The organism is Flavobacterium psychrotrophum (assembly GCF_003403075.1).
GTDB lineage: Bacteria > Bacteroidota > Bacteroidia > Flavobacteriales > Flavobacteriaceae > Flavobacterium > Flavobacterium psychrotrophum.
On the sequence record NZ_CP031557.1, the window covers coordinates 2,940,314 to 3,170,999 of the forward strand.

The following is a 230,686-nucleotide window of genomic DNA, read 5'->3' on the forward strand; positions in this document are numbered from 1 at the left end:
AAGGTCTGATACTGGTGAAGCACTACTAAAAGATGGTGATGTACTTACATCTAGCCTGTAGCCACTTGCACCTGTTACAGGCTGCCAGTTAGCTTCAAAGCTATTTGCAGTAACAGCTGAAGCAGCAGTAGCTACCGGAGCCGCCAGTACCGGAGCCGAGCTCCATGAAAGCACTACATTATCAAGCGCAATACCGTCTCTGCTGCCAGAACCACTAACTTCAGCATAACTCCAACGGATCCAGATGTTACCTGAGGTATTGTCAAGAGCAGAAAGACTTACATTTGTATAAGGAGTTACAGTACCCTCTGCAATAGTTCCTGAAGCATAAGCACCACCGGTTACTGCTGTAAATCCTGTTGTGGCAGATGTAGTACTAATTTCAAGGTTAAAAGAGTTGCTGCGCGCCTGTTCTCTTATTTTAATTACATCATAAGAAATTACCAGGTTTGTTTTTCCTGTGGTGCCTGCAATGTTAAGCACTACTGATGATGGTGAAAAAGCACTTCCTGATCCCAGGATACCTATCCTTGAACCATAATTGTAATTAGCTCCTGACGTAGATGCAGCAGTACCCACTACCATAGCATTATCTGCTGTAGTGCCGTTGTAAGATGTCCAGCCCGATGGATAGGCCGTACCAGCCGCTCCCGGCGTGGTATTAAAATTTTCTGAATAAGGAGAACTTGCAGGTAAGGTAACCTGTCCCCATGTTGCTGCCGCTGCCATTAGCGCCGACATTGAAAAGACATTGCGTAATGTCTTGCGTAAGATTGTTTTCATAAGGTAATAATTTGATTGGAAACTATTGTTTATCAATAGTATATCAAATTTAGAAAATGAAAACACCCGAGGGTAATTCTTAAGGTTGTGTTACCGTAAGAGGATTATTATTGTTTCTTAACCAGAAGGTTAGGATTATAAAATTTTCGTTAAAACAATAGTATATTGCTGTAAATTAACCATATAGTAATTTTTTTTATTCATTTTTTACAGATTTTATACTTTTTTGAAAGCACATAAAAATGAAGCCCCCGCTGCGATACGGAGGCTTAAAAATCAGAAAACAGAACTATATAAAATTGTGGATGCTAGCGTAATAAAGAGAAATGTGCCTTAAACTCTTTTCTGGTACCGGTAGATGAATCATACAGTACACTAAACCAGTAATCTGTAGCCGGTAGCGGGTAGCCGTTTAATGTGCCATCCCACCCCTGTCCGGCAGGTCTTATAGATGTAATTAATTTACCATACCTGTCATATATAAATATCAGGGCGTTGTACTGACTTTCAAGTCCTTTAATGTTCCAGGTATCGCGGTGTCCATCGCTATTGGCACTAAAAAAACGCGGATAGTTAAGTGCAAAAACAGTAAGCTCTATATAGCCACAGCCGTTTACATCATTTACCCTTATAGTATGCTCACCATCATAAATACCTGTAAAGTAAGCATCATCCTGATATGCTCCGCCGTCCAGGCTATATTCATAGCTTCCTGAACCTCCGGTTACATTTATTTTTATAACCTGGTTGCGGCTAAAGTCGACTCCTACCTCGGCAGTTGCCAGAGCTATTGAAGACAGTCCTACACGCCCGGTAGCCGTTGTTTCACAACCTGATATTTTGTGTGTTGCCGTAACCAAGTATTCCCCCTCTTCCATAACCAGTATTGAAGCCGTGGTGTGAGGCAGTGCATTACCATCTTTCTCCCATACAAAAGTATAGTCAGTATTATTAAGGTTGCTTTGTAAAACTTTAGGGATTGGCACTCCGGTTACATTATCAACACATAAATATATATCTTTTATTACCGGCCTTGGCAGCGCATAAATGGTTATTGTTGTACGCACATCGGCAGTACAAACCGTACCTACAGTATAAACCACTGTTACAGTTCCGGCACGTTTTGGTGTAAGAAGCCCGTTTGCGTCAATGGTTGCATTTGCGGTACTTACAACCGACCAAACCCCTCCTGCAACCGAAGGTGTAAGCTGTAGTGTATCGTCAATACATACGGTAGTATTTCCGGTAATTGTACCCGGGGACGGTGCCGGAGCTGGTGCCGGGTCAATAACCACAGGTCCTGCAGATGCTTTACAGCCCGCAGCATTTTTAACGTATACAGTATAAGTACCTGCTCCAAGCCCTGTAAATGTGATACCTGTCTGGTAAGTAATATCGTCAAGGCTATAGGTATAACCCGCCCCATATGGACTCGTAATTGTTATTTTACCCACAGGGTCTGCACACGTAGGTTGTGTAACCGTATAACGTGGTGCAACAGGCGTAGCCGGCTGCGCGTTTATGCGTTGGGTAATTGAAGATATACATCCTCCCGCATTTTTTATCCTTATGGTATAATTGCCCGGTGGCAGGTTACTATATGTTGTTGTAGCATCATAGATGATGCCGTCAATGCTATACGTTATGCCAGCCCCCACAGGAGCTGTAATTACTATTGTACCAAGCGTGGTACAATCTGGCTGTGTAGTTACTATCGAAGGAGTAGCCGGAGCCGTTGGCGCAGCATCAATTATCTGGACAGTAACAGGAGAAATACATCCACCGGCCGATTTAGCTGTTATATTATAAGTACCCGGTACAACATTAAAAGTTGTAGTGCTAAGATAATTTGTACCGTCTATACTATATGTGTAGCCTGCACCTAACGGAGCTGTAATTACTATTTTTCCGGTTGCTTCTCCACATGCAGGGTTTGTAGGCATTACTGTAGGTGCAACGGGTGTTACAGGCTGCGCATTAATTACCTCAACCTTTACAGGAGAGATACAGCCCGCAGCATTTTTAACCGTAATAGTATAGCGCCCGGCACTAAGTGGCCCGTATGACATAGCAGAACTGTAGTTGATACCGTCAATGCTGTAAGTAAAACCGGTTCCTGAAGGTCCTGTAATTACTAAACTTCCGGTTGCAACCACACACGTAGGCTGTGTAACGGTTACTAACGGCGCGGCAGGTCCTGCCGGTGCAGTGTTTATTACCTGAACTGTAGCCGGAGATATACAACCTGCGGCGTTTTTAACGGTTACATTATACGTGCCAGAACCTACATTAAAGGTTGTGGCAGTAACATAATTAATACCATCTATACTATAAGTTAAGCCTGTACCTGTCGGGGCTGTAATCACAATGGTGCCCTGAGTTGTACAGGTAGGATCTGTAGGTATAAGTGTAGGTGCAACGGGAGCTGTTGGTGCGGCATTTATAACCTGAATTGTAGCAGCAGATATACAACCCGCTGCGTTTTTAACGGTTACATTATAACTTCCCGTCCCTACGCTAAACGTAGTAGTAGCTACATAGTTAGTACCGTCTATACTATAGGTTAAGCCCGCCCCTGTTGGAGCTGTAATTACGATACTGCCTTGCGTATTAGTACACGTTGGCTGTGTTGGGGTTACTGTTGGCGCGGCAGGTGCAGATGGTACTGCATTTATTACCTGAACCGTAGCAGCAGAAATACAACCCGCTGCATTTTTAACCGTCACACTATAACTTCCCGGCCCTACGCTAAACGTAGTGGTGGCTACATAGTTAGTACCGTCTAGACTATAGGTTAAGCCCGCCCCTGTTGGGGCGGTTATTACAATACTGCCCTGTGCGTTTGTACACGTAGGCTGTGTTGGGGTTACTGTTGGCGCAACAGGCCCTGGCGGTGCTGCATTTATAACCTGAACCGTAGCAGGAGAAATACAACCCGCTGCATTTTTTACCGTTACGTTATAGCTTCCCGGTATCCCTACGTTGAACGTAGTAGTTGCAACATAGTTAGTCCCATCTATACTATAGGTTAAACCCGTGCCTGTTGGAGCGGTTATCACGATGCTGCCCTGTGCGTTTGTACACGTAGGCTGTGTTGGGGTTACTGTTGGCGCAGCAGGTGCAGATGGTACTGCATTTATTACCTGAACCGTTGCCGGAGATATACAACCTGCGGTATTTTTTACCGTTACGTTATAGCTTCCCGGTATCCCTACGTTGAACGTAGTAGTTGCAACATAGTTAGTCCCGTCTATACTATAGGTTAAACCCGTGCCTGTTGGTGCGGTTATCACGATGCTGCCTTGTGCGTTTGTACAGGTAGGCTGTGTTGGAGTTACTGTTGGCGCAACAGGTGCAGATGGCGCTGCATTTATTACCTGAACCGTTGCCGGGGAAATACAACCCGAAGCATTTTTTACCGTTACATTGTAACTACCAGGCCCTACGCTGAACGTAGTGGTTGCAACATAGTTTGTACCGTCTATACTATAGGTTAGACCTGTGCCTGTTGGTGCGGTAATTACAATGCTGCCCTGTGCATTTGTACAGGTAGGCTGTGTAGGGGTTACTGTTGGAGCGACAGGTGCAGCTGCGGCTGGATTTATTAATTGTGTAGTAACCGGAGAAATACAACCCGCGGCATTTTTTGCTGTTATACTATATGTACCTGCCCCTACTGTAAATGTAGTTGTAGAAACATAATTAGTACCATCTATACTATAGGTTAAGCCTGCGCCTGTTGGAGCAGTAATTACAATACTACCCAGTGTTGTACAGGTAGGATCTGTAGGGGTTACTACGGGAGCGGTTAAAGTTGCACCTGTTGTAAGCAATGCAGCATCAGAATACAAAGTACAGGTTGTTGACGTAATTTCGCAATAATACTGGTTCTGGTCAAATGATGCCGGTATATTACTAACCGTAAATGTTGCTGTTGTAGCACCTGCATAATTAGTACCATTTGTAACATTTACCCAGTTACCACTACTATTTAATACTTTCCATTGATAGGTATATCCAGTACCTGTAGCTACCGATGTACTAAAGGTTGCTGTACCGCCCTGGCAAACCGACTGGTTAGAGGGTGACGTAATTGCAGGTACATTACCCGGAGTAGGATTTGCAGTATGCATACCAAGGTTTGAACAATATTCGGTAGGACTTGAAATCCAGTCACTCGCAGAAAAGTTTATATTAGGTGCAACTGCATTTGGCCTTCGAATCATTGTATACCCTCTGTCTGCTTCAGAATTACCTATTGGTGCTGTAGTCACATGGTCTATTAGCACACCATTTTTTCTAAGCCTGAAAGCATCTTTACCATTAAAACCACCCATGTAAGTATCATAAGTAAGTGTTCTGGCATAAAGACAATCAAAAGCATCACCCCCTGCCCTCACCAAATGGGTTTGGCCAGGACCAACAGAGCCTAAAAGTGTAATATTATATCCCGGAGTGGAAAGATTATCAAAATCGCCAAAGCGCTCTAATGTATATTCACCATTAAATGTAACTGTATTGGCTCCCGGGTTGTATATTTCTACAACTCCCGGATCGCCAGCATATTCATCATACAGTTCTGAAATATAAATTTCTGCGCTGGCACATTGGGGTGTTAATACTGTAAAAGTTGCAGGAGACTCACTTAAACAACCATCTGAAGCCCTTACAGATATCGGTCCTGTTGCAGCACCCTGAGGCACAACAGCCCTTATTTGTGTATTTGAGATTACCGTATATGTTGCTGCCGTAGTTCCAAACAGTACCGCCTGTGCACCGGTAAAACCATTTCCGGTTATGATAACAACAGTATTATCCGGCCCCGTTGCAGGTGTAAACGATGTTACGGTAGCAGTATTACAATTAGAATAAACCCTGCCATTCAGGGTAAAATCGTCAAGGCGTATATTACCGCCTGTGCCGCCGGTTAAGGTTAGCACTACTGATACTGTACCCGTTAGACCCGTTACTGGGTTACTTACCGGTAGCGATGTAGCTCCTGCATTAGCGCCTGATCCTGAAGTTAGTCCACTACCTACGGTAATGCTATTTATAGCCATCGACCAGTTTGCTGGCCCTGAGTTGCTTTTTCTTGTCCAGAAATTAAAAGATGTAACATCCACAGCAAAACCAGGAGCAACATTAAAAGTTAGCGTAATAGTAACTGCTCCTGTTGGCGTAACAGCCTGTATGGCCGATGCTGTGCCGCCACTACCATTACCGCTGGACCAGGAACCAGGAACAAGATTATTTGTCCATGTAGATCCTGACAAATGTGATTCTATAGTTACAGGTGCTACCCTATACGGATACGTATTTATGGTAGTCGTACCAAATTCATGTCTATAAATTTGTGCCTTTAAATTACTTACAGTAAAAACAAGGCACACTACTGCCAGCAGAAATTTCGAGTAAAAATACTTCGGGTATTTTTGGGTCATCAGTTATAAATGTAACAGGTTTAACAAGGCAAAGTTATAATCTTATACAATTTAACCTAATTTTAAGAAGTTAAATTATAATCTTTTGTATGTAAAATAATTGTAAAGTGCTATAAAACAGAAAATGGCTACAATTTGCAGCCATTTTCCTTATCATTTCTTTCTTAATTACTTCTGTTTACATAAACCCATCCGGTTTTCGTTTCATTGTCCATGTTTATTACATAATAATAAGTACCTGTTGGCAATTCATCTCCCCCGTTAGTTTGTCCAAACCATTCATTAGAGTAGTCTGATCTTTTATAAACTTCAAGTCCGTAACGGTTAAATATCTCAATCTTTCTAACGTTAAGTCCTGTAAGATCAAAACGGTCGTTCATATTATCATTATTTGGCGAAATACCTCTCGGAATATCACAGAAAACACCATCTACAGTAAAGCGATACGCATCAGTACATCCGCCTGAAGTACTTACTGTAAGTTCAAACACTAACGGATAATCTTCAGTCCTTATGTTATTACTCACACCATATTCTGTTACATTAAAAGTAGTATCACTTCCTAAAACGGTAGCCTGACCGGCAATTCTCCACTCAAATTGCACATTTGCCACATCAAAGCTATTATTTAAAGACATTCCTTCTAAAATATAGTTATTACCATTAATTGTTGGCCTGCAACCCTGTGCACCTGTTAGCTGTGGCGCACCTGCTTGCGAGGTATTAATAATAACCGGTGGGCTTACTGATGTACAACCCTGAGTATTTTGTACTGTAATGGTGTAGCTACCTGCCGGAAGTGTAAAACTGGTTCCTGCCTGGAATGCACCTCCGTTTACACTATACTGGTATTCTGATCCTAACGGAGCAGTAATGGTTAGTAATCCTGACAAAGAAGCACATGTAGCGTCAATAGTTGTTGCTGTTGCCGCTACTGGCGCTGGCACAGCCGGATTAACTACATAAGGTAAACTTACAGAAGTACAGCCTTGGGCATTCTGTACCGTAACAATATGAGTTCCCGGATTAACAGAAAATATTGTACCCGACTGGAAGGCTCCACCGTCTACACTATATTGATATTCTGCCCCTAATGGTGCCGTGATTATTAATGTACCAGATGTAGTGCCACATACAGGATCTACAGGGGTTGCAGTTGGAGATAACGGTCCGGCCGGAGCAGGATTAATCACGTAAACAGGGCTAACCGAAGTACATCCCTGAGTATTCCTTACCGTAACAGTATAACTTCCCGAAGGAAGTGTAAATAATGTGCCTGACTGGAATGTAACGCCATCTACACTATACTCATATTGGGCACCCAGCGGGGCAGTTACTGTAAGTGTTCCCGTTGTTGACGCACAGGTTAGAGGATTGGCAGGTACTGCCGTTGCAGCTATTGGCGCGGCCGGAGCAGGATTAATAACATATGGTGCACTAACTGATATACAGCCCTGTGTATTCCTTACCGTAATAGTATAACTTCCTGATGGCAGTGTAAACAATGTACCCGATTGGAATGCAACACCATCTATACTATATTCATATTGGGCACCCAGCGGGGCGGTTACCGTAAGTGTTCCCGTTGTTGATGCACAGGTTAGAGGGTCGGCAGGTACTGCTGTCGCAGCTATTGGCGCCGCCGGAGCAGGATTAATAACATATGGTGCACTAACTGATATACAGCCCTGAGTATTTCTTACCGTAACGGTATAACTTCCTGAAGGGAGTGTAAACAATGTACCCGATTGGAATGTAACGCCATCTACACTATATTCATATTGGGCACCCAGCGGGGCGGTTACTGTAAGCGTTCCCGTTGTTGATGCACAGGTTAGAGGATCGGCAGGTACTGCTGTCGCAGCTATTGGCGCCGCCGGAGCATTGCCAATTGTATAAACCGGACTAACCGAAGTACAGCCCTGGGTATTCCTCACCGTAATGGTATAACTTCCTGATGGCAGTGTAAATAATATTCCTGGTTGGAATGTAACACCATCTATACTATATTCATATTGTGTACCAAGCGGGGCAGTTACTGTAAGTGTTCCCGTTGTTGATGCACAGGTTAGAGGATCTGTAGGTAAAGCCGTTGCAGCTATTGGCGCAGCAGGAGCATTGCCAATTGTATAAACTTGGCTAACCGAAGTACAGCCCTGTGTATTCCTTACCGTAATGGTATAACTTCCTGATGGCAGTGTAAACAATATTCCTGGTTGGAATGCAACGCCATCTACACTATATTCATATTGGGCACCCAGCGGGGCGGTTACTGTAAGTGTTCCTGTTGTTGACGCACAGGTTAGAGGATCTGTAGGTAAAGCCGTTGCAGCTATTGGCGTGGCCGGAGCAGGATTAATAACATATGGCGCACTAACTGATGTACAGCCCTGGGTATTCCTTACCGTAACGGTATAACTTCCTGATGGCAGTGTAAACAATGTACCCGATTGGAATGTAACACCATCTATACTATATTCATATTGGGCACCCAGCGGGGCGGTTACTGTAAGTGTTCCCGTTGTTGATGCACAGGCTAGAGGATCTGTAGGCAAAGCCGTTGCAGCTACTGGCGCGGCTGGGGCATTGCCAATTGTATAAACCGGGCTAATCGAAGTACAGCCCTGTGTATTCCTTACCGTAACGGTATAACTTCCTGATGGCAGTGTAAACAATATTCCTGGTTGGAATGTAACACCATCTATACTATATTCATATTGGGCACCCAGCGGGGCAGTTACTGTAAGTGTTCCCGTTGTTGACGTACAGGTTAGAGGATTTGCAGGTAGAGCTGTAACATTTACAGCCGGAGTCACCTCAAGCTGAGCAGCATTAGTAATTAAAGTACAACCGGGAGTGGTTATAACACAATAGTATTGAGTGTCATCAAGATTAGACGTTACACTATTTACAGTAAGTATAGCAGTAGTAGCCCCGGAAAAATTGGCTCCTGTTACATTTACCCACGCTCCGGAAACAAGCATTTTCCACTGATATGTAGCACCCTGAGCCGGTGCCACAACTGTAGAAAATGTAGCCTGCCCTCCGGCACATACTATATAATCCTGAGGCTGTGTTATTACATCTACCACAGGACCTCCCGTAGCAGGTGGGCCGTTGGGCTCACCAAGGTCACTACAATTCATCCCAACAATATCCCAGTCAGCAGCCCTATAAGCTGTTGTAGGCGCCACAATACCTGTATTAGACTTACGCTTTACAGTATAACCTGCATTACTGGGTGCTTTAGAAATATCTATAACCACACCATTCTTTTTTAGCCTGAATACATCATTACCATTTATACCAGACCCCATTGTTGCGTCGACACGTGCAGTACAACCCGGGTCGCCGCCATTATTACGTGAAACTACATTATAAGTAGACTCTGGATCTATAGATCCCTGTAAAATAAGAGTATAATCCGGCACTAAAGCAGGATTAGTAAGATCTGTAAAATTATCTCCAAAACGCTCTAGAACATACTCTCCATTGAAATCTATTGTAGTTGTAGAGGATGGATTAGTAAGCTCTATCATTCCATAACTTAGTGGTACATGGTCATATAACTCTGATATATAAATCTCAGGGGTTATACAGGCAGAAGTCAGTACTGTAAATACACCTCCTGTTGCCACGCACCCATTTGTGGTAACCCTTATTGTACCGGTTGAAGCCCCGGCAGGAACCGCTGCCAAAATCTCTGAATCGGATACTACTGTATATCCGGGTGATTGTATTCCGTTAAAACGCACAGACGATGTGCCTATACCAAGATTGAAGCCTGAACCATTTATTGAAATGATTGTACCTACCGGTCCGCTAGAGGGAGTATAGGTGTTTACAAAAGTATTTGTACAGGGTTGTTGGGCTGTTGCAGTAATTGCAAAAAGCAAAAAAAAGACACACCACAGCTTTGAGAACGGCTGAAATAGTTTTTTACTTGTCATAATGTCATATTGGTTTACGCACGTAAAATGCCACGCAATATATCATACAATAAATGAAAAAGAGTTAATGTTACTTTACCAAATAGTTAGTTGATTGCTCATAACTAAAACACAAATATTTAAAAAACAGGCATTTAACTCACAAAAAACTCATGGAGGTGATACTCTTGCTTTTTAAGCCAACTAATTGCATGCTTAAAGTATAAATCCTGTAAATTTTTGTAGTGATTCGCTATCCCTTTGGAGATTATAAGGTGGAATAAATAGAAAACCCCTTAAATCATACGATTTAAGGGGTTTTTAGTCGGGGTGGCAGGACGATGCCTACTCTCCGCAAATATCTTTATATCAATCCCTTGATAATCCCTTTTGCAATCCGCTCACCGTTTTGCTCACATTTAAGCTATTCGGTAACGGGTGCAAATATAGGCTTTTTTACAATAAAATAAAGTATTGTATGGAAATTTTGCCTTGATTCGTGATAGTCCTTAATTTTGATTTTTTTTCTATTTCTTTATACTCATAGAGCAATCACCTTACCGTCCTCATATTCTGCTACCATAACGCCAGCCTTGCTGTAAACTAATGGTTGCCCTTTCGCAAACAAGATTCGCCTTGTGTTTTCGCTAATATCCTGTCGCCAAACTTCCTTTTCTTCGTCAGTCATATCGAAGAAATTCTTTTTCATTCTACCTTTCCCTATAAAATCTTCTTCTTTGATTATTAATTCCATAAAAGTTTTAATGGTAATTAACTAATTGTCCTAAAAATAATGATTTTTTAGGATTAAATACTGCATACTTATTCTTCTTGTTTGAGTTTCTGATGCAGCGCATAACACTCGTCCAGAATGATTGACTCCTCCATTGGGATTAGTTGATACGCGAGTCCTAGCACGCATGAGATATTAGTATGCGATACCGACATTGATGAGGGCAAAATATCCTCTTCGGCTTCAAGGGCTGCCATACAGACCTTCATGATATCCATAATAGTCAAGATTAGGTCATTGTATCCTGAGAAACTCAATTCCACACCAAAACCTTCCCTGCGGAAGCGTTCATTACAAACATTGAATTGGCTGGCATTTTTAATTCTTTCTGCGAAGTCTAATGCTTCTTTGATTTTATCATTTTCCATAGCTTATAAAATTAGATGTGATTTATAGAGTGCATCGAGTTTGGCAAAAGCCAGTTGTTTTATTTCCCAAAAACAATCCGTGCAGCGCAATTCCAGTTCGTTGCTGTCTTCAATAGCGTATTGGTTTACTACTTTATAGCGTATCATATCAGGATTAGCCGATAGCAACAGGTACATTGAGTTATCATCTTCCCGACGGAAATACAATGAGAAATCTTTATCGGTAATAAATTGCAGCAGCGCAAACAGATGCCCAATATTTACGCGGTTTGGCCTGTAGCCAAGAAATAGTTCTATGAAACCAAGGCAACTGTTTACGATAGCCTGGTGCAGCATTGTGTTTTTCAATAGTGCGTCATCGGGATTGGTAAGTGACTTAGCCGTATTAAAATGGCTTTCTGCCAACAGCGCACGGTTGCGCCAGTAGTTTACCGAATACTCTAAATCCTTTTCAAACGGTTGGTCGGTAATATTTAAATCACTGCCCACTTGAAAACCATTAGCCGTAAGTTTGTTGAAAAACCATCGGTCGTTATCACGCTTTTTAGGCATTGACTGTTTACGGTGTAGCAGCACTGTAACCTTGTGCTTTTTACCAAAAGCATCCCTTACCTTGGCTTCAATCATAGCAGCGGGGTTGTCTTTCGGTTCGAGAGTATAAACTAACAGGTAAAAGTGATAACCGGGGTTGAAGTAATTAGACTTCGTTTTTTTAATTTCAGTATTAAATAGTTTGTAGCCAAAGCAGAAGACCGCCCTTGTCTTGATATAATCTTTGATAATGCCGTTTATCTGTTGCAGTACCTGACTCGCAAAATAATCTTCAGGCAACTTCTGTTCGAGGATGCCAAGTCCAACCGTTGCAGGTTGGTGTAAGGTTTTGAGTTTTGCCTTGTAATCCACATACAGTTTGTTGTACAGGCTCCGCGCTTCTCCATAAAACTGACGCACCTTTTTGTTCGCTTCTTTAAGCGTATCAATATCTACTTCAAATTCTGTTTTGTACATGATAGCGTTTCGTGAGGCATTTAGGAACTCAAATAAACTTTTTTCCTCATCGGCATTTGGATTGATAATATCATCAAGGGACGGCGCAAAATCTGCAACCCATCTGTACTGACCAAATAAGTCCTGCCCGCCTTTTAGCCCTTCCCCATGTAATTCAGAGATCATCATGTATATAAAGCGCAAGCCCTGATGCAGCGCATAGACGGCTTCAAGGTAGCTTTCGTTTTGCATATAATCGCTGTACAAACGCAGGTACGCATCAATGGCGTAAATCATTTCGCCCGTGCGTTTTCGGAGGCGGTATGTGTGATACTTGGTTTTAAGTTTCACAGGGTAAAAAACCTTTGCTTCAGGCAGGCAGTACACAAGGTTCTCTGCATTGCAATGCATTATAAAATAAGGGAATCCTTTTTTATAAGCATGTTCTACCCAATGACCGCTAAAATACTTAAACACGATATCAGGGTGGTCATCCGCCAGTTTACTATCATGCAGCGCATCGTCGTCCTGGGCATTATTATCGCTCATGATAACTGACACCAGCGTTTTGTGTTCCAAGGGTGAAACATACACTGCATCGATGTGCAGAAAACTGACCAAATGATTAACGGCCTCTGTCAGTTCTTCGTGATTGGGAAAGGCCTTCGGGATTTTAATTTCATACTTCATAAACTCCATTTTTGCTGTGTAACATCAGTGAAAAAGCTTATTTTTGCTTATACACAGCAAGTAACAACCTCATAGTAGCGTACCGAACCACAGCGGGTTGTATGTTACCAGTTACAGTTAGTGTTTTACCAACTAAATATTTCTTACAGAATTTTGAATACCTTTGAGTTATGAGCACAGCAACTAAAAATCACATAGGAAGAAAGATTAGCCGCATACGTGAACTGCGTGGCATGAAGCAAGAAGCACTAGCCCAAGCTTTGGGAATAAGCCAGCAGGCGGTTTCTAATATAGAGAATAGCGATACTATTGAGGAAGCAAAATTGCAAGACGTAGCGAAAGCACTTGGTGTCACCGCTGAGGCAATAAAGAACTTTTCTGAAGAGGCTGCAATAAACTATTTTAATAATTTCAACGATAGTAGCGAAGGAACCTTTAATAATCACTGTACCTTTAATCCAATAGATAAAGTTGTTGAGTTATATGAAAGATTAGTTCAGGCTGAAAAAGATAAAGTAGCTTACTTGGAAAAATTGTTGAATAAATAATAAATGTTATTAAAATAGAAAGGCTGCCCTCGGCAGCCTTTCTATTTTGATTTTAAGCAAAACATTTGTTCGTCATATTCGTAATTAACTATATCACCAGATAAAATAAGTTGGATTACCTTCTCTATTATTTCAATAGGAGCCACAAACCATTCCCTTGGTGTATATCTTTTACCTTTGTCATCAAATAAATCCACGCTTAAACATACCTTACCAAAAAAGCGGTGTAATAGATTTTCAAATTTCTGAGGATTAAGATTATAACACTTGAAGGAACTTACCAAAACAACATCAGCCATTAAATAAGTCGGTTCTTTTGCCGCGTTCTTAATTCTTTCCTTTACATCAATAGTTGAATAACCTATTTTATATAAATCTTGTAAAGGTGCAATTTGTGAATGGGTAGATTTTGATTTTAATATGTATATCCAGCCTGTTTGTAAATCTTCTTCATTTACCATATTGGCATTATTAAATAATGCATTTTCATCAGTATCACTGCTATGTGTCACTACTTTGCCATTATTATAAAGTTGCTTAGCTAAAGACCTGTAAAGCATATTGCTTTCTGTGCCATTCTCAAATACACATCTGGTTCTTCCATCTTTTCTGATACGCTTACCTGTAGGCAACGTTTTATCTTCAGTTTCAATATCTACTTTTTCAAGTAAAAGCATTATCCCATCCATTACGTAAAAAGCTCCTTCTTGTAGATTATCTTCTTTAAATGCAACCAATTTTCGCTTACCTTCTCTAAGGTCTTTATGTATGAGCTTGAACATCGGTTCATAAGGTTCAAATTCTTTCAAAGGTTTTCTGCGGGCCACATAGTCTGGGTCTTCTCTGTCTCTTAAGGTAACATTCGTGAGCTTAAAAATAGATAATGTTTCATCTGTATCTAAAATACCCAAATCATCATCCTGTAAAATATCTTCCACTGATTTAATCTCTTCTTTTACTATACCCAGCAAATTAAATTTATCATAAGGCTTTAAGAGACCCTTCTTTTTTTCATCATTTCTAAATGTTTTTAATCTTGAAAGAAGCTTAAATTCAGTGACATTTGTTGCCTGAGGTTCACGTCTGTTCTTATCGAAAAATGTATTAATTTCCTCAAAAGACTCTATTAGTCTTTCATCTTCAGTTTTCACATTAGATTGCTTAGGGGTACTATTTAATATCCCTAATTCATCATCGTCAAATATATCCTGTAATGTCTTTTTCTTATTATCCATTTGCCATAGCTTTACGCTTCTGCTCTTTTAAGAATATTATTGCTTCAGCTAATCTCCGTTCTTGAGGGTCAAAAGCCTGTATACTTGGCTGCTCACCTGTGCGTGAAATCCAGTTTTTTATTTTAGGCCACAAAATTATAGCTTCTTCTTCTGTCATTTGTATTCGCGTGGCATCTATTGTTTCTTGAATAGCCTTAAATATAGATGCTGTAACAGATTTAGAAAGTATCTCAAATGCTTTTTGGAAAGGATTTATTTTATCTATGAGGTCAATATGTATATCATCAATATTTACAAAACTATCTGCCATCCTAATAAACCTCTTGTCTCCCTGCATTTCAATATGCCCATTTTTTATTACAGAGTCAATTACTACATGCTGACGTACTTCTTCAATTTCTTCATCAGTTAAGTCGGGATACGTCTCCTTTATTATTTTAGGTATAAGAACTTTATTTATCACTTCCGGATCGACATTCCCAGGCATAGCTTTAAGCATAGTGTCATCCTGCAATATGGTAGCTTTTAAATCATTTATATCAGATTCAATAATTTCTTTAACCCTTGTTGAAGAAGGTTGTTTAAAACCATTTATCCTGATAGTATTTTCATCATCTTCAGAAGTATCTTCTTCTTCATCAGGATATTTAGGTTTGAATTTAAAATTAGGGGCTAATACTTGTTCCATTAAAAGGGAAGCTGTAATGGCCTTCAGCATATTATTTACAGACAGTTTCACTTCGTCATTTTCAGCATCAGGCTGTGCAATGAGGTTAGTAAATTGAGCGTGGGACTTATTACTGCTGTCCCTCGTAGCCCTGCCAATAATCTGGATAATTTCAGTCAGTGATCCCCTATAACCTATAGTTAAAGCATGTTCGCAGAAAGGCCAGTCAAAGCCTTCTTTTGCCATTCCTAAGGCAATTATGATATCAATGTCTTCGGGGCTATTTACATTTCTTAGATAAGCTTGAATTTTATCCCTTTCTTTTTGATTGTCGTTTACTAAATCAGCAACTTTTAATATTTTTCCTGTTGTTTTGCTTATAACGTGCATAACTCCAGTTTCAGGGTCTTGATAATCTAATTCCCCTAAACTGTCAATAATTCGGTTAACCTCTTCATATTTGTCCTTAGTAGATTCTCCCGCGTTTACATTAGGAATGTGAATAATAGTTTTCTTATTTTCATCCAAAATTTCATCAATGGCGGAAGTATATCTGCCTTGATAAAAGTGGTAGCCTATACCTAAAGATTTAAGATATTCGTAGCCATTAAGCTGCTCATAGTAGTTATAAGTAACTTTAGTAAATTTTGCTTCATCTTCAGGTAGCAATACTGGTACACTATCACCCCTGAAGTACGAACCTGTCATAGCCACTACGTGGGCTGTAGAGTTTGACATTACTGACCTTAAAACTTCACCTAACCTGTTATCGCCATCTGCGGATATATGGTGAAACTCATCTATTGCCAGTACTACCTCATTAAAGGCTTTTTCGTCAACTGCCTCAAAGGCAAACCTTAATGTGGCGTGAGTGCAAATAAGTATTTGTTCATCACTATTCAAAAAGTTCAAAAAAGAAGTAACCTTACTTTTATCGCCTCCGGGGTGCAAAGATTATATTTTGGATTAGGATTCCAGTTTGCAAAGAATCCATATTTAGATAATTCGGTTTTGCCAAAAGAAGCACCTATAGACCTTTCAGGTACAGCAACAATGACTTTTTTAAGCCCTTGATGTACCAATTTATCTAAACCAATGAACATCAATGCTCTCGATTTACCTGAGGCTGGTGGAGCTTTAATTAGCAGATATTGAGCGGTACGGGCTTCGAATGCACGAGCCTGCATCTCTCTCATTCCAAATTCATTTGTGCTTTTACTTTTACCTGTTTGGTTATATTGAACATGAACTATATTTGGCATCGTATTTTATTTTTTAGTCTTTTTTTTCTTTGTAGAAACAACATTTTCATTTGTCATTTCCTCATACAATTTAAACAAATATTCTAAACGTTCATTATCACTTACAAAAGGCTTTAACCTATAACATCTTTCTATAGCAAGATCCATCTCATGATGTGCGTCCTTTAATGATTTAGGCATTTTAATAGGGTCATACAATTGAGATAAATTCTTTTCAGGATATTTTTCTCTTTCTTCTAGTACACTAAATAAATGTAAATTGATGTTTTCAATCTCCTTTGCGGAAATTTTTGGTAACGGAAATGTATTGTAACAAATGGAAGAAGAATATCTTATGTCTTCTCTTAATCTTCCGGCTACTGCCTTTACCCACGCCATATGCATTCTTGACGTAATTACACCAAAAACCCAAGTTTCGCAATCATAAATTATTTGAGCAGAATTTGGAACAATCTCATGAGGATTTATAAAACCACATGGAATATATTTCCTCCGTTGAGAAGAAACTACTGGCACAATAACTGATTGATTGGATGTCTCATAAAACTCTCTGAATTGATGAGATTTATTTGCAATTTTATTTTGTCCAGCATCGGTACTTTTTAAACGCTCTTCTCTTACCTGTGCAACTCTATCTTCTATAACTTTATATTGCTTCGCTTCATACAATTCGCTATCAGTTATCCAAAAACAATACCTTTTTTCATTCTTAATAAATTCGGAAGAGCCAATCAAAGGTCTAATAAATTTTTCTATGCCTGTATTTTCTGAAACTATTTTATCTTTTTCAATGGAGTTAAGAATTAATGCAGAGCAGCAGCCTGTATAATTTCCTCTCATCATTTCAGGTAATCCACTAATTGATGAACTTAAACCATTTATGTATATAGTTTTTGCAGGAGCTAAATATGGATTAATTTCTTTTACTTCAGATACTATATTTGATTCGGAAAAAAGAAGTTTTCCCGAGTTTGACTTATTTGCTACTCCTATTATTACACAAGTTACACCCGCGCTGCCTTTAGCATTATTTCCCCATTTGAATGATTCATAAGCAAAATTAATTTCTAATTTATCATTTAGAACTAAAGGCCACAAAATTGGAACCTGTTCTCCTTGACAGATAGAATTAGTTGTAACGAAAGCATATTTCGATTTTGTTTCTATTATATACTGTGAGGCGAGCAAAAACCAACACGAAATATAATCTAATTTTCCATATTTTCGAATCATTGAAAACACCGCTTTCATCTCCTTTTTCTGCTGGGCATCTTGGTTGCGAGTTCCTAAATAGGGTGGATTACCTAAAATATATACTTCATCATTATCATTTTTGGGACATATAGTTTGCCAGTCAATTCTTGTAGCATTCCCGCACGTAATATGTCCCGCTTCTTTAAGAGGTAAAATAGGTTTAGCTCTACCGTAATCAAATAATTCATTTATGAAAACTTTGTTCATTTGGTGTTCAGCGAGCCATAATGATAGTAATGCCATTTCATGGGCAAAGTCATCTAATTCAATCCCATAAAACTGGGATAGTTTAATATCAGTATATACAGTTTCCGTTTGATAAGATTTACCTTGTTTTTTTAGAAAGTCAATCTGTTTCCAAATTTCGATTTCTAAGTTCCGTAGTTCTTTGTATGCTATAATTAAGAAATTTCCACTACCACAAGCTGGGTCAAATATTTTTACCTTTCCTATCCTGTTTATAAGCCTTCTTAAAGCCCTTTCATTATCTCTGTTTTTTTCCAGTTCCTCTTTTAAGTCATTTAAAAACAATGGCTCAATTACTTTCATTATATTAGGAACAGAAGTATAGTGCATACCTAAACCACTACGATACTCAGGATTAACTACTGCCTGTATCATTGAGCCAAAAATGTCAGGATTAATTTCACTCCAATTAAGTTCCCCACACTCAATAATAATTTTTCGGGCTTTCTTAGAAAACTTCGGTGCGTAAATGGTATCACGAAATAACCCTCCATTCACATAAGGGAATTTTTGAAGGTAAGCTGCTTCTTTACTATTGTCTTCAGTATTTAAAACATGAAAGAGTTTGTTTAAAAACTCATGTACATCACTTCCATCATCTTTGGTGTGCTGTACGAGTGTAGATGTAAATATGCCCTCCTCAGGGAATATATCTGTATCTTCAGCAAAAAAACAGAATAACAGTCTCGAAAGGAAAATATTTAAATTATGGCCTCCATCGTCATAAATACCTGAGTTTTCATGCACGAGAATATCGTATAGTTTAGCCATCTCATAGGAGGCTTTTCTGTCAGCGTAATTTTCATTCGTATGCTGATATTTTTCCTGTCCTGCCCAAGGTAAGAAGAAATCGAAATGCCTTGATACCTCTAAGATAGGAGTATCTAAGGTAAGCCCTTTTCTAGTATCTTTAGCTAATAAAGTCTTGTAATCGGTTACAATTACAAATCTCGGGTTATGCTTTAATGCACCTTCATCTTTAGTAATCTCGTCAATAGTTATTAACAACTTGTCCGAATCAACCTCTTTAAATAGTACTTTCTTTTTATATAAAACCTCGCCCGGAATTTTAGACATATTAAAATCACCAGTACGTAATCTGGTTATCGATGTCTTAGAAATACCATAGGCCAATAATAAATCGTATATGAAATTATCCTTGTTAAAATTCGTAACAAGTGATTTTACATTTTTTTCAATTTGGGTTGAGTTCATGTGTAAGAGAAAATATTTATAAAGTGCTTAAGACCAGATTTAATTAGCTGTTTAAATATTCTTCTAAAGTTGGTATTAAATAACTTTTATCAATGTTGTCAAAACTCCATTTTCGCATAGCAAAATTAGATAAATGTTTGTGTCGCTTTTCAATTGATGTTATTTTCCAAGTATAATTAACTTCGGTTGATTCCGCAAATTCTCTTATTTCAGCTTGTTGATTCAATAATGGGTTTGAATTATATGATGCAATCTTTTCACTAAAAGGCCTATTACCAATAGATGAATTATGTGAACCCGAGATTAACATTAGATTCCCTAAAGAATTTAAATGTAGATTGACGAATTCTTCAGAATATGAAGAGTTTTCATCTACCTCATATCCGCTCTTTATATGGTCTCCATTAGTAGGGGTTTGTGGGGAAATATGCTCTATTTGCTCATTTTCTAATGAAAACTTTCTGATATTATAACCTTTATTTTGAATTGAAGATTCGTATTCCCATAATAAGTAATGCAATATGCTATTTCCATAAATAGCTCCATTTAAATAATGTTTTGTTTGTATATCTCCCCAATACCAAGATTCATTCAATTTATTCTTGATATCGTTTATTAAATCTAATAGGTTACCATCAAATTTAAGCAATATACTATTTAACCTTTCTTGAATATTCGCTCGACTGTTAATTAATTTCGTTCTAAAGGTTACTATTTCAAGGACGTTAAATAAAGTATTCATTCTTCTATCATCTGAGCCAAAAGATTTGTATCCTTTAATGATAAATGGATATATAAATGCTGGAATTTTTAAGGACTTAAGTTTCTCAGCATATAATATTTGGGTTCTTTCAAACTTTTTAAGATTAGAAAAGGTTGTATGAAGTTCGTTAATGTAAGTTTTAATCCACTCAACCTTATTATTAGATTGCTTGAACAAATGCTTTACATCATTTAAACTTCTATAATTGTAACCATTCACATAGGCGTTATTGTGATAAAGCAATACGCTGTCTTCATTTAATTTAAGGTCATTTATTAAAAGATATATTGACTTGAAAATATTAGAAATATTTTCAATATTAGATTCAATTTCCTCTGGCTCACTGTAAACATACATTTGATACATAAAATAAGATTTTATCTTTTCCATGTTTGTCAAATCTTTGCCTCTATTATTTTCCAATTCAAACATTAATGCTGAATCCTTCTTGCCATCAAGTTCAATAACTGTTAATTCAGTCCCCTGTATTTTCTCAAGGATTTTTAAAATTATATCTGTAGATAATTTGTCAAGTTCTTCACTAAAGAAATCTTTAGCAGATTTAATTCTTATTTGTGATTGTGAATGCATTTCAAAATTATCATTGTTATCTATAATGATTGCATCATAACAAGCTCTGTCATATTCAACTGGGCGTAATTTTATATTGCCTTCATTTTTCAAATAAATATGCTTTAATAAGACTGGGTCAAATTCTTGAATTAAGTCCACACTACGCTTTCCAAGTACATTTATAATTGAACGTATAAATATTGTAAGAGTAGTGATTCTCTGTTGTCCATCTATTATTTCGTATTTTACATCCTTTTTTATGGTTTCTAAGAGGATATTACCATAGAAATAATTGTTTTGTCCTTCAATTTGTTCTAAAAGGTCATTCAAAAAAGTTCTCCATTCAGATTTATCCCAAGAGTATGCCCTTTGATAAACAGGTATTACAAAATGCTTTTGAGAACTGTCAAATAGGCCTAATGTTGTTTTATTGTAAAAATGCATTTAGTGATTGATTTGTAAGGTTATTGAGGAAGGAAATTAAGAAAAAACAATTCACTTATGTGATTTTTTTAGCCTCTTTTTTCTATTTCTTTTTTAAGTTCCTCAATTAGTTGTTGTTCAGTTGGTAGGTAAAGTTTATACTCGCTTGCAATGATGGTTTTATTATCTTCCGGTAAAGAAATTTTTACTACTGCATTGTTTTTTTCGGCACACAGTAGAATCCCTATTGTAGATTTCTCAAAATCCTGTTTTTCATATCGGTCATAGTAATTGACATACATTTGTAATTGCCCGACATCTTGGTGGGTAAGCTTGTGTGTTTTTATCTCGATGATTACAAAACATTGCAATAGGCGGTTATAGAAAACAAGGTCTATGAAAAACTCATCTCCTTCGATGTGAAGCCTCTTCTGCCGAGCAACAAATGCAAAGCCATTTCCAAGTTCAAGTAGAAAATCGTGTAGATGAGTTATAATAGCCTGCTCTAAATCTTTCTCGTAATACGATGCTTCCCTGTGCAATCCTAAAAATTCAAGATACATTGGGTCTTTTATTATTTCCTTCGCATCTGAAGGATGTTTTTCGTTACGCGCTACTGCTAATACACTTTCCTTATCGTTGCTTAAAAGTAAACGCTCCCAAAGACTGCTATGTATCTGCCTTTCTAACTGGCGTGTGGTCCAATTGTTTTTAATTGCTTCTGCTATATAAAATTCTCTTTTATCTTCGTTATCAAGACGTAAAAGCATTTTATAATGTGTCCAGCCCAATTGCGAACGCACTGCGTTCGCAATTGGAAAAGTTCTGTAAAATTGTCGAAAGAGTTCTATCTGCCTTTTAGAAAAACCACTCCCAAATTCCGGTTCTAATTCCTCTGATATTAATTTCGTGAGATAATTACCATAATCTGCACGGTCTTTTCCCTGTTGTTCTTCTTCAAAAATACGTCTGCCAATCTGCCAATACATTAGTGTGCGCTCGTGGTCTACCGCACGTATGGCCTTTTCCTTAGAGGAAACGATGATAGCTTTAATATCTTGTATTAAGGATTGGTCTAAAATCATGTGATAATTATAAGAGTGTAAATTTACAAAAGTATTAGATGATGATTGCTGACAAGGGTTAAAAGCTCTATTCAATTCTTATTTATCTTTTTCTGAATCTGAAAAATTATAGGCTTTGTCCATCATAGTCTTTGTGGCTTTTCCATTATGTTTATACATGTAGCTCCAGGCTTGCTTGATTTTCTCATTCTCCAAGTGCTGTTTTTGAACTTCTTTCATACTTTGTGTGTAATCTAATCCCCAACTGTATGCAAATTTTAAAGCAAATAGCGCTACTGCCAATAAAAACCAACGTCCAAAAACTATTTTATAGAAAAGCTTAGCATCCTGTTCCGGGAAAAGCAATATCTGAAGTTTCCTGGTAACGCTCTTAGGCTCCCTGCCAATCATGTATTTAATATCCAAAAATCCTTTTTCCAATGCACTTTTTACTGGGGCGGTATCTATACTTATTGGAACATCACTTTTAGCTAATTGCTGCTCATTAAATACATCAAGTTTTTTTCCAAGATTATCTATAGCGATAATCAGTTCGCCGATATTTTGATTCGTCGTTTTTTGTTCAACCGTAAATTCTTCAAGTACTAATTGTAGTGTATCTTTATCAAGTCTATTTTTTCCATTCGTTTCCATAGTCATTCATCATTTGTTAGTGTCTCATACCTGGCTTCCTTTTCTTTTTAGGTTGTCGGATTAGTTCAGGATCTCTATAATCTGAAGTATATTCAGGAGTCAATAGTTGCCCTAAAAGCCCTGTGATTTGTTTTTCAACCGATTCAAAAGAAGTTTCGTGGTTAAACTGCTGACTTTTCGCTGATTTAAAGTTATTGGTACGGGTGGCGCTATCATCTAAACGTTCATTCTTTTGGCTCGCCCGTTTCGCGTCAAGCTGCTGCTGTAAGCTTAATATCCTTTCAATCTTGGTCAGAGAAAAACCAACCTCACTACCTTTAAACTTTACTTTTTTATCATCCACAAAGGATATACCTCTTCCTTTTAAAATTTTATATCCTAAACCTTTCATCTGCTTTTCAAAGGCCGGGTAGCTACTGGTTTGTTTTAAAGTTTGCTGTATATCCGCTTTCAGTTTTTCTTTCCGGCTGTCGTGTCTGGGCAGTTGCCTGTCCGTTGCTGATAGGAATTTCCTAGGGCTTAATACTTGCTGCAAGCCGCATTGCTTTTCAAGCTTCCGGCAGAGTTCTGCCATCCGCTTATAACTGTTGCTGTCTGTAGCTACCTTTCCATCAAAGCCTACCCGGTTGGCAGCAACATGGATATGCTGCTCTTTGGTATCCTTGTGTAGTACGCAGATGTATTGATGGTCGGCTACGCCAAACGCTTTAGCACAAGCCCTGCCCATGTCGGTTAGTTGCGCCTTGGTCAATTGTTCTCCCGGTGCCAACCGTAAAGACAAATGCAGCATTGTTTTTTCAATACGGCTACTTAGCTTGCTTACATCTTTGAACTGCTCGGTGAGTTCATATTTGTTGCCAAAGCATTTGTTGTATTCCAGTACCTCCGCACGCTCGCTGTGCTGCAAATGGTCGCTTGCAGCAAGCGCTAATTTCTTTTCTTCAGATAGTTCTTTTTTATCTTCCAGTACATAACTGAGCAGGTGATAAATTGAAGCCCCTATGGACACATGCCCAATCATAAGAGGTAGTTTTTTATTTGCTGGGCAAGCTCTTTCACTTGGCCGGACTGTACTTTGAGTTCTGCCCGTTCCAACGGGTTAAGCTCGTCATTGCTGTTGCGTTTTTTTGCAATCTGGTTCAGGTTTGCAGCCATGTGGTTTAGCGTTGCGGTAAAGCTTAAAACTTCTTTTGGCAAGGCTTTATTCCTGAAATTAATTTTTGAAGTCAGCCCAAGTTCACGCAGGTATTCTGATATGGTAAGTTTTGCTTTTCTTGCTTTGGCTTCAATAGCCTTACGCTCAAAGAGTGTACACTTGATTGCCATTACCTGGTTCCTTTTAATCTCTTTGGGAGGCCTGCCGCCTTTATTCTTATTGTTGTCATTCACTCCTTCCATCATCTTTAACCATTACAATTTTTTGAATGCGGTAGCATGAAAAAAATCCCTCAACGAATGCGATAGCATGAGTTGAGCCAGCGTTTTGGTTTTACCAAAACATAGCTGGCTACCACTCAGACGTCATATAGACCTTCCATGCTTTTTAACTGGTTTAATTGTTTCAGGCTGCTTTAGCCAGTCGTTCAAATCCTTATGATTTTTGTATAGTATACTTTGGTCTGTAAACTTTTCAGGGTTCCTTTCCAAAGCTTCTTTAGTGAGTTTCATACCTGCCTCATCCCTGTCAAGGTAGAGGTTAACACGTTCATGCTTCTCCATAAGCTCCCAGGACTTTTGAAAAAAGGCAAGGGAGTTTAATACTATAAAATTTGGTGGCGGTTCAGCTGCTTTTTGGGTTATCGCTTTATATGACAGAAAGTCGAAAAAGCCTTCAAAGACATTTAGGGATTTTGACCCGACATCTATGAAGCTTACGGCCTTTGGCGAACTGCTACCTTTAAAATATTCGCTCCTTAGTTCATACCCTCCTGTATCATTTTTAAATCCGATAGCAGTCTGCTTTTTACCGTACAACGTAAAGTCAACTTCATGGCAATATTGCCTGGCAACCTCCAATGGGATATTCCGTTTTTCCAAATAGTTCATCAAGCGACTATCCGAAATAACCCTGCTATCTGTAACCAATATTTTGGCCTCACTATCCTTCTTTTTTTCACCGGCAGAAATGCTATTGGAACTATTCGATAGCTTCGGTTTCTCCTGCTGTTGAAAAAGAAAGGTTTCGGCATTACCAGTCGATAACTTTTGCAGTAGTTCACTTGTGGTACAACGGAAGTATTCCTTTCCAAAATCGATCAGGTCACCGCCCTTGCCCATCCCGTGGTCGTACCAAACATTTAGCTTCCGGTTGACTTTAAAAGAAGCGGTCTGTTCGTTTCGTAAAGGGGATTGATACCAATAATCTGCGTTTCTGATTTTTGACGGTTCATATCCGAGCGAAGCGAGGAAATCCACAAGGTCAATCTGTTTTGCTGTGGCACAGGTTAGCTTATCCATAGCTTATAAGATTAACTTTAACTTATTCGCCAGTGCCGTCCATTAGCTTCAGTATATCCTCATAACGGTAGTACAGTAAGCCACCAATTTTGCTAAACGGCAATGTGCCATTGATACGTAAATTTTGCAATGTACCTGCTGAGATGCCTAACAGCTTTCGTACTTCAAAGCTTTTAAGCCAGTTGCGTTGTTCTTCGCCACGCTTGCGTGGGAATGCCTGAAATTTGCGGATTTCTTCCAATAAATCTTTTTTGAATCGTTCAAGGTCGTCCCTTGTAATTAGCTCTACATTCATCTTCCTTCATTTTTACATTAAACAAAACCTTTTGCAGGCCGTAAAACAAATGATAAGTTTACAGCCGTTTTGATTACAAAGTAAAGGAGGGAACACTATAAAAAGATGACCATTGTGAGAGTTTGGTCAGGTTTCAATTGGTTTTGGAGCGATTTGAAGTCTTGCCTTTTTTCCGGCCGTACCAAGATTTGCTATAAAATAGTTTAGCAAAATGATATTTGATAACTAAATTGTGCTCATTCTTGATCTTATCTATAATCAAGGAAACCACTAATTTGTAACAGAAGTTGAAAAGAAGAGGGGACAGAGGAATCGAATGTCTTCCTTAAAGGGCGTAAGTTGAAAGTCCTGTAACTAAAAAAATATTGATTATATGGATTCTCCGACCACTCCCCACAAGAAGTATCAACATCAACTATTTTTGAAAAGTAAAATCAAAAAGCATATGGTGTATTTTAAATTCTGTGCTTAGACGTAAGTGTAGGCTGTCAAAAGTAAATGGATTTTCTTCTATTGAATTATCCTTCGTACTAATTAAATCGCCCTCGGGAGAAATCAAAAATTTATCACTTAACTTTTTCAGAATTGCAGTTTTTATGTTATAGCCGTCGCCATCTATAATAAAGCCAATCATTCCGCCAAAGGTTAGATTTTGAGCATACTTCCCATTGAAATAGCGTAAAACTCCACCATCAAAGATATTTTCATCATTAGCGTCTTTCTTATAGGTATTGTAATAAACATACTTATCTACCAAATCTTTACTACCATCTAAATTTTTGCATTCAAAATAGAAATCTTGATTTTTCCAATATGTATTATGAATGGTAATATCATAATTACCTTCTACATCCTCATCATTTGTTTCTTCTCCCTTTACAGAAAAATTAAAACCAAACTCTCTGTTTGCTTTCAATTTCAGGCGTACAAATTTTGCTATTTCCCTTTCAGTTCTTGGATATTGCTTTTTCTTTTCTTCTTCTATTTTAGACTTTAATTCAACACTATCATAGTTGTTATAGAAATCAAGCAAATAATAAAACACCCATTTTTTCCAAAACTCATCATCTAAGGTCTTTAGTTGGCGAGTATCGAATGGTAATGGTGCTGGCTTCTTAATCCTAATGTATTCCCTCTCCATTCACATTAGGTATTAATCGTTTTAAAATATCCTGCCCATCTTCAAAGGCTTTCGTTTCTGTCCAGTTTTTGTTTATATCTTCTTTAATAATGAAGACACAATCTTTCCCGAAAATCTTTTCCTGACTTGCTAAAAAGTTTGCATTTGGGTTTTCCTCAAAAATTTCATTAAGCAAATATTTCTTTGCTTTAGTAGCAATAGGACTGTTGGGGTTATTATTAAAGGATATTTTTACAACTATTAAATTGAAATCTGTAGTGGTTTCTTCGATGGTTATTAAACTTTCAAAATAAAATCCTACTAATTCTTTTAAAGTATTCTTATATCCATCTAAAGCATTTCTCTTTCTTCCAATTCTTGATTTTGGAAGAAAATAATCGTTAACTCTCTGCTTGTCCCAATAAGATAATTCATACAAACCGTATATCAGCTCATTTAATTCTTGTTCTTTTTCAGCATAATGATAAGTGCCATTTAACAACTCTTGACTTATAGCTGATATTCGAGAAACTTTTTCTTCGTTTAATAACCTTGGAATAGGTATGTTACAAAAATCAGATTTATCAATTTTTGAATGAAAGTCAAATATCCTCTTTCTTAGAACAAGATTTATATAATAGTTTACAACTCGTGAGTTTAATATTGCCGTAAATAAATAATAAAGGTCTGGGTTAGTTAACTTAATAACGTGAACATCAAAGTTGAAATATATTTTTTCATTTGTATATACTGCCTTCAAATTCTGACCAATTCTGCCCCATAAAATTCGGTCTCCCTGATAAATATCTTCGTTATATCCTTTACGTCTAAAATTTGAAATATCATTAGCGTAAGAATTAATCCCTTCTATAACAAAATTATCAATATTTTTTGAAGTTATGAGGGGTGTCGGAAAATCTTCGCTTTTTAAAGGTTGACTATACTTGTTACAATAATTTTCAAGATATTGCTTTTTATTAGAATTGTAAGTTTCTCTTGTTATCCCAAATTCTTTAATAATTACATCTACACCAGCTAACTGCAAACCAGTATGAATGAATAGTGTATTGTTTTCACGCTTTTTTATGAAATTAACAATAGCGGTACTGCTTTCATCGACTGAGTTTATTAGTTCCAAATCAAATTGATTTCCCACTAAGTAATCTCTTAATCGAACTTTATTGTCAACTAATTCTTTTTGGTTTATTTCAATTATTTTATCCTCTTGGATTATTAGTAATTCAAAAGGTTTTTCAGAGAACAGACCTAAATCTACAGGATGGTAATCGATGTTTTCATCTTGATTACTATTTGTAAAAATCACTGCTATGACGCTTTCTTTTGCTTTTTCAAATAAAATCTTTTTAACTCTTGAGAGTTCATAAACTTTTTCAATCCCGTAATTAGCATAAAAATAATTTTGGAAAGGTTCAGAATAATAAAAATTAGAACTGTTTGAAACAAAACCAAACCTAGTATTTTGATTGCTCCAGTCTTTAATTTTTAAAAAGAAACATTGTGAAATTTGTGCATCACTTACAATATTCTTCGCAAGAGTTTTGTTGCCATCTGACAATGAAACTTGGTAAGAATTTAAAAATGATATTTCATTTTTAAACTCAGAAGTATTCGGGATTTCAAAGAATGGCGGATTTCCGACTATGTACGAGAATACCTTTTCTTCAAAAGGTATTTCTGAAGAATTAAGGGTGTTAGCGTGTTTAATATTCTGAAAAAAGGAATACTCTGAAAATAGGTTAATCTTCTTATTGTCCTTTAATTCTTTAGCAATAAACTCTTTTATTTCTTCCGGATTAATCCCAATAAAAATCTGTAAGGAAAGAGAAAATAACGTAAATCGTTGTGCCGTTAATTCTTTTTCTATTCCAAATATATTTTCAGACAAAAGCTGTGTCCGGTATTTTATCTTTTCAATACTGTCTTGTGGTTCTAATTTTAGCTTTTGTGCAATTTCTAAAAGTCTTTGATACCCTGTAATCAAAAACATTCCTGACCCACTTGAAGGGTCTAAAATTGAACCTATTTTATCATCGTTTATTACATCATCTACAATTAGCTGAGCTAGTTTTTTTGGAGTATAATAAATGCCATTTTCTTTCTGCTTTTCAGACAAAAAGACCTCATAGATATAACTTATAAATTCAACCGGTAAAACGTCAAATCTGAAATCAAATAGTCTTAACTGCCCCGTGCTTACATTGTGGTTAAAAGACTTGGCGATAATGTTACAGACTTCACTTGTTAGATACTTTTCGTCAATTTTTGGAGTATCAAAAAGTGAATTGTTGAATATTTCGTGTATAATACTATACAAATCATTGATGTCTTTTTTAGCGTTATTTTCTAATAATTTCTCATAGTTAAGAGTAGTATCATTAAAATAGTGACTAAAAAAATATGAGTTGATAATATGGTTATCCTCTAAATACTTTATATATAACGTTCTGTCAATCAGAGCTTGAACTACTTCATTCCTAATATTTTCATCAGATATGGATTGTAATAATAACTGATTTAATTGCTCCTTTAAAGCTTTTAATGTAGAAACTAATTCTTTATCAATTCCTTTATATTTCGCCTTATTGATAAAAGAACGATAATTTAACCAAAACACTCCGCTATCAAACTGCCAGTGTTTTATTTTATCTATGGTGTCTAAATCCTTTTTTGTAGTTGAAAAAACCTCTAAAACACTTTCTTTATTTGAAAATTTAGGCGAGTATTTTGCGTAGAACATTACTACCTCCGCAGCTTCATTAGGAAAATAGAAAATTATATCTGCATCGTTCTTATTCCAAACATATTTTCTAAACTGTTCAAGTTCTGTTGTTTCTAACCAAGAAGTAACAATATAAAAAGAGGTATTGGTATTATTCGGACTTTTATAAAAAAAAACCGAATTTTCAAGTTTTTGAGATAAAGTAGCTTCTTTCTCAATATCAATAGATTTTGGCTTCAAATCAACGTTGAAGTCAAAACCTAAATTAGAAAAAAACTCTACATAAGTCATTGATTATATTATTGTTAGGCTTTTTATTAAAAGCAAATACACCGAGGGTAAAGTTAGAGAAAACTTTTCAAAAAGTTGTTATGCAATAAGGTTTAAATGGTGTTTAAATACTATTTAAAAATATAATAAAGTAAACTATGAGAAACCTAACCTGCGCTGGAGATATCAGCAAAATAACTGAGGTGTCCGATAATTCCTAAGACTATTGTTTGGCAACAATGTGGTAAATTTTATGCTTGTCCTGAACCGGACGGTACTTTGTCCCCGGATTTTTCTTATCTGCCGGAAAGTAGCTTCGCAGGGTTTGCTGGCTGATGTCCTCGTCCCCGTGCTGGAAATAACGGCTTATCATCTTCACCCATACCATTTCATTGGACGAGCGCACTAGGCGCATATCCTTTCCATCCGGGATACGCAGGTCGGGCAACTGCTGAATGAGGTCTACAACGGTATAGAGGTAGCCTTTTGTAATACGGATTTTTTGGTCAGTCTCAAAGGCCTTCATTTCTTTCAGAAGCTGCTCCTTTTGAGCAACCTGCTTTTTAAGTTCATTAATTTCGGAATTGTATCGGGTAATGGTAATGTCTATCGGGTCAAGGTATCTATAGGTATTTATGGATATAAGATAATCCCGGAATATACGCAGCATTTTGAGGTTAGCCCGGTTCCGTCCATGATTCTTTGAAAACGGGGATTCTTTTCTGAGGGCTTCAATATGGTCAGCAACAATTTCACGTACATGGGCGTAAAATTCTGATTCGGTGCATTTACCGTTGCCTGTAGCATATTGTAGATGGTATTCATAAAACGCTTCCTGTTCATCATTGCCTATCTGATACAACCTTGCTAAAAAATGGTTGTCATCATATAAATTCCAAAAGCCTACGGGGCTGCCAATATCGTATCGGTGTTGTCTTCTTGTAAATGGACGGCGTATTTTAAAATAGGTATCTTTCATAGCAGTATTTTTTACAAATTACACTAATGCAAAGAGGCAGCCATAAAAGACTGCCTCTAACAAAGATACGAAATTATTTTCCTATGAATTGGGCAGACGGTGTCTGACCTTTTGAAAAGCGCAGACAGTGTCTGCGCTTTTCAATTATGTGGTTTCCTATCCTAAAGCGACGTTCAGCCGTTCCTGTAGCCTTCCCATATCTTCACTCAATTTACTTTCAACAACCTTGGCATAAATCTGGGTAGTTCGGATACTGGTATGGCCAAGCATCTTGGAAACACTTTCAATCGGAACACCATTACTCAGGGTAACGGTTGTTGCAAATGTATGGCGGGCGATATGGAACGTTAGCGTTTTAGTTATACCACATACATCTGCAATCTCTTTTAGGTAACCATTCATACGCTGGTTAGAAATAACAGGGAATACAGTACTGCTGTATTGTGCCCGTGGGTCATCTTTGTATTTGTCGACTAATACTTTTGCCTGTGGTAACAGCGGTACACGGACACTTGTGTCTGTTTTAACCCTGCTGGTTGACAACCAAAGCCCGCCATCAATGCCTTTGATGATATTTTCTTTGGTGAGTTGTGTCATGTCGATGTACGCAAGTCCGGTATAGCAACTAAACAGAAACATATCACGAACGTGCTCCAAACGGTCAATTTTAAATTCCTTGTTCGCAAGGCTTGCGAGTTCTTCCGTATTCAGGCACTGGCGTTCCACTTTATCAAAGTGCTTTTTAAAACTGGCAAAAGGGTCTTTAGGAAGCCAGTCTAAAGTGATGGCAAGGTTTACCATTTTGCGCAGCCTTTCAATATGCTTCATAATACCATTGTTGTTAAGGGGCTTTTGGTGGTCTTGGGGTACATAGTTAGCAAGATAGCTCTCAAAGTCCATTACAAAGCGGTAATTGAGTTCTGCAAGGGCAATATCATTCCTCTTGTACTTATCCTTCAGGAACTTTTCAATATACCTTTGGGTAGTAATATAATTCTTCATCGTGCCGGACGCAAGTTTATGGGCTGCCTCCTGATTGTGGTAGGCTATGAGTTTACCAAGTGTCATGGCTTCTTCATCACCACCGACAAACAAAGATTTTACTGCATCTACAGTTACAGTTTTGCGTTGTTGTACCAAATCGTTATAGCCATCGGCTATTATGGTGCGCACGCGCTCAATATGGCTATTAAGTTTTACAATTTCCTCACGCTTGCCCTTTGCACGCCCCTTTACATCATCCCAGTCTTTAGGCTGAATCTTTTGTTTAAGGGAGATTTCAGACCTTCTTCCATTTACCGTTATGCGGGCATACACGGTCGCTTTTTCATTCTTTTGCTGCTTGGGCATCCTGATAACAAACTGGATACCAAATGTGTTTTTGCTTTTCATACCAAATACATTTTGGGTTAAACTGATACATTTTGCCCGAACCTGCTCAAAAGTGCTCACAGAAAGCGGATAAAAAAGGTATCAAACCGTAACAAAAAGCATTAAAATGACTGGTACAATCAATTGTATTACACTTATTTGCCTGCTATTAGGTGAGTAAATTTATAACTTCAAATTCGCTCACGCAATTGCTCACATTCAGATTGATATTCTTTGGTATTTACTGGTATGAAATAAAAACGAAAAACCCGCAAATACTGATAATTTGCGGGTTTTTGACTGCCATTGAAGGCTTTTCAGTCGGGGTGGCAGGATTCGAACCTGCGACCTCCTCGTCCCAAACGAGGCGCGATGACCGGGCTACGCTACACCCCGAAAATAAGCGGAGAGACAGGGATTCGAACCCTGGCATCGATTACTCGATGACAGATTAGCAATCTGCTCCGTTACCACTCCGGCACCTCTCCTGCTTTTGCAAAAGCGGATAGTTATATCCTCATTGCGGTTGCAAATGTAGCGTATTTATTCACTTATTTGCAAGTATTTTTAAAGGTTTTTTTACTTTTTTTTTACTTAAATCGCAAAACCTTTCACTATCAGGCTGCTGCATTTACAAGCACTCTATTATTTTACACATTTTAAATAGTTAATGAAATAATTTTCCGGGTTATATGGCTTCCCCATCGTTTCACTCTTTAGTAATCTACCTACAGGATAATCTACCGTTTCGGTAGCATACTTTACCCTAATAAAACTTATCGGCGATTTTTCAAGCTCCTCAAATGAACCTTTTGTAAATAAAAACGTACCGGTAAGTACACTTATATTGGTCTTTTGGTTATCATCATACAACAGGTTGCTACATTGGTCTTCTGAAGCACTAAGTAGGGTAATGATTTTTCCATTTATAAGCTGAATGTAAATCTTAGAGGCCTTTTCAAAACATGAGACTTTTAAAAAATCATTACCCTTACCCAGTAACTGAAAATTTAACACAGGTAAACCCTGACTATTAGATAATGAAAAGAATAAAAACTGAGAGTTACCACCAAACACCTTTTCATACATAAGGTAATCATTAGTGGTGCTTAACTCCTGCCCTGCTGTGGTATCCTCAATTACATAGGTACAATCTGTTTGCGCCAGACTGACAGCAGGCACCGCAAACGTAGCGGCAAATAATAGTTTAATAAAAAATTTCTTCAAGGTATATGGTTATTAGTGCGCCAAATATAACTAAAAATACATGGTAATCGTATGGTAAAATAAATCGTTATCGCTTTGCAATTGGTTAAATTTTAATAGCTTTGGTCACACACCAAAAACATTACGACACACAACCATGAAAAAACTTTTCTTACTACCTCTGTTTGCATCGGTAGCTATTGCTATAAGTTACGGATTTAAACCCTCTCCCATTTACACCGTCTCAACTCCATTAGTACTGCACACCATTGCCGGCCCGGCCGAAAACTATGCCAAATACTGTTCTGGCTGCCATGGCGAAAAAATGGACGCTTTTACAGACAGGGACTGGAAACACGGCAACAACTTAAACGACCTTATGGTAAGTATCAAAAAGGGCTGGGCAGATGAAGGCATGCCTGCTTTTGAAAAAACATTTAAAGACGACGAGATAAAAGACCTGGCGCAATATATACTTACGGGTATTAAAAAAACGCAAGCCTATAACTTTGACAGCGAACCGGTAAGCAGCACGTTTACAAGTGAGAAACTTACTGTAAAACTCGACACTATTGCCACAGGTTTTGACATTGTATGGGGTATGGGATTTTTACCGGAGGGCGACCTGCTTGCAACCGAACGCGGAGGAAAACTATATCGCATAAAAAATAAAAAGAAACAGGAAATAACCGGAGTTCCTGAGGTACTGGCCGAAGGACAGGGTGGCCTGCTTGATGTTGCGATAAGCCCGAGTTTTAAGACCAATAAACTGGTTTATTTCTCTTACTCAAAACCTAAAAAAGAGGGCAGCAAAACACTGGCTACCACAGCCGTTATGTGCGCCACACTTGAAGGCAATGCACTTAAGAACCAAAAGATTATTTTTGAAGCCCTGCCCTACGCCCCTACCCGCCACCATTATGGCAGCAGGTTAGTTTTTGATGGCAAAGGGCATTTGTACATTTCTGTAGGAGAGCGCGGTAACGAAAATCAAAATCCCCAAACTATAGAAAATAACCAGCTTGGCAAAATACACCGTATAAATGAGGATGGCTCTATACCTGTAGATAACCCGTTTAAGGACAAAGCGGGAAAACCAACGACACTGTACTGCTATGGTAACCGTAATCCGCAAAGCCTTGCATTTAACCCCTGGACGAATGAGCTGTGGGAAACCGAACACGGGCCACGAGGTGGCGATGAGATAAATATCATAAAACCGGCTAACAATTATGGCTGGCCACTTACCTCTTACGGTATTAACTATAACGGAGAAACCATTACAGATAAGACACAGGCTCCGGGCATTACAGATCCGTTATTGTACTGGATACCGTCTATAGCCCCATCGGGTATGGCATTTGTAACCAGCGATATTTATAAACCGTGGAAAGGCGCACTCCTGGTAGGCTCGCTACGTTTTAAGTATCTAAACCTGTGCTACCTTGACGGTAATAAAGTGGTTAAAGAAGAAAAACTGCTTAAAAACATAGGCCGTGTGCGCGATGTGCGCCAAGGGCCGGACGGTTATATTTATGTATCTGTAGAAAAACCTGCGGGTGCTATTTACAGGCTACTTCCAATATAGCAATGGTTTAATTAACAATGAGTCAATGTAACAATTGATTAATTTTTTAGCGTACCAACTTAATTGATACATTAAATAAATTAATCAATTGTTACATTTTTTATTTTCAATAAAAAATTCCTCACCTCGCATTGTCATTTGAAAAATATTATTTTACTTTGCAATTCAAAGTACTTTAAATATGGAAAATTACTTAAAGGATATCCAGGACATAAAAAAAATGATGGACCGCTCATCGCAGTTTATTTCGCTTAGCGGGCTGTCGGGTATTTTGGCAGGCATCTATGCCCTTGCGGGAGCTTTTGTCATGAAAATGATAACCCGCGAAAATTACAGGAGCGTAACACTGGAAAGCAGGGAATTTAAATTAAGCTTTGTTATCCTGCTATCTGTATTGCTACTTTCGGTAGGTACTGCCTTCATCATGTCGGCAACCAAAGCAAAAAAATATGGCGAATCACTATGGAACAGTACCAGCCGCAGACTTGCTGCAAATTTCCTCATACCCTTAGTAACCGGCGGTATTTTTGCCTTACTTTTGATACAGGCACACCACTACGGGCTTATAGCCCCCGTAACCCTGATATTCTATGGCTTAGCCTGTGTTAACGCCAGTAAGTACACACTACGCGATGTGCGCTACCTTGGCATCACGGTAATAATAATAGGCCTTATAGCAACGGCAGCCATGGGCTACGGACTGGAGTTCTGGGCACTGGGCTTTGGCGTATGCCACATTTTATACGGAACCATAATGTATTTTAAGTACGACCGTAAGCAATAGTTTTGAAAAACATATTACAGCATATAAATAAAGCGTTTGACCATCGCATACGGTTAGGTATAATGAGTATCCTGATGGTTAATGAGTATGCCGATTTTACAACCCTTAAAGAGTTGCTTGGCGTAACAGATGGTAACCTGGCCAGCCATGCAAAGGCCCTTGAAGCAGAGCAATATATAATGGTAGAGAAACAATTTATAGGTAAAAAACCAAATACGCGCTATATGGCAACTAAAGAAGGCCGCAAGGCGTTTAAAGACCATATTGATGCCCTTGAAAAATTGATCTCTAAAAGTTAGGACTATTTTTTTACACTTACACTTTGAAATTCAAAGTACTTTAAAAACATAATTTCATGAACACTATTTTAAAAACCAACCTGTCCCGCGAAATAAGGCAGCACTTTCAGTTGTTTGCCCTAGCTGCCTTTAGCGTGGGATTGTTACTGATACGTGCAAAAATGACCCAGAGCATCTACTTCTTTTTCCTGATCTGGAATTTGTTTCTTGCTTATACGCCATTGGCGGTAAGTTCAGTAATTATCAGGTACAAAATACTTCGCTATAACTGGTATTACTCCTACCCTATCCTGTTTTGCTGGCTGTTGTTACTGCCCAACGCTCCCTACCTGATTACAGATTTTATACATCTTAGAGCCGCCACACCTGTACCCGTATGGTTTGATGTATTAATACTTGCATCGTTTACACTAACAGGGTTGCTCTTTGGGCTGGCTTCTATGCAAAATATCTACCGGTTATTGGCTATAAAATTCGGGAGTGGGTATGCAAACCTCACACTGCTTATAGTCAGCATTCTCAGTGCTTTTGGTATCTATTTAGGTAGGTTTATGCGCTACAACAGTTGGGATATACTCCATAAGCCAATATCCCTCATTACTGATATTATACAGAGCCTATTTAGTGAAGATACCTGGAAACCGGCATGGGGCATAACCATAGGATTTGGTTTATTACAGTACCTGCTATTTGATTTATATAGTTCGATGAAAAGATGATCTTGAATTTCTTACGCAAAGTTTCGCAGAGAAGACACCAAGGAACACAAAGCTTAAAATACTATCGCACACTAAAAAATTTCGCGAAACCTTGTGCCTTCTTTGTATGTCTTTGTGTGTCTTTGTGACAGTCACTCAATAAAAAAATTTACCAATCTACTTTGAAATTCAAAGTGAAATACACACAACTGTTATGAGCACCATGAAAGAAAAAATTGAGGCCGTGCGCCGCGAATTCGACAAAAAAACACAACAGCTTACAGCCCTTCAGCTTATAAAATATCCCGAAGGATCATTAGGGCAGCAACTGGGCAGGTTCCTGCTAAAAAATAATTATGGTCAAAATGTATATGCCAGCCATGATGATGTACTGCAACTGCTTATATCCGGCAGTAACACCTTTACCGATGATATCGCCGTACAGTTCTATCTTTTAGGCAACGGCAGCTTTGGTTTACGCAGGCTAAGCGCCATGGCTGCTGGGCTGGTACTGTTTCCGCACAAGGCATCACATTTTTATGACATGTACAAAAAAGGGAAAGCTGCCCTGCGCTTTTATGATATAGACCACATGGGGCTGCTACACCTTCCTGTGACACGCGTTAAAGAGACTTTTTTAATACGCTAAAATGAAAACACTTAAAACTGATTACTAATAATAAACATGAAAGATTTATTCTCCCTAAAACCCGGCAGCCGCCGGCATCCTGACAATTACCCTGACAGTATAAAACAACACGTGCTTTGGCCTGTAAAACTTTTCCTCATTTCATTTATCAGTGGCTCTGCAATTTTGCTGCTCTACCTCCTAACAAACAGCGACTTTTTGGTAATCGCCGGTATATGGTATGTTATAGCAGCGGTTACGGTAAATGCTTTAGCATTTTTGATACTTATGATAATGGCAGCGGTAAACTACCCGCAGGCAGGAGCTCTTTTGGGCAGAGCCTTACTCTTAACAATCAACATCCCCATAGCTTTTCTATACTTCAATATAGTAGTCCATTAATTTTCATAACAAAAAACAATTATATCATGGAAACATTTAATAAACAACCGCAGCCAGCACATTATCCCGAGCATCAAAACAACAATAGTTTTATGCAAAGTACCACCGTTCGGGTTATTATGGTGGGGGTGCTAACGCTTGTGCTGCTGCTCCCTTTACAATATGTAAAAAGCCTGATTTGGGAACGACAGGAATTACAACAAAACGTATCTGCCGAGATAGCTGGCCAATGGGGTGGTAATGTATTTGTGTATGGGCCAATACTAAAAGTTCCTTATCAAATAATTACCGAAACGGAAACTATTGACAAGGCTACTAAAGTAGTAACCATAAGCAAACAAGCGAGCATAACCTATGCCTACTTTTTTCCGGATGCGCTAAATGTAGATGCTAATGTGACTACTGAAACTAAAAAGCGTAATAATTATGAAACTACGGTTTTTAGCAGTAAGATGAAACTATCTGGTAATTATCCTACTCCTGATTTCAGCAAGGCAAAAATCCCGACTGAAAACATACTTTGGGATGAAGCACGAATAATTATGAACGCCGGTAGCCTAAAAAGTATAAAAGGTGCAGTAAACATTACATTTAACGGAAAGACATACGATTTTGAACCTGTTATTAAAGAATCTAACCAAAATGGTAATTCAACATCATGGTTGGAAACAAGCCCTGTAAATCTGGCCGGGCTAACAGGCAAGCCAACTTCTTACAAAATGGATATAAATTATGATGGCTCAGAAAAGATTAGCATTGTGCCAATTGGTAAAATTACAGAAGCAACAATAAAGTCTAACTGGGCTGACCCAAAATTTGATGGTAATTTTTTACCATATACCAAAACGATAACTGACGATAGCTTTGCTGCATCTTGGAAGGTATCGCACCTTAACCGTGCCTTTGTACAGCAGTATTTTGGTAGCTTGCCAGATTTGGGCCAATTTACATTTGATACAAATTTTATAATTTTAAACGATGAATATCAACAAAATGAACGTGCAGCAAAATATGGCTTCCTGGTTATAGGATTAACCTTCCTGGTTTTCTTCCTGATACAAATGATGAGCAAAATAAGCATACATATTTTTCAATACGGTATGGTAGGACTTGCTCTGATAATGTTTTACACGCTGCTTATTGCCATTACAGAGCACAGCAGCTTTACTCTTGCTTACCTGCTCTCAGGTTCAGCAGTTATAATAATGATAGGGCTATATTCTGTTTCCATCTTAAGAAATAAAAAGTTCCCCATCTTTATTACAACAGCATTAACCGCCTTGTATACTTTTATTTATGTAATTATTCAGCTCGAAGATTACGCTTTACTGGCAGGCAGCCTTGGCCTTTTTGCCATACTGGGTGCCGTGATGTATTTTTCACGTAAGATAGACTGGGAGAACACTGCATCAGCTAATCAATAATAACCGGGTGTAAAAAAAGCCACGAGTTGCACAAATTTTGCAAAATAATATTTGTACAGCTAGTATAACTCGTGGCTCATTTTTTAATAAACAATAATAAAATCCATGTTCATATCATTATTCTTTATACTCTTTGTAATCACACTTATAGTTGTGATATTCCTGATCCGAAAAAGATATGGCTTATTGTTTTTCTTATTCTTTTTATCCCCCACAATATTAGTCACAAATAGTTTTTGTTCAGACAGATCAACATATTCAACACAAAAAGTGGCAGTAGCAAATTTGATGATATCATGTATCGACGTTATCGCAGAGTTAACCGGTCATCATCATGGTATGGGTTTTAGCGATATCAATGGTTGGTATTTTGACACTCTTTTTCTAATCGAAATCTACTCGCTCTTTTTTATATTCTTTATGTATTATTTTTTACGAAAATACGCATGGAAGTCTGTTATGGCTAACTTCAAATATTATTTTGAAGCATTTTACAGTAAAATATATGCGTTGGGTCCATTAGTGGGAATTTCAATAATCACTATACTTTTTTTAAACACAGAAAACCATATCAGCCAATGGGCATTTAGTGACACACATTTTATCAACCTGTTGACCTACCTCTCAATATACTTTACCCTCCTCACTTTTCTAATACCTAAGTTCTTCTATCTCCGTAAAGAAGAAAAATTCCTTGTATTGTTTTTAGTTTTGTTCTTCCCTGTAATAAGCATTTCAGGCGAGTATAAATCTGTACCAATCTGTTATGCCGAAGTATCAAACTATGAAAACCACCTTAGTATCTACCCGCTTATTTATGCCATCCCTAAAACTATCTTAAGCTTTTCACAGAATTTTGACAGCCAAAAATACTCCCCATCCATTGTACCAAAACTTTACAGTATTATGCACATAGCTTTTGTAATCATCCTGTTTCCAAGCTTGCTAAACATCAATAATGAAACTAAAAAACAACTTTAGAAATTAACTTCAGGTATTGTAATAATTATATATTCATTAAAAATCCCGTGAGGTTTTCCTTTCTCGGCAGGTCGAGTTTTTTACGCAGCCTGTATCGTGCAAGCTCTACCCCACCGTCGCTAATATTCATAATGTCTGCAATTTCTTTAGTACTCATATTCATAAGCAGGTAAGTTGCAAGATCCATTTCTCGTGGTGTAATTGCCGGATACTTTTCTTTAAGACGCTTAAGGAAATCAAAATGCACATTGCGTATATGTTTTTCCAGGTTGTTCCAGCTCTTATCGGTATTAAGCTCTTTATTTATAGTTTTGTTGAGCTTGCTAAACTGCTGTCGGGTAGTATCATCCATAGCCTCCGGGTCAATATCCTTAAGCTTATTTATAATACCATTAAGCATCTTGTTTTTCTTTACTACCTGTAGTGAGTTATTAACCAACTCTTTATCTTTAGTAAGTATTTTCACCTTAAGCTGTTCGCTCTTTAAACGTTCAATCTCTTTCTCCAGTTCATACTGCTCCTGCTTTATTTTTGTTTCACGTTCCAGGTACAGCCTGCGCTGCTCCAGGGTTTCATAATAACGGTTTTGGCGAATTTTAGAACGTAGGCGCCTGCGCACCAGATAAATTCCAAGCCCTATAATAACAACATATAATAAGTAGGCAAACCAGTGCCTGTAAAATGGTGGATTTATAATGAATGATACAGAGGCATTTTCACTTTCTACCCCACTGCTGTTTATTACCTTAACCTTCATACGGTAGCTCCCCTCATGCAGGTTTGTATATTCTTTAACGGGCACGGTGGTCCAGTTGCTCCAGGTATCATCAAAACCGTCAAGCTTATAGCTAAACCTTAAATTCTCTGGGCTATCATATGTAGGCGATGAGAAATTAAACTTTACACTATTATCTTTAAACGGAATGGCTATATCTTTAATAGTATTATGGTTACCGGTATATAAGGTATCTTGTGCAAAAGAAAAGCTTTTTATGTAGGCCTTGGGCTTTAAAGACTCTCCAAATTGTAGCTTAGCATCGTAGTGTGCAAGCCCCTCAGTAAGGCCTATAAATATATTGCGGTCATCTACTGTATTAACCGACTCAAAGAAATAAACTAAATTACCCGTAACCGACGAAAAAGGCGATTGTACATTTTTATAGGTCCCGTCGGTTTCCTTCATCAGCATCCCCATAGCCGACTCTCCATAGAAGTAACAAATGTTACCTTTATTATCTTCAAAACAATACCGTATTTGTGGTAAAGACTTAAATACAGCACTCATGACTTTATCCTCTATAAACCTGTCATTAGCCTGATTATAGGTAAAAAAACGGTTTTGTCCCTGCAAGTAGATCTTGCCATTAATTTCCTGTACACTTGTTATACTGCGCACACTTTTACTCAGCGCCTCATAAGTAGCAGTTACTGTAAAACGTGTAAGATCATTACTCAGCTTTAGTTTATAAAGTATTTTATTTTTTCTGAGCCACACGTTTCTGCCATCTGTTACAAACTTGCTGTCGCTCACATCAAAGCCCTGCACCTGATTTTTAAACTGCCATCCTGCTGCGGTTTTCTGGATAATTGCAAAACCATGATAGTTACTGGCTATAAGGCAATCTGGCCGGCCAGGTAACCTTTTAAGCCCTAAATAACCTTTTTTATCATCAAGCCATCGTGTGGCCTTGCCTCCATTGATCGTAAAAAGCCCACGGTTGTGAAGGCAAAACATTTCGCCATCAAAAACCTCAAGCCCCCAACCCTGGCCTGTAGTACCTTCTATAAACTTAAAAGTACTTTCTTTAAAGGGCTGCTGCCAGGCATGATTAAATACTCCCTGATTTGTGGCTACATATAAACTTCCCTGAAATATGGCAGATGAATATACAGAACTAAGATCAAAACTTGTAGATAAATATGTAAAAGGCGAATTGATGTTTACAAAAGAAATACCATTATCTAAGCCGAGCCATAAATTGCCCATTACATCTATATAAGAAGTAAGAGATGTGTTATTAAGCAGGCCTTTATCATCGTTAATGTGCTGCACAATCCTGCCGGAAATGTCGCAAATGATGACTCCATCTAAAACCGAATTTAATACAATGTATCTTCCATTTAAGATACGACCGCCCAAAGCATTATTTTTTTGTATAAAATTGTTTGCCTCGCATTCCCATGGTACCACTTTATTATAATCATACACAAATAGCCCTTTGTCCATAGTTACAACAAGCATCCTGTTGTTGCCAAAAGGCAAAAGTCCCCATATCTCAGTATTATTAAACACTTCTGTACCCGGCAAAGACACCAGTATGCCATTCCTGTACTCAAGTATACCACCCGTAATATCCTGAAAATAAAGTTTACCATCAGAAAGGAATGAAAACTGAAAGCGGTTAGGTGGCTCTAGTATCGTTAGCTTTCCTTTTTTATATACATAGGTTCTAAAAAAAGTCTGAAAAAAAACTTCATCATTAACGATATGCACCTTCCATACAAAATCTATTATTTTTTTTGAATTTGGCGTCGCCATCTTAGAGATAGAGTGATACACCAACTTTCCTTTAGAGTTTGCTTCAAAAAAACCAAACTCATCATACCCCCCTACATATATACGGTCATTCTTATCAATTTTAAGAGAACGTACAGTACCGTTAGGAATGTTATAGCGATTCCATGATGTACCATTAAACTGTAAAAGCCCTGCTGTGTTCGCAAAAAACAGGTTACCGTTTTTATCCTGGGCAATATCCCAGTTTTGAGACCCTCCATTATAATCAGATTTTTTATAATTAATAATTTTTGGCAATCCAATGCTTTTAACCTGGGCAAAACCAGGAACAAAACAACAGGTAACAACTATTAAAAAAGCGAGTATGGTTTTACACCTCATATGAGCAAATATTAAAAAAATACTACACAAAAGTAGTCAATAAGAATAATCAAGGTATAACGTTGTAGTAACAGAGCCAAAAAACGTTAAAAACACAGCGAAAAACAGTAAAAAATATGTCAAAAAACAACGCAAAAAAACTAATTAAAACCCTTAAAAAACACAATAAACGCAATCTTAACACATTGAAAGCTAATTAGCTACAACGTTATATTTAAAAACAAGCCATTTGTAAGGGTATTTCATTTTTCGTTAACAAATTAACAACATAATTTTATACAATCAAAATATTGATAAACAATTAATTAAAAATTATTTGATGTGTTTTTATATAGCTTTAAAAATCGAATTGATGTGTTTTTGTAAAGGTTTTGAAGTAATAAAAATGAAAAAAATTATGTACTATTGCTTATTATTAATAAATAATCAACCCAAATTTTAACGAGTATGAAATTAGTAAAATTACGATTTTTTCATGTAATTTGTCTGCTCTGTGCGCTTAACATGTGGGCGCAGGATTCTGTCATAAAAGGACAGATAACAGATGAGACCGGATTGCCGGTTCCGGGGGCCTCTATCTTTGTAAAAGGTACCCAAAATGGCACGTCGTCTGACATCGACGGTAACTACCAAATTTCGGCAGGCCCAAATGCCACTTTGGTAATAAGTTTTGTGGGATACGCATCTCAGGAAGCTATTGTTGGCGGCCGTACATCAATCAATGTACAGCTTGCCCCTTCTTCTGAAGTACTGGAAGAAGTTGTTGTTGTAGGTTACGGTACACAAAAGAAAAGTGTTGTTACCGGTGCCATTTCAAGTGTTAAAGCCAAAGACCTTGAAAACATGCCGCTTACAACTGTAGGCCAATCTTTACAAGGCCGCACATCTGGTGTGTATGTAGCTCAAAATGCCGGACAGCCGGGATCAGGTGCTACAATACGTGTTAGGGGTGTAACGTCTTTTAATAACAATGATCCACTTTGGGTTGTTGATGGTGTAATTGTAGACAATGGTGGTATTAATTTCCTGAATCAATCAGACATTGAGTCGATGGAAGTATTAAAAGACGCTGCTTCTCAGGCCATTTATGGTGCCAGGGCTGCGGCTGGTGTAATTTTGATTACTACTAAAAAAGGAAAGTCAGGAAAACTTAGCGTTAATTATAATGGCTTTACAGGTATTTCTGGTCCTGCAAGAAAAATTGACCTTTTAAATGCAACACAGTATGCCACATTGCGTAATGAAGCTTATGCTAATGGTTACAACGCTCAGTTGCCTTTCCAGCTACCTTATCCAAATGCTGCTACTTTAGGAAAAGGTACTGATTGGCAAGATGTAATTTTTAATGATGGCGCAAAAAGAACGCAGCACGAACTAAGTATAAGTGGTGGTAATGATAAATCTACATTTTATCTTTCTGCAGGTATTACAGACCAGGAGGGTATAGTAATGCCTTCTATTTCAAATTACACCCGTAAAAACTTACGCCTTAATTCAACCCACAAATTGAGCAAATACATTACTGTTGGCCAAAACCTGGGTTACTCTCACGAAAAAACTATAGGAATAGGTAATACAAACAATGAGTTTGGTGGGCCGCTTGCGTCTGCAATCAACCTTGACCCTATTACGCCTGCAACCCTTACTCCAGAGCAGGCTCTATTAGCACCTAATAAAAACGAATATGCTCAGCAGTATGCTGTAAGAGATGGCAAAGGTAATTATTATGGAATTTCTCCTACAGTTGCTAACGAAATGTCTAACCCTTTAGCTTATGCTAAGGTGCGCGAAGGCAATCATGGCTGGGCAGATAACTTTGTAGGAAATGCTTATGTAGAAGTAGCACCTATTGAAGGTCTTAAATTTAGGAGTACATTAGGGGCAAAACTTTCTTATTGGGGAAGCAGAAGTTTTTCACCTTACAGCTATTTAAACACAAATCAGGATAACCAAAAGCAAAACTCTTTATACCGAGAAATGCAAAAAGGATTTGGATGGAATATAGAAAACACTGTATCTTACACAAAAAACATTGACGGTCATAACTTTACAGTACTTGGTGGCCAGGCTGCTTATGTTGATAATGATTCTTACGGTCAGGGTTTAACACATTATAATCTTCCTGTAAACAATTATAACGATGCCTCATTTAACTTTAGCATTCCTGCGAGTGATAAAGTATCTTGGGCCAGCGATGGTATTAAACACGTTGTAACCTCTTTGTTTGCAAGGGTAAATTACGATTACAAAGAAAGATATCTATTTACAGGTGTTATACGTCGAGACGGTTCATCACGTTTTGGTTCTAACAACAAATACGGTACTTTCCCTTCATTCTCTCTTGGATGGGCATTAAATAAAGAAGAGTTTTGGAAAGAGAATAACACTGTAAGCAATCTTAAAATACGAGGTGGTTATGGCGTTGTAGGTAGTGATAGTTTTGGAGATTTTAAATATCTTGCACTTGTAGCCTCTGGTCGTAATTATACCATAGGTCAGGGAGATTACAATGTAACCGTGGGTTACAGCCCGGATGCACCAAGTAACCCAGATCTTAAATGGGAAGAAACTACACAGGCAAACATAGGTTTTGAAGCTAGTATCTTTAATGATTTCTCACTTGAATTTGACTATTATAAAAAGAAAACTACAGATATCCTACAATGGGTACAACTTCCTGGATATGTTGGTGCAAACGGAACTCCATTTGGTAACGTTGCCGATATGCAAAACACAGGTATAGACGTTTCTCTTACTTACAAAAAACAACTTGGTGATTTTAACCTTTCTGTAAATGGTAACATTTCTACACTAAAAAACAAAGTTACAAGTGTAGGTGAAGACAGGAAATTTAATAGTGGAGAAGGCTTCCAGTCTCTTGGCTCAATCACAAGGTATGAAGTTGGATCTTCGTGGAATGAATTTTATGGATACCAGACTAATGGTATTTTCCAAAACCAGGCTGATATAGATAATTACAAAAGTGCTGATGGTACAGTAATACAACCGGGGGCACAACCAGGTGATTTTAGATGGACAGACCTAAATGGTGATGGTAAAATTACAGATGAAGACAGAAAATATTTGGGCAGCCCGCTACCAAAATATACCTATGGCCTTACTGTAAATTTAGCTTACAAGAATTTTGACCTTACATTATTTGGTCAGGGTGCAGGAGGCAACAAAATATTCCAGGGTCTTCGCAGGCTTGACCTGGGTACTGCAAACTGGCAAACCGCAGCACTTAATCGTTGGACAGGAGAAGGAACATCTAACTCATATCCAAGGATTTCCACCAGTGACAACAACAAAAACTTCACAAATATGTCTAATTTCTATCTTCAGAAAGGCGACTATTTCAGGATAAAAATTGTTCAGTTAGGTTACTCTTTACCTTCAGATCTTATAGGCAAAGCAGGTATAGCAAAAACCAGAGTATACGTTACAGGCGAAAACCTATTCACCTTTACAAAATATACAGGTTTTGATCCTGAAATAGGTGGTAATGTATCTGGTATTGACCGCGGATACTATCCACAGGCAAGATCTTTTATGTTGGGTGTTAATTTAGCGTTTTAATAAAAAGAATTGAAAAATGAAAAATAGAATCATTAAAAACGGACTTGCAATGCTTGCCCTGGCTCTTACATTAGGAGCATGCAGCGATGATTTTCTTGAGGTTGACCCTAAGGGTACCTTTCTTGAGGACAATTACTATAAAAATGAGCAACAGGCTTATACTGGCCTTGTGGCTACATATGATGTTTTAAGAAAACAATCTGGCGGATTTGAAAACATGATGGCTATGCTAAATGCAGGGTCTGATGATTTTTATGCAGGAGGCGGTAGCTCAACTGATGGTGCCGGTATACAATCTTTCTCAAACTTTACAATTACCCCTAATTTTATGCCGGGTAGTTTTTGGAGTGATTACTACAAAGGAGTGTTCAGGGCAAATGTACTTTTGCAGAAACTTCCAAATGTACCAATGCCAGAAGATAAAAAGGTTCGCTTTGCTGCTGAAGCAAAAGCATTACGAGCTTATTACTATTTTCAGTTAGTAACAATGTTTGGCGAAATACCTTTTTATACAACAAATCTTAGTACAGAACAGTTTTATACGATCGAAAAATCAGCGCCTTCAGTTGTGTATGAGCAAATCGAAAAAGATTTATTGGAAGCTATTGAAATACTGCCAGTAACACTTGATGCTGCAACAGAGTCTGCACGTTTTACTAAAGGAGCTGCAAAAGCAATTTTAGGCAAAGTATACTTATTTGAAGGTAAAAATGCCGAAGCAGCTGCGCAGTTTGCAGAGGTTAATGGTACACCGGGCGAAACAAGTGCCTATGGTTATCGTCTGCTTCCAAGCTTTAATGACCTTTGGGTTGTAGATAATAAGTTTCATTCTGAATCTATATTTGTTTGTGCACATTCAAAAATGGGTAACTCTACATGGGATAACTATGCGAGCGACTCAGATGAAGGTAATACCTTTAATCTAATGATAGGGCCAAGGGGTTATGCTCCGGGTCCAAATGCTCCTCAATACAAAACAGGATGGAGTTTTAATACTGTAACACCCGATCTTTATGCTGCAATGCTTAATGACCCAAGGAGAGATGCAACAATTGCAAACATTGGGGCTTTGAAAGAACAAGGGCTTGCAAACTACACACCTGCAAACATGGATACAGGTCTTTTCCTTAAAAAATTCATGCCAACAGCTGATGACGTTACAGATGGTGGTGGTGTGGCCGATCTTAACTACAGGCAAAACACATACATAGTACGTCTTGCAGATACTTATCTTATGGAAGCAGAAGCTCTAAACTTTACAGGTGCAAGGGCTCAGGCATTGCTTGATGCTGTAAGGAGGCGCGTTGGGCTACCATCAGTACCCGTTTCTAAAGAAAGTGTTATGAATGAGCGAAGAATGGAACTTGCCGGTGAAGGACATCGCTTTTGGGATCTTGTGCGTAATGACATGGCTGCAGCGAAGCTTGGATCACGCGGCTTTATTAAAGGTAAACATGAACATTTCCCTGTACCTTTAAAGGAAACTGAGAACACTATGATTAAACAAAATCCTGCTTACAATTAATTATTAAAGTATGAAATTAAATTTTAACTATAAAAAAAGCCTATTAGGTATAGCGGTTGCCACACTGGTTCTTATTGCGGGCTGTACGCCGGATGAGGTAACTGGCGGTAATCCATTAACAGAAGCCGATATTGATGCAGGATATAGTACAGTAACTACTAAAGATACTGTTATTAACTTTAAGAATGCACAAAACTTTGTGTTTAAAGCTGCATCTGACGATTCAAGGATTCAGTACCATTTATGGAGAGCATCTGACAAAACAGGCACCTATTTAGGACAATCATCCACAGTTAAAGGAGGTATTACACAAAAATTTACTTTTACAGAGTCTGGTACTTATAAAATAGAGCACCGTGTGGTGGGCCGCGTAGGCGGCACTAATTTTATATCAGAGCAAACTTTTAATGTGGTTATTCCGCCAACTGCTGTTGTAGATGGCCCTAACCTTATTAAGAGCCCTAACTTTGAAACCCCTTCAGACTGGACTGTGCTGCACATTAACTCTAGTGGTGCATCATGGGCTTTTTCTAACGGTGCCGCAACTATATCCGGTACAAGCGGGCATCAGGCAATTTACCAGGCAGTAACTGTAGAAGCCGGCAGACAGTATGAATTCGACATGAATGTATCAGGTCCAGGATCTACAAATACATGGTTTGAAGTTTATGTGTCGCGTACTGCTCCTACTGAAGGTTCAGATTATAATGCCGATGGTAAAAGGATGCAGCTAAACACATGGGCAGGCTGTGCAACATCTGCCTTTGACGGACTGCTTTCTGATGAACAGTGCGGCGAAGCCGATGTATCTGGTAACATAGTAACTTTTGCACAAAGCGGTACTGTATATTTTCTTATTAAATGTGGTAGCGGCGATGGAAACATCAACTCTATTGCTGTTAAGAATGTTACATTCCACACTATAGATTAATAATATTTGGGTTAGTTTTTTAAATAGCCTGTAGTCATTTTTTGAGTACAGGCTATTTTTTTAAAATTTAAACAGGTACGCCCGTACCTAAAAATTCTACTATGAGAAAGAATACAATAATGGCCTTCTTTATGCTGCTTTCCGGCACTACGTTTGCCCAACAGGCCAAAATCTCAGAAAAGCATTACAATGCCAAAGGAAAAAACGTTACTGTTTACACCACGGCAGAAAATACAAATTTAAAGCTGTCAAAAACAGCCGACGCAACATTTGCACCGGCAAAACAGCCGCTTGAAACAGAAATTTCTGTTTTTGTGCAGCCCGATGTTACCTTTCAGGATATTATGGGTATAGGCGGTGCCATTACTGATGCAAGCGCAGAAGTATATGCTAAGCTATCTCCTGCTAAGCAAAAAGAATTTCTTGATGCCTATTATAGCACAGACAAAGGCATAGGCTATTCTATAATACGTACCAACATACACAGCTGCGATTTTAGCAGCGGTAGTTATACATACATAAAAGAGGGTGATAAAAGCCTTAAATCGTTTAGCATAGACCACGATAGGAAGTATAGGCTTCCGCTTATTAAACAAGCGCTTAAAGCTGCTTCAAATAGCGTTACAGTATATGCAAGCCCGTGGAGCCCTCCGGCTTTTATGAAAGACACTAAAAATATGCTTAAAGGTGGTAAGTTACTACCTGAATATTACCAGACCTGGGCAGACTATTACGTTAAGTTTATAAATGCTTACGAAAAAGAGGGCATCAAAATATGGGGTATTACAGTACAGAATGAGCCTATGGCTACACAAACGTGGGAGTCTTGCCTTTATACCGCCGAAGAGGAACGCGATTTCTTAAAAAACTTTCTTGGACCAACAATTACCAAAAACTTTAAAGACAAAAAGATTGTAGTTTGGGATCATAACCGAGACCTGATGAATCAAAGGGCTGATGTGATATTCTCTGACCCGGAAGCTTCTAAATATGCCTGGGGAATGGGCATTCACTGGTATGAGACATGGACGGGATTTGCTCCAATGTTTCAGAATACGCAAAAAGTACATGATGCTTACCCGGATAAACACCTGTTATTTACAGAAGGCTGTGTAGAAAAATTTGACGCTGCTAAATATCAGTTTTGGGCAAACGGAGAGCGCTATGGCGAGCAAATGATAAATGACTTTAACAGTGGCCTTACAGGATTTACAGACTGGAACATTTTACTGGATGAAAAAGGTGGCCCTAACCACGTAGGTAACTTTTGTTTTGCCCCGGTACATGCAGATACTAAAACAGGCGAACTTATATATACACCTTCATACTACTACATAGGCCATTTTTCAAAATTTGTACAGCCTGAAGCAAAACGCATAAGCTCTGCCGTAAGCCGTAGTATGCTGCAAAGCGCCTCTTTTATAAATAAAGATGGTAAGATTGCTACTGTTGTTATGAACAACAGCGATAAAGAGGTTGCTTATGGCCTGTTTATAGGTACAGATAAAGTTAGCCTTACTATACCTGCACACGGCATACAAACCATGGTATATTAATTTAACCAACAAAACACAATTATGAAAAAAATAATCTGTTCGTTACTACTCATGCTTTCAATTCCGGCTTTTAGCCAGGGATTTTTGCATCAGCAGGGACAAAATATCGTAGACGGAAACGGCAATAATGTATTGCTGCGTGGCATGGGCCTTGGTGGCTGGATGATACAGGAAGGCTATATGATGCAAACATCAGAATTTGCAGGCACACAGCGCGAAATAAGGGCTAAGATACAAGGAATAATTGGCGAAACTGAAACTGAGGCGTTTTATCAAAGATACCGCGACAATGGTGTTACAAAACGTGATATTGACTCGCTTAAAGCATGGGGTTTTAACTCAGTACGCCTTCCTATGCACTACAATTTGTACACACTTCCTATAGAACAGGAAGCAACACCAGGACAGCAAACATGGCTTACTGAAGGTTTTGACAGGACAGATAAACTGCTGCAATGGTGTGCAGCAAACCAAATGTACCTGATACTTGATATGCACGCAGCTCCGGGCGGCCAGGGTAAAGATGCTAATATTTCTGACTATGACCCTTCTAAACCATCGCTATGGGAAAGTGAAGCTAACAAAACCAAAATGATCGCACTTTGGCGTAAACTGGCAGAAAGGTATAAAGACAGCCAATGGATTGGTGCTTATGACCTTATCAATGAGCCTAACTGGGCCTTTACCGGAACCAACAAGAATGGTTGCGACGAACAAAATAATGCTCCACTGCGCAGCCTGATGGTTGCCATTACCCAGGCAATACGTGAGGTAGATACAAACCACATGATTATTATTGAGGGTAACTGCTGGGGTAATAATTATAATGGCATATTTCCGCTTTGGGATAATAACATGACATTGAGTTTTCATAAATACTGGAACAATAATGAACAGGGATCTATACAAGGGCTTTTAAACCTTCGCACACAATATAACGTTCCGTTATGGCTGGGCGAGACCGGCGAGAACAGTAATGTATGGTTTCGCGACGCTATTAAACTTGTAGAGGGCCTTAACATTGGCTGGTCATGGTGGCCTCTTAAAAAGATAGAAAGTATTGCAGGTCCGTGTAATGTAACTATGCCGGCCGGCTATCAGCAGTTACTTGATTATTGGAAAGGTACAGGAACCGCACCTTCGCAAAGCGCAGCTATAGCTACATTAAACCAGCTTACTGAAAATTACAAGATGGAAAATGTAACGGTTAAGCCAGATGTTATTGATGCTATGTTCCGCCAGGTACAAACAGATGAGACAAAAAAATACAAAAACCATCCCCTACCCGGAAAAGTTTTTGCTTCTGAATACGATTTGGGGCGTCTTGGATTTGCTTATAACGATACTGATTATGCGACTTACCACAGCGACGGCGGAAGCTACACTGCCTGGAATAAGGGCTGGGCAATGCGAAATGATGGTGTAGATATTGAAGTTTGTAATGATGCTGTTACAAATGGCTTTGATGTAAACTTTACAGCAACCGGAGAATGGCTCCTATACACCCTTAACACTACTGCAGCTAAAGGCTACACTGTAGATGTTCGCTATGCAGGAACCGGAGGCAAAATTCACCTAGAAGATGCTACCGGAAGAATATCTGAAACCGTTACACTACCTGCTACAGGGGGCTATACAACCTGGTCTACCTTTAGCCTTGGCACGGTATTACTAAAGCAGGGCGAGAATAAAGTAAAACTGTACATTGATGCCGGTGGTTCTAACCTTAATTACTTAGAGTTTAAAAATGCAGTACCGGCAGCGCAGGTAGCTTTAAATGCTATTGATGCAGGTACTAATGTGCTGGGCGATAAAGTAACCGTTACTTTTAATAAAGACCTTACAGCAGGTATTAACTTTGCTGAAAGCAGCCTTACGCTTAAAGTAAACGGAACTACAGCTGCCATATCTGGTTTTGAAGCTACGTCTGCCAGCTCTTTTACATTTAACACCGCTACTGCAATAAGCACAGGAGACGTAGTTACCCTGACTTATGCAGGAACTAACCTGATAGCTACAGATGCCACCACACAGGCAGTATTTACAGATAAGCCTGTAGCTAATCGTGTGGGCAACATACAGCAGGTTCCCGGCACCATACAGGCAGAAAGCTTTTATGTAAACAATGGCCTGTCTCTTGAAACCACTACTGATACCGGTGGAGGTCAAAACATTGGCTATACTAATACAGGCGACTATCTTGATTATTTAGTGAATATATCGCAGACTACAAATTATAAGATCGAGTACCGTTACGCAGGTAGCAGCACTACAGGACAATTATCTTTACAGCTTATAAATGCTGATACACAAACTATAGAAACCGTTTCGCTACCTTCTACAGGCGGCTGGCAAACATGGCAAACCAAGCAAACAAATGCTACCCTGCCTGCGGGAAGGTATTACCTGCGCCTGTATGTAGCCGCACCGGAGTTTAACCTTAACTGGGTACGCTTTACAGCAGTTGAAGTTGACGATGATAATGATGGCATTCCTAACAGTGCAGACCTTTGCCCTAATACTCCGGCAGGCACTGTTGTAGATTTTACCGGGTGCCCATTATTTTCACTACCGCAAAATAACTTTGCAGTAACGATAACCGGCGAAAGCTGCCGTACCTCTAATAACGGAAGCATAAGTATTACTGCAACTGCAAACCATAATTATGTAGCTACACTTACAGGAAGCGCATCGGCTCAGACCAAAAACTTTACAACCTCAGCATCTTTTGAGGGTCTTGAGAGTGGTAATTACCAAGTTTGTATTACCCTGCCGGAAGCACCGTCTTATAAAGTATGCTATGACGTAGAGATAACACAACCGGTAGATCTTGCAGTACTATCGCGCGTAAGCGCACCGCAACGTACTGTTGAAGTGAGCCTTTATGGTGGCGAACAGTACATTGTTAACCTTAATGGACAAAGCTTTACTACGACACAAAGTACACTTAACTTGTCGCTTAAACCCGGAGAAAATAATCTGGAAATAAAAGCAGACAAAGAATGCCAGGGAGTGTACCGCGAGAAAATACTACTTGATGCCACGGCTGTTATTTACCCTAACCCGGTAAATGGCAATACAATATTTGTAGCTGCCCCTTATGATGCTGAAAGCAATGTTTCTATAGAGATATTTAACCTTATAGGAAACAGAGTGTATAATGCTGTTCATAAACCGCAGACTGAAGATATTGCAGCAGATGTATCAGGCCTTCAGGCTGGTGTATATATGATAAAAGTAGTATCTGGTAAAAACACCACTAACTCAAAAATTGTAAAACAATGAAAAAGCTAATTCTTGCAATAACAATCTCAGCGATGGCATTTGGCTGTAGTAAAAGTGATGGCGATGGCGATGGTAACGGCGGTGGCGATCAGGATGCGGCTGTACTTGCATCTCCTGCTAATAACACAGAATGTATTACCGGTACAAGCATATCAAATACTGAGAGTAAAGTAACACTTACATGGTCTGCCGCTAATGGCGCGCAAAGCTATTTTGTGTACCTAAAAAATCTTTCTACACAGGCAACACTTCAGTTTAGCGCGGGTACGGCAACGTCTTATGAAGCTACATTGGCCAAGGGTACACCTTACTCCTGGTATGTAAGTGCTAATAAAGCAAACAGTACCGTAAAAAGCGAAACATTCAAGTTTTATAACGCGGGTACAGGTACTACAAGCCATGCACCATTTCCTGCAGACCTTGTTGCACCGCTAATGAGTAGCACTATAAATGGTCCTACCGTTACATTACAATGGGCTGGTGCCGATGTAGACAATGATATAAAGGATTATAAAATTTATCTTGATACAAACAGCAACCCAACTACCCTTGCAGGCACCGTTACCACACAGCAGCTTCCGGGTGTAGGTATTATTACAGGGAGTACGTATTACTGGAAAATAGTAACATCAGATCGTGCAGGAAACAGCACATCATCTCCTGTATACCAGTTTAAAGTGTATTAACACACCTGTTTTTTTGTGATAATGCTCCCCAAATGTATTTTTGGGGAGCATTTTTTATTTATTCTACTTTAAACGCAGTTGCTTTTACCCCGGTATCAGTACCCAATGAAAATGTTTCTCCGGTAGCTTCTATAATCTGGCCTTTTTCGACCTGCTTAAATTGTTTAGGATCTTTAAGATTTACAATGCTAACTGTAACAGTATAACTCTTACCATCTTTATCCTTTATTTTAGCCATATAGCCATCTTTACCACGGGTAATTTCTGTTACCTCTCCTTTAACCGATATGGTTTTGCCTTCTTCTACCAATGCTTCAGTAGCAGTAGTATCAGCAGGTACGGCAGCTGTAGTATCTGCCGGGGTTGCTGTAGCATCAGTTTCTACAGTTGCATTTTCTTCTACTGTAGTTTCTGTAGATTTTTTGTCAGTGCATGAAGCCATGCCAAGCGCAATTGCCATAGCCATAATTACAATTCTGTTTTTCATTTTAAGCGTGTTTATTTTTTGTAAAGTTACATTATTTGCCACATGACACCTGTTAAGAAAGGCGTAAGAAATGTCTACAAAAAAATAAGCCCGGAAACCATTTTGGCTACCGGGCTTACAACTATTTGTGTTTGTTTAGATGCTAGATTTAAACTGTTCTAAGAAGCGAACATCGTTTTCATAGAACATACGTATATCGCTTATTTGGTAAAGCAGCATGGCCATACGTTCTATACCCATACCAAAGGCAAAACCATTATACTTGGCAGGATCTATATTACAATTTTTAAGTACGTTAGGGTCTACCATACCACAGCCCATAATTTCTAACCAGCCGGTACCTTTAGTAATACGGTAATCGGTCTCTGTCTTAAGGCCCCAATAAATATCTACCTCAGCACTTGGCTCTGTAAAAGGGAAATAGCTTGGGCGAAGGCGTATCTTGCTTTTGCCAAACATTTCTTTCGTAAAATATAAAAGCGTTTGTTTAAGGTCTGCAAAAGAAACGTCTTTATCAATATAGAGCCCTTCTACCTGGTGAAAGATACAGTGCGATCGCGATGAAATGGCCTCGTTCCTGAATACCCTTCCCGGAGAAATGGTACGTATAGGTGGCTTGTTCTCTTCCATATAACGAACCTGTACTGATGATGTATGCGTACGCAAAAGCACATCAGGGTTAGTCTGGATAAAAAAGGTATCCTGCATATCGCGTGCCGGGTGGTACTCCGGCAGGTTAAGCGCGGTAAAGTTGTGCCAGTCGTCTTCAATCTCAGGACCTTCACTTACGTTAAAGCCTATGTTACTAAATATATCAATAACCTGGTTCTTAACAATAGATATTGGGTGGCGTGATCCCACAGTAAAAGGTTCGCCGGGACGCGAAAGGTCGCCATACAGCCCTTTAGCTTCTTCCTTGCTCTCAAAGTGCTGCTGAATTTCGGCAACTTTGCCTTCAGCGGCTTTTTTAAGGTTGTTTATTACCTGTCCAAATTCTTTTTTCTGGTCAACTGCTACGTTCTTAAACTCGGCAAAAAAGTCGTTAAGCAGTCCTTTTTTACCTAAAAATTTAATCCTGAATGCCTCAAGCTCTTCTTTGGTCTGTGCCCTGAAGGCTTCGGCTTCGGTTATGTAGTCTTTAATCTTATCTATCATTTCTTACTAACAAAGGTGTGCAAATTTAGGCATTTTATAATTGCCGTGCCACCCTATTAGCCGGTATTATTTTCTTAAAATTATTATAAAATAAAAATCCGGTGTTCTATAATCTCTTAAAAAGCACCCAATGTTAAAACCCTGCCCTCTTGTTTTAACCCCACCTTAACCCGCTATTAACACACCTTACACTTTACTTTGCTGCAACAAATACGAAACCATTAATTAAAATTGTATCATGAAAAAAGTTCAGATTTTACCCTTAGCCGCCTTTGCAATTATGTCAATGGCATCTTGTAGCGACGACGACAGCAACAGTGCAAACAATGGCAACCAACCAGGGCAGGTAACTGCCGAAGCAAACATTGAAGAGGCCGGAGACTACAACTTTAGCAGTAACGCAAAACAAATTCAGCTTAATGGTACATCAGCCACATCTGATGATACTACCGTTACCACTAACGAAGGCTCTAAAATTACCATTACACAGGCAGGCACCTACCATGTAAGCGGTAACCTTACAGATGGACAGCTTGTAGTAGATGCAGACCAGGAAGACCGTGTACAAATTATTTTAGACAATGTATCTATTGCCAGTAGCGGAAGTGCAGCAATTGACATTAAAAATGCAGATAAAGTAGTTATCAATGTAAAAGCGGGTACTACTAATACTATTGCAGACCGTAATGGCAACAACCAGGACAGCGCCATTTTTAGCCGTACAAAACTGAGCATTTTTGGCACAGGTACGCTAAATGTAAACGGTAACGACAATGCGGCGATAAGCAGCCAGGGTGGTATTATACTGAAAGAAAGCACCTTTAACTTTACTGCTAATGAAGATGCAGTTAAAACTGACCATAACATTATTGTATACAGTGGTAGCCTTAATATAGATGCCGATGGCGACGGTTTTAATGCCGAAGAAGACATTACTATTAATAACGGTACCATAAACATTACACAAAGTGAAGATGGCTTTGATGCCAGTGCCGTAAACATTTTAGATGGTAACATCAGGATTGTAGCAAAAGAGGATGGTATAAGCGTAGATGGAGAACACACTAACGCTTCAACTGAGCTTATTGTAAGAGATGGTTACCTGTACATAAATGCAGGCGGAAACGGTTTTGATGCAGATGGCTCTATAACTATTGAGGATGGTACCGTAATTATTGACGGACCAACATCTAATGATAATGTTGCCGTTAGCTATTCTTCAAACTTCAACATCAACGGTGGCTACTTTATAGCTGTAAATGGCAGTAGCAATATAGATGCACCAAGCAACAGTTCTGCACAAAACAGCGTACTTGTTAAGTTTGACGCTACACAAAGTGCTAACACACTTGTTCACCTGCAAACAACACTGGGTGCAAACATTACTACTTTCCGCCCTTCTAAAAGCTTTAAAACACTTTTAGTATCATCGGCCAGCATAAGCGATAACGGCAGCTTTCAGCTATATACCGGCGGCACCGTTACCGGCGATGTACTCGATGGGCTATACGACTTTATCAGCTACGTAGGTGGTGCATTACAGGCTACATTTACTGTATCAGGATCTGTTACTACAGTAAATACTACACAGTCATAAATAAAAGCAAAACCCCAAAATAAGATCCGCACCAATTGGTGCGGTTTTTTATTTTATAAGGCCTTTTTCTAAAAAGTAATCTACAATAGCGCCTTTCATCAGTATGCTTTGCTCTCCTGCTTTTAATGCAGGAAGTTCTTCTTTTACTGTGTAATGTGGCCAGCCTTCTTCGTCAAAACGTTCAAATTCATAGTAACCAAAGGGCTCAAGCAAACGGCAAATGGCTATGTGCATAAGGTCTACCTTTTGATCTTTTTTAAATTTTCGGTTAAACTGCCCCAGTTCCTGTACCCCTATGAGGTAAATAATAGCATCAAGGTCAAGCATATCACCGTCTGCAAAACGGTTGCTTAATATATTTACAAGCTGTTCCCAGCGTTCTTTCAGTTGTTCGTCTCTCGACATAATATCTCTTTCGGTTAAGCGACAAAGATAGCGAGTTGAAATTTAATAGCAGGGCATTCCTTTCATACTCCTTTAAATGAAATAATTTTACAGCAAGATTACTGTTTTAGGACTGGCAAATTGTATAGGAACTCCGCATTTGATATACGGAATTAAACAGCGCAAACTATTAAAAACAAATGGGATACCTTTATGGGTATTGTACAACTTACTTCCTTTACTTCTTTACAATAATAAAATTGCTCCTTCGGTTAAGCTGGTGTTCTTCTTCGGTACAATCAGCACCATTACCACATTTGTTTAGCAACTGTGTTTCGCCATAACCCTTTACACTTTCTATGCGCTTAGGGTCTATACCTTTGCTTATGATATAACTGTAGGTACTTTTGGCACGGTCATCGCTCAGGCGCAGGTTGTAGTCGTCTTTGCCGCGGCTGTCGGTATGCGATTCTATTTTGATAACCACATTAGGGAAATGTTCCATTACATACACCACCTTATCCAGTTCTTTAGCTGCCCGTGGGGTTATGTAATATTGGTCAAAATCAAAATATATGGGGTTGATGTCTATCATTTCAACATTTTCCTTATCCTTTACCACAAAATCTGTAAATGCCTTAAGCTGGAAGTCAAGCTTTAGCGGATTATTATCTACAGGCTTTTTCTCGGTGGTAAAGTCAGGTTTGGTTACAGTAATAACTGCAAGTCCATCACAAGGCAGTGTAATTTCATAAAGACCATCTGCACCAGACTGCACTGTTTTTATTGTTGCTCCATCAGCATCTGTAGCGGTAATCAAAGCTGCTGATATAGGGCTATTACCATTACTGTTAGCTACCGTTCCTTTAATAGTTTTTATACATGGCGCTTCATCATTCGGAACAACCATGTAAATATCATCATCGCCTTTGCCCCCGGCACGGTTACTGCTCAGGTAAGTATACTTACCGTCGGTACTGGTTACATAAGCAAAATCATCTCGGTTGCTATTGATAGGCTTACCTAAATTTTTTGGCAGGCCAAATATTTCTCCCGTGCTGTTTTGCGGACTCGTAAAGGCATCACCATTCATCTTACTTACAAACACATCTAACCCCCCCAGGCCATAATGACCATCGCTACTAAAATATAGTGCCGTAGCCGTAGCAAACGGAAACATCTCGTTACCTTTAGTATTTATGATATTACCCAGGTTAAGGGGCTTACCTATTTTACCATCGCTATAAAGCGGTGCTACATAAATATCGGTTCCGCCAAAGCCGCCCGGCATATCGCTAACAAAAAACAGCCAGTTACCATCGGCACTTACCGCCGGCTGCCCGGTAGAATAGTCAGGGCTGTTAAATGATGCCAGTGCTTTTTTAGTAAGCTGCTCGCCTGCTACTGTACCATAAACTATTTGCACGTTATTAGTACCCGCTTTATCATTTTGCAGGCGTTTGCTTTTGCTCACGTTATTTACACTTACAAATAATCTTTTAAGATCGGGCGAAAAAGCAGCAGCGGCATTATGGTAATCAGTCTGTGCATTTTTCAAGAACTCTTTTTCTTTACCAAAAGAACCATCGGCATTACGCTCTGCCACATAGAGCGACAGGTAAGGCTGAGCATTCCAACTGTAGGTTTTGGCACCATCGCGCACAGTATCTTTAGCCGAGGCATACACTACTTTTTTACCGTAGAAAGACACACCAAAATCTGCCTTATCGGTATTTATGGCCAGGTTATCGAGCTTATATTTTTTGGGTAGTTTATTAAGGCTGTCAAGGTGCTGCTTTTGTAGCGTTAGTGTTTTTAACACAGCATCGTTACCTGCAAAATGTTGCCATAAAAGTGCATCGGCTTCTTTATAACGCTCCTCTCCTCTAACAGCAAGTATGTAGCGGTTAAACTGCTCCTCATTAAAAAGTGTCGATTGCTTTGCAAATGCTTTTTCGTACCAACGCATTGCCGCCCCGGTATTACCTATGTAGTAATTAGCCTCAGCGGCATTAAGTAAAATTTCAGCTTTGGGGTTCTTTTCTTTAGACAGATATTCTTCATATTCTTTTGCAGCTTCGGTATATGCCAGGTCGCGAAAATGTATCTCTGCTTTACGCAAAGCCAATTGCCCCATCATGGTGCTGATGTAAAAAAACAGGATCAGTATATAAAAATGTTTTTTCATAAGCATTAAAAAAAGCGGGGCGATTTTATACGTTTGGTTTTAGGAGCTACTTCAAAGCGCACCATAAACTCGTGCGAGCCGTTATTATATTTATTAAGATCTGTAACACTATAGTCATAACTATAGCCTACAAAAAAGTTGCGGGACACCTGTATACCGAGCAGCCCGCTAACAGCATCGTCCCAACGATAGCCTGCACCCAGCGTTAGCACTTCCTGCAATAAAAAGTTAGCCGAAAAATCTGCGGTTATGGGCGCACCGGTGACAATTTTGCCCAGCACAGCCGGCTTAAATTTTACATTTTCAGACAGGTCAAATACATAACCACCTATAACATAATAATGCAACCTGTCTGCCCTTACGGTTTCCTGCACATCATCATAATAATTGTTTTGCATAAAATTAGGCACAGACACACCCGCATACCACGTATCGGTATAATAATAAAGTCCTGCTCCTATGCTAGGATTTATTTTGTTATTGATGTTTTTATTAAGCAACGGGTCGCCCTCCTGGTAGTAGCGCCCACGGCTCCAGTCGATACTTAGTACACGCACCCCGGCTTTAAGCCCAAAAGCAAGTTTACCCTCATCGCCCATCTTTAAAGCATAGCTAAAGTTACCATCGGCAAATACCTCATCACTAGGGCCAATGCGGTCGTTAACCACACTAAGGCCTACGCCAATGTGCTCGTAATATTCGCTCCACGGGCTGTGTATGCTAAACGCCTGCGTTTGCGGAGCGCCGCTTATGCCCACCCATTGGGTGCGGTGTAAAAGGTTAGCCTGCAACACACCCGGCGAACCCGTATAACCTGGGTTTACCGTAAGGGTATTGTACATATATTGTGTATACTGAGGCTCCTGCTGGGCAAAGGCGCTAAGCCCTGCCATGAGCAGTAATAAGGAGAAGTATTTTTTTAAGACCGGTGTAGTGCTCCCCATTTAATTGTCTAATTGGCTGTAAGATTGTAAAAATAGTGTTTTTTTGTTAAGTCTTAAAGTTGAAAATTTTTAAAGTCATAAAGTTTAAGAAAAATCTCATTGCATAGTAAAACAAAATCTATGAAAATATACAATTGCAGAGCATCCTTCTCATCCGCGTTCCATTACAATACCGCAACTTTAAAACTTAATGGCTCCACAAACTTTCGACTTTAAGACTTTCGACATTAAAACCTTATGACTTTTGCTTACTTTTGCAGCCTGAAAAATTAAACTACCGATGAGTTTTAAAGACGAGATTGCAAGAAGAAGGACGTTTGGTATTATATCGCACCCCGATGCCGGTAAAACAACACTTACAGAAAAGTTACTACTTTTTGGTGGTGCTATACAGGAGGCCGGTGCGGTTAAGAGCAACAAGATCAAGAAAGGCGCTACGAGCGATTTTATGGAAATTGAGCGCCAGCGTGGTATATCTGTATCTACATCGGTACTTGCGTTTAATTATAAAGACAAGAAAATCAACATCCTCGATACTCCGGGGCACAAGGATTTTGCCGAAGATACCTTTCGTACGCTTACTGCTGTAGATAGTGTTATTGTGGTAATTGACGTTGCAAAGGGTGTGGAAGAGCAGACAGAAAAACTGGTAGCGGTATGCCGTATGCGAAACATACCCATGCTGGTCTTCATCAATAAACTGGACCGTGAGGGTAAAGATGCCTTTGACCTGATGGACGAGGTAGAGCAAAAGCTGGGCCTTAGGGTTACCCCGCTAAGCTTCCCTATAGGTATGGGTTACGATTTTCAGGGTATTTATAACATCTGGGAAAAGAACATCAACCTGTTTAGTGGCGACAGCCGCAAAAACATTGAAGAAACCATTGCCTTTAATGATGTTAACACACCTGAGCTGGATGAGCTTATTGGCGAAAAGCCTGCTCAAAGGCTGCGTGAAGAGCTGGAACTGATAGACGAGGTATACCCACAATTTGACCGCCAGGAATATCTTGATGGCAAACTACAGCCGGTATTCTTTGGTTCGGCATTAAACAACTTTGGTGTACGCGAACTGTTAGATTGCTTTATAGAGATTGCGCCTTCGCCAAGGCCAAAAGAAAGCGATACCCGTCTGGTAAATCCTGACGAAAATAAATTTAGCGGTTTTGTATTTAAGATCCATGCCAACATGGACCCTAAGCACCGCGACCGCCTGGCGTTCATAAAGATCGTATCCGGCACCTTTGAGCGTAACAAGCCTTACCTGCACGTACGCCACAATAAAAACCTGAAGTTTAGCAGCCCTAATGCATTCTTTGCCGAAAGGAAAGAAATTGTAGACATCTCCTACCCCGGCGATATTGTAGGCTTGCACGATACCGGAAACTTTAAGATAGGCGATACTCTTACCGAAGGCGAAAATATGAGCTTTAAGGGTATACCAAGCTTTAGCCCGGAACATTTCCGCTACATAAACAACGCCGACCCTATGAAGGCCAAGCAGCTTGAAAAAGGTATTGACCAGCTAATGGACGAAGGTGTTGCACAGCTCTTTACCCTCGAAATGAACAACCGTAAGGTTATAGGTACCGTAGGTGCACTACAATATGAGGTTATACAGTACAGGCTGGAGCATGAATATGGCGCTAAATGTTCTTACGAACTTTTCCCGGCTTACAAAGCCTGCTGGATACAACCCGAAGACCCTAAAAACGAAGAATTTGCTGAATTTAAAAGGATTAAGCAAAAGTTTTTGGCTAAAGATAAATTCGGTCAGTTAGTATTTTTGGCTGACTCAGAATTCTCGATCCAGATGACACAATCAAAATATCCGAGTGTAAAATTATTTTTTACGTCAGAATTTTAGTAACTTTGGTAGTATCCACTTAAATTAATTGTTGCCGGCCGGCATGGCCAAGATTATTCCTGTTACCCGTTCAGCGCTTTAAGTGCCGCTATGTTGTATTGATTTGAATTAATTATTCTCAAAACGATGGGCTTTTTTAATATTGCTTACGGATGTACTACAGGACTACTAACTGATTTTTTGCCCATAAACATTTTATGTACGGCGACTCCATTTCTATTCCATCAACCCACACAACAGCACCGTTACCAGCGGCTGTTAGACCAGTCTCAGGATAGTAATCGCATATTGCTTACCGCGCTTATAATGGCTATACTTTTCTCTGCCATTGTGGTTTACCTGCTAAGGGAACAACATAAGAAAGAAAAGCTACTGGCAGCATATATTACAGAAAAGCGTATAGCAAGAAAACTGCACGACGAAATAGCCAATGAACTCTATGGCACTATTTTAATGGTTAGTAACAGTACCGTTATAGCCGGCAAGGGTAAAGAGCAGCTTTTAGAACAACTGGACAGTATATATAAAAGCACCCGCGATATTTCCAGACAAAACATAGAGATTGATACTGGGCTACACTATCCTGTGCAATTAAGGCTGCTACTTAAAATGTACAGTTCAGAAACCGTACGCATCAATGTAAAAGGCTTTGATGATATACCGTGGGACAAATTATCTGAAATACAAAAGATAACTACTTTCAGGATATTGCAGGAAATGATGGTAAACATGAAAAAACACAGTAACGCCACACTAGTGTTTATAGATCTTAAAAACACTCCCGGCATCATAACTATATCTTACTCAGACAATGGTATAGGCATAGACTGTAAAAGTGATATCCATATAAACTACATACAGGGAATAAAAAACCGGCTGGCAACTATTGATGGTGACATAACAATAGATAAAAACCGTAATAAAGGATTCCATATTTCATTTAGTTTTAAAAAGTAGCCTATGTTTAAAAAAATACTTATTGCAGAAGATATAGACAGTGTTAGCCTGGGCCTTAAAACATGGCTTGCATCTCAATACCCAAATGCAGATATCCGGAGTACAAAATATTGTGATGAAGCCTTACTTAAAGTAAAACGCTCAGTGGCCGAGAATGCCCCTTTTGACCTTGTTATAAGCGATCTTACTTTTACCGAAGATCATTTACCTGCTACTATAAAAACCGGAGAAGAACTCATAGTACTTATTAAAAAGCTATTACCTAAGTCTAAAATAATAGTATATTCTATATACGATAATCCGCAACGTATTTATAATGTATTTCATAACCTCGAAATAAATGCCTTTATAGCAAAGGGCAGAAACAGTATTGACGAATTTGCTGAAGCACTAAACATGCTCTATACGAGCGAAGCCACTTTTATATCTCCGCATCTTCTGCAATGGGTAGAAGAAACAAATCACACAGATATTAGCGACGACGATATACTCTTACTACAATGGCTAGCCCGGGGAATAAGCCAAAAAGATATGAGCATTAAACTACAAGAGCTAAATAAATCATACCAAAATATAGCCAGTGTAGAAAAAAAACTAAAACGTCTAAAACAAATGCTGAATGCTTCCAGCAGTATACAACTGATAGCCAACGCTAAAGACCTGGGCATCATTTAATTTTCTTGTTTTCACACTTAAAACATAACCTATTACGGAAAACCGTAAGGAATTTCATCCCTAATGATGTAATTTGCTGATGAAAATGGCACAACCAACTTAGTTACAACTGTCTTAAACCACCACATTGCCAACAACCAAATTATTAATTACAAAATTCCTATGCCTTTTAAAATAAGACATGTTTTAATTATTGAAGATGTAGATAGTATAATCCTTGGCCTTAAAACCATATTACAGGATATGCCATACTGTACAGCGGCCACAGCAAAAACAGCCGATGAGGCACTTTACTCAATAAAAAAATCTGTCGAAACGCATAATCCGTTTGATCTTGTTATTGCTGATTTTTCATTTAGCAGAAACATTCCAGGCAATTCGCCTAAAAAAGAACAGGTGTTTATTGAAAAGGTAAAAGAGTTGTTACCTAATTGCAAAATCATTGTTTACTCTGCAGACAGAAAGCCATATCTTATAAATAATCTTATAAACAAGAAGCTTATAAATGGTTTTATAGCTAAAGACCGAGACAGCTTAAACTTGTTTCCGAGGGTAATAAAGCATTTTGAAGCGGGTAATAATATATACTTAAACCAGCAATTGCACCCCATAATGGAGCGATACAACAGTACCGACATTGAAGAATATGATGTTACCCTGCTAGAACTCCTGGCTTCAGGCAGCACACAGGCAGATATAAGCACCATACTAAAAAATAAGGGAGTAACATCCAGCGTAAGCAGTATAGAGAAAAGAATCAATAGGTTAAAAATATTATTAGCAGCACAAAACACAATACATCTTATAGCCATAGCTAAAGATGACGGTATAATATAAAATTTTAAGCAGGACAATCACATTTGTATAGCGGTTATAATACTGATAAAGTCTCTATGCCTAAAAAACAAAACAAAGCATCTCATCATTAACATTTTTTTTAATTATACAATACGGGTTTCCGTAATTATATTCAAATAAGTAGCCATATCTTTATTATATACAAACAAATAAACCATATTTAGTAATAATTTAATAATCCTTAAAATTACCCATGATGACAAAAACCTAAACAAACATATTGTTAAAAACTGTAAAAATTATGAAATACATATTGATAAAAGGTAACACTAGCGCAGGGAAGGCGTCTACTGTTAATGAGGTATGTAGACGGTTAAAACCTGAAAAAATTTGCAGGTTGTATTTTTCTGAGAATGGAAAGGTATCGTTACATACGGTCTATTCATCCGGCGATCTTGCCGATGGCAACTATCTGGTAACTATAAGGTCTAAAAGAGTACTTATGGTTTCTAACGCACCAACACAACAACGGGTAAAAATATCAACCATAATCGATTCATTATTGAGTATAAGCATTACTGTAGAATTTGCCATTGTGGCTATGAGTGGATCAGAAAAACTCAAAGATTTTGCTACGGCAAAAGAGCTTGCCAAATATGGTAAATGTATTTATGAAACCAAGATATGGAGAATACCATCCCATAAATTCAACCTTACTGAAGAATGGAATAAAAGGATTTCCTATCTTACAGCAATAACATTGCACAATATTTAAATACCAAAATCATCCTACTAAAAATTTAAGCAATAAATCCTGCAAAGCCTTTAAGCATTGCAGGATTTATTTTTAAGCCCATGCCATACATTTAAAATTTGTAAACCGCACCCAGATAAATATTACTAAGGTTTAGGTTTACAGCAAAATTATCGGTTTTTGTGCCTCCATCAGGCTTTCTTGAACCATAACTAATTGCCCCAAAAGTTGTTTCGAGTGCAAAATGGTCTGATATAAAGTAGTTAACACCTGGTCCCAGCAATACCCCAAAACCATTTGCCTTGTCAGTCCCTGCCAGGTTTTCAACTTTACTCGAAGTATAATTTGCTTCAAGATGCCCAAAGAAAGACAGCCTGTTTTCTGGTGTAAAATAATAACGTCCAAAAAGCCCTGCTGTGATACCGCTTGCAGTACTTTTAGAATCTGCTACATCATCAACCTCATACTTATTATGTGCGTACCTTATTGTAGCTCCTATTGCAATATTATTGCTTACAAAATAGGCTGCAGATGGAGCAATAGTAAATCCATTGTTTTTTTGTTCGCCCGTTTTTTGGGAGTTAAAAGATACAGAGCCTGTAATAAAGGCATCGCCTTTATGAAAGCCAGGGGTTGACGATTCTTCCTGGGCGCTCATTACGCCAAATGCCAATAAGGCACTTACTGAAAATAGAATTTTTTTCATGGTGGTTTATTAACTTGTTATTTATCAACAACAAACCAATTTTTATGCCATAAAATCCTGTTAAATATATTCAGCAAGAACAACAAGTCCGTAAACCCCTACAAATCAATCACAAAACTATGCCGTTTTAGGAAATCATTAACATTTTGAACAGAATTCCTATTCAAAGCTTTTAATAAGTACTTCGAGTATTTTAATTGCAGCCTCGCTAATTTTTGTGCCTGGCCCAAATACTGCTACGGCTCCGGCATCAAAAAGATACTGATAATCCTGCGCGGGTATAACCCCGCCTACAATTACCATAATATCTTCACGTCCATATTTTTTAAGCTCCTCTATAACTTGTGGCACCAGTGTTTTATGCCCTGCGGCTAAAGATGATACACCTAGAATGTGCACGTCATTTTCTACAGCCTGCTTAGCTGCCTCAGCAGGGGTTTGGAATAATGGGCCAATATCTACATCAAAACCTACATCGGCATAACCCGTAGCCACAACTTTAGCGCCACGGTCGTGCCCGTCCTGCCCCATCTTGGCAATCATTATACGCGGACGGCGGCCTTCCAGTGCCGAAAATTCGTCTGCCAGCCTACGGGCCTGTGCAAAGCTTTCGTCGTTTTTTATCTCTTTACTATACACACCGCTAAACGATTTTATTTGTGCCTTATACCTGCCGTAAACACTTTCCAGCGCATCGCTAATCTCTCCCAGCGTTGCCCTATGGCGTGCAGCATCTATCGCCAGTTCAAGCAAGTTACCTTCGCCACTTTTAGCCGCTGTAGTAAGCGCGTCAATACTTTCAGCAACCTTTTGACTATTTCGCGTGGCTTTAATATTCTCCAGGCGCTCTACCTGTTGGCGGCGCACCGTTTGATTATCTACTTCAAGTATTTGTAGCGGGTCTTCTTTTTTAAGGCGGTACTTGTTAACCCCTACAATTATATCCTGCCCACTGTCTATACGTGCCTGTTTTCGGGCAGCGGCTTCTTCTATTCTTAATTTAGGTATACCTGCCTCAATAGCCTTGGTCATGCCTCCCAGCTCTTCTACTTCTTCAATAAGTGTCCAGGCTTTTTTAGCAAGATCGCTGGTTATACTCTCAACATAATAACTGCCTGCCCACGGGTCTACCGTTTGGGTTATTTTAGTTTCTTCCTGTAAATATATCTGGGTATTGCGGGCTATACGTGCACTAAAATCTGTTGGCAGTGCAATAGCCTCATCCAGCGCATTAGTATGTAAAGACTGCGTTCCGCCAAAGGCAGCAGCGGCAGCTTCTATACAGGTACGCGCTACATTGTTAAAAGGATCCTGCTCTGTAAGGCTCCAGCCACTGGTTTGGCAATGGGTGCGCAGTGCAAGCGATTTTTCATCTTTAGGGTCAAACTGCTTTAAAAGCTTTGCCCAAAGCATACGCCCGGCACGCATCTTGGCTATCTCCATAAAATGGTTCATGCCAATGGCCCAGAAAAATGATAACCTGGGTGCAAACTCGTCAATCTTCATTCCCGCAGCAAGGCCGGTACGAATGTATTCAAGCCCGTCTGCAAGGGTATAAGCCAGTTCAATATCTGCCGTAGCACCCGCCTCCTGCATGTGGTAGCCCGAAATACTTATAGAGTTAAACTTCGGCATCTTTTTACTGGCGTAGTCAAAAATGTCGGCAATAATTTTCATCGAAGGTGCCGGCGGATAAATGTAGGTATTTCGCACCATAAACTCTTTAAGGATATCATTCTGGATGGTACCTGAAAGTTTTTCTGAGCTTACCCCCTGTTCCTCTGCTGCGACTATGTAGAATGCCATGATAGGCAATACAGCCCCGTTCATAGTCATAGAAACCGACATTTCATCAAGAGGTATCTGGTCAAAGAGCACCTTCATATCCTCTACGCTGTCTATGGCTACACCTGCCTTGCCTACATCGCCCACTACACGCTCATGATCGCTGTCATAACCGCGGTGTGTAGCCAGGTCAAACGCTACTGATAAACCTTTTTGTCCCGCGGCAAGATTGCGGCGGTAAAAGGCGTTACTCTCTTCTGCCGTACTAAAGCCAGCATACTGCCTAATAGTCCAGGGGCGGCGCACATACATAGTAGCATATGGCCCACGAAGGTTTGGCGCAAATCCTGCCCCAAAATCAAGATGCTCCAGATTTTCGGTATCTGCTTCGGTATAGGTTTGCTTAATAACAATTCCCTCTGCGGTTAAAAATTCCTGCTCAGGGTTTTGGCTGGTGAGACCATCTCCGGCAAAACCTTGTAATTTTATATGCTGGATATTTTTTCTCATAACGGTTGCTGTATATTTGCATTCTCACCTTCTAATCGCTCCTGCTCTGTCTTTTCAGCCAGCCTTTTTTCAATTATTGGCGTAACCAATGTCTTTCGCGGACTGATCTTTATAAACGGATACAGCTCTATGTCGCCTGCCATGCGGTCGTTTTTATTAGGGTACTTATTAGTACCCAGCAGTACCTCTTTACCACTGTCAAAAAGTTCCTGTTCTCTGGCGGCACTTTCCTGTATCTTGCGTTGAATGACTCCATCTTTAAGCTGCTTTAAAAAACCGCCATTAGATTCAAGGTCTTTTAATAAAATAAGTGCTTTATCTGCAAGCTGCTGTGTTAGTTCTTCAATATAGTAAGCACCATCTGCCGGATTGTTAACCGCATCAAAATAACTTTCGTTTTTTAATATCAGCAATTGGTTTCGGGCAATACGATCGGCAAACTCATTACTTTTATGATACAGTGCATCGTAGGGAAGATTAAAAACCGTATCTGCTCCCCCAAGTACAGCACTCATACACTCTGTAGTAGTACGCAGCATATTTACATTATAATCGTATAGTGTTTTATTGCGCTTAGAAGGCATTGCTATTATATGGCAGTCTAAACCATGACCGTATTCGGTAGCAATAAGTTTATAGATATGGCGCAGTGCCCTGAGCTTTGCTATCTCAAAAAAATAATTAGCCCCTACCGCTACCTGAAGTACCAGTGGCTGTACTAATTGCATACGGCTGAAATATTCTATTGCATGGCTAACGGTGTAGGCAATTTGCTGTACCATATTTCCCCCTGCATTTTGGTACAAGGTTGCATTTATACTTATAAAGCCAATATTTTTACATGAGGTTGCCATAGCACTCATCACCTCAAAATTATTGCCTCCGTCATGCCAGTTACCCTCTTTAGCTAAGTAGCCCACAGGATCTGTAAGCACATAATAAACAGCACTATTTTGCTGTGCAATAACATCAAGCTGTTTTACGAAATCGATTGAATAGAATTGCAAATAAAAATACGCCGGCACAGTTGCATCAAGATTTTGCAACAATGTTTTTATATCGGTATCTGCAGAAGGTATGGTAAACCTAATGGCCTCTGCACCACGCTGTAGTGTTGCCTGGGCACGCTGGGCGCTTTTTTCTACATCTTTAACATAAATTTCCTGGCCTATTTTAAAAGCAGCAGCCTGGGTTTGTATATCCAAACCGTCTTTAGCTTCATCAATATGATAAAAAGGTTTAACCTTTATACCTTCCGGACTTTCCCAAACCAGTGCTTCATTATAATCGGCACCTTTAAGCTCATACTGTATCTGTTGTTTCCAGAGCTTTGACGAAACGGGGCCAAATTCTTCAAAAAGGTTATCACTCATACGTCTAGTTTTTTAAAGCGCTGTAGAATCTTCCTCTTTGGGAGCATCCTCCTCAAAGTCGATTATATAAATATCTTCATCTTCACGCTTCATAAAATATTTTTCGCGTGCATATTTTTCGGTCTGGTCAGTATTTTTAAGTTGTTTTATACTGATGCTGTCTTTTTTAATTTCATCAATATAATACTGCTTGTTATCTTCCAGCTCCTGTATTTCTTTGTTAAGCACCTGTTGCTCAAAATACGAATAATTATCAAGAAAAATAAGCCATATACCCACAAAAATAAGTACCAGCACATACCTGCTTCCTAAAATTTTCAGGAAAGGATAACGGGATAACAAGTTTTTGAAGATTGGCATACTCAATTATAAATTACAAAAAACAAATATCAACTATCAAATTGGCAACTAAAATCAGCTGTTAACATCTTTAGCTTTCTCTATTATCGAAGAAAATATTTTCTTCAGTTCATCAGCTTCCATTATTAAGGCATTTATGGTGGATGTAAAATCCACATTCATTTCTCTGAGCAAAGAAAGCCAATAAATAGATTCTTTTGCTTCCTTCCTGCAAACTTTTAACCTATAATAAAAATCTTTCTTACTAAGAGATTCATTAGCTTCAATATAATTAGCTCCCACAGATCCTGAAGAGCGAACTAACTGTTTTGCGTCTTCATAAACAGCAATGGAACCTGGTAATTGCCTTATAAAAAACCTGCAATTGCGTGCAAATATAAATGTTCTTTGTTCTAAATCATATACTCTTGCTCCCATCCCCTCATTTGTTATTTGGAAATTGATGCTTAGATTTTTTATAAGATTTTTTGATTAATTACCGCCCTTACCACATCAATAGCCACCGTATTATACTTATCATTGGGGATAATAATATCTGCATACGCCTTTGTAGGTTCTATAAACTGCTCGTGCATGGGCTTAAGGGTACTTTGATAACGACTCAAAACCTCCTCCATATCGCGGCCGCGTTCTGCTATATCCCTCCTCATACGGCGAATAAGGCGCTCATCAGGATCAGCGTGTACAAATATCTTAATATCAAACAATTCACGCAGTTTAGGGTCAGAAAGTATCAGGATACCCTCTACAATCATTACTTTTCGCGGATGTGTAAGAATAGTATCGTCTGTACGGTTATGTGTAACAAAAGAATACACAGGCTGCTCTATAGCTTTGCCTTCCTTAAGTGCCTTAAGGTGCGAAAACAGTAACTCAAAATCTATAGCCCTTGGGTGGTCAAAGTTTATCTTTGCCCGGTCTTCGTAACTAAGGTTTGTAGTTTCGCGATAATAATGATCCTGCGACAGCACACCTACCTCTGTAAGCGGCAGCTGGTTCATAATCTGGTGTACTACAGTAGTTTTTCCGCTACCGGTACCACCGGCAATTCCTATAACAAGCATGTAATTAAATGTTATTTTATTTTGTGCAAAAATAGCAATTAAAGGTAGCTAACCGCTACCAAAATTGAATAAACTTAATTTTAATTATCCGTTTTATTATGTAAATTTATACCACACATTTAACTAACTATGGACATAAAAAAAGTTTTTGACAACAACCGCACCTGGATAGAAAAGCAACTGACTACCGATGCTGCTTATTTTGAAAACCTTGCAAAAGGGCAAACACCCGAAATTTTATACATAGGCTGCAGCGACAGCCGGGTAACTGCCGAAGAGCTTATGGGCATATCTCCGGGGGAAGCTTTTGTACACCGCAACATTGCAAACATGGTACCTAATACAGACCTTAATGTAATGTCGGTCATCAACTATGCTGTTAGCCACCTTAAGGTAAACCATGTTGTAGTATGCGGCCATTATAACTGTGGTGGTGTTAAAGCCGCTATGGAACAGACTGATCTGGGCATACTAAACCCATGGCTGCGCAACATTAGAGACGTGTACCGCCTGCACCGCAAAGAGCTTAATGACCTGACCGACGATACAGAACGGTACAACCGCCTTGTAGAACTAAACGTTCAGGAGCAGTGTATTAATGTTATTAAGACGGCTGAAGTACAAAAAGCAATTTCTGAAAGGGGGCTAACGGTACACGGATGGATATTCGACATACATAATGGTAGCCTTGTAGACCTTAAAATTGATTTTGAAACGGTTATAAAGAATATTGTAGATATTTATAAAATTGATTCTGAGTAAAAAGTATTTTACAAATCGATTTACAAATTATAGAAGCCCGGTTAATTCCGGGCTTCTGTCTATTTTAGGCTTTTTAAAATTGCATCCTTCACGGGTTGCTTTATTGTAAAATCGCGGTTATACAATAGCGGGTAATTAGTGCGCCCCCTTATGGGCCAGTCATTAAGCCATGAGTCGCCATCTGTTAGTCCCCAAAAGGTAATACGGTCAATACTGGCATCATATTTTACAAATAACCTGAAAAGGCTGCCATAGCGCGATGCCAGGCTATCTATAACATTAACCGGCAATCCTTTGACATACGGGTTATATTTTTCTGAATATTGGGCTGTGTTAGAAACATCTGCGGTATTTGTGGCACCGCCATCTGGCAATACATTAATATCCAACTCTGTAAAATTTACAGCTACGCCTGTAGCAGCAAAATCTATAATGGTTTTTTCTACGGTTGCTATATCGGGTTCGGCCAAGCTGTAATGTGCCTGTTCCCCTACGGCAGTTATTTTAATACCTTTACCTTTCAGGCTTTTAATTATCCTGACTGCACCTGCACGCTTTTCTGCCTTATATAAATTATAGTCGTTATAATACAATTCAGCTTCAGGGTCTGCCTTCTGAGCAAATTCAAAAGCTTTGGCTATAAAGTCTTCGCCTATTATCTTCAGCCACTTAGAATCTCGCAAAGTGCCGTCTTCATTCAACGCCTCGTTTACTACATCCCAACCTTTAATTTTACCCTTATACCTGCCCACAACAGTATTTATATGTTCTTCAAGCCTTGTAAGCAACGCTTCGCGGGTTAACGGTTTGCCTTTATAATCTTCAAAAACCCAGTCCGGCGTTTGCGAATGCCATACCAAAGTATGCCCAATGGTGAACATATTATTTTGGGTACCAAAGTTTACGTAGGCATCGGCAGCAGTAAAATCATATACCTCAGGCTTTGGGTGTATCTTTTCCCACTTAAGGTCGTTCTCAGGGCTCAGGCTGTTAAAATGTTGTTTTATGATGTTTTGGCCTGTTGCATCTTTTCCAACGGCCTGTTGCCTGTTAACTGCTACACCAATATAAAATTTATCTTTAAAAGCAGTTTTAATTACCCGAGGTTCATTCTCGCTTTGCTGAACTACACTTTTACAACTAACCAAAATTGAACCTGCAAAGGTCAACGCTACTACAATCTTAAAACAATTTGCCATTTTACCTATCTTAATAATTACTTATTGTAAAAACGACTACAAGTATAGCGATAAATTTTCAGTTTCATTTATATTGCCTTAAAAAGCCATATAAAAAAGCAAGACACTGATACAAAATGTACCAGTGCCCGCCAATTTAAAATACCAAACCAAATTTCTATTTTAATCTCTCAAAATTGTTTTTTCTATTTCTTCTAATGATTTGCCTTTTGTTTCCGGCATCACTTTTAATACGAAGAATATCTGTAATCCCATAGCTACGGCAAAAAATGCGAAAGCATAAAAACCGCCATCATTAAGTTCTGCCACCATAGGGAATGACCATGTTAATGCCGCTGCCCAAAACCAGTGTGTAAGGCTGCCCAGCGCCTGTCCCTTAGCCCGTACTGCAGTAGGGAATATCTCTGACAGGAATACCCATATTACCGCACCGTGCGAAAAGGCAAAGAATGCAATAAAACCTACTAGGTAAATGAGTAATGAATATCCTTCGAAATCATGCTTATAAAATGAAAATGCTGTTAGTGCCAGTGATACCGTCATGCCAATTGAACCAATAAGCATCAACGTTTTTCGGCCAAACCTGTCGATAAAAAACATGGCTACTACAGTAAAGACCAAATTGGTAACTCCTATCATGGCTACCTGCAATAGTGCCGTATTTTTCTCAAGCCCGGTCATTTCAAAAATACGCGGTGCATAATACATAATGGCGTTAATACCCGAAAACTGATTTAGTGTAGCGAACACAACCGCTAATAATATAGCAAAACGATATTTTTTAGTAAACAGCTTTTCATTAGCCGAATGGTGCTGCGAGGCCGCATTTTCCCTGATCTCCCTTGTTACCGTGGCTGCATCTGCAAAGCCAATTTCGTTCATAACCTGTATCGCTTTGGCATCCTGCTGCTTTAGCAAAAGCCATCTTGGGCTCTCAGGTATAAGGAACAACAAAACAAAGAACAGTACAGACGGTATTACCTGTACACCCAGCATCCAGCGCCAGGCCTCATTGGTAATATAAAGGTTGATGATATAATTTGAAAAGAAAGCCAGTAATATGCCCAGTACTATATTAAACTGAAACATAGCTACCAGCCTGCCACGTTGCTTAGCCGGGGCAATTTCTGATATATACATAGGCCCTATAACGGATGAAGCCCCTACACCAAGCCCACCCACAAACCTAAAGAACAGCAGCATGTACCATGACGATGCAAAAGCACTGCCCAAGGCCGATATGATATAAAGTGTTGCTAAAAACTGAAGGCTTTTTTTACGGCCATATTTATCTGCCGGACGCCCGCAAATAATGGTACCGATAATTGTACCTATTAAAGCTATAGAGTTTGTAAAGCCCAGCCAGAATCCGTCCAGGTTGTATACTTGTTTAATGGTTTGTTCAGCGCCGGAAATTACGGCAGTATCAAAACCAAACAAAAGCCCTCCAAGTGAGGCAATAAGTGCTATTTTGAGGAGCTTTGCATTCATCTTAAAGCGTGTTATTAAGTTTCAGCACCTTAGTGTTATCAACACCTTCTTTTGCATCATCAAGCATGGCAAGCGCATAGGCATACGCCCCTAAGCATACTGCCCTGCTGGTACCCAGACGCGAAAGACCCACGATTAATTTCTTCTCTGTATGGTAAGATATTTCTTTATCGCTAAAGGGCACTTTAACCACATGGCTTTCCCAGTTAAGGAAGTCGTTATAAGAAGCCTCATCTTCCATGCTGTAAACTTTAGATACCAGCCTCGGTATTTTATCGCCCTTTAGGTTTTCGATATGCCCGTTAAGATGCTCTACTATAGTAGGAATTATAAGTTCTGAAGCACCTGAAATTCCACCACCTACAACAATAGCCCCGTCGATTAGCGTAATGGCATTCGCCAGAGATTCGCCTATCATGTGCGCCATTTCTTCAAACGCAGCTATTGCAGCCTGCTTATCGCCATTTGACTGCCCTGTTGCTATAAAATATATCTCCTGCGGTGAGCGTGTTTCAGCATCGCCCGATAAATCTTTATAAACCCGTTGTACAGCGCGTATACTCACACTCTCTTCAACAAGCAGGTTGGTGTTTTTAAAATCACGCATCAGCCATATTTCTGCTGCTGCAGAGTTATCACCTTCAAACAAACGCTGATTGCTTACAATACCGCCACCATAGCCAGTACCCAGTGTAATGCCAAAAAGGTTACGGTATTCTTTATCCGCACCGTTATCTTTCAGGTCGCTGTTAAGTGTTGGCAGCATACCGGCAATAGCTTCGCCATAAGTAAACAGGTCGCCGTCATTATTTATATATGTTGGAATGCCAAATATTTCTTCAAGCATCGGTCCCAAGGCAACACCTCCGCGAAAACACGGAAGGTTTATAAGGTCGCCTATTATACCTTTTTTATAGTCAGACGGGCCGGGGAAAGCAAAACTAATGGCTTCTGCACGCTGTGGTGCTATAGCAGCATTAACCTGCTCAAAGCCTTCGATTATTACTTTCAGGCATTTTTCAAGGTCATCGCAATTAGACGGGAGTGTAATGGGGTTTACAATCTCCTCCCCTTTTTGTAATGCCGAAAACACAAAATTAGTGCCTCCCGCATCAAGGGTTAATACTATCCTCTTATCATTAAATACATCTATTCTTTCCATCTTCTTTTAATCCAAAAAAATTCGTTCACAATATTAGAAAAAAAAGTGCTAAATCGTTTTATCAAATCTAAATATTTACAAAAATAAATTTTACAGTACGAATTATTAGGTTATTCAACTAAAACCCTGATTTTATCAACTGTATCTTTTAGCCCCACTTTGTTGCCAAAAAAGTCTGCCTCCAGACTGTATAGTGTAGGGCTGTAAGCGTTTATCTCTGTAAAAATTTTCCACTTATTCCATTTATCGTCATAGTCTTTTATGTAAGACCGTAATTGTTCATAATCTGTTTTACCCCGGTAGTTTTGCTCATAATAGCGCAGCAACACGTTCCAGGCAGCTGCAAAAAAGCTGTATTTCAGGAAGCCATATTCGCACGAAGCTTTTAAAAACGTTGTCTCCTCAGCATTTGCAAACAGTATTTTACCTGACAGCAGCCTGATCTCATTCCATATTGATGCGGCTTCTTCTTTTTCAGCCAAATAAGCATCAACCTTATTTTGCTCTACGATATGCTTAAAACTACTTTCAAGAAAATGAAGCCCAAAAGCCTTATCATCGCGCGTCCAGTTTATAAATACATTACCCATGGCACTGTAATTACCTTTAAAAACACCATCTGCCGAAAGCAGGCATAGCTTATGGAAATCATCTACCTGAGTCTCCGGCACACCCTTCATTTTGCAAAAGCCCTTAAAAATGTCTTTCTCTGTCTTTGCAGGATGCTTTGCCCATTGTGCCATTACATACGCATTAAGTTCCGGCCATAATTCATATTTGGTATATGGCCCACCCCATCCGCCACCGCGAGACCACGTCCATACGCCTGCAAACAAGCCCGACTTTTTGAACTCGTTTAGGCACTGGGGTGATGGCAAATTTTCAAGCTCTTTAAAACGGTCTATTACACCTTTTGCAATATAATTAGGGTGCGATGCCTTGCCTTCATATTCGCGCTGGCACTGTACCTCTACTATCTGCTTATGTTTGCCAATACCCAGGCAGGGGTTAAAAGGCACACCATATTTGCTTGCCTCGTCTATCCAAAAACTATCAAAACTACCCCAGGCAGGCCTGTTGCTGTCCACGCCCATGCGCCAAAAATCAACAATGGTGTGCTTTATAGAAAAATATAAATTATCATGTGCGGACACCTGATTCGTAACCTCTAAATAATGTTTGGGCAACGGGTGAAACCTGCTGATGTCCCACGTGCGGTAAAACAGTTTTTTGTTTCGCTGCACGCATACCACTTCCCTTAAAATGTTTAGCAACACTACATGATCAGCAAGCCCGTTAACTACTGGACTGCCTCCTGTATGGTGCGGGGCGTCCTGCAAATAGGTTTCTCCCGTACGGATTACCAGCCCATCTAGTTGCGGATAGGTATCAAACATTTGCTCCAGTAAGCTTTTAACGGCCTGTTGTGTAAAGGGTTTGGTAATGTCTATTTTACCGGCACTGTTGCACATTTCTGTTTTGTGCTTCTCAACCAATGCAGTTGGAAAAACCAACATATCCAGCATACAATACACACTTAGCCCGACCTGTTTTGTTTTGTTGTATTCACGGTTAAGGATCGCTTTCTTTTCAGCAATCCACTTTTCTCCATCAGAATCTGTTGGAAAAACAGCCCTGTCTAATGTGTTCCAGTCTATACCAAACTGCGCTGCTTCAAAAAGAAAAAACACTTTAGCTCCATAACCATAGGACTTTAAAAAAGCAGGATCTGTAAATTTAGATTCTGTTTTAGTCTCGCCGGGATTATGGTGTACCATGTCAAGCAAAAAGAGATCCTCCTTAACGATTGCATCTTCTATAAAAGATGACTCACCCGCAAAAACCACCGATGGCATTACAAGCAGCCCGGCACCGGCAATTGCTGAGTTTTTAATAAAGTCTCTCCTTTTATTATCCATTTGTTCCTTTACATTATAAAGTCACTGTGTCGCCTTCCTGCCAGCTGCTGTATTTAATACCGGTTTTTGTAACCAGTCCTATACGGTAGCGTGGGGCTATTTTGCGCTTTCCTTCCGCCTGTTTAACTTTTACACTAACCTTACCTGCTTTTACTTTTCCTTCGAATTTAATAAGTACAAAATCACCGGTTTTATAACCAAAGCCGTCTTTTGCATCATCGTAAAACTCGCCATAAACATTCCCTTTTTCATCAGGGTTTAAAAGCAGTGTAATTTCTTTTGGAGCATATTCTTCGGTACTCTGAACCACATTACCAAGTGGCACTATAGCCCCCGGCCTTATCTTTACAATAGCCTGCTGTCCATCATCGGTATCTTCAAAAGGTACGTTTACCCAGTTGCCCTGCGGAAGCTGTGTCTTTTCTGCCCATCGCGGAATAACCAAAAGGTCGCCACCTAAAAGGAATGCCTGGTCTTCGCTGCGCAAAGCCTTGTTTTTAGTATCTGCAAAGAATACCGGCCTCATTACCGGCATGCCCGATTGTGATGCCTCCCTGAATAAAGTGTACAGGTAAGGTAAAAGGCGGTAACGCCTGTTTATGGCGTTTCTTGATATATTTTCTACTTCAGTACCATAAGCCCACGGCTCCTGCGCTGCTGAACCAGTTGTGGTATGGTTCCTGCAAAACGGATAGTAAGCACCCACAGCAATCCACTGGCTAAAAAGTTTAGCATCGCAGTCGCCATCAAAACCACCTATATCCGGGCCGCTAAATGGCTGCCCTGATAACCCAAGATTAATCGACATGGGTATGGACGTTTTTAAATAATCAAACTTTGACGCATTATCACCCGTCCAGGTTGCAGCGTAGCGCTGTCCTCCTATAAAGTTTGACCTCGACAGTACAAACGGTCGCTTGTCAGGATTTGCGGCCAGTATACCTTCACGCGTTGCCTTTACCATCATCATCCCAAAAATATTGTGGTAACGCAGGTGAGGCCCTGCAGCAAGCCCATCGCCGCCTGTATGTTTATTATCTGCCGGCATAGAGCCGTCCGGGCCGTTAAAGACAGATGGTTCGTTCATGTCGTTCCACACACCGTCTATGCCCAGCGCCATAAAATCTTTATATAAGCCAGACCACCAAGTCCTGGTTTTAGGATTTGTAAAATCAGGGAATACACAGGCTTCAGGCCATACTTTGCCTACAAAAGGCTGTCCGTTCTTGTCAGCTACCCAATGGTTACCGGCCTGTCCCTGGTCATATACTTTATATCCTGCTTCTTTTTTTACCCCGGGATCTATCATATAAACAGATTTAACCGATTTACTGTGCAGGTACTTGTTAAGCCCTTTAGGGTCGGCATAGCCGTTAGAATCAAACGTAAATATCTTGAAGTTATCCATATAATTAATATCCATCCAGATAACATCCAGCGGGATCTTCTTTGACCTGAAATTATCTGCAATTTCCTGAACCTGCCCTTGTGGATAGTATGAAAAGCGCGACTGCTGGTAGCCCAGTGCCCACATTGGAGGTAACTCCAGCGTACCGGTAAGCTGGGCAAGCGCCTTTACAACTTCCTGTGGTGATTTCTTTTCGATCACAATAACCCTGAATGCCGGGCCTTCGCTAACTATACTTATTGGCTGGGTTAGTTTAACTTCCTGTTTCCAGGTATTATCGGCAAGTATGCCAAAGGCACTGCCGTCTGCACGAACGCCCAGTATCCAGGGATGTGATTGATATAAGCGGTCTCCATTATGCTGGAGATAAAGCCCGTTATCTGTATTCCAAAGTGTTATATTTTTATCATTGCGCCTCAGGCTTCCGGTTACCTCACCGGTACCATAAAGGTCTGTACCTTCATCATAACGCATTTCCATAATGCTTTTACCACCAGACAGCTTAAACTGCGGTATCATCTTCCAGCTTTTTGGCAATGTCCCTTTATTATCTAAAGGATGAATTACAGCTACAGAAGGCAACGTTTGCGCCGCATCAAAATTTGGCGGGTAAAAAACAGCAATATCTTTTTCAACCAAATATGATTCCTGTGCCTGTACATTTATAAAAGCAGCAGTAACCATTATGGTAATGAACACTTTGATATATTTCATAAACAAAAAATTAAAAAAATAAAGGGGTTCAGGAAACCCAAAACCATCCCCCCATTAAAAAATAAAAAACTAAAGCCCTATCAGGTCATACGGTACCCTTATACCTTTAATCCTGTAATAATAAGGATCAAGGTAAGCACCTGAGCAATTGCTCTGTCCGCAAGCTTCATAATTTACACTAAAGCTTAGTAAGAGCTCATTGTGATTATTGTCAGAATGTGGATGTATGATTACTGTATAATATTTTGTTGCTTTACCATTCAGGTAATCTGTTATCTGGTATACCAGTTTTTTTGGTGTCCATGGCCCGGTAGGGGTACTTGCTGTAGATATGTATACCTTGCCCCTGTCCTGGTCGCAAAAGAACCCTTGGTTTACCGTCATTAGAACATATTTACCGTTTACTTTCTCTACACTGTTATTGGCAAGGCCAGTAAATACAGATCCCGTACTACCTGTAGGTTGCTGTGCAACCCAGGAGCTACCATTCCAGAACGACCATGTATTGGGGTCATTTTCAGGAAACCTTGCTACGTGCATATAACTTTCATAACCAAAGTTAAAACCTTCGGGCTGGTAGGCATATACATAACCGTCACCTCCTTTTACCCATCCAGATGCACCGGTAACACCGGCAGGAGTGCGCCTTTCTACATTCCATGCCGTTCCGCTATTCTGGGTAAGCACATACATAGCACTCTGGTTGTTACTTAGTCCCTGCCCCTCGCCGGCGTACATATACACCTTATCGCCTATTTCTACACCCGTTCCCGGCCATATCCAGTCGTTGCCCGGAGTATCGTCAAACATAAGGCGTGGATGCGCCGTTGCCTGCGTATTAGTCATGTTTACGGTATGCGTAGGATCCCAGTCTGTAGCGCTTGGCTGTATCAGGATAGAGTTATTGTAACTAAAGAACTGCCCGCACGGAAACATGGCATTATCTCTAAGTGAAGCACCATCATAAGAATCTTCTGTAACCCAAAGTACTTTTCCTGCATTAGGCCCCCATGTAAGCGGGATGCTGTTACCCTGATCAAAAGCAACAGAACCCATGTAGGTTTCATTACGCTCAAAGAAGTTGTTGAAAACGTCATCTTTATACGCTTCATTTTGTATGGGAACTAAAGTCCAGCTTTGAGTATCCTCGGTAGATTCGGCTGTTTGTATCGCTTTAGCCACCGCCCCTATTTGTGTCGCCGGAAGATCAGTAAGTACAAGACCATTCGCTTTATTGATAAATTTATAGCTGCCGTTTACTTTCTCAGCTTTCCACAATTCAAGGTTTTCATTTACCGGAGTTGGGTTGTAACCTACCTGCAATATCTGTGCACCTGCCGTGTTAGTGTTATCTCCTGAAGGCGCAGTTATAAACTTTCCCGAAAACATATTCCTTATTTTGTAATACTTAATATCATTTGTAGTAGCATGATAAATTACATGCCACTTCTGGTATTTTTTAAGCCCTGCTACATGGTCTGAATTTGGTGTTTCCAGTATGATTTTAGCAGCATCCCAGTATTTATTATTATACAGGGTATCGCCCTCTATACTCAGGTTTTTTTGTGATGCCACACTCTTAATAATGTATGCGCCATAATCAGAAAGATTAGCATCTACTACGTTAAACTCTACCTCCCATTGCTTTTGCTCTCCCGATGCTGCAGTTACCGTATAAGTTACAGTACGGTTAACAGAAATATCAATAGGCTCGCCTGAAGCCGGAGAAATAGTAGCATCGGTAGATAATACAATTACAGGAACTATAGCGGTAAGGTTAGCCGAGGCTTCTACTTTTACAACGATCTTACCCGGATCTGAATTTCCGTTGATAAGCTCTGTGCCCACCTGTCCCTGCTCCAGCTTAAAGCTTTTTATCATCCTGCCTGGATTTGGCGGTGCTATATAATCATCTTCCTGGCAGGCAACCACCAATATAAGCATACTTAAAAGCACGCTGAATAGTGTAACTATTTTTTTCATATCCGGTATATTTTTAAGTTGGTTATTTTTTATTATCTGCTACTACAACAGCCACCCTTGAGTCAGCACAGCCATAGTACAGGTACCATTTGTTTTTAAACAATACAAGCCCTTCTATAAACACCGTGCCTGCGGGGTATTGTCCGCTTTTTTCGAAAGAAGCTTCCGGTACAAGAAACGGCTGGTCAAGACGGTCTAAAAGTTTTGTAGGGTCGTCTTTACTAAAAAGTGCCTGCCCTGCACAGTAACTGTTTTCTGTATAGTTTTTATCGCCATCGGCACCCGCAAGGTTTTTACCGTTATACATAAGTACAATGCCGTCTTTAGTAAGTACCGCAGGTGGGCCACACTCAGTAAGCTGGCTGTCAAAATAGCCTTTGCGCGGTGTCATCAGTTCTACCAGTTCGCCATTTTTATCTGTTTGTGGCTCCCAGTTTATTAGGTCTGTAGAAGTTGCCAGGTTTACACCTTTTTCTCCCCAATACATTAAATACTTGCCATTAATCTTTGTAATAACCATTTTGCCATTGACAATTTTTGTTACTACCGAAGCTGACTTACTGAATACATCTTTAAACTTGCCATTATAGGCTTTGCTAAATGCCGGGCCGTGTTTGGTCCAGTTTACAAGGTTTTTAGAAGTAGCTACGCCAAGGCGCGGTACTTTTTTATTCCATTGTGTATACATCATTACATAGGTTCCATCTTCGGTTACGGCAACACGTGGGTCTTCGCAGCCTCCCGGCCACTCAAACTCTTTCTGGCTGTCGTTACCCGGAAATACAACGGGTCTTGAGCGTCTTTTCATGCTAAAGCCATCGGCTGTAGCTGCAAGGCCAATGCGTGATGTACGTTCGCCTATGCCGGTACCCGATTTATCTTCGGCACGGTACAGTACATAAATGCTGTCTCCCAGTACTGCTGCCGCAGGATTAAAGACATCGTTAGATTCCCAAGCGATGTCTTTTTTATTAAGGTCTGAATAAAAGGTAGTATTTTGCAACGGAGCCAGTACCGGGTTTACACCATCAGGCCTTTTAAAGCCTGTAATAGCCCAGCTTTTGGCAGCTTGCACAGTTGTTTCGGGAGCAACCGCAAGCGTATTTTGGGCAACAGTATTTTCCTGTACCGCTTGTTTACAGCTGTATAGCGCAGCAACCGACGAAAATACCAAGCCTGTATATAATATATTTCTAAATTTCATGTCTTTACATTATTTTGAATCGAAAGATGGTGGGGTTGCCGTTTTGCCCCACGCCTTATTTGGCGTAGCCGAAAGATCAAACCTTAGTTTACCGCCTTTAGCCAGTTCGCTAAGGGGTATCCAGGTGTTGTTATACTTTTTACCGTTCCATTCAAGCGAATTGATAAAGGGCTTAGCCTCACCCTCATTACCACCAAGAATGGTAAGAGTTTTACCGCCCTGCAAGGCAATTTCTATTTTAGTAAAAGACGGGCTGGTTATAGAAAACCCGCCTACAGCAGGAACTACCGGAAACAGGCCTACGTTTGCAAATACATAAAATGCACCCATAGCACCCAGGTCATCATTACCCGGCAGGCCGCTGTCACGGTTAGAATACTGTTCTGCAATGATTCTTTTTACAAGGCTTTGTGTTTTATAAGGTGTATTCGTCCAGTTATATACCCACGGCACCTGAAAATCAGGTTCGTTACCGGCCGCAAACCATTCGTCATTGTAATCAGCATTTAGTTTTGTAAAGAACTCGTCAAGGCGCTGCTCTGCAAACTGTTTACCACCTATGGTATCGATTAGCTTACCAAGATTGTGCGGCACCATCCAGAAGTAATTTTTATAACTCGCCTCACGCATATCATCGGTAAGCGGTTTCCAGCTGCCATCGGCATTACGCGATTGTAGCCATTTGGTTTTAGGGTTATAAAGGTTTTTCCATTTTTGAGATTCCTTAAGATATTTGGTATACAACGCATTATCTTTAAGTGCCTGCTTTGCAAATTGGGCAATCGCAAAATCTGCCGAGTTATATTCCAGGCTCATAGAAGCCGGGGCATATCCTTTTTCAAGGTATTGCGCTACAAACGGACGTGTTTCTTCTTTTTGCGATTTAGTACCGGGTACTTCTGCACCACGGCGCATAATTTCAAGCGCTTTTTTCAGGTCAAAATCTTTCGCCCCAAAAGCATAGGCATTAGCTACCAGTACCGATGTAGGGTCGCCCTGCATGATACCGGTTTCAATATTTGCCAGTACCCAGCGCGGCCATCCGCCACCAGACTGTTCTGCAAACGCAATAAGCGATTTTACCATATCGCCAGCCTCTTTTGGGGCAAGCATGGCTACAAGTTGTATTTGTGTACGGTAAGTGTCCCAGTTACTAAAAGCAGTATAATAATTAAAGCCTTCTGCCTTGTGCACTTTAAAATCGGCGCCCATGTACTGGCCGTTAACATCGTTAAACACACCCGGATGGGTAAATGTATGGTACAGGCCGGTATAAAATTCTGTTATATGGCCTTTGTCTGCACCCTCTACTTTTACTTTGCTTAGCTGTGTATCCCAGGCTTGCATGGCTTTGTTTTTTGTCTTCTCAAAATCCCATCCGGCATTTTCTGCTTTCAGGTTTTCTTTCGCATTTTCGAGAGATACATACGAAATACCTATTTTGTATGTAACGGTTTTACCCCCTGAAACATCAAACGTAAAATAAGTTCCTGAGTTTTGCCCTGAGGCTTCGGCAGCTTTTTTAAGTGATGCTTTTTCCCAAACGCCTGTTTCAAGTGCATCTGCACTAAACTCACCTGCAAAATAAACCATGTAAGGTGTATCGTAACCACAGAATGATCCGCCATCGGCATAGCCTTCGAACGACCTTTTACCCGTTACTTTTACATTTGCTTTTTTTATTACCCCGGCATTTATACCCGTACCAACTATAACAGTTCCCTTGCTTTCTGAAGCAGGAAAACTGAATTTAGCCATACCGGTTCTTTGTGTTACGGTAAACTCTCCTGTTATGCCACTGTTTTCTATAAGTGCCTTATAGTACCCTGCAACTGCTTTTTGGGTTTTGATAACCGTGCCCGGTTGCAGCATATCATCCGGCGATTTTTGCAAAGTACCCGGCAACGCTAATGTTGGGCAGTTGCCCATATGCTCGCAACCTGCACCGCTGTACTGGTTTATTACAAAGCCTTTATTAGGTGCAAAAAATGTAGGCGTAAACTGAGCCATACCAAAGGGATACATGGCTCCCGGAAACGTATATCCTGCTTCCAGGTACTGTTCGCTTACGTCATGCCCTTTACCTTTGTTACCAATTTCGGTATTAACCAGTTCGGCATATTTTACCTGGGCTGCCGGCTTGGTTACATTTTTATTCTTTTGGGCATACGCAACTGACGAGAATAAAAGTACACCTGCAAGCAGTGCGGCACTACCTAACGATTTATGATAAAACCTTTTAGCAAATTGTGTATGATGCGTTATAAATAATTTCATTGATGGATGTTTATTGTTTGGCAGATACTGAATATGGACTGTCTGAAGGTGCTATACCGCGCGACGTGTTAGGCTTGTTTCCCATTTTAAGTACAAGCGTACCGCCACTGTTAATATCGCCATACGTAATATAGTTTTTTGTATACTCTTTACCGTTTAACGTTGCCGACTGTATGTACACATTTTCTTTACTGTTACCGTCTGCTACTATGGTAAACGTTTTACCGTTTTCCATTTTTACAGAAGCTTTGTCAAACACCGGGCTTCCCAGTACATACTGGTCGGTTCCCGGGCAAACACTGTAAATACCCAGTGAGCTTAGCACATACCATGATGACATACCTCCCTGGTCTTCATCGCCGGGATATCCTTTTTCTGTAGCGTTGTATAACTGGCCGGTAATTTTTCTTGACCAGTATTGCGACTTCCAGGGTTGTGCCACATAGTTATATAGGTAAGCTGCGTGCTGTACCGGCTGGTTGCCATGGGCATACTGCCCCATTTTGGCAAGTTCCATTTCCCTCATTTCATGTATCACCGTACCGTAGCTTCCTACGTCATATACGGGTTCCATACTAAAAAAGGTATCCAGTTTGTTTGCAAATTTATCTTTCCCGCCCATAAGGGTTACAAGGCCACTTACATCATGAAATACAGACCAGCCGTATTGCCATGAGTTACCTTCGGTAAAAGGGTTGCCCCACGCCAGTGGTTTAAAATCTTCCCTCCACTCACCATTTTGCTTTTTGCCACGCATAAAGCCAACCTCAGGATCGTAGATATTTTTATAATTGTACATCTGCCTTTCAAAAACTTTCATATAATGCTCATTCCCTACCGCTTTTGCCAGTTGGTAACCGCACCAGTCATCATAAGCATACTCCAGCGTTTTGGCGGCGCTTTCACCAGCCAATTCCATAGGTATGTAACCCAGTTCAAACCATTCTTTATGGCCTTCCCTGCCGTTAGAACCACCCCACGGGCCTTTGTTGCTCACTTCATGATAGTATGCCTCAAGCGCTTTATTGGCATCAAAGCCTTTAACTCCTTTTACCCATGCATCTGTTAATAAAGATATAGCGTGGTTACCTATCATAATGCCAGACATACCCGGGCAAGACCACGTAGGCAGCCAGCCGCTTTGTTCTTGGGCATCAAGTAACGATTGCATATAACGCCCCTGCATTGTAGGGTGCAATATATTGCTCAAAGGAAACTGCGCCCTGAAGGTATCCCAAAAGCCATTATCGGTAAACATATAACCATCGTGTACTTTACCATCATAAGGACTAAAGTAGTACGGTTTGCCTTCTTTACTAATTTCATAGAAAGAATGCGAAAACAGGTTAGCCCTGAAAAGACACGAATAAAAGGTAGCCTTATCTTCTTCCGATTTTGTTTCTACCACAACCCTGTTAAAAAGTGCATTCCAGGCATCTTTAGCAGCCCTGGTAGTCTGCTCCAGCTTTTTGTCGCGCCCAAGTTCTTTTTTCATGGTAACAGCCGCCTGCTCTGCGCTTATGTAAGACGATGCAATCTTTACCTGTACAACAGCACCTTCTTCAAATTCAAGATAGGCGCCCTTACCATCACCTTCGGCAGATTGCTGCCCGCTTTGTATGGTGTTGGTTTTGTTCTCCCAGGTACCGTAGCTTTTAAAAGGCTTATCAAACGTAATTTCGAAATAGCACTTAAAATTGCCCGGTATCAGCAGGCCATTATGTACCCAACCTGTTATCTTTTTTTCTTTGGCGTTTATCTGCACACTACTCTGCTTGATGTAACCATCTAACACGAGGTATGATTTTTTCCCTTTCGGGAAGCTAAACTTCATATGCCCGCCACGGGTTACCGGAGAAATTTCGGTATTGATGCCGTTATCAAATTTTACCTGGTAGTAGTAAGGCTTAGCCGTTTCGTTACTGTGGCTGAATTTTGAAGCACGTTCTTCCTCGTTTACCACAAGGTTGCCGCTAACTGGAAACAGCGAAAAAACAGCATAGTCATTTACCCACGGGCTACACTGGTGCACCTGCTGAAAACCACGAATTTTATCGGCCTGGTACTGGTATTTCCATCCGTCGCCGCTTTTACCGGTCTGAGCCGAAAAAGCATGCACCGGAAATGGCATGGCTACCGTTGGGTAGGTATTGCCATAACTAAGGTCCGGGGTTGAAAATGTACCCTGCAGGGTATTAACATATTGTACCAGGTCTTTGTTTTGGGCACTGCCATAAAAAAGGCCTAATAAGAAAACGGATATAGTATATAATTTTTTCATGCACTAATTTAAAATCCTATTTGAACACCCAGGCTCACTACCCTCTGGTTAAGGTATGAATCTCCGGAAGTGTTAGAACTGATCTCAGGGTCTTGCTGGTATTTTGTATAGCTCGTCCAGGTAGCAAGGTTATAAGCATTAGCATAGAACCTGCCGCTGTTAACGCCCATTGGCAACCAGGAGTTAGGGAACTGGTACGACACTTCGAGTGTTTTTAAACGCAGGTACCACGCATTGATAAGCCAGAAATTAGACATATAGTTTGACGGGCTATTAACCGTGTTAGGGTTCGTAGTCAGTCTTGGAAACTCTGCTGAAGCTGCATTATCCGGTGTCCAGCGGTCTAAATGTAATGGCTGGAACTGGCTCTGGAACGGCTCTATACCTTTACCCACTACGCTAAAGCTGTAATCATACGATCCCTGAAAAAGTACCCTCGCAGTAAAGCCTTTGTAAGTAAGCCCCAAATTAATACCATAGGTTGTAGTAGGTAAGTTTGGCTTACCAATAGCTCCTTTATCAAAATCGTTAATAACGCCATCGCCATTAAGGTCTTTATACTTAAGGTCGCCTGCCTGTACCGGTACATTTGGTGTTGGTACATTATTATTAGGGTTACTATCGTTATTAGCAGCTATATCTGCCTCACTGTAAAAACCTGTATATGTATACCCAAACGGCTGTCCTATAGAGTGGCCTGTCTGTTGTAAATATGGATATGTTTTTTGCGCTTCTGCCATATACAATATCTTATTCTTAGCATACGAGAACGTAAAGTTAGAATTAAACTCCAGATCCTTAGCTACTTTTGTATGATATGTAACCTGAAGTTCATAACCTTTATTTTGTGTTTTTGCCACGTTACTTGGCGATACACCCACACCCAGTATAAGCGGTATATCCTGACGGGTTACCAACTGGTCGTACCTTACGTTATGGAAAAACTCTGCTGTTAAAGACAGGCTGTTGAAAAGGTTCACATCTAAACCAAGATCAAACTTACGCTCCTTTTCCCAGGTTACATTGTTGTTACCCAGGTCACCTTCATATACTGTAGGGTAGCCGCTGTAACCAAAGTTATAACCTCCACCGCTCTGGTAAACCTGCTGGTACAGGTACCTGCTGCCGCTTGTAGCATCTGACCCTACAAGCCCGTAAGATCCTCTTATTTTTAACAGTTGTACAAAAGAGAATTTGTTTTTAAAGAAATCTTCTTCAGATATGGCATAACCGGCACCCAGTGCAGGAAAGAAGCCAAAACGCTTACTTGCCTGAAACCTGTCTGTACCATTATATGCAGCATTAAAATCTACCATGTATTTATCTTTAAAGTCATAGTGGAATTTACCTGTGTAGCCTTTAAAGTTTGCCGGTACGCCAGATAATGCTGCTGTACTCTGCCTGTTGTACAACAAGGTGCTGTTAAAATGATGGTCTTCGTTAAAATCTCTTTCGTAGTTTAAGAAACCCTGAAGTGTAAGACCGTGGCTTGATGTATTTTGACCTCCGGTTACATAATACGATCCGTAAGCATAGTTACCACGGGGGTCTATATTGTAGCTGTCATTAACAGGGTTGTAATGATAAGTAGGGAAAGCATCCCTTATTACACTACGCTGCGTTTCATCAATACTCGAATAAGAGAACCTTACAATAGCAGAAAGCCCTTTTATGTAGTCTCCAAAATCCTGTTTGGCATCAAATAAAATATTAGAGTCTGTTCTGTTAATGCGGTCATAACCGCCGTTAGCCAATCGTGCGTTGATGGTAGGCAGGTTGCCTGTAGTATCATAGGCGTAAGCATACGACCCATCAGGATTTAAGAATGGAGCAGAGTACGGGTGTATTTTAGTCCAGTCATATATCTCTCCTACCACATTTTGGTTATGAGGCTGGTTAATGTTAGAAAAACGCGAACTCATGTCTAACCTGAATGATAAAGTCTTGGTTACGTTATAATCAAGGTTAGAACGGAAGTTGTACCTCCTGTAAAAATAGTTGTTGTTGATATCATCATCTTTACCTGCAAAATCTCTTACAAGGCCGTTTTGCGAAAAGGCACCACCGGTAATAAAGTACTTAAGGTTTTTAGAACCTCCGGATATGTCTACGTTAGCATTTTGCTGATACGCCACATCTTTAAATATCCTGTTGTACCAGTCTACATCCGGGTGTCCGTAAGGATCTGTACCATCTTTAAACAACTGAAGGTCGCGTTCGCTAAATGGCACCTGAAGGCCATCGTTTCTATACGCTTCATTAACGAGTGTAGCGGTTTGGTACGACCTAAGGAATTTAGGTGTCCTTACAGGATTTTGAAGGCCCGATTCCATCCTGAAGTTTACACGAGGCTTACCTTCGGCTCCCCTCCTTGTTTTTACCACAAGTACACCGTTAGCACCTTTAACACCGTAGATAGCTGTTGTAGAAGCATCTTTAAGTATAGAGATACTCTCTATCTCGTTCATGTTTATTTGCTGTAGCTGATCGTAAGAATACTCAATATCATCTACAATGATAAGTGGCCTGTTACCATCGCTGTTTAGCGAGCTTACCCCACGGATGTAAAAATCTGCGGCATCGCGTCCCGGCTGGCCTGAGCGCTGCTGGCTAAAGAAGCCCGGAAGCCTGCCCGCAAGGGCATTTTGTACCGATGATGTAGGTGTATACTTAATTTCCTCAGCTTTTATCGAACTTACAGATCCGGTGTTGGTAATCCTTTTTGTTTTACCATACCCTACTACAATAACTTCGTTTAGCGAGGCTACATCTACCGTCATAGATACGTCGATGTGTTTTTTATTGCCTACTTCTATATTCTGGGTTATAAAACCGATGTAAGAAAACTGTAAAACATCTTTAGAGCCGGCACTTATCCTAAACTCTCCCTTATCATCTGTAATGGTACCTGTATTTTTGCCCTTTACAATAACGTTTACCCCAAAGAGGGCCTCTCCGTCAGAAGACAGCACCTTACCTTTAACTTCAGACTGCTGGGCAAATGAAAGTACAGGGATAAGCAGTAATAACATTAATATATTTCTCATAATAAATAGTCTTTTTACCATACTTTTAAAATTACCAGCCCGGGTTTTGTACCATGTTGCCATTTTTAACCACCTCACTATAAGGTATAGGATACAGGTATCGTGCTTCGTTAAAAGTTGTGGATCTTACTGTTATAGTATTGTAGTTTTTAGTGCCCCCTACCTGCACGATTTGCAGGCCTCTTACCGGCTGAGAATATACTGCCTGTGCAGTTTTCCACCTCCTGATATCCCAGTAGCGCTGTTCTTCAAAAGCCATTTCTATACGCCTTTCGGTATGTATAGCTTCGCGCATCTGGTCTTTGCTCATACCAGCGGTAAGGCCGTAAAGATTGTTAGTACCCGCTTGTATACCCGCACGTGCACGCAGCTGTGTAAGCACCTGATATACCTCATTAGTAGGACCGCCAAACTCATTTTCGGCTTCGGCAAAATTCAGCAGTATTTCAGCATACCTGAACATGATCCAGTTGTGCCTTGTATCCTGGTAATCATCTGTATCTTCAAAACGCCCCATAAACTTGCGCATATAATAGCTTGTTTTGGTCTTTTGTATTGCAGCATTAGGGTTGTCCTTACCTCCCACATAGGTTTGCACCGTAGTATTAAGCCATCTTGATCCATCATGAAAAACGGTATAGTTTAACCTCGGGTCCCTGTTTGCATATTGGTCAGCAACGCTGTATGTATACGCCGATGTAGCATCAGTTATAGCTTTACCGTCTAACATTGGGAACGCCTCTACTAAATTTTGAGAAGGGCTTGTCCTGCCACGAGAATCGTTTGGTGTGGCATAACCTATAGGCGCATGTGCCTTTTCAAGGTCTTTGTTCCTGCCACCCTGCCTAAAGAAGATTACCTCAGGGCTACCATCAGTAATAAAAGCATCTACAAAATTTGGCTGTAAGCTGTAGCCGGTTTGCGTGCTAATAAAGTCACGCGCTGCATCGGCAGCCCTTTTCCAACGGTCCTGGCTATTATCTGTATAACCTGTAAATTCATTGCCCGATGCAATGTTACCTCCATTAAACAATGGGCTGGCAGCATACAACAACACCCTGCTTTTTAGAGCTAGTGCAGCGCCTTTTGTAACAACATGGGCATCGGCCTGTGCGTTAGGTATAGGTATTACCCTTAGGCTGTCTTTTATAGCATCAAGCTCTCCAACAATGTACTCTACACATTCAGAAAAACTTTTTCTTGGCAGTTCAATATCATCTTCAAGATCCATAACTTCATTGCCTACTACCGGCACACCACCATATCTTTTTATAAGTTCAAAATAATGTAACGCCCTTATAAATTTAGCCTCGGCTTTCCAGGCACGGTTCATGGGCTGGTTATCGTTAAAGGTGAACTTTAACGGCACACGGTCTATGCCCCTTATAAAAATGTTTACACGCCTTATGGCACTATAATTTGTACCCCAGGTCATATCTGTTGCTATGCGCGTCATTGAGGTAAAGTTACCCGCTGCCAGGTTATCTACATCTGTCTGCCCAAGTGATGATGATATGGCATCATCTGTAGCTGCATCAAGATAATCTCCGCCTACCCTGTTTATACCATTTGGCATAGTAGAGTAGATGGCATTAAGAAATTCTTTTGCCTTAGAACCTATTGAGTCGGTCCTTGAAAACACAAGGTCTTCTGTAAACTGTTCTACCGGCACGGTTTCATAGTCGCTCGTACACGAAAATATACCGCATACTAAAGCTAACAGGCTTATATATAATATCTTTTTCATAGCTTAATTAAAATTTAAGGTTTACACCACCGCTAAATATCCGCTGGTTAGGATAGCTTGTAAAAGATGCCACCTCCGGGTCGCCATATTTAAACGGAGTAACCGTTAGCAGGTTTAGCCCCTGGGCAAATATCCTTAGCGACATACCTGTTAGCACTTTAGGAAACGTGTAACCTACCGTAAAGTTCTTTATCCTGAAATAATCTCCTGACTGTACGAAAAATGACGAACTGTTAGAAAAGTTTGGAGACGGATTAAAGAACACGTCTACTCCCGGGCGGATACCCGGTGTTGTAGCCCCCGTAGGGTTTTCAGGTGTCCAGCGGCCTATAACCGGCTCGTAAGCCTGGCCATAACTCTGGTTAATGTTTATAAAACCGGTTTGCATTACGTCGTTATTATAAACGATATCCCTGTTGTAAACGCCCTGTACGAGTACGTTAAAATCAAAACCTCTGTAATTAAAACCTGCCTCTATACCATAGAAAGATAGTGGCTTAAGATTACCAATAGCTGTAACGTCGAAGTCGTTTATTACTCCATCGCCGTTAAGATCTTTATATTTGATATCGCCCGGCTGAATGGTATTATTATTAATAGTAGCACTGTTAGCTATCTCTTCCCTGCTCTGGAAGAAACCATCTGCAACATAACCATAAATAGTGTTTACAGGATTGCCTGTTACCTTATTATAGCCATATGGCTTAAACTGCTCGTCAAAAAACTCACGTTTTGATGCCTGTTGCGACCAGTTTCCTGTAACATAGTAGTTAAAGTCGCCAATATTGTTTTGGTATGTTATTGATATTTCGCCACCTTTATAAAGGTTCTTGCCTATGTTTTCGGCAGGGTATGTAAATCCAATGATCTCTATACTTTTACCACGCGTTTGCAACAGGTCAAAATACTTGTCATAGTAGTAATCTGCAGTAATGTTCAGGTGATTTTTAAAGAGGCTGATGTCTACACCCACATCAAATTTATTAGCCTTTTCCCAGGTAACATTAGGGTTGAACAATGGCGCATTTTCTACTACACCCAGACCTGTACTACCAGAATATCCTAATGGATATGTATTATTGTCAAAGGCATTGGTAGTACTAAATGTCTGCCTCCAGTTATAATAGCCTGCATTATCTATACCGTTACCGGTACGCCCACAAACGGTGCGCAGTTTAAGCTGGTCTATCCACGATACATCTTTAAGAAAATCTTCTTTAGCTATATCATATCCTAAGCCAAAAGCATAGAATGTACCCCATTGCTGCCCCGGCCTGTAACCGTTATAAAAACTCCTGTTTATAGCGGCCTCAGCAAAGTATTTTTCGCTAATGTTGTATTTTACTGTTCCTGCTATATCTGCCGGAGTGTTAGGAAGGTCGTAGTTAGTGGTTACCGAATAAGTATCTGCAAGCGCTTTAGCTTCTATATTGTGTACACCAAAGGTTCTTTTATAATTTAAGGCTGCCTGCCCAAAGAAGTATCTTGAGTTACCTACCGATATAAAGTTATTGGTTTGCGGAGATACCGTACCGTATACAGAGTATCCTTCTGCACCGCTGTCATTTAGCGTATAATCGTATACCTGGCTCTGTTTTACCCTGGATATTGCCGTCCTGTTTTGTACAGAAATACTGGTAATACCTTTAAAGGTTAATCCTTTTAATATCTTATTAAAATCGTAATCAAGATTTACGGTAGTAAGCACATCTTTTTTGTTATCCTGTAGGTAACCAGAGTTTGTTGCCATTTCCCAAACGTTTCTTGTAAATGCACGGCTACCGCCATAAGTACCATTAGGGTTGTATACCGGATAAGCATTGTTAGGTGTTGTGTACAGTGTAGACAATACCGAGTTTGTTGTTGCACCCGGCTGGTTACCATCTTCTATCCTTCCAAAAAGGCTTAATCCTACCTTAAAATCATCGGTAACATTTATGTCTACTTTTGTAGTTACAAGGTATCGGTCAAGCGTCTGGTTAGTTTCATAGTCATTATTATCAGCCGTTTTAAAGAAACCGTCCTGGGTATAATAACCCAGGCTTAAGAAATAGCGTGCTGTTTTACCGCCTCCGTTAACATTTAGGTTGTAAATAGAAAGCGGTGCATTGTTTCTCAACACCTTGCTGTACCAGTTTACATCAGGATGCGTAAACGGGCTTGAGCCATCTTTAAACTTTTGATAATCTGCTTCGCTATATACCGGAGAAACACCTATTCTTTGCAGTCCCTCGTTAAGCAGGTAAGCATACTGGTATGCCGGTAATGGTTTTGGCAGGTTCATAGACTGCTGAAAACCTGTTTCGGCAGTAAAGTTTAGCCTGAATCCTTGTTTATCCGGCTCTTTAGTATTAATAATAAGCATACCCCTCGAACTCCTCATACCTAAAAGTATTGATGAGAGGGCATCTTTTTGTACCGAAATAGATTCGATATTTTGCGGGTCGATAGAGGAAAGGTCGCGCTGTACACCATCTATAACCACTACCGGGTTTTGCCCGCGCAGTGTAAGGTTAAACTGTGTATTATCTGACGTTATAGAACGTTGCCCCGGTAGCGGTATGCCCGCGCCGGTATATACGTTAAAATCTGTATTTGCTGTTGTTTGAGGATCCCTAAGACCACGGTATTGCTCTGTATATAAACCTGCAAGCCTGCCCGGTAACGCGTGTGCATATGTTTGCTGCAGCGTAGTGGTTAGCTGTGGTGTATAAATAGTAGACGCCGCGCCCAGGAAATGATCTTTTTGTACTTTGTCAAAAAGCACACTAAGCTCGTTTGTTTGTTTTAAAAACTTTTCACGTAGTGTAACCTTTACCTCTGCCGAAAGATTATCCGGCGTAAAGCTTACTTTTTCTACATAATATTTAGGATGAGAAAAGTAGACATCCTTATGCTCCTGAAAGCTAAAGGCAAAATCGCCTTCATTTATTGTTGTTGTTATAGAATCTTTATCTATAGTTTGTAGTACAACACCATTAACGGTATTGCCATACTCATCTATTACTTTACCTTTTATCTGGTTTGCATCGGCCGGCTGGTCTAAGTTCTCCTGGGCAAAAATATTGCAGGACAGCAAGAGCAGCATAAGCACAGCAATGCATTTAAACTTGTTGTTTATATAAGAATCGTGCATAAGACAACGCTTTTATTTAGGTTTATGAAATTCTCAGAAATTAATTACAATCAAATAAGTACTTAAATAAAGAACCGTCGCTTTCTTTTATTTCTACAGATCCGTCAGCATTCCTGAAAGAATAATCTATGTAAGCTATCTCCTCGCCTTCCGGTATCTGGTAATAATTGGCAGGCCATATCGTTATAGAGTAGATATTATTAAGTTCTGACTCCCGCTGCATATTACTTGTTGCAGCACTACCACATATCTGGTAGACTCCGCCATTATTTGTATATGCAGTAGAGCAAAAATAAATTGCATTTGCATTTATTAGTTGGTTTGGCTGTATATCCCCTTGAAATTTAAAGGTCACAAAATCGTTTTTGGTAGCGGTTAGCGGCTGTGCTACATTATAGTGCAGTTCGCAAAAATCGATGGTGGCACCTGTACCGTTAACTACTTCTATACAGTCAGAGTACATTACTTTCCATCTCCTGTCATCAGTACCAAGTCCGTCACCGGAGTTGTTTACAAAAAAACCAATCTTAGCCTTAAGGTTTTTAGCACCTACCAGTGTTTTTATTGTTACATCGGCAGTTACTTCCTCGTTGTTAGCTACAGAATAGGTTTTGTCGCTCTGAAACGTAACCCATTTCATATCATTAAGCACGTTTGGCCCTACGCCAAATGTGTTTTTTAAATGCTGCGCCCAGGTAAGCCCTCCTCCATTTGCAGGTACCACGCTATTAGGAACAATATTCATATACTGCACCCCTTCGTCAATAGAACTTAGGTAAGTAACTGTAGTGTTTGCTTCGGCTTCCCAGCTGTTAGGTACCAGTATAGAAATAATTAGTTTTTCTCCTGTTGAGTCTTCATTAGGCTTTACCCTTACCTTCATAGTAAATGTTGCCTGCTCGTTAGCATTAAGAGTATCTTCATAATCTATACCATCAAGAAAAACACACGAAACAGCCACAAACGCCACTAAAAGTAAACTAAGTATAAGAGACCTTCTATTATTAAAATATTTCATAATATCGTTTTATTGCGACACACTTTGCAGTGTATAAGTATAAGTGTTACTGCTACAGCCCGGGCTTCCGCTTATTTGTATCTGCCTTTTACCATCTACTATTGGGTAAGAAAACTCAAGGCTGGTGACATCCTGCGAATCCGACAGAAAATTGATTTTAAATGCATATTGTTTATCATCCAGCGACCAGGTTCCCGGCCGTGACACTACAAATGGCAGATAGTTTTCAAAAATATAGGTCCCATCCTCCAGAAAGTTGACCCTGAACTGGCTAAAGTTAACCTTAGTGGTAATATCTTCGCCGTTCCTTTCTATTTTGATAACCTGCCAGCTTCCGGCAATATCTTTTATTGGTTCGTTATAATCTCCCGTATCTGTAGAAGGTGCACACGCCGTAAACAATACAAGCATGGTGACAGCTGCTAACGAAAAAATCTTTCTCATTGCTCTTAAGGTTTAAAATTATCCGGCAGGCTTACCCACCGGATAAAATAGAGATTGAATTACTTTTTAATGATCCTGAAGCTTGAGGTAGCTTTACCTGACTTCACAGTAACCATATATATGCCTGAGGTAAGGTCTCCGGTTCCAAGCTTATTATCAAAATTGAATACCTCGTTATTATCTGTAGCAGCACCTTTAAATGCTTTTACTTTTCTGCCTGTGGTATCAAAAATGCTTACTTCATAAGCAGTACCGGCATTTACACCCAGTGGAAAACTAATCTTATCAGTAAAAGGGTTAGGATATGCAGCAATTTTTACTGCCTTTTCAAAACCATCTGTACCTGCTGTAGGTGTGCAATAGTTGTTTACAGTACCCGTACCACCTGTTACAGGCATACAGTCGCTGTAAGACACCTTCCACCTGTCAGCATCGTCACTAAGTCCATCACTTGAGTTATTTACAAAGAAGCCCATTTGTGCTGTAAGATTCTCGTTTCCAACAAGCGCCCTGATTTTTACCGCAGCTGTCATCGTAGCGTTTTCTGTAAAGCTATATACCTTATCACTCTGGAAAGCCACCCACTGCATATTTGATCCTGCAGCATTAGGCCCAACGCCAAATTTTGCAGCAAGGTGCTGTGGCCATGTATTAGTACCGCCATGTGCGGGTAATACACTATCCGGTATAAGCGTCATGGTCTGTACACCTTCATCTCCTGCATTTGTACTGGTATAGTTTACCGTAACATTTGTAGCAGGATTCCAGCTGGCCGGCATAAGCACACCAATTATAAGCCTCTCGTTTTCAATATCATCTGCAAGTTCTACACGAACGCTCATTGTAAATTCTGCTGTCTCGCCAGCAACAAGGGCATTAGGCGTTTCAACACCATCAAGATAAACACATGATGTAACTAATAATGCTAATGCAGCCAGTGCTAAAAGCCTTTTACTCTTAAAAATTTTGGTAATGTTTTTCATAAGGTAAGTCGTTTTATACGTTTATATAATTGTTAATAAGATGGGTTTTGAATTAGTTCAGGCGATTTAGATATCTCGCTATAAGGTATAGGCCAGAAATACTGGGCATCCCTCCATATGTGCTGGCGCACATTAAAATCGGTAAAGTTTACAGACGATCCGTTCCTGTTTACCTCTTTGCCTTTCATCAGTTGGCTTTCGGTAGTTGGGGCGATCATCCAGCGGCGTACATCCCAAAAACGGTGGCTTTCAAACATAAGCTCTACCTGCCTTTCGTGTCTTATAACCTCGCGCATTGCCTCTTTACTAAGCCCTGTAGGAAGTTTATAAGGGTTCAGTCCGGCTACCTGCCTTACCGATTCTATAGCATTATACACATCAGTATCTGGCCCCATAAACTCGTTTCGGGCTTCAGCAAAACTTAGTAATATTTCAGAATAGCGTATTAGTGGGCGTTCCTGGCTGGTAGTAATACCATCTGTACCTGATATATCCCTGTTACGGAATTTATTAATATAGTATCCTGTAGTAGTACCAGAGTGTACTGCATCCTGTCCGGCAGGCTGGCCCTCATAACTACCCAGATAAATATCTACCGGTGTAGATAGTGCATTACCCGCAGGTAGTAGTGCCTGGTCGTGTATAATACTGTTCTTAAATCGAGGATCTCTGTTTTGGTACGGGTTAGCAGGATTGTAGCCCGATGTAGGGTCTGTAATATCTTTACCATTAGCCATCTGGAAAGCATCGATAGTTTGCTGATATGGGAAACCACCCGGGCCTACAGAACCCCTTGATGGTGGATTAAATAGTTGCTCTAACTGTGCACCTCCACCAGCCTGAAATTCCAGGATAGTTCCTCCTGTAGCTGCAGCAACATTACTTGCTACACCACCTGCATTAGCGTTAAACTGAGCATACCAGCCATAACCCGGCTCACGGGTATTATCTAAATACATTTGATATGCACCAGTATTTATAACATCCTGGGCTGCTTCCATAGCAATCCTCCAGCGGTCTTGATTCTCGGTAGGGTATCCTAAAAGGCTATTGTATGGCTCGCCAAAATCGCTGCCGTTAAATAATGGGCTGGCTGCATATAATAGCACCCTTGCCTTTAATGCTTTACAAGCCCCTGCTCCGGCACGGCCATATTGCCTGCCCGATGGTTTCATTGTTAGCATTGCCGCCGCTGCATCACACTCAGAAACTATGTAATTAACAACTTCTTCATATGTGGCGCGTTCTGCCGGAATGCGTTCTGTAGCATTGTAAATAGCATCGCCTACAAGCGGCACACCCCCATAATGCTGCAATAGTGCCGCATAATACCATGCCCTTAAAAAACGTGCCTCGCCTCCAAAGCTTTGCTTACGCGCATTAGAAAGAGGCGTAGTAGGTAAATGTTTAAGGAACACATTAACTTTGCGTATGTAAGCATAGGGTACAGCCCATGCCCTGTTATCTATAGTTACTGAATTTACAGTACCTGTTACAAATTGCAGGTCGGCGGTTACCGATGGCAATACAAGAGGTTCTGCCTCATCTCCTGCTGTCTGCAAACCTCCTGCCCTTACAAAGCCTGCCGAGAACCTGTCCGGTGCACTTGCAAAGCCTATTTGCGTATAAATATCAGATAAGAATGCAGTAGTATAAGTACTGTCGGCAAATACGGTAGCCTCATCAAGGTCGGTGGTAACCGTCTGGTCAAGGAAATCTTTACTACAGGAAACCATTGACTGTAGCACTAAAATAATTAATAAGGTTTTAACAAATATTCTCATAGCTGTCTGGGTTACTAAATCGTTATAGCAAAATGAACAAAAAATTTTAGGTAAATCGTTTTAGCAATATTACAATAAAAATTACATATAACAAATATTTAATAATCAATTTTTTTTAGGGTAAAAAGTTGCTAAATACACAAATTATCAAAAAAATAACGTTTACGCAATTCGCTTAATTTTTTGTTAAGAAAATCAACGAAAACGTTTATTTTTTAATCTCTTTCCAATTATCTGATCGAAAAGGAACTGCCGGAATTTTCTCTTTATTTTCGAAATTTGTTACCGGATAGTTGGTAAAAGCATACCTTACAGCTACTGGCTGCGTTACTTTTAGCGATGCCAAAACCACTTTTTCGCCGTCGATGACAGCTTCAGCATCATAAAATTGCTGGTCAACACCTGCAAGTTGAAAGTATTTTGGCGCCTTTCCGTCGTTAGTTTGCAACCCGGATTTTACTGTTTCAGGGTAAAAATTCACGATAGCCTTTGCTCCTCTAAACTCCACATAATCAAATGTTGGCCCTTTATAATCCTGGTTAAGTCTGACGTACGTACGGTTAAGCGCCGTTTTAGCAAGGCGAACGCCTATTGGCTTCTTATTTTTAGGATGCAGGTCTTTAGCCTCGCCCACATCCATAGTTACTACCATTTCGGTATTATTAAGGTTTGAAATCTTACCTTGTGCCTCCCTGAAAAAAGCATCGCCATAAGCTGCGGGGTCTTCAATATCCTGATAATAAGGAGCAACCTGCACATAATAGAACGGAAAATTACCCTGTTTAAAAGCATCGCGCCATGCACCTATCATGGCATACATTAGTTGGGTATAGTTTTCTCTTTCAGTATGATTTGCTTCTCCCTGATACCAAACTACTCCTTTTATAGATAGATTAGTAAACGGATGTATAAGAGCATTATATAGCAAATACGGCCTTGTTACTTTTTCGAAAGAAAAACCTCCGTTTATTACTTCTTTAGATTTTTCTGAAGATAAATATGGCTGAAGATAGGCTTCATTTAAAAGCGGATTGTTAGCTAAAACATCTTTAGGCACATAAGCCTGCGCCGCCGAAGCTCCTATTCCTGTAAACAATAACCCCACCGGAACATCTAATTCCTTTTGCAGCAAAGCTCCAAAATAATATCCTACGGCAGAGAATTCTTTAGCTGTCTCTGGTGTGCATGCCTTCCATGTACCCGATACCGTATTTATGGGTGTATCGCTAAAATTAAGCCCAGTGCTAAACAGCCTGATGTTTGGGTTATTGGCTTGTGCCAGCTCAGCCGCCGCATTGGGCACTTCTTTCATGCCAAACTGCATATTCGACTGCCCACTGCAAATCCATACTTCGCCAATAAGCACATTAGTTAATTCTGCTTTTTCTTTACCGCTCGATATTGATACAGTATGTTTCGCATAATCGCCTTTACTTACCTTTATAACAGGAATTATACCTTTAAATGCTCCTTTATTATCGGCCAACACAGTAACAGGCGAAGTCCAGTCTGCGGTAATTTTTACCGTTGCTCCGGGCTTTGCTGTACCCCAAACCGTAAATGGCTGGTTTTGCTGCACAACCATATTAGCAGTAAGCGGATCAGCAAATTTAAGGGTTGCTTTTTGTGCTAATGATATCAAGGAGACAAAACACATTGCACACACCAGCATTGGTTTTATAGCTTTTAAAAAAAATCTCATTATTCTTTAATGTTATTATATGGTTCTACCACCAGCACAGGCGTATCGCCGTTAAGTGCCGTTTTTATAATTTCAAGGGTAACCTCTTTAGATTCCCCCGGAAGTAACGAAAAGTAACTATCTGTCTTAAACGTTGGCAGATACTGCTCTAACGTTTTGCTGTTTACAAGCCTTACATCTGTAGCAAAGGCTATCATTTTAGATGATGCAGGGTTTGTAATTGTAGCGGTTACAAAATATTTCCCCTCTTTTTCTGTTACTGTTTTAGCAACATCAAGATTAACTTTCTCAAGTTTATCAAGAGCAGTATAGTCCAGTGACTTCTCTCCTCTCCAGTAAAAATTCTCAGATACTAATGTACCCTCTGCATTTTTAAGCTTCAGCTTTATAAAGTGTATCGGTGGTAATTTATCTTTACCTTTTTCTTCTGCCTTAATATTATATGCCTCAATTTCATATAGCGAATAGCCCCAGTCTGTAGCGCGTTCTACACCCTGTATTTTTATATAACGGGTAGTCATTGGCTTAAAGGTAATCTCATCGGTACCGCCATCGCCAGTTTTAGTATCATAAAGCTCTTTCCAGTCTTTACCGTTGTTAGATACTAAAACTTTATATGCCTTGCCATAAGCACTTTCCCATAACAACCTTATGGTATTGATCTCGGTAGGCGCGCCAAGGTCTACATATATCCACTCATTGTCATTATAATTACTGCTCCAGCGCGTACCCGCACTACCATCGGTAACAATGCCCGCGTCTTTAGCATCTTTAGAAGAAGACGAAGCCACAACAGCCTTACCGTTAGCCAGGTTATTTATATTGAAATTTAACTTTAACGCTTTTGTAGATTTATTAGCAGGAGCAGTAACCGTTGCTTTCATACCAAAACTTTCAAGGGGTTTCCCGGTCATGTCATACAGAGCAGCCTCAGCTATAAGGTTTGCATAATCGTTTAGTGTACCGTTTACTACATTAATAGTATTATCTGCCGCAGACCACTGTATATGCAGCGGCTCGCATCCTGCTTTTACACCCCAGTAAGCACCATTAAGGTCATAATAATAATCATAGGTTTGCCATACAAAAGACGGATATGCCGACTGGCTCATCCACGTCATGATACCTGTAGCATCATCCCACTGGGTATGGCGCCAGCCTTCATACATGGCTTTATTTGTTTCCAGGTTCAGCAACTGTGCTTTTTGAGTAAAATCTTTAATTCCCTTTGCTTTGCCATAACTTTCGTCTATAGTTTTCTCGTATTTGTCAGGGCCGCCATTAGCTGCCGACGGGCCAAAGAAATGCTTATCCCACATATCGTTACGCGGCCACCAGTTCTCTTTTGGCATGAATTTTTTAAAACTTTCAAAGGTTGTAAATACCGCGGTACCTACCTCGCTACGGAAACCTTTTACCGTTCCCTCATCTCCTTCAAAGCCGCCAAGCCCCGCAAAATATGTTTGCGGACTAAAATTTGCCCATGGCCCACTGCCTGATAGCCCGCCTATTTTTCTTGAATTGGGTTGGTACCTTCTGTCGCCACCATCATATTTAAGAACGACTTCTTTAAGCATATCGTCAAGCGGTGGCTCAGGAGAACTTTCGTTATCGCCACACCATACCGCAATACTCGCATGGTTTCTTAACCTCTTTATTTTCTCTATAGCATTCTTGTTGAATGTCTCTATATCGCGTGGCAGGTTTTTGTGCGAATTAAGCCAAAAATCGTCCCATACCATCATGCCATATTTGTCGCAGGCATCATAAAACTCTTCATCGGTTACAGATCCTATCCAGTTCCTGATAACATTGAAATTCATTTCTTTATGAAGCCTTACCTTCGTATCATATTCGTTGCCACGGCATTTTAGTAAATATTCTGACATACCCCAGTTGCCACCTTTTAAAAAGATGCGCTCGCCATTTACAAATACATGAAACATACCATTGATTGTCTCATACTTATATTCCCTAATACCAAAAACTTCTTTATCCTGGGCGCTTACCGTTTTGCCTTCTGTAAATTGCAGGTTACAGGTATATAGATCCTGTGCTCCGTAACCGTTAGGCCACCACAGTTTAGGGTTCTTAATATTCAGTTGCTTGTAAGCTTCCTTATCAAAATTGATTATTTTTCTTTCGTTAGCATCAAACGTTACCGGCATTTCAAAGGCTATATTCCCTGGCATTATCATGCCCTTTAAAACTCCTGATTTTTTTTCAGCGGTGTGATTCTGAAGCTCCGCTTGTACACTAAGGTTGGCTTCTGTTTTAGAGATCAGGTCAGTGCGTACCCAGGTATCGTGCAGGGTTACATTGCCCGAATTACTAAGGTAAACATTATCAGTAATGCCCATTAAAAGTCCCGGTACATAAGGCATCCAGTCCCAGCTGGCGCTGGATATATAAGTAGGGCTTGCAAAGTTAGGTATTGGCTTTACAGGATAATATACCAATACAGCCAGTATATTATTACCGTCTTTAGCGGCAACATCTGTAATATCAAACATCCCCCTGTCCATAAATCCGTCCAGGTGGCCTAATTTTTTCCCGTTTAAGAAAACATCAGCTTTCCTGTTGATACCTTCAAAATTAAGCCATGTCTTACCTGACTTATAATTCTCCGGAATGGTAAGGCTTGTTTTGTACCAAAAATTGCGGTCATATTTATCTTTATCAACCTTATAAATATTATCGCCAAAGTTTGGTTCTTTTTCAGCGCCTGCGTTTACATAATCGTTAAACACAATGCCCGGTACTGTAGCACTTACCCAGCCCGTTGACTGAAAATTACTGTCGAATATTTTAAGGCTGTCTGCTCCTACAAGGTTTTGTGGTTTTACCTGCCAGTTTACTAATGGCGAGCCACTGTCTAACGAAACGCTATCCGCATGGGCAGTATATTTTTTAGAACAGTTTGATAGTAGTAATACACATAAAAACAGTGCAATAAATTGTTGTGCTTTTTTGGTTATCATTTGTTTTTGGAATTTTATTTGTCGCTGACTTCCTATCGGCAGCAATTACTTTTATTTCTTTTTAAGTGGCCTTGCTGATACGCCTTTATCGGTTAGCTGTACTTTTTTGATGAAACCGTCTTTATCAAATTCCAGCTTCTCGATACAGGTAGCACGATGATTACCATTAGTATCGCCAATTGGCCTGCGATGGTAAACAATGTACCACTCATCTTTACCCGGAATTTTTATTAATGAATGGTGCCCCGCCCCTCGCGCCACAGCAGGATCCTGCTCCAGCACGGTCGCAATTCTTTTAAATGGCCCCATTGGCGAATCTGCAATCGCATAAGCCACTTTATAATCCGGCCCGGTCCAGTCGCCTTCAGACCACATAAAGTAATATTTGCCGTTGCGCTTAAACATAAAAGGCCCTTCTACATAATCCTGGGGTGTAATTTCTTTAAACGTTTCGCCATCAATTGTTTTAAAACCTGTAAAGTCATCATTTAGCAAGGCCATGTTACAATGCCTCCATCCCCCATAAATAAGGTAATAGTTATCGCCATCTTTAAATACAAACTGGTCTATGGGCTGTGCGCCATTATAAAACTTATCAATTAGCGGCTTGCCAAGGTAATCTTTAAACGGCCCTTCGGGGTGGCTTGCTACCGCAATGCCTATTCCCCCACCCTGATTGTCTTTTTGTATATCGTTTGCGCTAAAAAACAAAAAGTATTTACCTTTCTTTTCTATTATAGACGGTGCCCACATGGCATATTTAGCCCATTTTACCGATGCTGTATCTATAATGCGCTCATGTTTTTGCCAGGTTACAAGGTCTTTTGAAGAAAAAGCATCCATAAAAACCTGTTTCTCATACTTATCAGAATAGGTGGGATAGATAAAATATTTGCCTTCAAAAATTGCTCCTTCGGGGTCAGCATACCAGCCTTTGATAACCGGGTTGCCCGCGCTTTTTACCTGCGCGTTGCAACCCAGCATACCTGATATAACCATTAGAAAAAGTAAATACTTGCTGTTTATCATTGCTTGATTATTTTATATGTTGTAGTATTCCTATTGCATTTTAAAGCTAAAAAATATACACCCGATGCAAGGGTTCCCCCTTCTTTAGTTGTGGGTTCCCAGTCAAAGACTGTTTTAGCTAATAAGTTCTTTCCTTTGTGCTGCGCTACTAACCTGCCCGAAGCATCCCTGAGTTCTATCTCAAAAGTACTGCCCATGTTTAAAGGTAATGGTATCGAAATACTATTTTTAAACGGATTAGGATATGGTGCCGTTTTATCGTTAAGCTGCGGCTTATCTGATGCCAGTACCGCCTGCCCATACACTTCCAGTTCGTAGATAGAATATCCCCATACCGATGCGCGCTGTATGCCACTTACCCTTACATAACGGGCATTGACAGATAAGCCGTTAAATTCATTATCCAGTTCTGTATTGTTATCTACCATTTGCAACACTGTCCAGTTAATGCCATCAGTAGAAGTATCTATGCTGTATTTAGAGGCACGCGCTCCCTCCCACTTTATCTTAATGCGGTTTATCTGGTATTGTTCCAGCAAGTCTGTCATTAGCCATTGCGGGTCAGAATAATTACTTTCCCAACGTGTAGCATAACTGCCGTCTGTGGCTTTGCCTGCCGTATTTATAGTGCCAAATGTTGATGAAACCGTAGTAGGCTTAAACAATGCCAGATTCTGGATCAGACCCATTTCAGGGTCATTATACGGTGTAGCCTTTACTTGCGGCGTTATACCCTGTAATTGCGACGATCTTACTTTTATGGTAACCAGCTTGCTCTCTCCGGGGAACAGTGTAAAGTATCCCTTATCAATAAAAGCAGGCAAAATAGCTTGCCCTGTCGCTGGGTTAACCAATTGCACACGTACTGCAAAAGCGGTTTCCTGCACGGGATTGCTTATTGTAGCTGTTACTACTGTTTCATCTGCTCCGGCCTGTACCTGTTGTGCCACAGTAAGTGTTACCGGGTGGAGGGTATTGACGTAGTTATAATTGTTTTCGTTGAGCGTAGGCCAGTAAAAGTTTTCTGAAACCACAGCGCCGGAAGCATCCGTTAGCCTGAGTCTTTCAAAATATACCTGCGTTAGCCTGGCCGTATCAATATTCAGGTTGCCAAAAACGTCTGCCACCTTGGCATCTGCCGCCAATTCAGGCAGGTTTGCCTGAAAAGTATACTGCGTTTCCCCATGCAGGTTTACAATCTCCAGGCTGGCATTAAGCCAGGAACGGGCTGCACCTGATGTATTAACTACTTCAAATTTACCGGTTGTTGGTACTTTTAAAATATGTACCGGTTCGCAGGCTGCCTTAACTCCCCAGTATGCACCGTTAAGGTCATAATAGTAATCATAAGTTTGCCAAAGCATTGATGGATATGCCGACTGGCTCATCCAGATGATGAGTCCGGAGGCATCATTGTTAAGGTTGTGCAGCCAGCCCTCATACATGGCCTGGTTAACCTGTATGTTTACCAACTGCGATTTCTTACAGAACTCCTGTATGCTGCTACAATTGCCATAGTAGTTATTTACAGTTTCAAAAAACTTATTGGCATTAGCCGCCGGTGCGTAGGTATCGCCAAAAAAATGCTGCTCCCACATGGTATTGCGTGGCCACTGGTTTGCCTCCGGCATAAACTTCTGAAAACTATCGTAGTTAGGAAATACTGCCGTACCCAGTTCGCTGCGCATGCCGTAGCTTTCTATGGCGCCGGGCATTCTTGGGGCAGTATTAAAATACTCTGCCGGATGAAAGTTTTGCCACGGCCCGCTGCCACTCATACTGCCGTGGTTTGAGTTGGGCTGAAACCAACGGTCATCGCCGTCGTACTGGTTTACTGCGCTCCTGTACATGCTTACATAATCGTCTGGCGGGGTCATTTCGTTAGCACCACACCACAATGCTATTGAGGCATAGTTGCGGTTACGCTTTATCTTTTCGGCAACATTATTCCTGAAAACTTCAAAATCCGGCCAGTTAAAATAAGTTGTAATCAGCCAGAAATCATCCCACACCATGATGCCGTGCTTGTCGCAGGCTTCATAAAATTCTTCATCTGTAGTAGCCCCTGTCCAGTTACGAATCACGTTGTAATTCATTTCTTTATGAAGCCGTATCTTGGTATCATATTCGTCTTTTTTGCAACGCAGCATATATTCAGACATGCCCCAGTTACCCCCTTTGAGAAAAATCTTCTTTCCGTTAATATATAAATGGAATACATCTCCTGTGGTATCATAACTATACTCCCTGATGCCAAACGTTACATTCTTCTGGTCAGATACGGTACCGTCTTTCTTAAATTCGAAATTACAGGTGTACAGGTTTTGCGCACCGTAGCCATTTGGCCACCACAGCTGCGGATTATTAACCGTAAGCTCAGTTACTGCATTTACAGTACCATTTGCAGGAATGGTAACCGTTTTAGAAAAGGGTATGTTGCCCGGCATAATTGTACCACTCAAAACACCGGTTATGGCCTTACCAGAATTATTTTTTAGCTCTGCCGATATTTTTAAATTAGCAACGGCCTCAGATAGTACTTTGGTCCTGATCCACGGGTCGTTTATGGTAACTTCGTTAGAAGTACTGATGTAGATATCATTAGTTATACCGCTATTAAGGCCGGGAACATAAGGCATCCAGTCCCAACTTGCACTGGGTATATAAGTGGGGCTTGCAGAGCAGTTAAGTGCGCCCTGCGGCAGGTATACCAGTATGGCAAGCGCATTGCTGCCCAATGTGTTTATAAAGCTTGTAATATCATATTTTCCGCGCTGTAGTATTCCTTTAATGTTCCCCAGGAAATGGCCGTTAAAGTACACATCGGCATCGCGGTTTACCCCTTCAAGGTTTAGCCATTTTCTATTTCCGGAAAGGCTGGCAGGGATTGCAAGTTCTGTGCGGTACCAAAAATTTTTGTTATACTTTGTGCGGTCAGCCCTATAGATGTTATCGCCATAGTCAGGATTTTCCTCAAAGCCCTGTGCCACATAAGCAGCAAAAACAGTACCCGGCACTGTAGCTGTTACCCACCCCGAAGTATCATAACCCGGCTGCAAAACGGGCGCCGTGTTAGTTACCTGGTCTGCCGGATAAACCTTCCAGTTTGTTAGCGGATTACTGCTATCAAGGTTCAGCATATTCGATTGTGCAAAGGCCGCCGTACAAAGCAGCCGAAGCAAAAAATATATCAGGATAAAATTAGTAGGTCTTTTTTTCATTGGTCATTTTTTAGCCTTCAATCGCTAAAACGATTTAGCAAAAGAATTAAATAATTATTAATTTACAAAATATTTCTGCCTAAAATTATACACCAAATAATAAACAGATAAATTTCCCTGCCTTACAACAAGTAAAGCAGAGAAACTTTAATCTTATTAAGCCATTTTGGTCTAAAAACTCATTATCAGTTTTTGATAACACGATATATATTAACCGTATCAGAAATTACATGTACCATATAAATACCGCTGCTTAACGGCTGTGAAATATTTGAAGTATTCAGTTCGAAATAATCTTCCTTAGTCGTTTTATCAGAAAACATGAGTTTACCTGTAATATCATAAAGCGCTACCAGTTTCTCTCCAATTGTATTTCCTAACGGAATATTTACAACATTAGTAAACGGTACAGGATAGGGCTTTGCGCCTGCCCTTGCAATACTTTCATTTGCACCCGGTGCTGCCATCCTCATTCCTGAACCTGTTGCAATAATAGGTGCCGCATAGCCAAATAATTCTATTTCGGCTACCTGTAATGTAGTACCGGAATTATTGGTCATATTCAGCCTGAAGTATTTAAAACTTTTATTATTGGTAAATGTAAACGTCCTTTTTTGGGTGCGTGAAGCAAAATCTTCGCCAGTACGTGTATCAATCGTTGTCCATGCCGAGCTATCATTAGAGCCTTGCAGTGTCCAGTTTAACGGATCCCTTTCCGGCGCATCGTTACCCGATGTAATGCTGTAGCTGTTTAGTATGTAGCTTGTAATACCCTCATAAGTTACATATGCCGAAGCATGAAACGTAAGATATTTTGTGGCACTGCTATTATCGATAATCTTGCTCACTACTTCGGCAGCAGGAGAATCATTATACTGCGATGTAATAGTCCCGCCAAGATCAGTAATATCAACATTACTTACAGGTGTTCCATACACCTCCAGTTCTTTAATAGAATAGCCCCATATTGTAGGGCGTTGTGTGCCATAAATGCGCACATAGCGTGCTATATCGGCCAAGGCGGCATGATTATTAACTTCGTCAGCATTATTTTTTATTGATTTGATGGTCTGCCAGTTAGTACCATCATGCGAAACCTGGATAAGGTAAGCTGAGGCTTTAGCAGTTTCCCAGGTAATTTTTATCTGGTTTATTTCATATGATGCCCCCAGGTCTACAGATAGCCACTGAGGGTCGCTGTATGGGCTCTCCCAGCGGGTAGCTGTAGTGCCGTCTACCGCATAACTGGCCTGATTAGTACCATAAGTGCCCGAAACCGTTACTGCTTTGTTCAGCGCCAGGTTATCTGCCCCGGTATTGCTGGTATATGGCGAGAGCCCCAGAAGGTCAGTCTGGATGTAGCGCTGCCTATACCAAAATTTATCTTTCCAGGCATCACTCCACCCCTCCCATGAGTTTACAGAGTATGATATCTGGAATTTACCGTTAGGTAACTGGTGGTGTATGTTAGGCAGGTACCACCAGTATTGCTCATCGTCCGGTATGGTGTAAATTGTTTGCGCTGTAGTCCATGGGCCCTGAGGGCTTTGTGCAAAAGATACCTTTACATCCCTGCTTAGTACCGGCATAGATATCTGGGCATAATTGCCTTTTTGCAGTTTGATAAAGCTTTCTGCTCCAACAGGATTTACAGATTGCGACTGGCTTACATCGGTTACCCAGGTGCTGCCATTATAAAAACGCCAGGTACCTTTAGTACCCAACAGGTCGCCTTTAGCACAACGGGCTACGTGTGTATACCTGTCCCAGGTGCCCACGTTTATTGTTTTATACAAATAGATATAATTACCGTCTTTAAAAAAAGACTCATAGCCATTTGTAAAACTTTGTTGCTTGGTAATACCTTCCAGCACAAGACCCGGATAAGAAAGCGTTGCTACATATGTTCTGTTTGTGGCAACAGCTCCTGCGCTTTCATTTAAAAGTTCTACAAGGTAAACCAGTATTTTATTCTGGTCGAGTATTGCGTCGCCTACCCAGTAAAAGTTGTCAACTCCGGGACTGGGCGATGCCTCTATAGATTCGAAATAGCGTGTTGTAGTACTCTGGCTACCGGAATACCTGCTGTGAAGCAGTCCGTCAGCTTCTTCCACAACCATTGCATTTCGCAAGAACTTTGCACCGGAATTGTGAAATTCATTGTCTGTAATATCATTTGTGCCATAGAACGAGTCGTTGAAAAAATAAGCTATCCTTCCGTCAGGTAGTTGCAACGAAATATCATTATCGCCTGCTGTCCAGCCCCATCCGGCAGCATAAGAGGCATTCCATTTAAAGGTTTGCTCTACATCAATAACGCCGCTATCCTGGTCTAATATTTCTACCCCATCAATATAATAGGTTGCCGCATTTTGATAGAAAAAGTTAAGGGTAAGCGCTGTAGAGAGTGTTTTAAACGGCAGGTGGTACAGCTTCCAGTGCGGTCTGATTTTATAGTGTACTTTTTGGGTTTCATTACCGGCTACCGAAACATACAAATCGGCATCGGCACTGGCTTTCGCCCAAAATCTTACTAGGTATGTGTCTTTAGGGGTATCTGTAAAAGTTGTATTTGTAGATTTTATAGCCTCCTGTGTGCTACCCGCCTGGGTAACTACAACTTTTAGCGATTTAGTACCTTCCCTAAATTCGGTTGTTTCTGAACTAAAAGTGGCTTGTCCGCTTGAAAAGGAATTACTCCATGAGGAAGTTACTCCGTTTTCAAAACCACCATTTGAAATAATCTGGGCATAGCCACTACATACAAAAACAAATGCAATAGCAAGGGCAAAAAGATAACGCTGCTTCATAAATTTGATTTTTTATTTAAACGATTAATTTCACTAAAACGTTTTAGTAATCAGGCTGTAATTTTCCCCACAGTTGTTTTTGTCTAGAATAAAAAATTGTATTGGGAAATGACTGTGATTTTATTAAAATCACTAAAACGTTTTAGCTAATTTAGTTAAAATATTTTAACTTCCAAATTTTAAAGCCATTATAATATCAAATCTTAATTTTTTCGCTGGTTTAGCGGCAAAGTAGATTCTCTTGTTTCAAGAGTAGTATTTAATATTTTAGACTCATATCCCTCGTTTTCTTCTTTACTCTTCAGTAATTTCAGCATAAGGTTCATGGTTTCTTTAGCCATACTTTCAAGAGGCTGGCATATAGCGGTTATGGATGGATTACAAATAGTAAAAAGCTCATTATCGTCAAAGGTAATGATACCAAGTTTTTCTATACGCTCAGGAAAATGCTTACGCAATACCTCCATGCCCAACTGTGTAAGATAATTTGTTGCAAATAGTATAGAATCCAGATTCGGATGTTCAATAAAAAAGTCTTTTACTTTTTCCCTGCTTGTTTCGCTCGTGTCCAGTTCAAAAGGCAGCAGTAGTATGTTTTGCTGCATCCCGTTCTCATCTGCATATACTTTGTAACCGTTAAGGCGGCCCAGCATTTGGGTTTGTGTAACATCTATCGACATAAACGCCGGATTGGTAAAGCCATTTGCAGTAAGGTGTTCAAGCCCCTGGACAGATGCCTTTTGATTATCGATACCCACATAATCTACATCCATACCCTCATAATACCTGTCTAATAGTACAATAGGAATATTTTGGGTTTGAAGTGTTTTAAGTTTCGACTGTAAACCCGGAGACGGAATAATTACAAAACCATCTACCTGCCTGTCGTTAAACAGGTCGATAAGCTCAAGCGATTTATTATCCTGGTTCTCGTTGCTGCAAAACAAAACCTTGTATCCGTGCTTGTAAGCAGAGTCTTCAAAAATACGCGCAAGTTTAGAAAAGAACGGGTTAGAAATATCTTCGACCATAAAAACGAGGATTTTCGATTCACCCGTACGCAGGCTTTGTGCCAGCTGATTGGGCTTATAATGTACCTTTTTTACGTAGTCTAAAATATTTTGGGTAACCTCATCAGATATGCGTTTTTCTTTTGCTTTACCGTTAAGTACAAAAGAAACGGTTGTTACCGAAACACTTAGTTCTTTTGCGATATCTTTAATTGATACACGTTTGTTTTTCATAAACTTGAAATTTAAAGCATGGATTGTGTCCTGCTTTACTTAATATTTATTCAAAAATAATTTGGTAAAGTTACCTATTTCTGAAATTGATTGTTAAAAAAAAGCAACTGATACTGTATGGCATTCGCCCAAAACTCCCAGGTGTGGCTCCCGGGGCTTGATATAAAAGTATGCTGAACCTTACTGACAGCAAGCTTTTCATGCAACTGCACATTGGCATTATAAAAAAAATCGTCTGTACCACACTCAAAAATAATTTTTGGAGAGCCTGCATTAAATAGCGATACCATATCTATAACACTATACATTGAACTGGCTGTGATATAAGAAGGTTCATCGCCTACATACTCCTTAAGCTCCCAGTTCTTTTCAAAAGGTTTAAGGTCTACCCCACCACTCATACTGCCGACAGATGCGTATACATCCTGGTGCTTTAGCGCAAGATACAGCGCGCCATGCCCACCCATGCTAAGGCCTGTAATGGCACGGCCTTCTTTTTTAGCAATGGTGCTATATTTGGCATCAATACTACTAACCAGTTCTGATGCTATGTAGGTTTCATACTTTGAGTCCTGCTTTAATGGGCTGTCTATGTACCAGCTGTTATAATTACCATCTGCACATACAATAATCATGTTATAACGGTCTGCATAGTCTTTAATGGCAGGCACTTTTTTAACCCAGTCACCGTAGTTTCCACTGTAGCCGTGCAGTAGATATACTACGGGGTATTTGATTTTTCGCGAATACTTTTGCGGCGTAATTACTACTGCCTTTATATGCTTTTGCATACTGTTACTGTAGGTATCTACTGTGTCTACTTTTGCAGCAAAAACAGTAAAACCACAAAGCAGGAGCAGTACTACTGCCCCCGCCCTAAAACGTGTTATAATTTTATTAAGCATTTGTTTTATTTTGAAATTCCCCAGCTTTTATTAGGCTGCGGCCCCATCTCTAAAATGAGTTCGCCACCCTTTATTATTTCGCTGTAATCTATATAACAACGATCATATACTTTGCCGTTTAATCTAGCAGATTGTATGTAAACATTTTTGTCGTTATTATTTACTGCCCTTATGGTAAAAGCATTATCTGCATCGGCATTTAAAGTTACCTCCTCAAAAACAGGGCTTGTAATTTCATATCGGGTATCGCCCGGCGCTATAGGATGAATGCCCGATGCTGCAAGTATATACCACGCCGACATCTGTCCTACGTCTTCATTGCCCACAAGGCCTTCTACTGTGTTTTTATAAGCCTGCCTGCAAATAAAACGGGTATATTTTTGGGTAAGCCATGGTTTGCCTAAACGGTTAAACAAAAATGGCACATGGTGTACCGGTTCGTTGGCATGATTGTAATAATCATTCCACATCATATTATCGGGGGCGTTTTCAAAAAAACTTGTAAGGTCATCTATTACCTTATCTGTACCGCCCATATGCTGTACCATGCCCTCTATATCCTGCGGAACAAACCATCCCTGCTGGTAGGCATTACTCTCCATACTGCCGTACCACTGCTCCAGCCTGCCTTTTGCAGGCCACGGAAACCAGTTACCGTTTTCATCCTTCGGGCGGAACCATTGCTTTTCAGCATCAAAAATATTTTTGTAATATTTTGAGCGTTTCAGGTACTCGGCTGCATCTGCTTTTTTATTTAAAGCAGTAGCCATTTGCGATACGCACCAGTCAAAATAAGCATACTCTAATGTATATGAAATACCAAGGTTGCCCGGAGTATAACCTTTTTCCTGGTTGCCAAATTTATTGACACTGTTTTTAGCCAGCTGGTATGCTTTTTCTACATCATATCCTCTGATGTTTTTATTATAAGCATCTGCAATTACCGATACCGCAGGGTTACCCAGCATACAGCCACTATAGGAATTTAAAAACTCCCAGCGCTCCAAGTAATCTTTATCTTTTTCATCAGCCAGTGTTACCAGCGAGTTTACAAGGTCATTAACCAGTTCGCGGTTTATAATGGTTTGCAGCGGCATCTGGCTCCTGAAAACATCCCACCCGCTAAAAATGGTACGCTTGGTGAAATCTTTAGATGTATGTGTTTTAAAATCTCCGCCTATGTAGCTGCCGTTTACGTCTTCAAACACACGCGGATCTAATTGTGTATGGTATAGGGCTGTATAGAATATCTTCTTTTCTTCCTCAGTACCACCCGTAACTTTTATTTTATTTAATGATGCATCCCATAAAGCTGCTGCCTTATTGTGGGTGGCATCAAAATCAAAGCCTTTAATTTCGGCATCAAGGTTTTCTTTCGCATTCTCAATACTGATGAATGATATACCCGATTTAACTACTACCTGCTCTGCTTCCTTAGTTGCAAACTCGGCATAAAACCCAAGGTGTTTACCTTCTTTTTCATTTTCTCCCGGCAGGATCTTAGCATTGGCTATACGCTCCTGGTATTCTTTAGACGTAACATTTTCAAGTTTCCTTGGCCCATCCGGTATCCCGGCAGACCAAAGACCGTGGCTTTTAAACGGCTTGCTAAACTGCGCATAAAAATGCACGGTATAGTCTCCTTTGCCTTCGCCATTGCCCCAGCCACCGCCATCGGGCGTGCATTTCATCCATCCTTCAATAGTATGGTCGTCAACAACTTTTACATATTGTAATGTTGATGTACCCCCTACCCTGCGGGCAAGGTCTATCTGCACTCTCGATGCTTCGCTTTTAGGAAAGGTAAAACGTAGCATTCCACTGTGCGGTGTTGCCGTAGCTTCGGCTATAATGTTACTTTTGGTAAGCTTTACTTTATAATATCCTGCAGAAGCTTTTTCTGAACTCTTATCGTAACCTGACCTGTAACCCGCCTCCGGATTTTCAGCTGTACCGGCACTGGTTTTTAAAGGGCCAATTGTGGGCATTACTAAAAAGTTGCCCAGGTCGCCGCCCCAGCCCACACCGCTCATTTGTGTAAAGGCAAACCCCTCTATGGTGGTATGCTCTGAGCTGTAGCCTGAGCCATTGTCTCCACCTGTTATGGTGTTAGGGCTAACCTGCACCATACCATAAGGGGTATCTGCCCCGGGAAAGGTTTTACCCAGGCCGTGGTAAATACCGGCATCGCCCACACTGGTACTCGCACCAATAAATGGGTTTACATAAACCGAAGGACGCTCTGCAACTGTTGTTTTACCGGCACAACCTGCAAGTAACGCGCCTATAAAAAGTATCGGGAGTTTTTTCATGTTATTCGCCAGCTAAAACCAGTTCTATAGTATGTTTTACAGGTTTGTTCATTGTGTAGATCATATCGGTAATACGCTTCATGTCGTCTTCATACATTTTTCTTACTTCCTTAAACCTCATTGCATGATAAGTCTGCGATTTACTTGGTATCCAGCCCTCTTTTTCTTTTGCCGCCAAGTCTGATGCTTCCTGGCTATCGGCAAACAGCAGGCCTTTTTCTTTGAAATAATTAAACTGCATCCAGTAATAATTCCTCAGCTTATTTTCAGTTTCAGCACGCAGGTCGTTAAGATACATAATATCTCGGGCTTTTTTATACTGTGGTGTAGGCAGTACTGCCATATTAATACCCGTTGCAAGCTGTTCTGCCGTAAAGGTTGCTATTTTTCCGCCATCTATTTTTAGTTCGTATTTTCCTTTTTTAAGGTTTTGCACTTTTAGCGTCTCGCTGTCAAACTCTTTCAGGAAAGGATATACCGCCAATGCTTCGCTCTGCTTATGGTCGTTACCCCACATAGTAGAGATTGAATCTATAGGAAACGGCAGTGACTTTGCCTCATACTCCAGCTTAATACCTGTTTTTGAAGTGCTGACAATATTTGTTGTGGCATTGACAGATTTGGTTACTTTTTTCTTGGCAGCATCTATGGCTACATCAGCAACCGGCTGGCCTGCAAGCCCCTGGTCTTTAAGAAACGTAGCCGCCATAACAAGGTGTCCGGGCTTACCCGGGTGTATACGGTCAGACCCTGTAATGGTATAGCTTGGGTCTTTCTTCTGCTCACGCTCAGTAAGCTCCAGCATAGGGTGATAGAGGTCTACAGACTGCCATTTATTTTCTTTAGCTGTTGCCAACTGAAAAGCTACGATCTCTTCCATCGCCTCTTTTTTACCGTCAAAATTATTTGACTCCAGCTTAGCCGAATGGTCAAACGGAGAACCCGTCATAATAATAGGCGTTATCTGCGGATTAGCCTTAAACTTTTGCTGCATCTCCTTAAAGTTTTTCAGAGAATTGGCTATCCTTTGCTTGGCAGTTTCTTTAGCATCGTCCTTATAAAATTCAAAATAGCCACTATCGTTCATGCCAAAGGTAAGTACTACCTTATTCGGGTTAAGGCGCAGCACGTCTCCTTCAAAACGGGCATTCATTTTTTCGGCAGTATCACCACCAATACCTACATTCATCAGCTCCACACGCATATCCGGGAAGTGTGTCATATAATACAGCCAGATGTAATATTCATAAAAACCGGCTTCGGTTATACTGTCTCCTAAAAATGCAACTTTATCTCCCGCTTTAAACGGCTCTGCTGTTTGTGCGCTGCCGCACAATGCACAAAGCATGGCAACGCTTAAAAATATTCTTTTCATATTATGTGATGTGTGTATCTTGTTATTGTTGTAATACTTTTATTGTCCTGAAGCCAAATTGCGGTATGGCCAGTTCTGTTTCATAAACAGTACCTGATTTTTTTACAGTAAGGCTGCCTTCGGTCTCTCCGTTTAACTTTACAAGGCCGGCATTACCGGGATTAAACCCGAAACTTACCTTGCCCGGAGTGGCATCGCCCTCGGCATTAAATATCCTGATATATAATCCGTCTTCCTTTTTTTCTGCCGATACAAGTTCCCATCCTTTTTTAGAAAGCTGTAACAATGATTTTTCACTAACAGCAGGCTTTTCAGTTACCAGCCTGGCGCGCAGTGGTTCTTCGGCATTACGGTTCTGTGTCCAGATGCCGGCATCTTTCCAGTTCCCTTTGTGTGGTACCAGTACGTAGTTTATTTCGGTAGGGCCATCAATGGTATAGTTCCTGCCCCACAGCCCTGCTCCAGAAAATTGTACGTTAAGCCCTAATGGAAAATCTTTACCGTGGGTATAGGTCGTGGTGTGGTCTGTAAAGAGTGCGCAGCCATATTTACCATCATTATCAGTCACGTCTACCCAGTTTACAATGATGTTGTTTTTAATGCTGTCCCAACTTTCAAAAAATGTATCATCAAGCTGGCTTTCCAGCACATCAAACGGTGCGTTCTTAAATATGCGCTGCCCTTTTAAATTTAAAGGAAACAGGGTAACCAGTTTTTCTTTATCATTATAGAATGCTTTCGTGGCAGGTTCTGCCTTAGTTTTGTATTGATCAAAAGCACCAATGCCTACATTGTCTTTCCAATCGATCTTAAGGTTAAAATCGATACGTGGGTTATCATTGGTAAGCGTTATGGTTTTGGTTACTTTAGTGCTTAGGATTTCTGTAATTACCTCAACAGCAATAAAATTCTCACCCTGTGCTTTAACCCTTATCTGGGCAGGAGCAGTATAGGTGTTCTTTGAGCCGCCATTATTATAGAAATTGCCCTGCAGTCCACTAAACTGACCGGCAGCAGTTTCATCTACAAACTCTTTTTTATCAAGATCCTTGGCGATAAGGCTGGTTATAGCACCTCCCTTTTTAGCATCGAATGTAATTTTGTAGCGTTTGCTTTCAACCTCAGTAATGTCATTTTTCTGCTTAAAAGTAATCGCCGTTTTTTTTGCGGAAGCTTTATTATCTATCTTCAAAACCTTATAGCCAAATGCAGGTACATCAGCCTTAAACTTAAGATACGTTTTATCATTATCTGATACTACATCTGCTACAAGGCTTTTCTTGTTATCGAGCAATGAAATACCAGTAGAGTTAAACGCCTCCGGCACTTCTAACGTAACATAATCTGCACGGCTGTAGCCCGATGTATTATAAACTACTATGTATTTTGAATCAGCTGTGGCTTCTCCTGTAATTATTTCATCGCTTACTTTATTAGTAACACCTGTCCAGTCTTTAACCATATCTGCCCAGGTATTACCGGGTTTGCCATTGTAAGGCACTATCCAGCAGTCATGGTGTTGTGCCAGTAAAAGCTGCTCCCAGGCATTATCAATTTTATCATTCGGGTATGTTTTTCCACCTGCAATAAAATCAATCACGGCTGTTTTTTCTGCCTGAACGATATTATTTTCTGCAACACGTACATTTTGAGCCAGTTGCTGCAATACCTGCGAACCCCATACAAGGCTTACCTGCACATCTTCCTGGGTAAATTTCCATTCCGGTACGTTACCCGATGTATCGGTTATATTTTCAAAATAGTTGCGCCATGTAGTGTAAATACTTGGCTTATATTGTTTACCCTTTAGCCAAGGGCCCCACTCCCAGCCTGCATCCTGAAGGCACATACCCACAGGCTGCTTAATGCCATAATCAAAAGCATTGTTTATATACTCCGGCGAATTGCCGCTGGCTATAGTTTCCCATGTACTGCCGGGCTTAAGGCTTTCAATTTCATAACGGGGCACGGTAAGTATACGCGACCCATCAGGGCCTGTCCAATACACCAATTCACCCCCGTGGGCGCGGGTATAACCACCCCAGCAGGTATTAGGGTTTTTTAATGACGCGTATTTAAAACCAAAAGAATTAAGTATTTGCGGAAGCGCACTGGTATAGCAGGGTTCCTCAGAAGAATAACTCTTATACTCAGCTTCCGGAAAATGCTGCCTGAGCATTTTTATGCCGTAATAAAACTGGCGGATGATACTCTCTCCCGATGTATTAAAAAAGTAACTCTGCCCAAAAGCAGGATTTACATACTCTACTTTAGCACTACTGCCTTTTACGGCAAGCAGTCGCTGTAACTCTGCATAAGCAGCAGGATCAAGTTTCTTTTCCCTCTCCCAGGTTTGGGGTTCTATTTCCAGGTTTACCCTCCAGCCCGGATGTTCATTAATCTGGCCTATGATATATTTTGTATAGCCCTCTGGGTAATGTCCCCAAATGCCCCCATGAAAACCATCTACAAAATATGCCTTTTGTTGTGCTACTGCATTATATGGTTTTACCAGGGCAGTTGCAAACAGGAAAAAGATACCAAGCCTCTTAATATTCATCTCAAAAAATTAGTAGGGTGAGCACAATAAGTGTTTAGCAAATTAAAAAATAATAAAACGATTTAGCAACAAATAATGAAATAATTTTTACATTATTTTCAACATATCGAAATGACAAAACGTTTTAGCAAATTTTAATCATAAATAATTACTTTTACAATTAGCTAAACTAAATTTTTAAAATGAAAATATTTATCGCCAAAACTGTCTTGTTGCTTACTTTTTCAACAGGACTTTATGCCCAGGACAATATTGCCGCACCTGCGATTGCAGGAGACTTTGCCGACCCCTCTATTATCCATGCCGGAAAAGCATATTACGCCGTAGGCACCTCATCAGAATGGGCGCCCTACTTCCCTATCTACACTTCTAACGATTTAAAGAAATGGACGCTAAAAAGCTACGCCTTTGATACGTTACCCGAATGGGCTTCGAGTTCGTTTTGGGCACCTGAATATTTTTACCACAATAATACCTATTATATATATTATACAGCACGCAGAAAGTCTGATAATGTTTCATGTATTGGTGTAGCTACTTCAAAATATCCTTACCGGGGATTTACAGACCGTGGTATTGTGGTGGCATATGGTAAGGAAGCTATAGACGGTTTTGTATATAATGATAACGGACAACTATATATAACCTTTAAAGCCTACGGGCTTGACAACCGGCCAATAGAACTATTAGGCAGTAAACTGAACAGTGACGGACTGAAGATGGAAGGCGAAATATTTTCGCTATTAAAAGATGATGAGCGTATAGGCATGGAAGGACAGAGCATTTTAAAGCATAACGGTGTGTATTATCTTTTTTACGCTGCCGGCGGATGCTGCGGTGGTGGATGCAGCTATGAGGTGCGGGTGGCACGCTCTGAAAATATTACAGGTCCTTTCGAAAAGTATAAGGGCAGCCCACTACTACAGGAAAGTGAACAATGGAAATGTCCTGGTCATGGCACCTTTACTACAGATGACAACAGCCAAATGTTCTACCTGCACCATGCGTATAATAAGAAAAGTATAGTATTTACCGGCAGGCAGGGCTTGCTTTCTAAACTATCGTGGAATGAAAAAGAGGGCTGGCCTGTGCTAACGGCTACTCCTTTTAAGAATACACCTGATAAAGGATTTAGCGATAGTTTCGGCAGTAAAAAACTTAACCCTTACTGGCAGTATGATTTTAGGCATGCCACACCAATCATAAAACAAAAAGATGGCAAATTAACACTCACAGGCAGTAGCAAAGAAGGCAACCTTTCGGGCATTGCATTAACGGTAAGGCCTGAGTCAGACATTTTTGAAATGGAGGCTACAGTTACAAACTACAACAATGCTTTAAAAGGACTGGTTTTTTATGGCGATGCCAATGCCGCTATAGGTGTAGGCATTACAGGAAACAACATTACATTCTGGAAAGTGAAAGATAATATCTATTCTGAAATAGAAAGTGGATCTATAAACACAAAAAATCCGACACAGCTTAAGCTGATTACTTCGCCTGACCATACCTGTAAGGCATTCTATAAAGATGAAAATAAGTGGATTGAATTGTCCTCTTCTACTTCAATAGACTTTTTACCGCAATGGGACAGAAGCCCGCGTGCCGGATTACATTTTAAAGGAGATGTAAATGAAGAAGCAGTATTTGACACATTTAGTGTTAAGTACAATTAACGAATCGTATTAAAATAAAAAACCGCGGCAGGAAATCCTGCCGCGGTTTACTTTTATCTCCAAAAAATATTATTTCACACTTACCTGAAGCGGATTGGCAATTATTTCAGCTTGTTTTTTTAGCTGCCCTTCCCAGTCTGCGGCATCTTTAACCTGTCCGCTTTTTTCCCATGCAAATCCGGCGTAATAGGTTAGTTTTTTTGCAGGTTTAGTTACTACAAGCAGGTTGCTTTGGTCTGCCTCCTTACTTTTATGAGCAAAAGCTTTTTGTACTATATCAGGATCCATTAAAAGTGCTTCGCCAAGAAAAGCCCCATCAATTTTTTCCTCATGGGCAAAAACACCTTCTTCCTGCTTAATAAAAGTTGTCCCTTCGTTTTTGTGCAACGTAATGCCCACCGTATAATTTGGCAAGGGCTTTTCAGCATTGTAGCTTACTTCTATCTTAGAAAAATTAGTAGCAAGATCTAAAGATATACGTTTGGTTTCTTTAATATTAAAATCACTATACGGCGCATACGTAAGTTCAAAAATAGTGCGTAATGGCCCTGTAGCGATGGTTTTATATGATACAAAATTTTTAGAAACCAGTAGCTTTTCATTATCCCAAACCCCGGTACCACCCGTACCGCGACTCGCGCCCACATGATAAGGGTCATACCCTTCTCCCCTGTCAGTATGATAGTACATAGGGTCTGAAATATAACCTTTATACCAACTGTTGATTATAGGCTGATCTGTACGCTTCAGCCACAGGTCGATACCACTTCCTAAGGTACCATTCTCACGCTTTTCCTCAAAACGCTTTTGCGCATCAGGGCCGTATACCCTAAAGGCTACACGGTCGTTTTCCCAGGCATAATCGTCTGTACGCTCAGGTACAAAACGGGAATAGGTGGTTAGTTCGCTTTCTGCTACAGGCAGCGCAGCATCTACTACAAAAACATATTTGGTAAAACCATGCGGCGGCACTTTTGCAAGCAATAATACTTCATCATTCTTTTTATCGCCATCATAATCTATCCATTGGAAAGGCTCCTGTTTTCCTGTTGTGCTGTTTTTTATACGGATATCCTTTTCCTTTTTCCCTCTCAAAAAGGTTTTCAGGCTTTTTACAGGAACTGCTATTACTTCATTTCGCTCAAAATCGAGGGTGTTTTTTACAGTCACGGTAATTGCATCCTGAGCCTGAACCCCAACCGATAATGCAATGATACCTGCACATAAAACCCGCCTTAAGTAATTCATATTTTACTTTTTAGTATTTGCTGCCTTTTCTTTAGCAGCTATTTCATTATAATAGGCCTGCAATACATAGAACGCTTTTTTCTTTTCGCCATTCATGCTTATAAGCCCTTTTGTATTCCAGCCATTCTGGTAATTGGGATTGTTTCGCTTAGGCGAACGGAAATCCGCCAGTATCCAGGGAGACAACCCGCTAAAGCTATCCGGGAAACGTTCTTTAAACATTTTTATCTGCTCCTCATAATACCACGCCTGGTACTCTTCGCTAAAGCGCGCGGTTTTATCTGCATGAAAGCCAAAGTTACCCTCTGCACCTGTTTCGCTTATAAAGAAAGGCTTATCATAGCCTACTGTCCACTTGGCCTCACGACAGGCATCGGGTGTGCCACGATACCAGCCCAGGTATTCATTCAACGCTACAATATCTGTAAACTGACCTAACGGATCATCTACATGGTTTACACCCTCGTTATAGCCCACCTCAAGCGCAGCAGAAATAAGCCTTGAGCCATCAAGCTTCTTCGCCATTTTAGCCAGTGTGCTCATAAACTCTGTGCGCACAGGGCTAATCGGGGTTTCATTCCCTACCGACCAAATGATAATGCTGGTACGGTTACGATCGCGTGCTATCATTTCGGTAAGCTGTTTTTTGGCTTTCGCCAAAACCTCCTTGTTGCCAAAATCTATCGTCCAGTATACGGGTATTTCGCTCCATACCATAAGCCCAAGCGAGTCGGCAACTTTTGTCATGTGCTCATTATGCGGGTAATGCGCCAGGCGCACCATATTGCAGTTAAGTTCTTTTGCCCAGCCCAGTAATTGCAGGGCATCTTTATTACTATGCGCACGCCTTATCTGCTGCGGAATTTCTTCGTGTATGCTTATGCCCCGCAGAAAAACCTGGTTGCCATTCAGTATAATCTTTTTACCGGAAACTTCTATTTTCCTGAAACCAATTTTCTCAGAAACCACATCCTTTCCAATACTAAACTTCACAGTATAAAGCTTAGGGTTTTCAGGAGACCAAAGGCTCACTTTCTTTGCATCTAAAGAAAAAGCAATGCTATCTCCCGTTACGGCAAACTGCTGCTTAACTTTAAGTTCCGGAATTTCTAAAGTCACATTTCCGGTTGGGTTTCCGCTTACTTTTGCCCAGCCTATAAATTTGTAGGTTCCTTTCTTTTTAGCAGCTGCAATGTCCTGTTTAGCATCTAACTGCAAATTATATTGCGATATAAAAGCCTGTGGTACAACCACCAGTTTTATATCGCGGGTAATACCGCCATAGTTCCACCAGTCGGTATTTACGGTAGGCACCTCATCGGCATGACGGCGGTTGTCTACCCGCACTACCAAAAAGTTGCCTTTATCTTTTAGTAATCCGGCAGGTATCTTAAAATTAAACGGCGTAAAACCACCTTTGTGCATCCCCAGCTTTTTACCGTTAAGGTATATATGGGCTTCATAATTTACCGCACCAAAATACAGGTATACATCTTCGCCCGACGTAAGAGCCGGTTTGTCAAAATCGCGTTGGTACCATACCGTACCCTCATAATACAAAAACTGCCTGTCCTGGCTGTTCCAGTCGCCCGGCACCTGTATATTGTACGGGTCTTTATACCCGTGCTCCGTCCATTGCGTTGGGTCTTTTGGGGTACTGTCATTCCAGTATGCGCCGGCATCTTTTTCAGGGCGTTCTTTAAATCGGTAGTCATAAAAACCCGTATCATAAGGGTCTACAATATAGTGCCAGGTTCCGTTTAAGGATACTGTTTTTCTTGCGTCAGTATTTACAATGAGGTCATCCTGGGCGTTTGCACCAAACAGGCTACCTAAAACTGCAATAGCAGATAAAATTAAATTCTTCATAGATTTAGTAATGTATAGATGTTTATGGAATGTATAAGTATTATAGCTTTTTAAGACGCATCAGGGCTTCGACAAAGTAATAGTCGCCATAACTCAGCGGCGTGTCTACTTCAGTCTTATTAGGCATATTACCTACACCGTGCTTTAGCAAAAATCCGCCATTAGTTTGAGGCGCGGCAAAATACTCAGGACTCATTAGCGCGGTAAGCATGGTTTTAGCATCGGCGATATATTTTTTAGCTAACGGTTTATCTACATAACCGCCCAGCTCAATAAGTGCAGATGCTGTTATGGCTGCCGCCGAAGAATCGCGCAACGCATCTGGAATGCCCGGCGCCTGATAATCCCAGTATGGAATTAAATCTTTTGGCATGCCCGGATAACTGAGTATATAACCTGCAATCTTCTTAGCATGTTCCAGGTATTTTTTGTCCTTAGTTTCGCGGTACATCACGGTATAACCATACAAGCCCCATGCCTGTCCACGCGCCCACGATGAACTATCTGCCGCGCCCTGGTTGGTTATCTGCCGTACTACTGCGCCTGTGTTTATGTTATATACCACCTCATGAAACGAACTGTAATCTGTCCTGAAATGATTTTTCAAGGTAGTATTGGCGTGATTTATAGCAATTTCCCTGTACGTAATATCTCCGCTGAATTTACTTGCCCAAAACAGCAACTCCAGGTTCATCATATTATCAATGATTACAGGCATCTCATCTGCAGCAGCATGGTTCCACGGGGCAGGATTCCAGGATTTAATACATTTTGCTATAGGATTATATCGTGTAGCCAGGGATTTGGCACTGTTCATCAGTATATCTTCATACTCTTTGGAAGGTGAAAGCCGCTCAGCATTGCCAAAGCTGCAATACATCATAAAACCAAGGTCGTGGGTAGATTTGTTATATTGTTCCCTTTTAAGGTCAGCAAGGAAAGCCAGTGCTTCATTTTTCAGTTCGGGCGCATTTTGGGCTTCATCAAGATAGAGCAATGTACCGGGATAAAAGCCACTGCACCACCAGCCCGAATTGCTGGTTTCAATTTTGTTATTCTCAAATGTTTTAGGATACTGCCCCGGCGACACCTGCGTGGCAAGGTATTCGTACTGTTTTACCGAAGCTTTTAAGGCTTCATCGGCTTTTAGGTTTAGCGTTGATTTTGTTGCGCAGCCAGTAAGCACCAGCGCACTTAAAGTAATTGTGGATAGATGTTTTATCATTTTTGGTATTTGTATTTTTAAACATAACATGCCCGGATACTGCATGAGCGAATAGTAAAACTATCCTTTTAAATATATACCCTCAGGGCAATGCAAAAACACAAAAAACTGTTTTTACATTACTTACCATCCATTCACCTGCTAAAAAACAAGCTTGCACTACAACATAAAAGGTTTGGCTAACAAGTTGCAATATACGGATTTCCCATGGCATCAATCGTTATAGCAATAACGGCAGGTGTTAAATTATAAGCACGAGCTATTGAGCCGCACAAATATTATTGAATAGTGTAGCTTAGAATTTCTAAAAAAAATGTCTTGACTAATTAACGGAGCGTGTAATTAAAATTCAAAGTTGAAGCCTTTTTTGGTAAGCTTCTCATAAATAGCCGGATCAAACTGGTACAGTTGCGCCGCACGGTGTGCCACATCTTTCTGTTTTTCATCTAATGGCACTAAGAGCCCCATCCTTAAAAATTTCCTCCTAAAGTTTGATTTATCCATAGTTACACCCAGTATCTCTTCATACAACTGCATGAGTTCAAAAAGTGTAAACTTCTCCGGGAGCAGGTTAAAACCAAGTGGAGCCTGCTTTACACGGTTGCGCAGGTTAGACAGGCTGTAATTTAATATCTCGTTATGGTCGTAAATAAGTTTAGGAATGTCTGAAATTTTATACCATTGTGCATCAGCTGCCGTAAAACCTGCTTTTACATTATAGTCTTCGCGCTTTACAAGCGCATAATAGCCAATGGTTATAACCCTGCCCAACGGAAAACGCTCTGTATCGCCAAATGCCTTAAGCTGCTCCAGGTAAATATTTTCCATGCCGGTAAGCTCTGCCAGCAGGCGCTGTGCCGCGGCATCAATGCTTTCGCTTTCTTTTATCCAGCCACCGGGTAAGCCCCACTCGCCTTTACGAATACCCTCGCCGTGCTGTATAAGCAGTACTTCCAGGCTACCGTTATCAAAACCAAACACAACGCAGTCTATAGTAATGGCATTCATTACCGTGCGTTCTACAACTTTTCCTGACTCTTTGTCGATAAATTTTTTAAGCATGCTTTTCCTTAGTAAGAAGACAACGAATATAGTAAAATCGGGTTGTTTATTAATATAATTCGCTAACAAATCAAAAATTCTTCATCGTAATATGGTAAATCACAATTATGAACATGCAAACATTCATTTTTCATTAAACCGATTGCTTATCTTTGGGTTACTAAACCAATCTGAAATGAAACATATTATACTGGCAATAGCCGTTAGCCTCTCGCTTCCGGCATTTTCGCAAACTGCACCGCCAAAAGCCGAACAACCTGTACACTGGAATATAAAAAGGGATGGTGAAACCATTAATATGAATTTTCCGCCGGGAACCTTTTTAAATGGTAGCGAAAAGCTGGTTATTGAGGGAATGCCTGTAAACATTGAGCTAAATGACATCAAAGAATTTATTAATATGGATGGTTATCCTGACCTGCCCGATGACATTAAAATATTAATAAACTACACTACCAAAAATATAAAGCAGCCTGTTACCTACGAAGAACAAAATACACGACAGATGGAATACAAAAAATCTGAAAAGGGTCATACTATGGTATTTTGGCACGATACTTTTGTATATGACGACAAACCAACTAAATTTAAAGCTGCGAGGGTATCGGGCAATTCAATACTTACGCTTACAATAGACAATTCAGCATCAGGAATGGATGCAGATAAAACCAAAGACCTTTTGTACAGCATTCTTAATGATACTACCGTTACCCAGGACCCAAAGCAGGTAATTCCGAAAACATAATACCTCTCCTTGATTACCACAGCTTTTATTGATTCTTAAAATATTGATTTATCAAAATCAAAACATTAGGCACGCATAATATTATTATCTTTACAGGACAAACCTCATAAAAAAATGAATTATACCGATAAAATGCTTCGCGATGATGCCCTTACAGGCAAAGTTATAGTAGTAACAGGTGGCGGCAGCGGCCTGGGCAAAGCCATGACCAAATACTTTTTAGAGCTTGGTGCAAAAGTAGCCATTACCAGCCGCGACCTCGAAAAACTGGAGGCTACAGCCAAAGAGCTTGAGGAACAAACCGGCGGCAATTGCCTTGCTGTACAGTGTGACGTGCGTAATTATGAAGAGGTTGAAGCCATGCTTAACAAAGTCTTAGAAGTATATGGCAAAGCTGATGTATTACTAAATAATGCAGCCGGCAACTTTATATCGCCCACAGAGCGCTTATCTGCACATGCTTTTGATACCATTATAGATATTGTGCTTAAAGGCAGCAAAAACTGTACGCTTGCCTTTGGTAAACACTGGATAGACAGTAAGCAACAAAATTCTGTTATATTAAACATTGTAACAACCTATGCCTGGACAGGTTCTGCTTACGTAGTGCCAAGCGCTACAGCAAAGGCGGGCGTGCTGGCCATGACCCGAAGCCTTGCGGTAGAATGGGCAAAATACGGCATACGCAGTAATGCCATTGCTCCCGGCCCCTTTCCTACCAAGGGTGCGTGGGACAGGCTGCTGCCCGGCGATTTGAAAGACCAGTTTGACCTGGCCAAAAAAGTACCGCTAAAGCGTGTGGGCGACCACCAGGAACTGGCAAATCTTGCAGCTTACCTTGTATCAGACTTTTCTGCTTATGTAAACGGCGAAGTTATAACCATAGATGGCGGCGAATGGCTTAAAGGTGCAGGACAATTTAACCTGCTCGAAGCCATACCTGAAGAATTATGGGATCAGCTGGAAGCAATGATAAAGGCGAAAAAGAACAAATAGTTTCAGTTACCAGTACTCCGCTATGGCATCAGCTATTAACATAACCTAAGCCATACTATTAAACATAAAGCCTTGATAGAAATACTATTGAGGTTTTTTCTTTTAACAAGCCATTACTAACGACTGGCAATCAATGCTTCAAATTAAAACTAACTACTGTTAATAACACATAATATGTTTTGATTGAGCCTTCTGCTTACTACTTCTGAACATTACCCGATAAGAGCAAACTCAAAATCTTTACAAAAATTTAAAGTTTTTTATTTAGACTTATTACAAATAGAATTATATTTGCAGCTCAAAACTATTTTTAATAAATCCAAATAAAACACAGCATGAAGAAATTTTTACTTTCAGCAGCACTTGTGTGGGCGGGGCTTGCAGCCCAGGCGCAAGACTGTCCGGCTTTAACTGAATTAAATGAAGATTTTACAGATTTTACAGCAGGCCGTACAGCAACTTTCCCTCAGTTTTGCTGGACAGCTATTGCTAACGGACCAATGGTTTACCCAGATACAGCCGCAGCCACCGGAAACAACTTTGCCCAGTTCTATACAGCTATGAGCCCTGGAGTTGCAGGATACCTTGTATCTCCAATAATCAGCAACTTTGACGGCAACCATACACTTACTTTTGATGCTACATCTGCAACAGGAGTTACAGTACAGGTAGGTTACCTTACTAACCCTACAGATGGTACAACATTTGTTGCTGTTAGCGAAGTGTTAGCACTTACAGCCACAACAACGCCGTTAACCGTAGACTTCCCGGCAGTCACCGGCAACGCAAATATTGCCTTTAAATTTATTGGCGCAACACAGCACAGCACAGCACAGGTAGACAACGTTGTTTGGGCTGAAACTCCTGCTGCCCCATGTGTAGCAGTATCTGCTCTAAACGAAGATTTTACAGATTTTACAGCAGGACGTACAGCAACTTTCCCTCAATTCTGCTGGTCAGCAATTGCTAACGGACCAATGGTTTACCCAGATACAAATACCACTACCGGAAACAACTTTGCACAATTTTACAGCGCTATGAGCCCTGGAGTACCTGCTTACCTTGTTTCTCCTGAAATCAACAATTTTGATGGTAACCGCACACTTACCTTTGATGCCACATCGGCTACAGGAGTAACTGTACAGGCCGGCTACTTTATAAACCCTACAGATGCTACAACATTTGTTGCTGTTGGCCAGGTATTAACACTTACCGCTACAACAACACCGGTAACTGTAGACTTCCCTACTGTTAACGGTAATGCTTATATTGCTTTTAAATTTATTGGAGCAGGACAGCATAACACAGCACAGGTAGACAACATTGTATGGGACGAAACACCTACATGCCCAGCGGTATCTGAATTTAGCGAAGATTTTAGCGCTTACACAACAGGTCAGGCAGCAGTTATCAATCAATTTTGCTGGACAGCTATTGCCGCAGGTATACCTACAGGTGTAGTTGTATATCCTGACGTAGTTGAAGGAAATAATGTAGCCCAGTTTTACAATTTTGTCAACCCAACTGTATATGGTTACCTTGTATCTCCAGAAGTTAACAGCTTTGATGCCAACCACAGGCTTACCTTTGATGCCGGATCTGCAACAGCATCTACAGGAACCATACAGGTAGGCTACCTTACAAACCCTACAGATGCTACAACATTTGTAGCAGTAGGTGATGCAATTACCATTCCTGCTGCATCAACATCATTTACAAGGGCGTTTCCAACCCTGGCTAACAATGCTTATATTGCATTTAAATTCCTTCTTCCACAAGGAATTCACCAAACTGCTTACTTAGATAACATAAAATGGCAGGCTACAGCATCTGTTGACACTAACAACAAATCTATCTTTGCGGTTTACCCTAACCCATCATCAGATAAAAATATTACTATAGCAAACGCTACACAGCAAGACGGCGCAGTAGCCATCTATACGCTTGCGGGTGCTAAAGTATTTGAGGCAAAAGTATCAGGAGCTGCACAACAGCTTAACCTTTCTGCCCTTTCTGCAGGTATGTATGTAGTACGTTTTACTTCAGGTAACGCCGCTGCTACTCAAAAACTGATCCTACAGTAATTTCCATACGTTTTTAGTTTTTAAGCCGCGCTTTTTAAGCGCGGCTTTTTTATTTGGGTTGTTAACAATTTCCGTTTTCAGGAACCATAATTAATTGTATTTTTACGGTTCCAAAATTTCAAACAACAAATGGGTAAAATCATTGCTATTGCCAACCAAAAGGGCGGTGTGGGTAAAACCACCACCACAGTAAACCTTGCCGCCGCACTGGGGGTCCTGGAAAAGAAAGTACTACTAATAGATGCTGACCCGCAGGCAAATGCGAGCTCAGGATTAGGTATAGACGTAGAGGCTGTAGAAATAGGCACCTACCAGATACTGGAACACAGCAGTACGCCCGAAGAGGCTACTATGGAATGTACTGCGCCCAATGTATGGGTTATACCGGCGCATATAGACCTTGTGGCTATTGAAATAGAACTTGTAGACAAAGAGAACCGCGAGTATATGCTAAAACAGGCGCTGGAAAGCGTTAAGGATAAGTATGACTATATCCTGATAGACTGTGCACCATCTCTTGGCCTGCTTACACTAAATGCCCTTACCGCTGCAGACAGCGTTGTAATACCCATACAATGCGAATATTTTGCACTCGAAGGCCTTGGTAAACTGTTAAATACCATAAAAAGTGTACAAAAAATACACAATGCTGAGTTAGATATAGAAGGGCTGCTGCTTACCATGTATGATTCGCGCTTAAGGCTGAGCAACCAGGTGGTTGAAGAGGTGCAAAAACATTTTAACGACATGGTGTTTGATACCATCATACAGCGAAACATTAAACTTAGCGAGGCACCAAGTTTTGGCGAAAGCATTATAAACTATGATGCTACCAGCAAAGGCGCTACCAACTACCTGCATCTTGCAGAAGAGATATTAAAGAAAAACAGTAAAGTAGGTTTATGACAAAAGCGATAAAAAAGCAAGCCCTGGGCAGAGGACTTTCGGCACTATTAAAAGATCCTGAAAACGATATTAAATCGGTTGAGGATAAAGGTGCTGATAAGGTTGTGGGTAATATTATAGAGCTTGAAATTGACTCCATTGAAATAAACCCTTTTCAGCCACGTACAAACTTTAACGAAGAATCGCTTAAAGAACTAAGCACCAGCATACGCGAACTTGGTGTTATACAACCCATTACCGTAAGGAAAATGGACTACAACAAGTACCAGCTTATTTCGGGAGAGCGCAGGCTTCGTGCCAGCAAACTTGCGGGGCTTACACACATACCGGCATACATTCGTATAGCTAACGATAATGACAGTCTTGTTATGGCCCTGGTGGAAAACATTCAGCGCCATGATCTTGACCCTATAGAGATAGCCCTTTCTTACCAGAGGCTTATAGACGAAATACAGCTTACACAAGAGCAAATGAGCGACCGTGTGGGTAAAAAACGTTCTACCATTGCTAACTATCTTCGTTTGCTTAAACTGGATCCTATTATCCAGACCGGCATTCGCGATGGCTTTATTAGTATGGGTCATGGCCGCGCCATCATAAACATTGAAGACCTTGATGCACAGGCAGACATTTATCAAAAAATTGTTAGCCGTAACCTTTCTGTCCGCGAAACAGAAGCTTTAGTAAAAAGCTACCACGAAAGCCTTAAACCTGCAACAGGAAAGCCTGCTGCTAACGACACGTCTTTTGAGGTACAGGATGAGGAGCGCAAGTCGTTTACAAACTTCTTTGGCGCGAAAGTTGATGTTAAGGTGGATGCTAAAGGAAAAGGTAAAATAACGATACCTTTTCATTCTGAAGAAGATTTTAACAGGATCATTAAACTGATACAAGGTTAGTGAAAAACATACTATTTATACTTGCGGCAATACTGCTTACCTCTATATCTTCATTTGCGCAGCAAAAAGAAGAAAAAGACACAGTTGCGGTAACTGTACCTAAAGTAGCTTATAAATATAATGCCCTTGCCCCAAGTAAGGCCGCATTTTATTCTGCCATATTACCCGGCCTGGGTCAGATATACAACAAGAGCTACTGGAAGGCGCCTATTGTATGGGGCGGTATAGGTATAGGTATTTACTCTTACAGTTTTAACCAGGGCAAATACAATGAATACCGCAATGCCTACAAAGACCTGCTTGCCGGAAAAGTACTTACCGGTGAACTTGCCGGCCTGGACGAAGACCGCCTTAGGCGTGCGCAGAAATTTCACCAGCGTAACCGCGACCTTTCTGCTCTTGTTAGCGTAGGGCTTTATCTGCTAAATATTGTAGAGGCAAACGTAGACGCACACCTTAAGCAGTTTAATGTAGACGATAACCTTACGCTACGCCCTGCACTACAACAAAATACCATAGACAACAAATACAACCTGGGACTTACCCTGAGTTACAAATTTTAATATGAAAATTGCACTTTTAGGCTACGGCAAAATGGGTAAGGTGATAGAGCGCATTGCACTGGAACGCGGACACGAAATTGTGTTGCGAAAAACACGCACTTCTACCTTTGATGGCCTTACTGATGCTGATGCTGCCATAGACTTTAGTATACCCGATGCCGCTGTAGAAAATATAAGCGCCTGCCTTAATAACAACATCCCGGTTGTATCTGGTACTACCGGATGGCTGGAGCAGTATCATACCATAGCACAGCTTACCGAAGAGAAAAACGGCGCGTTTATTTACGGCTCTAACTTTAGCCTTGGCGTAAACATTTTCTTTGAACTTAATAATTGCCTTGCTAAAATGATGGGCAACCTGAAGCAGTACAAGGTAACGATGGAAGAAATTCACCATACCCAAAAGCTTGATGCTCCAAGCGGTACGGCAATATCTCTTGCTAAAGATATCATTAATCATACTGATTATGCCGGATGGGCAATAGACGCCCCAAAAGCAGACGATCTTTTTATAGACGTTAAGCGTATTGAGGGTGTTCCGGGTACGCATGTAATAAATTACGATTCAGAAATCGACTCCATCCAGATATCACATACTGCCCATAACCGTGAGGGTTTTGCCCTGGGTGCGGTAGTTGCTGCCGAGTGGCTTGCAGGAAAAACAGGTGTATACAGCATGAAAGATGTGCTGGGCCTGTAACAACATGAGCTAAAAATATACATATATAAAAAATATTACAAGAACATGACACTATTACAATGGTTTATATTTTTCCTGGCTGTACAAGTTGTACACTTTGCAGGCACATGGAAACTTTATGAAAAAGCAGGCTTTAAACCGTGGCAGGCCGCCGTTCCGGTTTATAATGCCGTAATACTAATGAAAATCATCAACCGCCCTTGGTGGTGGACGATCTTGCTTTTTATACCTATTGTAAACCTTATCATGTTCCCTGTTGTATGGGTACAATTGCTAAAAGCCTTTGGTAAGAATAAAACAAGCGACTACATCATTGGCATACTTACATTAGGGCTATACATATACGCTCTTAATTATTCTAATAAAGGAGATTATAATGGTAACACCGAAATAACCGAAAGCACACTTAGTTCATTGCTTTTTGCCATCGTGGTAGCTACCATTGTACATACTTATGTTATACAGCCATTTACAATACCATCTGCTTCGTTAGAAAAGACGCTGCTTATAGGGGATTTCCTGTTTGTGAGCAAACTGAACTATGGTGCACGCGTACCCATGACTACTATTGCAGCACCAATGGTACATGATACCATTCCGGTTGTTAACACGCCATCATACCGCAAATGGCCACAATTACCATACATGAGGCTCCCTGGTTTTGAAAAGGTAGCTAAAAATGACATTGTGGTATTTAACTGGCCGGCTGATACCGTTACCAAATTCTTTGACAGGAACAGTTTTGGCATCCGTAAACCAGTAGACAAAAAGTCGAACTACGTAAAACGTTGTGTTGGTACGCCTGGAGACGTTTTTGAACTTCGTGACGGATTAGTATTTATTGATAATAAGGAATTAAAACTTTCTGATAGAGCCAAGGTTCAAAATTACTATGATGTACAGGCAAAAGAACCTATAGGACAAAGCTTTTTGATGACCCGAAAATTTGACGGCGGTTCATGGCGCTTCTACAATATTGCAGCCAGTAAATGGGACAATAATGTCATCAAGCAACACTTTACTGACCTTAACAAACAATATGGAGTTTTTGTAAATGAGTCTTCAAGAGATAGTGCAACCGTACAAGTATGGGGTTTTATTCCTGATCAGCTTGCTCAAGAACTTCAAATGACTCCAATAGAAAGCAGGTTGGCTATTAATATGACCTTAGAAAGAGCTGAAGAGTTGAGAAGAGACCCTTCAATAATATCTGTAAAGCAAGCAAAATTCAGCCCTATTTTAACACCAACAGTCTTCCCAAAAGACAATAATAACTGGACTCAGGACAATATGGGACCTTTTACTATACCTCAGGTAGATAAAACTGTAGAACTTACTACAGAAAATCTGCCTCTATATAAAAAGATCATTGGCGAATACGAACATAACGACCTGAAAGTAACTGGCAATGAAATTCGTATAAATGGTGAGGTTGCTACAAAATATACTTTTAAGCAAAACTACTATTTTATGATGGGTGATAACCGTCATAATTCTGAAGACAGCCGCTACTGGGGTTTTGTACCCGAAGATCACATTGTAGGTAAGCCGGTATTTATCTGGATGAGCCTTAACCAAAATGTGCCTTGGGGCAACATTAAACAAAAAATCCGATGGGATCGTATGTTTACCACTGTAGGTGGTGATGGCGAACCGGTATCGTACTTTAAATATTTCCTTATTGCACTTGTGGGATACTTTGCCTTAGATTTCTTTGTACTTAAGAAAAAAAGACAGAACAAAGCAAATTAATTAATTTGAAGATTTGGAAATTTGAAGATTAATATCACATGACCTTAATCTTCAAATTTTCAAATTATTAAATTTTCAAATTAAATGAATACCCTCCTACTCCACCCTACTTACTTCCCGTCCATCAGTCATTTTGTGGCAATGGTAAAGGCAGATAGCATAACCTTTGAAGTTGAAGACAACTTTCAGAAGCAAACCAACCGTAACAGGATGTATATTTACAGCCCTAACGGAATACAGTTATTAAACATTCCCGTAAAGCATAGCCCTGTAGCAGGCAACCAGAAGTTTAAAGACACGAAGCTTGAAACGGCTTTTGACTGGCAGAAACAGCATTTTAAGTCGCTTGAAGCCGCCTATCGTACTTCGCCCTTCTTTGAGTATTTTGAAGACGATATACGCCCTGTATTTGAGCAAAAGCATAAATACATGATGGACCTGAATTTTCAGGTTATGGAAATTGTATGCAATTGCCTGGGAATGCCTTTAGAATATAAAAAGACTGAAGAATATTTTCATGAAGCTGCGGGCTATGATGATTTTCGCTCGCTTGCAAACGGCAAGAAAGACTTAAACCAGTTTGAAGAATACACACAGGTATTCAACGACAAACACGGCTACATTAACAACCTTAGCATACTCGATTTGCTGTTTAATGAGGGGCGTTATGCCCTGGAGTATCTAAAAAAACAGGAATTAACCCGTTAGTTAATCTACCTCTTTTTCAAAACACAGTCGTGTCATTACCGGAAAATGATCTGAGTTGACAAAACTGCTAAAGGTTTTGTATTCGCGCACGTCTATTGATTTATCTGTAAAAATATAATCAATACGGGCAGGATAATATTTAAAGTTATACGACTTGCCAAAGCCTTTACCGGCCTCTTCAAACGAGTCTTTCATTTTTCCTTTTACACTACGGTATACATAGCTAAAGGCACTGTTGTTAAGGTCGCCGCAAATAATCATGGGGTAAGGACATTCGCTCTTATGCTTTTCAACCATTTCGGCCTGTAGCTGTTGTTTTTCAAAAGCTGCACTAATGCGTTTAAGAATCATCTTCCCTTTCTCTTCATCAATAGATTCATGTATATCAGGGCTAATCTTAACAGATTGTAAGTGCATGGTATATACACGCAGGGTATCTTTCCCTTTCTTTATATCGGCAAAGACCGCATTGTTAGCAGAACCCGGAAACTGGATATCACCCGTGTTTATAATAGGGAATTTAGAGTAAATGGCCTGCTCTGTCTGCCCCTTTTCAGAAAAGATAAACTTGTGCTTATATTGGCGAAAAGCCGTATCACCCACTGCCTGCTTACTGTATTCCTGAAGGCAAAGTATATCGGGCTTCTGTTCTTTTATAAAAGAAATTATCTTAGACGGCACGCCACGATCCGGCAGCCATTCGTATAAATTAAACAAACGCACATTATAGCTCATCATGGTAAAATCCTGCGCATCTTCAGGCTGAACTTTTTGGCTAAACTTAAATGTTTTGCTGATAAAAGTTATCCCTACCAGTAAAATTATGCCCGAAAGCAGCATTTGTTTTTTAACCTGTATAAGCCAGTAACAAAAGAAAAAGCCATTTAACACCAGCATCAGCGGCATGACCAATGTAAATACCGAAAGCAGCGGCGAAAGCTTAGGCGCCACAAACGGAAGCACATACGAGATTACCGTAAGTACGGTAAACACGATGTTAGAAAAGTACATCAGTTTATTAAACAATGAAAGTTTTTTCATTCCTGTGTGGGCTTATAGCGTAACCAAAGCTACTATTATTTACTTACTTTAAATAAAAAATCTTTCTCTTCTTTGGTAAGGCTGTCATAGCCGCTTTGGCTTATTTTATCCAGTATTTCGTCGATTTGTTTTTGGGTAACGTCTTTGGGCTTTACAGCGCTATTACGCACAGGCGGCGTTGTATTTCTATGCACTTTTTTAAACGGGGCAGACTTTCGGGATTTAAATAAATTCGCAAAAAAGTCTATAGTACCTGATACGCCTTTAGTAAGGTCGCTCCCGCTTTGCAACAGCTTAATATAAATAAAACCAAACAAATCTCCGGCGAGGTGTGCTATATGCCCGCCACTATTATCCAGCGGGGCATAAATAAGATCGAGTACAATAAACACCAGTGCAATATGCCAAAGCTTTACAGTACCAATAAGCATAAGTCTTACCTCATAATAAGGAGCATAAACAGCCGTGGCTACCAGTATAGCCATAATAGCCGCCGAAGCCCCCGTCATTTTAGCAGTTTGCCCCACCAGCAAAGGGAGTAAGTTGTAGCCTAGTATATATACAAGCCCTGCAAATATTGCAGAAAGCACATATAACCCGAAAAGCTGTTTCTGAGTGAAGAATGTAAGAAAGAGCCTGCCTGCAAAATAAAGCGTTAGCATGTTAAACAAAACATGCATAAAACCGGAGTGCAGGAACGCATAACCCAAAACAGACCAGGGTTTCCAGAGCAAATCTACAGGGTTAGAAGAAAGGCTAAAAAAATCGTCAGAAAAAGGATTTGTCCAGTCAAAAATGCCAATATCCACACTGCCCAATTTCAGGATACTAAATAAAATCATAGGGATGATGAACAGCCCTATATTCCAAAAGATAAGGCGTTGCACGATGCCGCCTACCCTGTATTCTGTTTTAAGTTGGTCTATAAATCCCATATTAATTCCAGCGCCTGTTATTATATTGGTTTTTCTTCCAGTACCACATCATCAGGAAACCTATAAGTGCCCCGCCCAGGTGGGCAAAGTGGGCAATTCCATCTCCTCCGCCAAATATAGACTGACCCTTAAGCCCAAGGAATAAATCGAGCGCTAATAGTCCCGGCACAAAATATTTAGCTTTAATAGGAATTGGCAGAAATATCATCATCAACTCTACATTTGGGAACATAAAGGCAAAAGCTACCTGAATGCCATACAACGCACCCGAAGCGCCTAACATTGGAGATAAATAGGCTCCCATAAAATTGCTCATTTGCAGCTGACTCAAAAACTCTGCCCAGCGGGTATCGTACTTGCCTTGGGCAAGGGTTGCTAATATATCTGATTCTTTAAAACCATTATCAACAAGAATATCAATAGCATTGTGAACTGAAAAATAGTTAATCCCTAAGTGTAAGGCTGCTGCACCCAATCCGCAGGATATATAAAAGAAGATAAACTTTTTAGCACCCCACATTTGTTCTAACAGGCTACCAAACATCCATAAACCAAGCATATTAAAAAGTATATGCGATACACCTCCGTGCATGAACATATACGTAAAAATCTGCCAGATCTTAAAATCAGGATTCTCAGGGTAATGAAGCGCTAACAGATTAATAGCAGCATCGCCTATAACAAGGCTCCCAATAAAAAAAAGTATGTTTATTATAATTAACTGCTTAACAGTCTCGGTTATTCGCATCATATTGCAAAACGTTTATCTATATCCTCTACCCTCATGGTGATAAAGGTTGGTTTATTAAAAGGTGAAACATCCGGCTCTTTGCAGGCAAAGAGGGCATTTACCATATTTTCCTGCTCTTTTTCGGTAAGCAGTGTACCGGTTCTTACCGCCAAACTTCGTGCCATAGATTTAGCAATGCGGTCACTTTGGCTAAAACTACTGTCGGGCACTTCCTGTTGCAGATCGTTTATAAGCTCTTCCAGTAATATTGACACTTCACTCTCTGCCACATTTACCGGAAGCCCGCTAACTACAAGGTGGTCGCGGTTGATCTCGGCAAAAACAAAACCGGTATTTTCAAGCGCTTCTTTCATCTCAGTAATCAGCGCCAGTTCACCCGGATTGTAGTGCAGCACTAACGGAAATAACAATTGCTGGCTTGCTGCCTGCTGCACAGTTATATTACGCAAAAATTGCTCATATAGTATGCGCTGGTGTGCCCTTTTCTGGTCGATTATTACCATACCCGATTTTATAGGGCTTACAATATATTTTTTATGGATCTGGTAGGTCTTATAAACCGCCTGCTCCACTTCATTATCATTAAACAACGAACCGGTAACCTCTTCTGATTCAAAATTGATTTCGGCAATTTCCTCATTTGCAGGACTAGTGCCAATGTACAGGCTCTCCCATGCAGGCTGGCGTTCTTTTTTAAACGTCGGGTTAAAGCTATCTCCCCTAAACGAGCCGCCACCTGCCGATGATGCAAACGAACTGCTATGCTTAACCGGAGCCTCTTCGGCAAACGGGTTATAATTGCGGTCTACCTGAACACTGGGCATTACCGCCTCCTTAGCCTCATAACTGTATGGGGTATCAAGATTTGCATCTCGGTCAAAATCCAGTACCGGAGCTACATTAAATTGCCCCAGGCTGTGTTTTATGGTACTGCGCAGTATGGCATAGAGTGCATGCTCATCGTCAAATTTTATCTCTGTCTTAGTTGGGTGTATGTTGATATCTATGGTATGCGGTGGCACATCGAGGTACAGGTAATACCCCGGCTGGCATCCGTCTTTCAGGAGGCCTTCGTAAGCTGCCATAACTGCGTGGTGCAGGTAGCCACTTTTTATAAATCGATCGTTTACAAAAAAGAACTGTTCTCCCCTGCTCTTCTTGGCAAACTCTGGCTTGCTTACGAACCCGGTAATCTCAACAATTTCTGTGCTTTCCTTTACAGGTACAAGCTTCTCATTCGTACGTCCGCCGAAAATACCTACAATGCGCTGGCGCTGGTTGCCCGATGGCAGGTTAAACATTTCGCTACCGTTATGGAACAGTATAAAACTGATATTGGCATGTGCCATGGCTACACGCTCAAACTCATCAATAACGTGGCGAAACTCTACCGTGTCGCTCTTTAAAAAGTTGCGACGGGCAGGTATATTGAAGAATAAATTTTTGACCGAAAATGATGTTCCCCTTGGTAGTACCGCTACTTCCTGACTGGTAAATTTACTGCCTTCGATAACCAAGTGCGTACCTAGTTCATCCTGATCCTGGCGGGTTTTAAGCTCTACATGGGCAATAGCCGCAATAGAAGCCAGTGCCTCGCCCCTAAAGCCTTTTGTATGCAGCGAGAACAAATCCTCCGCATGACGAATTTTACTGGTGGCATGGCGCTCAAAACACAGTCGTGCGTCGGTTACACTCATGCCCTTACCGTTGTCTATAACCTGGATAAGGGTTTTACCGGCATCTTTTACAATCAGTTTTATCTCTGTGCTGCCTGCATCTACAGCATTTTCAAGCAGTTCCTTAACTACCGATGCCGGCCGTTGTACCACCTCTCCGGCGGCTATCTGGTTGGCAACGTGGTCTGGAAGAAGCTGAATGATACTGGACATTGTATAGGTAACGTTTTTATAAATGGGATACCAAAGATAAGGATTTTTTGCGGGGTTGAAGAAGAGACATAAGATGGAAATATATTTTTGTCAACTGTTAAAATTAACGTTTTTTTAGTACTTTTATCCTTACCAACAAAACACCATGAAACAATATTTTACATACCTAAACGGCGAACAAGCCGGCCCTTTTAGTTTCGAACAACTCAAAAGCAAAAATCTATATCGCGATACTTTAGTATGGTTTGAAGGATTAGCGGAATGGCAAAAGCAGGAACTATAGATGAATTGAATTCTTTATTTATTTTAGTGCCACCACCTGTTCCGGCAAGTACAGTCAGTAAACCGCCATTGCCTCCAGAACCTGCATATACAAAACAAAGCTATATAGCTCCTGTTGAGCACAACAACTCTTCCGGCACCAGGCGGATTATAACTATAGTTGCTGTAGCAATTGCATTATTTATTGGCATTACAGCATTTAGTGCTTATCAAAATAATCAACAGGAAAAACATAACTTAGAATTAAGAATTGCGGAGCAGGAACGACAAGTGCGTGAAGCAAGGATAAGAGAGATAAAAACTGAATTGAAGATTTCTTACAGAAATCTTGAGAATGCAAAAATCAATTTGCATGATGTCTCTGCTTTTAAGTTACTACGCTCATCATCAGAAAGACATGAACAGATTTCTGAAGCGGAAGCTATACTTGCATCATGGCAAAAAAGTGTAAATGAATTAGAGAGTGAGTTGAATAGCCTTAATATTAGATAATTTGAAAATATCTTATTTGTCAATAGCATCAAAAAACACTACCTTTGATAGTATCAAATGATACTATCATGAAGCCGCCCTATGATATAACGCCTACAATTTTAAACCTTGTAACTACTGTCTCACAAAAGATTGGAGAAGTTAATGCCACATACCTAAACCGGCAATCACCACAGCTTCGCAAGCAGAATCAGATCAAAACCATACACTCATCATTACAGATAGAAGGTAATACACTTTCTGAAGCACAGATAACTGCATTAGTAGAGAATAAGCGTGTGCTGGGGCCTGAAAAAGATATTAAAGAAGTACTGAATGCTATAAAAGTATATGATTTACTTGACACTTTGAAAGCAGCGTCTGAAAAAGATTTCCTGAAAGCGCATAAATTACTAATGGAAGGGTTGGTAGAAAATCCGGGGAAATATCGAAGGCAGGGCGTTGGCATTGTTAAAGGCTCTCAAATAGCACACCTAGCTCCACCAGCTGAAAATGTCATTTATCTGATGAAAAACTTATTTGTGTATCTGAAAGATAAACAGGAATTAACCCTGATTAAAAGCTGTGTATTTCATTATGAGATGGAATTTATTCACCCTTTTATGGATGGTAACGGACGGATGGGCAGGCTTTGGCAAACCATTATCTTAATGGATGAGTATCCTGTTTTTGGTTACCTACCGTTTGAAACGCTTATCAGTAAAACGCAAGATCAGTACTATGAAGCACTATCTGTAAGTGATAAATCAGGCAAGTCAACAGTATTTATAGAATATATGCTTAGTGTAATAAATAATTCTCTTGCTGAATTATTACAATATAATAATAGAGTATTTACTGACATAGAACGCCTGGACTATTTTATACAGAGCGGTGTAAAAGATTTTACGCGTAAAGATTATATGAATGTATTTAAAGATATATCGTCTGCAACAGCGAGCCGCGATCTTAAAAAAGGAGTTGAACTGAAACTCTTTAAAACTTCCGGTATCGGAAACCAGACAATATACACTATATAAAAACATACTTAGACAAGTAAAAAAGCATAAGATGAGCGGATCATTTAAATTTATAATTGGCTTACTAATTTGCGCAGTTATTATAGCCTTTCCTTTTTTCACCATAAAATATTTTGAAATTACACCTATTTATATAATAATATTGAGGTACTTTTTTATTCCTATCTGTATACTGACAACAATTGTTTACATTTTTATTTATATCAAAAAGTTACGAAAGTATAACAAGCCTACGCAATCAAGAATAAAGCGCTTATTGCAGGATATCGTAAATATGATATTAGCCATATTTATACTAACCATACTTTTCAGCCAGATAGTATTCTCACTTGTAATTATGTCTAATATATATTTGCCTGGCGGCATAAAACTTAACATAGATCAGCCGGTAATTGCATACAGAAAAGGGACAACAAAAAACGGAAGAGTTACCCATGATATTAAATTCATTGATCCTGAAATTAATGACACTATTTCACTTGCTGTGCAGCGTGAATATAAAACAGGAGAACACTTTACTAAAAAGATGTACCGTGGAAAATGGGGAATATTATATTCAAAGGATTAAGTCAAGAAATAAAAAAACCCACTCTTTCGAGTGGGTTTTGTATTTATTTAAGCCTGTCCCGCAGGACCAAAACTCAGTGGAATGGCGGGTTGTTCCGTATCGCTGATGATGCCGTGGGCACTCTCAAAGCGGTGGATGTTTTCGCCTAAAGCCTTCAGCAGGCGCTTGGCATGCTGGGGCGTTAACACAATGCGCGATTTTACTTTAGCCTTGGGCACGCCCGGCATAATGGTAATAAAATCTACAATAAACTCAGACGCAGAGTGGTTAATGATAGCCAGGTTACTATAAGTACCCTCAGCTGTTTTATCATCAAGCTCAATGCTTATCTGTCCTTGTTGTTGTGGTTTCTGATCGCTCATTGATTAATAGTTATATTCCTCTTTAGGAGTTAATAGCTCATTATATTCTTCTTTAGAACCTACGATAGTGTTATCATAATCCCTCATACCTGTACCTGCAGGTATTCTGTGTCCTACGATTACATTCTCTTTAAGTCCTTCAAGTCCGTCAACTTTACCTGCTACAGCAGCTTCGTTCAGTACTTTTGTAGTTTCCTGGAACGATGCAGCCGAGATAAACGACTTAGTTTGAAGTGACGCCCTTGTAATACCCTGTAGTACCGGAGTAGCCGTTGCCGGAACTACATCACGTGCTGATACCTGGTTTTGGTCGTTACGTTTAAGAAGCGAGTTCTCATCCCTTAGCTCACGCGGCGTAACAATTTGCCCCGCCTTAAGCGTTGTTGAGTCTCCTGCATCTTCAACCACTTTCATTCCGTATAGCTTGTCGTTCTCTACAATAAAGTCAGATGTGTGTGCCATTTGGTCTTCAAGGAACAGGGTATCACCCGGATCCTGAATTCTTACTTTACGCATCATCTGGCGTACAACAACTTCAAAGTGCTTATCGTTGATTTTTACACCCTGAAGACGGTATACTTCCTGGATCTCATTAACAAGATACTGCTGTACTGCCGATGGGCCTTGTATCCTAAGGATATCCTCAGGGGTAATTGCACCGTCAGAAAGTGGTAAACCTGCCTTAATAAAGTCATTCTCCTGAACAAGGATCTGGTTAGAAAGTTTCACAAGATATTTCTTGATTTCGCCGAATTTTGACTCAATCACAATCTCGCGGTTACCCCTCTTAATCTTACCAAATGATACTACACCGTCGATTTCAGAAACCACAGCCGGGTTAGATGGGTTACGTGCTTCAAGAAGTTCTGTAATACGTGGAAGACCTCCCGTGATATCGCCCGCTTTAGACGAACGCCTAGGTATCTTAACAAGAATTTTACCGGCTTTAATCTTTTCACCGTTATCTACCATAAGGTGGGCACCCACCGGAAGGTTATAAGAACGGATAAGCTCGCCATCTTTACCATATATCAATAAGGTAGGGATCAGTTTTTTGTTCCTTGCCTCAGAAATTACTTTTTCCTGGAAACCTGTCTGTTCGTCAATCTCTACGATAAATGACTGGCCCTGTTCGATATCTTCATAAGCTACCTTACCGGTAAACTCAGAAATAATAACACCGTTATAAGGGTCCCACTTACAGATGGTAGTACCTTTCTCCACTACGTCGCCATCTTTAACAAAGATGCTTGAACCGTAAGGGATGTTATGAGTATTTAATACAATACCAGTATTGTTATCAACAAGCTTAAGTTCAGTAGAACGAGATACCACGATATCCATTTCTTCACCTTCGCTGTTTTCTCCTTTAACTGTTTTAAGGTCTTCTATTTCTAAACGGCCTGCAAAACGGGTAACGATGCTCGACTCTTCAGACATACCACCCGCAACACCACCAACGTGGAATGTACGTAGTGTAAGCTGAGTACCCGGCTCACCAATAGACTGTGCAGCAATTACACCTACAGCCTCACCCCTTTGTGTCATTTGTCCTGTAGCAAGGCTACGACCATAACACTTAGCACAGATACCTTTAGTAGCCTCACATGTAAGAGGAGAACGTACCTCTACCGAATCAATAGGGGCAGCGTTAATAATTTTAACTTCAGCTTCAGTAATCTGGTCTCCGGCTTTAACAAGCACTTCGTTAGTAAGTGGATTGATAACATCCTGAAGCGCCACACGGCCCAGTATTCTTTCGCCAAGAGTTTCTACTATCTCTTCGTTATTTTTAAGAGCGCTAACTTCTATACCACGTAGTGTACCACAATCTACAGAGTTAACAATAACGTCTTGTGAAACGTCTACAAGCCTCCTTGTAAGATAACCGGCATCTGCCGTTTTAAGAGCGGTATCCGCAAGACCCTTACGTGCACCGTGAGTAGAAATAAAGTACTCAAGGATCGAAAGGCCTTCCTTAAAGTTAGAAAGAATTGGGTTTTCAATAATTTCACCACCACCGGCAGTTGATTTTTTAGGCTTAGCCATCAAACCACGCATACCTGTAAGCTGACGAATCTGTTCTTTAGAACCCCTCGCCCCAGAGTCAAGCATCATGTACACCGAGTTGAAGCCCTGCTGGTCTTCGCGGATGTTTTTCATGGCAAGCTCTGTAAGCAGTGCATTAGTAGAAGTCCACACGTCAATAACCTGGTTGTAACGCTCATTATTAGTAATAAGACCCATGTTATAACTAGCAGAGATCTCATCTACCTTACTGTTAGCATCTGCAATAAGTTCCTGTTTCCTTGGCGGGATAATGATATCACCTAAGCTGAATGACAAACCACCACGGAAGGCAAATTTGTAACCCATATCTTTCATGTTATCAAGGAACGCAGCCGTTGTAGGTACATCTGTAACACTTAAGATCTTACCAATAATATCCCTAAGAGATTTTTTAGTAAGTACCTCATTTATATATCCTGCTGCTTCCGGAACTACTTCGTTAAATAGTACACGTCCTGCAGTAGTCTGGATGATCTGGTAAACCATTTCACCTTTTTCATTAAAATCTTTAGCACGTATTTTAACGCGGGCATTAAGTTCAAGCCTGCCTTCGTTTAGTGCAATGTTAACTTCCTCTGCAGAATAGAAAGTAAGGCCCTGGCCTAATATTTTCTTTTCTTCTGTAGAAAGGCGTTCTTTGGTCATGTAGTACAGACCAAGTACCATGTCCTGAGAAGGTACAGTAACCGGAGCACCGTTAGCCGGGTTAAGGATATTGTGAGAAGCCAGCATTAACAGCTGTGCCTCAAGTATAGCCTCTGGCCCAAGTGGTAAATGCACCGCCATCTGGTCACCATCAAAGTCAGCGTTAAATGCCGTACATACCAATGGGTGAAGCTGAATAGCCTTACCTTCGATAAGTTTTGGCTGGAACGCCTGTATACCAAGCCTGTGAAGGGTTGGAGCCCTGTTTAATAGTACCGGGTGACCTTTGATTACATTTTCAAGGATATCCCAAACTACAGGTTCTTTTTTGTCAATTATTTTTTTAGCTGACTTAACCGTTTTTACGATACCGCGCTCTATAAGCTTACGGATAACAAACGGTTTGTAAAGTTCGGCAGCCATATCTTTAGGAAGACCACACTCAAACAGTTTCATTTCAGGGCCAACGACGATTACCGAACGTGCAGAATAGTCAACACGCTTACCAAGTAGGTTTTGACGGAAACGTCCTTGCTTACCTTTAAGTGAATCTGAAAGTGATTTAAGCGGCCTGTTAGATTCTGTCTTAACAGCAGAAGCTTTCCTTGTATTATCAAAAAGTGAATCTACAGATTCCTGTAGCATACGCTTTTCATTACGAAGGATAACCTCTGGCGCCTTAATCTCCATAAGCCTCTTAAGACGGTTGTTACGTATTATAACCCTCCTGTAAAGATCATTAAGGTCAGACGTTGCAAAACGTCCACCATCAAGCGGCACAAGTGGGCGAAGCTCTGGCGGGATAACAGGTATAACCTTAAGTATCATCCACTCAGGGCGATTCTCCCTATTGTAGTTACTCTCACGGAAAGATTCTACAACCTGTAACCTTTTTAAAGCTTCAGTTTTACGTTGTTTAGACGTTTCAGTATTAGCACTGTGACGTAGCTTATAAGACAGCGCATCAAGGTCTATCCTTGCAAGCAGGTCCATAATACACTCAGCACCCATTTTAGCGATAAACTTGTTAGGGTCATTATCGTCAAGGTACTGGTTTTCTAACGGCAGGCTATCCTGTATGTTTATAAACTCTTCCTCTGTAAGGAAATCAAGAGCATTAAGTGTATCGCCTTCCGGTCCTTTAGCAATACCCGGCTGTATAACCACATACCTTTCATAGTATATGATCATGTCTAACTTTTTAGACGGAAGCCCAAGTATATAACCTATTTTGTTTGGCAGCGAACGGAAATACCATATGTGCGCAATTGGCACCACAAGGTTAATGTGGCCTACCCTGTCGCGACGTACTTTCTTTTCAGTAACTTCAACACCGCATCGGTCACAAACAATCCCTTTGTATCGAATCCTTTTATACTTGCCACAAGCACATTCAAAGTCCTTTACAGGGCCAAAAATACGCTCGCAGAAAAGGCCGTCCCTCTCCGGTTTGTGGGTACGATAGTTAATGGTTTCAGGCTTTAAAACCTCACCCCTTGATTCAGCCAGGATAGACTCCGGCGAAGCAAGGCCTATCGATATCTGGTTAAACCTTTTTACGGTATTTTTATCTTTTAATCTTGTCATGATATGTAATCTACCAATTTTATTAAAAAAGTATAGAAAGGGAATGGCGCCAAGGCACCACTCCCATGAAAATTATTCTTCTAATCTGATGTCAAGACCAAGGCCTTTAAGCTCGTGCATCAATACATTGAATGATTCCGGCAAGCCTGGTTCCGGCATGGTTTCTCCCTTAACGATAGCTTCGTAAGTTTTAGCCCTGCCTATTACGTCATCTGATTTAACGGTTAGTATCTCACGTAGTGTGCTCGATGCGCCGTAAGCCTCAAGTGCCCACACCTCCATCTCACCAAAACGCTGTCCACCAAACTGTGCCTTACCACCAAGTGGCTGCTGCGTGATAAGTGAATACGGACCGATAGAACGGGCGTGCATCTTATCATCAACCATGTGGCCCAGTTTAAGCATATAGATAACACCTACAGTAGCCGGCTGGTGAAAACGCTCTCCTGTACCACCATCATAAAGATAAGTGTGGCCAAAACGCGGAATACCTGCCTCATCTGTAAGTTCATTAATCTGGTCCAGAGATGCACCGTCAAAAATTGGCGTTGCATATTTACGTCCCAGCTTAAGTCCTGCCCATCCTAGTACTGTTTCATAGATTTGCCCAATGTTCATACGCGAAGGTACACCCAGCGGGTTAAGTACGATATCTACAGGAGTACCATCCTCAAGGAACGGCATATCTTCAGCACGTACAATCTTAGCTACAATACCTTTGTTACCGTGGCGACCCGCCATTTTATCACCCACTTTAAGCTTACGTTTCTTAGCGATGTAAACTTTAGCAAGCTTAAGGATACCAGACGGAAGTTCGTCACCCACAGTAATTGTGAATTTCTCTCTTCTTAGTGCACCCTGAAGGTCGTTTAGTTTGATCTTATAATTGTGTATAAGGTCATTAACCATAGCATTGGTCTCGTCATCCGTAGTCCACTGCCCTTTAGTAAGGTGAGCAAAATCCTCTACCGCATAAAGCATCTTTTGGGTATATTTTTTACCTTTTGGAAGTACTTCTTCACCAAGGTCATTCATCACACCCTGCGATGTTTTTCCGTTAACGATATTAAACAACTTGTCAATAAGCTTGTCTTTAAGTTCAATGAACTTAACTTCAAAATCCATCTCAAGTTTTGTCAAATCGTCTTTATCCTTAGTACGCTTACGTTTATCTTTAACGGCACGCGCAAAAAGTTTTTTATCAAGAACCACACCATGAAGTGACGGAGAAGCTTTTAATGAAGCATCTTTAACATCACCTGCCTTATCGCCAAAGATGGCGCGAAGTAGTTTTTCTTCCGGTGTTGGATCACTTTCTCCCTTAGGAGTAATCTTACCAATAAGGATGTCGCCAGGTTTAACCTCTGCACCAATCCTGATCATACCGTTCTCATCAAGGTCTTTAGTAGCCTCTTCAGATACGTTTGGTATATCATTAGTAAGTTCTTCGTTACCCAGTTTAGTATCCCTTACTTCAAGAGAATAATCGTCTACGTGAATAGAGGTGAAGATATCATCACGCACCACTTTTTCAGATATTACAATCGCATCCTCAAAGTTGTAACCTTTCCATGGCATGAACGCCACCTGAAGGTTACGGCCCAAAGCAAGTTCACCATTTTGTGTAGCATAACCTTCACAAAGAACCTGGCCCGGCGCTACCCTGTCGCCTTTGCGAACAATAGGCTTAAGGTTAATGCTTGTGCTCTGGTTGGTTTTCCTGAACTTAATAAGCTGGTATGTTTTCTCGTCCGGATCAAAGCTTACGCTACGCTCGCGGTCGGTCCTGTCATATTTTATAGTAACCTGGTTAGCGTCTACATACTCTATAGTACCATGCCCTTCAGCATTTATAAGCACACGAGAGTCTGAAGCTACCTGGCGCTCAAGGCCTGTACCCACGATTGGCGATTCAGGACGTAACAATGGTACGGCCTGGCGCATCATGTTAGAGCCCATCAGCGCACGGTTCGCATCATCATGTTCAAGGAACGGAATAAGCGAAGCCGATATTGAAGCAATCTGGTTTGGTGCAACGTCAGTATAGTGTACAGCAGTAGGCTCAAGAACCGGGAAGTCACCTTCCTCACGTGCAATAACCTTATCTGCGGTAATAGTACCATCTGCATCCATTGCAATGTTTGCCTGAGCTATAAGCTTACCTTCTTCTTCCTCCGCACTTAGATAGATTGGTTCAGAAACAAGGTCTACTTTACCCTCTGTAACTTTACGGTAAGGCGTTTCAATAAAGCCCATCCCATTGACTTTAGCATATACACCAAGAGAAGAGATAAGACCAATGTTCGGACCTTCCGGAGTTTCGATAGGACAAAGGCGTCCGTAGTGCGTGTAGTGAACATCTCGCACCTCAAAACCTGCACGCTCACGGCTAAGACCACCTGGTCCAAGGGCAGACAGCCTGCGCTTGTGGGTAATCTCTGCAAGAGGATTTGTCTGGTCCATAAACTGCGAAAGCTGATTAGTACCAAAGAACGAGTTGATAACCGAAGACAGGGTTTTGGCATTGATAAGATCTATCGGGGTAAATACCTCGTTATCCCTTACGTTCATACGCTCACGGATAGTCCTGGCCATACGAGCAAGACCTACACCAAACTGAGCCGACAACTGCTCGCCAACTGTTCTTACCCTACGGTTAGAAAGGTGGTCAATATCATCAATCTCAGCTTTAGAGTTTATAAGCTCTATAAGGTATTTAACTATCGTAATGATATCCTCTTTGGTAAGCACCTGCTTATCCATAGGGATGTCAAGATTAAGTTTTTTGTTCATCCTGTAACGGCCCACATCACCAAGGTTGTAACGCTGGTCAGAGAAGAACAATTTATCTATAATGCCACGTGCAGTCTCTTCATCAGGCGGTTCTGCGTTACGCAACTGACGGTAGATGTGCTCTACGGCTTCTTTTTCAGAGTTTGTAGGGTCTTTTTGCAGCGTGTTGTGGATAATAGCATAATCTGCCTGATTATTATCCTCTTTGTGCAACAGGATCGTTTTCACGTTAGCCTCAATGATCTCCTCAACGTTATCTTTATCGATAAGGGTATCACGGTCTAAGATGATCTCGTTACGCTCGATAGAAACTACCTCGCCTGTATCCTCATCCACAAAGTCTTCATGCCATGTATTTAGCACACGCGCTGCAAGCCTCCTGCCTATATATTTTTTCAGGCTGCTTTTAGATACTTTAATTTCCTCAGCAAGGTCAAATATCTCAAGGATATCCTTGTCCCTTTCAAAGCCAATGGCACGGAACAGGGTTGTTACAGGAAGCTTTTTCTTCCTGTCGATATAAGCATACATTACACTGTTAATGTCTGTAGCAAATTCGATCCATGAACCTTTAAAAGGAATTACCCTTGCAGAGTAAAGTTTTGTTCCGTTTGCGTGGAACGACTGGCCAAAGAATACACCGGGCGACCTGTGAAGTTGCGATACAACTACACGCTCAGCCCCGTTGATAACAAAGGTACCACTAGGCGTCATGTAAGGAATGGTTCCTAAATAAACATCCTGTACAATTGTTTCAAAATCTTCATGTTCAGGATCTGTACAATACAGCTTTAAACGCGCTTTAAGCGGCACGCTGTAAGTAAGCCCCCTGTCTATACACTCTTCAATTGTATAACGTGGCGGATCAACAAAGTAATCAAGGAACTCCAATACAAACTGATTTCTGGTATCAGTAATCGGAAAGTTTTCCATGAAGGTATTATAAAGACCCTCGTTGCCTCTTTCATCCGATTTTGTTTCAAGCTGGAAAAAATCCCTGAACGACTTAACCTGGATATCTAAGAAATCCGGATAGTTAGGGATGTTTTTTGTTGAGGCAAAATTTAATCTTTCAGTCTGATTTGTTATCATCAATGGACAAAATTTTGATTAAAATAAAAAATAATATAGCGTATAAAATGTTATTATACGAAAAATGGTTTAGGCCTTTGAGAGTTTTTCTCAAGGCCTAAACCTAAGGTTTTAAACCGATGTAAGCTTATTTAAGCTCAACTACAGCACCAGCTTCTTCTAGAGATTTTTTAAGACCTTCAGCCTCATCTTTAGAGATGCCTTCTTTAACGTTAGCAGGAGCTCCGTCTACAAGATCTTTAGCTTCTTTAAGACCTAGGCCTGTAAGTTCTTTAACCGCTTTTACAACAGCAAGTTTAGAAGCACCAGCATCTTTAAGAACTACTGTAAATTCAGTTTGCTCTTCAGCAACCGGAGCATCACCACCAGCAGCAGGGCCAGCGAAAGCTACTGCAGCAGCAGCAGGCTCAATGCCATATTCATCTTTAAGTATTGTAGCAAGTTCGTTAACTTCTTTAACAGTAAGGTTAACTAGTTGTTCTGCGAATTGTTTCAAATCTGCCATTTTTTCTATCGTTTTAAATAGTTTGTAATATATAATTTATTAAGTGCGTTTTCGCCAATGTACTATCGCTCAGATAGTGTTTTAACAAGACCTGCAATTGTATTACCGCCCGATTTAAGAGCAGAGATAACATTTTTAGCAGGAGACTGAAGAAGACCAATGATCTCTCCAATAACTTCTTCTTTAGATTTAAGCGCTACAAGAGCATCCAGCTGGTTGTCTCCAATAAATACAGCCTCGTGGATGTAAGCACCCTTAAGTACCGGCTTATCAGATTTCTTGCGGAATTCTTTAATTACTTTAGCAGGAGCGTTACCGTCTTCTGCGATAAGTATTGCAGTATTTCCTTTAAGAACAGATGGTAGATCGCTGTAGTTGTTATCAGTACCCTCCATTGCTTTTTCAAGCAGGGTATTTTTAACAACCTCAAGCTTTATACCTGCTTTAAAGCAAGCTCTTCTTAAGTTTGAAGTAGTTTCTGCATTCAGACCAGAGATATCAGCAACGTAAACAACGTTTGATCCGGCTAACTGAGCAGTTAATTCTTCAATAACTCTTGATTTTTCTTCTTTAGTCATAATAAAAATTATTTAACTACCAATTATACCGCCTTAGGGTCTAAAGCAATAGCAGGGCTCATAGTACTAGAGATATGGATACCTTTAATGTATGTACCTTTAGCCGCAACTGGTTTCATTTTGATTAATGTTTGTATGATTTCGTGAGCGTTCTCAGCGATTTTATCAGCATCAAAAGAGATTCTGCCAATACCAGCGTGAACGATACCTGTTTTATCAACTTTAAAGTCAATTTTACCAGCCTTAACTTCCTGGATAGCTTTAGCTACATCCATAGTTACAGTACCGGTTTTAGGGTTTGGCATAAGGCCACGAGGACCTAATATTCTACCTAAAGGACCTAGTTTACCCATAACAGCAGGCATAGTGATGATAACATCAACATCCGTCCAGCCATCTTTGATTTTTTGAAGATAATCATCTAAACCTACGTGGTCTGCACCAGCAGCTTTAGCTTCAGCTTCTTTATCCGGAGTAACAAGGGCAAGAACCCTTACATCCTTACCAGTACCATGAGGAAGTGTTACAACACCCCTTACCATCTGGTTTGCTTTCCTTGGATCTACACCCAGGCGCACTGAGATATCTACTGATTCATCAAATTTTGCAGAAGCAACCGTTTTGATCAATGCAGATGCATCTTTCAAAGAGTACAGTTTGTTCTTTTCAATTTTTGAAGCAGCTTCTTTCTGTTTTTTTGTCAATTTTGCCATTTCTTGTCTTGTTAACGATTAAAAAGGAGCTGCTCCTGATACAGTTATTCCCATAGACCTTGCAGTTCCAGCGATCATGCTCATTGCTTTTTCAATTGTAAAAGCATTTAAGTCAACAATCTTGTCTTCAGCAATAGCCCTGATCTGATCCCAGGTAACGCTTGCTACTTTCTTACGGTTTGGTTCACCTGAACCCGACTTTAGTTTGGCAGCATCCAAAAGCTGTATTGCAGCTGGTGGAGTTTTTACAACAAATTCGAAAGATTTGTCTTTGTACACAGTAATTTGTACAGGTAAAACTTTGCCTGGTTTATCCTGGGTTCTGGCATTAAATTGCTTACAGAATTCCATGATGTTAACACCAGCAGCTCCCAAAGCAGGTCCAACCGGTGGCGACGGGTTCGCAGCACCTCCCTTAACTTGTAGTTTAACTACTTTACTAATTTCTTTAGCCATTTCTTTTAAAAGATTTAGCACATCTTCAATTGGAAGCGAGGATGTGATTTATAATAAGTGTAACAAAAATTATACTTTTTCAACTTGCATAAAGCTCAGTTCAAGCGGTGTTTTCCTTCCAAAGATTTTCACCATTACTTCTAGCTTACGCTTTTCTTCATTTACCTTTTCTACAGTACCATTAAAGCCGTTAAACGGCCCATCAATAACTTTTACAGTTTCTCCTGCAGCATAAGGTATAGAAGCATTATCTGTTTTAACAGAGAGTTCATCAACTTTACCAAGCATCCTGTTTACCTCTGTAAGCCTTAAAGGCACAGCATCACCCCCTTTAGTTTCACCAAGGAAGCCAATAACACCAGTAATAGATTTGATAATATGAGGAACTTCGCCAGTAAGGCTGGCCTCGATCATTACATAGCCAGGGAAATAAACCCTATCCTTACTTATCTTTTTACCATCACGCACCTGCACTACTTTTTCAGTAGGAACAAGAACCTGCGACACATAATCAGATAATCCGGCTTTGCTTATTTCAGTATCTATGTAGTTTTTAACTTTATTTTCCTGACCGCTTACCGCCCTAACCACATACCATTTTTTGACATTGTTATCAGTCATCGCAATAAAATTAGTTTTTTAAGAAAGCATACAACTTAGCTACAGCAACCTCAAAGCCTCTGTCTATACCAAAAGTAATCAGGGCGAATATCATAGAGAATACTGCCACTATTATGGTAAGGCGTTGCACTTCTGCCCACTCAGGCCAGGTCACATTTTCTTTAAGCTCAGTAAATGCCTCTGATATATAACTGGTTACTTTCATTTTATATCTTGTTTTTATGCTTAAGCACGGGTGGAGGGATTCGAACCCCCATCAACGGTTTTGGAGACCGCTATTCTACCCTTGAACTACACCCGTTTGATTAAAAAACGGCCGCTGCCTTAACATTGGCCGTTTTTATTTATTTTTAAGCTATTTTAATTAGCTAAGTATTTCAGTAACCTGACCTGCACCTACTGTACGACCACCCTCACGGATAGCGAAACGAAGACCTACACTAAGAGCGATTGGGCTAAGTAGTTGCACTTCAATTGTAAGGTTATCACCTGGCATAACCATCTCAACACCTGCAGGTAGAGAAATTGTACCTGTTACGTCAGTTGTACGAACATAGAACTGAGGACGGTAGTTGTTATGGAATGGTGTGTGACGACCACCTTCTTCTTTTTTAAGGATATAAACCTCAGCTTTAAAGTGAGCATGTGGCTTAACAGATCCTGGCTTAATGATAACCATTCCACGACGGATATCTTCTTTAGCAATACCCCTTAGAAGGATACCAGCATTATCTCCAGCCTCACCCCTATCAAGGATTTGACGGAACATTTCGATACCTGTTATAGTAGAAGTTAGTTTTTCAGCACCCATACCAATGATCTCAACCGGATCACCTGTATTAGCAATACCTGTTTCGATACGACCTGTTGCAACAGTACCACGACCAGTGATCGTAAATACGTCTTCAACCGGCATAAGGAATGGCTTCTCAATATCACGAGCAGGAAGCTCGATCCAGTTATCAACAGCAGCCATTAGTTCAAGAACAGTATCAACCCATTTTGGCTCACCGTTAAGTGCACCTAGAGCAGAACCCTGAACAACAGGACCATTATCTCCATCATACTGATAGAAAGAAAGTAGATCACGGATTTCCATTTCAACCAGCTCAAGAAGCTCAGCATCATCAACCATGTCAACTTTGTTCATGAAAACTACCATCCTTGGCACACCTACCTGGCGACCTAGAAGGATGTGCTCACGAGTTTGTGGCATTGGACCATCTGTAGCAGCAACTACAAGGATAGCACCGTCCATCTGAGCAGCACCAGTAACCATGTTCTTAACGTAATCCGCGTGACCTGGACAGTCAACGTGAGCGTAGTGACGGTTAGCTGTAGCATACTCTACGTGAGAAGTATTAATAGTAATACCCCTTTCTTTCTCTTCAGGAGCATTATCAATTTGGTCAAATGACTTAGCCTCAGAATAACCTGCATCAGCCAAAACCTTAGTAATAGCAGCAGTTAAAGTTGTTTTACCGTGGTCAACGTGCCCAATAGTACCTATATTAAGGTGTGGCTTCGACCTATCAAAAGTTTCCTTTGCCATGATTTAATAATTTAATCTTAGTTTATAATTAGTGTTCAAATTCTTCTAAACCTAGAGCCAATGACGGGAATTGAACCCGTGACCTCTTCCTTACCAAGGAAGCACTCTACCCCTGAGCTACACCGGCCTCTTTTGCCTGATTTTAGATTCTAAATCCTGAACTAAACACATTCAATCTTTAAAACCATCACCCAAGACAATGTTTTGTGGGGAGAGCAGGATTCGAACCTGCGAAGATTGCTCAACGGATTTACAGTCCGTCCTCGTTGGCCGCTTGAGTATCTCCCCTAACCTTAACTTTTTCAGTTGCTTACAAAAAGAACGTTTCTTTGAGCCGATAGAGGGACTCGAACCCACGACCTGCTGATTACAAATCAGCTGCTCTAGCCAGCTGAGCTACACCGGCAACTTCATAAAAAAGTCCGCTATTTCTAACGGACTGCAAATGTAGAAAATTTATTTTCTAATCAAAACATTTTCATAAAAAAATTTAAAATTATGATCTTGCCCTGACTTTATGTTTTCTTTTTACAAGCATACGCTCCATAGAATCAGCAGCTAACTCTACAGCCTCCTCAAAAGACTTACATTGCTTTTTTACAACAAATTCATCACCCGGCACACTAATTTTAATTTCAGCTATCTTATTTTCCTTATCCGTCGTATTACCCACTTTAAAGAACACATCAGAGCAAACCACCCTGTCATAGTACTTTTCAAGCTTATCCAACCTACCCTGAACATAGCCTACCAATTTACTGTCAACTGTAAAGTTAACCGCGTGAACATTTACTTTCATAATAAAAACAATTAGGTTAAACAAAATCAGGAACCACCCTTATCGCGAGGATGCGCACCTTTATACACCGCCTTAAGCTCAGCAAGACTGCTGTGTGTGTATATTTGCGTAGACGACAAACTCGCATGCCCAAGCAATTCCTTTACCGAATTTAAATCGGCTCCGTTATTTAAAAGATGCGTAGCAAAAGTATGCCTAAGAACGTGCGGGCTCTTTTTCACCTTTCCGGAGACAACACTAAAGTAACAATTTATTAACCTATACACAAAAGATTCACTAACTTTTTTACCGGAAGCATTCAAAATTAACACATCAGAATCCTGAAGCACAGACAACGCAGCTCTCTTTGCCAGATAGCCTTCCAACACATCTAAGGTACAACGCAACACCGGAACCAGACGCTCTTTGTTACGCTTACCCAAAACTTTAAGTACACGCGCATCCGCATCATAACTACCAAGCCTTAAATTAATCAACTCAGCCCTGCGTATGCCTGTCGTATAGAACAACTCGATAATTAAACGATTACGAAAACCCTCAAAATCATCCGGATAATCATTAAGATAAACCACATCATGCATTTCAGCTTCGCTAAAAGGCACCTGCACTTTTTTTTCTGTTTTTAATGATTTATGTTTTTGAAGCGGAGAAAAAGCTACCTGTTTTATTTTAAGCAAAAATCTATAAAACGATTTAAGGGAAGAAATTTTACGGTTTACAGTTTTATTAGAAAGCTTTTCTTCTTCAACAAGCTTTACAATCCAGGAACGCACTTGCCCATAACTAACCTCCCGAAGTGTTGCACCAAAATCATCACGCTGTATAAACAACTCAAAACCAACAACATCATCAAGATAAGCACGCGCAGTAAGAGGAGAATAATTTTTTTCCTTTAAGAGATAGTCACGAAAAGCATCTTTATCATCAACCATATAAAATAGAAAAACCGCTAGCAGCAAAGTTACACTTTAACTACTAACGGCTGCTATTTAAAGCCCCAAAAAATTATTACTAGTTCTCCGCTGCGTCTCTAAGACCTTGGATATAAGCTGCTTTTTGAACTTCTATTCTTCTGCTAACAGAAGGTTTGATGAATGCGGAACGAGACCTTAGTTGACGAACAACTCCGGTTTTATCGAATTTACGCTTGTAACGCTTAAGCGCCCTATCAATATTTTCTCCGTCTTTAATTGGTATAATCAACATAGTATAACACCTCCTCTCGTTTGTTGCTGCAAATATATACTAATTTATCTATATCTACCAAATAAATAATTACAATTATTTAACACTAACAAAAACAACGACCCTCTACTTTAAAACACTTAAAATACTACTACAAAAAAAGCTCCCTAAAAGGGAGCCCAACACTGTTGGTTATATATAAGTAGTGCTATTTCAAAATATTACGTGAAATTACCAGTTTTTGTATCTCAGTAGTACCTTCACCTATTGTACATAGCTTGGCATCCCTGTAATACTTCTCTACCGGAAAATCTTTGGTGTAACCATAGCCACCATGTATCTGCACTGCTTCGTTAGCAATGCGCACACAAGCCTCACTGGCAAACATTTTTGCCATAGCTCCTGCTGTTGTTACCGGTTGATGATTATTTTTAAGATGCGCCGCTTTGTGCAACAATAACTCACTGGCTTCAATTTCGGTAGCCATGTCAGCAAGCTTAAAAGAAATACCCTGGAAACTGCTTATAGGCTGACCAAACTGATGGCGTTCCTTGCTATATTTCAGCGAAGCCTCGTAAGCACCTTTAGCAATACCCAGCGATAACGCCCCGATAGAAATACGTCCGCCATCAAGTATTTTCATGGCCTGTATAAAGCCCTCACCTACTTCGCCCAGGCGATTTGCATCAGGAATACGGCAGTCATCAAAAACAAGTTCTGCTGTTTCGCTGGCACGCATACCCAGTTTGTTTTCTTTTTTACCCGAACTAAAGCCCGGCGTACCTTTTTCTATTACAAAAGCAGTCATGCCACGCGAGTCGCCTTTCTCGCCGGTACGCACTATAACAACAGCTACATCGCCGCTTTTGCCGTGGGTTATAAAGTTTTTAGCACCGTTAATTACCCAATGATCACCTTCTTTTACGGCAGTAGTATTCATACCACCCGCATCGCTGCCGGTATTATGCTCTGTAAGACCCCAGGCTCCAATAAATTCTGCTGTAGCCAACTTAGGCAACCAACGTTGCTTTTGCTCTTCATTACCAAACATTAATATATGGTTTGTACAAAGCGAATTATGCGCCGCTACAGAAAGGCCTATTGACGGATCAACTTTAGATAATTCATCGATAACGGTAATATATTCATGATAACCAAGGCCACTACCGCCATATTCTTCAGGCACGAGCACACCCATGTAGCCCATTTCACCCAGTTTTTTAAACAGGTCTACTGGAAAATACTGGGTCTCATCCCATTCCATATAATAAGGAGTAATATTAAAGGCCGCAAATTCCCTGATGGAAGATGCTATCATAGCCTGCGTATCGGTAGTTTCAAAAACCATAAATAATTAGCTTAATTTTTAGTATTCCAAATATAAAGCAATTATTTTTGATTTTAATATAAAAATATCATTAATTTTTGACAATTCATCAAAGCTATAAATCTTTCCTTTCATGCTGCGCTGCGTGATAATGCTTTTTGCAATATCTCTGTTAAAATAAGGAAAACGGCTCAGTTGCTGTAATGATGCACTGTTTACATTAATTTTATTTACAGCAAGCCCATCTCCTGCTTTAAAAGCTTTTTTAAGTCCGGTAATGGCTTCGGGACTAAATTCAGGAAAATCATCCATCTGATCCATGCTCACAAAAGCCCCCAGGTCTGAACGGCGACGGAGCAGCTTTTTAGCATAAGCAGGCCCTATACCTCTCACTGCAATAAGATCTTCTTCTAAAGCCGTGTTTATATCCAACACTTTTACAGGAACAGCTATATTTTCTTTTTTAGAAAATGCAGCATTTTTATTGCCCGCCGTATAAACATAAGCCGTCTTTTCCGTAAACTGCTTTTTATTCTTAACCCAGTCCGGAAATTTAAAATAAGGGGATACAACCGCAAGTAAACTATCGCTAACACCGGTTACTGTTTTAAAATCGGCGGCAGAATTAACCCACTTGCCTTCTTTTCTAAATGCTTTAAGCTTATCGATCTGTTCTACAGTCATGCCTAAAGCATACCCTTTATAATCAGTTATGTAATTAGGATTAAACGGATATATCTTATAACCATCTTTTGTGGCGTGTTTTGCTTTAAGCGCATCTATTTTAGTTTGTAGTGCAAGCCATTGTTTTTCCTCTTCTGATTTTTCTGAATCTGAAACATCCTGCCGGGATATAAAAAACCACCCCACCTGTACGCATACAACTAACCCACAAAGCACCATGAGCCCCTTGCGCTGCCCTGCCGTAAAACGGTATACCTGCCCTGTATCCATAAAAATCAGGAAGTTTTTAAAATCAGAAATTTAAATTTAAAGGTCAAAAACTGAACTGCGCTTGGTATAAACCATATCTTTTAACCTTAGCCAGAACGCAAGCGTAAGGTACACGCCAAACCAAAGACCTACAGTTACAAACGTTATATAGATAAAAAACAAGCGCACATTGCTGGCGCGCATCCCCATACGGTCTGCCAGGCGGCTGGCAACTGCGAAACCATGTTTTTCAAAAAAGTGGCGAAGGTTATTTATCAAAGACATTTTAGTTTAAAGTTTGAGGCTTGAAGTTGGCTGCTAAACCTTATTATCGAATCAAAGATAGCAATAAATAAATTATCTTTTTAAAAGCTGAAGCCCAACGGCGCAGTGCATACAGCGGTGATGACTGCAATACTCATTCTTAAGCTGCAGTAACGACTGGGAGTCGTAAGCAGACTGCACCGGAATTTTATAATATCGAAATTTATCAATTATCGCATTACTTTCAGGAGACAACTGCTGCAATATATCGATAAGAGACTCTGTAATATCTTTACCTATACTTTTAGAATACGCAAACTTAACGGGAACAACCGTATTAATAATTAAAAGATTGATAAATGAGGCCGAAAGTGTTTTGCGCTTGCTGGGGCTTTCTTTGTCAAAACGGTAATGCTTTAACCAGTAAGACTGCACCTGCACATTAAACAACTCATAAAGTTCGGGCAATGTATTTGCCGACATTATCTTAGAAAAAAGGTTTTGATGGGTGTTATATACAGCAGCGAGCTGTGCAAGGCGTATTGTAGGAAAATTATCCGGCCGGTGCCTAAAGTAGTCTGCCGGTGCGGGAATAAAAACCGGTAATTGATACTTATGTGCGATGTACTCATATCGTGTTTGTAAATCTTTTGGATACACATCTTCATAAGTACCACCCAGCATACCTGAACGTCCAAATAAAATCGCTTCAAGATTTTCCAGTTCAAAGCTCTCCCTTCTCACTACGTTAAAGGGGAGCGACTTTGCCATATCAAAAAAAGAGTTTCCATTGGTATTCAGTCCAAAATTGCGCGATAAAAAAGCAAAAAGAACTGCCTCCCAGTCGCCATTAGTTGCTGCTGCAAGTTGCAGCATGGGCTGTGCTTTACGTTCCAGGCGCTCAAAAAACAGGCGCTCTTTCCAGTTATCCATCACAAAAGGACTGATATGCTCCAGCTCGGTTTCGCAGTTTATCCAGGTTTTTGCCGATGCCAGATGCTGATAGTTAGCCAGCAGCAGGCCATCTACATAATTGCGGAGTTCCAGCACAGGAATTTCAGCACCATTGCGGCGCATAACATCAGCATCATGCTCCCACACTACATGAAGTACAACGTTATCATAATTCGTATCGGTTTCATGGCTGTGGTGGTACCAGTCAGAACTTTTAAGGTGTATCTCTACATTGCCCGCCCAGCGCTGCCCGCCAATAACAAGCTGCGCATTAAAAAAATCAGGCCCGGCCCGTTGCAGATACTGACCTGCATTGACTACCTGTACGAATTCGCCCTGCGTAGTTTTAAGGTTCGTAAGGTCAAATTTTTTAAACTGCCACACATGGTGCAGAAAATCTTCTTTCATGGATGTTTTTGGTTGGAAAGCCTAAGGTAGTAAAATTATGTAAATTTGCCCTAATGAAAGCAATTTTCGCAAAACTTAGCCTACATTTTTATTGGAAAGTTTAGATTTCTATGCGGCTTACGGTATCATTACCTATCAAAAAATATTTGTACCTGTAAAATCTTTCTTGATGTGTAACTGAGATGTCGGGGTTCTTTTTCCACAAAAAAACAAAAAAATGATCACGATAAGCATCCATCCCACCTGTCCTATCTAGATCAACATAAAATTTTCGCCCATCTTTAAACGCAAGTAATGTATAACTGTTACCCCTTTGTGGGTGCTCAATATGATAAGACTCTATGCCGCTATACTCAAGTAGCAAAGGCAAATCATTATCATTTTTTAAATAGCGGATGTGTTCATCTTCAAAAAGGAGCACATTTTTATCAACATCAATTTTTATTAATATATAAATTACGATTATAAGAATTAGCAATAAGACAGATACAAAAATATAAATACCAAACACACTTCCAGCTAATACCATAGGAATTATAAGCAATGGTAACCACTGAAGATACCTGCTCCTTTTATAAACATTGAGTCTTGCTCTATAATGGTAATTAGTTATCATTGTGTTTCTGAAATTGTTTTCCAAGTAGAAAAGGCAATAAATGAACTGGCTTCATTGCGGTTTAGTTTGATTATGATAAAAATAACGAAATATACAACTACTGTAGTGCATCCACAACCATAAACTATGCACCACAAACTATAAACAAAAAATGTATCTTTGCACCCTGTAAAAGAGAAGCATGAAATTTGACCTGATTACTAAGGATCCACAAACCAAAGCCCGCGCCGGCGAATTAACGACCGACCACGGTACCATACAAACCCCAATATTTATGCCGGTGGGTACGGCAGGTACTGTAAAGGGTGTGCACCAGCGCGAACTGAAAAACGATATTAACCCCGATATTATACTGGGTAACACTTACCACCTGTACCTGCGCCCAAAGCTGGATGTACTGGAACAGGCCGGTGGCCTTCATAAATTCATGAACTGGGACCGCCCTATACTTACTGATAGTGGCGGATACCAGGTATACTCACTTTCGGCTAACCGAAAAATAAAAGAAGAGGGTGTAAAATTCAAGAGCCACATAGATGGTTCTTACCACTTCTTTTCGCCGGAAAGCGTTATGGAGATACAGCGCACCATAGGTGCCGACATTATTATGGCGTTTGATGAGTGTACCCCGTACCCATGCGACTACCGCTATGCTAAGCGCAGTATGCACATGACGCACCGCTGGTTAGACAGGTGTATTACGCACCTTGAAAAAACACCTTACAAATACGATTACACACAGGCATTCTTCCCTATCGTACAGGGTAGCACCTATACAGACTTACGTAAGGAGAGCGCAGAATATATTGCAAACGCAGGTGCCGTAGGAAATGCCATTGGCGGATTATCTGTAGGTGAACCTGCCGAAGAAATGTATGCCATGACCGATGTGGTGTGCAGCATACTACCAGAAGATAAACCACGTTACCTTATGGGTGTGGGTACTCCTATAAATATATTAGAAAACATTGCGCTGGGTGTAGACATGTTTGACTGTGTTATGCCTACCCGAAATGCACGTAACGGTATGTTGTTTACCGCTAACGGCACCATAAACATGAAGAACAAAAAGTGGGAGAATGATTTTAGCCCTATAGATGAGATGGGCATCACTTTTGTAGATACCGAATATTCTAAAGCCTATTTAAGGCACCTTTTTGCTGCTAATGAATTTTTGGGTAAGCAAATTGCTACCATACACAATCTTGGTTTTTATATGTGGCTGGTGCGCGAAGCGCGTAAACACATTATAGAAGGCGACTTTAGGCAATGGAAAGAAATGATGGTGCGTAATATGAGCCAGAGATTATAGTTTTAAAGTTGACTGTTGCCCGTTTACGGAAGCTACTGGCAGCCGACAACTGACAACCAATAACAGAACAACAAATGAAAATAATAGACTGGTACATCCTTAAACGATACCTTGCCACATTTTTTGTAATGCTCCTTATGTTCATCCCCATAGGGATTGTTATAGACGTATCTGAAAAGGTAAACCGCATGCTCGAAAATAAGGTTCCCTTTAAACAGATAGCAATTTACTATGGCGATTTTACCATCTATTTTGCAAACCTGCTTTTTCCCATATTTCTGTTCCTGAGCATTATTTGGTTTACCAGTAAGCTGGCTAACAATACAGAGATTGTTGCCATACTAAGTTCAGGCATCTCATTTACGCGCTTTTTGCGTCCTTATATAGTTGGGGCTTCATTAATTTCGCTCCTGGCACTACTCATGGGCTTTTTCTTTGTACCCACGGCAAGTAAAGGCTTTAATGACTTTAGATACAAATACCTGTCCCGAAAGGAGGTACGCCAGAGTACCGATGTATACAAGCAGATAAGTGATAATGAATACATCTATGTTAGCAGCTTTAGCTACACCAGTAAAACAGGCAACAACTTTAACCTCGAAACTTTTCGCGGCAATAAACTTGTCAGCAAAATAAGTGCAAGCAGCATTAAATGGAATGAGAAAGACAGTACTTATACACTTGGCGGTTACACCAGCCGCACAATAGGTTCTGAAGGCGATATACTGGCAAGCGCTCCTACTAAAAATTTTAAGTTCAACTTTAAGCCTGACGACCTTACCCCTGCTGTTTATGCAGCAGAGACGATGACTTATGGCCAGTTGACCGACTTTATCGAAAAAGAACGTATGCGCGGATCGGGCAATCTTAATGCTTATTTAGTGGTACTCTACAAAAAGTATAGTGTACCCGTATCAGCCTTTATCCTTACCATAATTGCAGTATCGGTGTCGAGCATGAAACGCCGCGGTGGTATGGGCCTTAACCTTGCCATAGGCATATCGCTTGCCTTTACTTATGTGTTTTTTGACAAGGTATTTGGCACCCTTGCCGAAAAATCTACCTTTTCTCCACTTATAGCCACCTGGATACCCAATATAGCTTTTGGTATCCTGGCCATATACCTGCTACGCAATGCAAGGCGATAACCTAAAAAACTACCTGCACCTGCACCTCATTGTTTTTGTATGGGGGTTTACTGCCGTGCTTGGCAAACTCATTACATTGGGCGCATTTCCGCTGGTATGGTTCAGGATGAGTATAGCCGTGGCGTTAATGGCTATTTACGGTATTATAATGAAAGTGCCTTTTAAAGTTTCTTTAAAAGCTTTTATACAGTTTATGCTGGCAGGGCTTATTATAGCACTGCACTGGTTTACATTTTTTCATGCCATTAAAATCAGTAATATATCGGTTACATTAGCCTGCCTTAGCACGGGTGCTTTTTTTGCCTCGCTGCTAGAACCTTTACTGTACGGACGCAAAATAATAGCGTATGAAGTTATCTTCGGGCTGTTTGTAATTGCAGGGCTCTACATCATTTTCCACTTTGAAGGCAATTACCTTTTCGGGATACTTACAGCACTACTAAGCGCTTTTCTGTCTACGCTATTTGCCATCATCAATGGTAAATTTGCAAAACAGCATAACGCTACTGCGATTTCATTTTATGAACTTTTGGGTGGTATATTTTTCTTTTCGCTCTACCTTTTATATAGCGGCGAATTTACCCCTGAGTTTTTTACACTCTCTGCATCAGACTGGCTATGGCTGTTTATCCTGGGTTCTGTTTGTACTGCTTATGCACAAATAGCGGCTGTAAAAGTTATGCAAACCATTACCCCTTACACCATGATGCTTACCATAAACCTGGAGCCTATTTATGGGATAATTCTTGCACTGGTGGTTTTTGAGGAAAGCGAACGTATGGCAAGCTCATTCTATGTGGGCGCCGCGATTATACTAATTACAGTGATAATCAACGGGGTGCTAAAAAACCGCTTGTCAAAAGCAAACTAATTGGCCTTAGGTTTTGCCATTAATAAAGAGAAATACCTATCTTTGCAGCTTCAACTTTAAATAAAAAATCTGCCTTTACTATGGAATATTTAGATTTTGAGCTACCTATAAAGGAGCTGGAAGAGCAGTTGGACAAATGTACGATCATAGGCCAGGAGAGCGATGTAGACGTTTCTAATACCTGCAAACAGATCGAGAAAAAACTCGAAGAAACCAAGAAGAAAATATATAAGAACCTTACCGCATGGCAGCGTGTACAGTTATCGCGCCACCCAAGCCGTCCTTATACAATGGATTACATAAAGGCACTGGCAGGCGATACCTGGCTGGAGCTTTTTGGCGATCGTTCTTTTAAAGACGATAAAGCTATGGTAGGCGGGCTAGCAAAAATCGACGGGCAAAGCTTTATGATCATTGGCCAGCAAAAAGGTTTTAATACTAAAACAAGGCAATACCGCAACTTTGGTATGGCAAACCCTGAGGGGTACCGCAAGGCTTTAAGGCTAATGAAAATGGCTGAGAAGTTTGGCATACCTGTTGTAACCTTTGTAGATACTCCGGGTGCATACCCAGGGCTTGAAGCTGAGGAACGCGGACAGGGAGAGGCTATCGCAAGAAATATTTTTGAGATGTGCCGCCTTAAAACACCTGTTATTACCGTTATAGTAGGAGAAGGCGCATCAGGAGGTGCATTAGGCATAGGTGTAGGCGATAAAGTATACATGCTTGAAAACACCTGGTACTCTGTAATATCGCCTGAATCGTGTTCTTCGATTTTATGGAGAAGCTGGGAATATAAAGAGCAGGCAGCCGATGCGCTGAAGCTTACCAGCTACGACATGAAAAAAAATCACCTTATAGATGAGATTATTCCTGAACCTCTGGGCGGTGCCCACTACGACAGGGAAACCACATTTAAATCGGTAGAGCAATACATTACTAAAGCATACAATGAGCTGAAAGACTTATCAACAGCTGATTTAGTAGCGCAAAGGATGGATAAATACTGTAACATGGGCGAATTCAAGGACTAAGGACCTGAAATTACCCAAAACACACAATACTGTCCGGAGCCCTGCTGCTTCGGACTTTTTTTTGGTTGTTAACAAAATGTAAATTTTATAAACATTTTTTGCTAACAACTTCATTCAGTTATAACTTTTTAAAAAGCTAATTTTAGCAGATGGAAAACGCTAAGGAATACACTTCCAAAAAATTTGATAAATCAAAACTGATAACCCTTGAGGCCGGAAAAATCCAGCCCCAGGCTCTTGATTTAGAAGAAGCTGTATTAGGAGCTATGATGATTGATAAAAGAGGGGTAGATGAAGTAATTGACATTTTACAACCCGATGCTTTTTATGACCAGCGCCATAATTACATCTATGAAGCCATTGTACAGCTATTTAATGATACACAGCCCATAGACCTTTTAACCGTTTCTGCACAGCTTAGAAAAACTGCCAAGCTGGAACAGGCCGGCGGCGACTTTTACCTGATACAGCTTACGCAAAAAATATCATCGTCAGCACACATTGAGTTTCACTCGCGCATTATCCTGCAAAAGTTTATACAGCGCAGCCTTATACGAATCTCTGCCGAAATTGCCGAAGAAGCTTATGATGAGACTACCGATGTTTTTGACCTTTTAGATAAAGCAGAAAGTAAACTATATGAAGTTACCCAGGGCAACATAAAACGTAGTTCTGAAACGGCACAGAGCCTTGTAATGCAGGCTAAAAAACGTATTGAAGAGATTGCAGGTAAAGAAGGCCTTTCTGGTGTGGCAACAGGTTTCCACGAGCTTGATAAACTTACCAGTGGCTGGCAACCGAGCGACCTTATTATTATAGCGGCAAGGCCGGGTATGGGTAAAACGGCGTTTGTACTTTCTATGGCGCGCAACATAGCCATTACTTACGGGCATGGTGTAGCGGTATTCTCTCTGGAGATGGCATCGGTACAGCTTATTACCCGTTTGATATCGAGCGAAACCGGATTATCGTCTGAAAAACTGCGTACCGGTAAACTCGAAAAACATGAGTGGGAACAGCTTAGCATCAAGGTAAAAGATCTTGAAAAAGCACCGCTATATATTGATGACACCCCTTCCCTATCTATATTTGACCTTAGGGCGAAGGCACGAAGGCTGCATTCGCAATACGGCATCAGGATGATTATAATTGACTACCTGCAGCTAATGACTGCCGGTGGTAATGGTAAAAATGGTGGTAACCGTGAACAGGAAATCTCAACCATTTCCCGAAATCTTAAGGCACTGGCAAAAGAACTTAACGTTCCGGTAATTGCGCTGTCGCAGCTATCCCGTGCTGTTGAAACCCGTGGTAGCAGCAAACGCCCGCTACTATCTGACCTTAGGGAATCTGGTGCGATCGAGCAGGATGCAGATATCGTATCGTTCATCTACCGCCCCGAATATTATAAGATTGAAGAGTGGGATGATGATGAGCAATCGCCTACGGCAGGCCAGGCTGAATTTATCGTAGCCAAACACCGTAACGGTGGCCTTGAAAACATCCGCCTTAAATTTATTGGTAACCTGGGTAAGTTTGATAACCTGGACGATTTTAGCTCGCCGTTTGACGAACTGCCATCGAGCATGAACAGTAATAATGATTTCATCACTAAAAACCTGCCGTCTGCTAATGATGCGTTTGGCAGCAATATGAACAGCAGCCGAGGTGTACAGGATGACGATGATGTACCATTCTAAAATTTAAAATAACCTAATCTCTATATACATAATTATGACTGAAAATATAAATCCTGAATCGCTTACACTTACCGAAACCATACTATCAATCAACGTTACCGATGCCGAGCTAGTGGCGTATGAGTAAATAGTAATACAACAATAACAGAAAGCGTGTCTTAAAAGGATGCGCTTTTTTGTTTTGTAAAAGCCATATTAAACAGCTAACAACAAAATCAAATATTTAATATCTTTGATAAAAATAGTTCTATGGAAACCATACACCTAAAAGTTAACTCAAAAGTCTATGACCACGTAATGTGGTTGCTAAAGCAATTTGACTCTAAAGATGTTGAAATTGTTTCGGACGATTTTTTTAAAAATAAGGAAGAGCTTGAGGAAGACCTCAGGAAGATTGATGCGGGAGAGATGAAAATGTATACTTTAGAAGAATTTGAACAGGATACAGATGAGTTGCTGAAGAAATATGAAGGTTAAAATTCTAGAATCTTTTACAATAAAATTTAATAAACAGCTAATATTTATTGCTGAAGACAAACCTTCAGCGGCTAAAAAGTTTAGAACTGATTTATTATTTGAATTAAAGTCATTATCAGTAATGCCTTTTAAAAACAGACAGTCAATTTACTTTAATGATGATAACATACGCGACCATAGTTTTAAAGGCTATGTGATCATCTACAGAATTAATGAAGAACAAAACCAAATTGAAGTATTCGGTTTTATCAAATATACCAACAAACCCTAAACTATTTTAAGTCCGTATTTTTTTAGCTCCCCCTAAAAACCTCATTTAAAAACAACTACACGCTTGCGTTTTAAGTGTTTCCAACACACTTGTAACTAATGGTAATTCAACATGTTAAAGAATATTTTTGTTTGCCAAAGTTAAAAATAGGGCTACCTTTGGGGTAGTTTAATTTTACTCAAACAAATGAAACCTAATACACAACAACTAAACGAATTAACTACCCAGGTAAGGCGCGACATCCTGCGTATGGTGCATGCCGTAAACAGCGGCCACCCGGGCGGATCTCTTGGCTGTACAGAATTTATGGTAGCACTTTACCAGGTAATTATGGACCGTAAAGAAGGCTTTGACATGGACGGCAGGGATGAAGATATGTTCTTTCTTTCTAACGGGCACATTTCGCCGGTATTTTACAGTGTGCTTGCCCGTAGTGGCTACTTTCCGGTAAGTGAGCTTGCTACGTTCCGCCTGCTTAACTCAAGGCTTCAGGGCCACCCTACAACGCATGAAGGACTGCCGGGCGTGCGCATTGCCTCAGGCTCGCTGGGCCAGGGTATGAGTGTAGCCATTGGTGCCGCACAAACAAAAAAACTTAACAAGGATAACCACATAGTATATACCCTGCATGGCGATGGCGAATTACAGGAAGGCCAAAACTGGGAAGCTATAATGTATGCTGCGGCTTACAAAGTAGATAACCTTATTAGTACCGTAGATCTTAATGGCAAGCAGATAGACGGCGCTACTGACGAGGTACTGCCTATGGGCAGCCTGAGCGCTAAGTTTGTTGCATTTGGCTGGGATGTAGTTGAAATAGCCGCCGGTAATAACCTCGAAGCAATTATTGCAGGCATGACCGAAGCAAAAGCAAAATCTGGCCAGGGCAAACCGGTTGTAGTACTGCTGCATACAGAAATGGGCAATGGTGTAGACTTTATGATGCACACGCACGCATGGCATGGCAAAGCGCCTAACGATGCCCAGCTTGCTGCTGCATTCGAACAAAACCCGGTAACTTTAGGCGACTATTAATTTTATTAAAGATTGAAGATTTAAAATTGAAAGATTCTATAGCGTTTACAAAACGATGAAATTTTTTAGTCTTTCAATAATTAAATTTTTAAGTTGAAGATCATGACAAAATATACAAATACAGGAAGTAAAGATACCCGTTCGGGTTTTGGCGACGGCCTTACTGAACTTGGACAGACTAATGAAAATGTAGTTGCCCTGTGCGCCGACCTTATTGGCTCACTAAAAATGGATGATTTTAAGAAGAACCACCCAGAGCGTTTCTTTCAGGTAGGTATTGCTGAGGCTAATATGATAGGTATGGCGGCAGGTATGACTCTTGGCGGCAAGATTCCGTTTACCGGTACGTTTGCTAACTTCTCTACAGGAAGGGTGTACGACCAGATTCGGCAGAGTGTAGCGTATTCAGATAAGAACGTAAAGATATGTGCATCGCACGCAGGCCTTACCCTGGGAGAAGATGGTGCTACCCACCAGATTCTTGAGGACATTGGGTTAATGAAAATGCTTCCGGGCATGACGGTTATCAATACCTGCGATTATGCACAAACTAAAGCGGCTACGATAGCTATTGCCGCTCATCACGGCCCTGTTTATTTACGTTTTGGGCGTCCTGTAGTACCTAACTTTACAGGAGAACAGGAGTTTGTAATTGGTAAAGCAATACTTTTAAACGAAGGTAACGATGTAACTATAGTAGCCACAGGCCACCTTGTTTGGGAAGCACTTGTTGCCGCTGAAGCGCTGGAAGCTAAAGGCATTAGTGCCGAGGTGATTAACATACATACTATTAAACCACTTGATGATGAAGCCATTCTTAAATCGGTTGGTAAAACAGGTTGTGTAGTTACTGCCGAAGAGCACAACATACTGGGCGGACTGGGCGAAAGCGTGGCCCGTGTACTATCTCTAAACAATCCTGCCCCACAGGAATTTGTAGCTGTACAGGACAGTTTTGGCGAAAGCGGAACTCCTGCTCAACTTATGGATAAATACAGCCTTAATAGCGCTGCTATTATTGCCGCTGCTGAAAAGGTTATCGCAAGAAAAAAATAATTTGAGTTTTCTGATAAGTAAAGGTCCCGGGGTGAAAGCTTCGGGATTTTTTTTGTTTTGGAAGCTGAGCTGAATTACACTAATTTTATCAGTGATCAATTGAAAATATAATTCCAGATAAGTAAATGCATCCCCTCCGCACCCATATAGAAAAAATCACTCCGCTAACCGATGCTGAATTTGACTATATACTATCTCACTTTACGTCCCGAAAACTAAAAAAACATCAATTTTTAATACAGGCAGGATTAGCTTGCAATCATGATCATTTTGTAGTTAACGGTTTGGTAAAAGCTTACTTTACTGCAGAAGATGGTAAGCAACATATATTACAATTTGGGATGGAAGACTGGTGGATTACCGATTACCAGGCTTATTTTAACCAGATACCCGCCACTCTTGATATCGATTGCATTGAAGATACCGAGGTTCTTTGTCTATCTCTTTATAACCGCGAGAAGCTCGCCGCCGATATGCACAAGATAGAGCACTTTTTCCGTAAAAAGTCAAATTCAGGTTATATTGCCCTTCAACAGCGCATTTTATCATTGCTTAATAATGATGCCAAAACACGTTATAAAGAGCTCCTGGAGCGATACCCTGTCCTCTTTCAGCGTGTGCCAAAAACAGTTATTGCGGCCTATCTGGGCGTATCGCGCGAAACCCTGAGCCGCCTATCCCAGCAGTAAGCGTGATGTACATCACAAAAAATGTGTGACCTGTTTCCTGTGCAGGCTGCCTTACCGTGCCTACTTTTGCCTAGTACTTTTATAAACACATTTTATGAGATTAACAATTAAAAAAACAGCAATGGTACTTGCGGCATTTACCATAATACTTACGGGTATCGATGCAACGGCACAGGTAAAAAAAGGCAAAACAATGAAAAAGAAAATTTTATTTGTGGTAACCAGCCACGACAAAAAAGGTAGTACCGGCGAGCCTACAGGGTATTACTTATCAGAAGTTTCCCATCCTTGGGAAGTGTTGCACAATGCAGGTTATGAAATTGACTTTGTAAGCCCAAAAGGCGGCAAGGCTCCTGTAGATGGCTTTAATCTTGAAGATGCGGTTAATAAAAAATTCTGGAATAATGAAACCTATCGGTACAAGGTAGAACATACGCTAAAACCATCTGAAGTAAAAGTTAACGATTATGTAGCCATACACTATGCAGGCGGGCATGGCGCCATGTGGGATTTAGCTGACAATACTGAAATTGCTGCCATAGCTTCTAAAATTTATGAGCATAACGGCGCCGTAAGTGCGGTATGCCACGGCCCGGCAGGTATTGTGAATATCAAATTAAGCAACAGTAAATATTTAATAGAGGGCAAAAAAGTAGCAGGTTTTACAAATGAAGAAGAAGCTGCTGTAAAATTAGAAAAAGTGGTGCCATTTTTACTGGAAGACAAACTTAAAGAACATGGTGCCAAATATGAAAAAGCAGGCTTATGGCAGGAATATGCCGTAACTGATGAACGGCTTGTAACGGGCCAGAATCCACAGTCTGCCCATGCGGTAGGTATTGCATTACTCAAAGTACTTAAGTCTTTGTAAGATAAAAAAATCCCAATCGTTTCTGGATTGGGATTTTTTTTAACTTATGGATTTTGTACTGAATGCACATTTGGGTCTAAGTGAACTTTTTGTCCACTGCCTGTTATAATCTCAGGAGAATTTACATCATAATACTCGTAATTGGTACTTGTATCGCCTACCGATTTCGGCTTCCTAAGCTCGAGCCTTGTAGAATATCCATCGCCATCATCATCCTGATCACGATAATTTGGAGTCCCATCCGCATCAGTATCTACATATTCTATATCGCTGACATTTGGAAAATTAACCAAATCTAACTCATCTTTATTTAAAATACCATCACCATCAAGATCTGTATAAGTAACGGCATAAAGCCTGAAACTAAATACAATGGGCCTGTATGCCCCTATCAACCCGCTACCACTGTTATAATATGCAAGCCCGGATGGTATAAACATAACGCCCACTCCATAATCATTAAAATTTGCCGGATTAGGATTATCAGGTATATCGGTATAAGTACCGGCATTAAACAACGGGATAATATTTTTCCAGCCCTCTACATATACATCGGTGTATAGCGATAGTTGAGTATTAGGAAATGGCTGGTAATCAAACTGCGTGTCATTAAGCATCCATCCCCTGTAAGATATAAGGATATTATCTCCCCTTGTAGGCCTGTCGCCCGATCCCTGGCGGAAATTAAGATAGTAAACTTTATATTCAACAGTATTTTTCTCGTTAGTACTCTTTACCATTTTGTATTGTAACGGATAAAGAGTTTGATCCCAGATAGAAACCTGTGTAGCCGGATTTTTTATTGAATCAAACCTAATGTTATCAATATCTGCATTCGATATATAGTGGTTTTTAAGGTATTTCTCAATACTGTCCTGTTCAGATGCGTATTGTACTCCAAAATCTCGCGGAGGTGCTACGTTATCATCGTCTTTTTTACACGAGGCAAAAAACGTTATAAGGGCAATAAGGCCAAAAGCCTTTAAAAATCTGTTCATATTAATTTTTTTAATGGGGTGCAAGATACAATTTTCCTGTATTTTTGTATTGGTTATAACACCGATTTTTAGTTATTAGTATGAGAATTGACAAATATTTGTGGTGTGTGCGGTACTACAAAACACGCAGCATAGCCACACAAGCCATACAAAAAGGGCACGTTACCGTAAATGGCCAGCAGGCAAAGGCATCTCGCGATGTATTTGCAGGTGATAAAATAACGGTACGCCGCGATCAGATAAATTACATCCTTAGTATACTGGATATACCGGCAAACCGTGTAGGACCTAAACTGGTAGACATTTACAGGAAAGACGAAACCCCGCCCGAATCTTTTGAGCATCTGGCACTGCTTCGCCTTAGTAAAGAACATTACCGTGCTAAGGGTACAGGAAGGCCTACTAAGAAAGACCGTCGTGACCTTGATGATTATTCTGATGATTTTCCTGATGATGACGATGCCGACATTTAACCAGGCCTACTGGGAAGAGCGTTATAAAAACGACCAAGCCCAATGGGATACGGGTACCGTTACCCCACCCATTAAAGAATACATAGACCAGTTATCTGATAAAACAAAACGCATTTTAGTGCCCGGCGCAGGCAACGGGCATGAGTTTGAATACCTGGTAACACAGGATTTTAAGAATGCTGTAATGCTGGACATAGCAAAGGAGCCATTGGCAAATGTTGCAAAACGACTGCCGGAACTTGACGCTGCACGATTAATACATGCTGATTTTTTTGAACACAACGCAACGTATGATCTTATTATTGAGCAAACTTTTTTCTGTGCACTGTCTCCCGAACTAAGAGATGCATACATGACAAAAGCACACAGCCTGCTGGCTCCCGGCGGAAAAATTGCAGGATTGCTATTTGACTTTCCACTTACAGAACAGGGTCCACCCTTTGGTGGCAGCAGAGAAGAATACATTGCCCTGTTTGGGAATCTCTTTAAAATAACCATGCTGCACAGGGCTTATAATTCTATTAAACCCAGGGCAGAAAGGGAACTGTTTTTTATCTTTGAAAAAAAATAACAACACCACTTATTACTATGAACATCATCCTAAACAAGCAGGAAATACAACATAAAACACGCCGCATTGCCTACCAGATATACGAAACCTTTTCGGATGAAACCGAAGTAGTACTTGCAGGCATAGCAAGTAACGGTTATGTATTTGCCAAGCTTCTTGCAACCGAACTGGAAAAGATATCTGATATAAAGCCAATATTGTGCGAAGTAACCATAAATAAGCAGCAACCGCTTGAGCCTGTAAAAACATCGTTACCTACAGCAGAATACACAAATAAGGCACTTGTTTTAATTGACGATGTACTAAATAGTGGCACTACGCTTATTTATGGTGTAAAGCATTTTCTTGATGTTCCGCTAAAAAAATTCAAAACAGCGGTACTGGTAGACCGCAACCACAAACAATACCCTGTTAAAGCCGATTTTAAGGGCCTCTCCCTGTCTACTTCTATGCGTGAGCACATACAGGTAGAACTGGAAGGCGATGAGCCCTATGCTGCGCTTAATTAAAGCAGGCTCATAATTTCATCTGCCACCTGTGCAGGAGATTTTCCGTCGGTTAGTACTACATGCTTTGCATGATGGTAAAAGTAACTGCGTTCAAAAAGGTGCTGCCCTATAAACTCTTCGAGCGCGGCACCTTCAAGGTTTGCAAGTAGCGGGCGTGTCCTACCCTGCCCCTGTACGCGCTTTACAACCTCTTTAATGCCCGTTTTAAGATAAACAGATACTACATCATTCCGCTGTAACAATAAATGATTATTAGCATAGCAGGGCGTTCCCCCTCCCAGGCCAAGTATAAAATCTTCATTTACGTCTAAAAGACCTTTAAGTATATTGTGCTCAAGTTTGCGAAATTTAATCTCACCATCCGTCGCAAATATTTCTTCTACGGTTTTTCCGGTTTCTTTTTCAATTATTTCATCAAGATCCATGTACGGAATTTCTGCGGCATTAGACAGTAAACGGGCTGTCGTGGTCTTACCAGACCCCATATAGCCACAAAGTATAATCTTTTTCATATTAATAAGCCCTTATAAATTAAGAGGTTGAAGAACAAGGTTAAAAAAAAATCAAATTTATAATAAAAAGGCTTTGAAAAATGAATAAAACATGCGTATATTTGCACCCGCATTCAGGGAATGACTTTTATTGACTAATGACTCGGTAGCTCAGCTGGTAGAGCACATCACTTTTAATGATGGGGTCCTGGGTTCGAATCCCAGCCGGGTCACAAAATAAAGTCTTTTTTGAATGCTACCGACTCGGTAGCTCAGCTGGTAGAGCACATCACTTTTAATGATGGGGTCCTGGGTTCGAATCCCAGCCGGGTCACAAAAAGTTAAGCCGAAATGCTTAACTTTTTTTTTTGCTTACATATGGCCACGTGGAGAAACTGGTAGACTTGCCATCTTGAGGGGGTGGTGCCGCAAGGCGTATGGGTTCGAATCCCATCGTGGTCACTTTTAGCTGTTTAGACAACAGCGAACTTATTTTCAAAAGCTCATAAAAGCCTGCAAATCAATAGAGTTGCAGGCTTTTTTAGTTTAAGGCACATTTCAAATTTTATAATAATAATCATAATTATCGTGGCGCTTTCGTGGCACCGGTATTTTTGATAAAAAAGTGCCACAGATTGGAACTTAACCAATTATAGGTTAACATGTTAAACGGGTTAACGACTTGATTTTAGGATACTATAATTCGCCCTTTATATTAATTAAAATGTTGAATTATGTTAGAAAACAGTTTTAGGCTTACCTTTTTTTTAAAGTCACCTAAGAAGGTGACAAGCCAAAGATTAATTTATTTGAGAATTACCGTTGATGGTATTGCAAAAGAAACTTCGACCAAACAGAAATGGGATGTAAAACGTTGGGATCAACAAGCCTGTAGAGCTACAGGTAATAAAGAAGATGCTAAGTCTATAAACTTTTACCTTGATTCGGTAACGAACAAAATTGTACAATTCAAAGCCGAACTTATATTAAATTCCCATACCATAACAGCACAGCGTATTGTTGATTTTGTATTAGGCAGGGACGTTTCAAGAGCCAAGCTATTAGAAGAATTTACGCTTCACAACGATGAGATGAGGGCATTGGTATCAAAGGGAGAGTATGCCATTGGCACTCATACCCATTTTGTTATTGCCAAGGGCCATGTAAAGGATTTTATTGAATTTAAGTACCGTGCCCCCGATATAGAATTTAGGGATCTTAATTATGAGTTTATAAAGGACTATGAATTTTTCCTAAAAACTGTAAAGCATTGTAACAACAACACTGCTTTAAAGCATATTACATATGTTCGGAAGATGGTATTGCGGGCTGTACACAAAGATATTCTTCAAAAGGATCCCTTTGCCAGCTTTAAAGGAAAAAGGACAAAGGTGGTTAAAAGCCCTTTAAGCCTGGAAGAACTTACAGCTTTGGAAAATTACAATTTTTCAACTCACAGGTTAAGTGTCATACGTGATGTTTTCATATTTCAGTGTTACACAGGGCTCGCTTATGTTGATGTCTTTAATCTTAAGCACTGTGATATAAAAAACGGAATTGACGGCAAGCTATGGATTATTAAAACGCGCCAAAAAACAGACAGTCCATTTCACGTGCCACTACTACCCCAAGCAATTAAAATTATGGAATTTTATAGAAATGACGCTACGTGTCTAAAAAAGGGTACAATCCTTCCGGTAGCATCAAATCAAAAGATGAATGAATATCTAAAGGAAATTGCAGCACTCTGCGGGCTCTCCTGCAGCCTTAATACTCACAAAGCAAGAAGAACATTCGGAAGCACTGTCACGTTGGCAAATGGAGTACCTATACACGTCGTAAAGGAAATGCTAGGCCATCAGTCCGTTAAGCAGACAGAAGAGTATGCTATTACCGAACAGATTGCCATTAGTAGGGAGATGGACGCCTTGACAAATAAATTTAATGTATCACTTTCCAAACCTACACTTGAATCTGATGGTATCGTATTGGAATTAAGAAAAGAGATTGAAGATCTAAAACATCAGTTGATGTCTAAAAATGATTTTGATTGATATGCATTCACTCAAATTTTAGACAATATGTAATAAGTAAGAAATATTTAAAATTTGCAAAAAATACAACTGCCACTGTTTCAGTGGCAGTTGTATTTTTGTAGACTACTTGTATTTTATGTTGATACTTATAATATCCGATGTAAGGTTGGTAGAACGACTGTAATGTCCATATCGTATTTCAAGCGCATTAAAATGTTTTATCCCAAAAACGCCGTTAGGTGTTGCTATCCTCATCCCCATACCATAAAAACTGCTGTCAAATTTAGACAGGTCGTAGTTGCTTGTATAAAATTCTTCTGATCCCGTATGTTCGGCATACGGCTTAAAGTATTTTACAGCACTCTGTGTATAATATCTGTAGAACGGGCTTATCGAAAAGAAAGGCGATATTTTTACCGGCACTTCAAGATCCGCCGTATGCGAGGTCAGTTTCCAATCGTCGGTATAATAACGGTAATAGGCCCTTATAATAATATTATCCCCAAGGAAATAACTCGCGCGTACTGCGAGTGGAATCTTAAGCCTGCTGTCGGGCAGGTATTCCTGGTGCACACTGCCATCACTAAAATATACCCTGTGAAAGGGCAGGCTCAGATATCCCTGTTGTGATACGATATCGGCTTGGAAGAGCACTTGGAAATTCCGGTTGACCACCTGCGAATAACTCAGCGTTCCGGCAAAAGTATTCCGCCCTTCCGTGCTTCCGTTACCAATGGCAGACCTAAGTTCAATGGGATTGATCAACTTTACCTGGTCGAGGTAGGTTTGGAATTTGGCGGTAAATTCCCCATTTCGGTCTTTTGTTTTTTTAGAATAACTAATATTCCCTCCAAAAGACTGATAATCAAATTCAGTTGAAGAAGATACCCCTGCGCCAAAGGTATTGCCCGTCTGCTCATTCTCCATGGTATAGCTTAAGGAAGGATATACCCTGATATCGGAATACGAGGCCGAGGTGTTTGCACTCAGGTCAATCATGTCTGATGAGGCGGAGGAATAGTGATCGACACCCACCTCAACATCCAGGGTGTGCTTTTTCCCGGTTTGGCCAATCTTCACAAATTTCACATCCAGGCTGTTGGATATATCGGTCAGTTTTTCGGTACCGATACCTCCTGTGACAGCCGAGTTGTTCCCATCCTGCTTATAATAGCTGGACACCAGGTTGATCTCATCCAGTTTTAGTTTCTGGGCCTTGTAGGTAGTTGAATCTGCCGGTGTTTTGTCCTGCGCCGCTACCCGTAGTAACCCTAACAGGGCAAAGCCTGTAATAAAAATGCGTTTCATGGTTATTTTATTTTAGGGTTAATTGCATCCACAGCCACCGCCACTTTTTCCTGCATTAGCACCCGAGGAACCTTCCCGATAGGTCTGGAAGCTCAACTCAGTTTTCTCAACTTTACGGTTGTTTAATGCCATTTCGGCATCATTAATCTTGTTTTTTTGGTACTCCTTAACCGAGGTGCAGGAGCAGCATGCAATGCCGATAAATACGGCACAGCACAGGTAACGGGAAAGTTTCATGTCGTTTTAGTTAAGGTTAATATTTTTTGAGGTATAAATGTTGTTGTGGTCGTCTATAATGATACAATACAAATCAGGTATCTGGTCAATTAGGTACAGCCCTGCCTTAATACCCATTACGGCAATAGGTGTTGCCATAGCATCCGCAAACTCTGCATTGGCACTTATGACTGTTACACTTTTTATTCCCGATATAGGAAGCCCTGTTTTGGGATCGATGGTGTGTGAGTATTTTTTTCCACCTATCATTATATATTTCTCATAATTTCCTGATGTTGCTACTGCCTTGCCGGAGATATCCATATAAGAAAATACGTCCTGTGGTCGGTCCGGATTTGAAATCCCAATGCGCCACGGGCTGCCATCGGGCTGCATACCCCAGGCGGTAAGGTCGCCACTGGCATTGATGATACCGCTTGAGACGCCCTGTCGCATCAGTAGTGCTTTTGACATTTCTGCCGCATAGCCCTTGCCAATGCCCCCGAAACCGATACGCATACCTTTTTCTTTCAGATATACCGAAGTATTGGAAGCATCAAGGATTATGTTATTATAATTTATAAGATGCACCCTTTTTAAAGCTTCTTCTTTAGAGGGTAAGCTGGACATAGCCCTGTCAAAATTCCACAGGCTTTTATCGATGCTGCCGTAAGTAATGTCAAAGGCGCCCTGTGTGATTTTAGATATGGCAATACTACGTTCAATGAGCCTAAAAACTTCTTCATCCACAACAACAGGTGCAATACCTGCATTGTTGTTGATGCGGTTAGTCTGGCTATCATTGCTAAACGTGGTGAGCAATCTTTCAATCCTCCTTATCTCTTCCGCTGCTATTCCAATAAAGTGTTGGGCAGCAGCATTGTCTTCGGCCACCACAGTAATGGTAAAGTTGTTGCCCATAAGTTTCAGGGATTGAGAAAAAGGCTTCATCACCATAACTTATTTGTGTGCCTTACAAATGGCTTGGATCTCTTCAGTCCACTTTTCAACGGAAACTTCCGGTTTCCCCGTCCAGGCCTTTACAACCTTCCCGTCGGAGTCAAGCAACAGCGTAAAAGGAAATTGACCTTCTTTATTGTATTTCTCCGCAAGTGTCTCATTACGTTTTACCTGCTCAGCAGAAAGCTGGTTTTTCTTTTTCCTCGGAAAATCGGCATTGACCAGCACTAGGTTTTCCTTTGCCATGCTTTGAAAGGTATCACTGTCAATATAATCTTTGCGGAGCATAATGCATGGGCCACACCAGTCTGATCCTGAAAAGTTAAGGAGTATCAGTTCATGTTTCTCTTTGGCTATTTTTTTTGCGTTCTCAAAATCGGGTTCCCACTGGGTGGGAATCACAAACAGTAATAGTAGGGCTAAAAATTTCATAGTAGTAAGTGTTTATGTGATAACGTAAAGAGCTAGCTGGTAGTATGGATTATATTTTGAAAGGTCATGTCGTCTGAACATTAAAGAGATAGCCCACCAGAGCCGAAGCACACATGGCAATTGTACCCCATAAACATATCCGCAATATGGACTTCACCTTATTGGAGCCACCTGCACCGGCGGCCAAGGCTCCAGAAATAGCAAGAAAGACTATAGCAAAACAATATTGCAGCACTACCATATACCTAACAGGCGCTAAAATCGCTACCAACAGTGGCAAAACCCCGCCGGCTATAAAAGCAAGCGCTGATGCCATTGCCGCTTGGAACGGTTTTGCCTGCGTGATTTCGTTAATACCCAGCTCGTCTCTTGCATGGGCTTCCAATGCATTATGGGCCGTCAGTTGCAAAGCGACTTCATGGGCCAAATCGGGAGCCAGACCCCTGGCAACATAAATACCGGTAAGCTCTGCAAGTTCAGACTCCGGCATTTCTGCCAGTTCTTTCTTTTCTCTTTCCAGGTCAGAAGTTTCAATATCGCTTTGCGAACTTACCGATACATATTCGCCTGCGGCCATCGAGAGCGCTCCTGCAACTACTCCGGCCAAAGCAGCCAGTACAATTGGATCTCTACCGTCACTGGCGGCAGCAATACCAATGGCGAGACTCGTCGTTGACAATATGCCATCATTTGCCCCCAGGACAGCGGCACGAAGCCAGCCGCTTCGGTTGATAAAATGGTTCTCAGTTTGCGTTTTCATCTGTCAAATCCTGAATTTTATAGTAAAGATATACTTTATTTTGCTTAAAAACACATCGCCTTTTAACAGTCCTGTATACTGTCTCTTTTAAAGTAATCAGTGACAAATAAAAGTACCGTATTTCCTGATAATTTTCTTACACGACCTGAAAATGTGATGCCTAATTTATATTTATTCCAAGTATGAATTGCCATGTGCACGCAAGACTACTGGTAATATTATTTAAATTTGATACTCCACGCATAAAAGTCAAGGGTATGTTACAATTTAAAGATAAAAGATTAGTCAAATTTGGTACGTATATAGCTTCTCTACGAAAAGAGCGTGGCTTGGAATCTAAAGACGTTACGAAAAACTGTTCATTAAGTACCAAAGACCTACAGTCTATTGAGGACGGCAGTAAGAATTTCGGTTTTACAACATTGCTCGAACTTGCTAAAGGAATAGGTATAAGTCCTAAAGATTTATTGAATATTGATCTTGACTAAGGCGTTACTCCTCGAATTAATATTTCCTAAAGCCATGCTAGGAATATCAAATGTATAAACGTAGGCATGAGATTCCATAGAATTTTATCTTCTTTCATATTAATTAAAAAAGGCAACCTGCTTATCAGATTGCCTTTAAATCAATTTCACTTCGAACATCAGGATGATAGGATGGCCTATAGCTGATATAACCTAATTCCTGAAGCTCTTTAAAATATTTATGATAAGTGGGTAATGTATTTACATGAGACAGTGACATAATTTTAGCCCTGCTGACCCGTATTGCTTTCTTTTTCCCCTGTTCACAGCCCAGCAATAATATGGCATAAAGCAAAGCAATATGCCAAACATTGAGCCTACTGTCATGCTGAAGGTTGAAGAAACCTTTTATAATACTATTTGTTTCCTGCCTTCAGGCTTCAAAATTTTACTCCAGGTCCAGCGGCATCCCTCACATTGTATTTATATCGGATGCCTGTCGTTCAAAGGCCACTACTTCTGAACAGTTTGGTATGCGTGGATCCGTAATATTTTCATATTCTACCGGCCAGCAAACCATACCAGACATAGATATGTTTTATGCTACGGCTCCAGGGGATCCTGCACTTGAAGTGGAGATTACGGAGGCTGATGTAACCAGTAGGCAAAGCTTATATACTAAATTACTGCTGGAGGGACTTCATGGCAAAGTCCCACAAATAATACGCACGCAAGGGCGTAACGATATCGTGATGGCATATGAACTTTCACAATACCTGAAAACCGGGCTTCCCGATGCGCTCGCTGCAGCAAATATATTGCGAAACCAACGCCCTGATGCTGAAATAACATCGCGTGAACCCTTACATCTTTCGAAGTTTCCCAGAAAACCTACGAAGCCGGTTCGGGTAGTTCGGCCTTTGAAGGGTAAAAGAAGCGAAGTTATGAACTTTGAAACGGTAAAAAAGATGGTTGACCATCCGCTTAAAGGAGCCTATAGGGATACCATAAGTTTCTCACAGCGACCAACAGGTGAGGAATTGGAATATATTGAACGTTTCAGGGAGGCCTCTGCAGTAGAAACAGACAAGTTTCATACAGGGTTTATCGTTTTTGGCGCTCAACTCTTCATTAGAGAGTACGATTTGCCCAACCAAAAAGGGCCTTATGTACATATGGTAAATTTAGATCATGCTAATCACTACCAAAACACGTACTTCATGACGCTTACAAACGGCACAATCTATCCCTAATACCTCATGAAGTACTTGCTGCATCTGACCCTATAAGTAGCATGTGAAAAAATATACTAAAAAGTATTTTATTTTAGACTTTTTAGTATATTTGCAATGTAATAATTTAGTTATGGCAACTAAGGCAGAAAGAACGAAACAGTTTATTATAGAAACCGCCGCCCCCATTTATAACCAAAAAGGGATTTCAGGGGCTAACATTGATGATGTGCTTGAGGCTACTAAGCTTACTAAAGGCTGCCTTTATGGACATTTTGAGAACAAAGAAGACCTTACATTACAGGTAGTTGACCATATGCTCACGAGCAATGGAGAAAAGATAGGGCTCGCAATTAGTAAGGCCAAAACGGCGAAAGCAAAAGTTTTTGCTTTTTTGGATTTTTACAAAGATCCTTTAAATACCCATCTTAAAGGCGGATGCCCCATTTTTAATATAGCGGTGGAAGCTGATGACCATTTCCCTGAAATCAGCGAAAAGATAGCAGGTATAATAAGGAACGGGCAGGAAGTGTTCGTCAGTATCCTTAAACAGGGCATACAGGCAGGAGAGTTCAATGAAAATCTTGACCCTGCCGTGTATGCCTTTAAAGCCATGTCAGCGGTTGAAGGCGGTGTTATAATGTGTAAGGTGTTGAAAAGCGCCAAACCTATGGCAGGATTGATCAAAAGCCTTAAGGCCGAACTGGAGTCTTATTCGCAATAAATCTGTCATAAGACCATAAGTTATGGTCTTTTTTTAAAAACTAAAATATACTAAAAAGTCTAAAATAAATATAACATGAAAACAGCAGGTAATACCATATTCATTACAGGAGGCAGTGCCGGGATAGGCCTGGCTATCGCAAAAAAACTAAACGCAGAAGGCAATAAGGTCATCATCAATGGCCGTAGCGAAGAACGCCTGCAAAAGGCATTAGCTGAATTAGATGGTGCCATAGCCATTAAGGGTGACTGGGCCGTGGATACCGAAAGGGCCCGAATCGCAGCCGAGCTGAAAAACAACTTCCCCGAGCTAAATATCATTATCAACAATGCAGGGGCCGCCTTTGGTTATCTGCTGAGCGAAGAAACGAATGCCGTAGAAAAAGCACAGGTTGAAATGAACCTGAATTATTTTGCTATTATTCACTTTAACGAATTAATGATGCCGCACCTGTTACAAAAAGAAGAAGCGGCTATTGTAAACATCTCTTCCCTTGCAGTTTATGGCAGCCATAAATTCCTACCTACGTATTGCGCCACTAAAGCGGCCTTACACAGCTATACCGTGGCGTTAAGGGACACGTACCAGGACAATAAAAACCTGCAGGTGTATGAAGTCTACCCTCCGCTTACCAATACCGAGTTCTCTTCCTATATCGGTGGAAAGAATGGCATCCCACCGCAGGAGGTTGCAGATGAGTTACTGACCGGATTAAAGGCCGCACAATTCGATATTCCTGTTGGCGAGACAAAGATATATGCTGCGGCTGTTAATGAAGCCATGGCAAAAATAGTCGCTGAAGCTAGGCATTAATCAGGTTCTAAAATAATGTACTTATGAACTTACAAGGCAAAACAATATTGATTACAGGCGGGGCATCGGGCATTGGGCTTGAAGCTGCAAGACAATTTCATGGGCTGGGTAATAAGGTAATTATTACAGGGCGCAATCAGGCGAAGCTGGATGCTGCCAAACAACTCCTGCCCGGAATAGTTGCCATACAGAGTGACGCCGCTAAAGCCGAAGATGCACAGGCGCTATTTGATCAGGTAAAAACACTCGGCGGTATCGATATACTGTACAACAACGCCGGTGTAGGTGTACCACCGTTAAACCTGGGTAACGCCCATCATAGCCATGTAGCTGGTGCTTTATATGAAATGGAGGTAAACTATATCGGTGTGATCCGACTTAATAACCTTTTTATGGAGCAGTTAAAGAAGCGGCCTGAAGCAGCAATTATTAATACTACTTCCATTCTCAGCATTGTACCCTCGGTGTTGGAAGCTACCTACTCTGCCTCAAAGGCGGCTTTATCGTCCTATACTAAAACATTAAGGTCACACCTGAAAGTTCTCAACAGCACTGTCAGAGTATATGAGTTGCTTCCACCGCTGGTAGACACCGATATGGTGGCAGACCGTCCGGATAAAAAGATCAGCCCGGAAAAATTAGTCAATGCCCTTATTAAAGGCATGCAAAATGACCAATTCACAATCCGTGTGGGTGATACAAAAATCGTATCTGTGCTTAACCGCCTGTTGCCCAATACTGTCTATGGGATAATTAACCCTAAAAAGGCATTCGATGCACTTAGGTAACAGCTCAACACAAACACTGCAGATAAATCATACGTCATGAAAAAAATAAAGGTTCTGTATTGGACAACAACAGTATTGGCTATGGCCACAGGGGCATCATCGGGATATATGTATTTTACCAGCCCTTTCATGGTGGGCGTGTTTAAGCACCTTGAATTACCCGACTATTTTAGGATAGAGTTAGGTGTGCTGAAAGTACTCGGATCAATAGCCTTATTGATTCCTGTAATACCGGCAAGGATTAAAGAATGGGCATATTTCGGATTCGGTATTACTTTCCTTTCCGGGACTATTGCACATATGGCAATCGATGGTATATCGAAAAGTTTTTTCCCATTGATACCCTCCTTTTTCCTGCTCTTGTCATAACATTATTATCACCGGATAAAAGGCTATTCTTCAGCAAACCAGAATATATTATAGTTCCAGTATTTAAAAAAAAATAAAAGATAGATAATGAAAGCATTTGTCATAGAAAAATATCAAAAAGATGGAGGGCATATAAGCCAGGTACCCTCCCCCACACCCAAAGCTGGCGAGGTACTGGTAGAAGTGCATGCTGCCGGTATTAACCTCTTGGACTCCAAGATCAGGCAAGGCGAGTTTAAAATGCTGTTACCGTACAAAACCCCTTTCATATTGGGCCATGACCTTGCGGGTGTGGTAACCAAAGTGGGAACAGGTGTACGGGGATTTAAGGTGGGCGACGAGGTATATGCCCGGCCTTCCGATTATCATATTGGCACTTTTGCGGAGTTCATCGCAGTACCCGAAGCCGACCTGGCGTTAAAACCAAAAGAACTTTCTATGGAAGAAGCCGCTTCAATACCCTTGGTAGCATTAACCGCCTGGCAGGCACTGGTCGAAAAAGGGCAGCTTAAAAAAGGCCAGAAAGTATTTATTCAAGCGGGCTCGGGAGGTGTTGGTACCGTAGCTATTCAGTTAGCGAAACATCTGGGCGCAACCGTAGCTACTACTACAAGTGCCGGCAACGCAGCATTGGTTAAAAATCTTGGTGCAGATGTAATAATTGATTACAGGAAAGATGATTTTGAAAAGCTGTTAAATGGCTATGACCTGGTACTGCACAGCCAGGATGCGAAAACCCTTGAAAAGTCGCTGAGGGTACTCAGGCCCGGTGGGAAGTTGATCTCTATTTCAGGCCCGCCTACGCCGGAGTTTGCCAACGAGGCCGGATTGCCATGGTACCTGAAACTGCTAATGCGTATGCTGAGTGCCGGTACACGTCGAAAAGCAAAAAAACTGGGGGTTGGATTTTCATTCCTTTTCATGAAAGCGGATGGCCGCCAACTCAAGAAAATAACAGCATTGATCGATGCAGGTATCATAAAACCTGTAATGGATAAGGTCTTTCCGTTTTCCCAAATTAAAGAAGCCATAACATACGTAGAAAGCGGCCGAGCTAAAGGAAAAGTAGTCATGAAAATTAAATAAGAAATGAAAGCAGTACGATTTCACAGGACAGGTGGCTCTGAGGAATGGTTGTGTTGCAGCGCTGGGCAGACTAATAAAAGTTTTTAAAAGTAAAACGTGCGATATCAATAAGAATTTCAAGTGGAAAGTACTTTTTGCTATTGGTTTTGGACCGCCAAAATTGACGCTGTCCCACTCAAACCGTTACTTTTATAAGAAACAACACAGGAATAAATCTATTTTAATAACAGCAACTGATCGAATCGAAAAAGCCCTAAAAATCAATGACTTTGAGGGATTTTTCGATTTTTTATGCACCTGAAGGTACAGAATATGAAACATTTTAAAGGATTTGGAACAATTAAGTTTACTTTAAAAATATAGTTCACGAAATAATCTAAAAGTAAACGCACCTTAGGCGGATGTACAAATAGATTATCAACACTGAATTGCTCCATATGCACATAAATTATTAGAAGATTTGGTACTATCCTGGTGTTATTTTCCAATCTGCTTTTGTGAAAAATGTGCAATTCTCTGTGAAGTTTTTTCAGTGTTACTTCCCTTTTCGTTTTCTACTTCACGTTTTTCAGGAGGAACTGAAGTAAAATGACCATTATTATCCACGTATATGATCATGCTTTCAATACCTTTACCTTTATTGTTATTGGTTTTCCTGTCCTCCCGCTTCTGTGCTTTTTGTTTCTTTATTAAAGTTTTCTTTTTATTATTTTCTTTCTTAAAAAAAGAATCTGCCATCGTATATGAATGATTTAAAAAGTGAAATACTGTATTATTGTCTATTACCTTGCCTGTTGGTTGCCTGAACGCATTACAAAGCAGAAACCGGTAGCTTAAAACCAATGAGTTTTTCGATGCTCCTCAGGTCTGCTTTTTCTTCATTTCCACAAAATGATACCGCCGTGCCGCTATTACCGCCACGACCCGTACGGCCAATTCGGTGTACGTAAGTTTCCGGTACATCAGGGAGGTCAAAGTTAATCACGTGTGGGAGCTCGTCAATGTCAATGCCACGCGCTGCAATATCTGTAGCCACAAGTACACGCAGCTGGTTAACTTTAAAACCCTGTAATGCTTTTTGCCTTGCATTTTGAGACTTGTTACCATGGATAGCTGCTGCAAATATGCCTTCCTTTACAAGAAGCTTTACCAGCTGGTCTGCGCCACGCTTGGTGCGGGTAAATACCAGCGAACGCGAAATTCCATTACCATTAAGAATATGCGTCAGCAGTTTTTCCTTATCCCTTTTATCTACAAAGTAAACGCTCTGGCTTACGGTTTTTGCAGCGGAAGATACTGGGGCTACGCTCACGTATTCAGGGTTTTGCAACAGGCTGTCAGCCAATTGCTGTATGGTGTTGGGCATAGTCGCAGAGAAAAACAGCGTTTGCCTTTGTGCAGGAAGTTTAGTAATGATCTTTTTTACATCACGCACAAAGCCCATGTCGAGCATACTGTCTGCCTCATCCAGTACAAATATTTCAAGGTTAGAAAGATCAATATATTGTTGTTGTATTAAATCCAGCAACCTGCCGGGCGTGGCTATCAATATATCAACGCCGTTACGTAGTGCCTTGACCTGGTGGAATTGCGAGACTCCTCCGTAAATGGCAATATGTTTCAAGGTAAGATGCTGCCCATAAGATGTGAAGTTATCGCTGATCTGTATTGCCAGTTCACGGGTGGGCGTAAGTATAAGCGACCGTATCGCTTTTGTTTTTTTTGCTGGCCTGCCTGCCAGTTGTTGTAAAATAGGGATTGCAAAAGCGGCGGTTTTACCCGTGCCGGTCTGGGCGCAACCTATTAGGTCTTTACCCGAAAGGATTACCGGTATGGCTCGCTCTTGTATGGGAGTTGGTGTTGTATAATTTTGCTGACCCAAAGCTTTTAGTATGGGTGCTGAAATATTTAAATTTTCAAATGTCATGATAAAGTGTGCCGTAATGGCTTTTGTTTAAAGTAGTAGCCTAAATACCAAAGAGGTATTTAAGGCCTGAAAATTCTCAGGATGGTACCGATGCAGAGAATGAATCCGGGCGACGTCCATTCAATACCAGATGAATTTTATAAACAAAAATTGTCACTATTATAGGAATAGAAAATTCAAAAGGTAGAAAAAAACAAGAACGGCCTAAACCATTCTTATCTATATAAATGAGTTTAGTATCTTCTGTCGTTAGACCTTGAATAGCCACCGCCTCCGCGGTTAGAACCGAAACCTGAATTAGCCGGTTTTGGACGGGCTTCATTTACCACAATTACCTGGCTGTCCAACCTTGAATTATTCAGTTCTTCTATCGCTTTTTCCGCTTCTGAGGTCTTTGGCATTTCTACAAAACCAAATCCTTTAGCACGGCCACTAACCTGGTCAATGATTAATTTTACGGAAGTTACTTCTCCGTGGGCAGCGAAAGCATCGCGCACCTGATTTTCTGAGGTACTATACCCCAGATTTGCTACATAAATGTTCATAATGTAATTTGTTTAAATTAAATAAGGCAACTGGAACGCCTGAACTGAAGAGTAAGAAGGGACAAATTTGCTTATCAGAGTGAGCATTGGCAGAGAACCAATATGGTCAAAGGTAAGCCAAATATAAATAGCAATGCCAGTTTATCTTAAAAACTTTTAAAATAAAAAATTGAAAATCAACAAATTAAACTTTAAAGCATCATTCCATGCCACGTCTAAGGTCTTTCTTGTCTAATATAGCGATCAGTCTATTTAGGGATAAGCCCTGCCCTATGGTGGAAAACAGTACTATAAAATAACAGCCTGAAAGTATACCTTCTTTGTATTGTGATTCAGGGAGCGACAAAGCCATTGCGATGGAGATACCGCCACGCAGCCCGGCCCATGCCAGGATGAAAACATTGTTGAAGTTTAGCTTACCTAAAAGGAACAGTGCAGGCAGCGAAACGCTGATGATTCTTGCAATCAGTATAATGACTATTGAAAAAAGCCCGAGCAGCCAGTATTCCTCTAAAAAAGGCATGGCGACCAATTGCAGGCCGATCATAACAAAGAGGATGGTATTAAGTACTTCGTCAATCATTTTCCACATTTTTAGCAGGAAATTATCCGATACTTTGTCCGTGTGAAAGCTGTTGTTGCCGATGATAAGCCCTGCCGAAACTGCGGCAAGCGGTATTGAAGCATGGAAGTAATTAGCGAGGAACGATATGCCTAGCACCAGTGCTACCGACAACAGGAGTATGGTCTGGAAATCCTGTATAGATTTTATCAATTTATAACCCATATAACCGGCCAGCAGCCCGATTAGGATACCGCCAAGGATCTCATGCAAAAGTAAATTGCCAACAGTGCTGATGCTTAACATAGCTTCGGGTTGTTGCACAAATTCCAATAGCAGTACAAAAAGCAATAGGCCTATAGCGTCGTTGAAAAGCGACTCACCCGCAACGACAGTCGAAAGCTTTTCCGATATTTTAGAATGTTTCAGTATTGCTCCTACTGCTATAGGGTCGGTCGGCGATATCAATGCGCCGAATATAAAGCAATATACAAGCGGAAGTGCAATGCCGGAAAGGCTGCACAGATAATAGAGCAACAACCCGAAAATGACCGTTGACATGAATACCCCCAACGTGCTTAGCGCAAAAACAGGCCACTGCTGTTTTCGCAATTTCTGGTAGTCAAAATGGAGCGCACTTGCAAAGAGCAGGAAACCCAACATTACATCGAGCAATATCCTTGAAAAATCCATTCCGGCTGAGACATCTCTTATTTTTGTAGAAAACTCATTATTGGTTTTGCCGATGATTACAATAACAATAGAGACAACCACTGAGATAGCAACCACACCTATAGTGCCAGGCAGCTTTACAAAACGCTGGTTCAGGTAGGAAACACCGGCGCTTATCACCACCAGGAGGGTTATCAGTTGTAAAAAATCCATAGGTTATGTTTAAGCTGGCTTGTAAGTAACTTTTGAAGGTGCAGCTTCCCGGGCAAACTTCTTCAGGACGCGATAATGTGAACGTATTGCGGAAAAGAAAGTAGGACTTTCAATATAAGGTAAACCGTACTCATGTGCCGTTTGCTTTATTATCTTACCAATCTCGGCATAGTGTATATGGCAAACCTTTGGAAATAAATGGTGCTCTATCTGCCTGTTCAGTCCAACAAGGAAGAATGCTGCCATGGGGCTATCAGAGGAAAAATTGGCGGTAGTATGCATCTGGTGTTCCGCCCATGTTTCCTCCATAGTGCCTGTAGGGTTTGCATCCGGGAAATCCGTTTCTTCTACAACATGTGCCAATTGAAATACAAGCCCCATGGTAAGCCCCTGTGTAAGGTGCATAGCAATAAAACCAATGATGAACTGCCACCATGTAATATTTAAAACAAGCAATGGCACAATAATGAACAGGAAGTAATAAAGCCCTTTCGAGGCAAACAGGTTAAAATACTCTTTTGCCGGATGCTTTACGGTAACCTGTCCTATCTTCTTTTGGAAGATTTTAATGAAATCCTTACGAAAAACCCATGACAGGCTGGCTAACCCATAAAGGGGAAATGCGTACCAATGCTGGAAGCGCTGAATTTTTCTTTTGGGGTCATCTTCTTCAATACGTATCAGCCCCGGGGCAATAACAAGGTCTTCGTCGTGACCGGGTATATTGGTAAAAGTATGGTGCACGCCGTTATGTGAGATATTCCAGATGTAAGGGCTGGCTCCAAGAAGGTTGAACACCATACCGAGCGCTTTGTTGACATACTTATTGGATGAGAACGCCCCATGTATGGCATCATGGCAGATATTAAAGCCTACAAAAGCACTGAACATGCCTAAAAGCACTGCAAGGCCAAACATGGCAAAAGTTGGTAACATACCGGATATAATAAGCGCATAACAACCAAAGAAGCCGCCCAGGAATATCAGGGTTTTGACCCACATCGCAGTATTAGCATGCTTATGCTTTCCTGTTTCGGCAAAGTGGGCATCTACCCGTTGCCTGACTGCTGTGAAAAAAGCAGAACTGGGAGAAAATTTCAAACGTTTTGTCATGATAACGACATAGCTACAACCTTAAATTCACTATGCAATCGATAAGACAGGACGGTGAGAGGGCATTCTATAGTATTGGGGTTCCAATATTTTTTTCGGAAGTGTTCCTTTGTTGAAGTATACAAAGATAACGTATTATTCTTATTATATTGTATTTTGAATGGATACACCCTAAGATTGAAATTTTTCAAAATTAAATTTTAGAAAAAGAAATCAAATACATTATCTCTACTTAGTAATTAATTGGTGCTTGAATAAAAGCAATTTCTATTCGAAGAAAAAGACAATTAACATTCTACTGCAAATATGGCTACACGGAATTTAAAGACCAACACATAAATATAGGCTAATGCCATGGAAAAAGCACAGTTTGGAAATAAACCTGATTATTTTTCCACCATTCATTTCAATGAATTGATGATTCCCAACGATAAAGAAGAAGCTATTGTAAACATTTCTTCCCATGCAATTTTAGTCTCTGCATTCACTTGTACACTATACAAGCTTTGTGTATCGCTGGTCGACCAAATCCAGGTAAGCCTTGCAGCACCGGCGGTAAAAAGGACTCACTTAGCCAATGATCAACAGCTACTTTGTCTTTAAATAATCTTCGGAAAGAACCTGTAATCTGATGGGGTTAATCCAAGGCCTAAACCAAATTGCTCAAAATGTTTCCTGCTAAATTTTCTTTTTTTGCACTTAACGTTTGGGCGAGTTCCTCATTGTGTCCGGGTTTACAATAGCGACGTTAAGCAGGTCATAAGCAGGTGCAAGTGAAGGTAGTATCTTAACTCTCAATCGCCGCCGCGCTTAAGCCTAAGTTACGTTTTTTAATTAAAATCAAGTAGCAGAAGAACTGGAAAACGTATTTTTTTGTCGCAAATACGTACTAAGATTGCGACAGGATTAAGTCTAATTTAAAGACGTAAATAACTAAAAAAAACAATATAGAAAAGATAAAACTCCCTTTAGTTTTACCGGCCTTAAAGGAAGAGATTTTAGTCCTACAATAACACGACAGACTGTAGCTCGCACAAAGGTATTCGTGCCATCTAACAATCACAATCTACGTAAAAAAATAAATGGATAGCTTTTTTATTATGCCTCACTGTGCAGGTAAATTCGCGATAGCTTTACCGTCCATACTGGCTTGGACTAGACTTGCAATGAAGAGTGTTAATGGCTCTATATTTTGCCCAACGCTTGCATGCTCTAACGCCTGCATATATTCTTCCCGACGTTCTACAGGTATTACAGTCCAAGGGTACCCGCCTGAGGCAAGCATTGCATTCATAATAAATCTGCCCATACGGCCGTTACCATCCATGTAGGGATGGATAAATACAAAAATGAAATGCCCCAAAACCGATCTGACGGAAGCTTCCTGCTCCTGTTCAAGTAATTCAAAGAGTACCGGCATAGCATCACGCATAGAGTCCACGCTTAATGGCACATGTTGTGAATTGCCAATATATACCTGATGCCTGCGGTAACCTGCGAGGTCTGAAGCTTTTAGCAGCCCTACCGCGACGCTTGGGTCAAAAAGCTCCCTGTACCATTTTGAATGGTCCATATCTACCTGAGCACCAGGATTTGCACCTTGCATTATTGCCATTATGCTTTCCTTGACACTTAAAAATGCCTGATAGTATCCTCTCGCAGCCATGGCATCGCGTTGCTGGCGGTCTTCCTTGTTTTTTTCAAAATCCCATTCACCACTACTCACTTTAGCAATAAGCTCCGGTGTTACCGTATAGCGTTCAATGGATAGTGAATGGTAAGCATCAGTTACGTATATCTCATCTACATCATTAAGATAAGCGTCTGCATCTTTGGGCAGGCCTGGCTGTGCGGGAAATCTTAAAAGGATTACATCACGCATCTGCTGCCACATTAATCGGATTCGGTTGGCATAGGCAGACCTTTCCCTTGGCGGAAGGTTCAGCGTCAATTTCACTTCAAAGGGGTCGTCTTCCCTTATGATAAAATCGGCCTGCCTAAAGGTCTCTACAACTTGATCTGCAATCCGATCGCGCTCGATGTTCCTAAAGGCAGCAGCGAGCCGTCCGGCATAAGTAGTATGTCCATTTTCCAATAGTAGTGGCAATACTTCCGAAGCATCACGGATCATGGAAAGTGCGGTACGCGCATCGATAGGATTATGCGTATAAAAACTCGATGAACAATAAATAAGGGCTGTAGGCAAATCATAAATACGAATGCCTTTTTCTACTATAATATGCTCGGGATCCGGAAGGTTCCCCTTTAGATTAATAATAGATGTACCATGGACCAACTGTGTAGGATTATTATTTGCCTGGGGCGAACGAATGATCAACTGCTTAGGTACTGCGTTGTTACCCGCATGCAAAAGTAGTGAATGATCAGGGGACAGGCTCCAATTGTCCCCGTAACGATGGCCTAAAAATTTAGCAATAAAATCCCAATAAGATGTGTACCATGAAGTAGTTTCACCTTTCTTTTCATCGGGATTTGAAGGAATATACCACCCTTTAAGTACTTCTTTTATAAATCCATGCTTTTGCAATAGTTCCCTGTACCGCCTGTTAGGTATTTCATCAGTATATATCCCTACGGCACCTTCTTGCTGTAAGCTGTGCAGGAACTGCAATGCCTCTGCTAATTTTTCATTTCGTATTGCCATAGCATTGTTGGTTTTATGTATTACCAAGAGTTATCATAGCATCGTATATAATTATCATTATTATATGCTACTGTAGCATCTCTATTATATTCTGCTGTAATATTTCTATTAAATTCCGTTGTAGTATTTCTATTAAATTCTGCTGTAGCAAATTTATTAAATTCTGTTGTAGTATTTCTATTAAATCATGCTTTATTATTTTACTTTCATTCAAATTCATCATTTTGATCGCTGCTTTTTCATTATCATTATTAACATTACAGACAAAAAATACATATATTTGGAATGAATTATTGTATGTAATAAGTCGTTAAATAAGCCTTGGCAAAAGGTAGATAAAGGCTGTTTCGCTATGGTATGGTACTTGGATTACAAGAAATCAAAAAACACCAAACAAAACACTTGAAAATCAGCACTTTAAAAACACTTACTAGAGTAGTTTGCCGGACTCTCGCCTTTCGTGGCACTTTTATTATGGAGGTTGAAATAGCCAGGTTTTACTGGGTTTTTAGAGATAAGTTCGAATCCCATCGTGTCACATAAAAACCTTCTAGAACATTAACTACAAATGTTTTAGAAGGTTTTTAAATTTAATTCTCCCAATCATTTCCCTACAATAGTTTTTCATATCATTCCTGAATCTTTTGTATTTTACTTCTAAGCCTTATAAAGCCATAAAATAAGGTTGATTTTATTACAATTAGCAATAGCGGCTGATTTAGCGATAGTTGAAAAAATATTGACCGTAGTAGATGTTTATGCTTTTACAACAGGCAGATCAGAACCTGAATATAGGAAAGCCATAAAATAATTTAGTGTAATAGGACTTCAATACAGTAAGATATTTAAAACCTGCTAAATCAGCACCAGGCTTTGTATGCAAAAAAACCGCCTCAAAAACTGAGACGGTTCTTCATTTTCCTAACTAAACTTAATGTACAATAGAAAACTATAAAATTATTTAATTGCCATATACCCTGATATAATCTATCACATATTCCTGCGGAAAGATGCTGTTATCAACCTCCATTCCTCCAAAATAGCCACCTACAGCACAATTAAGAATAAAATAAAACGGTTGGTTAAACGGCCATACTTCAGCCGATTTACTGTCAGATGCGAAACTGTGAATTTCAACCTCATCTACATAAAACGTAATCTTATCTTTAGTCCAGTTTGTGGCAAACGTATGAAAACCTTCCTCCAGGCCTTTAAATTCCTGTTTTCTTCCGTTAGCATGCTCACCATGCGTTTCTTTAGTATGTAGCGTAGCATAAGCCATATGCGGTTCGCGCCCCACATATTCCATAATATCAATTTCTCCAGACAGAGGCCATCCTACCTTGTCAATATTTCCGCCAAGCATCCAGAATGCAGGCCATATACCTTTGCCGGCAGGAATCTTTACACGTGCCTCCATATAGCCATATTTAAACTCCTTCTTGCCTTTAGTAGTTATTCTGGTACTTGTATAGCCATCGCCTTCTTTTTTAGCTGTAATGGTTAAAAATCCGTTCTCTACTTTGTGGTTGCTTTTGGTATACGTTTGTTTCTCGGCATTACCAAAACCGCAATTGTCAGGACAACCATTGCCCAGTTCAAAGTTCCACACTTTTTCATCCAGAGCCTTACCGTTAAAATTCTCTTCCCATATAAGCTTCCCTTTTTTAACCTGTGCTGAGCATACCAGGCCTGTAAGTAAAAGTATTGCAGATAGTTTTTTCATAAATTTAAATTAATTGGTATATGTAAATGATGCTTCCATAGTGGTGTTAGAATCGCCTCCTATCCAGAGTTTAAAGTCACCCGGTTCAGCTTCAAACTTTTTATTAGCAGTATAAAATTCTATAAGCTTTTCATCTATTGTAAAGGTAACGGTTTTTGATTGTCCTGCCCTAATGGCTGTAAGTTCAAAACCTTTTAGTTCTCTTACAGGACGGGTTACAGAAGCTACAAGATCTTGCAGGTATAACTGAACCACTTCTTTACCTTCTACACCACTAATGTTTTTTACATCTACAGACACTGTTATCTTTCCATCTTTAGAGAAACTATTACTGCTCATTTTCAGGTTGCTGTATTCAAATTTAGAATAGCTAAGCCCATAGCCAAAAGGATATAGGGGAGCATTATCTATATCAATGTAATGAGACCAGAACACGCTTTCTGTAGGCTGCCCATTACCGGGACGTCCGGTGCTTTTATGATTATAATAAAGCGGAACCTGACCTATGCTTTTCGGGAAACTCATAGGCAACTTTCCGCTTGGGTTATAATCGCCATACAAAACTTGTGCAATGGCATTACCAGCCTCTGTACCCAGTTGCCAGCCTTCTAGAATAGCAGGTATATTTTTAGCAGCCCATGGTATGGTAAGCGGGCGCCCGTTGTTAAGAACCAAAACAATATTTGGGTTCGCTTTATAAACCGTTTCCAGTAGTTCTTGCTGTACACCCGGCAAGCTTAGGTCAGCACGGCTACGGCCTTCGCCGGTTTGCAGGCCGTGTTCTCCCAGTACCATTATTATAACATCGGCACTTTTAGCTGCTGTAACAGCCTCTGCAAAGCCACTTTTATCGGTCATATTAATATGGGTCTCACTGCCAAAGGCAATAGTACCCACGGCAACATCTGCCCCTTTAGCATATGTCAGCGTATTACCGGTATATTTTTTTAGACCTTCGAGTACCGACACCGCAGTACCATCAGCAGCAGCTATACGCCAACTACCTAAAGGACTTGTCTTGTCATTTGCCAGAGCACCAATAACTGCTATTTTTTGCCCATCCTTTTTTAGAGGCAGAAGATTTTTTTCATTTTTGAGTAATACAATCGACTTTTTAGCCACATCGAGTACACCATCATGAAACTCTTTTTTTCCAATAGTTTGTTGTTCGCGGGCTTCATTGCAATATTTATATGGATCATCAAAAAGTCCCATCATAAATTTAACGCGCAGTATGCGACGCACTGCATCATTTACATTTGCCTCGCTAACTTTTCCTTCCCGCACTAAAGCGGCCAGGTGCGTTACAAAACCATAAGATTCCATATCCATGTCAGAACCCGCATTGGCTGCTTTCATGGCTGCTTCTTTCATGTCTTTAGCGTAGCCGTGCGAAATCATTTCGCCCATGCTTCCCCAGTCTGAAACTACAAAGCCCTTAAAATTCCATTTATCTTTCAGTATATCGCGCTGCAGGTAAGCATTTCCCGTTGCCGGAATACCTTCAAGCTCGTTAAAAGAATTCATAAAAGTAAGCGCCCCTGCCTCTGAGGCAGCTTTAAAAGGGGGTAATATTATATTGTGAAGCGTATTATCGCTTATATCTACCGTGTTATAATCTCTGCCGGCTTCGGCAAAGGAGTAGCCTGCAAAGTGTTTTACGCATGCAGCAACGCTAAACTCGCCCAGGTTGCCCTGAAATCCTTTTACACGTGCTTCTGCAATGCGGCTGTTAAGGTAAGGATCTTCACCTGCACCTTCCATTACACGACCCCAACGGGCATCGCGGCTTACATCTACCATAGGGGCAAATGTCCAGTTAAGGCCACTGGCGGCTGCTTCTGCAGCGGCTATCTCGGCAGAGTGCTGCATCGCCTCTAAATCCCAGCTTGCGGCTTCGGCAAGCGGAATGGGGCTAATTGTTTTGTAACCATGTATTACATCAAACCCAAAAATAAGAGGTATGTGCAAACGTGTTTCTTCTACCGCAATTTTTTGTAATGCCCTTACATCTTTAACGCCTTTAACGTTAAGCATAGAACCTACCCATCCTTTTTTAAGGTGGTCATATTTTAAGGCTGCCGCACCATCTTTTGGGGCGGGGCCTGTAACTTCCCAAAAACCATTATACTGATTCATCTGGCCTGCTTTTTCCTCAAGGGTCATTAGTGCCAGTACAGAATCTACTTTGCGATCTATGGGTAATTTTTCTTCTTTGGCTGAGGAAATGCCTGTGTTTTTTGTACCGCCGCAGCTTAGTGCTATGGCTAGCGGTGCGATAAAAAGGTAATGGGGAAATTTGTATTTCATCAGTTTTTCGGATGTGTTGTAAATGGCCCGATAGATTCGGAGGTTAGCCTATGCTAACCTCCGATGCTACCCGGGTAATCTGAATTTTGGATAGATGTTTGCAGAACTGCTATTGATATACACGAACGTAATCTACTTCCATGCTGCTTTGGGTAAATGCAGGATCTACATTACCCCCCATATTGCCACCTACAGCTACGTTAAATATCAGGAAGAAGTTCCAGTTAAAATAAGGGTGCGCTGCAGAATTTGCAAATTGTTTTATAAGTACAGGAGCAGAAGTCTCAGTATCTTTTACATAGAATTTCATTACAGAATCGCTCCAAACAAGTTCATATATTTTAAAACCGTCAGATACGCCAGCTATTGTTTTAGAACTTGTATCTGCCTGCCCTCCGGAGTGGCCAGGGTAATGCAATGTACTGTGTACTAAATCCTGTTGATTACCTACATGTTCCATAATATCTATTTCGCCACAGGCAGGCCATGAATTAGTCTGGTAATTACTGCCCAGCATCCAAAGTGCCGGCCATGTGCCACCACCTGTAGGCAGCTTGGCTTTTATAGATACACGACCATACTTAAAGTCGTACTTATTATGAGTATTCATACGCGAAGAAGTGTACTGGTACCCTTGGTATGTTTCTTTTTTAGCTGTAATTTTTAATGTCCCGTCAGATACTACAGCATTTTCTGCACGGTAGTATTCAAGCTCGTTATTACCCCAGCCGTTATTATTACCGCTTTCCATACTCCATTTTGTAGTATCAGGAGCACCCGGAGTATCAAACTCATCTGCCCACATAAGGTTAGTATACACAGGATCTGGCGTACCGTTAGGATCTTCGGTTGTTAAAATATGGTACCATGCAAGCCCTGGGTTATTACCCTGAACGGCACGCACTACCATGCGATTATCTGTAAGTTCAAGTATCTCATACGTACTCGTACCTATGTAATAGCCCATAAAACCATTGCCCGTAATGTTTAGTTGCGTACCTGTTGAAAACGCATCAGGCACATAAGACTGTGCAGGCTCAAGAAGCACTGTTTTTTGACCTGCTGTATTGTAAGGCAAACAGGTATCATCTGTTTGTGTACCGCCACCTACACTAGTGTAGCCACCATTAAAGAAAGTAGAACCGCCATTATCAAGACTTAACTTAAGCAGGTTACCATCTTTAGTAAACGTAAGTTTGTTGTTGTAAAGACAGCTACTAGATTCTGATCCTGCTTTTTCAAACGGAGCAGCCATATACCAGTCAGCATAATAGTTATTTCCGGTTTCGGTATTAGGGCCTACACCAAGGTGTCCCTTTTCTGCTGCTGACCAGTACCATACTTTACTAGTGCCGCCCGTAAGCTTAGCTACAGTTACAGGATCTTCAAAAAGACTTAACACGTCTACTACAGTAATCATCCCTGTCGTAGAAACACCACCCCTTCCGTAAGCAATTACAGTAACATCATACGAGTTGATGCCGGTAGTTGTAAAGCGCTTGGTATATGATCCGGTAGGTGAAGTAGTGCTTGTACCGTCAGGATATATAAATTTATAGGTTATAGCGTTGTCTGCATGGGCTGTAAGCGCCACGTTTCCTGTGCCATCGCCGTTAGGATTGTCTGCTGTTTTACCGGCAATGGTATAGCCCAGCTCTAAATTAGTAGGTGCTGTTAAAGACCCAAAACTGTTATCATCGTCCTGGCACCCCGCTACCAGCAGCAGCATAAATGCCACCAATAGTGTTCCTAAATTCTTAATTTTCTCTTTCATTTTTTAGTTTGCTTGTTTTACATCATCAAAGTAGTAGCTTTCACCTGTTCCTCTTATATCGAAGTTAAAGAACAGTACCATTTGCTGATAATTTTTAGACGAATCTATTCCGGTAAAATCAAAAGTTATTTCCTCCCATTGGTTAGCAACAGTTGTTGTAGTTCTTTTTTCAATATCATCACCTGCTACGTGCGGGTTCATGTTTTCGAACTTCATAAGCACAGTAATACCCGCCGCAGGAGACCAAACTTTCATTTTTACCTTTTTCATTACAGTAAAGTCTATAGGTGCATCAAACGGTATAGCTATACCTGCCCACGTTTCAGAATTGGCATTTTTAACAAACTTACCTACCTGAGATGATGTATTAATACCAGTAGCATTAGGGTTTGCAACTTTAGATCCTATTGCTCCCCCAAAGTTATTCCAGGTAAGATTTAGAGTTTGCTCAAAGGTAAGTGGCATACCTATGGCAACACCTGATGATGCCTGTACGATGTCATCAAAATAGTACGTATCTCCCGTACCTGCATTAGCTGCATTAAAGAATAGCACCATTTTAGAATAGCTGGCAGTAGCGCCTGTAAAGTCGTAAACTAATTCTTCCCACTGGTTTGCTACGGTAGTATTTACAATATGCTCTGCACTGGTATTAGGGTCTGTAAGGTTTTCAAGCTTTAATAATACAGGAACACCTGCCGCCGGCGACCATACTTTTATCCTGAAGAAATGCTGTGCCATATCAATAGGAGCATCAAGGGTTAGGTAACCGCCTGTCCAGGTTTGTCCTGCCGCCGGTATCATGCTGCCTACTCTTGCACTGCTGTTTATGCCTCCTGCCGCAGGGTTATTTACCACACTTGCTACTGCACCGCCAAAGGTGGTAAAGTTGTAACTAAGGTTAGCGCTTTCAAAATCTATAGGCAGGTTAAGCGGATTTGAAATGGTAACCTCCTGTGTGTATGTAGCGTTTGCCGCACCACCACTATAGGCTATAACTGTAACTGTGTATGTACCAATACCAGCATAGGTGTAAGGTATGGTATCGCCCTCGTTAAACTCTATGGGTTCTGCAGCGGCATTTTCACCAAACCATACCTTAAAGTAAGTTTCAAGGTCAGCTGTAGCGCTTACTGTTATTTTTAGCGGACTGCCTACTACGTTTGTAATAGTTACAGCCAGGTTCTCTGGCGCTACGAAAGACACGGTAAGCGGAAACTCAGCTTCTGTCCTTTTACCGTTGATGCCTATACCAGTAACTTTTACTGTAAAGGTACCTTCAGGATACACATGCTGTGCCTTCTCGCCAGCCTGCAAACTAGCAGGCTCTGTAGTACCATCTCCATACAATATTTCAAAGGCTGTTACACCTTCGCCATGTGGGGCAATAGTAACCCTGCCTGAATTATCTGAAGCTATGGTAAAAAGCGCTGTAATGTTCTTTGGCGCTTCTGCATTATCTGCAAAAGATGTATCGCCATTGCTGTCGTCGCTGCAACCAAATATTATGGCTACAAACAATATGCTTATTATATATTTAAGATTTTTCATTAGCTCATATTTTAGTTGTAGCCTGGGTTTTGCTTCCAGTTACCGTTAGAGAACTGTATTTCTTCGTAAGGAATAGGAAACAGTTCGTTTTTGTCTTTTGTAAAGTTTGGTATCAACTTGCCGCGTCCTGTGCGCACAAGGTCAAAAAAGCGGTGCCCCTCGCCCATTAGCTCTCTGCGGCGTTCATCAAATATCTGGTCGCCCAGACCACTGCCACTAGCTACAAAGTTGTGGTTATTATCGCCAAAGGCACGTGCCCTTACAAGGTTTACATAAGTACGGGCTTTATCGTCGTTACCTATTTTATTGAAAGCCTCTGCTGCCATAAGCAATACATCTGCATAACGTATTGCCCTATAGTTGTTAGGGTTAGTAAGCTTACTATCGCCCAGGTTAAGGTCGCCCTGCCTTGGTATGTACTTTTTGTTGAAAAAACCTGTATGCTCATAACCTATACCATAAGTGGTACCGGGATTTGCAGTTACAAAATCTGCAATATTTAGTATAGCCACATCACGACGGTTATCGCCCGGCTCATAAATATCATAGGCTTCTTGGGTAGGAATGTTAAAACTATAGCCCGAATCGTACAGCGGACCGGTAAAATTCCTTGGACCGTTAAAACCTACAGCTACGTTACCTTCACTACATTGAAGACAACCAAAACCGGCACCTTCCTGATCTGAATACTGTACCTCAAAAACCGATTCGGTACCGTTTTCTCCATCGTTTTCAAAGATGGTATTGTAATCTGCCACCAGTGTGTAGGCATTAGTCTGGATAAGCGTTTCCAGCACATCTGCCGCCTGCTGGTATTTACTCTGATACAGATAAACCTTACCAAGCAATGCCTGCGCAGCGCCTTTAGTTATACGCCCTTTTTCCTGAGCGCCGGTTTCCATATTTTCTATGGCATATAACAGGTCTTCTTCTATAGTTGCATATACCTCGGCAGCTGTGGCACGCGGTATAGACGTTTCGTCGCCTACAACAAACCTGGTATCTCCTTTAAGCGGAATACCTCCAAACCATTTTACCAGTTCAAAATGAAAGTATGCCCTTAAAAAGCGTGTTTGCGCTATTACTTTTTCTTTACCTTCAAAGTCGGTCTTATCCTGGTATTCCATAATGTAGTTAGCACGGCTTACACCGGCAAACATCCAGTCCCAAACGTTTTTAAGATTAGGGTTTACCGGATTATGGTTCATTTGGTCTACCTGATGAAAACCCGGTGTATCTGTAGCACTCTCTCCGCCGGCAAGTGTATTATCTGAGGCTATTTCGCCCAGTAATACATTTACATAAGTAGATTGCAGTATATCATATACACCTATAAGTGCTTTGTTATAATCTTCTTCAGAATTAAAATAAGCATCAGAGTCTAACTGGTATTTTGGCGTGGTATCTACAAAATCATCGCACGATGTTGTTGAGAAGCCTAATATTGTAAAAGCTACTATAGCTGTTAATATCTTCTTTTTCATGTTGTGTGAGAATTAAAAATTAATGTTGGCGCCTATCAAATATGTTCTTGGCACGGGGTAAAAACCGTAATCTATACCACCGCCAATTGGCGATCCATTAGAAGCTCCCGGATCATATCCCATATATTTGGTAAAGGTGTATAGGTTGTTTACACCTGCATAAATCCTTACCTTACTAAGGGCGCCTTTAGTCCATTCCGGGTTAAGGGTATAACCAAGCTGCACATTTTGTATCCTGCAATACGAAGCATCTTCAACATAATATGATGAGAAAACCTTATTATTAGTAGCTCCTGTAGTTACACGTGGTATACTGTTGCTTGTACCTTCGCCCGTCCAGCGGTTAAGAACGTAATTAAGGCGGTTACCATTAGGCACATCCCTTTCATAAGCTCTTATCATATCATTACCTAAAGATGCAAATGCATAAGCTGTAAAGTCAAAACCTTTATAGTGAAGGGTAATGTTAAAGCCCATTGTAGCATTAGGAATTGGGTTACCAAGGTCTGTCCTGTCGGCAGCAGTAATAATACCATCACCGTTAACATCCTTAAACCTGATATCTCCCGGAGATGTTGACGTAGAGCCAAGGCCTGCCTGAGATGGTGCATTGTCTATTTCTGCCTGGTTCTGGAAAATACCTTCCATTTTATAGCCATAGAAATATCCCATAGGCTTACCAATTTCCATGCGCGATGGCTGGTCGCTCAGGCCAAAAGTACCGCCCGGGTAAAAACCTGTACCGTTATTTACCTCGGTAACTTTATTATTAATGAAAGAAACATTGTAGTTTACATCCATCTTGAAATTATCGGTAATATTATCTTTATAACCAATTGCAAATTCAAAACCTGAATTTTTTACCGTTCCGGCGTTAACCGTAGGAGCACTTGCTCCCGGAGCACCTATACCTATAATGCTTGAGGTAGGTATGTTTGGCACCAAAAGGTCTTTACGGGTATCGCTAAAATAATCTGCAGTAAGTGTAACCTTATTTTTGAAAAGGTTAATGTCTGCACCCACGTCAAACTTGCGTGATTCTTCCCAACGCGCAAGACGGTTAGGAACTACACCATTTGCAACACCGCTTGTAAGCGTATTGTTAAATACATACATTGCCTCGCCACTAAGACCCGGAAAATATATGGCAGACCCAAGGTTACCGTCGCTACCCAGTATACCATAACTTGCCCTTAATTTTGCAAAGCTTACAAGGCCGTCTTTATTAAAGAAAGGCTCTTCTGAAAGTGCCCAGCCTGCTGTAGCCGATGGAAAATAAGCAACTTTGTTTTCTGGAGCAAAACGGGTAGAAAGATCTCGGCGGCCCATAAATGAAACCAGGTAACGGCCTTTATAATCATATTGTAGCCTTGCAAAATGAGAAACCCTGCGCACATCATATACATATGAGCTGTTGCTCTTGGCATCAGACAAACCATTTGCTAAACTTATATCTGCAAATTCCCAACTGTTGTAAGGTATATCATAGCCAGTAGCATAAAGGGCTTCACCATAGGTTTTATATAAGGTTGTACCCGCTGTAAATGTAAAGTGATGCGTTTCTGCAAATACTTTTTCATAAGTACCATAAAGGTCAAATGTAAAATCGTTGTCGTTTATGGCATTCTGGTCTACACTACTGCGCTGTACATCATAAATTTTACCACCATAGCTTATCTGCTTGTGAAATGTGCGGCTGCGGTTGTTGCCGGTGTTGAAACCAAACCTTGCTGTAAACTTAAGCCCGTCTAATACTTCATAATCTGCATTAATAGTACCGTTAAGCTTGCGCAGATTGTAGTCGTTATAAGTATTGGCCACCTGCGCCAGCGGATTGATGATCTCTGTACCAAAACCTGTTGTGCTTGGCACTAATGTATATTCGCCATTTTCATCATAAGGTTTAAGTGTAGCAGGAACGTTGATCGCATTAAATAACACTGAACCTAAAGCACCTTCACTCAATGAATTTCTGTACAATTGAGTATAAATAATGTTAGTATTCAGTTTTAATTTTGGTGTAATGTCTATACCCAGGGCAATACGGCCTGTGTTTCTTTCGAACTGAGACTTACCATCGCCCACAATACCTTTTTGGTCTATGTGCGAGCCACCTACCGAATATGTTATGGTTTCTGACCCTCCACTTAATGTAAGATCATGGCTTGCCATAGGAACGGCTTTACCAAAAACTTCTTTCTGCCAGTCAGTACCTTTGCCAAGTCCGCTTAAATTAGGGAAAGGCAATGCCTGCCCGCCATTTGCGTAACTCTCGTTTAAGAGCGCTGCATATTCAGTAGCGTTAAGAGTAGGGAGTTTGCGTGATGTTTCCTGAAAACCGCTGTATACATTATATACTAATTGCGGTTTTTGGTTTTTACGGCCTTTTTTAGTAGTGATTAATACAACACCATTAGCACCTAAAACGCCGTAGATCGCAGCCTGCGCGTCTTTAAGTACTGAAATGCTTTCGATATCTCCAGGGTTTAAGGTATTTATGTCGCCCACATAGCCGTCTATAAGTACATAAGGATCTGCGTTACCGTTAGAACCAATACCTCTTATACGCACAGTAAGAGGTGCTCCTGGCGCACCAGATGTAGTAGTTACATTTACGCCAGCTACAGTACCTTGTAGTGCCTGTTCAATTTTTACAGGTTTTAATTTTTCAATAGTTTCTGCGCCCACATAGCCTACAGCACCTGTAACTTCTTTCCTTTTTTGGGTACCATAACCAATAACAACTACCTCCTCAAGGGTTTTGGCATCTTCCTTTAGGGCGAGTGATATTGATAATGTGTTTGCTACCTGCTCTATGGTTTGAAAACCAATAAAGCTAAAAATAAGTGTAGATCCTTTTGGTACTTTGAGGGCATAATTACCATCAAGGTCTGTGGCCGTGCTCACCGTAGTGTTTTTTAAAGCGATACTTACACCGGGCATAGGCAAACCGGTAGCCGCTTCTGTTACTTTCCCGCTTACCTCAATATCCTGTGCAAAGGATATGGCCGAGAAAAGCATGAAAGCAATCAAGAATAGTTTTGACTTCATAGGGTTAAAAGTGTTTTTTGTGATATTATAAAATTAAAGGGGTATTTATTAAATACATTAAAAAGAACCTCTACAAAAAATATACATATCGAAAAAACATTGTTCTGTAAAAGCAGAAAGCCTGTTAACATAGCGTTAACAGGCTTTTAGGCGTTTTTAATGATTTTAATAATAGCTAACGAAAACCTTGTAATTGCAGCTTTGTATAGGTAATGTTGTGGTAAATATTGTTTTTGTTGAGTTGATTTATATTGATAATATGTACTCAACAAGGCTTAATTCATGCAACAAGTCCATTTTTTTTCTCAAACGATATCGCTTTATCTCTACGCTTCGTACTGAGATATTTAAAAGAGGTGCTATTTCTTTAGAAGAAAGGTTTAATCTTAAATAAGCACATAGGCGTAAATCGTTTGGAGTAAGTGCCGGATGCGCCTTTTTTATCTTCTTCAAAAAGTCTTTATCGGCGTTGTTAAAGGCTTCTTTAAACATATCCCACGTATCATCTTCATTAATATTTTTATTGATGGTCGTGATTACCGACTTAAAGCTTTTATCGCCTTCTGTCGTTTTTTTAAGGTCGTCTTTGATAGTAGAGAGTAACTCATTTTTCTTGATGAGGTTCATCGTACTAACGGCAAGTTCACGGTTCTTATTCTCAAATTCCTGCTGTAACTGGTCGTTCTTAACGCGCATTAGTTCCTGTTCGTTTTCGAGTTCTTTAATCTCCAGCAAGCGGTTGTTTTCTTCAATAAGTTTTTCGTGCTGCTGCTGATAATAATTTTTATAAGCCCGGTTAATAAGAAACGCCGCGATGATAGCCAGTATGAGGTATATAGTAATTGCAAGATTTGTGGCATACCATGGTTTTAATATGGTAAATGTATAATTAGCCGTATTTGTAGATAATGAGTTACCCGCTTTTGCACGTACTTTAAAGGTATATTCGCCGGCGGGCAGGTTCTTAAAACTTACTGTTGACCGTCCGCTCCATTCACTCCAATCGTCCTGCACACCCTCAAGAAGGTATTGAAATTCTGAATTTACATACTTATTGTATTCCGGTAAGGTGTAATTAAACGTGAGGTTATTATCTGAATAGTCAAGGCTGCCTTCACCTGAGACAGTAACGTTAAATGGATTCTTATTTTGGGCGTTTGCTGTTATATTGGTAATAAAAACACGATATTTTTTAAATGATATATCGTGTAGGTTAATAGTATAATAACCATCTGTAGTACCTATTAAATAAACACTTGGCGATATTTGGGTAATGTTTTCATACCCAAGCATAGAATTAGTGAGGGATGAAGGTATGGGGATGATATTGTGTTTTAAATCTGTATTAAGCTTGCCACTGGATAGGTAATTGATATAATTCTTAGTAAAGAACCACAAACGGTTAGCACTGTCAGGAATAAGCTTGCCAGAAGTATATTCATCATTATTAAATATCTTTGACAACTGCCCCTGCATTTCAAACTGTTTGGTTTTGTCATTAAGCATAAAGATGCCTTCTTTTGAGGCATAATAAACTTTGTTGTTAAAAGTAACGAGGCTAACGTTTTTACCTTTTGACGGTTCTTTATACGTAATCACTTTTTTTGTAGTCGTAAAACCGGGGTCTATAACCACGCGGTAAATACCTTTGTATTCATGACTTACGTAAATTTCGTTTGTTCTTCTTACTGCAAAAAATCGGCTTGAGTTATCAAATCCGGCTATCTTATTGCGATATTTCCAACCTGTTGCTGTTTTTTCCAGTATTGATAAGCCTTGGTAATTACCCTGTATGATAAGGTTTTTGTTAGTAGGATGTGGCTCAAACTTCCAGGTACCAATACCTGTAAAAATAGGCAGTGCCAAAGTGCCTTTTACAACATATGTGCCGTAATCATGCCCACAAAACAGTGTGTCATCATATAAAAATAAAGACCACACCTGCCCTTTAGTACCGGGAATAAACTTAAAATCGGCAGAGGAGTTATATGGCTTACAAAAAAGTCCTTGATTAGTACCTATATAAAGTAATTCATTGTGTAATAAAGAGGTGTATACCGTTCCTAAAAATCCGGTATCATCTGCATAGTTGTGCACAACACTTTGCATATTGATGCAGTTAATACCATTATCAAGTCCCAGCCATAAATTATTATCCTCATCTTCATACATAGAGAGGGCTGTGTTATTGCTTAGACCCTTATTTTGTGTTATATGATATTTTACATTGCCTTGCTGCGTAATTATAAATATACCATTACTTACAGTGCCCAGGGCAAAACTTCCATCGCTGAGCAATTGGCTACTGTATATACTGGAAGTATTAAGATCTGCGTCGGCTGCAATGTTCCAGCGGGTAAGAACACCATTCTTAAGTTCATAGAAACCATCATACTGCGTAATAATAAGATAGCTGTCATCACGCCCGTAAATATTTACTATTTTACTTTTAGACAATATTGGGGCATCGCTTACAAGGCGGCTTTGGCCATTTTCTATTTCAAACAGTCCGGAACCTATAGCTTGATACAGTATGGTATTATTAGCTGTAAACACCTTATTCATCCCGGTATCTGAATGTATGATATTAAAATTTGAAGTTTTAGTATCATATATAAATATCCGCGAGAGCGATTGAAATATTATCCATCGGTCATACTGGGCAATGTTCCAAAACTGTTCGTCATCAATTATTTTATTCCGTATCTTTTTGGTAAGAGATGTATAAGCAAGCGTGCCGTCAGTTTTTCGGGACCAGTAACCAAAATCCATATAAAAGCCACAATAAATACGGTTGCCTATAACTTTTACCGATCGCATAATGGTTTCATTTGGAGTAGGGTATAATGACCATGATGTACCATTATATTCTAACAGCCCCTCGTTATTTGCAAAGTACAAGTAGCCGTTATTATCCTGGCTTATCATCCAGTTTTGGTTACCTGCCGCGTAGTTACCTGCAGTGTACTTAAGAATAGGAGGCAAATCCTGGCTAAAACTTGTTAGAAATGAAAATATGATGAAAATAAGTGTAATTTTTTTCAAAATATATTTTTTTATTGTGATTTGGTGTTACGAATATACAAGAAAATGTATAATAAAAAACCGCACCGCTTAAGGCGGTGCGGTTTCAAACTATCAACATAAAAATTTAAAAAAGCTTTTGCCCGAAATTATTGTTTAATAAAGCGTGTAGTACCTGTTTTGCCATTTGCAGTGGTATTTACCATGTAAACTCCGCTTTTAAGATCGCTTATACTAAGTGTAGCCGTTGTGTTATTTGGAGTAATATTAATTACCTGCTGGCCAAGCATATTATATACCTGAACTTTAGTAACCACATCCTCTGCAGTTATGTTTAGCACATTGCTTGCAGGGTTAGGATAAACTGCTATTGCCTTTTTAACAACAGGTGCAACAGAAGCTGTTGCACGGCCTACGCGTGCAAAACCAAGTGCTGCTTCCTGGTTAGGGTTGGCATTTCTTCCTGTTACAGAGTAGCCATATTGTACATGAGATCCTGCTGCCGGTGTAGCGCTAATGCTAAAATCTTCGCCGGCAACAAGTGGAGCAGTTGTCATTTGAAGGTTACCAAAGTTTGCATCAAAAATTTTGATGAATGCAATACCTGTATAACCGGCTGCAAGTGTATTGCTAATAGTATGGCCTTTGTATGTAAAAGCTGTACCGGCAAGATTATCGTCCTGTACATAAGTGTTACCTTCAAAAACGCGTGTGCCCACTTCGCCATTGTGCCAAACAGTTCCGGTAGGGTTTGTAGCTACCTCATTAGCATATTCATAAAAGTTAGGGTGCAGGTCTATAGTATTGTCTCCTGTGTTTAAAACTGTTTTAAGATCGCTTACACCATACTCTTTACCCCCAATGTAGGTTGTACCATCAAGCTGGAAGAAGTTTGCATAAGCTATTAGCGTAGAAGCAGTATCTACCTGTACTTCAGTTTCTGTAGGCTCTACGATTACGGGTTCATCTGCGGTAATAACAACATTACCTAATGTGCTCATGTTCTCAGGATTAGCAATTACTCCTTTTACAATAAAGCCGTATTCCAGGTGATTTGCATTAGCTGCAAGAGGTGCTGTATCATATGTTAGAGTAAAGTTTCCGGTAGAAGTTATTGGTATTTCTGCCTCACCTACAGGTGTATAATATGGTTCTACGTCCTGAACATAGGCCACTTTTATATATGCCTTTACAACATAAGCGCTGGATATTGTATAGCTGCTTACATTTCCGCTGAATACAACATTTTGGCCTAAAAGGTTATTTGCATCAACATGTGGCAACGCTTCTGCAACTTTAATACCTTGTCCGTTAACAACCCAGTAAGCATCAGTAGCGTTATAAAGGTTGTAATTAGGATATAATGTAATAGTATTTGCCGTTGCATTAGTCTCTGCTTTTAATTCTGCAAATCCCCAACCGCTAGACCACTGGTAGGCATTGGCAAGATCATAAACATTCATAGACCCAATCCAGTTTGCACTTGCATCTACACTAACATTAGTTTGTGAATATGATGTAAGCCCGGCCAAAGCAAGGCCAAATAATGAAGCTCTTTTAACAAGCTTATTGTTAAGTAGTTTTTCAAATTTCATAAAATTTATATTAAGGTTCGTATTGTAAAAGTATACAAATCACGAAAACGATGTAATAAATAATCAGATATACAAACTATACAGCTTATTTACATTTTGTGTTTGATGTTATGTAGATTTAAAACCCTTTATTTTAAAGGCGTTAATGAATATTATGACAATTGAAAACAAACGTTGTAGTCAGTTATTTGTATAGGCTTTGTATAGGTAAATTTAAGACAAATATAAATTTGATGTGGTCTTCCATACACTGCAACAATTGCTAAAAGCATTTTTAATTACACTATTTTTTTAGAAACGTACAAATATTTGGCATTGATGATTAAAACTGTTCATTGTAGTTGTACCAGCTGATTTTGAAATTAAACTATTATAAGCAACAAGCCAATTACAATTTCGAGAATTAAATCAATATCGTACTAACTTTAATACATTACGACAAAACAATACACCAGTTATTCACTCATAACTATAAAGCTAATCGATACGGTAAATTTTGTAATTTCGTACCAACATTTAATCCTATATATTTCACATTGAGAAGTATCAGGAATAGATTAAAATGAAAGCCGAAGGTGAATATAAATAATATAGTCTGGACTTTTTGCCCCGAATGCCGGGGACAAGGCAAGAAAAGCCGGGGATTAAGCAAAAAGGCGAGACTCCAGTATCAGGCAGCGCTTAATCAATTTGAAAAATCAAAAATCGAAGGTATTGCACCGGTTCGCCCAAAAGCGCATTTATACACTTGCGTGGCCTGTGCAGGATTGGGCATAATCAAAGCAGAAAGTTTTCCTTTACCAGACGTTACCAATTACCCGCACGTTGCTATTATAGGCGGCGGTATAGGAGGCGTGGCCCTGGCTGTAGCTTGCTTGCACCGCGGCATACCGTTTACACTCTATGAACGGGATGATAACTTTAGCTCCCGCGCGCAGGGATACGGACTCACGCTACAGCAAGCCGGAAAAGCCATTGAAGCATTAGGCATTACTACTTTAAAAGACAAGGTAATTTCTACAAGACATGTAGTACATACTACAGATGGGAATGTTATAGGCGAATGGGGGCTTAGAAAGTGGCTGTCTCCTGATGCAGCAATACCATCAAAACGTTCTAATATGCATATTGCCCGGCAGTCATTGCGTATGGCGTTACTGGAACAACTGGGCGGACATAACGTAAAGTGGGGACACCAGTTGATCGATTTTAAGAAATCTGAAGTTAACGACGAAATTATATTACACTTTGAAGCTAACGGTGTGACCTCAACAGCTAAAGCCGATCTTATAGTGGGAGCTGATGGCATTCGCAGTACCGTGCGCAGGTTATTGATTGGTGAAAACAATACTCCCTTACGCTACCTGGATTGTATTGTTATTCTTGGTATTTGCCCGCTAAGCGCGCTCGAAGAACACAGTAGCCCATTACTTGACGTTGCAACCGTATTTCAAACCGCTAACGGGAATGAACGGATTTACATGATGCCTTACACATCAGATTCGGTAATGTGGCAACTTAGCTTCCCGATGCCGGAAGATGAGGCCAAAGCACTGAGCGCACAGGGGGCTGTAGCACTTAAAGCGGAAGCCTGCCGAAGAACCCAATGGCACGATCCAATTCCACAAATTTTAGCCGCAACCCCAGCTGCTCAGGTTTCAGGATATCCGGTTTATGACCGGGAATTACTTAGACCTGAACTATTGCAAAATGCTGCCGCTGCAACACTGCTTGGAGATGCTGCCCACCCTATGAGTCCATTTAAAGGACAGGGTGCAAACCAGGCATTGCTGGATGCGATGACGCTGGCATGCGAAATTACACGGGGATGCAGATCTGGCGAATGGAGAAAAACCGGAATAAGGGAAAGCGTACTAAATGCCTTTGAAGCTGAAATGTTAGAACGCAGTGCTGTTAAAGTTAAAGATTCTGCCGCTGCAGCGCAGTTTCTGCATTCAGAGGTTGTACTTCGGGAGGGCGACACACCCAGAGGAAGCTGCGTTAAGAAAAACAGCTTATAACAAGGAATTAATATTCAAAATCTTAAACACTGATTCTCACAAACTATTGGTAAAAAAGTCGACAGGATAAAATAAAGCTTTACATTGATATCATCTAACGAAGCATAAAATTTAAAAATATTGACATGGACAATAAGACTATTCTTGAAACAGCAAATATAGCTATCACTGCGGGTGACTATGAAGGTTTTTTGGCTTTTTGTACTGATGATACACAATGGACTTTTATAGGCGACCAAAAACTTGAAGGGAAGGAAGCGGTACGACTGTATATGGCTAAAGCATATTCAGAGCCACCAAAATTTATGGTTGAAAACCTTATTGCTGAGGGTAATTTTGTTACGGCATTAGGAAAAATCAGCATGAAAGATGAAGCAGGTAAAATGATTAATTATATGTATTGCGATGTCTGGAAATTTCGCGAAGGTAAAATGGCTGAATTAACAGCTTTTGTAATAGCATCAAAACCATAATAAAAAATCAAACCTGTAAAATCGTTGACTTTACAGGTTCCAGGCTGCATAGCAATACAAATTGGAATTAACCGGAAAACTTATTCGCCAAATAATTGTTCTATCTTACCAAGAAATTTGTCTACCGCATCTTTAATATCAATACCAGACCGGTTTGCTAATACTATAAGCCACCATATGTTTTCTCCAAGCTTGTGCTCCAGCTCGTTTTGAGAATCGGCCTTAGGCCATCGTTGCTGTTGCGACATGATGTTCCTGCCTACAAGCCCGGCATCGGTAAGGTAAGCCAGCGCATCTTCTTCTACAGTCCATTCGCTGCCATGATGCAGTAATTCAAGCTTGTGGTATTTTTTTCGTAGTTCTAAAGAACGGTTTACAACCTCATCAAAATTATCTTTGCTCATATTTTCTGTTTGTTATATTAAGTCTGCTTTAATAAAAGATATTTTATCCTGTTTAAAGGCAATATCAAATGTCCCTCCTATTTCTCCTTCCGGAAAATCTCCGGTGAATTTAACTTCAACATGCACACTTTGAGCATTTGCAACCTCCAGGTGTACCAACTCAGTATTTGTATTATATCCTATAAAATAGCTCTCAAAATAGTTCCTTATTCCCTCCTGCCCTATAAATTTTCGCCTTACAGATGAATCATCTAAAACGGCATCCGGCAAATAGTGGCTCAAATACTTTTCTGTATCAAATGCATTGCCTGCGGCAATCCACTCATTTATAAATATGTGTACGTTCATAATCTCTATTTGTAAAATTGCGCTGTTTTATTAATTTTTTAAAACAGCTTCCCTAAACTGTAGCGGTGTAAGGCCGGTTTTACTTTTAAACAATTTATTTAATGACTGCGGATGCCCAAACCCTAAATGGTAGGCAACCTCTGCAATAGTTAACTGCTGTTTCACTAAATAATCTTTCGCCTTTTCCATCAATTTTTCATGGATAAACTGCTGTGTGTTTTGACCTGTAAGGCTACGAAGCAAATCGCTCAAGTAACGGGGCGTGAGTTTTAATTGCCCGGCTAAAAAACTTACAGAGGGCAGGCCATTAGCCATAGCATCTTCATTACTAAAATAATCGTCTAATATGGTTTCTAATTTACCCAGTACATCGTTATTAATTACCTTGCGGGTTATAAATTGACGGTCATAAAAGCGGCTGGCATAATTTAGCAACAGTTCAATTTGAGAGATGATAACATCCTGGCTAAATTTATCGATACGCTCATCAAGCTCATCTTTTATAAGCTGGTAAACGCTCAATATGGTTGCCTTTTCTTTTTCTGAAAGATAAAGTGCTTCAGCAGCTGAGTACGTAAAAAAACCAAATTGTTTTATAGCTGTATTTAAAGAGTATCCCCTTAAAAAGTCCGGATGAATGTGCAGGGTCATGCCATCATAATCAGCTTCCTCATCCTGCATTCGCAATAACTGCCCCGGCGCAATGAATGACATTCCGCCTTCCTCAAAATCATAATAACCCTGCCCGTACCGTAGCTTTCCTGAAAAAGTGGTTTTAAAAGACACCTTATAAAAATTAAGAATAATTCCCTGCTCAAAATCTTTAGGATCAAAGCTGGCCTCACCATAATTCATAATACTTATTAACGGATGCGCAGGCGCGGGTTGTCCCATTGCTTTATGAAGCTGGGATAGCGAATTAAATACTACAGGTTGCTTTTTCATCAGAAACAAATTTAGTCAAATAAAAACTGTGCCCTTACGTTTTGTACCTGTGCTTCAGGTCCGTTTTTCAAACGTTCAGTATATAAAGCTATTGCATCTTTACCTGCGATGTACCGCAGCTGGTTTGACCCATCCGTAGCTGCATCAAAAATAACCTGTGCCACTTCTTGCGGCTTAGTATAGTTCGCAATTTGTTCTGCGCTATATCCTTCGCTTACCTTTTCTACCAGTTTTGTATAAGCAGTATGCATGCCTCCCTGCAAAGATCGTCCTGCAAAATCGGTTTGCATACCGCCCGGAGCCACTACCTTCACCATAATGCCAAACTGTGCCAGCTCGTGCGACAAGCCTTCTGAAAAGCCATCGACAGCAAATTTAGTGGCACTGTAAACAGAACAGGTTGGATAACTCAACAAGCCAAAAGATGAGGTTACATTAATAAACGTACCGGCTTTTCTTTCCCTGAAATAAGGCAGAAATGCCCTGGAAACATTTATTACCCCAAATAGATTTGTATGGATTTGCGTACTGATCTGTTCATCGGTAAAAGACTCCAGTGGCCCAATCAGGCCATAGCCCGCATTATTAAGTACTACATCAACTTCATGATTGGTTAATACACCTGCCACGGTTTCGCTAATCTGTTCAGGATTGGTAACATCCAGGCGCAGCACTGTTACATTTTTTAAATCATTAAGCTCTGTTTCTCTTTCGGGGTTGCGCATAGTGGCTATTACATTCCAGCCCCGTTGCTGAAATAGCTTTGCCGTTACTTTTCCTAATCCGGCAGAAGCCCCTGTAATAAAAATTGTCTTTTGCATAGTATTGTTGTTTTGTATGATGCAAAATTCAGCCGTTATCCGGATTAAAAATTAACCGAAATGGTAAAAGGAGTAGCCGTAATTACGTGTCTACATTATATGACGTAACAGATGAGAACTTAATTTACAGAATATTGTTTAGGCTTCATACCGATGTGCTGCGCAAAAACCCTTGAAAAATGACTCAGGTTTGTAAAGCCCAGCCGGTAGCCCACCTCAGATACCGAAAGTCGTTTTTCTTTGAGCAGCAGTGCCGCTTCCTGCATGCGTGCTGACTGGTAATATTCAAACACCCCTTTGCCAAACGTTTGCTTAAAAAGCTTTCGTAATTTGGGTTCGCTCATGGAAGCTTGATTAGCAAGGGTAGCAATATTGGGCGGCACATTAATATGCGACAATAAGTAGTCTTTAATTGCGTAAATAGCCTTAATATCATGTATGTGCATACCTTTGGTTGGTGTTGCCTCACGTTGCATGAGCAGGCTGAAAACATGGCACAGCAGCTCTTCGCATTTTAGTTTACAGTAGTAGCTCTCTACACCTTCCGGTACAGGCGGATGCAGGATTTCTCCGGCGGTTTTTATCATTTCAGCCGAGATTGCCGTTTCAAACGCAAAGTATTCTTTAGCTTCTAAAATACTGACAACTACAGGATGGACCACATTACCAAAAAGCTTTTTAAGGTACTGCCTGGAAACTGCGATACCAATACTCCTGAAAAATGTATTTGAAGGCATGGCAACTGCCGAAGATACGGCCTGTATACAAATAAGCACGCTGGCCTGCTCCGGTAATGGCTGCTTTTCTACCTGAACAGGAGATGGAAAAATTCCGCTTAAAAGAAAAATTACATCCTCCTCTCCTTCTGCTATCTCATTATTGCGCTCAAGCAGAACTTCCTCATTAAGGTAATAATTGCGCACCATCATCCGCAGTTCATTATCTTCCCATGAAAATCCGGTTATAAACCCCTCTCCCCTGTCTTTAGGAATATGATAATACCGTCCTTCTATGGTAGCGCCAATGGCTTTAGAAAACTCAAGCATAATACCTGTGCGGCCTTTATCTGTAACAGATATTTTCATTTACGACTATTTTGTTATTACAAACGGTTATTTTACCTATAAAAGTAGTCATAAATTTGTAAACATAAAACTAAGAAAGATATGTTATTAGACAATAAACAGGTGGCCATTATAGGTGGTGGCCCCGGAGGGTTGATACTTGCAAGGCTATTACAGCAAAAAGGTGCGAATGTAAAAGTATATGAACGCGATACCGACCAGTATGTGCGCCAACAGGGTGCTACGCTCGATTTGCATCATGAAACAGGATTAAGGGCACTAAGGGAAGGTGGGCTTATAGAGGCCTTTAGAGAAAATTACAGGCCCGGTGCTGAGAGGGTAACCATTACAGATAACAATGCAGTAGTGCACTATACAGAGTTTGAGAACAACCCGCTTACAGATCTGGATGACGCCCACGCCCGCCCGGAAATAGACCGTGGCCCCTTGCGCGACCTGCTCATAGCATCATTGCAGGACGGCACAATGGTATGGGATTCAAAATTTGCAGCGCTAAACAAAAATGGTAGTGGCTGGAACATACTTTTTGACAATGGAACCAGCGCTTATGCAGACCTGGTTATTGCCGCAGACGGTGCTAACTCTAAAGCAAGGAAATACATTACCGATATTGAGCGCATTTATTCAGGCTTTACCATTATAGAAGGCAATATTTATAATGCCGAAAAAAATGCACCGCACTTATGGAAACTTACCAATGGCGGAAAAGTATATGCTCACTGGAATGGTAAAGCTATAGTACTAAGTGCAAAGGGTGAGGGTTCGCTTTCATTCTACACCATTACCCGCGAAGCAGACAACTGGGTTACTGATTCAGGCATTGATTTTACCAATAAAGAAAGTGTTTTTACCTGGTTTAAACAGCGTTTTAGCGACTGGGGTACTGCCTGGTATGAAATATTTGTAACTGACGATTCTTATTTTGTTGCCCGTCCGCAATACTATTTTCCGCAAGACCAAACCTGGGAGAGCCTGACCAACCTGACCGTACTTGGCGATGCAGCACACCAAACACCACCATCGGGTGATGGTGTAAACCAGGCTATGCTAGATGCAGTGCTACTTTGCGAGGCACTTTGTAACAGTAATTTTAATACTGTACAGGAGGCAATTGCATTTTACGAAAAGGAAATGCTAAGCAGGGCATCGGCCATAACTGATGAGGCTATGGAGCAGGTAGAAAATATGCTCTCTGAAAACAATATTAAATTTATGCTTGATTTTTTTGCCCTGAACAGTCATGGTTAACTAAAAAAAGTTGCTGTGAATTAACTTAAGTGAATTTTTCAAATGTTATTCCGGCGAAAATTTGCAGAAAAAAATCATGGGACTTTCAAACTTAGGTATTTTTCACACTATTGTAGGCATTATTGCCATAATAGCCGGATTGGCATCATTTATTAAATTTGGTAAAATTGATTTAGCCAGGTTATCCGGTAAGGTATATTTTTACGGAACGATCGTTACATCGCTTACTGCACTGGGGTTTACAAAACACGGGCGCTTTAACCCCGGGCATATATTTTCTTTATTTATAGCCGCACTTGTTGTAATAGCTTTTATACTATCCTATCAAAAAAAAGGCAATATAAAAGCACGATATTTTGAGAACCTGCAACTTTCGCTTAGCTTCTTTTTATCGTTGGTACCTACCGTTAATGAAACACTTACCCGCGTACCCATAGGCCATCCTGTGGCTAAAGACCCTAGTGATCCTGCTATAAAAACAACGTTGCTGGTGTTTTTTATTCTATTTATAGCCGGGTCAGTTTTTCAGTTTATAAAGCAGCGAAAAATAAATAACGGGCAATTGTTGTAATATACCTCAACAGATAAGCATCCGGTAAAGAAATTATTATTTATTTTTATTCCTGAAATGGAAACAGGTACAGCAAAGTTTTTACAGGATATACTCTCTCAATTTGCAGGGTTGGCAGAAAATGATATTTCTGTCAGCGCTGCATTTTGGCGTAGGCGCGAAATTCCGAAAGGTAGTTTTTACAACCGCCAAAATGTAGTGTGTGCAGATCTGGGTATTGTAGTAAAAGGCATCTTCAGGGTATATTACTACGACAGCAAAACAAATGACGAAAAAAATATGTTCTTCTTTTCTGAGGGGCAGTTCATTGTTTCCTTTCGCAGCTTTCTGTACCAGTACCCCTGCGTATATTTTATAGAAGCCTTAGAAGATGCAGAGGTATTGTATGTACCCTACCCGGATTTACAAATCCTGTATACCAGCCATAAGCCTTGGGAACGCTTCGGGAGAATTTTGGCAGAGCATTTTTTTCACCAGTCGCAGGGCCGGTCAGAAGAGCTGTTCTTTTTTACCCACGAGCAGCGGTACCTTAATTTACTGCAACAGCACCCTAATATTGTACAGCGCATTGCTGCCCTGCACATAGCGTCTTACCTTGGCATAAAAAACCAGTCGCTAAGCCGGATAAAGAAAAGAATACTGGACGGGCAGCAGTCTAAACAAAAAAAATAGTATAATCTCGCTTTTATTAAAGTTACACTCCGTGCAAAATACCTGAGCCATACAGACAAGTAAATTGAGCCGTAAGTGATAACCTGATGGCGCATAATGGCAGACCTTTGTATTGTTAATCAACAAATAAAAATAACGATGTCAACAATAACAAAGATTTCTTTAGGCACAAACGGGCCACTTGTTTCTAAACTTGGATTAGGCTGTATGCGTATGTCTTCAGTATGGGGAGGCCAGACAAATGATGAAAATGAAAGCATTGCAACCATTCATCAGGCGCTGGACAGTGGTATAAATTTCCTGAATACAGGCGACTTTTATGGTGCAGGCCACAACGAACTTTTAGTAGGCAAAGCCATTAAAGACCGTAGGGACGATGCTTTTATAAGCGTAAAGTTTGGTGCCATTTTTTATAACGGGCAGTGGATAGGGCTTGACCTCCGCCCTGCATCCATCAAAAATTTCATCAATTATTCACTGGTACGTTTGGGTATCGATACCATCGACCTGTACCAGCCGTGCAGGTTAGATAACAGCGTTCCTACAGAAGATGTTATAGGTACCGTTGCAGATCTTATTAAAGAAGGTAAGGTGCGCCACCTGGGCGTAAGCGAAATTACGGCTGACCAGTTACGACTGGCCAATAGCATCCATCCGGTAACGGCTTTAGAAATAGGCTATTCTTTAGCTGACCGCCAAATTGAAACCGACCTGCTGCCTACAGCAAAAGAATTGGGCATAGGCGTAGTAGCATTTGCCAATACTGCCGAAGGCCTGCTTACAGGAGAAATGAAAGCACCGCTGGCCGCTAACGATTACCACAATCATTTTTCGCGCTTTCAGGGAGAAAACCTTATAAAAAACCTTGAAAAAGTAGAAGTCTTGAAAACAATAGCAAATGAAAAGGGCTATACTCCTACCCAACTGGCTATTGCATGGGTAAATGCACAGGACAGCCACATTATGCCGCTGGTAAGCATGAGCCGCAGATCAAGGTTGCCGGAAAATATAGAAGCCATGAACATTACCTTTACACCTCAAGAACAAGAAGCGCTTAACACGCATTTTGCACCGGGTGCTATACTGGGCGGTACCTACCTGCAACGATAAGCCCGAAATTGATATCTTTACGCAATGACAAATCCATCAGAAATTATACCGGGTGTACTTTTTTATTCTTACCTCGCTAAAATGCGGAAGGATAAAGTGGGCTTTTTTGAACACAATACCCTGGTGCTGCAGGTATCGGGGCTTTTTACACTGGAAACGTCTGATGAAAAGGTATCTATGAGTACCGGTAATATGCTGCTGATACGCAAAAACCAGTTAGGCGAAATTACCAAGGTACCGCTAAACGGAGAGGATTACCAAACCATTGTAATTATACTTAAAGAAGATATGCTGCGAAAGATGGCATTGGAACAGCATTTAGATAAGGTTGCAAAATACATGGGAGCTCCTAATGTGCTTATTCCTGAAAATGATTTCCTGAAGGGGTTTTTCCAGTCGGTCATACCCTATGTACATCAGTCCGAAAAAATTACCGAGGCACTTGGCGAACTTAAAATAAAAGAGGCCGTACAGCTACTAATTCATATAATGCCGGAGTTAAAAGAATTTTTGTTCGACTTTTCTGAACCACACAAAATAGACCTGGAAAAGTTTATGGTAAATAATTACCATTATAATGTGCCTGTCGAAAAATTTGCACACCTTACCGGCCGCAGCCTGGCAGGGTTTAAGCGCGACTTCCAGAAAACATTTGGTATGGCACCCCGGCAGTGGCTTCAGGAAAAAAGACTTACTGAGGCTATGCACCTCATCGAAAAGAAGCACCAAAAACCATCTGCCATTTATCTGGACTTAGGTTTTGAAAGCCTTTCTCATTTTTCATCTTCTTTTAAAAAGAAGTTTGGCAAAGCACCTACCGAATGGGCTATTTAACAAACTATATCATAATAGTATCTCAAAAGCAAAGTACAGTTGTATTTTGCTTTTTTGTTTTATTTACTTAACCCACAATCAGGACACAACAACATCCGTTCAGGATACACGCACTCCATGCGTATGTACCAACTTTGCTGTATAAAATTTAATCATCAAAAAATGCAGAAGACAATTTTTATTACAGGCGCGTCATCAGGGTTAGGAAAAGCTACAGCAATTTTATTTCAGTCAAAAGGCTGGAATGTAATAGCCACTATGCGCAACCCAGAAAAAGAAACAGAACTTACCCTTTTACCTAACGTTACATTACTTCCGTTAGATGTTACCGATACTGAACAAATAAAAGCCACCGTAGCTAAGGCCGTGTCGCTACACAGTATAGATGTAGTGTTTAACAACGCCGGTTACGGATTAATGGGCGCACTGGAAGCCCTTACCGATGTACAAATAGTAAAACAGGTAAACACGAATCTCCTCGGTGTATTAAGGGTAACACAGGCATTTATTCCACACTTTCGCGAAAAGAAAAACGGGGTTTTTATCAGCACTACCTCTATGGGTGGCTTGCTGGCATTTCCGCTGCACTCTATTTATCATGCTACTAAGTTTGCCATTGAGGGCTGGTCAGAGAGTATGTCTTTTGAGCTGGGGCTACACAACATAAAAATAAAGACTGTGGCTCCCGGTGGTATTGTTACCGATTTTTTAAGCAGGTCGCTGGACAGGACTTTAAACAGTGAATACTCCGAGATAGAAGATAAGCTGTTTCCAATGATGGATAACATGATGGATAATGCCGCAACAGCCGCACAAATAGCCGAAATTGTATTTGAGGCAGCTACTGATGATAAAGACCAGGTGCGCTATGTAGCCGGCGAAGATGCAAAGGCTATGTATGCACGCCGCCTTGAAATAGGTAGTGAAGAAGCACGGAAAGAAATAAGAGAACAAATTTTAGGATAATATTAATGCAGGCAGTTGCACTTTTACAACTGCCTGTATTACATTTATAAAGAATTTTAACGAATGAATACAATAAACTCCATATCAGAATTTCATAGGCTGGTAACACTGCCGGAGCCGCTGCATCCGCTTATAAGTGTAGTAAGCGTACAGGATATGCGCTTTGCAGACAATACTGTATGGGAACATTTTTCGCTGAACTTTTACTGTATATCCTTAAAAAAAGACGTTACAGGAAAAGTAAAATATGGCCGCCAGTACTATGACTACAATAAAGGCGCAATGACTTTTACTGCTCCTAAACAAATACAATCGCTTGACGCACCGCACGACGACATCCTTGGCCCTGAAGCCGGTAATGGTTATGCGTTGCTCATTCATCCGGAATTTCTGTATAGCCATCCGCTTGCGGCTACAATAAAAAACTATGGCTTTTTTTCGTATGCGGTAAATGAGGCGCTGCATCTTTCTGAAAGGGAAGAGAAAAACATTGCAGATATCTTTCAAAAAATAAGCGATGAATACCAGCACATTGATAAGCACACACAGGATATCATCCTATCTCAGGTCGACTTGTTGCTTAACTACAGCAACCGTTTTTATGAAAGGCAGTTTATTACCCGAAAGGCGATAAACCATGATGTACTCACAAAGATGGAACAACTGCTAAACAATTTTTTTGATAATAAAGATACACTCGTAAACGGAATACCTACAGTAGAGTTTCTGGCATCTAACCTCAACATTTCTGCACACTACCTTAGCGATATGCTACGCACGCTAACCGGGCAGAGCGCACAGCAGCATATACATGAAAAACTTATAGAAAAAGCGAAAGAATACCTAAGCACCACAAAACTTTCGGTTGCAGAAATAGCTTACCAGCTAGGTTTTGAATACCCACAGTCATTCAATAAGCTATTCAAAAAAAAAATGAACGTATCGCCGTTGGAATTCCGGCAAACGTTCATTAACTATTAAATCAGATAAAAAATGGTAAATTCTAGATAGTGCCCTCCGCTTCTTTTTTAGTTTTATCCTGCTTAGGAACAACATTTATATTTGAAGCTATTATAAAAAGTACCGCAACAAATAAGACACCGGAAATAACGAGTATATTAATTACTGGATCCATGATAGTAAGTATTTTATACTCAAATATACAAATAAAATTCGCAACAACTACATCGTTATAGTTAATTTTATTTCAAACGGAAACAGATGGCCCTTCTAACAAACAGAATTTGGATGGCACAACAAAGCACTACTATAATTTTCTCAGTAAATTTGAATACAAAATAAAGCCATGTCTATAAAAGTAATAATAACCGGAGCCACCGGAATGGTAGGTGAAGGTGTTTTGTTTGAATGCCTTGAAAACCCTGATGTAAGCGAAATACTTATTATTGGTCGTCGCGCCTATGGCCTTCAACACCCAAAAGTAAAAGAACTCACAGTACCCGATTTCTTTACGCTGGATAGTTATGCCAATCAGATCTCGGGGTACGATGCCTGCTTGTTTTGCGCCGGAATAAGTTCTGTAGGTATGAACGAAGAAAAGTATACACACATAACATATGATACTACACGGGCATTTGCCAACAGCGTGCTTAAGGTAAATCCATCTTTAGTATTTTGCTTTGTATCCGGTTCTCAGACCGATGGTACTGAGAAAGGCAGTGTTATGTGGGCACGTGTAAAAGGCCGTACCGAAAATGCGCTTGCACAACTTTCTTTTACTGCTGAGTATAATTTTCGCCCGGGTGTAATGCTTACAGCTAAAGGGCAAAAAAACGGCAAGCCACTTTACTACAGCATTACAAAAGTGATTCAGTTCTTTTCTGCAAAAAGTGTAATAACCCTTAGCGAACTGGGCAAAGCCATGATAAATGCAATTACAAAAGGCTATGATAAACAGGTACTGGAAATAAGCGATATTAAAAAACTGGCAAAAGTTTAAGCCGGCCTGTGCCTCTCTATAACACGGTCTATAATGGCCTGGGTAGTATCAGGATAATTTACAGGAATAACTTTACCATTAGTAAGCCAGTCGTTAATAACCTCAGCATATTTAGGGCTCAGGCTTTTAATAACCGGTACGCCAATATGTTGCAGGGCTGCGGCATTAAGCTGCTGCTCATACTGGTTTTTCATCGGTATAACCAGTAGCTTTTTACCTAAAAACAATGCTTCAGCAGGGGTTTCAAATCCGGCACCGCAAAATATTCCGGCAGATGAAGCCATGCTTGCTGTAAACTGTTCGTTATTTATAGGCCGTATGGTAATGTTGCCATATTGCTTTTGCTTTTTGCAATGCTTACTAAACACATCCCACACAGCATCAGGATATTCAGATAGTCTTTTCACCAGCGTTTTATCGTCGTAAGAAGGTAGATACGCCGTGTAGTGCCCTTTATTGGTAATTTCGCGTTCACGAACCTGGTTGCGTATAACCGGAGTAAAGATATTTTCGCCAACGGGGTAAAAATGAAAACCATAGCTATAATCTGCCGGGGCATAATTTTTAAGGATAAGGCGGCCTTTACGGTCCGGTTCTTCCGGCAGCGGAAATGCCTTATCTAACACTGCCGACTGGTGGCTTACGGCTACACAGGTCTTGTGCCTAAAGTAGCACGCCCAGGCGCTTACCGGCTCAAAATCGTTTACCACAAGGTCATAATCTTCTACCGGCAATTTGCGTATGCTTTTTATAAGACGTGGCAGGTTAGCCTTTAAAACCGTTTTTACAAGGTCTACACCTCCTTTTTTTCCAAAAATAAAACTAAGCCCTTTCAGCTTGTATTTAACCTTAAATGGTAGTTGCAAATCGCCCTGGATACCGCTTACCAGTATATCTACGTCGCCGTGCTTTTGCAGGCAGGGTATAACATCCATAGCACGGCTTAGGTGGCCATTACCGGTACCCTGAACGGCATAGAGTATTTTTAGTTTTTTTTGAGGAGTATCCATATCAGCAGGTTTGTACCAATTTAGGCATCTTTTAAAAACTGTGCAAACCAGCGGCCCGATTGTTTTATGGTGCGCTTTTGGGTTTCAAAATCTACGTGGATCAAACCAAAGCGGGCATGGTATCCTTCTGCCCACTCAAAATTATCGGTAAGGCTCCACACAAAATAACCGTGTATGTTCGCACCTTCTTCTTTAGCCTTAAGCACCTGTTGCAGGTGGTCTTTAATATATTTTGTACGGCGGCCATCGCGCACCTCATCAAATATTACGGTATCAGGAAAGGCAGCACCATTCTCTGTTATAATAAGCTTTTTTATTTGTGGATAGGCATCAAACTTTTTTATCAGCTGATAAATTGATGGTGGATATACCTCCCAGCCCATTTCGGTAGTAACTACCTGCCTCTTGCTGGCCTTAACCAGAGATGCGCCAACATAAGGTGTAAGCCTTGATGATTTTACAACCTCACGTGTATAACACTGTATCCCTATAAAATCAAAGTCAAAAGCTGCGCGCTCTTCATCGCCAGGCTGTATGTAACCTGTCATTTTCTTTATAACCGGAAGATCTTTTTCAGGATATCCCAGCCCTAAAATGGGCTCTATAAAAGCACGGTTTAGCAGTGTATCTACACGTTTAGCAGCAGCCACATCTTTTTCTTTATCAGATGCCGGCTCTACCAGCGTACACGAAAATGTAGTGCCTAAATTTGCATCCGGCAATATAGCCCTTACCCTGCGTGCGCCTTCGGATGTAGCAAGTGTAACGTGGTGTACCGCCTTTAGATAATTCTTGATACCGCGCCTACCCGGTGCGTGAATACCCAAAAAGTAGCCCGCGCCTGTAAATACCGATGGCTCATTTACAACCATCCAGTTCTTTACACGGTCGCCAAAGTGGCGTGCGCAAACCTCAGCATAATCTGCAAACCACTTTATGCTTTCGCGGTTTGTCCAGCCGCCTTGTTTTTCAAGCGCGTAGGGTAAATCCCAATGGTATAAAGTTACCCAGGGCTCTATGCCGCTTTCCAGCAAATGATCGATAAGATTGTTGTAGTAATCAATTCCCTTTTGAGATACTTCTCCCTGCCCTTGCGGCATGATGCGCGACCAGCTCAGCGAAAATCGGAAATTGGGTATATTGAGTTCTCCTATAAGGGCAATATCATCTTTATAACCGTGGTAAAAATTGGTAGCCATTTGTGCATGGTGGCCACCTTTAATTGCTCCTTTTTGTGTGGTAAAAACATCCCATATAGAAAGTCCTTTATCATCGGTATCATGCGCCCCTTCAATCTGGAAAGCCGCCGTTGATACACCCCACAAGAAATCTGTCCCAAAGCGGGATCTGTGCAAAACTGCATCGTCTAATTGCTCCATTCAGTACTTAACCTCTCTGTATATTAATGAATGAAGAACGATTGCATGGCTCTTAAAAAAAGCCACTCTTTGATGGTAACCAAATATTTGAATCTGAAGAATTTCATGGTAATCACTTTTAACAAAGATACATCCGGCATTATTACCAAACTGTAAACCTCAGATTACTATAACATTACCAAATTAAGCAGCAGGCATTACCTCTCTAAACAGCCCTTTAAGATGTTCTATCTCAGCGCTGTAAATTGTGTTTTTACGGCAACCAAAGTATAAGGTGTTCTTTAATTTTTTATGCCCTTCCCATACTTTTTTTATCAGCCCTTCTTCTATCTCCCTGCTACATAAAAAATTGGGTACCACTGCCAGCCCTACCCCGCCCGAAAGGCAACGCACTATAGAGTTGATGTTTGGTACTATGTAATTTGGCCTGAAATCAGGACGCTTGTTAAAATTGAGTTCCCAAAACCGGAACAGGTGCTCCATATCTCCCGTAGTGCCATACCATTTTTGTCCCTTTAGCCAGGCTTCTATCTCTACATTATCTTTTCCTTTGAGCACTTTAGCAAAAGCTGAACTATCAACCTCATTTCCCCCCACCATTATAAGTGTTTCAGAAGAAAAAGCCTCGTGCACTACACCTGCAGAAACACCTTTATGGGGTGTTACAATAAGATCCAACAAGCCCTTGTCAAGGTTATCAAGCATTTCAGGATATTCGCCAAAACATAATATTACATTAAATGGGAGTGTATGAATGTATTTTTCCAGTGTGGTCTGGAAGGTTTCAAAACACATCCCGATACTGATCGTAGGTGTATGCTTCTCTGTACTTTTCTGGAAGGTTTTTTCTGCCTCTTCCAGCTTAGCTATAGGTGCAGCAATGGCATTAAACAACGCTTTTGCACGCTCTGTAGGCTGCATTTTTCGGCCGGTACGCTCAAATAGCTTGTAGCCTACATAGCTTTCCAGTGAGCTAAGGTGCAGGCTTACCCCGGGTTGAGATATGAATAAGGTATTAGCGGCTCCTGTTAAGGTACCTGTACTATATATCGCCTTAAAAGTGCGGTACCATTCTAAATTAACCATAACTTTCACTATTATAATTATTATACAAAGGTATGATTTATGTTATTTTAATAATACAATATCCTTCCATAATTTTGTAATGTATTTAAAACAAAAAATTTATGAAGAACATATTTGTAATAAACGGAGCGCAAAATTTTGGACACTCTGGTGGTGCCTACAACAATACGGTAGCTACTGTAACTAAAGAATTTTTCGCAAACCATGCCGAATATAACGTACAGGTAACAAACATTGAAGAAGGATATGACCCTGATAATGAAGTAATAAAATTTACCCAGGCCGATGTAATTGTTTACCATACACCCATCTGGTGGTTTCAGGTACCATTCGGGCTTAAAAAATATCTAGACGAGGTATTTACCGCCGGCCATCGCAAGGGCATTTATAATAGTGATGGGCGCCATGCTGCTACTCCCGAAGTAGGTTACGGCACCGGTGGCACCATGCATGGTAAACACTATATGGTTACCACAACCTGGAACGCACCTGCTACTGCCTTTACCCTTCCCGGAGAATTTTTTGAAGAAACAAGTGTAGATGATGGTGTGCTGTTTGGCTTTCACCGTATGAATGCCTTTGTCGGTCTTAACAAAATTAACGGTTTTCACTTTCATGATGTGATGAAAAATCCGGATATGGAGTTTGAAATGGGCCGTTATAAGAAACACCTGGAAAGCATTTTTGAAACTGAACCTGTAAACATTTAAGCTATGAAGATTTATTTAACAGCGCTTATAAAAAGTAAGCCGGAATATACCGAAGAAGTTTTAGCCTTATTGCAAAACATGGTCATTAACAGCCGCAAAGAACCGGCTTGCCTGCAATATGACCTGCATCGTGATAACGATGATGAAAACACTTTTGTTTTTTATGAAATATGGAATAGCGAAGCCGAACTTGCACACCATAATGAGCAACCTTATTTAAAAGCATTTGTTGCCATCATAGACGAAAAATTGCAACAGGCACCTGTTATACACAAGATGTCAATTCTTTAAAATAGTATTGCCACGAATTACACAAATTTTCAGAAATCTAATTTCATGGATATTAGTATAATTCGTGGCTAAT

187 protein-coding genes and 9 tRNA genes (1 of these 196 only partly in view) are annotated in these 230,686 nt (G+C 40.4%); 74 read left to right on the forward strand and 122 right to left on the reverse strand.

Features of this window, described 5'->3' with window-relative positions:
- The 6 genes from DYH63_RS12680 to DYH63_RS12705 all read right to left on the reverse strand — a co-directional run.
- Positions 1-783: the 5' portion of a beta strand repeat-containing protein gene (locus DYH63_RS12680; protein ID WP_116789159.1), read on the reverse strand. Its footprint begins 2,391 nt before the window's first position; only the first 783 of its 3,174 coding nucleotides appear in the window; the start codon lies at positions 781-783; its stop codon lies beyond the left edge, outside the window.
- Positions 784-1,091: 308 nt separating this feature from the next.
- The gene (locus DYH63_RS12685; RefSeq protein WP_116789160.1) at positions 1,092-6,224 is read right to left on the reverse strand and encodes a T9SS type B sorting domain-containing protein; all 5,133 of its coding nucleotides are present in this window, start codon (positions 6,222-6,224) and stop codon (positions 1,092-1,094) included.
- 164 nt (positions 6,225-6,388) lie between these two features.
- Entirely contained in the window at positions 6,389-10,174 is a 3,786-nt protein-coding gene (locus DYH63_RS12690; protein ID WP_116789161.1) for a T9SS type B sorting domain-containing protein, read from the reverse strand.
- 520 nt (positions 10,175-10,694) lie between these two features.
- Complete coding sequence (locus DYH63_RS12695) at positions 10,695-10,907, reverse strand: hypothetical protein (protein WP_116789162.1); 213 nt, start codon at positions 10,905-10,907, stop codon at positions 10,695-10,697.
- 68 nt (positions 10,908-10,975) lie between these two features.
- Positions 10,976-11,314, reverse strand: coding sequence for a hypothetical protein (locus DYH63_RS12700; protein WP_116789163.1), 339 nt, complete (start codon positions 11,312-11,314; stop codon positions 10,976-10,978).
- Positions 11,315-11,317: 3 nt separating this feature from the next.
- Positions 11,318-12,991, reverse strand: coding sequence for a hypothetical protein (locus DYH63_RS12705; RefSeq protein ID WP_162927020.1), 1,674 nt, complete (start codon positions 12,989-12,991; stop codon positions 11,318-11,320).
- A 170-nt stretch (positions 12,992-13,161) separates the two neighbouring features.
- On the opposite strand from DYH63_RS12705, the gene DYH63_RS12710 reads away from it, so the two are divergent.
- A complete protein-coding gene (locus DYH63_RS12710; RefSeq protein ID WP_116789165.1) occupies positions 13,162-13,539 on the forward strand; it encodes a helix-turn-helix domain-containing protein in 378 nt (125 codons plus the stop codon).
- Between the two features lie 41 nt (positions 13,540-13,580).
- Here the strand turns inward: DYH63_RS12710 and DYH63_RS12715 are convergent, their stop codons facing one another.
- The 18 genes from DYH63_RS12715 to DYH63_RS12795 form a co-directional block, all read right to left on the reverse strand.
- Positions 13,581-14,774, reverse strand: a complete 1,194-nt coding sequence (locus DYH63_RS12715) for a GIY-YIG nuclease family protein (protein ID WP_116789166.1) — start codon at positions 14,772-14,774, stop codon at positions 13,581-13,583.
- Complete coding sequence (locus DYH63_RS12720; RefSeq protein WP_240408988.1) at positions 14,767-16,392, reverse strand: DEAD/DEAH box helicase; 1,626 nt, start codon at positions 16,390-16,392, stop codon at positions 14,767-14,769. The genes DYH63_RS12715 and DYH63_RS12720 overlap by 8 nt, the downstream gene beginning before the upstream one ends.
- The gene (locus tag DYH63_RS21640) at positions 16,350-16,703 is read right to left on the reverse strand and encodes a hypothetical protein (protein WP_240408990.1); all 354 of its coding nucleotides are present in this window, start codon (positions 16,701-16,703) and stop codon (positions 16,350-16,352) included. The genes DYH63_RS12720 and DYH63_RS21640 overlap by 43 nt, the downstream gene beginning before the upstream one ends.
- 6 nt (positions 16,704-16,709) lie before the next feature.
- Positions 16,710-19,418 (reverse strand): class I SAM-dependent DNA methyltransferase, encoded by a 2,709-nt coding sequence (locus DYH63_RS12725; protein ID WP_116789167.1) that lies wholly within the window; start codon positions 19,416-19,418, stop codon positions 16,710-16,712.
- A 43-nt stretch (positions 19,419-19,461) separates the two neighbouring features.
- Positions 19,462-21,198: a DUF262 domain-containing protein gene (locus tag DYH63_RS12730; protein ID WP_116789168.1), complete on the reverse strand. Its 1,737-nt coding sequence runs from the start codon at positions 21,196-21,198 to the stop codon at positions 19,462-19,464.
- Between the two features lie 68 nt (positions 21,199-21,266).
- Positions 21,267-22,262, reverse strand: coding sequence for a PDDEXK nuclease domain-containing protein (locus DYH63_RS12735; RefSeq protein ID WP_116789169.1), 996 nt, complete (start codon positions 22,260-22,262; stop codon positions 21,267-21,269).
- A 78-nt stretch (positions 22,263-22,340) separates the two neighbouring features.
- Positions 22,341-22,895 carry a hypothetical protein gene (locus tag DYH63_RS12740; RefSeq protein WP_116789170.1) on the reverse strand — a complete coding sequence of 185 codons (555 nt, stop codon included), beginning with the start codon at positions 22,893-22,895 and terminating at the stop codon, positions 22,341-22,343.
- 16 nt (positions 22,896-22,911) lie between these two features.
- On the reverse strand, positions 22,912-23,916 hold the full coding sequence (locus DYH63_RS12745) for a relaxase/mobilization nuclease domain-containing protein (RefSeq protein ID WP_116789171.1): 1,005 nt from the start codon (positions 23,914-23,916) through the stop codon (positions 22,912-22,914).
- A complete protein-coding gene (locus tag DYH63_RS12750; RefSeq protein WP_240408992.1) occupies positions 23,913-24,296 on the reverse strand; it encodes a plasmid mobilization protein in 384 nt (127 codons plus the stop codon). Before DYH63_RS12750 ends, DYH63_RS12745 begins: the two co-directional genes overlap by 4 nt.
- A 120-nt stretch (positions 24,297-24,416) precedes the next feature.
- Positions 24,417-25,352, reverse strand: a complete 936-nt coding sequence (locus DYH63_RS12755) for a DUF8464 domain-containing protein (RefSeq protein WP_116789172.1) — start codon at positions 25,350-25,352, stop codon at positions 24,417-24,419.
- A gap of 22 nt (positions 25,353-25,374) precedes the next feature.
- Entirely contained in the window at positions 25,375-25,647 is a 273-nt protein-coding gene (locus tag DYH63_RS12760) for a helix-turn-helix domain-containing protein (RefSeq protein WP_116789173.1), read from the reverse strand.
- A gap of 415 nt (positions 25,648-26,062) precedes the next feature.
- A complete protein-coding gene (locus DYH63_RS12765) occupies positions 26,063-26,788 on the reverse strand; it encodes a hypothetical protein (RefSeq protein ID WP_116789174.1) in 726 nt (241 codons plus the stop codon).
- Entirely contained in the window at positions 26,769-29,798 is a 3,030-nt protein-coding gene (locus DYH63_RS12770) for an N-6 DNA methylase (RefSeq protein WP_116789175.1), read from the reverse strand. Before DYH63_RS12770 ends, DYH63_RS12765 begins: the two co-directional genes overlap by 20 nt.
- A 202-nt stretch (positions 29,799-30,000) precedes the next feature.
- Positions 30,001-30,756, reverse strand: a complete 756-nt coding sequence (locus tag DYH63_RS12775; protein ID WP_116789176.1) for a hypothetical protein — start codon at positions 30,754-30,756, stop codon at positions 30,001-30,003.
- Positions 30,757-30,912: 156 nt separating this feature from the next.
- Positions 30,913-32,148 (reverse strand): site-specific integrase, encoded by a 1,236-nt coding sequence (locus DYH63_RS12780; RefSeq protein ID WP_116789177.1) that lies wholly within the window; start codon positions 32,146-32,148, stop codon positions 30,913-30,915.
- A gap of 300 nt (positions 32,149-32,448) precedes the next feature.
- Positions 32,449-32,523 (reverse strand) — tRNA-Pro (locus DYH63_RS12785).
- Between the two features lie 8 nt (positions 32,524-32,531).
- A tRNA-Ser gene (locus DYH63_RS12790) sits at positions 32,532-32,615 on the reverse strand.
- A 157-nt stretch (positions 32,616-32,772) separates the two neighbouring features.
- Positions 32,773-33,354, reverse strand: coding sequence for a hypothetical protein (locus tag DYH63_RS12795; RefSeq protein ID WP_116789178.1), 582 nt, complete (start codon positions 33,352-33,354; stop codon positions 32,773-32,775).
- Between the two features lie 136 nt (positions 33,355-33,490).
- Here DYH63_RS12795 and DYH63_RS12800 point away from each other — a divergent pair, with 136 nt between their 5' ends.
- From DYH63_RS12800 to DYH63_RS12835, 8 genes are all read left to right on the forward strand, one after another.
- Positions 33,491-34,921, forward strand: a complete 1,431-nt coding sequence (locus tag DYH63_RS12800) for a PQQ-dependent sugar dehydrogenase (protein WP_116789179.1) — start codon at positions 33,491-33,493, stop codon at positions 34,919-34,921.
- A 181-nt stretch (positions 34,922-35,102) separates the two neighbouring features.
- Positions 35,103-35,705, forward strand: coding sequence for a hypothetical protein (locus DYH63_RS12805; protein ID WP_116789180.1), 603 nt, complete (start codon positions 35,103-35,105; stop codon positions 35,703-35,705).
- 2 nt (positions 35,706-35,707) lie between these two features.
- Positions 35,708-36,004, forward strand: a complete 297-nt coding sequence (locus tag DYH63_RS12810; RefSeq protein ID WP_116789181.1) for a winged helix-turn-helix domain-containing protein — start codon at positions 35,708-35,710, stop codon at positions 36,002-36,004.
- A gap of 56 nt (positions 36,005-36,060) precedes the next feature.
- The gene (locus tag DYH63_RS12815) at positions 36,061-36,723 is read left to right on the forward strand and encodes a DUF1361 domain-containing protein (RefSeq protein WP_116789182.1); all 663 of its coding nucleotides are present in this window, start codon (positions 36,061-36,063) and stop codon (positions 36,721-36,723) included.
- A 202-nt stretch (positions 36,724-36,925) separates the two neighbouring features.
- Positions 36,926-37,351: a hypothetical protein gene (locus tag DYH63_RS12820; protein ID WP_162927021.1), complete on the forward strand. Its 426-nt coding sequence runs from the start codon at positions 36,926-36,928 to the stop codon at positions 37,349-37,351.
- 36 nt (positions 37,352-37,387) lie between these two features.
- Positions 37,388-37,732, forward strand: a complete 345-nt coding sequence (locus DYH63_RS12825; RefSeq protein WP_116789184.1) for a hypothetical protein — start codon at positions 37,388-37,390, stop codon at positions 37,730-37,732.
- Positions 37,733-37,758: 26 nt separating this feature from the next.
- Complete coding sequence (gene creD, locus DYH63_RS12830) at positions 37,759-39,156, forward strand: cell envelope integrity protein CreD (protein WP_116789185.1); 1,398 nt, start codon at positions 37,759-37,761, stop codon at positions 39,154-39,156.
- Between the two features lie 270 nt (positions 39,157-39,426).
- Positions 39,427-40,137: a hypothetical protein gene (locus DYH63_RS12835; protein WP_162927022.1), complete on the forward strand. Its 711-nt coding sequence runs from the start codon at positions 39,427-39,429 to the stop codon at positions 40,135-40,137.
- 25 nt (positions 40,138-40,162) lie between these two features.
- On the opposite strand, the gene DYH63_RS12840 is transcribed toward DYH63_RS12835, so the two are convergent.
- Complete coding sequence (locus DYH63_RS12840) at positions 40,163-43,036, reverse strand: helix-turn-helix and ligand-binding sensor domain-containing protein (RefSeq protein ID WP_116789187.1); 2,874 nt, start codon at positions 43,034-43,036, stop codon at positions 40,163-40,165.
- A gap of 447 nt (positions 43,037-43,483) precedes the next feature.
- Between DYH63_RS12840 and DYH63_RS12845 the strand changes: the two genes are divergently transcribed.
- From DYH63_RS12845 to DYH63_RS12870, 6 genes are all read left to right on the forward strand, one after another.
- On the forward strand, positions 43,484-46,615 hold the full coding sequence (locus DYH63_RS12845) for a SusC/RagA family TonB-linked outer membrane protein (protein WP_116789188.1): 3,132 nt from the start codon (positions 43,484-43,486) through the stop codon (positions 46,613-46,615).
- 16 nt (positions 46,616-46,631) lie between these two features.
- Positions 46,632-48,140 (forward strand): RagB/SusD family nutrient uptake outer membrane protein, encoded by a 1,509-nt coding sequence (locus DYH63_RS12850; protein ID WP_116789189.1) that lies wholly within the window; start codon positions 46,632-46,634, stop codon positions 48,138-48,140.
- Positions 48,141-48,150: 10 nt separating this feature from the next.
- Positions 48,151-49,071: a hypothetical protein gene (locus DYH63_RS12855; RefSeq protein ID WP_116789190.1), complete on the forward strand. Its 921-nt coding sequence runs from the start codon at positions 48,151-48,153 to the stop codon at positions 49,069-49,071.
- Between the two features lie 101 nt (positions 49,072-49,172).
- On the forward strand, positions 49,173-50,627 hold the full coding sequence (locus DYH63_RS12860; RefSeq protein WP_116789191.1) for a glycoside hydrolase family 30 protein: 1,455 nt from the start codon (positions 49,173-49,175) through the stop codon (positions 50,625-50,627).
- A 21-nt stretch (positions 50,628-50,648) separates the two neighbouring features.
- Positions 50,649-53,912, forward strand: a complete 3,264-nt coding sequence (locus DYH63_RS12865) for a carbohydrate-binding protein (protein ID WP_116789192.1) — start codon at positions 50,649-50,651, stop codon at positions 53,910-53,912.
- Positions 53,909-54,598 carry a hypothetical protein gene (locus DYH63_RS12870; protein ID WP_116789193.1) on the forward strand — a complete coding sequence of 230 codons (690 nt, stop codon included), beginning with the start codon at positions 53,909-53,911 and terminating at the stop codon, positions 54,596-54,598. The genes DYH63_RS12865 and DYH63_RS12870 overlap by 4 nt, the downstream gene beginning before the upstream one ends.
- 58 nt (positions 54,599-54,656) lie before the next feature.
- On the opposite strand, the gene DYH63_RS12875 is transcribed toward DYH63_RS12870, so the two are convergent.
- Entirely contained in the window at positions 54,657-55,085 is a 429-nt protein-coding gene (locus DYH63_RS12875; RefSeq protein WP_162927023.1) for an OB-fold nucleic acid binding domain-containing protein, read from the reverse strand.
- A gap of 135 nt (positions 55,086-55,220) precedes the next feature.
- The gene (gene pheS / locus DYH63_RS12880; protein WP_116789195.1) at positions 55,221-56,240 is read right to left on the reverse strand and encodes a phenylalanine--tRNA ligase subunit alpha; all 1,020 of its coding nucleotides are present in this window, start codon (positions 56,238-56,240) and stop codon (positions 55,221-55,223) included.
- A gap of 238 nt (positions 56,241-56,478) precedes the next feature.
- Here pheS and DYH63_RS12885 point away from each other — a divergent pair, with 238 nt between their 5' ends.
- Positions 56,479-57,837 carry a carbohydrate-binding domain-containing protein gene (locus DYH63_RS12885; protein WP_116789196.1) on the forward strand — a complete coding sequence of 453 codons (1,359 nt, stop codon included), beginning with the start codon at positions 56,479-56,481 and terminating at the stop codon, positions 57,835-57,837.
- Between the two features lie 48 nt (positions 57,838-57,885).
- Here the strand turns inward: DYH63_RS12885 and DYH63_RS12890 are convergent, their stop codons facing one another.
- From DYH63_RS12890 to DYH63_RS12900, 3 genes are all read right to left on the reverse strand, one after another.
- Positions 57,886-58,242: a hypothetical protein gene (locus tag DYH63_RS12890; protein WP_116789197.1), complete on the reverse strand. Its 357-nt coding sequence runs from the start codon at positions 58,240-58,242 to the stop codon at positions 57,886-57,888.
- A gap of 217 nt (positions 58,243-58,459) precedes the next feature.
- Positions 58,460-60,409 carry an OmpA family protein gene (locus tag DYH63_RS12895; RefSeq protein ID WP_162927024.1) on the reverse strand — a complete coding sequence of 650 codons (1,950 nt, stop codon included), beginning with the start codon at positions 60,407-60,409 and terminating at the stop codon, positions 58,460-58,462.
- Positions 60,410-60,414: 5 nt separating this feature from the next.
- Positions 60,415-61,353 carry a PorP/SprF family type IX secretion system membrane protein gene (locus DYH63_RS12900; RefSeq protein WP_116789199.1) on the reverse strand — a complete coding sequence of 313 codons (939 nt, stop codon included), beginning with the start codon at positions 61,351-61,353 and terminating at the stop codon, positions 60,415-60,417.
- A gap of 280 nt (positions 61,354-61,633) precedes the next feature.
- On the opposite strand from DYH63_RS12900, the gene DYH63_RS12905 reads away from it, so the two are divergent.
- The 5 genes from DYH63_RS12905 (at position 61,634) to DYH63_RS12925 (ending at position 66,425) form a co-directional block, all read left to right on the forward strand.
- The gene (locus tag DYH63_RS12905) at positions 61,634-63,220 is read left to right on the forward strand and encodes a peptide chain release factor 3 (protein ID WP_116789200.1); all 1,587 of its coding nucleotides are present in this window, start codon (positions 61,634-61,636) and stop codon (positions 63,218-63,220) included.
- A gap of 126 nt (positions 63,221-63,346) precedes the next feature.
- The gene (locus tag DYH63_RS12910; RefSeq protein WP_116789201.1) at positions 63,347-64,177 is read left to right on the forward strand and encodes a sensor histidine kinase; all 831 of its coding nucleotides are present in this window, start codon (positions 63,347-63,349) and stop codon (positions 64,175-64,177) included.
- Between the two features lie 3 nt (positions 64,178-64,180).
- Positions 64,181-64,852: a helix-turn-helix domain-containing protein gene (locus DYH63_RS12915; RefSeq protein ID WP_116789202.1), complete on the forward strand. Its 672-nt coding sequence runs from the start codon at positions 64,181-64,183 to the stop codon at positions 64,850-64,852.
- Positions 64,853-65,014: 162 nt separating this feature from the next.
- Positions 65,015-65,689 carry a response regulator transcription factor gene (locus DYH63_RS12920; protein WP_116789203.1) on the forward strand — a complete coding sequence of 225 codons (675 nt, stop codon included), beginning with the start codon at positions 65,015-65,017 and terminating at the stop codon, positions 65,687-65,689.
- Between the two features lie 262 nt (positions 65,690-65,951).
- Entirely contained in the window at positions 65,952-66,425 is a 474-nt protein-coding gene (locus tag DYH63_RS12925; protein ID WP_162927025.1) for a hypothetical protein, read from the forward strand.
- A gap of 91 nt (positions 66,426-66,516) precedes the next feature.
- Here the strand turns inward: DYH63_RS12925 and DYH63_RS12930 are convergent, their stop codons facing one another.
- The 6 genes from DYH63_RS12930 to udk all read right to left on the reverse strand — a co-directional run bounded on the left by DYH63_RS12930 (position 66,517) and on the right by udk (position 72,202).
- Positions 66,517-67,110: an outer membrane beta-barrel protein gene (locus tag DYH63_RS12930; protein ID WP_116789205.1), complete on the reverse strand. Its 594-nt coding sequence runs from the start codon at positions 67,108-67,110 to the stop codon at positions 66,517-66,519.
- Between the two features lie 159 nt (positions 67,111-67,269).
- Positions 67,270-69,405, reverse strand: coding sequence for a methylmalonyl-CoA mutase (gene scpA, locus DYH63_RS12935; RefSeq protein ID WP_116789206.1), 2,136 nt, complete (start codon positions 69,403-69,405; stop codon positions 67,270-67,272).
- Entirely contained in the window at positions 69,402-70,778 is a 1,377-nt protein-coding gene (locus DYH63_RS12940; RefSeq protein ID WP_116789207.1) for a methylmalonyl-CoA mutase subunit beta, read from the reverse strand. The genes scpA and DYH63_RS12940 overlap by 4 nt, the downstream gene beginning before the upstream one ends.
- Positions 70,779-70,790: 12 nt before the next feature.
- The gene (locus tag DYH63_RS12945) at positions 70,791-71,138 is read right to left on the reverse strand and encodes an FtsB family cell division protein (RefSeq protein ID WP_116789208.1); all 348 of its coding nucleotides are present in this window, start codon (positions 71,136-71,138) and stop codon (positions 70,791-70,793) included.
- Between the two features lie 54 nt (positions 71,139-71,192).
- Complete coding sequence (locus tag DYH63_RS12950; RefSeq protein WP_116789209.1) at positions 71,193-71,555, reverse strand: four helix bundle protein; 363 nt, start codon at positions 71,553-71,555, stop codon at positions 71,193-71,195.
- A 38-nt stretch (positions 71,556-71,593) separates the two neighbouring features.
- Positions 71,594-72,202 carry a uridine kinase gene (udk, locus tag DYH63_RS12955; protein WP_116789210.1) on the reverse strand — a complete coding sequence of 203 codons (609 nt, stop codon included), beginning with the start codon at positions 72,200-72,202 and terminating at the stop codon, positions 71,594-71,596.
- A 129-nt stretch (positions 72,203-72,331) separates the two neighbouring features.
- On the opposite strand from udk, the gene DYH63_RS12960 reads away from it, so the two are divergent.
- Positions 72,332-72,964 carry a carbonic anhydrase gene (locus tag DYH63_RS12960; protein ID WP_116789211.1) on the forward strand — a complete coding sequence of 211 codons (633 nt, stop codon included), beginning with the start codon at positions 72,332-72,334 and terminating at the stop codon, positions 72,962-72,964.
- Positions 72,965-73,023: 59 nt separating this feature from the next.
- Here DYH63_RS12960 and DYH63_RS12965 read toward each other — a convergent pair whose 3' ends face one another.
- The 26 genes from DYH63_RS12965 to DYH63_RS13090 form a co-directional block, all read right to left on the reverse strand.
- Positions 73,024-74,163 (reverse strand): endo-1,4-beta-xylanase, encoded by a 1,140-nt coding sequence (locus tag DYH63_RS12965; RefSeq protein ID WP_116789212.1) that lies wholly within the window; start codon positions 74,161-74,163, stop codon positions 73,024-73,026.
- A 162-nt stretch (positions 74,164-74,325) separates the two neighbouring features.
- Positions 74,326-75,654 (reverse strand): sugar porter family MFS transporter, encoded by a 1,329-nt coding sequence (locus DYH63_RS12970; RefSeq protein ID WP_116789213.1) that lies wholly within the window; start codon positions 75,652-75,654, stop codon positions 74,326-74,328.
- A gap of 1 nt (position 75,655) precedes the next feature.
- Complete coding sequence (locus DYH63_RS12975) at positions 75,656-76,816, reverse strand: ROK family protein (protein WP_205528247.1); 1,161 nt, start codon at positions 76,814-76,816, stop codon at positions 75,656-75,658.
- Between the two features lie 110 nt (positions 76,817-76,926).
- Entirely contained in the window at positions 76,927-78,735 is a 1,809-nt protein-coding gene (locus tag DYH63_RS12980; RefSeq protein ID WP_162927026.1) for a twin-arginine translocation signal domain-containing protein, read from the reverse strand.
- A gap of 13 nt (positions 78,736-78,748) precedes the next feature.
- Positions 78,749-80,857, reverse strand: coding sequence for a TIM-barrel domain-containing protein (locus DYH63_RS12985; RefSeq protein WP_116789214.1), 2,109 nt, complete (start codon positions 80,855-80,857; stop codon positions 78,749-78,751).
- Positions 80,858-80,926: 69 nt separating this feature from the next.
- The gene (locus tag DYH63_RS12990; protein WP_116789215.1) at positions 80,927-82,840 is read right to left on the reverse strand and encodes a DUF5005 domain-containing protein; all 1,914 of its coding nucleotides are present in this window, start codon (positions 82,838-82,840) and stop codon (positions 80,927-80,929) included.
- A gap of 22 nt (positions 82,841-82,862) precedes the next feature.
- Positions 82,863-84,044 carry a beta-1,2-mannosidase gene (locus DYH63_RS12995; protein WP_116789216.1) on the reverse strand — a complete coding sequence of 394 codons (1,182 nt, stop codon included), beginning with the start codon at positions 84,042-84,044 and terminating at the stop codon, positions 82,863-82,865.
- A gap of 9 nt (positions 84,045-84,053) precedes the next feature.
- On the reverse strand, positions 84,054-86,321 hold the full coding sequence (locus tag DYH63_RS13000; protein ID WP_116789217.1) for a GH92 family glycosyl hydrolase: 2,268 nt from the start codon (positions 86,319-86,321) through the stop codon (positions 84,054-84,056).
- 10 nt (positions 86,322-86,331) lie between these two features.
- Positions 86,332-88,602 (reverse strand): GH92 family glycosyl hydrolase, encoded by a 2,271-nt coding sequence (locus tag DYH63_RS13005; RefSeq protein ID WP_116789218.1) that lies wholly within the window; start codon positions 88,600-88,602, stop codon positions 86,332-86,334.
- An 8-nt stretch (positions 88,603-88,610) separates the two neighbouring features.
- Positions 88,611-91,649: a SusC/RagA family TonB-linked outer membrane protein gene (locus tag DYH63_RS13010; RefSeq protein WP_116790831.1), complete on the reverse strand. Its 3,039-nt coding sequence runs from the start codon at positions 91,647-91,649 to the stop codon at positions 88,611-88,613.
- Positions 91,650-91,680: 31 nt separating this feature from the next.
- Positions 91,681-93,396 carry a RagB/SusD family nutrient uptake outer membrane protein gene (locus DYH63_RS13015; RefSeq protein WP_116789219.1) on the reverse strand — a complete coding sequence of 572 codons (1,716 nt, stop codon included), beginning with the start codon at positions 93,394-93,396 and terminating at the stop codon, positions 91,681-91,683.
- 7 nt (positions 93,397-93,403) lie between these two features.
- Positions 93,404-96,532, reverse strand: coding sequence for a SusC/RagA family TonB-linked outer membrane protein (locus tag DYH63_RS13020; RefSeq protein WP_116789220.1), 3,129 nt, complete (start codon positions 96,530-96,532; stop codon positions 93,404-93,406).
- Between the two features lie 40 nt (positions 96,533-96,572).
- Positions 96,573-97,550: a DUF4961 domain-containing protein gene (locus tag DYH63_RS13025; RefSeq protein ID WP_116789221.1), complete on the reverse strand. Its 978-nt coding sequence runs from the start codon at positions 97,548-97,550 to the stop codon at positions 96,573-96,575.
- A gap of 9 nt (positions 97,551-97,559) precedes the next feature.
- Positions 97,560-97,994, reverse strand: a complete 435-nt coding sequence (locus tag DYH63_RS13030; protein ID WP_116789222.1) for a DUF5004 domain-containing protein — start codon at positions 97,992-97,994, stop codon at positions 97,560-97,562.
- A 59-nt stretch (positions 97,995-98,053) separates the two neighbouring features.
- Entirely contained in the window at positions 98,054-98,977 is a 924-nt protein-coding gene (locus DYH63_RS13035) for a DUF4961 domain-containing protein (protein ID WP_116789223.1), read from the reverse strand.
- Positions 98,978-99,009: 32 nt separating this feature from the next.
- A complete protein-coding gene (locus tag DYH63_RS13040) occupies positions 99,010-100,761 on the reverse strand; it encodes a RagB/SusD family nutrient uptake outer membrane protein (RefSeq protein WP_116789224.1) in 1,752 nt (583 codons plus the stop codon).
- Positions 100,762-100,969: 208 nt separating this feature from the next.
- Positions 100,970-102,463 (reverse strand): sialate O-acetylesterase, encoded by a 1,494-nt coding sequence (locus DYH63_RS13045; protein ID WP_205528248.1) that lies wholly within the window; start codon positions 102,461-102,463, stop codon positions 100,970-100,972.
- A complete protein-coding gene (locus DYH63_RS13050; protein ID WP_116789225.1) occupies positions 102,463-105,444 on the reverse strand; it encodes a discoidin domain-containing protein in 2,982 nt (993 codons plus the stop codon). The genes DYH63_RS13045 and DYH63_RS13050 overlap by 1 nt, the downstream gene beginning before the upstream one ends.
- 51 nt (positions 105,445-105,495) lie before the next feature.
- Positions 105,496-106,473 (reverse strand): glycoside hydrolase family 43 protein, encoded by a 978-nt coding sequence (locus tag DYH63_RS13055; protein ID WP_116789226.1) that lies wholly within the window; start codon positions 106,471-106,473, stop codon positions 105,496-105,498.
- Positions 106,470-109,694, reverse strand: a complete 3,225-nt coding sequence (locus DYH63_RS13060; protein WP_116789227.1) for a discoidin domain-containing protein — start codon at positions 109,692-109,694, stop codon at positions 106,470-106,472. Before DYH63_RS13060 ends, DYH63_RS13055 begins: the two co-directional genes overlap by 4 nt.
- 185 nt (positions 109,695-109,879) lie before the next feature.
- Positions 109,880-112,504, reverse strand: coding sequence for a DUF5005 domain-containing protein (locus DYH63_RS13065; RefSeq protein ID WP_116789228.1), 2,625 nt, complete (start codon positions 112,502-112,504; stop codon positions 109,880-109,882).
- Positions 112,505-112,707: 203 nt separating this feature from the next.
- The gene (locus DYH63_RS13070; RefSeq protein WP_116789229.1) at positions 112,708-113,748 is read right to left on the reverse strand and encodes a LacI family DNA-binding transcriptional regulator; all 1,041 of its coding nucleotides are present in this window, start codon (positions 113,746-113,748) and stop codon (positions 112,708-112,710) included.
- Positions 113,749-113,822: 74 nt separating this feature from the next.
- Entirely contained in the window at positions 113,823-114,653 is an 831-nt protein-coding gene (locus tag DYH63_RS13075; RefSeq protein WP_116789230.1) for an alpha/beta hydrolase, read from the reverse strand.
- Positions 114,654-114,658: 5 nt separating this feature from the next.
- Positions 114,659-116,965, reverse strand: a complete 2,307-nt coding sequence (locus DYH63_RS13080) for a GH92 family glycosyl hydrolase (protein ID WP_116789231.1) — start codon at positions 116,963-116,965, stop codon at positions 114,659-114,661.
- Between the two features lies 1 nt (position 116,966).
- Positions 116,967-118,340: an SGNH/GDSL hydrolase family protein gene (locus DYH63_RS13085; protein ID WP_116789232.1), complete on the reverse strand. Its 1,374-nt coding sequence runs from the start codon at positions 118,338-118,340 to the stop codon at positions 116,967-116,969.
- 22 nt (positions 118,341-118,362) lie between these two features.
- The gene (locus DYH63_RS13090; protein ID WP_116789233.1) at positions 118,363-120,900 is read right to left on the reverse strand and encodes a glycoside hydrolase family 38 C-terminal domain-containing protein; all 2,538 of its coding nucleotides are present in this window, start codon (positions 120,898-120,900) and stop codon (positions 118,363-118,365) included.
- A 182-nt stretch (positions 120,901-121,082) separates the two neighbouring features.
- Here DYH63_RS13090 and DYH63_RS13095 point away from each other — a divergent pair, with 182 nt between their 5' ends.
- Entirely contained in the window at positions 121,083-122,576 is a 1,494-nt protein-coding gene (locus DYH63_RS13095) for a glycoside hydrolase family 43 protein (RefSeq protein WP_205528249.1), read from the forward strand.
- 69 nt (positions 122,577-122,645) lie between these two features.
- On the opposite strand, the gene DYH63_RS13100 is transcribed toward DYH63_RS13095, so the two are convergent.
- The 4 genes from DYH63_RS13100 to DYH63_RS13115 form a co-directional block, all read right to left on the reverse strand.
- Positions 122,646-123,824 (reverse strand): BT3233 family polysaccharide utilization protein, encoded by a 1,179-nt coding sequence (locus DYH63_RS13100; protein WP_116789235.1) that lies wholly within the window; start codon positions 123,822-123,824, stop codon positions 122,646-122,648.
- 3 nt (positions 123,825-123,827) lie between these two features.
- Positions 123,828-125,693, reverse strand: a complete 1,866-nt coding sequence (locus DYH63_RS13105) for a glycoside hydrolase family 2 protein (RefSeq protein WP_116789236.1) — start codon at positions 125,691-125,693, stop codon at positions 123,828-123,830.
- A 40-nt stretch (positions 125,694-125,733) separates the two neighbouring features.
- Positions 125,734-126,918, reverse strand: coding sequence for a glycoside hydrolase family 88 protein (locus tag DYH63_RS13110; RefSeq protein ID WP_116790833.1), 1,185 nt, complete (start codon positions 126,916-126,918; stop codon positions 125,734-125,736).
- 342 nt (positions 126,919-127,260) lie between these two features.
- A complete protein-coding gene (locus DYH63_RS13115) occupies positions 127,261-127,980 on the reverse strand; it encodes an NUDIX hydrolase (protein WP_116789237.1) in 720 nt (239 codons plus the stop codon).
- A gap of 175 nt (positions 127,981-128,155) precedes the next feature.
- On the opposite strand from DYH63_RS13115, the gene DYH63_RS13120 reads away from it, so the two are divergent.
- The 9 genes from DYH63_RS13120 to DYH63_RS13160 all read left to right on the forward strand — a co-directional run bounded on the left by DYH63_RS13120 (position 128,156) and on the right by DYH63_RS13160 (position 137,333).
- Positions 128,156-128,725 carry a hypothetical protein gene (locus DYH63_RS13120; RefSeq protein WP_116789238.1) on the forward strand — a complete coding sequence of 190 codons (570 nt, stop codon included), beginning with the start codon at positions 128,156-128,158 and terminating at the stop codon, positions 128,723-128,725.
- Positions 128,726-128,839: 114 nt separating this feature from the next.
- Positions 128,840-129,721 carry an SDR family oxidoreductase gene (locus DYH63_RS13125; RefSeq protein WP_116789239.1) on the forward strand — a complete coding sequence of 294 codons (882 nt, stop codon included), beginning with the start codon at positions 128,840-128,842 and terminating at the stop codon, positions 129,719-129,721.
- Positions 129,722-130,056: 335 nt separating this feature from the next.
- Complete coding sequence (locus DYH63_RS13130; RefSeq protein WP_116789240.1) at positions 130,057-131,805, forward strand: T9SS type A sorting domain-containing protein; 1,749 nt, start codon at positions 130,057-130,059, stop codon at positions 131,803-131,805.
- A gap of 129 nt (positions 131,806-131,934) precedes the next feature.
- Positions 131,935-132,711 (forward strand): ParA family protein, encoded by a 777-nt coding sequence (locus DYH63_RS13135; protein WP_116789241.1) that lies wholly within the window; start codon positions 131,935-131,937, stop codon positions 132,709-132,711.
- Entirely contained in the window at positions 132,708-133,610 is a 903-nt protein-coding gene (locus DYH63_RS13140; protein ID WP_116789242.1) for a ParB/RepB/Spo0J family partition protein, read from the forward strand. The genes DYH63_RS13135 and DYH63_RS13140 overlap by 4 nt, the downstream gene beginning before the upstream one ends.
- On the forward strand, positions 133,610-134,173 hold the full coding sequence (locus DYH63_RS13145; protein ID WP_116789243.1) for a DUF5683 domain-containing protein: 564 nt from the start codon (positions 133,610-133,612) through the stop codon (positions 134,171-134,173). The genes DYH63_RS13140 and DYH63_RS13145 overlap by 1 nt, the downstream gene beginning before the upstream one ends.
- A 1-nt stretch (position 134,174) precedes the next feature.
- Complete coding sequence (gene dapB, locus DYH63_RS13150) at positions 134,175-134,873, forward strand: 4-hydroxy-tetrahydrodipicolinate reductase (protein WP_116789244.1); 699 nt, start codon at positions 134,175-134,177, stop codon at positions 134,871-134,873.
- Positions 134,874-134,918: 45 nt separating this feature from the next.
- Positions 134,919-136,625: a signal peptidase I gene (lepB, locus tag DYH63_RS13155; protein WP_116789245.1), complete on the forward strand. Its 1,707-nt coding sequence runs from the start codon at positions 134,919-134,921 to the stop codon at positions 136,623-136,625.
- 84 nt (positions 136,626-136,709) lie between these two features.
- Positions 136,710-137,333 carry a WbqC family protein gene (locus DYH63_RS13160; RefSeq protein ID WP_116789246.1) on the forward strand — a complete coding sequence of 208 codons (624 nt, stop codon included), beginning with the start codon at positions 136,710-136,712 and terminating at the stop codon, positions 137,331-137,333.
- Here DYH63_RS13160 and DYH63_RS13165 read toward each other — a convergent pair whose 3' ends face one another.
- From DYH63_RS13165 to mutL, 4 genes are read right to left on the reverse strand one after another with little or no spacing between them, the layout of a single operon-like run.
- A complete protein-coding gene (locus DYH63_RS13165) occupies positions 137,334-138,374 on the reverse strand; it encodes an endonuclease/exonuclease/phosphatase family protein (RefSeq protein ID WP_116789247.1) in 1,041 nt (346 codons plus the stop codon).
- Between the two features lie 35 nt (positions 138,375-138,409).
- Positions 138,410-139,309: a rhomboid family intramembrane serine protease gene (locus DYH63_RS13170; protein WP_116789248.1), complete on the reverse strand. Its 900-nt coding sequence runs from the start codon at positions 139,307-139,309 to the stop codon at positions 138,410-138,412.
- 1 nt (position 139,310) lies between these two features.
- Positions 139,311-140,060, reverse strand: a complete 750-nt coding sequence (locus DYH63_RS13175; protein ID WP_116789249.1) for a rhomboid family intramembrane serine protease — start codon at positions 140,058-140,060, stop codon at positions 139,311-139,313.
- Entirely contained in the window at positions 140,057-141,949 is a 1,893-nt protein-coding gene (gene mutL, locus DYH63_RS13180; protein WP_116789250.1) for a DNA mismatch repair endonuclease MutL, read from the reverse strand. The genes DYH63_RS13175 and mutL overlap by 4 nt, the downstream gene beginning before the upstream one ends.
- A gap of 145 nt (positions 141,950-142,094) precedes the next feature.
- Here mutL and DYH63_RS21785 point away from each other — a divergent pair, with 145 nt between their 5' ends.
- From DYH63_RS21785 to DYH63_RS13200, 4 genes are all read left to right on the forward strand, one after another.
- Positions 142,095-142,232, forward strand: a complete 138-nt coding sequence (locus tag DYH63_RS21785) for a DUF4339 domain-containing protein (protein WP_116789251.1) — start codon at positions 142,095-142,097, stop codon at positions 142,230-142,232.
- Complete coding sequence (locus DYH63_RS13190; RefSeq protein ID WP_116789252.1) at positions 142,211-142,723, forward strand: hypothetical protein; 513 nt, start codon at positions 142,211-142,213, stop codon at positions 142,721-142,723. The genes DYH63_RS21785 and DYH63_RS13190 overlap by 22 nt, the downstream gene beginning before the upstream one ends.
- Before the next feature lie 68 nt (positions 142,724-142,791).
- A complete protein-coding gene (locus DYH63_RS13195) occupies positions 142,792-143,742 on the forward strand; it encodes a Fic family protein (RefSeq protein ID WP_116789253.1) in 951 nt (316 codons plus the stop codon).
- Positions 143,743-143,773: 31 nt separating this feature from the next.
- Entirely contained in the window at positions 143,774-144,310 is a 537-nt protein-coding gene (locus DYH63_RS13200) for a hypothetical protein (protein WP_116789254.1), read from the forward strand.
- Between the two features lie 47 nt (positions 144,311-144,357).
- On the opposite strand, the gene DYH63_RS13205 is transcribed toward DYH63_RS13200, so the two are convergent.
- The 22 genes from DYH63_RS13205 to DYH63_RS13310 form a co-directional block, all read right to left on the reverse strand.
- The gene (locus tag DYH63_RS13205) at positions 144,358-144,672 is read right to left on the reverse strand and encodes a DUF3467 domain-containing protein (protein ID WP_116789255.1); all 315 of its coding nucleotides are present in this window, start codon (positions 144,670-144,672) and stop codon (positions 144,358-144,360) included.
- A 3-nt stretch (positions 144,673-144,675) separates the two neighbouring features.
- Entirely contained in the window at positions 144,676-148,974 is a 4,299-nt protein-coding gene (gene rpoC / locus DYH63_RS13210) for a DNA-directed RNA polymerase subunit beta' (protein ID WP_116789256.1), read from the reverse strand.
- A 72-nt stretch (positions 148,975-149,046) separates the two neighbouring features.
- Positions 149,047-152,859 (reverse strand): DNA-directed RNA polymerase subunit beta, encoded by a 3,813-nt coding sequence (rpoB, locus tag DYH63_RS13215; protein WP_116789257.1) that lies wholly within the window; start codon positions 152,857-152,859, stop codon positions 149,047-149,049.
- 127 nt (positions 152,860-152,986) lie between these two features.
- Positions 152,987-153,364 (reverse strand): 50S ribosomal protein L7/L12, encoded by a 378-nt coding sequence (gene rplL / locus DYH63_RS13220; RefSeq protein ID WP_116789258.1) that lies wholly within the window; start codon positions 153,362-153,364, stop codon positions 152,987-152,989.
- Between the two features lie 62 nt (positions 153,365-153,426).
- A complete protein-coding gene (rplJ, locus tag DYH63_RS13225; protein WP_116789259.1) occupies positions 153,427-153,942 on the reverse strand; it encodes a 50S ribosomal protein L10 in 516 nt (171 codons plus the stop codon).
- 23 nt (positions 153,943-153,965) lie between these two features.
- Positions 153,966-154,655: a 50S ribosomal protein L1 gene (rplA, locus tag DYH63_RS13230; RefSeq protein ID WP_116789260.1), complete on the reverse strand. Its 690-nt coding sequence runs from the start codon at positions 154,653-154,655 to the stop codon at positions 153,966-153,968.
- Positions 154,656-154,673: 18 nt separating this feature from the next.
- Positions 154,674-155,111, reverse strand: coding sequence for a 50S ribosomal protein L11 (rplK, locus tag DYH63_RS13235; RefSeq protein ID WP_026990348.1), 438 nt, complete (start codon positions 155,109-155,111; stop codon positions 154,674-154,676).
- A 69-nt stretch (positions 155,112-155,180) separates the two neighbouring features.
- Complete coding sequence (nusG, locus tag DYH63_RS13240) at positions 155,181-155,732, reverse strand: transcription termination/antitermination protein NusG (protein ID WP_116789261.1); 552 nt, start codon at positions 155,730-155,732, stop codon at positions 155,181-155,183.
- 10 nt (positions 155,733-155,742) lie between these two features.
- Positions 155,743-155,937 carry a preprotein translocase subunit SecE gene (gene secE / locus DYH63_RS13245; protein ID WP_116789262.1) on the reverse strand — a complete coding sequence of 65 codons (195 nt, stop codon included), beginning with the start codon at positions 155,935-155,937 and terminating at the stop codon, positions 155,743-155,745.
- A 25-nt stretch (positions 155,938-155,962) separates the two neighbouring features.
- Positions 155,963-156,033: transfer RNA gene (locus DYH63_RS13250), tRNA-Trp, on the reverse strand.
- Between the two features lie 63 nt (positions 156,034-156,096).
- Complete coding sequence (tuf, locus tag DYH63_RS13255; RefSeq protein ID WP_116789263.1) at positions 156,097-157,284, reverse strand: elongation factor Tu; 1,188 nt, start codon at positions 157,282-157,284, stop codon at positions 156,097-156,099.
- A gap of 55 nt (positions 157,285-157,339) precedes the next feature.
- A tRNA-Thr gene (locus DYH63_RS13260) sits at positions 157,340-157,411 on the reverse strand.
- A gap of 80 nt (positions 157,412-157,491) precedes the next feature.
- Positions 157,492-157,572: transfer RNA gene (locus DYH63_RS13265), tRNA-Tyr, on the reverse strand.
- A gap of 44 nt (positions 157,573-157,616) precedes the next feature.
- Positions 157,617-157,690, reverse strand: a tRNA-Thr gene (locus tag DYH63_RS13270).
- 90 nt (positions 157,691-157,780) lie between these two features.
- Complete coding sequence (gene hpf / locus DYH63_RS13275) at positions 157,781-158,083, reverse strand: ribosome hibernation-promoting factor, HPF/YfiA family (protein ID WP_116789264.1); 303 nt, start codon at positions 158,081-158,083, stop codon at positions 157,781-157,783.
- A gap of 26 nt (positions 158,084-158,109) precedes the next feature.
- Positions 158,110-159,015, reverse strand: a complete 906-nt coding sequence (locus DYH63_RS13280) for a tyrosine-type recombinase/integrase (RefSeq protein WP_116789265.1) — start codon at positions 159,013-159,015, stop codon at positions 158,110-158,112.
- Between the two features lie 79 nt (positions 159,016-159,094).
- Positions 159,095-159,289, reverse strand: coding sequence for a 30S ribosomal protein S21 (rpsU, locus tag DYH63_RS13285; RefSeq protein ID WP_116789266.1), 195 nt, complete (start codon positions 159,287-159,289; stop codon positions 159,095-159,097).
- Positions 159,290-159,476: 187 nt separating this feature from the next.
- Positions 159,477-160,616 (reverse strand): acyl-CoA dehydrogenase family protein, encoded by a 1,140-nt coding sequence (locus DYH63_RS13290; protein ID WP_116789267.1) that lies wholly within the window; start codon positions 160,614-160,616, stop codon positions 159,477-159,479.
- An 18-nt stretch (positions 160,617-160,634) separates the two neighbouring features.
- Positions 160,635-161,549, reverse strand: a complete 915-nt coding sequence (locus DYH63_RS13295) for a ComEA family DNA-binding protein (RefSeq protein ID WP_116789268.1) — start codon at positions 161,547-161,549, stop codon at positions 160,635-160,637.
- 36 nt (positions 161,550-161,585) lie between these two features.
- Positions 161,586-161,813, reverse strand: coding sequence for a PspC domain-containing protein (locus tag DYH63_RS13300; protein ID WP_162927027.1), 228 nt, complete (start codon positions 161,811-161,813; stop codon positions 161,586-161,588).
- Between the two features lie 72 nt (positions 161,814-161,885).
- The gene (locus DYH63_RS13305) at positions 161,886-163,154 is read right to left on the reverse strand and encodes a DUF2851 family protein (RefSeq protein WP_116789269.1); all 1,269 of its coding nucleotides are present in this window, start codon (positions 163,152-163,154) and stop codon (positions 161,886-161,888) included.
- Between the two features lie 100 nt (positions 163,155-163,254).
- Positions 163,255-163,770, reverse strand: coding sequence for a hypothetical protein (locus DYH63_RS13310; protein ID WP_162927028.1), 516 nt, complete (start codon positions 163,768-163,770; stop codon positions 163,255-163,257).
- 181 nt (positions 163,771-163,951) lie between these two features.
- Between DYH63_RS13310 and tgt the strand changes: the two genes are divergently transcribed.
- From tgt to DYH63_RS13365, 11 genes are all read left to right on the forward strand, one after another.
- Entirely contained in the window at positions 163,952-165,082 is a 1,131-nt protein-coding gene (gene tgt, locus DYH63_RS13315) for a tRNA guanosine(34) transglycosylase Tgt (protein ID WP_116789271.1), read from the forward strand.
- Between the two features lie 74 nt (positions 165,083-165,156).
- Entirely contained in the window at positions 165,157-166,230 is a 1,074-nt protein-coding gene (locus tag DYH63_RS13320) for an LptF/LptG family permease (RefSeq protein WP_116789272.1), read from the forward strand.
- A complete protein-coding gene (locus DYH63_RS13325) occupies positions 166,217-167,101 on the forward strand; it encodes a DMT family transporter (protein WP_116789273.1) in 885 nt (294 codons plus the stop codon). The genes DYH63_RS13320 and DYH63_RS13325 overlap by 14 nt, the downstream gene beginning before the upstream one ends.
- Before the next feature lie 80 nt (positions 167,102-167,181).
- The gene (locus DYH63_RS13330) at positions 167,182-168,135 is read left to right on the forward strand and encodes an acetyl-CoA carboxylase carboxyltransferase subunit alpha (protein WP_116789274.1); all 954 of its coding nucleotides are present in this window, start codon (positions 167,182-167,184) and stop codon (positions 168,133-168,135) included.
- A 149-nt stretch (positions 168,136-168,284) separates the two neighbouring features.
- Positions 168,285-169,835, forward strand: coding sequence for a replicative DNA helicase (dnaB, locus tag DYH63_RS13335; RefSeq protein ID WP_116789275.1), 1,551 nt, complete (start codon positions 168,285-168,287; stop codon positions 169,833-169,835).
- Between the two features lie 249 nt (positions 169,836-170,084).
- Positions 170,085-170,312: a hypothetical protein gene (locus tag DYH63_RS13340; protein WP_116789276.1), complete on the forward strand. Its 228-nt coding sequence runs from the start codon at positions 170,085-170,087 to the stop codon at positions 170,310-170,312.
- The gene (locus DYH63_RS13345; protein ID WP_116789277.1) at positions 170,302-170,583 is read left to right on the forward strand and encodes a type II toxin-antitoxin system RelE/ParE family toxin; all 282 of its coding nucleotides are present in this window, start codon (positions 170,302-170,304) and stop codon (positions 170,581-170,583) included. Before DYH63_RS13340 ends, DYH63_RS13345 begins: the two co-directional genes overlap by 11 nt.
- A 186-nt stretch (positions 170,584-170,769) precedes the next feature.
- Positions 170,770-171,618, forward strand: coding sequence for a transketolase (locus tag DYH63_RS13350; RefSeq protein ID WP_116789278.1), 849 nt, complete (start codon positions 170,770-170,772; stop codon positions 171,616-171,618).
- Positions 171,619-171,720: 102 nt separating this feature from the next.
- On the forward strand, positions 171,721-172,674 hold the full coding sequence (locus DYH63_RS13355) for a transketolase family protein (protein ID WP_116789279.1): 954 nt from the start codon (positions 171,721-171,723) through the stop codon (positions 172,672-172,674).
- A gap of 125 nt (positions 172,675-172,799) precedes the next feature.
- On the forward strand, positions 172,800-173,363 hold the full coding sequence (locus tag DYH63_RS13360; RefSeq protein ID WP_116789280.1) for a Crp/Fnr family transcriptional regulator: 564 nt from the start codon (positions 172,800-172,802) through the stop codon (positions 173,361-173,363).
- 94 nt (positions 173,364-173,457) lie between these two features.
- The gene (locus tag DYH63_RS13365; protein WP_240408994.1) at positions 173,458-174,234 is read left to right on the forward strand and encodes a type 1 glutamine amidotransferase domain-containing protein; all 777 of its coding nucleotides are present in this window, start codon (positions 173,458-173,460) and stop codon (positions 174,232-174,234) included.
- Positions 174,235-174,278: 44 nt separating this feature from the next.
- Here the strand turns inward: DYH63_RS13365 and DYH63_RS13370 are convergent, their stop codons facing one another.
- Positions 174,279-175,232, reverse strand: a complete 954-nt coding sequence (locus tag DYH63_RS13370) for an FKBP-type peptidyl-prolyl cis-trans isomerase (protein WP_116789281.1) — start codon at positions 175,230-175,232, stop codon at positions 174,279-174,281.
- Positions 175,233-175,312: 80 nt separating this feature from the next.
- Between DYH63_RS13370 and DYH63_RS13375 the strand changes: the two genes are divergently transcribed.
- The 3 genes from DYH63_RS13375 to DYH63_RS13385 are packed head-to-tail and all read left to right on the forward strand — an operon-like array spanning position 175,313 to position 176,785.
- On the forward strand, positions 175,313-175,705 hold the full coding sequence (locus tag DYH63_RS13375; protein WP_116789282.1) for an RNA-binding S4 domain-containing protein: 393 nt from the start codon (positions 175,313-175,315) through the stop codon (positions 175,703-175,705).
- Entirely contained in the window at positions 175,692-176,276 is a 585-nt protein-coding gene (locus DYH63_RS13380) for a methyltransferase (protein ID WP_116789283.1), read from the forward strand. Before DYH63_RS13375 ends, DYH63_RS13380 begins: the two co-directional genes overlap by 14 nt.
- An 11-nt stretch (positions 176,277-176,287) precedes the next feature.
- A complete protein-coding gene (locus DYH63_RS13385; RefSeq protein ID WP_116789284.1) occupies positions 176,288-176,785 on the forward strand; it encodes a phosphoribosyltransferase family protein in 498 nt (165 codons plus the stop codon).
- On the opposite strand, the gene DYH63_RS13390 is transcribed toward DYH63_RS13385, so the two are convergent.
- Entirely contained in the window at positions 176,782-177,297 is a 516-nt protein-coding gene (locus DYH63_RS13390) for a shikimate kinase (protein ID WP_116789285.1), read from the reverse strand. The genes DYH63_RS13385 and DYH63_RS13390 overlap by 4 nt on opposite strands.
- A 139-nt stretch (positions 177,298-177,436) precedes the next feature.
- Here DYH63_RS13390 and DYH63_RS13395 point away from each other — a divergent pair.
- From DYH63_RS13395 to DYH63_RS13410, 4 genes are all read left to right on the forward strand, one after another.
- Positions 177,437-177,509, forward strand: a tRNA-Lys gene (locus DYH63_RS13395).
- A 28-nt stretch (positions 177,510-177,537) separates the two neighbouring features.
- A tRNA-Lys gene (locus tag DYH63_RS13400) sits at positions 177,538-177,610 on the forward strand.
- Positions 177,611-177,656: 46 nt separating this feature from the next.
- Positions 177,657-177,738 (forward strand) — tRNA-Leu (locus DYH63_RS13405).
- Positions 177,739-178,010: 272 nt separating this feature from the next.
- The gene (locus DYH63_RS13410) at positions 178,011-179,330 is read left to right on the forward strand and encodes a site-specific integrase (protein ID WP_116789286.1); all 1,320 of its coding nucleotides are present in this window, start codon (positions 178,011-178,013) and stop codon (positions 179,328-179,330) included.
- A gap of 105 nt (positions 179,331-179,435) precedes the next feature.
- On the opposite strand, the gene DYH63_RS13415 is transcribed toward DYH63_RS13410, so the two are convergent.
- From DYH63_RS13415 to DYH63_RS13435, 5 genes are all read right to left on the reverse strand, one after another.
- Positions 179,436-180,620: a DUF3570 domain-containing protein gene (locus tag DYH63_RS13415; RefSeq protein WP_116789287.1), complete on the reverse strand. Its 1,185-nt coding sequence runs from the start codon at positions 180,618-180,620 to the stop codon at positions 179,436-179,438.
- Between the two features lie 18 nt (positions 180,621-180,638).
- Entirely contained in the window at positions 180,639-180,857 is a 219-nt protein-coding gene (locus DYH63_RS13420) for a DUF4266 domain-containing protein (RefSeq protein ID WP_116789288.1), read from the reverse strand.
- A gap of 6 nt (positions 180,858-180,863) precedes the next feature.
- Positions 180,864-181,787: an FAD:protein FMN transferase gene (locus tag DYH63_RS13425; protein WP_501162177.1), complete on the reverse strand. Its 924-nt coding sequence runs from the start codon at positions 181,785-181,787 to the stop codon at positions 180,864-180,866.
- 9 nt (positions 181,788-181,796) lie between these two features.
- Positions 181,797-182,228, reverse strand: coding sequence for a thioredoxin family protein (locus DYH63_RS13430; protein ID WP_116789290.1), 432 nt, complete (start codon positions 182,226-182,228; stop codon positions 181,797-181,799).
- A 64-nt stretch (positions 182,229-182,292) separates the two neighbouring features.
- The gene (locus DYH63_RS13435) at positions 182,293-182,988 is read right to left on the reverse strand and encodes a VIT1/CCC1 transporter family protein (protein WP_116789291.1); all 696 of its coding nucleotides are present in this window, start codon (positions 182,986-182,988) and stop codon (positions 182,293-182,295) included.
- 257 nt (positions 182,989-183,245) lie between these two features.
- Here DYH63_RS13435 and DYH63_RS13440 point away from each other — a divergent pair, with 257 nt between their 5' ends.
- From DYH63_RS13440 to DYH63_RS13475, 7 genes are all read left to right on the forward strand, one after another.
- Positions 183,246-183,476 carry a helix-turn-helix domain-containing protein gene (locus tag DYH63_RS13440; protein ID WP_162927029.1) on the forward strand — a complete coding sequence of 77 codons (231 nt, stop codon included), beginning with the start codon at positions 183,246-183,248 and terminating at the stop codon, positions 183,474-183,476.
- A gap of 512 nt (positions 183,477-183,988) precedes the next feature.
- Entirely contained in the window at positions 183,989-184,708 is a 720-nt protein-coding gene (locus DYH63_RS13450; protein ID WP_116789294.1) for a hypothetical protein, read from the forward strand.
- Between the two features lie 112 nt (positions 184,709-184,820).
- Positions 184,821-185,411 (forward strand): TetR/AcrR family transcriptional regulator, encoded by a 591-nt coding sequence (locus DYH63_RS13455; protein WP_116789295.1) that lies wholly within the window; start codon positions 184,821-184,823, stop codon positions 185,409-185,411.
- A gap of 75 nt (positions 185,412-185,486) precedes the next feature.
- Positions 185,487-186,224 (forward strand): SDR family oxidoreductase, encoded by a 738-nt coding sequence (locus tag DYH63_RS13460; RefSeq protein ID WP_116789296.1) that lies wholly within the window; start codon positions 185,487-185,489, stop codon positions 186,222-186,224.
- Between the two features lie 23 nt (positions 186,225-186,247).
- Complete coding sequence (locus DYH63_RS13465; protein WP_116789297.1) at positions 186,248-187,012, forward strand: SDR family oxidoreductase; 765 nt, start codon at positions 186,248-186,250, stop codon at positions 187,010-187,012.
- A 36-nt stretch (positions 187,013-187,048) separates the two neighbouring features.
- A complete protein-coding gene (locus tag DYH63_RS13470) occupies positions 187,049-187,381 on the forward strand; it encodes a DoxX family protein (RefSeq protein ID WP_116789298.1) in 333 nt (110 codons plus the stop codon).
- Between the two features lie 87 nt (positions 187,382-187,468).
- Positions 187,469-188,467, forward strand: coding sequence for an NADP-dependent oxidoreductase (locus DYH63_RS13475; protein ID WP_116789299.1), 999 nt, complete (start codon positions 187,469-187,471; stop codon positions 188,465-188,467).
- 477 nt (positions 188,468-188,944) lie between these two features.
- On the opposite strand, the gene DYH63_RS21490 is transcribed toward DYH63_RS13475, so the two are convergent.
- From DYH63_RS21490 to DYH63_RS13505, 5 genes are all read right to left on the reverse strand, one after another.
- The gene (locus tag DYH63_RS21490) at positions 188,945-189,205 is read right to left on the reverse strand and encodes a hypothetical protein (RefSeq protein ID WP_205528250.1); all 261 of its coding nucleotides are present in this window, start codon (positions 189,203-189,205) and stop codon (positions 188,945-188,947) included.
- A 73-nt stretch (positions 189,206-189,278) separates the two neighbouring features.
- Entirely contained in the window at positions 189,279-190,394 is a 1,116-nt protein-coding gene (locus DYH63_RS13490) for a DEAD/DEAH box helicase (RefSeq protein ID WP_116789301.1), read from the reverse strand.
- Positions 190,395-190,627: 233 nt separating this feature from the next.
- Positions 190,628-190,939 carry an RNA-binding regulator gene (gene rbp, locus DYH63_RS13495; RefSeq protein WP_116789302.1) on the reverse strand — a complete coding sequence of 104 codons (312 nt, stop codon included), beginning with the start codon at positions 190,937-190,939 and terminating at the stop codon, positions 190,628-190,630.
- Between the two features lie 199 nt (positions 190,940-191,138).
- Entirely contained in the window at positions 191,139-192,386 is a 1,248-nt protein-coding gene (locus DYH63_RS13500) for a cation:proton antiporter (protein WP_116789303.1), read from the reverse strand.
- 9 nt (positions 192,387-192,395) lie between these two features.
- Positions 192,396-193,487, reverse strand: a complete 1,092-nt coding sequence (locus tag DYH63_RS13505; protein ID WP_240408996.1) for a fatty acid desaturase family protein — start codon at positions 193,485-193,487, stop codon at positions 192,396-192,398.
- Between the two features lie 366 nt (positions 193,488-193,853).
- Between DYH63_RS13505 and DYH63_RS13510 the strand changes: the two genes are divergently transcribed.
- Positions 193,854-194,102, forward strand: coding sequence for a hypothetical protein (locus tag DYH63_RS13510; RefSeq protein ID WP_116789305.1), 249 nt, complete (start codon positions 193,854-193,856; stop codon positions 194,100-194,102).
- Positions 194,103-194,604: 502 nt separating this feature from the next.
- On the opposite strand, the gene DYH63_RS13515 is transcribed toward DYH63_RS13510, so the two are convergent.
- The 9 genes from DYH63_RS13515 to DYH63_RS13555 form a co-directional block, all read right to left on the reverse strand.
- A complete protein-coding gene (locus DYH63_RS13515) occupies positions 194,605-196,164 on the reverse strand; it encodes a Fic family protein (protein WP_116790836.1) in 1,560 nt (519 codons plus the stop codon).
- A gap of 961 nt (positions 196,165-197,125) precedes the next feature.
- Positions 197,126-197,890: a glycoside hydrolase family 16 protein gene (locus DYH63_RS13520; protein ID WP_116789306.1), complete on the reverse strand. Its 765-nt coding sequence runs from the start codon at positions 197,888-197,890 to the stop codon at positions 197,126-197,128.
- Positions 197,891-197,899: 9 nt separating this feature from the next.
- Positions 197,900-200,200, reverse strand: a complete 2,301-nt coding sequence (gene bglX / locus DYH63_RS13525) for a beta-glucosidase BglX (RefSeq protein ID WP_116789307.1) — start codon at positions 200,198-200,200, stop codon at positions 197,900-197,902.
- Positions 200,201-200,309: 109 nt separating this feature from the next.
- Positions 200,310-201,974: a family 16 glycosylhydrolase gene (locus DYH63_RS13530; protein ID WP_116789308.1), complete on the reverse strand. Its 1,665-nt coding sequence runs from the start codon at positions 201,972-201,974 to the stop codon at positions 200,310-200,312.
- A 3-nt stretch (positions 201,975-201,977) separates the two neighbouring features.
- On the reverse strand, positions 201,978-203,525 hold the full coding sequence (locus DYH63_RS13535) for a hypothetical protein (protein ID WP_116789309.1): 1,548 nt from the start codon (positions 203,523-203,525) through the stop codon (positions 201,978-201,980).
- Between the two features lie 11 nt (positions 203,526-203,536).
- Positions 203,537-205,009: a RagB/SusD family nutrient uptake outer membrane protein gene (locus tag DYH63_RS13540; protein WP_116789310.1), complete on the reverse strand. Its 1,473-nt coding sequence runs from the start codon at positions 205,007-205,009 to the stop codon at positions 203,537-203,539.
- A gap of 12 nt (positions 205,010-205,021) precedes the next feature.
- Entirely contained in the window at positions 205,022-208,060 is a 3,039-nt protein-coding gene (locus DYH63_RS13545) for a SusC/RagA family TonB-linked outer membrane protein (RefSeq protein ID WP_116789311.1), read from the reverse strand.
- A gap of 246 nt (positions 208,061-208,306) precedes the next feature.
- The gene (locus DYH63_RS13550; protein ID WP_240408998.1) at positions 208,307-211,105 is read right to left on the reverse strand and encodes a helix-turn-helix and ligand-binding sensor domain-containing protein; all 2,799 of its coding nucleotides are present in this window, start codon (positions 211,103-211,105) and stop codon (positions 208,307-208,309) included.
- 128 nt (positions 211,106-211,233) lie between these two features.
- Positions 211,234-212,679 (reverse strand): T9SS type A sorting domain-containing protein, encoded by a 1,446-nt coding sequence (locus DYH63_RS13555; protein ID WP_116789312.1) that lies wholly within the window; start codon positions 212,677-212,679, stop codon positions 211,234-211,236.
- Positions 212,680-213,254: 575 nt separating this feature from the next.
- Between DYH63_RS13555 and DYH63_RS13560 the strand changes: the two genes are divergently transcribed.
- Positions 213,255-214,700 (forward strand): FAD-dependent oxidoreductase, encoded by a 1,446-nt coding sequence (locus tag DYH63_RS13560; protein ID WP_116789313.1) that lies wholly within the window; start codon positions 213,255-213,257, stop codon positions 214,698-214,700.
- Between the two features lie 125 nt (positions 214,701-214,825).
- Positions 214,826-215,173 (forward strand): nuclear transport factor 2 family protein, encoded by a 348-nt coding sequence (locus DYH63_RS13565; protein WP_116789314.1) that lies wholly within the window; start codon positions 214,826-214,828, stop codon positions 215,171-215,173.
- Positions 215,174-215,253: 80 nt separating this feature from the next.
- Here the strand turns inward: DYH63_RS13565 and DYH63_RS13570 are convergent, their stop codons facing one another.
- From DYH63_RS13570 to DYH63_RS13590, 5 genes are all read right to left on the reverse strand, one after another.
- Positions 215,254-215,577, reverse strand: a complete 324-nt coding sequence (locus tag DYH63_RS13570) for a nucleoside triphosphate pyrophosphohydrolase family protein (protein WP_116789315.1) — start codon at positions 215,575-215,577, stop codon at positions 215,254-215,256.
- Between the two features lie 12 nt (positions 215,578-215,589).
- Positions 215,590-215,925 (reverse strand): nuclear transport factor 2 family protein, encoded by a 336-nt coding sequence (locus DYH63_RS13575; protein WP_162927030.1) that lies wholly within the window; start codon positions 215,923-215,925, stop codon positions 215,590-215,592.
- Positions 215,926-215,955: 30 nt separating this feature from the next.
- Positions 215,956-216,870: a helix-turn-helix domain-containing protein gene (locus tag DYH63_RS13580; protein ID WP_116789317.1), complete on the reverse strand. Its 915-nt coding sequence runs from the start codon at positions 216,868-216,870 to the stop codon at positions 215,956-215,958.
- A gap of 11 nt (positions 216,871-216,881) precedes the next feature.
- Positions 216,882-217,691 (reverse strand): SDR family oxidoreductase, encoded by an 810-nt coding sequence (locus DYH63_RS13585; RefSeq protein ID WP_116789318.1) that lies wholly within the window; start codon positions 217,689-217,691, stop codon positions 216,882-216,884.
- Positions 217,692-217,810: 119 nt separating this feature from the next.
- Positions 217,811-218,776 carry a helix-turn-helix transcriptional regulator gene (locus DYH63_RS13590; RefSeq protein ID WP_116789319.1) on the reverse strand — a complete coding sequence of 322 codons (966 nt, stop codon included), beginning with the start codon at positions 218,774-218,776 and terminating at the stop codon, positions 217,811-217,813.
- 81 nt (positions 218,777-218,857) lie between these two features.
- Here DYH63_RS13590 and DYH63_RS13595 point away from each other — a divergent pair, with 81 nt between their 5' ends.
- The 7 genes from DYH63_RS13595 to DYH63_RS13625 all read left to right on the forward strand — a co-directional run bounded on the left by DYH63_RS13595 (position 218,858) and on the right by DYH63_RS13625 (position 225,158).
- On the forward strand, positions 218,858-220,024 hold the full coding sequence (locus DYH63_RS13595; RefSeq protein WP_116789320.1) for an FAD-dependent oxidoreductase: 1,167 nt from the start codon (positions 218,858-218,860) through the stop codon (positions 220,022-220,024).
- A 76-nt stretch (positions 220,025-220,100) separates the two neighbouring features.
- Positions 220,101-220,595, forward strand: coding sequence for a hypothetical protein (locus DYH63_RS13600; protein WP_116789321.1), 495 nt, complete (start codon positions 220,101-220,103; stop codon positions 220,593-220,595).
- Between the two features lie 57 nt (positions 220,596-220,652).
- Positions 220,653-221,267, forward strand: coding sequence for a Crp/Fnr family transcriptional regulator (locus DYH63_RS13605; RefSeq protein ID WP_116789322.1), 615 nt, complete (start codon positions 220,653-220,655; stop codon positions 221,265-221,267).
- Between the two features lie 138 nt (positions 221,268-221,405).
- A complete protein-coding gene (locus DYH63_RS13610) occupies positions 221,406-222,377 on the forward strand; it encodes an aldo/keto reductase (protein WP_116789323.1) in 972 nt (323 codons plus the stop codon).
- Positions 222,378-222,401: 24 nt separating this feature from the next.
- Complete coding sequence (locus DYH63_RS13615; protein ID WP_116789324.1) at positions 222,402-223,211, forward strand: AraC family transcriptional regulator; 810 nt, start codon at positions 222,402-222,404, stop codon at positions 223,209-223,211.
- Positions 223,212-223,373: 162 nt separating this feature from the next.
- Positions 223,374-224,177 (forward strand): SDR family oxidoreductase, encoded by an 804-nt coding sequence (locus DYH63_RS13620; RefSeq protein WP_116789325.1) that lies wholly within the window; start codon positions 223,374-223,376, stop codon positions 224,175-224,177.
- A gap of 63 nt (positions 224,178-224,240) precedes the next feature.
- Entirely contained in the window at positions 224,241-225,158 is a 918-nt protein-coding gene (locus tag DYH63_RS13625) for a helix-turn-helix domain-containing protein (protein WP_116789326.1), read from the forward strand.
- Between the two features lie 22 nt (positions 225,159-225,180).
- Here DYH63_RS13625 and DYH63_RS21705 read toward each other — a convergent pair whose 3' ends face one another.
- Entirely contained in the window at positions 225,181-225,312 is a 132-nt protein-coding gene (locus DYH63_RS21705) for a hypothetical protein (protein ID WP_256386647.1), read from the reverse strand.
- Between the two features lie 171 nt (positions 225,313-225,483).
- Between DYH63_RS21705 and DYH63_RS13630 the strand changes: the two genes are divergently transcribed.
- The gene (locus tag DYH63_RS13630) at positions 225,484-226,137 is read left to right on the forward strand and encodes an NAD-dependent epimerase/dehydratase family protein (protein WP_116789327.1); all 654 of its coding nucleotides are present in this window, start codon (positions 225,484-225,486) and stop codon (positions 226,135-226,137) included.
- Here the strand turns inward: DYH63_RS13630 and DYH63_RS13635 are convergent.
- From DYH63_RS13635 to DYH63_RS13645, 3 genes are all read right to left on the reverse strand, one after another.
- Positions 226,134-227,147, reverse strand: a complete 1,014-nt coding sequence (locus DYH63_RS13635) for a glycosyltransferase family protein (RefSeq protein ID WP_116789328.1) — start codon at positions 227,145-227,147, stop codon at positions 226,134-226,136. The genes DYH63_RS13630 and DYH63_RS13635 overlap by 4 nt on opposite strands.
- A 20-nt stretch (positions 227,148-227,167) precedes the next feature.
- On the reverse strand, positions 227,168-228,526 hold the full coding sequence (locus tag DYH63_RS13640; RefSeq protein ID WP_116789329.1) for a GH1 family beta-glucosidase: 1,359 nt from the start codon (positions 228,524-228,526) through the stop codon (positions 227,168-227,170).
- Between the two features lie 183 nt (positions 228,527-228,709).
- Entirely contained in the window at positions 228,710-229,612 is a 903-nt protein-coding gene (locus tag DYH63_RS13645; RefSeq protein ID WP_116789330.1) for a LysR family transcriptional regulator, read from the reverse strand.
- Positions 229,613-229,713: 101 nt separating this feature from the next.
- Here DYH63_RS13645 and DYH63_RS13650 point away from each other — a divergent pair, with 101 nt between their 5' ends.
- Both DYH63_RS13650 and DYH63_RS13655 read left to right on the forward strand, forming a co-directional pair.
- The gene (locus tag DYH63_RS13650) at positions 229,714-230,322 is read left to right on the forward strand and encodes an NAD(P)H-dependent oxidoreductase (RefSeq protein ID WP_116789331.1); all 609 of its coding nucleotides are present in this window, start codon (positions 229,714-229,716) and stop codon (positions 230,320-230,322) included.
- A 3-nt stretch (positions 230,323-230,325) separates the two neighbouring features.
- Entirely contained in the window at positions 230,326-230,613 is a 288-nt protein-coding gene (locus DYH63_RS13655) for a putative quinol monooxygenase (protein WP_116789332.1), read from the forward strand.
- Positions 230,614-230,686 lie beyond the last annotated feature (73 nt).

What these genes read in the sequence shown, in the direction of transcription:
- DYH63_RS12685 (WP_116789160.1), bottom strand. Translation starts at nt 6,224, where the DNA reads ATGACCCAAAAATACCCGAAGTATTTTTACTCGAAATTTCTGCTGGCA.
- DYH63_RS12690 (WP_116789161.1), bottom strand. Translation starts at nt 10,174, where the DNA reads ATGACAAGTAAAAAACTATTTCAGCCGTTCTCAAAGCTGTGGTGTGTC.
- DYH63_RS12695 (WP_116789162.1), bottom strand. Translation starts at nt 10,907, where the DNA reads ATGGAATTAATAATCAAAGAAGAAGATTTTATAGGGAAAGGTAGAATG.
- DYH63_RS12700 (WP_116789163.1), bottom strand. Translation starts at nt 11,314, where the DNA reads ATGGAAAATGATAAAATCAAAGAAGCATTAGACTTCGCAGAAAGAATT.
- DYH63_RS12705 (WP_162927020.1), bottom strand. Translation starts at nt 12,991, where the DNA reads ATGAAGTATGAAATTAAAATCCCGAAGGCCTTTCCCAATCACGAAGAA.
- DYH63_RS12710 (WP_116789165.1), top strand. Translation starts at nt 13,162, where the DNA reads ATGAGCACAGCAACTAAAAATCACATAGGAAGAAAGATTAGCCGCATA.
- DYH63_RS12715 (WP_116789166.1), bottom strand. Translation starts at nt 14,774, where the DNA reads ATGGATAATAAGAAAAAGACATTACAGGATATATTTGACGATGATGAA.
- DYH63_RS21640 (WP_240408990.1), bottom strand. Translation starts at nt 16,703, where the DNA reads ATGCCAAATATAGTTCATGTTCAATATAACCAAACAGGTAAAAGTAAA.
- DYH63_RS12725 (WP_116789167.1), bottom strand. Translation starts at nt 19,418, where the DNA reads ATGAACTCAACCCAAATTGAAAAAAATGTAAAATCACTTGTTACGAAT.
- DYH63_RS12730 (WP_116789168.1), bottom strand. Translation starts at nt 21,198, where the DNA reads ATGCATTTTTACAATAAAACAACATTAGGCCTATTTGACAGTTCTCAA.
- DYH63_RS12735 (WP_116789169.1), bottom strand. Translation starts at nt 22,262, where the DNA reads ATGATTTTAGACCAATCCTTAATACAAGATATTAAAGCTATCATCGTT.
- DYH63_RS12740 (WP_116789170.1), bottom strand. Translation starts at nt 22,895, where the DNA reads ATGGAAACGAATGGAAAAAATAGACTTGATAAAGATACACTACAATTA.
- DYH63_RS12745 (WP_116789171.1), bottom strand. Translation starts at nt 23,916, where the DNA reads ATGATTGGGCATGTGTCCATAGGGGCTTCAATTTATCACCTGCTCAGT.
- DYH63_RS12750 (WP_240408992.1), bottom strand. Translation starts at nt 24,296, where the DNA reads ATGATGGAAGGAGTGAATGACAACAATAAGAATAAAGGCGGCAGGCCT.
- DYH63_RS12755 (WP_116789172.1), bottom strand. Translation starts at nt 25,352, where the DNA reads ATGGATAAGCTAACCTGTGCCACAGCAAAACAGATTGACCTTGTGGAT.
- DYH63_RS12760 (WP_116789173.1), bottom strand. Translation starts at nt 25,647, where the DNA reads ATGAATGTAGAGCTAATTACAAGGGACGACCTTGAACGATTCAAAAAA.
- DYH63_RS12765 (WP_116789174.1), bottom strand. Translation starts at nt 26,788, where the DNA reads ATGGAGAGGGAATACATTAGGATTAAGAAGCCAGCACCATTACCATTC.
- DYH63_RS12770 (WP_116789175.1), bottom strand. Translation starts at nt 29,798, where the DNA reads ATGACTTATGTAGAGTTTTTTTCTAATTTAGGTTTTGACTTCAACGTT.
- DYH63_RS12775 (WP_116789176.1), bottom strand. Translation starts at nt 30,756, where the DNA reads ATGAAAGATACCTATTTTAAAATACGCCGTCCATTTACAAGAAGACAA.
- DYH63_RS12780 (WP_116789177.1), bottom strand. Translation starts at nt 32,148, where the DNA reads ATGAAAAGCAAAAACACATTTGGTATCCAGTTTGTTATCAGGATGCCC.
- DYH63_RS12800 (WP_116789179.1), top strand. Translation starts at nt 33,491, where the DNA reads ATGAAAAAACTTTTCTTACTACCTCTGTTTGCATCGGTAGCTATTGCT.
- DYH63_RS12805 (WP_116789180.1), top strand. Translation starts at nt 35,103, where the DNA reads ATGGAAAATTACTTAAAGGATATCCAGGACATAAAAAAAATGATGGAC.
- DYH63_RS12815 (WP_116789182.1), top strand. Translation starts at nt 36,061, where the DNA reads ATGAACACTATTTTAAAAACCAACCTGTCCCGCGAAATAAGGCAGCAC.
- DYH63_RS12820 (WP_162927021.1), top strand. Translation starts at nt 36,926, where the DNA reads ATGAAAGAAAAAATTGAGGCCGTGCGCCGCGAATTCGACAAAAAAACA.
- DYH63_RS12825 (WP_116789184.1), top strand. Translation starts at nt 37,388, where the DNA reads ATGAAAGATTTATTCTCCCTAAAACCCGGCAGCCGCCGGCATCCTGAC.
- creD (WP_116789185.1), top strand. Translation starts at nt 37,759, where the DNA reads ATGGAAACATTTAATAAACAACCGCAGCCAGCACATTATCCCGAGCAT.
- DYH63_RS12840 (WP_116789187.1), bottom strand. Translation starts at nt 43,036, where the DNA reads ATGAGGTGTAAAACCATACTCGCTTTTTTAATAGTTGTTACCTGTTGT.
- DYH63_RS12845 (WP_116789188.1), top strand. Translation starts at nt 43,484, where the DNA reads ATGAAATTAGTAAAATTACGATTTTTTCATGTAATTTGTCTGCTCTGT.
- DYH63_RS12850 (WP_116789189.1), top strand. Translation starts at nt 46,632, where the DNA reads ATGAAAAATAGAATCATTAAAAACGGACTTGCAATGCTTGCCCTGGCT.
- DYH63_RS12855 (WP_116789190.1), top strand. Translation starts at nt 48,151, where the DNA reads ATGAAATTAAATTTTAACTATAAAAAAAGCCTATTAGGTATAGCGGTT.
- DYH63_RS12860 (WP_116789191.1), top strand. Translation starts at nt 49,173, where the DNA reads ATGAGAAAGAATACAATAATGGCCTTCTTTATGCTGCTTTCCGGCACT.
- DYH63_RS12865 (WP_116789192.1), top strand. Translation starts at nt 50,649, where the DNA reads ATGAAAAAAATAATCTGTTCGTTACTACTCATGCTTTCAATTCCGGCT.
- DYH63_RS12870 (WP_116789193.1), top strand. Translation starts at nt 53,909, where the DNA reads ATGAAAAAGCTAATTCTTGCAATAACAATCTCAGCGATGGCATTTGGC.
- DYH63_RS12875 (WP_162927023.1), bottom strand. Translation starts at nt 55,085, where the DNA reads ATGAAAAACAGAATTGTAATTATGGCTATGGCAATTGCGCTTGGCATG.
- pheS (WP_116789195.1), bottom strand. Translation starts at nt 56,240, where the DNA reads ATGATAGATAAGATTAAAGACTACATAACCGAAGCCGAAGCCTTCAGG.
- DYH63_RS12885 (WP_116789196.1), top strand. Translation starts at nt 56,479, where the DNA reads ATGAAAAAAGTTCAGATTTTACCCTTAGCCGCCTTTGCAATTATGTCA.
- DYH63_RS12890 (WP_116789197.1), bottom strand. Translation starts at nt 58,242, where the DNA reads ATGTCGAGAGACGAACAACTGAAAGAACGCTGGGAACAGCTTGTAAAT.
- DYH63_RS12895 (WP_162927024.1), bottom strand. Translation starts at nt 60,409, where the DNA reads ATGAAAAAACATTTTTATATACTGATCCTGTTTTTTTACATCAGCACC.
- DYH63_RS12900 (WP_116789199.1), bottom strand. Translation starts at nt 61,353, where the DNA reads ATGGGGAGCACTACACCGGTCTTAAAAAAATACTTCTCCTTATTACTG.
- DYH63_RS12905 (WP_116789200.1), top strand. Translation starts at nt 61,634, where the DNA reads ATGAGTTTTAAAGACGAGATTGCAAGAAGAAGGACGTTTGGTATTATA.
- DYH63_RS12910 (WP_116789201.1), top strand. Translation starts at nt 63,347, where the DNA reads ATGGGCTTTTTTAATATTGCTTACGGATGTACTACAGGACTACTAACT.
- DYH63_RS12915 (WP_116789202.1), top strand. Translation starts at nt 64,181, where the DNA reads ATGTTTAAAAAAATACTTATTGCAGAAGATATAGACAGTGTTAGCCTG.
- DYH63_RS12920 (WP_116789203.1), top strand. Translation starts at nt 65,015, where the DNA reads ATGCCTTTTAAAATAAGACATGTTTTAATTATTGAAGATGTAGATAGT.
- DYH63_RS12925 (WP_162927025.1), top strand. Translation starts at nt 65,952, where the DNA reads ATGAAATACATATTGATAAAAGGTAACACTAGCGCAGGGAAGGCGTCT.
- DYH63_RS12930 (WP_116789205.1), bottom strand. Translation starts at nt 67,110, where the DNA reads ATGAAAAAAATTCTATTTTCAGTAAGTGCCTTATTGGCATTTGGCGTA.
- scpA (WP_116789206.1), bottom strand. Translation starts at nt 69,405, where the DNA reads ATGAGAAAAAATATCCAGCATATAAAATTACAAGGTTTTGCCGGAGAT.
- DYH63_RS12940 (WP_116789207.1), bottom strand. Translation starts at nt 70,778, where the DNA reads ATGAGTGATAACCTTTTTGAAGAATTTGGCCCCGTTTCGTCAAAGCTC.
- DYH63_RS12945 (WP_116789208.1), bottom strand. Translation starts at nt 71,138, where the DNA reads ATGCCAATCTTCAAAAACTTGTTATCCCGTTATCCTTTCCTGAAAATT.
- DYH63_RS12950 (WP_116789209.1), bottom strand. Translation starts at nt 71,555, where the DNA reads ATGGGAGCAAGAGTATATGATTTAGAACAAAGAACATTTATATTTGCA.
- udk (WP_116789210.1), bottom strand. Translation starts at nt 72,202, where the DNA reads ATGCTTGTTATAGGAATTGCCGGTGGTACCGGTAGCGGAAAAACTACT.
- DYH63_RS12960 (WP_116789211.1), top strand. Translation starts at nt 72,332, where the DNA reads ATGGACATAAAAAAAGTTTTTGACAACAACCGCACCTGGATAGAAAAG.
- DYH63_RS12965 (WP_116789212.1), bottom strand. Translation starts at nt 74,163, where the DNA reads ATGGCAAATTGTTTTAAGATTGTAGTAGCGTTGACCTTTGCAGGTTCA.
- DYH63_RS12970 (WP_116789213.1), bottom strand. Translation starts at nt 75,654, where the DNA reads ATGAATGCAAAGCTCCTCAAAATAGCACTTATTGCCTCACTTGGAGGG.
- DYH63_RS12975 (WP_205528247.1), bottom strand. Translation starts at nt 76,816, where the DNA reads ATGGAAAGAATAGATGTATTTAATGATAAGAGGATAGTATTAACCCTT.
- DYH63_RS12980 (WP_162927026.1), bottom strand. Translation starts at nt 78,735, where the DNA reads ATGGATAATAAAAGGAGAGACTTTATTAAAAACTCAGCAATTGCCGGT.
- DYH63_RS12985 (WP_116789214.1), bottom strand. Translation starts at nt 80,857, where the DNA reads ATGAAATATATCAAAGTGTTCATTACCATAATGGTTACTGCTGCTTTT.
- DYH63_RS12990 (WP_116789215.1), bottom strand. Translation starts at nt 82,840, where the DNA reads ATGAAAAAAATAGTTACACTATTCAGCGTGCTTTTAAGTATGCTTATA.
- DYH63_RS12995 (WP_116789216.1), bottom strand. Translation starts at nt 84,044, where the DNA reads ATGAAATTTAGAAATATATTATATACAGGCTTGGTATTTTCGTCGGTT.
- DYH63_RS13000 (WP_116789217.1), bottom strand. Translation starts at nt 86,321, where the DNA reads ATGAAATTATTTATAACGCATCATACACAATTTGCTAAAAGGTTTTAT.
- DYH63_RS13005 (WP_116789218.1), bottom strand. Translation starts at nt 88,602, where the DNA reads ATGAAAAAATTATATACTATATCCGTTTTCTTATTAGGCCTTTTTTAT.
- DYH63_RS13010 (WP_116790831.1), bottom strand. Translation starts at nt 91,649, where the DNA reads ATGAGAAATATATTAATGTTATTACTGCTTATCCCTGTACTTTCATTT.
- DYH63_RS13015 (WP_116789219.1), bottom strand. Translation starts at nt 93,396, where the DNA reads ATGAAAAAGATATTATATATAAGCCTGTTAGCTTTAGTATGCGGTATA.
- DYH63_RS13020 (WP_116789220.1), bottom strand. Translation starts at nt 96,532, where the DNA reads ATGCACGATTCTTATATAAACAACAAGTTTAAATGCATTGCTGTGCTT.
- DYH63_RS13025 (WP_116789221.1), bottom strand. Translation starts at nt 97,550, where the DNA reads ATGAAATATTTTAATAATAGAAGGTCTCTTATACTTAGTTTACTTTTA.
- DYH63_RS13030 (WP_116789222.1), bottom strand. Translation starts at nt 97,994, where the DNA reads ATGAGAAAGATTTTTTCGTTAGCAGCTGTCACCATGCTTGTATTGTTT.
- DYH63_RS13035 (WP_116789223.1), bottom strand. Translation starts at nt 98,977, where the DNA reads ATGAAAAACATTACCAAAATTTTTAAGAGTAAAAGGCTTTTAGCACTG.
- DYH63_RS13040 (WP_116789224.1), bottom strand. Translation starts at nt 100,761, where the DNA reads ATGAGAATATTTGTTAAAACCTTATTAATTATTTTAGTGCTACAGTCA.
- DYH63_RS13045 (WP_205528248.1), bottom strand. Translation starts at nt 102,463, where the DNA reads ATGAGATTTTTTTTAAAAGCTATAAAACCAATGCTGGTGTGTGCAATG.
- DYH63_RS13050 (WP_116789225.1), bottom strand. Translation starts at nt 105,444, where the DNA reads ATGATAACCAAAAAAGCACAACAATTTATTGCACTGTTTTTATGTGTA.
- DYH63_RS13055 (WP_116789226.1), bottom strand. Translation starts at nt 106,473, where the DNA reads ATGATAAACAGCAAGTATTTACTTTTTCTAATGGTTATATCAGGTATG.
- DYH63_RS13060 (WP_116789227.1), bottom strand. Translation starts at nt 109,694, where the DNA reads ATGAAAAAAAGACCTACTAATTTTATCCTGATATATTTTTTGCTTCGG.
- DYH63_RS13065 (WP_116789228.1), bottom strand. Translation starts at nt 112,504, where the DNA reads ATGAAGCAGCGTTATCTTTTTGCCCTTGCTATTGCATTTGTTTTTGTA.
- DYH63_RS13070 (WP_116789229.1), bottom strand. Translation starts at nt 113,748, where the DNA reads ATGAAAAACAAACGTGTATCAATTAAAGATATCGCAAAAGAACTAAGT.
- DYH63_RS13075 (WP_116789230.1), bottom strand. Translation starts at nt 114,653, where the DNA reads ATGCTTAATAAAATTATAACACGTTTTAGGGCGGGGGCAGTAGTACTG.
- DYH63_RS13080 (WP_116789231.1), bottom strand. Translation starts at nt 116,965, where the DNA reads ATGAAAAAACTCCCGATACTTTTTATAGGCGCGTTACTTGCAGGTTGT.
- DYH63_RS13085 (WP_116789232.1), bottom strand. Translation starts at nt 118,340, where the DNA reads ATGAAAAGAATATTTTTAAGCGTTGCCATGCTTTGTGCATTGTGCGGC.
- DYH63_RS13090 (WP_116789233.1), bottom strand. Translation starts at nt 120,900, where the DNA reads ATGAATATTAAGAGGCTTGGTATCTTTTTCCTGTTTGCAACTGCCCTG.
- DYH63_RS13095 (WP_205528249.1), top strand. Translation starts at nt 121,083, where the DNA reads ATGAAAATATTTATCGCCAAAACTGTCTTGTTGCTTACTTTTTCAACA.
- DYH63_RS13100 (WP_116789235.1), bottom strand. Translation starts at nt 123,824, where the DNA reads ATGAATTACTTAAGGCGGGTTTTATGTGCAGGTATCATTGCATTATCG.
- DYH63_RS13105 (WP_116789236.1), bottom strand. Translation starts at nt 125,693, where the DNA reads ATGAAGAATTTAATTTTATCTGCTATTGCAGTTTTAGGTAGCCTGTTT.
- DYH63_RS13110 (WP_116790833.1), bottom strand. Translation starts at nt 126,918, where the DNA reads ATGATAAAACATCTATCCACAATTACTTTAAGTGCGCTGGTGCTTACT.
- DYH63_RS13115 (WP_116789237.1), bottom strand. Translation starts at nt 127,980, where the DNA reads ATGCTTAAAAAATTTATCGACAAAGAGTCAGGAAAAGTTGTAGAACGC.
- DYH63_RS13120 (WP_116789238.1), top strand. Translation starts at nt 128,156, where the DNA reads ATGAAACATATTATACTGGCAATAGCCGTTAGCCTCTCGCTTCCGGCA.
- DYH63_RS13125 (WP_116789239.1), top strand. Translation starts at nt 128,840, where the DNA reads ATGAATTATACCGATAAAATGCTTCGCGATGATGCCCTTACAGGCAAA.
- DYH63_RS13130 (WP_116789240.1), top strand. Translation starts at nt 130,057, where the DNA reads ATGAAGAAATTTTTACTTTCAGCAGCACTTGTGTGGGCGGGGCTTGCA.
- DYH63_RS13135 (WP_116789241.1), top strand. Translation starts at nt 131,935, where the DNA reads ATGGGTAAAATCATTGCTATTGCCAACCAAAAGGGCGGTGTGGGTAAA.
- DYH63_RS13140 (WP_116789242.1), top strand. Translation starts at nt 132,708, where the DNA reads ATGACAAAAGCGATAAAAAAGCAAGCCCTGGGCAGAGGACTTTCGGCA.
- dapB (WP_116789244.1), top strand. Translation starts at nt 134,175, where the DNA reads ATGAAAATTGCACTTTTAGGCTACGGCAAAATGGGTAAGGTGATAGAG.
- lepB (WP_116789245.1), top strand. Translation starts at nt 134,919, where the DNA reads ATGACACTATTACAATGGTTTATATTTTTCCTGGCTGTACAAGTTGTA.
- DYH63_RS13160 (WP_116789246.1), top strand. Translation starts at nt 136,710, where the DNA reads ATGAATACCCTCCTACTCCACCCTACTTACTTCCCGTCCATCAGTCAT.
- DYH63_RS13165 (WP_116789247.1), bottom strand. Translation starts at nt 138,374, where the DNA reads ATGAAAAAACTTTCATTGTTTAATAAACTGATGTACTTTTCTAACATC.
- DYH63_RS13170 (WP_116789248.1), bottom strand. Translation starts at nt 139,309, where the DNA reads ATGGGATTTATAGACCAACTTAAAACAGAATACAGGGTAGGCGGCATC.
- DYH63_RS13175 (WP_116789249.1), bottom strand. Translation starts at nt 140,060, where the DNA reads ATGATGCGAATAACCGAGACTGTTAAGCAGTTAATTATAATAAACATA.
- mutL (WP_116789250.1), bottom strand. Translation starts at nt 141,949, where the DNA reads ATGTCCAGTATCATTCAGCTTCTTCCAGACCACGTTGCCAACCAGATA.
- DYH63_RS21785 (WP_116789251.1), top strand. Translation starts at nt 142,095, where the DNA reads ATGAAACAATATTTTACATACCTAAACGGCGAACAAGCCGGCCCTTTT.
- DYH63_RS13190 (WP_116789252.1), top strand. Translation starts at nt 142,211, where the DNA reads ATGGCAAAAGCAGGAACTATAGATGAATTGAATTCTTTATTTATTTTA.
- DYH63_RS13195 (WP_116789253.1), top strand. Translation starts at nt 142,792, where the DNA reads ATGAAGCCGCCCTATGATATAACGCCTACAATTTTAAACCTTGTAACT.
- DYH63_RS13200 (WP_116789254.1), top strand. Translation starts at nt 143,774, where the DNA reads ATGAGCGGATCATTTAAATTTATAATTGGCTTACTAATTTGCGCAGTT.
- DYH63_RS13205 (WP_116789255.1), bottom strand. Translation starts at nt 144,672, where the DNA reads ATGAGCGATCAGAAACCACAACAACAAGGACAGATAAGCATTGAGCTT.
- rpoC (WP_116789256.1), bottom strand. Translation starts at nt 148,974, where the DNA reads ATGACAAGATTAAAAGATAAAAATACCGTAAAAAGGTTTAACCAGATA.
- rpoB (WP_116789257.1), bottom strand. Translation starts at nt 152,859, where the DNA reads ATGATAACAAATCAGACTGAAAGATTAAATTTTGCCTCAACAAAAAAC.
- rplL (WP_116789258.1), bottom strand. Translation starts at nt 153,364, where the DNA reads ATGGCAGATTTGAAACAATTCGCAGAACAACTAGTTAACCTTACTGTT.
- rplJ (WP_116789259.1), bottom strand. Translation starts at nt 153,942, where the DNA reads ATGACTAAAGAAGAAAAATCAAGAGTTATTGAAGAATTAACTGCTCAG.
- rplA (WP_116789260.1), bottom strand. Translation starts at nt 154,655, where the DNA reads ATGGCAAAATTGACAAAAAAACAGAAAGAAGCTGCTTCAAAAATTGAA.
- rplK (WP_026990348.1), bottom strand. Translation starts at nt 155,111, where the DNA reads ATGGCTAAAGAAATTAGTAAAGTAGTTAAACTACAAGTTAAGGGAGGT.
- nusG (WP_116789261.1), bottom strand. Translation starts at nt 155,732, where the DNA reads ATGACTGATAACAATGTCAAAAAATGGTATGTGGTTAGGGCGGTAAGC.
- secE (WP_116789262.1), bottom strand. Translation starts at nt 155,937, where the DNA reads ATGAAAGTAACCAGTTATATATCAGAGGCATTTACTGAGCTTAAAGAA.
- tuf (WP_116789263.1), bottom strand. Translation starts at nt 157,284, where the DNA reads ATGGCAAAGGAAACTTTTGATAGGTCGAAGCCACACCTTAATATAGGT.
- hpf (WP_116789264.1), bottom strand. Translation starts at nt 158,083, where the DNA reads ATGAAAGTAAATGTTCACGCGGTTAACTTTACAGTTGACAGTAAATTG.
- DYH63_RS13280 (WP_116789265.1), bottom strand. Translation starts at nt 159,015, where the DNA reads ATGGTTGATGATAAAGATGCTTTTCGTGACTATCTCTTAAAGGAAAAA.
- rpsU (WP_116789266.1), bottom strand. Translation starts at nt 159,289, where the DNA reads ATGTTGATTATACCAATTAAAGACGGAGAAAATATTGATAGGGCGCTT.
- DYH63_RS13290 (WP_116789267.1), bottom strand. Translation starts at nt 160,616, where the DNA reads ATGGTTTTTGAAACTACCGATACGCAGGCTATGATAGCATCTTCCATC.
- DYH63_RS13295 (WP_116789268.1), bottom strand. Translation starts at nt 161,549, where the DNA reads ATGGATACAGGGCAGGTATACCGTTTTACGGCAGGGCAGCGCAAGGGG.
- DYH63_RS13300 (WP_162927027.1), bottom strand. Translation starts at nt 161,813, where the DNA reads ATGTCTTTGATAAATAACCTTCGCCACTTTTTTGAAAAACATGGTTTC.
- DYH63_RS13305 (WP_116789269.1), bottom strand. Translation starts at nt 163,154, where the DNA reads ATGAAAGAAGATTTTCTGCACCATGTGTGGCAGTTTAAAAAATTTGAC.
- DYH63_RS13310 (WP_162927028.1), bottom strand. Translation starts at nt 163,770, where the DNA reads ATGATAACTAATTACCATTATAGAGCAAGACTCAATGTTTATAAAAGG.
- tgt (WP_116789271.1), top strand. Translation starts at nt 163,952, where the DNA reads ATGAAATTTGACCTGATTACTAAGGATCCACAAACCAAAGCCCGCGCC.
- DYH63_RS13320 (WP_116789272.1), top strand. Translation starts at nt 165,157, where the DNA reads ATGAAAATAATAGACTGGTACATCCTTAAACGATACCTTGCCACATTT.
- DYH63_RS13325 (WP_116789273.1), top strand. Translation starts at nt 166,217, where the DNA reads ATGCAAGGCGATAACCTAAAAAACTACCTGCACCTGCACCTCATTGTT.
- DYH63_RS13330 (WP_116789274.1), top strand. Translation starts at nt 167,182, where the DNA reads ATGGAATATTTAGATTTTGAGCTACCTATAAAGGAGCTGGAAGAGCAG.
- dnaB (WP_116789275.1), top strand. Translation starts at nt 168,285, where the DNA reads ATGGAAAACGCTAAGGAATACACTTCCAAAAAATTTGATAAATCAAAA.
- DYH63_RS13340 (WP_116789276.1), top strand. Translation starts at nt 170,085, where the DNA reads ATGGAAACCATACACCTAAAAGTTAACTCAAAAGTCTATGACCACGTA.
- DYH63_RS13345 (WP_116789277.1), top strand. Translation starts at nt 170,302, where the DNA reads ATGAAGGTTAAAATTCTAGAATCTTTTACAATAAAATTTAATAAACAG.
- DYH63_RS13350 (WP_116789278.1), top strand. Translation starts at nt 170,770, where the DNA reads ATGAAACCTAATACACAACAACTAAACGAATTAACTACCCAGGTAAGG.
- DYH63_RS13355 (WP_116789279.1), top strand. Translation starts at nt 171,721, where the DNA reads ATGACAAAATATACAAATACAGGAAGTAAAGATACCCGTTCGGGTTTT.
- DYH63_RS13360 (WP_116789280.1), top strand. Translation starts at nt 172,800, where the DNA reads ATGCATCCCCTCCGCACCCATATAGAAAAAATCACTCCGCTAACCGAT.
- DYH63_RS13365 (WP_240408994.1), top strand. Translation starts at nt 173,458, where the DNA reads ATGAGATTAACAATTAAAAAAACAGCAATGGTACTTGCGGCATTTACC.
- DYH63_RS13370 (WP_116789281.1), bottom strand. Translation starts at nt 175,232, where the DNA reads ATGAACAGATTTTTAAAGGCTTTTGGCCTTATTGCCCTTATAACGTTT.
- DYH63_RS13375 (WP_116789282.1), top strand. Translation starts at nt 175,313, where the DNA reads ATGAGAATTGACAAATATTTGTGGTGTGTGCGGTACTACAAAACACGC.
- DYH63_RS13380 (WP_116789283.1), top strand. Translation starts at nt 175,692, where the DNA reads ATGCCGACATTTAACCAGGCCTACTGGGAAGAGCGTTATAAAAACGAC.
- DYH63_RS13390 (WP_116789285.1), bottom strand. Translation starts at nt 177,297, where the DNA reads ATGAAAAAGATTATACTTTGTGGCTATATGGGGTCTGGTAAGACCACG.
- DYH63_RS13410 (WP_116789286.1), top strand. Translation starts at nt 178,011, where the DNA reads ATGTTAGAAAACAGTTTTAGGCTTACCTTTTTTTTAAAGTCACCTAAG.
- DYH63_RS13415 (WP_116789287.1), bottom strand. Translation starts at nt 180,620, where the DNA reads ATGAAACGCATTTTTATTACAGGCTTTGCCCTGTTAGGGTTACTACGG.
- DYH63_RS13420 (WP_116789288.1), bottom strand. Translation starts at nt 180,857, where the DNA reads ATGAAACTTTCCCGTTACCTGTGCTGTGCCGTATTTATCGGCATTGCA.
- DYH63_RS13425 (WP_501162177.1), bottom strand. Translation starts at nt 181,787, where the DNA reads ATGAAGCCTTTTTCTCAATCCCTGAAACTTATGGGCAACAACTTTACC.
- DYH63_RS13430 (WP_116789290.1), bottom strand. Translation starts at nt 182,228, where the DNA reads ATGAAATTTTTAGCCCTACTATTACTGTTTGTGATTCCCACCCAGTGG.
- DYH63_RS13435 (WP_116789291.1), bottom strand. Translation starts at nt 182,988, where the DNA reads ATGAAAACGCAAACTGAGAACCATTTTATCAACCGAAGCGGCTGGCTT.
- DYH63_RS13440 (WP_162927029.1), top strand. Translation starts at nt 183,246, where the DNA reads ATGTTACAATTTAAAGATAAAAGATTAGTCAAATTTGGTACGTATATA.
- DYH63_RS13450 (WP_116789294.1), top strand. Translation starts at nt 183,989, where the DNA reads ATGCGTGGATCCGTAATATTTTCATATTCTACCGGCCAGCAAACCATA.
- DYH63_RS13455 (WP_116789295.1), top strand. Translation starts at nt 184,821, where the DNA reads ATGGCAACTAAGGCAGAAAGAACGAAACAGTTTATTATAGAAACCGCC.
- DYH63_RS13460 (WP_116789296.1), top strand. Translation starts at nt 185,487, where the DNA reads ATGAAAACAGCAGGTAATACCATATTCATTACAGGAGGCAGTGCCGGG.
- DYH63_RS13465 (WP_116789297.1), top strand. Translation starts at nt 186,248, where the DNA reads ATGAACTTACAAGGCAAAACAATATTGATTACAGGCGGGGCATCGGGC.
- DYH63_RS13470 (WP_116789298.1), top strand. Translation starts at nt 187,049, where the DNA reads ATGAAAAAAATAAAGGTTCTGTATTGGACAACAACAGTATTGGCTATG.
- DYH63_RS13475 (WP_116789299.1), top strand. Translation starts at nt 187,469, where the DNA reads ATGAAAGCATTTGTCATAGAAAAATATCAAAAAGATGGAGGGCATATA.
- DYH63_RS21490 (WP_205528250.1), bottom strand. Translation starts at nt 189,205, where the DNA reads ATGGCAGATTCTTTTTTTAAGAAAGAAAATAATAAAAAGAAAACTTTA.
- DYH63_RS13490 (WP_116789301.1), bottom strand. Translation starts at nt 190,394, where the DNA reads ATGACATTTGAAAATTTAAATATTTCAGCACCCATACTAAAAGCTTTG.
- rbp (WP_116789302.1), bottom strand. Translation starts at nt 190,939, where the DNA reads ATGAACATTTATGTAGCAAATCTGGGGTATAGTACCTCAGAAAATCAG.
- DYH63_RS13500 (WP_116789303.1), bottom strand. Translation starts at nt 192,386, where the DNA reads ATGGATTTTTTACAACTGATAACCCTCCTGGTGGTGATAAGCGCCGGT.
- DYH63_RS13510 (WP_116789305.1), top strand. Translation starts at nt 193,854, where the DNA reads ATGGAAAAAGCACAGTTTGGAAATAAACCTGATTATTTTTCCACCATT.
- DYH63_RS13515 (WP_116790836.1), bottom strand. Translation starts at nt 196,164, where the DNA reads ATGGCAATACGAAATGAAAAATTAGCAGAGGCATTGCAGTTCCTGCAC.
- DYH63_RS13520 (WP_116789306.1), bottom strand. Translation starts at nt 197,890, where the DNA reads ATGAAAAAACTATCTGCAATACTTTTACTTACAGGCCTGGTATGCTCA.
- bglX (WP_116789307.1), bottom strand. Translation starts at nt 200,200, where the DNA reads ATGAAATACAAATTTCCCCATTACCTTTTTATCGCACCGCTAGCCATA.
- DYH63_RS13530 (WP_116789308.1), bottom strand. Translation starts at nt 201,974, where the DNA reads ATGAAAGAGAAAATTAAGAATTTAGGAACACTATTGGTGGCATTTATG.
- DYH63_RS13535 (WP_116789309.1), bottom strand. Translation starts at nt 203,525, where the DNA reads ATGAAAAATCTTAAATATATAATAAGCATATTGTTTGTAGCCATAATA.
- DYH63_RS13540 (WP_116789310.1), bottom strand. Translation starts at nt 205,009, where the DNA reads ATGAAAAAGAAGATATTAACAGCTATAGTAGCTTTTACAATATTAGGC.
- DYH63_RS13545 (WP_116789311.1), bottom strand. Translation starts at nt 208,060, where the DNA reads ATGAAGTCAAAACTATTCTTGATTGCTTTCATGCTTTTCTCGGCCATA.
- DYH63_RS13555 (WP_116789312.1), bottom strand. Translation starts at nt 212,679, where the DNA reads ATGAAATTTGAAAAACTACTTAACAATAAGCTTGTTAAAAGAGCTTCA.
- DYH63_RS13565 (WP_116789314.1), top strand. Translation starts at nt 214,826, where the DNA reads ATGGACAATAAGACTATTCTTGAAACAGCAAATATAGCTATCACTGCG.
- DYH63_RS13570 (WP_116789315.1), bottom strand. Translation starts at nt 215,577, where the DNA reads ATGAGCAAAGATAATTTTGATGAGGTTGTAAACCGTTCTTTAGAACTA.
- DYH63_RS13575 (WP_162927030.1), bottom strand. Translation starts at nt 215,925, where the DNA reads ATGAACGTACACATATTTATAAATGAGTGGATTGCCGCAGGCAATGCA.
- DYH63_RS13580 (WP_116789317.1), bottom strand. Translation starts at nt 216,870, where the DNA reads ATGAAAAAGCAACCTGTAGTATTTAATTCGCTATCCCAGCTTCATAAA.
- DYH63_RS13585 (WP_116789318.1), bottom strand. Translation starts at nt 217,691, where the DNA reads ATGCAAAAGACAATTTTTATTACAGGGGCTTCTGCCGGATTAGGAAAA.
- DYH63_RS13590 (WP_116789319.1), bottom strand. Translation starts at nt 218,776, where the DNA reads ATGAAAATATCTGTTACAGATAAAGGCCGCACAGGTATTATGCTTGAG.
- DYH63_RS13595 (WP_116789320.1), top strand. Translation starts at nt 218,858, where the DNA reads ATGTTATTAGACAATAAACAGGTGGCCATTATAGGTGGTGGCCCCGGA.
- DYH63_RS13600 (WP_116789321.1), top strand. Translation starts at nt 220,101, where the DNA reads ATGGGACTTTCAAACTTAGGTATTTTTCACACTATTGTAGGCATTATT.
- DYH63_RS13605 (WP_116789322.1), top strand. Translation starts at nt 220,653, where the DNA reads ATGGAAACAGGTACAGCAAAGTTTTTACAGGATATACTCTCTCAATTT.
- DYH63_RS13610 (WP_116789323.1), top strand. Translation starts at nt 221,406, where the DNA reads ATGTCAACAATAACAAAGATTTCTTTAGGCACAAACGGGCCACTTGTT.
- DYH63_RS13615 (WP_116789324.1), top strand. Translation starts at nt 222,402, where the DNA reads ATGACAAATCCATCAGAAATTATACCGGGTGTACTTTTTTATTCTTAC.
- DYH63_RS13620 (WP_116789325.1), top strand. Translation starts at nt 223,374, where the DNA reads ATGCAGAAGACAATTTTTATTACAGGCGCGTCATCAGGGTTAGGAAAA.
- DYH63_RS13625 (WP_116789326.1), top strand. Translation starts at nt 224,241, where the DNA reads ATGAATACAATAAACTCCATATCAGAATTTCATAGGCTGGTAACACTG.
- DYH63_RS21705 (WP_256386647.1), bottom strand. Translation starts at nt 225,312, where the DNA reads ATGGATCCAGTAATTAATATACTCGTTATTTCCGGTGTCTTATTTGTT.
- DYH63_RS13630 (WP_116789327.1), top strand. Translation starts at nt 225,484, where the DNA reads ATGTCTATAAAAGTAATAATAACCGGAGCCACCGGAATGGTAGGTGAA.
- DYH63_RS13635 (WP_116789328.1), bottom strand. Translation starts at nt 227,147, where the DNA reads ATGGATACTCCTCAAAAAAAACTAAAAATACTCTATGCCGTTCAGGGT.
- DYH63_RS13640 (WP_116789329.1), bottom strand. Translation starts at nt 228,526, where the DNA reads ATGGAGCAATTAGACGATGCAGTTTTGCACAGATCCCGCTTTGGGACA.
- DYH63_RS13645 (WP_116789330.1), bottom strand. Translation starts at nt 229,612, where the DNA reads ATGGTTAATTTAGAATGGTACCGCACTTTTAAGGCGATATATAGTACA.
- DYH63_RS13650 (WP_116789331.1), top strand. Translation starts at nt 229,714, where the DNA reads ATGAAGAACATATTTGTAATAAACGGAGCGCAAAATTTTGGACACTCT.
- DYH63_RS13655 (WP_116789332.1), top strand. Translation starts at nt 230,326, where the DNA reads ATGAAGATTTATTTAACAGCGCTTATAAAAAGTAAGCCGGAATATACC.